The sequence below is a fragment of the Variovorax durovernensis genome, from assembly GCF_977011995.1.
The window spans coordinates 3119893-3343994 of record NZ_CDRNCW010000001.1 but is presented as its reverse complement, the minus strand read 5'-3'; the positions used below and the strand labels follow the sequence as shown (position 1 = coordinate 3343994).

The window sequence follows — 224102 nt, the reverse complement described above, 5'->3', positions numbered from 1 at the left end:
CTCCAAGTTTTTATCGCACAGGGGCTGCACGCCATCGCCATCGAGGTGCTCTGAGTCGTCCAACGGGCCGCGCGCCGCGCCTACCGCGGTTGCAGCGGCTGCCGTACCACCCCGCCCTTTTCTTCCCTATCCCTGCTTTCTTTCCCGCGCCTTTTCCTACACGCGCATTTCCTTTCCAGCTCGATATTCATTCCATGAAAAAACAAATCTTGCAGGCCGTCGCGGCCGCAGTGCTGCTCGGTGCCATTCCCATGGCCGCGCTCGCGCAGAACGCAGCCATCGTGAACGGCAAGCCGGTGCCCAAGGCCCGCATGGACGTTCTGGCCCAACAACTGGCCGCTGCCGGCCGCCCGGTGACGCCTGAAATGCAAGGCCAACTGCGCGAGGAAATCGTGGCACGCGAAGTGTTCATGCAGGAAGCCCAGAAGCAAGGCCTGGACGCCAGCGAGGACTACAAGAACCAGCTCGAACTCGCCCGCCAGGCCATCCTGATTCGTGCGCTGTTCGACAACTACCGCAAGACCAACCCGGTCTCCGACGCCGACGTGAAGGCCGAGTACGACAAGTTCGTCGCGGCCAATGGCGGCAAGGAATACAAGGCGCGCCACATCCTGGTCGAAACCGAAGACCAGGCCAAGAAGATCATGGCCGACCTGAAGAAGGGTGCCAAGTTCGAAGACATCGCCAAGAAGCAGAGCAAGGACCCGGGATCGGGCGCCAACGGCGGCGACCTCGACTGGGCCAACCCCGCGAGCTTCGTGCCCGAGTTCTCGGAAGCCATGATCAAGCTGAAGAAGGGCGAAACCACCCCCGCCCCGATCAAGACCCAGTTCGGCTGGCACATCATCCGCGTCGACGACATCCGCCAGGCCCAACTGCCGAAGCTGGAAGAAGTGAAGCCGCAGATCACGCAGCAACTGCAACAGCAGCGCCTGCAGAAGTACCAGGAAGACCTGCGCGCAAAGGCGAAAGTGGAATAACCCCCAGGCTTCGCGCACTTCGTGTCACTACGCCCACCCCCTTGCAGGGGGCAACACCTGCGGCCCGGCGAAGCCGGTTCCGCGGTGTTCTGGAAATGAAAAAAGCGGCCCGCGGGCCGCTTTTTCGTGGGCGTCTTTATTTCAGATCGCCCAGGTGCCGAAGTTGTCGCCCGGGCGGTCAAGCACGACGAAAGCCTGCCAGGCGGCATCCGCGCTGTCGCCCTGCATCGCGCCGCGCAGCGCATCGAGCGTGCGCGCGATCTTCTTCGAGGCGCCGAAGTGCGCGGTGTTGAGCGCATCGAGTTGAGGCAGCAAGACCTGCAGCACCTGCGCGCGAGCCACCGTCTCGGCCGCCGGATCGTCCCGCCACGCGAGCAATTGCTTGCGAATCAGATCCTCGATCCGCGCCGCTTCCAGCACGTGCCGGCTTCGCGGGTGATCGAGGTCGAGCATCGGCTTCAGCCCACCCAGCGGCGCGCGTTGCGCCAGATCTGCATCCAGGGGCTCAGGTCGCTCTTGTCGCCCGGGGTCCAGCTCATCTGGATGTTGCGGAACACGCGCTCCGGGTGCGGCATCACCGCGGTGAAGCGGCCGTCCGGCGTCGTGACCGAAGTCAGTCCGCCCGCGCTGCCGTTCGGGTTGAACGGGTACTGCTCGGTCGGCTGGCCATGGTTGTCCACGAAGCGCATCGCACCGATGGCCTTGGCGGCGTCGCCGCGGTGCTTGAAGTTGGCGTAGCCCTCGCCGTGCGCCACCGCGATCGGCAGGCGGCTGCCAGCCATGCCCGCGAAGAAGATGCTGGGCGACTCAAGCACTTCGACCATCGACAGGCGCGCCTCGAAACGCTCGCTCTGGTTGGTAGTGAAACGCGGCCAGGCTTCTGCGCCCGGAATGATGTCGGCCAGTTCGGCGAACATCTGGCAGCCGTTGCACACGCCCAGGCCGAAGGTGTCGGCGCGGCCGAAGAAGGTCTTGAACTGCTCGGCCAGCTTCGGGTTGAAGGTGATGCTGCGCGCCCAGCCGATGCCGGCGCCCAGCGTGTCGCCGTAGCTGAAGCCGCCGCAGGCGACCACGCCCTTGAAGTTGGCGAGGTCCGCGCGGCCCGTCTGCAGGTCGGTCATGTGGACGTCGAAGGCTTCGAAGCCGGCTTCGGTGAAGGCGTAGGCCATCTCGACGTGCGAGTTGACGCCCTGCTCCCGCAGGATCGCGACCTTGGGGCGCGACTGCAGGATGGCGGGGGCGGCAGGCTGCGCATTCGGCAGGAACACGTGCATGCCCGGATCGTTCGGCACGCCGGCTGCGGCGTGCTCGGCATCCGCGCAGGCGGGGTTGTCGCGCTCGCGGGCGATCTTCCAGCTGACCGAGTCCCACACCTGCTGCAGGTCGTGGAGGCTGGCGCTGAACACCGACTTGGCGTCGCGCCAGACTTCGACCTTGCCCTTGCCCGCATCCATGGGCGAGCTGGCGGGACGCGTCTTGCCGACGAAGTGGCTGTGCGTGCTGAGGCCGTGGGCGCGCAGCACCTGCATGACGTCGTTGCGCTCGGCGGTGCGCACCTGCAGCAGCATGCCCAGCTCTTCGTTGAACAGCGCCTTGAGCGTGAGCTCTTCGCGCCGCGCGCTGACCTGCTGTGCCCAGTTCTTGGCGTCGCCGGTTTCCATGCGGCTGTCGGAAATGCCGTCGCCTTCGGTGACCAGCATGTCGACGTTCAGCGCCACGCCGACGTGGCCGGCAAAAGCCATTTCGCAGGCGGTGGCGAACAGGCCGCCGTCGCTGCGGTCGTGCATCGCGAGGATCTTGCCGTCGGCCCGCAGCGCGTTCACGGCGTTGACCAGCGCCACCAGCTGCGCCGGGTCGTCGAGGTCGGGCACCGTGTCGCCGCTTTGGCCCAGCGTCTGCGCGAGGATGCTGCCGGCCATGCGATGCTTGCCCTGGCCCAGGTCGATAAGCACCAGTGTGGTGTCGGCTTCTTCGGCGTCCAGCTGCGGCGTGAGCGTGCCGCGCACGTCGGCCAGCGAGGCGAAGGCGGTGACGATCAGGCTCACGGGTGACGTTACCTTCTTGGCCTCGGCGCCGTCTTTCCACTGCGTGCGCATCGACAGCGAATCCTTGCCGACCGGAATCGACACGCCCAGCGCCGGGCACAGCTCCAGGCCCACGGCCTTGACGGTCTCGTACAGCGCGGCGTCTTCGCCGGGCTCGCCGCAGGCGGCCATCCAGTTGGCGGACAGCTTGACGCGCGAAAGTTCGATGGGCGCGGCCAGCAGGTTGGTGATGGCCTCGGCCACGGCCATGCGGCCCGACGCCGGCGCGTCCAGCGCGGCCAGCGGCGTGCGCTCGCCCATGCTCATGGCTTCGCCGGCGAAGCCCTTGTAGTCGGCCAGCGTCACGGCGCAATCGGCCACGGGCACCTGCCAAGGTCCGACCATCTGGTCGCGATGGCTCAGGCCACCCACGGTGCGGTCGCCGATGGTGATGAGGAAGCGCTTCGAGGCCACGGTCGGATTCGCGAGCACGTCGATGGCGGCCTTCTGCAGGTCGACGCCCGTCAGGTCGAGCGGCTTGAACGTGCGGGCGACGGTCTTGACGTCGCGGTGCATCTTCGGCGGCTTGCCGAGCAGCACGTCCATCGGCATGTCGACCGGCTGCACTGCCGCGCCCTCGTCGGCCACCAGCAGCTGGCGCTCTTCGGTCGCCACGCCGACCACGGAGAACGGGCAGCGCTCACGCTCGCAGAAGGCCTTGAACTGCTCGAGCGACTCCGGCGCGATGGCCAGCACGTAGCGCTCCTGGCTTTCGTTGCACCAGATTTCCTTCGGCGCCATGCCCGATTCTTCGAGCGGCACGGCGCGCAGGTCGAAGCGCGCACCGCGGCCGGCGTCGTTGGTGAGTTCGGGGAAGGCATTGCTCAGGCCGCCGGCGCCCACGTCGTGGATCGCCAGGATCGGGTTGGCCGCGCCCTGCTGCCAGCAATGGTTGATGACCTCCTGCGCACGGCGCTCGATTTCGGGGTTGCCGCGCTGCACCGAGTCGAAGTCGAGCTCGGCCGCGTTGGCGCCGGTGGCCATCGAGCTGGCGGCGCTGCCGCCCATGCCGATGCGCATGCCGGGGCCGCCGAGCTGGATCAGCAGCGAGCCGGCCGGAAAGCGGATCTTCTTGGTCTGGCTGGCGTCGATGCTGCCGAGGCCGCCCGCGATCATGATGGGCTTGTGGTAGCCGCGCTGCACGGTGTCGAGATCGCTCGCCACCGTCTGCTCGTATTCGCGGAAGTAGCCCAGCAGGTTGGGACGGCCGAATTCGTTGTTGAACGCGGCGCCGCCCAGCGGGCCCTCGGTCATGATCTGCAGCGGGCTGGCGATGTGTTCGGGCTTGCCGTAGTGGCCGTCTTCAGGCCAGAGCTTGGACACGGTGAATCCGGTCAGGGCCGCCTTGGGCTTGGAGCCGCGGCCGGTGGCGCCTTCGTCGCGGATCTCGCCGCCCGCGCCGGTCGATGCGCCGGGGAAAGGCGAAATGGCGGTCGGGTGGTTGTGCGTCTCGACCTTCATCAGCACGTGGCTCAGGGCGCTATCTTTTTGATAGCTCTGCGAGCCGTTGGCGGGGATGAAGCGCTCGATGGTCGCGCCTTCCATCACCGAAGCGTTGTCGGCATAGGCGATGACCGTGTGCTGCGGGTTCTGCTTCTCGGTGTGGCGGATCATCGAGAACAGGCTCTGCGGCTGGGCCTTGCCGTCGATGGTGAAGTCGGCGTTGAAGATCTTGTGGCGGCAGTGCTCGCTGTTGGCCTGCGCGAACATCATCAGTTCGACGTCGCTGGGGTTGCGGCCCAGGCGGGTGAAGGCGTCCACCAGGTAGTCGATTTCGTCCTCGGCCAGCGCCAGGCCGAAGCCGGTGTTGGCCGCGACCAGCGCCGTGCGGCCGCCGGCCAGCACGTCGACCTGCGCCATCGGCTGGGCCGGCAGTTCGCTGAACAGGCTGGCCGCCTGCTCGACCGTGGCCAGCACCGATTCGGTCATGCGGTCGTGCAGCGGACCGGCCGCGGCGGCCAGTTGGTCGCCTTCGAGCACGGGGGCCTTGCCGATCAGCGGGGCCTTGAGCTTCAGGTGGTACTGGGTGACGCGCTCGACCCGGCGCAGCGCCAGGCCGCAGTTGTGGGCGATGTCGGTGGCCTTGGAGGCCCAGGGCGACACGGTGCCCAGGCGCGGAGTGACCACCACCGAAGTGCCCGCCTTGGCCGGCGCCTCGAACGGTTCGCCGTAGGTCAGCAGCGCGGCAAAGCGCTCGCGGTCGGCCGTGCCGAGCGCCGCATCGGTCACGACCAGGTGCACGAAACGGGCCGAAATGCCCTCGATGCGCGGCTCGATGGCCTGCAGCTTTGGCAGCAGCTGGCGTGCGCGGAAGTCGCTGAGTGCGCTACCGCCCTCGAACATGGTTACGACAGGAAGGGCTTGAGGTGCGGGCTGCGTCACGGTCGATGGGGCCTCGGGGGCCGCGTTGGGAATCAAGGAATAAAGGCGAATGACCGCTGACTGGGGTCATCCGCGTTAACCCGGGATTTTAGCCGGGCCGATGGGATAATTCGGGGATGAGCATTAACTACAAAGACGCTGCGGGCATCGAAGCCATGCGGGTCGCCTGCCGCCTGGCCTCCGAGGTGCTGGACTACCTCACGCCCTTCATCAAGCCCGGCATCACGACCAACGATGTCGATCGCCTGGCCGCCGAATACATGGTCAAGCAGGGCACCACCTCGGCCACGGTGGGCTACATGGGCGCCAGCAGCGTCCCGTTTCCGAAGTCGCTCTGCACCTCGGTGAACCACGTGGTGTGCCACGGCATTCCCAATGACAAGCCCCTGAAGAAGGGCGACATCATGAATGTCGACGTGACCGTCATCAAGGACGGCTGGTTCGGCGACAACAGCCGCATGTACGTGATCGGCGACGCCTCCATCGCCGCCAAGCGCCTGTGCAGCATCACCTTCGAGGCCATGTGGCACGGCATCCTGCAGGTACGCCCCGGCGCGCACCTGGGCGACGTGGGCCACGCGATCCAGAAATTCGCCGAAGGCCAGGGCTTCTCGGTGGTGCGCGAGTTCTGCGGCCACGGCGTGGGCCAGCGCTTCCATGAAGAACCCCAGGTGCTGCATTACGGCCGCCCGGGCACCATGGAAGAGCTCAAGCCCGGCATGATCTTCACCATCGAGCCGATGATCAACGCCGGCAAGCGCGACGTGAAGGAAGACTTCAAGGGCGGCCAGTACGACGGCTGGACCATCGTCACGCGCGACCATTCGCTGTCTGCCCAGTGGGAGCACACGGTGCTGGTCACCGAGACCGGCTACGAGGTGCTGACGCTCTCCGCCGGCAGCCCCCCGCTGCCCTCCTTCGTCACCTCGACCAAAACCTGACGCGCACACGCGCTCCCCGGCCGTGATCGAAGCAGCCAAGATCGACGTGGCGACGCTGCGCGAAGCCTATCGCGCGAAGAAGCTCGCGCTTTTCGACACCCTGCGCTTTGCCCGCGCGCCCACGCGCAGCGTCCACACGGTGCTGCGCCAGCTCTCGGCGCTGGCGGACGAAACGTTGTGTGCCCTGTGGCGCGAGGCCGATTTCGGCGACGCGCTCTCGCTGGCCGCCGTGGGCGGTTTCGGGCGCGGCGAGCTGTTCCCGTATTCCGACGTCGACGTGCTCCTGCTGCTGCCGCCCGAGGGCGAAGCCGGTAGCGTCGACCCGGCCCGCATCGAGGCCTTCATCGGCCACTGCTGGGACGCCGGCCTCGAGATCGGCTCCAGCGTGCGCACGGTCGACGAGTGCCTGGCCGAGGCCGAGAAAGACGTCACCGTCCAGACCTCGCTGCTCGAGGCACGGCTGATCGCCGGCGACAAGAAGCTCTTCACCGCCTTTCGCCGCCGTTTTGCCCGCGCCATCGATCCGCAGGCTTTCTTCGTGGCCAAGTCGCAGGAAATGCGGCACCGCCACCAGAAGTTCGACAACACGCCCTATGCGCTGGAGCCGAACTGCAAGGAATCGCCAGGCGGCCTGCGCGACCTGCAGACCATCCTGTGGATGACCAAGGCCGCCGGCTACGGCAGCCGCTGGGACGACCTGGCCAAGAACGGACTGGCCACCTCCTTCGAGGCCCAGCAGATCAAGCGCAACGAGGCCCTGCTCTCGCTCATCCGCGCCCGGCTCCACGTGATCGCCAACCGCCGTGAAGACCGGCTGGTGTTCGACCTGCAGACCGCCGTGGCGGCCAGCTTCGGCTATGAAAGCGAGTCGCAGCGCAAGTCGAGCGAGGCGCTGATGCGCCGCTACTACTGGGCCGCCAAGGCGGTGTCGCAGCTCAACCAGATCCTGCTGCTCAATATCTCGGAGCGCCTGCAGCCCAGCGACGAGCATCACACGCCGATCAACGAGCGCTTCTACGAGCGCGCCGGCCTGATCGAGATTGCCAGCGACGACCTGTACGAGCGCGAGCCGCACGCGGTGCTCGAGACCTTCCTGCTCTACCAGAAGACCATCGGCGTGAAGGGCCTGTCGGCGCGCACGCTGCGCGCGCTCTACAACGCGCGCCATGTGATGGACAGCAAGTTCCGCAACGACCCGGTCAACCACGAGACCTTCATGCGGATCCTGCTGCAGCCCTACGGCATCACGCATGCCTTCAGGCTGATGAACCAGACCTCGGTGCTGGGACGCTACCTGCGGGTGTTTCGCAGCATCGTGGGCCAGATGCAGCACGACCTGTTCCATGTGTACACGGTCGACCAGCACATCCTGATGGTGCTGCGCAACGTGCGGCGCTTCTTCATTGCCGAGCATGCGCACGAGTACCCGTTCTGCTCGCAGCTCGCGGCCGGCTGGGACAAGCCCTGGATCCTGTACGTGGCGGCCCTCTTCCACGACATTGCCAAGGGCCGCGGTGGCGACCACTCCACGCTGGGCGCGCGCGACGTGCAGCGCTTCTGCAAGCAGCACGGCGTTGCCCGCGAAGACGCCAAGCTCATCGAATTCCTCGTGGCCGAGCACCTGGTGATGAGCCAGGTTGCCCAGAAGCAGGACCTGAGCGACCCCGAAGTCATCAGCGCCTTCGCCAAGCGCGTGGGCAACGAGCGCTACCTCACGGCCCTCTACCTGCTGACCATCGCCGACATCCGCGGCACCTCGCCGCGCGTGTGGAATGCCTGGAAAGGCAAGCTCCTCGAGGACCTGTACCGCTACACGCTGCGCGCACTGGGCGGCCGCATGCCCGACCCGGACGCCGAGGTCGAGTCGCGCAAGCGCGAGGCGCTGGTGCAACTGGCCCTGCATGCCCAGCGCTTCGAGGCGCACAAGGCGCTGTGGGACACGCTCGACGTCGGCTACTTCATGCGCCACGACGCCACCGAGATTGCCTGGCACGCCAAGCAGCTCTCCCGCTTCGTGCCGCCCAAGGGCGTGCCGATCGACCCGAAGGCGCCGCCCATCGTGCGCGCGCACCTGTCGCCAGTGGGCGAAGGCCTGCAGGTGGTCGTCTACACGCCCGACCAGCCCGATCTTTTTGCGCGCATCTGCGGCTATTTCGATCAATCGTCGTTCAGCATCCTGGATGCCAAGGTGCACACCACGAGCAACGGCTACGCGCTCGACACCTTCCAGGTGGTGACCACCTTCCTGCCCGACCACTACCGCGACCTGATCAGCATGGTCGAGTCGGGCCTGGCGCAGACACTCACCGAGGCCGGCGCCCTGCCGCCGCCCAGCATGGGCCGGGTGTCGCGCCGGGTGCGCAGCTTCCCGATCAAGCCGCGCATCAGCCTGCTGCCCGACGACAAGGCCCAGCGCTGGCTGCTCAACATCTCGGCCAGCGACCGGGCCGGCCTGCTTTACTCGGTGGCCCGGGTGCTGGCGCGCCACCACCTGAACCTGCAGCTCGCCAAGGTGACGACGCTCGGCGAACGGGTGGAAGACACCTTCCTCATCAGCGGCCCCGAGCTGCAGGGACAGAAAACCCAGCTGGCCATCGAGACCGAGCTGATGGAGGCGCTGGCGTCCTGAGCCGCCGGTTTTCGGGCGCCGGCGCGGGTCTTGCGCTACTTTTCATACAACGAAAGCCTGAAGCCGCGGCGCATCGCCGTCAAAATGTGGGCTATGGACTCACTGATTGAACAGCTTTCAGACTCGGTCTCCTCGGCAAGGACACTCGAGGATCTGGCTCGCCCAATGCTTGAAATGCTCGAAGTGGTCACGGGGCTGGAATCGACCTACCTCACGACCATCGACCTCGAAAAGGGCCTGCAGAGCATACTTTTCGCCCGGAATGCCAAGGAGCTGACCATTGCCGAGGGTGCTTCCGTCCCCTGGTCCGACACGCTCTGCCGCCGCGCACTCGAAGAAGGCCGCACCTTCGCCGACGATGTCGCCAGCCGCTGGGGCGACTCCGACGCCGCCCGCCAGCTCGGCATCCAGACCTATGTGAGCACGCCGATCAAGACCGACGGCGGCGGCCTCTTCGGCACCCTGTGCGGTGCCAGCGCGGACAAGCTGCCGCTGTCGCCACATGCGGCACCGGTGCTTCGGCTCTTCGCGAAACTGCTTGCCCAGCAGGTCGAGCGCGAGATGCTCCTGGTCAAGCTCAAGCGGGCCAACGCCGAGCTGGCCGCCTACGCCTCGACCGACAGCCTCACCGGCCTGCCCAACCGCCGCACGCTGATCGACGCACTGCGCCGGCTGCTCGCCCAGTGCGAGCGCGAAGGCCGCAGCACGCTGGTCGGGTTCATCGACATGGACGGCTTCAAGAAAATCAACGACACGCACGGCCACGACGTCGGGGACGATTTCCTGTCGACCATGGCCGGCAGGCTGTCGGCTTCGCTGCGGGCCAGCGACATGCTGGCGCGCTTCGGCGGCGACGAGTTCGTGGTGATCGGCGCGGGCCCCACTTTCGACGAATCTCCGCGCACCGCGGCGCGCGCGCTGGCCGACCGCCTGGGCGAAAGTACCATCGGCGACCTGCGGCTGAACGGCAAGACCACCATCGAGTACGGCGGCGCGAGCGTCGGCGTGGTGGCCGTCGACCCGCGCGCCACCACCGCGGAAGAGGCACTGAAGCAGGCGGACAGCGCCATGTACAACGTCAAACGGGAGCGCCGGGCCACCGCGCCCACCAGGGAAACGCAGCTCGACTGAATGAATACCGACCGGCTGGTACGCCTCGAAAAGGCCCTGGGTTCGCTCAAGGCCCGGATCACGATGGGGGGGATTTTGGCGCTGGTGCTCGGCATCGGCCTGATCACGACCGTCATCGTGGGGCGGACCGAGCACGACCTGCTGGAATCGCAGCGCCAGCGCGAGCTGAACGAGTCGGTGCGCACCGCCGCCCTGCTGGGCCATAACGTGATCCAGCTGCAGCGGATGCTCGAGTCGGTGGCCGATGTGCTCGACGAGGCAACGCTGCAGGACCCGGCGGCGCTGAAGGCGTTCATGCAGAGCAAGCCGGTGATGCGCAACTTCTTCGCCAACATCTATATCGCCACGCCCGACGGCAACGTGCGCGTGATGCGCGACGAAAACGGCGTTTCGCAGCCGGCGGTGAACATCCGCGACCGCCCCTATTTCAGTCAGTTGCTGGCCGAAGGGCGGCCCATCGTGTCCGAGGCCTTGATCGGCTCGCTGACCGGCGAACCCATCGTTGCCGTCAACCAGCCGGTGCGCGGCGCCAAGGGCATCTACGCCGTGCTGGGCGGTACGCTGCGCCTGTCGAGCCGCGACCTGCTCGACGGACTGGTCGACCCCCAGGAAAGCGATGCTGGCGCGCTGGTCGTCCTGACCGACATGCAGGGCCGGATGCTGGCGAACCCCGACGGCAAGCGGCTGCTGCACTCGATTGCCGAAGAACCCCGGCTGGCCCAGGCTTTCAAGGCCTGGCAGGCCGCGGGCAGCCCGGTCGAGCCGCTGGGCCTGCTGTTGCCCCAGGCCCACGAGATCGCCAGCGTCGCCGGCGTACCCGGCCCCGACTGGGTCGTGTGGCGCGTGCGGCCCGAAGCCGAGGTGCTGGCACCGGTGAAGGCCGCGCGCCGGCTGGCGCTGGTCTGGGCCTTCACGCTGGTGGCGGTGCTGTCGGCAGGCATTTTCATGAGCCTCTGGCTGCTGCTGCGCCCGCTGAGCATGCTGGAGCGGCGCGCACAGCACATGTTCGACGACGCCATGCGCCCCGAAGACGGCTGGCCCACGGGCGACGGCGAAATCGGCCAGCTCGGCCAGGTGCTGCGCCGCGTCGGCGTGCAGCGCGCCGAGCTGGAACGACTGAACGGCGAGATGTTCAGCAAGCTGCGCTCGGTGATGCGCGCGGCACCGATCGGCATCGCCTTCATCCGCGACCGGCGCTTCGAGCTGGTGAGCGACGAACTGTGCCGCCTGCTGTCCTACCGCGAGGACGAGCTGCTGGGCAAGCCGGTGGACCTGATCGTCGTGCCCGAGGAAGACCAGCCCGCCCTCGCCGCGCTGGAGAAGGAAGCTTTTGCCAGCAGCAATTCGTACGTCGGCGAATCCCGCATGCAGCGCGGCGACGGCTCGCGCTTCTGGGCCCGGTTGCGCAGCCGGCCGGTCGACCCGGAGCACACCGATTTCGGCTCGATCTGGACGGTGCTCAACATCGAGGAACAGCGCAATGCGCGCAAGGCGCTCGAATGGTCTGCCGCCCACGACGGCCTGACCGGCCTGGCCAACCGCCAGCGCTTCGACCAGCATGCGCAGCGGCTGATCGAGGGCCGGCCAGGCTCGCTGCCGGCGGCGCTGGTGTTCATCGACCTGGACCACTTCAAGCAGGTGAACGACACCGGCGGCCACCTGTCGGGCGACGCCATGCTGCGCGCGGCGGCCGCGGCCATCATGTCGCGGGTGCGCTCCGGCGACCTGGCGGCACGCATCGGCGGCGACGAGTTCGCGCTGCTGCTCGAGCAGTGCACGCACGAGGCTGCCGTGCGCGTGGCGGAAGACATCGTGGCGTCGATCTCCGCGATCGCGCTGCCCTGGCTGTCGGGCAGCCTGCACGTCGGTGCCAGCATCGGCGTGGCCAGCCTGTCGCAGGAAATCGGCTCGGTCGACGCCTGGGTCGATGCGGCCGACGCCGCCTGCTATGCCGCCAAGGCCGCCGGACGCGGCGTGGTGCGCGCCGGGCGTCCGCCGCGCTTGCCGCAAGCGCCTCGGGACATCAGGGCTCGGGCCATGCCCGCAGCTGCGCCAACGCCGGACAGCATCGAAGACTGACCAGTTGAATCCGGTACGCGCCCTGCGTCGTATCGATGGGGCGCCGATGCACGGGGTTCGTGCGTTCGTTTCGGTTCGCTTGCTCGGCCCGTCCCCGAATTCAGACAGTTCGCGGCTGATCGTGTGCCGAAAAGTTCACATTTGTTGTCAAGCGTTAATCGATCCCAGAGAATGCTCGGACATGGAAACAGCCGCGCCGTTCATTCAGTACTACGAGAGAAATTCATGCAGTTCGCAGTGGCTGGAATTCAACCGCGGCATGGCCGCGGAGTTGAGTGCCGGCCTGCCTCCGGAAGATCTGCGGCAGCTGTTTTTTCGCATCGGCCAACGTCTTGCGCATGCCATGCCCATTTCCCCGTGTAACACGCTCGGCGACCTCGAAGCCCAGTTCAACGCGCGCTGGGAAAGCATCGACTGGGGCTTCAGCACCCTGAGCGAAGACACCGACTGCGTCTACATCACCCACGCCTGCAGCCCCATCGCCACGGCCTTCGGCCCCGAGGCCACGGACTGGAGCGTCGGCTTCTTCGAGGGCATCTACCAGGCCTGGTTCGATTCGCAGCGCATGCCGTCGTCCCTGCGAGTGCAGGCGTTCCCGCCCGATGCCGCGCAGGCCGGCCACCGCATCGACCTGCGTCTGTCGAAGGCGCAAGCATGAGCCAGGACGATCCGACCCCGGAAGACATCGCGGGCCTGTTCCGCAAGTTCGGCGGGGATGCCCACGACTACAAGGAATTCGCTCCGCCGGAAACGGAAGAGGAAGCGCCGCGCGTCTGGCCGCTGCTGACGGGCGAGAAGATCGAGCGCCCGCTCGCACCCGCCGCACGCACGCCTGCCGCGCCCTTGGTCGAGCCCGCGCAGCCGCTGCCGTTCGCCGCCGCGCCGCAGCCCAGGGTAGAGCCGGTACTGCGCCCGCTGCCAGTGCCCGCGCCCGTCCCTGCACCCGCCCCCGCTCCGGCTCCGGCTCCGGCTCCGGCGCCGGCGCCGGCGCCCCTTTTCGCGCGTCCGCCTGCCGCGGCGCAACAACCTCAGACTCTGGCGGCACCACAGCCCGCCACCGCCAGCGAACCCGCGCCGACGCCGCTTTCTCAGTTGTTCGAACGACTGGCAGCGCCGCAGCCGCCCGCTCCCCCGCCGGGCCCCATGTCGCGCTGGCGAAGGCCGACGTGACGATGGTCGTCATCCCAGTCATCTCATCCAAGGGTGGAGTCGGCAAGACCACCATCGCAGCCAACCTGTGCACCGCGCTCGCCGCCCGCGGGCAGCAGGTGTTCGCGATCGATCTCGACCCGCAGAACGCCCTGCGCTTTCACATCGCCAACGACCCGCATGCCTGCGACACCGGGCTGGTAGATGCCTCCACCGGCCAGATACCGTGGGCGAATGCGATCCGCCCCGCGCACGGGGGCGTCATGCTGCTGCCTTTCGGCGACGTCGATGACGAGCGACAGATCGTCTTCGAACAACAGCTGGCCCGCCATCCGACGTGGCTGGCCGAGACGCTGGCGCGCTTCGCGCTGCCCGACGGCATGCTGGTGCTGCTCGACACCCCGCCCGGCCCCACGGTCTACCTGCAGCAGGTGCTGCGCGCTGCCAACCTGTGCGTGATCCCGGTGCTGGCCGATGCCGGCTCGTTCGCGACGCTGCCGATCATCGAGCGCATGGTCGACAAGTACTGCCGCCCGCGCCCCGACTACGCCGGCAGCGCCTACGTGGTCAACCAGGTCGACCCCGGCAAGCGGCTGAACCACGACGTCTTCGAAATGATGCGCCAGCGGCTGCGGCCCGAACTGCTCGGCGTGCTGCACCTCGACCAGTCGGTGCCCGAGGCGCTGGCCTCGGCAGTGCCGGTGCACCGCTATGCGCCCATGAGCCAGGCGACACAAGACATTGCTTCCTGCGCCGAGCGTCTGCTCGAGCGCATCGCCGCTGCACGGCAGGCGCCCAGCTCCATGGAATCCACACGATGAACAGCGCCCCCACGTCCACGCCGCCGCCCCGGCAGGCCCCCGCCCTCCTGCGCCTGCTGCCGGTGCGCATTGCCGGCTGGCTGGTCGCGCTGGCGATCCTGCCCGCGCTGATCATCACGCCGATGACCTTCGAGCAGCAGATCGTGCTGTCGGTGGGCATCTTCGTGGCCGCGCTGATCACCAACCGCATCAAGGGCCGCTTTGCGAGCCTGGTGCTGATCTTCATGTCGGTCGTCGTGTCCTCGCGCTACACCTACTGGCGCGTGACCGAGACCATGTTCATGGACAACCTGGTCGACCTGGTGCTGGGCACCGGGCTGCTGATGGCGGAGCTGTACGCCTTCGTGGTGCTGCTGCTGGGCTATGTGCAGACCGCCTGGCCGCTGGAGCGCAAGCCGGTGCCGCTGCCGGAAGACCCGGCCGAGTGGCCCACCATCGACCTGTTCATTCCCACGTACAACGAGGCGCTGTCGGTGGTGCGCTCCACCGTGCTTGCCGCGCAGTCGATCGACTGGCCGCGCGACAAGATCAAGATCTTCGTGCTCGACGATGGCCGGCGCGAGGAATTCCGCGTTTTCTGCGAAGACGTGGGCGTGACCCACGTCACGCGCGACAACAACCGCCATGCCAAGGCCGGCAACATCAATGCCGCGCTGAAGAACACCACCGCCGAGTTCGTCGCCATCTTCGACTGCGACCACATCCCCACGCGCTCGTTCATGCAGATCGCCATGGGCTGGTTCGGGCGCGACCCGAAGCTGGGCATGGTGCAGCTGCCCCACTATTTCTTCTCGGCCGACCCCTTCGAGCGCAACCTCGACACCTTCGGCACGGTGCCGAACGAAGGCGAACTGTTCTACGGCCTGATCCAGGACGGCAACGACCTCTGGAACGCCACCTTCTTCTGCGGCTCGTGCGCGGTCCTGCGCCGCACCATCGTCGAGGAAGTGGGCGGCATCGCGGTCGAAACCGTGACCGAGGACGCCCACACCGCACTGAAGATGCACCGCCGCGGCTACAGCACCGCCTACCTGGCGCTGCCTCAGGCCGCCGGCCTGGCGACCGAAAGCCTGTCGGGCCACGTGGGCCAGCGGATCCGCTGGGCGCGCGGCATGGCGCAGATCTTCCGCATCGACAACCCGCTGTTCGGCCGCGGCCTGCACTGGGCCCAGCGCCTGTGCTACGTGAACGCGATGCTGCACTTCCTGTACGGCCTGCCGCGCCTCATCTACCTGACGGCGCCGCTGGCGTACCTGTACTTCGGCGCGAGCGTGATCCATGCGTCGGCGTCGATGATCTTCGCCTTCGCGCTGCCGCACATCCTGCACGCCAACCTGACCAACAGCCGCATCCAGGGACGCTTTCGCTACCTGCTGTGGAACGAGGTGTACGAGGCGGTGCTGGCCTGGTACATCTTCCGCCCGACCCTGGTGGCGCTCATCAACCCCAAGCTCGGCAGCTTCAACGTGACGGCCAAGGGCGGCCTGATCCAGAAGGAGTACTTCGACAGCACCATCGCCAAGGCGAGCCTGGTGCTGCTGGCGTTCAACTTCGTGGGCGTGTGCCTGGGCCTGTGGCGCCTGACCTGGGTCGACCCGCAGAACATCGCCACCGTGTGGCTGAACCTGGCCTGGACCGTCTACAACCTGATGATCCTGGGCGCCTGCGTGGCCGCGGCCAACGAGTCGCGCCAGCTGCGCGGCGCGCACCGCGTGGAACTCAACCTGCCGGCCACGCTGTACTTTGCCGACGGCCGCTCGCTGCGCTGCAACACCTTCGACTTCTCCAGCGGCGGCCTGGGCGTGGAGCTGCCCAGCGACCTGAAGCTTGACCTGGAGACCCCGGTCGAGGTGGCGCTGTACCGCAACGACCAGGAATCGCGCTTCGCCTCCACGGTGCGCTTCAGCAGCGGCAGGCGCCTGGGCCTGCGCTTCGCGCCGATGAGCTTCGCGCAGGAGCGCGCGCTGGTGCAGTGCACGACCGCGCGCGCCGACATCTGGGCTGCCCGCTGGGGCAACCACCCGCGCGTGCCCATCCACCGCGTGCTGGGCCACCTCATCAGCATCAGCGGCACCGGCTTCAGAGACATGTTCAGCCATTACTACCGTTCGGCCATTTCAAGGCTGCGCCCCGTCAAAACGAAGGAATCCACGTGACGCCCCCCCGTTTCGCGCATCGTCGCGTCGTGCCCTGCGCCATGCTGGCGATCGCGCTTGCCGCCGTGTCCCTGGCCGACGGGACGTCCGCGCAACCCCGGCCCGCCGTGGTCCCGCCCCCCGTGCTGCCGGCAGCGCCAGCGACCGCCGCGACGGCAGCCTCCGCCAACACCACGCCGATCGCCGGCGCGGTGCGCGAACTCAACCTCACGCAGCTCGGCATCGACTACGCCATCCAGCTGCGCGGCATCAGCGGCACCGTCGGCATCCCGTTCAACGTGCGCGCCGACGAGCTGGTGACGGCCGCGTCGTTCAGGCTGAACTACGCCTATTCGCCCTCGCTCATTCCCGAGCTCTCGCACCTGAAGGTGACGGTCAACGACGTGCTGGTGGCCACGCTGCCGGTGAGTCATGCCGAAGCGGGCAAGCCCCAGACGGCCGACATTCCGATCGACCGGCGCCTCATCACCGAGTTCAACCGCATCAACGTCGAGCTGATCGGCCACTACACGCGCGAGTGCGAAGACCCGGCGCACACCAGCCTGTGGGCGCGCGTGGACGCCTCCAGCACGCTGAAGCTCACGGTCTCGCCGCTCAAGCTCACGAACGACCTCGCGGCCCTGCCGCAGCCCTTCTTCGATCGCCGCGACGTGCGGCGCGCCCGCATTCCCTTCGTCTTCGGCGGCACCGACACGGCGCCGATGCTCGAGGCCGCCGGCGTGCTGTCTTCGTGGTTCGGCGCGCTGGCCGACTACCGCGGCGCCACCTTCCCGGTGTCGCACGGCGAGCTGCCGGCGGGCCATGCGGTGGTGTTCGTCACGCCGGAGTCGACCATTCCCGGCCTCACGCTGCCTTCCATCCAGGGCCCCGGCCTGGCCGTGGTCGACAACCCGCAGGACGCCTCCGGCAAGCTGCTGCTGGTGATGGGCCGCACCCCGGCCGACGTGCGCACCGCCGCCGCGGCGCTGGCGCTGAACAGCAAGGCCTTCGCAGGCGCGCAGGCCGGCGTCACCGCCTTCCAGGAACCGCCGGTGCGCAAGCCTTATGACGCGCCGCGCTGGGTGCCGAGCGACCGTGCGCTGCAACTGGGCGAGCTGGCCACGGCCGCAGACCTGTCGGTGACGGGCTACAACCCCGACGTGGTCCGCGTGAACCTGCAGCTGCCGCCCGACCTGTTCACCTGGCGCAGCCGCGGCATTCCGCTCGACCTGCAATACCGCTACACGCCGCGCGTGCGGCCCGACCAGTCGACGCTGAACATCAACGTCAACGACAACTTCGTGGGCGGCCTGCCGCTGCGCTCGGCCAATCCGGCCGGCGACCGCTGGTGGAACCCGCTGGCCGTGAAGCTGATGCCCGACGGCACGCTGGCTGAGCGCAAGGAAGTCATCCTGCCGCCGCTGGCCATGGGCCCGCGCAGCCAGTTGCGCCTGCACTACTACTTCGAGCCCGTGGGCGGGCGCTGCGTGCCGCAGCTGGACAACGTGCGCGGCTCGATCGACCCGACCTCGAAGATCGACGTGTCGGGCTTCGCGCACTTCATCGCCATGCCCGAACTCGCGGCCTACGCCAACGGCGGCTTCCCGTTCTCGCGCATGGCCGACCTGTCGGACACCGCCGTCATCCTGCCGGACCAGCCCAACGACGCCGACACCGAGACCTATCTCGGTCTTTTGGGCCAGATCGGCCGCTCCACCGGCTATCCCGCGCTGCGCGTGAAGGTGGGCCGCTCGGCCGAGGCCGGGCAGTGGGCCGACAAGGACCTGCTGGTGATCGGCAACCTGCAGAGCCAGCCGCTGTTCACGCAGTGGGCCGACAAGATGCCGCTCAAGCGCAACGGCAACGCGCCCGAGCTCAAGCTCAACAGCTGGATCGACAACGCCATCGACCTGGTGATCGGCGCGCGCACCCGCGAAGACTTGCCGGGCAGCATGCAGATCGCGGTGAGCGACGACGGCCGCGATGCAGTGCTGGCGGGCTTCGAGTCGCCGCTGCGCAGCGGCCGCAGCGTGATCGCCGCCATCACCAACCCCGACTCGAAGGAAGCGCTGCTCAACGCGCTCATGACACCCGACCTGCTCAAGCGCGTGCAGGGCAGCATGACCATCGTGCGCGACACGCAGGTCAACAGCGTGCTGGGCGGCGACACGTATTACGTCGGACGCCTGCCGCCGCTGACGTGGCTGCAGTGGCATCTGTCGCGCAGTCCGCTGGGACTGGCAGCACTGGTCATCCTGCTGGCCCTGCTGGGCGCGGCGGTGTCGTATGCGGGCCTGCAGATCCGGGCGCGCCGCCGCCTGTCGGTCAACAAGGCCAAATAATCACCCATGCGACGCCTGCCGACTTCCCGCCCTCCCGACACCCCCCTGGCGAGCCGCCGCAACCTGCTGGCAGCGGCCGGGCTCGCGCTTGCGCTGCCGAAGTTGGCGAGTGCACAGGCGCCCGCGCCCGCCCCGGCGCCGGCACCTGCATCGAATGCAGCTGCCACCTGCCACCCGGCAACAGACTGGGCCGCCTTCGCCGCGCGCCACATCCAGCCCGACGGCCGGGTGATCGACTTCAACACCGCCCAGCAGCAGTCCACCTCCGAAGGGCAGTCGTACGCGCTGTTCTTCGCGCTCGTGCACAACGACCGCGACATCTTCGCCCGCGTGCTGGCCTGGACCGAAGCCAACCTCGCCGGCGGCAGCCTCGCCAAGCAGTTGCCGGCCTGGCAATGGGGCCGCAAACCCGAGGGCGGCTGGGGCGTGCTCGACCCGAATGCGGCGTCGGACTCCGATCTCTGGATCGCCTATGCGCTGATGGAGGCCGGCCGCCTCTGGAACGACAACCGCTACCGCACGCTCGGGCGCAGCCTGCTCGCGCTGGCGGTGCGCGACGACGTGATCTCGCTGCCCGGGCTTGGCCGCATGCTGCTGCCCTGGCCCAAGTCGGTGGCGAGCGGGCCGCTCTGGCGGCTCAACCCGAGCTACATGCCGCTGCAGCTGCTGCGCTACTTCCAGCAGGCAGACCCGACCGGCCCCTGGCAGGAAGTCACCGACAACACGCTGCGCATGTTCGGCAGCGTCACGCCCAAGGGTTTCGCGCCCGACTGGTGCGCCTGGTCGCAGGATGCGCGCGCCTTCGTGGCCGATCCGCAGAAGGGCGTCACCGGCAGCTACGACGCCATTCGCGTCTACCTCTGGGCGGGCATGCTGTCCGACAAGGACCCGGCCCGCAAGATGCTGCTGGCGCAACTGCGCGGCCCCAGGCTGATGCTGGCCGACAAGCAGCCGGTGCCCGAATACGTCGACACCGTGACCGGTGCCGTGCGCGGCATGGCACCGCTGGGGTTTTCCGGCGCGATGCTGCCCTACCTCAAGGCACTGGACGAAACCGACGCACTGGCCACGCAACTCGCCCGCGTGCCGGGCGGGCGCGCCGCCCTGCCGCCGGCTGCGACGACCTCCGGCGCCGCAGCCCCGGCGCCCCTCCCCTATTACGAGCAGGTGCTGTTACTGTTCGGCCAGGCTTGGCTCGACGGTCGCTATGAATTCGGCCGCAACGGCCAGCTGCAAACATCATGGAGAACGCTATGCCGTCCCAATCGACCGGCGTGAAGCCGAAGCGTCCCCCTTCCTTCCGAACCCAGCAATGGCTGGCCTGCATCGGCATGCTCGCCGCGCTGGGCGCCGGCGGCCAGGCCTTCGCGCAGGCCGACGCCAACGCGGCCCTCATCGAGCAAGGCAACTACTGGCAGGCCCAGGGCCGCGCCGACCTGGCCGAAGAGAGCTGGAAGAAGCTGCTGAGCGTCAACCCGCAATCCGCCGACGCGATGTACGGCATGGCGCAGGTCGAGCTGTCGCGCAACAACGCCGAGCAGGTGCGCACCTGGACCAACCGCCTGCGCACCGCGCATCCCAACGATCCCCGCGTCGCGCGCCTGCAGCAGCAGGCCCAGCAGCCCGGCCAGCAAGGCGGCACGCTGCAGCGCGCCCGCGCCGCCGCGCGCGCCGGACGCTCCGCCGAGGCGGTCGAGCTGTACCGCAGCCTGTTCGACAACCGGCCGCCGCCGGAGGCCGTGGCCCTGGAGTACTACCAGGCGCTGGCAAGCACGCCGCAAGGTGTCGACGAAGGCCGCAAGGGCCTCGAGCAACTGGTGAAGGACCATCCGGAAAACGCCAACTACCGGCTCGCGCTCGCGCAGCAGAAGACCTACAGCGAACCGACGCGCCGCGCGGGCATCCGCGAACTGGTCGAGCTGACCAAGCAGCCCGCCGTGGCCACCGCCGCGCGCGCCGCCTGGCGGCAGGCGCTGATCTGGCTCGACGCGAGGGCGCCCGACATCCCGCTCTACCAGAACTACCTGAGCAACAACCAGGCCGATGCCGCCGTGTCCGCCCGGCTTGAAACCCTCACCACCGCCAAGACCGCCGCGGCAAACGCGCCCGACGTGCCGGTGGGCGAAGGCTTCAAGGCGCTGGAACGCGGCGACCCGGCCACGGCCGAGCAGCGCTTCCAGCAGGCGCTGCGCACCAAGGCCGACGACACCGAGGCACTCGGCGGCCTGGGCCTGGTGCGGATGCGCCAGGAGCGCTTTGCCGAAGCACAGGAGCTGCTGGAGCGCGCCGTGCGCGGCGGCGCCACCAAGTGGAACTCGGCGCTGCAAAGCGCCAACTACTGGGTGCTGGTCGGGCAGGCTCGCGCCGCCCAGGGCAAGAACGACCTGCGCGGTGCGCAGTCCCTGTACGAACGCGCGGTGCGCATCGACCCGCGCGAACCCGTGGGCCAGAACGCATTGGCCGACCTGCGCGCCGCCGCCGGCGACTTCGCGCAGGCCGAGCAGGGCTACAAGCGCGTGCTCGAGAGCAGGCCGCAGAACACGCAGGCGCTGCGCGGGCTGATTTCGGTGTACGGCCAGACCGGCCGTCCCGACGAGGCACTGGCGCTTTCGCGCCGCCTCACGCCCGAACAGGCCACGCAGATGGGCAGCCTGCGCGACATCCAGGTCGAGCAGGCGCGCAACCGCGCCCGCCAGCAGGCAGATGCCGGCGACGCGGCCGGCGCCCAGCGCACGCTCGAAGACGCGATGCTCGCGGCGCCCGACAGCCCCTGGGTGCGGCTCGACCTCGCGAACATCTACCGCAAGCAGGGCATGGTCTCCGAAGCCCGCGGCGTGATGGAAGGGCTGCTGATGTCGCAGCCCGACATGCCCGATGCGCTGTACGCCAGCGCCCTGCTCGCCTCCGAAACCGGCGATTCGGCGGCCGGCATCCAGTACCTCGAACGCATTCCCGCCGGCTCGCGCACCCGAGACATGGCGACGCTCCAACGCCGCCTCTGGGCGCAATCGCAGGCCGCCCGGGCGCAGGCGCTCGCGCGGCAGGGCCAGGTCGACGCCGCGCGCGGCGTGCTGGCCCAGGCCGAATCGGCGCTGAGCGCCGACATGCCGGCCGAACTGTGGGGCCAGCTCGCAGGCGCCTATGCCGAAATCGGCGACGCGCCGCGCGCACTGGCCATGAGCCGCCAGCTGCTCGCTCGTTCGCCCACGCCGAGCATCGGCGACCGGCTGCTGTATGCGTCGGTGCTGCTCAAGACGAAGCAGGACATCGAGCTGTCCGCCGTGCTGCGCCAGCTTGCCGGCGTCAACATGACGGCCAGCCAGCGCAACGACTTCGACAGCCTGCGCATCGCCTTCGCGCTGCGCCAGACCGACGCCCTGCGCGAAGCCGGCAACCTCGAGGCCGCCTACAACGCGATGGCCCCGGTGCTGGCCGAGCGCCCGAACGACCCGCAGGCGATGGCCGCGCTGGCCCGCCTGTATTCAGCGGCGCGCGACGAAGGCCAGGCACTGGCGCTGTACCAGCGCATCCTGCAGCGCAACCCGACCGACCTCGACACCTTGCTGGCAGCCGCCGCCAGCGCCAGCGCGCAGCGCGAGCACGGCGAAGCCGAGAACTACGTGATGGCCGCGCTGAAGCAGGCACCCGACCAATCGCGCGTGCTGGCCGCCGCCGGCCGCGTCTACCGCAACGCAGGCGAAAGCCGCAAGGCCGAGCAGTACCTGCGCGCCGCGGTCGAAGCCGAACGGCAGGTCGCCTCGACCGGCTTCGCGGGACCGGGCGGCGCACCTTCACAGATGCCGCCCGCCAACCCGTTCGCGGGCATGACCGGCGGAGGGCCGGGCGCGGCCGTGCCGGCTGCGTATCCGGCGGCTGGTGGCAATCCTTTCGCGCAGGCACGCTCGCAGCCAGTCTCCTACCCGGTCGCGGCGAATGCGGCTTACCCCGCCTACCCTGCGGCGGCCTACCCCGCCGGTGCCTATCCCGCCGCCTACCCGGCCGCCCCTATGGCGGCAGCACCGGGAGCGCTGCCATGGGGCGCCGCGCCAGCCGCCACCTCGAATGCCAAGGGCCGCGCCGCCACCACGCGCACCGCACGCAACAGCAAGGCAGCCAACAACACGCCGCAGGCTTCTGCCTACATGGCGCAGCCGGGCGGGCAGCAGGTCTACATTCCTCAGGCGCAGCCTGCGGGGTATCCGCAGCAACAGGCCGGTTATCCGGCGCCTGGCTATCCGCCGGCTGCCTATCCGTCGGCCAACGCGGCCTATGCGCAAGCCAACACGCCGCAGCCCCGCAGCGAGCCAAGCTGGAACGCGCCGCTGCGCACGGCCCCCGCGCCGGCCAACTCGCTGCAGGCAGAGCTGCAGGACCTGGAATCGCAGCGCGCGGTGAGCCTCACCGCGGGCACGGTGTACCGCAGCCGGGCGGGCGAGGCCGGCCTGAGCCAGCTATCCGACTTCCAGCTGCCGATCCAGGCGCGCTTCCCGGTGGGCGAAGGCAAGATCGTCGTCGGCGTGACGCCCACGGTGGTCGACGCCGGCACGCCCTCTTCGGCCTACTCCACCGCCAGCCGCTTCGGCGGCGGCCCCACGGCCTTCTACAACTCGATCGCCAGCCAGACCACGCCGGGCCAGCAGAACGCCGCGGGCGTCGGGCTGAACGTGGGCTACGAGGGCAAGAACTTCGAGGGCGGCATCGGCACCACGCCGCTGGGCTTCCCCACCACCAACGTGGTCGGCAACGCGACCTTCAAGGGCAGCTTCGGCGACTCCTGGAACTACAAGGCCGACATCTCCCGCCGCGCGGTGACCGACAGCGTGCTGTCCTTCGCCGGTGCGAAGGACGGGCGCACCGGCGAACGCTGGGGCGGCGTGGTGGCCACCGGCGTGCGCGGCGACATCGGCTACGACGACGGCACCTACGGCATCTACAGCTACCTGTCGGCGCACAGCCTCACCGGCAAGAACGTGGCGAGCAACTCGCGCGTGGAAACCGGCGGCGGCGCCTACCTGCACCTGCTGGACAGCCCGGGCTCCAAGCTCACGCTGGGCATGAACATCGGGCTGATGGGCTACCAGAAGAACCTGAGCTACTACACCTTCGGGCAAGGCGGCTACTTCAGCCCGCAGAGCTTCGTGAGCGTGGCCTTCCCGGTCGACTGGACCGGCCGCGCCAACAGGTTCTCGTGGCGCGTGAACGCTTCGCTGGGCGTGCAGTCGTTCACCCAGAAATCGTCGCCCTACTTTCCCACCGACCCCTCGCGCAACGCCGATGCGCAGCGCGTGGCGGACGCAGCCCTGGCGCTGGGCCTGAGCAGTTCGGCATACAACGGCATCTACCCCGCCAGCTCGAAGACCGGCCTGGCCTACAACTTCGGCGCAGTGCTCGAGTACCAGCTGGCGCCGAAGATGTTCCTGGGTGGCGCGCTGGGCTTCAACAACGCGCAGAACTACCGCCAGTTCACCGGCAGCATGTACCTGCGCTATGTGTTCGGCGGCTCCAGCAACCTGGGCGTGCCGAGCCTCGGCGGCGGAACCTCGCTGAGCCCGATGGTCTCGCCTTACACGCCGCTGCTGTAAGAAGAAGAAAGCCCGCGGCTCAGGCCGCGGGCGGTTCCGCGAGCGGCGCGGCCACCGGTTCGTCCGGTGTCGTGTCGCGGCCCCACAGGGGCGCGCTCTCGTAGGCGGCGACCCATTTCACGATGTCCTTGGCGGCCATCGGCATGGCGATGCCGTAGCCCTGGGCCAGCGTGCAGCCCATGGCGAGCAGCGCTTCGCCCTGCTTCACGGTTTCCACGCCCTCTGCCACGGCCGTGAGCCCCAGCGCATGCAGCAGCGCCAGGATGCCCTGCACGATGGCCCGGTCCTGTGCGTTGTCGAGCATGCCGCGCACGAAGGACTGGTCGATCTTCACGGCCGACACCGGCAGCTGGCGCAGGTAGGTCAGCGACGAATAGCCGGTGCCGAAGTCGTCGATGGTCACGCCCACGCCCAGCGCCTTGCAGGCCTCCACGAACAGCGCCACGTTGGCGAACTGGCTGATGGCCGTGGTCTCGAGGATCTCCAGTTCGAGCATGCCCGCACCCAGCTTGGGAAACTGCGAGAGATGGCGCGCGAGGCGGTCGACGAAGTCCCAGCGCATCATGTGGCGCGGTGCCACGTTCACGCTGACCGACACCTGCAGGCCCGCCAGGCGCCACTGGTGCGCCTGCCACAGCGCGGTGGCGATGGCCCAGTCGCCGACCTGCTCGACCAGCGCGTCGTCTTCGATGAGCGGAACGAACTGGATCGGCGGCAGCAGGCCGCGCTCGGGGTGTTGCCAGCGGATGAGCGCCTCGACCCCGACGACCTCGCCGCGGCGCATGTCGACCTTCGGCTGGTAGACCAGGAAGAACTCGCCCTGCAGCAGCCCCTCTTGAATGCGCTGGCGCTCGCGCACCACCTGTTCGTCGGCGCGAGCCTGCGGGGCGTCGAAGTAGTGCACCTTGCCGTCGGCCGCGCGCTTGGCGAAGAACGCCGCATGCTGCGCCTGGCGCAAGGCGATCTCGGGGGGCGGCCCGTTGCTGTCGAGCATCATCGCGCCGATGCTGGCGTCGATGCTTGCCGTCTGGTCGCGCCAGGTCCAGGGTTCGGCCAGCGCGTTCTGGATGCGTTCGAGCACCTGCGCGCATTGCGAGGTGCCCAGGCCGGCGAACACGGCCGCGAACTCGTCGCCGCCCACGCGCGCCATGACGCTCTCGCGCGGCAGCTGCGCCTTGATGCGGCGCGCGACCTCTTCGAGCGCCGCATTGCCGGCAACCATGCCGAGGCGGTCGTTGAGTTCGGCGAAGCGATCGACGTCGAGATAGCAGACGGCCGCGAGGCGCTTGCCCGCACGTGCCCAATCGTCCATCAGGGGACGCAGCACTTCATCTGGCGGAAGGCGTGCCGAGCCGTCGTAATGCGACGGCAGGGAGACGGTGGGTTGCTTGATCGACAAAAGACTGTGGCTCCGGAAAGTCGCGGGCTATTGTTCTCCCAATTCTGTCCATTCGGCGCGTTGGAGCGTGGATTTGTGACAGCCGCTGTGTGCGCACAACACATGTGCATGCAAAAAGGGGCTGTATCTTCGCGCCTAACCGCAATAAGCACCCGCCACGCGACCGCCCGGCTCTACCTGGATGTTGAGCCGCGTGGCGTCCTGGACGGAACCGGGGGAGTCGGCGGGCAGCACGGTTCGGGCCATTCGGGCGCCTGCACGCTGGCGCATTTCCTCGACCAGCAACGGCGATACGCGCAGCCCGAGGCCGAAGCGCGCGGCGGCGGCCTGGCAGGTCTCGGGCGGCGGCGCGAAGCCGGGCGGCTCGGGCACTTCGGAGGTCAGCGGCCGGTCTGCCGGGGGCGACTGGCATCCGGCAAGCGCAAGCACGAGGGTGGCCAGGGCGAGGCACTGGCCGTTGGTCATATGCATTCATTTCCTCCAGGAACTCCGGGAATCGAGGCGAGAGCTTGTTCCGCGGCAGAGGTTAAGCCAGCTGGCCGCAAGGCATCAACTAATTCGCACGGCCATCGCCGGGCCTTGTCTGCCAGGCGTATGCTGCACGCGACGCGCGCAGCCACGGCCACCGGCCGCACACCTCATGACACAGCCTCCCGCCACTGTTTTCTTGATCGACGTCGACAACACCCTGCTCGACAACGACCGCGTCATCGCCGACCTGCATACCCATCTCGAGGAAAACTTCGGCGCCGAAAGCTCCGCGCGCTATTGGGACGCCCTGGAGGCCCTGCGCCACGAGCTCGGCTACGTCGACTACCTGGGCGCGCTGCAGCGCTACCGCGCCGAGGAAAGCCGCCGCGGCATGACCGACTCGCGGCTGCTGCTGATGTCCGGCTTCCTGATCGACTACCCGTTCGCCGACCGCCTCTACCCCGGCGCGCTCGACGCGCTGAAGCACCTGCGCCGGCACGGCCCCACGGTGATACTGTCCGACGGCGACGTTGTGTTCCAGCCGCGCAAGGTGCAGCGCTCGGGCCTGTGGGACGCCACCGAGGGCCGCGTGCTCATCTACGTGCACAAGGAAGAAATGCTCGACGCCGTCGCGCAGAGCCACCCCGCCAGGCACTACGTGATGATCGACGACAAGCTGCGCATTCTCTCGGCAATGAAAGCCGTCTGGGGGCCCCGTCTGACGACGGTCTTCGTGCGGCAAGGGCACTACGCGCTGGATGCGCAGGCCATTGCCGCCTACGCTCCCGCCGACATCACCATCGAACGCATTGGCGACCTGATCAACTTCGACTTTCCATCGACATGAGCCAAGCCACCAATCCTCTCGCGGGCAAGCCCGCACCGCTCGACCTGCTGGTCAATGTGCCGCGCCTGATCTCGGCCTACTACACCGGTCGGCCCGACCCGTCCGTGCCGGCCCAGCGCGTGGCCTTCGGCACCTCGGGCCATCGCGGCTCGTCCTTCGACAACGCGTTCAACGAATGGCATGTGCTGGCCATCAGCCAGGCAATCTGCGACTACCGCAAGCAGAAAGGCATCGATGGTCCGCTGTTCCTGGGCATCGACACGCATGCGCTGTCGACGCCGGCGTTCAACAGCGCGGTGGAAGTGCTGGCGGCCAATGGCGTCGAGCTGATGATCTCGAAAGACGACGAGTACACGCCCACGCCAGCCGTATCGCACGCCATCCTGGTCTACAACCGCGGGCGCACCGAAGGGCTCGCCGACGGCATCGTCATCACGCCCTCGCACAACCCGCCCGAGAGCGGCGGCTTCAAGTACAACCCGCCCAACGGCGGACCGGCCGGCACCGACATCACCTCGGCCGTCGAGGCCGCGGCCAACAAGATGCTGGCGAATAACCTCGAAGGCGTGAAGCGCCTGCCGCTCGCGCAGGCCCTGCGCGCCGCCACCACGCACCGGCACGACTACCTGAACACCTACGTCGAAGACCTGGCACAGGTGCTCGACATGGACGCCATCCGCGGCGTCAACATCGATCTTGGCGTCGATCCGCTGGGCGGCGCGGGCGTGCACTACTGGCCGGCGATTGCGCAGCGCTACAAGCTGTCCCGCCTGAACGTGCTGAGCCAGGAGGTCGACCCCACCTTCCGCTTCATGTCGCTCGACTGGGACGGCCGCATCCGCATGGACCCGTCATCGCCCGACGCGATGCACAAGCTGATTGCGCTCAAAGACCGCTTCGGCATCGCCTTTGCCTGCGACACCGACCACGACCGCCACGGCGTCGTCTCCGGCAGCACCGGGCTGATGCAGCCGAACAGCTACCTCGCGGTGATGATCGACTACCTCTACACGCACCGTCCGCAATGGCCGGCGCGGGCCGCCGTCGGCAAGACGGTGGTGAGCAGCCAGATGATCGACCGCGTCACCGCGCGGCTCGGGCGCAAGCTGTACGAAGTGCCCGTGGGCTTCAAGTGGTTCGTCGACGGGCTGGTCGATGCGTCGCTGGCCTTCGGCGGCGAGGAAAGCGCGGGCGCGACCTTCCTTCGCAAGGACGGCTCGGTGTGGACCACCGACAAGGACGGCATGGTGCCCGCCCTGCTCTCCGCCGAGATTGCCGCGCGCACCGGACGAGACCCCGGCGAGCGCTATGCCGAGCTGACGCAGGCGCTGGGCCAGCCGGTGTCCGACCGCGTGGATGCGGCGGCCACGGTCGAGCAGAAGAAGCGGCTGTCCAGCCTCTCGCCTGCGCAGATCAAGTCGACCGAACTGGCGGGCGACAAGATCGTCGACGTGCTGAGCCACGCACCGGGCAATGGCGCGGCCATCGGCGGCGTGAAGGTGGTGACCGCGAACGGCTGGTTCGCGGCGCGGCCTTCGGGCACCGAGAACATCTACAAGATCTACGGCGAGAGCTTCAAGGGCGCGGAGCACCTGGCGCGCATTCTCGAAGAGGCGCAGCAGGTGGTCGACGGGGCGTTGTCGGGAGGCTGAGGGCGTGCAGACGCTGGTGTTGCGGCTGAACCCCGGCGACGACTTGCGCGCGTCGCTCGATCTCGCGTTGAAGCAAGGCGGCGGCGAGGCGGCGTTCGTGGTCTCGGGCATCGGCAGCCTGAGCGGGGCGAGCATCCGCTTTGCGGGTGCGGAGAACGCCGCGCGCATCGATGGCGATCTGGAAATCCTCACGCTGGCGGGCAGCCTCTCGCCAGACGGCTCGCACCTGCACATCAGCGTGTCGGATGCCGCGGGACGCGTCTTCGGCGGACATGCCGCACCGGGCTGCACAGTGCGCACGACCGCCGAGATACTGGTCGCGTGGTTGCCGCAATGGCACTTCGCCCGCACGCACGATCCGGCGACGGGCTACGCCGAACTCGCGCCACGCCCCAAGCCCTGAACGCCGGGTTCAACCGGCGAGTTCTTCCACCCGCAGCGTCGTCACCGCGCCGGCTACCGCGGCGTATTCCTGCAGCGCATGCACCGCGAGGTCTACAGTGCCCTGCGCTACCGGCCCGGTCAACACCAGCACCTGCGGCCCCTGGCCGGACCGCTCGGCCGCCAGCGCGACCTGCCGCACCGGCACCTTCTGCTCGCCGAGACAGGCCGTGACCGCTTGTATCTGGCTCACGGCCCGCACCGGCACGCGCAGGTAGTGCAAGGTGTCGACGGCGGCGCGCGGCAGCACCTGCAGGGCATTCGTCGCATGCGCGTGGAAGCCCAGGTGCGGCACGTGCTGCGCGGCATCAACGCCGTCGAGCCGCGCCACATCCACGAGGTCGGCGATCACGGCCGAGGCGGTCTGCTCGGAGCCCGCGCCGGCGCCGTAGTACATCGTGAGGCCGGCCGCGTCGCTCTTCACCATGACGGCATTCATCGAGCCCTTCACCTGCGCCATCAGGTGGTCCGCGGGAACGAGCGCGGGCTGCACGCGCAGCTCGACACCGGCGGCACGCCGGCGCGCGACGCCCAGCAGCTTGATGCGAAAGCCGAGCTGCTCGGCGCAGGCCACGTCGATGCCCTGCAGGCCGCTGATGCCTTCGACCTGCGCATCGGCAAACCGCAGCGGCATGCCGAAAGCGTTGGCGGCGAGCAGCGTGAGCTTGTGGGCTGCGTCGATGCCCTCGATGTCGAAGGTCGGGTCGGCCTCCGCATAGCCCAGTGCCTGTGCCTGCGCGAGCGCGGCGGCAAAGTCCAGGCCCTCGTCGCGCATCTTGCTCAGGATGAAGTTGGTGGTGCCGTTGATGATGCCCGCCACCCATTCGATGCGATTGGCCGCCAGCCCCTCGCGCAGCGCCTTGACGATCGGGATGCTCACGGCCACCGCGCCTTCGTAGGCCACCACCACGCCCTGCTCGCGCGCGGCCGCGAAGATGCGGGCGCCGTGCACCGCCAGCAGCGCCTTGTTGGCGGTGACCACGTGCTTGCCGTGGGCGATGGCGGCCAGCACCCAGTCGAGCGCCGGACCGGTGCCGCCGGCCACTTCGACGACCACGTCGACTTCGGGATGCGTTGCGACCTGCATCGGGTCGGCCGTGAGTGGAACGCTCCCGCCCACGATGCCCGCGGCGCGCTCGAGATTGCGCGCCGCGACGATCACCAGCTCGATCGCCCGTCCGGCGCGGGCCGCGATCTCCGCCTGGTTGCGGGCCAGCACCCGGAAGGTGCCCGAGCCCACGGTGCCGATACCGATCATCCCGACGCGCAGGGTACGGGTGACAGCAAGGCGGCTGTCGTGCAAGGGCTCGAGGGATTCAACGGGATCGCGGTACATGGACATCTCCAGACGAAAAACAAAACCCAGCTGCCAGAGCTGGGTTCATTCGTTCGGGGAGAGAGCGATACACCAGGTGGCTGCCGGAACGGCCACCTGCGCGTGTCAGGTGACCGCGGTGGTAATGGTGGTAATCATTCGAGCAACAACCATCGCCTGCGCGGAGGCAGGCGGCATCATGCGAGCCATCAGGGCTGCGCTGGATGCGGGGATGAAGTTGTGGCTCGGCATGAAGGGCCGGAGTGTACCGCAGCTCGCCGGCGTCCGGCTCAGGACGCGGCCGACAGGCGCTTTTCGAGCCACACGCTGTAGCGCGAGAGACCGAAGCACAGCACCCAGTACACGGCCGCTATGAAGAGGTAGCCCTCGAGGTAGAAAGGCCGCCAGGTCGGGTCGCCGCCCAGCGCCAGGCCCAGCGCGCCGGTCAGCTCGAACAGGCCGACCACTGTGACCAGCGAGGTGTCTTTCAATGTGCCGACAACGCTGTTGGTCAGCGCCGGCACCACTAGGCGCAGCGCCTGTGGCAGCACGATGTCGCGCTGCACCGGCCAGCGGCCGAAGCCCAGCGCCATCGCGACTTCGGTCTGCTCGCGCGGCACCGCCTGCAGGCCGCCACGGATGATCTCGGCCAGATACGCTGCGACGAACAGCGTGAGACCCGCGAGCACGCGCACCAGCACGTCGGGCTGCCAGCCCGCCGGCCACAGCAAAGGCAGCAGGAACGAGGCCATGAACAGCACCGAGATCAGCGGCACGCCACGCACCAGCTCGATGTAGCTCGCGCTCAACGTGCGCACCACCGGCCAGCCCGAACGTCGCCCCAACGCCAGCAGCAGCGCAAGCGGAAAGGCCAGCGCCAGCCCGACCACCGCCAGCCCGATGGTCAGCGGCAGTCCGCCCCAGCGGCTGGTCGGCACGCCGCTCAGCCCCAGCACGCCGCCGCGCATCAGCAGCACGAACAGCAGCAGCGCAACCAGCCACAGCGGCGCCAGCCACCAGCGCCAGGTGCGCGGCCAGGCACTGAGCACGGTCACTGCCGACAGCACGACCACCGCGATCGCCGGGCGCCATTGCTCTTCATACGGAAAGCGCCCGAACAGCATCGGCCGCCACTTCTCGGCTACCACGCCCCAGCAGGCGCCGTGCTGCACCGCGCGGCAGGCTTCGGCATCGGGCCGGAACACTGCGTGCACCACACCCCAGTCGACGACATGGAAGCCGCCCCACGCCAGCAGCGCGAGCAGCAGCACCGTCGCCAGCGCACGCATCGGCGAACCCCAGAGTTCGCTGCGCCACGCGATGGGCCCCTGCGCGACGTTCCTCATCGCCAGCCTCGCAATGCGACGCGCGCGTTGTAGCGGTTCATGCCGAAGGAAATCAGCAGCGACAGCAGCAGGTAGACCGCCATGATGATCGCGATGCACTCGAAGGCCCGGCCGTTCGAGCCAATGGTGGTGTTGGCCACCGACACCAGCTCCGGATAGCCCACGGCCACCGCGAGCGACGAGTTCTTGGTCAGGCTCAGCAGCTGGTTGGTCAGCGAGGGCACGATCACCCGCAGCGCCTGCGGCAGGATCACGATGCGCAATTGCTGCCCGGAAGACAGGCCCAGCGCCTGCCCCGCCAGCACCTGCCCCTGCGAAACCGAGAGGATGCCGGCGCGCACGATTTCCGCCACGAATGCCGCCGAATAGAAAGTCAGGCCGGCGACGATGGTCACGTACTCGGGGCTCAGCGCGGCACCGCCGCTCACGCCGAAGTCACCGCGCTGCGGCCACTCGAAATGCGTCGGCCACCAGCCGCCTTCGGCCGCCACGGGCCAGGGCACGCTGAGGCCACCCTTGCTGAGCCACACGCCGGGCATCAGATGCACAGGCTCGGTCGGGTCGGGCAGCAGATTCGCCATCGCGAAGGCCAGCATCAGCAGTTGCACCAGCAGCGGCACGTTGCGCAGCAGCTCCACATAGGCGGTGCAGATGCCGCGCAGCAGCACGTGCGGCGCGAGCCGGCCGATGCCGATCAGCGTGCCGAGCACCACCGAGAAGATGGCCGCCGGCACCGCCGCGCGCACCGTGTTGATCAGCCCCGCGAGAAAGGCGCGCCAGAACGGCTGGCTCGCATCGAAGTCGAGCCAGCCCTCGCTGATGGAAAAGCCCGCCGGTTCGGTCAGGAAGTCGAAGCCCGAACGAACGCCGCGCGCGCGGAGAACCTCCAGCGCGTGGTGCACCACCCAGACGGCACCGGCCGCCACGGCCAGCACCAGCGCCGCCTGCACCGCCCAGGCCAGCCAGACGCCGCGGCGCGACGAGGCAATGGCATCTCTGCGTATTGCCATCAGCTCGCGGACCTGTTGCGATCAAACGCCGGGAACACCGCGGAACCGGCTTTGCCGGGCCGCAGGTGTTGCCCCTGGCGAGGGGGGTGGCGCAGCGACACGAAGTGCGCGAAGCCTGGGGGAGGCATCACCTGACCGGGGGGGCGTAGATCAGGCCGCCTTTGCTCCAGAGATTGTTGGAGCCGCGCGGCAGCTTCAGCACCGACTTCGGCCCGACATTGCGCTCGAACATCTCGCCGTAGTTGCCCACGGCCTTGATGGCGCGGAACGACCAGTCCTTGTCCAGGCCCAGCAGCTTGCCGAGGTCTTCACCCGTGCCGACCAGGCGCTGCTGCGCCGGGTCCTTGCTGTTGGCCTTGAGCTCATCGGCATTGGCCTGGGTGACGCCGGCCTCCTCTGCTTCGATGAGCGCGTTGGGCACCCACTTGGCGATGGCGAACCACTCGTCGTCGCCGCGGCGCACCAGCGGTGCCAGCGGTTCCTTGGAGATCAGCTCGGGCAGGATGACGTAGTCGTCGGGGTTCGGCGCTTCCTTGTTGCGCAGGCCGGCCAGCGCCGAGGCGTCGGTCGTGAAGGCCTGGCAACGGCCGGAGAAGAAGGCCTTGAACGAGGCCTCGAAGCTCTCGAACACCACGGTCTTGACCGGGATGCCCTGCGCGCGGAAGTAGTCCGACACGTTCTTCTCGTTGGTGGTGCCCGACTGGGTGCAGATGGTGGCGTTCTTGAGCTGCCTGGCGCTCGTCACCTTGAGTTTCTTCGGCACCAGGAAGCCCTGGCCGTCGTAGTAGGTGATGGTGGTGAAGTTGAAGCCCAGCGAGGCGTCGCGCGTGAGCGTCCAGGTGGTGTTGCGCGCGAGTATGTCGATTTCGCCGGCCTGCAGGGCCGAGAAGCGCTGCTGCGAATTGAGCGGCACGAAGTCGACCTTCTTGCCGTCGCCGAGCACGGCCGCCGCAATGGCACGGCAGGTGTCGACGTCCAGGCCCGACCAGTTGCCCTGCGTGTCAGGCGCCGAGAAGCCCGCCACACCGTTGGTCACACCGCACTTGACGGTGCCGCGCTGCTTGACCGCGTCGAGCGTCTTGCCGGCAAAGGCCGGCGCAGCGGCCGCGAAAGCGATGACGGAGGCGGCGGCAAGCAGCGCCGGGCGGAAGCGATTGTTCATTGGTGTTCTCCTCAACAGTAAGCAAAAGGCAGTGTACGAGGCGTCGCCGGACTCTGCCAAAGCACTCCCGGGTTGTATGCGTATGTATCGAGTAGCAACAAAGGCTCACTACCATACGGCCCTCGAACCACTTTCAACTGGAATCTACTCAAATGGTCAAATCCGACGACACCGGCAAGTTCATCCTGCGCGTTTCGCTCGGCGTCCTTATTCTGCTGCACGGCATTGCCAAGCTGCAGGGCGGCGTCGGCTCCATCTCGGGCATGCTGGCCCAGCACGGGCTTCCCGGCGCGCTGGCCTACCTGGTCTACATTGGTGAAGTGGTGGCGCCGGTGCTGCTGATCATTGGCCTCTACACCCGTCCGGCAGCGTGGATCGTGGCCATCAACATGCTGGTGGCCCTTGCGCTGGTCCACATGAAGGACCTGACCGCATTCGGCAAACACGGCGGCTGGGCGCTGGAACTGCAAGGCATGTTCCTGTTTGCGGCACTCGCCCTCGCCTTCATGGGCGGCGGTCGCTTCGCCCTGAGCAGCAAATACAACTAGGCTTTAATCGTCATCGTTGGCATCGAGGCCTGGAAACAGGACCTCGGTGTAGCCGAAGCGCGAGAAATCGCGCACCCGCATCGGGTAAAGCTTGCCCAGCAGGTGGTCGACTTCATGCTGCACCACCCGCGCATGAAAACCGGTGGCAACGCGGTCGATCGGGTCTCCGTACGGATCGAAGCCGGTATAGCGGATGTTGGCGAAGCGCGGCACCACGCCGCGCAGGCCCGGCACCGAAAGGCACCCTTCCCAGCCTTCCTCTTCCTCGTCGTTCAGCGGCGTGATGACGGGGTTCAGCAGCACCGTGCGAGGGACGGGCGGCGCGTCGGGATAGCGGGGGTTGACGATGTCGGTGCCGAAGATCACCAACTGCTGGTCGACGCCGATCTGCGGCGCCGCGAGACCAGCGCCGTTGACGGCATGCATGGTCTCGAACATGTCGCGCACCAGCAGGTGCAGCTCGTCGGTGTCGAAGGCGGCGACCGGCTGCGCGATGCGCAACAGCCGGGGGTCGCCCATTTTCAGGATTTCGCGGATGGCCATGGCGGGATTATCGCGACAGCCCCGCGACCTTCGCGCGCTACGGGATCAGGGAGGCGTGGTGCCCTTCTGGTCCGGTGAAGTCCACAGATGCGCGTTGGGGTTCGGCCGGTTCGCTCCCGGCGGCAGCACCGCAGGCGGCACCACGCCGGGGCGACCACCACCCCATGCGGGCGGTGGCGGACGACCTGCGCCGGGATAGGGATAACCCGGACGCACTGCCGGGTAGGCAGGCCGACCATCGTAGTAAGGCCGATCGCGGTAGTAAGGACGGCGGCCGTCATAGTAGGCGCCACCATTGATGTAGACCGGCGCCGGCGCCACGACCACAGGCGCAGGCTCGCTGTAGTAAGGCCCCGACGAATAGCCGCCCCCATAGTAGGGATCGCCCGGCACGCCCACACAGCCGCTCAGCAGCGCAACGCCGCCGAGTGCAATGCTGGCACCAAGAACACGAATCTTTTGCATGAGGGACTCCTTGTGGCCTTTCAGTTTTCTTTCAACGCCAGGTTGTAGCCCCTGTTGACTGCGCTCGGATGAAGTCAGGTAACGACCGGTAAGGAGAACCTGAAGCCGGGTCTCAATCCGCAGTGCCGCGGGCCAGGATTTCCAGCATACGCGCCTCGTCGATCACCTCGACCCCGATTTCCCGTGCCTTGTCTAGCTTGCTGCCGGCTTCTTCGCCTGCAACGAGGTAATGGGTCTTCTTGCTGACGGAGCCGGCCACCTTGGCACCGGCTGCTTCCAATTTATCCTTCGCATCGTCCCTGCTCAGCGTAGGAAGGGTACCGGTGATGACGAAGGTCAGGCCCGCCAATGGCTTGGGCGCCCTGGCCGCGGGCTCGCCCTCTTCCCACGTCAGGCCGCAGGCGCGAAGCTGCTCGACCACCTCGCGGTTGTGCGGCTGGTCGAAGAAGGTGCGCAGGCTTTGCGCCACCACTGGCCCCACGTCGTTCACCTCGAGCAGTTGCTCTTCGGTCGCGTCCATGATGCCGTCGAGCTTGCCGAAGTGCTTGGCCAGGTCTTTGGCCGTGCTCTCGCCCACATGGCGGATGCCGAGGCCGAACAGGAAACGCGGCAGCGTGGTCTTCTTCGATGCCTCGAGCGCATCGACCAGGTTCTTGGCCGACTTCTCGGCCATGCGGTCCAGCCCAGCCAGCGTGGTGAAGCCGAGCTTGTAGAGGTCGGGCAAGGTGCGGATCAGGTTCGCATCGACCAGTTGCTCCACCAGCTTGTCGCCCAGCCCGTCGACGTCGACCGCGCGCCGAGCCGCGAAATGCAGGATGGCTTCCTTGCGCTGCGCAGCGCAGAACAGGCCGCCGGTGCAGCGGTAATCGACCTCGCCTTCCTCGCGCACGGCCTCCGAATCGCACACCGGGCACTTGTGCGGCATGGTAAATAGCGGGCCGCGCTGATCGTCGGGCTTGGCAAGGCTCTCGGGCACCACACCGACCACTTCGGGAATCACGTCGCCGGCGCGGCGCACGATGACGGTGTCACCCACCCGCACGTCCTTGCGGCGGGCTTCGTCCTCGTTGTGCAGCGTGGCGTTGGTCACTGTCACGCCGCCAACGAACACCGGCGCCAGCTTGGCCACCGGCGTGAGCTTGCCGGTGCGCCCGACCTGGATCTCGATGCCGAGCACCTCGGTCAACTGCTCCTGCGCCGGGTACTTGTGCGCCACGGCCCAGCGCGGCTCCCGCGTGACGAAGCCCAGCTGGCGCTGCAGCTCGATGCTGTCGACCTTGTAGACCACGCCGTCGATGTCGTAGGGCAAGGCGTCGCGCTGGCGGCCGATGTTCTCGTGGAAGGCGATCAGCTCGATGGCGCCGGTGGCCCGTGCCGTCTGCCTGGCGACCGGGAAGCCCCAGGCCTTGAACTGCGCCAGCCAGTCGAACTGGGTCGGGCAATCGGGTCCGCCTTCGCTCGCCGGCGTGACCTCGCCCAGCCCGTAGGCAAAGAAGCTCAGGGGGCGCGCCGCGGCAATGGCCGGGTCGAGCTGGCGCACCGCACCGGCAGCCGCGTTGCGCGGGTTGACGAAGACCTTCTCGTTTTTCTGCCCGGCCGCGATCTTCTCGCGCTGGCGCTCGTTGAGCGCGTCGAAATCGGCGCGCTTCATGTAGACCTCGCCGCGCACCTCGACCACCGGCGGAGCCTTGCCGTCAAGGCGCAGCGGGATCTCGCGCACCGTGCGGATGTTCTGCGTCACGTCTTCACCGACCTCGCCGTCGCCGCGCGTCGCGGCCTGCACCAGCACGCCGTTCTCGTAGCGCAGGTTCATGGCCAGGCCGTCGAACTTGAGTTCGCACACATACGCCACCTGCGGGCCGTCCTCGGCCAGGCCGAGTTCCTTGCGCACCCGCGCATCGAAGGCGCTGGCGCCTGCGGGGGTGATGTCGGTCTCGGTGCGGATCGACAGCATAGGCACCCTGTGGCGCACCTTGGTGAAGCCGTCGAGCACCTTGCCGCCCACGCGCTGCGTGGGCGAGTCGGGCGTGCGCAGGTCGGGGTACTCGGCCTCGATGGCCTGCAGGCGCTGGAACAGCTTGTCGTACTCGGCGTCCGGCAGTTCGGGCGCATCGAGCACGTAGTAGAGGTGGGCGTGCCGGTGGAGCTGTTCGCTCAGTGCCGCGGCTTCGCGTGCCGCTTCGTCGCGCGATGTCATGGGTGTCTCCGGAAAGTCCGAATTAGCTGAAGAGGCGGCGCGCCAGTGGCGATCCCGCCGCGAGGTCGCGCCCGTCGAGCGTGTCGTAGAGCTGCTCGAGGTCGTTGCCGATCACGTCCATCGTCTCGTCGCGCAGCAGTTGGCCGTCGCTGTCGGTCACCACGCCGTCCATCTCGCGTGCGAGCGTGGCGGCGGCTTCACGCATGCGGCGGAACGGCTCTTCGGCGCGATCGACCTGCGGTACGTCCAGGCTCAGGCTCAATTCGCGGATGGCCGACTGGGCCGGGTCGTCGGCCAGCGCGGCCTGCGTGTCGAAAGCGAGCCCGAGGATCGGCGGCAGCCCGACTTCTCCCGTCGGCAGCACCATGCGCCCCGGGATGATGCCGGGCACGAAGCCCAGCCGCGCCGCGTTCTGCTGCACGTAGCCGGGGCTCCAGGCGGCATGCAGCGCGCGCAGCACGAAGCCCAGTTGCGCGTCGTGCGCGCTGGCGAACTGGTCGAGCTCGCGGGCGCGCGCCACTTCATCGAGCATTTCGGGAAACTCGGGCGAACCGTTGACGGCATCGGCGAAGGCCTGCGCCTTGACCACGAATTCGGAGTACTCGATCTCGTTGAGCGCACCCGTGCGGTTGGCCAGTTGCACGCCCACCTGGAACGCGCTGTAGCGCTGCCCCGGCACCGGTGGCTCCCACTGGCCGCTGTGCTCGTTGAGGCCCTCGATGGCCACCGGCTTGCTGCCCGCGCGCCGCGTGGGCGGCATGGCGGCAATGGCGGCGTCGCCCGAGGCCAGGCCGTCGAGCGAGATCGGCGCGATCACGTCGATCAGCGGGTCGAGCCCGCCACGGCGCTCGCCGGTCGGCACGGGCACGCCGCTGGGCGCCGGCAGGTCGGGGTCGAACAGGGGTTCATGGCGATCGCTGCCCGGCACCTGGTTGGGGTCGACGTGAAGCGTCGGTTCCAGGCCATCGGCCGAGGCGGACATCGCGCGCTCGGCGTCGGCCAGCGCAATGTCGACCGCGTCGGGCTGGCGCGGCGCGTTGCGGCGCGACATCAGCGTGTTGTAGGCAACGACGGCCGCGAGGACGAGGCCGCCAAGGATGGTCAGGGCGAGAGTGAGGCTGCTCATCGGTGTGCCGCCCGGCTCAGGCTGCCGCCACCATGGAGGCGGCGGCCTCCATGTCGACCGCCACGATGCGCGACACGCCCTGCTCCTGCATCGTCACCCCGATCAGCTGTTCGGCCATTTCCATGGCGATCTTGTTGTGGCTGATGAAGAGGAACTGGGTTTCACGGCTCATGGCGGAGACGAGTTTGGCATAGCGCTCGGTGTTGGCGTCGTCCAGCGGCGCGTCCACTTCGTCCAGCAGGCAGAAAGGCGCCGGGTTGAGCTGGAAGATAGCGAACACCAGCGCGATGGCCGTGAGCGCCTTCTCGCCGCCCGAGAGCAGGTGGATGGTCTGGTTCTTCTTGCCGGGAGGCTGCGCCATCACCTGCACGCCCGAGTCGAGGATTTCGTCGCCGGTCATCATGAGCTTGGCGTTGCCGCCGCCGAACAGCTCGGGGAACATGCGGCTGAAGTGCTCGTTGACGATCTTGAAGGTGCCGCCGAGCAGGTCGCGCGTTTCGGCGTCGATCTTGCGGATGGCGTCTTCGAGCGTGCCGATGGCCTCGTTCAGGTCGGTCGACTGGGCGTCGAGGAAAGTCTTGCGCTCGCTGGCGACAGCCAGTTCGTCGAGCGCGGCCAGGTTCACCGCGCCGAGCGCGACCACTTCGCGGTTGAGGCGGTCGATTTCGCTCTGCAGGCCGGTGAGCTTCACCTTGTCGGTCTCGATCGACTGCTCGATGGCTTCGAGGTCGGCGCCGGCATCGTCCAGCAGTTGCTGGTATTGCTCGACGCCCAGGCGCGCGGCCTGTTCCTTGAGCTGGAATTCGGTGATGCGCTGGCGCAGCGGCTCGAGTTCGCGCTCGAGCTGCAGGCGGCGCTCGTCGCTGGCGCGCAGCTTGAGCGTAAGGTCGTCGTACTGGCTGCGCGCCGAGCCCAGCGCGGCCTCGCGCTCGAGCTTGAGCGACAGCGCGTCCTGCAGGCCGGCTTGCGCGGCAGCGTCGGACAGCCGGCTCAGCTCGGCGCGGGCGCGCTCGTCTTCGTCGGTCAGCGCCACGACCTGCTGCGCAGCGGTTTCGATGGAGCGGTTGAGTTCGGCGCGGCGGGCTTCGAGCGTGCGTTGCGAGAAGGTGGCTTCCTGCGCCTGGCGCTCGAGGCTGCGGTGCTGCTCGCGGCTGGCGTTCAGTGCGCGGCCAGCCTCGATCACGCGCTCGTCGAGCTCCGCGTGGCGCTCCTGGCTGTCGGCCAGCTGCATGTCGAGCTCTTCGAAACGGCCTTCGGCGGCGATGCGGCGCTCCTGCAGCTCCTCGAGCTGCGCATCGACTTCGCCGAGGTCGGCAGCCAGCTGCTGGCTGCGGGCGCGGGTCTGCTCGGCCAGCTGCGTCATGCGCAGGGTCTCGACCTGCAGCTCGTGCGCACGCGACTGGGTCTCGGCGGCTTCGCGCCGGGCGGTCACGAGGCGCTGCGCAGCGTCGGCATAGGCCGCTTCGGCGCGGACCAGCGCGGTGCGCGCCTCTTCGTTGATGAGCGTCTGGGCGCGCAGCTGGCGCTCCAGGTTTTCCATTTCCTGCTGGCGGGCCAGCAGGCCGGCCTGCTCGGAATCGGGCGCGTAGAAGTTGACGCTGTGCGAAGACACGGCGTGGCCGCTCTTCACGTAGATCACTTCGCCGGCCTGCAGCGTCGCGCGCTGGGCCAGCGCTTCCTCGAAGCTTTCGGCGGTGTAGCAGCCGTGCAGCCAGTCGGTCAGCAGGGCCTGCTGGCCGGCGTCGTTCAGGCGCAGCAGGCTCGAAAGGCGGGGCAGCGCAGCCGCGGCTTCCGGCACGCCGGCGGCCGGCGGGCTGTAGAAGGCGAGCTTGGCAGGCGGCGCGTCGTTGCCGAAGGCGCGCACCATGTCCAGGCGGCTGACTTCGAGCGCACCCAGGCGCTCGCGCAGCGCGGCTTCGAGCGCGCTTTCCCAGCCCTGCTCGATGTGGATGCGGCTCCACAGGCCCTGCAGGCCGTCGAGGCCGTGCTTGGCGAGCCAGGGGGCGAGCTTGCCGTCGGTCTTGACCTTCTCCTGCAGCGCACGCAGCGCATCGAGGCGGGCCGAGAACTCGGCATGGCGGGCGCCCTCTGTGTTGACTGCCTGCTGCTTCGCTCGGCGGTCGTCGTCGAGCTGCGGCACCGATTCCTGCAGTTCCTGCAGGCGCGCGTCGGCCTCACTCGCGGCTTCCTGCGCGGCGGCATGCTGCTCCTGCATGTCGAGCAGGCGGGCTTCGTCGGGCGCGGCCAGCGCGTTCTGGTCGGCGCGCAGGCGCTCGCTGCGCTGCGTGAGCTGGCGGCTTTGCTCTTCGATGTTGCGCTGGTCGGCGGCCAGCACCTGGATCTGCTGCTGCACCTGCGACACGGTCGTGCGCTGGGCGTTGGCCTGGTCTTGCGCGCGCTGCACGGCTTCTTCGAGCTCCGGCATGCGCGCGTCATGTTCTTCGAGCTGGGCGGCGAGCAGGATGGCCTGCTCTTCGGCATCGACACCCGCGCCGGCCAGCGTTTCGATCTCGGCCTCGGCCTCTTCGCGACGGCGGCCCCACTGGCCCATCTGTTCGCGCAGCTGCACCAGGCGCTGCTCGACGCGCTGGCGGCCTTCGACCACGAAGCGGATCTCGCCTTCGAGCCGGCCGACTTCGGCGCTGGCCTCATAGAGCTTGCCCTGGGCCTGGTTGACCAGGTCGCCGGCACCGTAGTGGGCCTGGCGCACGGTCTCCAGCTCGGACTCGATGCGGCGCAGGTCGGCAGTGCGCGATTCGAGGTCGTTGATCGCCTTCTCCGAATCGGCCTTGATCCTGGCCTGGTCGGCGTTGCTTTCGCTGCGCTTGAGGAACCACAGCTGATGCTGCTTCTTCGTGGCGTCGCCCTGCAACATGTTGTAGCGCGCGGCCACCTCGGCCTGCTTCTCGAGCTTCTCGAGGTTGGCGTTGAGTTCGCGCAGGATGTCTTCCACGCGCGTGAGGTTCTCGCGCGTGTCGCCCAGGCGGTTCTCGGTCTCGCGGCGGCGTTCCTTGTACTTGGAGACGCCTGCTGCCTCTTCGAGGAACAGGCGCAGCTCCTCGGGCTTGGACTCAATGATCCGGCTGATCGTGCCCTGCCCGATGATGGCGTAGGCGCGCGGGCCCAGGCCGGTGCCCAGGAACACGTCCTGCACGTCGCGGCGGCGCACCGGCTGGTTGTTGATGTAGTAGCTGCTGGTGCCGTCGCGCGTGAGCACGCGGCGCACCGCGATTTCGCCGAACTGGTTCCATTGGCCGCCGGCGCGGTGGTCGGCGTTGTCGAACACCAGCTCCACGCTGGAGCGGCTGGCCTGCTTGCGGGTGGTCGTGCCGTTGAAGATCACGTCCTGCATCGACTCGCCGCGCAACTCCGACGCGCGCGACTCGCCGAGCACCCAGCGCACCGCATCCATGATGTTCGACTTGCCGCACCCGTTGGGCCCGACCACGCCGACCAGTTGGCCCGGCAGCAGGAAGTTGGTGGGTTCGGCGAACGACTTGAAGCCCGAGAGCTTGATGGAATTAAGACGCACGACTTGTCGGCCTGCCTTGGTTATAGCGCCAAGGTATTGATTTGTAAGGAAAATTGCACGGGCCTGCAGCTTGCAGCAGGCCGCCGCCCCAGCCGTGGATGATAACGTCAGGGCATGAGCGATTCCCCGGTTTCAACCCTCGCGGCGCGAGGCGCCTGCCTGCTGGCGGGCACAGCCATCCTGTTCGGCGTGGCGGGCTGCTCGTCGGTCCGTTCCACCGAGCGCGCCGAACCCTACGCCAACCAGGAATGGATGCAGTCCGGCGCCAACCGCATTGCCAACCTGTCGCTGCGCGACAACCTCCAGTCGGTACGGCGGGTGCAGTCCACCCTCTACAAGCGCAACCCGCGCGAATGGCGCAAATCGGCCCCCAGCATGGAAGAAGCCACCCAGCGCGCCTGGGACGCCGTGCTCAAGGGCCCGCCCCTGCCCGAACTGAAGGGCGCCACAGGCATCGACGCGATCCGCATGGCCTTCGACACCGGGCCGCAGGGCTACCAGGGCGACCGCGTGGCGGCACTGGTGTACGGCTGGGCAACCATGCTCAAGCAGGCCAACGGCGACACCTGGGACCAGACCATGATCGACGGCGTCAACGCCGAAAACAGCTTCCGGGCCGCGCGCAACTTCGAGATCTCGCTCTGGCTGATCTCCTCCAAGACCGGCCCCGACGGCCAGCCGCTGCTGCTGGCCACCGAGATCAGCGAGCGCGGCCGCAACCTCGTGGCCGACCGCGAGCTGTCGAAGGTGGTGGCCCGGCTCGACCTGCTGGCCGCGCAGGCCGACGAGAAATACCGCCGGGCCGCGCTCGACTTCGGCCAGAACTGGATCATGGGCGTGGTCATGCCCTTCTTCACGCTCGTGCCCAAGTAGGCCGGCAGACGCGGAACCGCAAGGCGAGGCCCCTAGAATGAAATCGCCCTTACCCCCTCAACCCTTCAGAGGCAGCAGCAGTACATGAGCTCCATCAATTTCATCGGCGGCGAAAAAGGCGGTGTCGGCAAGTCGGTCACGGCACGCGTGCTTGCGCAGTACTTCATCGACCACAGCCGGCCTTTCACCGGCTTCGACACCGACCGCTCGCACAGCTCGTTCACCCGCTTCTACGAAGGCTTCGCGTCGCCAGTGGTGGTCGACAGCTTCGAGGGCCTGGATACCGTGGTGAACGGCTTCGAGACCAATCCGCAGCAAAGCGTGATCGTCGACCTCGCGGCGCAGACGCTGGCGCCGCTGTCGCGCTGGATCAAGGAGTCGGACCTGTTCGACGTGTTCGCCGAAATCGGCGTCACGGTCAACTTCTGGCACGTGCTCGACGACGGCAAGGACTCGACCGACCTGCTTGGCAGCCTGATCGACACCTTCGGCAACCGGCCCAACTACATCGTGGTGCAGAACTACGGGCGCGGCAGCGACTTCGGGATGCTGCTTGCCTCGCAGTCGCTCTCCAAGGCCACGGCCAACGGCGCGCGCGTGATCGCGCTGCCCCGCCTGCACGAAGCGAGCATGCGCAAGATCGATGCGCAGAACACCAGCTTCTGGAAGGCCGTGAACGACCGTGAAGGGCCGCATGCGCTGGGCCTGCTGGAGCGGCAACGCGTGAAGTCGTGGCTGGCCACGGTCTACGCGGCCTTCGATACGCTGCCGCTCTGAGTCGGCGCGCTAGGGCGCGACCACCGCCCCGCCCCCCAGGGCCTTGTAGAGCGTCATCGTCGCGTTGAACTGGTTCAAGCGGTTCAGCGCGAGCGATACCTCGGCGGTGCGGCGCCGGTCCTTGGCATCCAGAACCGGCTGCAGCGCGGTCGCTCCAGCCCTGTACCGCACCTCTGACAGGTTCTCCGCACGCTGAGCTTCCTGCAAGGCCAGCATCAGCTTGACGCTTTCATCACGCAGCTGCGTTCGCGACGACAGCGCGTTCTCGACCTCGGACAGCGCCGTGTAGAGCGACTGCCTGAAGCCCACCACCGCCTCCTCATACTGCGTCTGCGACACACCGACCGTCAGCCGCGCGGTGTTCCATTGCAGGAACGGCAGCGCCAGCCCGGCACCCAGGGTGGCCACCGGGTTCTTCAGCAGATCGCCCAGCGCCGTGCTCGAAGTGCCGAGCGAGCCCGTCAAGCTCAGCGTGGGATAGAAGCCGGTGCGCGTCGCGTCGACATTCGCCAGCGCGCCGCGCAAGCGCAGTTCCGCGGCACGCAGATCGGGCCGCCGGCCCAGCAGGCTGGCCGGCACGCCGGCATCGATGACTGGCAGGTCGGTATCCGGCAGCCGCACAGGCTCGCCCGCCAGCGGCTCCGGCGGCAGGTCGAACAGGATCGCGAGCGCATTGCGCGCCTCGACACGCTGCTGCAGCAACTGCGTGTGCGCCGCTTCCTGCGTCGCAAGGTTCTGGCCGGCCTGCGCCACGTCCAGCCCAGACACCGCGCCTGCCGCGTACTTGGTGCGCACCAGCGCCAGAATGCGCCGACCGTCCTCGATGCCGGTCTCGCTCAGGGCGATGCGCTGGTTCAGGTAGCCGGTCTGCCAGTAAAGCCCCGCCGTCGTGCCGACCAGCGCGAGCGCAGCGGCCTGGCGGTCGGCCACGGTAGCCTTCAACTCCCAGTCGGCAGCGCTGCGCAGTGCCGCGAGGCGCCCCCACAGATCGAGCTCGTAGCTCAGCGTTACCAGCGAACTGGAGGTCGAGCCCGCCACGCCGCCGCGCTTGAGGTCATAGCCGCGGCTCGTGTTGACCTGGCCCGCCACGCTTGGCGTGAGGTTGGTGTTTGCAAGACCGGCCTGCAATTGCGCGCGCCGCACGCGGATGCCCGCCGCGGCCAGGTCGTTGTTGGTGCGCAGCGCGTTGTCGATCAGCGTATCCAGGTGCGGATCTCGGAAGGCGGTCCACCATCGCTCGGACGGCATCGCGGCGGCATTCGACGCAGCGGCCGACGTTGGCTGCTGCAGCCAAGCCGACGGCACGCTCAACGGCCGCTGCTCGCGTGCCTCGGGCTGGAACAGGGTGCATCCGCCGAGCGCCAATGCCACGGCTGTTGCCACGGTGCACCGATGAAAAGAACGCGCGCTACTCACGAGCCAGCGCCTCTATCGGGTCCAGCCGCGCGGCGTTGCGCGCCGGCAGGTAGCCGAACAGCACGCCGATCAGCGAGGCACACAGAAACGCCGACACCACAGCCCCCATCGAAAAGATCATTTGCCATTGCTTGACGAAAAGCGAAAACAGAAAGCTGATGCCGTAAGACAGCGTCACGCCGATCAGGCCACCCACCAGGCACACCAGCACCGCCTCGGTCAGGAACTGCTGCAGCACGTCGCTCTGGCGCGCGCCCACGGCCATGCGGATGCCGATCTCGCGGGTGCGCTCGGTGACCGACACCAGCATGATGTTCATCACGCCGATGCCGCCCACCACCAGCGAGATCACGGCAATGAGCGACAGAAGCAGCGTGAGCGACTGGCTCGTGCGCTCGGCCGTCTTCACGATGCTGTCCATGTTGAAGGTGAAGAAATCCTTGCTGCCGTGGCGCATGGTGAGCAGCTTGACGATGCTGTCCTCCGCGGCCTTGGTCGGCTGGTCGTCGCGGATGCGCACGGTGATGCTGTCGAAGTGCTGCTGCCCGAAGATCCGGCTTGCACCCGTGCTGTAGGGCAGCCAGATGTTGAGGGACTTGTTCTCGCCGAACATGTTCTTCTTCTCCTGCGACACGCCGATCACCGTGCACGGCAGGTTGCCCACCAGGATGATCTTGCCCAGCGGATCGGTGCCCTCGGGAAACAGCTTGCGCCGCGTGTTCTGGTCGATCACCACCACCTGCGACTGGTGCCGCACGTCGCTGGCCGTGAAGGCCGCGCCGCTCGCCATCTGGATGTCGCGCACGCGGAAGAAGCTGTCGCTGACGCCGTTCACCATGCCGTTGATGTCCACGCTGCGGTAGCGAAGCCGCAGGCTGCGCGAGGTGGAAGGCGTCACGCTGTGCACGTAGGGCTGCGCCGCCAGCGCGTCGAGGTCGGACGGCGTCAGCGTTCGGATGCTCGAGGCCTTGTCGTCGCCGAAATCGTGGCCCGGGTACACGTCGAGCGTGTTGGTGCCGATGGCCCTGATGTCCGACAGCACGAAGCGCTTGGCGCCCTCCCCGATGGCCACGATCGACACCACCGAAGTGATGCCGATGATGATGCCCAGCATGGTCAGCGCCGTTCGCATGCGGTGCGCCATCATCGAGCGCCAGGCCATGCGGAAGGCTTCGGCGAAGCGCGCCCATCCGGTGCTGAATCGCGCGATGCCGAGCTTCGGCCGGGCCATCGCGCCACCTGGTAACGCGGAGGCATCGGCCTGCGCCGGCTGTTCGGGCGCCGCGACCGTGGGCACGTTCGGCCGGTCGCGCACGATCACGCCGTCGGCGATCTCGATGATGCGTTCGGTGCAGCTCGCCACCTGCATGTCGTGCGTCACGATGATGACGGTGTGGCCCTGCGCATGCAGCTCGCGCAGGATGGCGATCACCTCTTGCCCGCTCTTGCTGTCGAGCGCACCGGTAGGCTCGTCTGCCAGGATCACCTGACCGCCGTTCATGAGCGCGCGCGCGATGCTCACGCGCTGCTGCTGTCCGCCCGAGAGCTGGCTCGGCCGGTGCTCGGTGCGGTCGCCCAGCCCCAGCCGCGCCAGCAGCTGGCGCGCGCGGGTGTCGCGTGCCTCGCCGTCGGTGCCGGCGTACACCGCGGGCACCTCGACGTTGCCGGCGGCCGTCAGGTGCTGCATCAGGTGGTAGCGCTGGAAGATGAAGCCGAAGTGCTCGCGCCGCAGCTCGGCCAGCGCGTCGCTGTCGAGCGTGCCCACGTCCTTGCCGGACACCATGTAGGTACCCGTGCTCGGCCGGTCGAGGCAGCCCAGGATGTTCATCAGCGTCGACTTGCCCGAGCCCGAGGCGCCGACGATGGCCAGCATTTCCCCGCTGCCGATGTCCAGGTCGACGTCCTTCAGCACCTGCACTTCCTGCTCGCCCGAAGGAAAGCTGCGGCCGATGCCGCGCAGGCTCAGCAGCGGCTGTTCGGCCTGCTGCGTCATTGAGACTTGCCCCGGGGGCCGCCGTCGGGCTTGTCGGCCACGGCCGATGCGTCGCCGGTGATGACGTTGTCGCCCTCTTTCAGGCCTTCCAGCACCTGCGCCTGGAAGTTGTTGCTGATGCCCACGCGCACCATGCGCTTTTCGACGCTCTGGTCGGCCTTCAGCACGCGCACTTCCTGGCGGCCGTCCTTGTCGCGCGCGCCGAGCGCCGTCAGGGGCACCACCAGCGCCTGTTTTGCCTCGCCCAGCATGATCGCGACCTGTGCCGTCATGTCGACGCGCAGCGTGCGGTCGGGGTTGGGCACGTCGAACAGCGCGTTGAAGAACACGGCGTTGTTGATCTTCTCGGGCGACGGCTGCACGGCGCGCAGCGTGCCGTAATAGCGCTTGTCGGGGTCGCCCAGGATGGTGAAGTACACCGGCTGGCCCGCCTTCACGCGCACCACGTCGGCTTCGGACACCTGGGCCTTGACCGTCATGGTCGACAGGTCGGCCAGCTTCATCAGCGTGGGCACCTGGAACGAGGCCACCACGGTCTGGCCTTCGAGCGTGCTGATGGACACCACGTCGCCGTCGATGGGCGCGACGATGCGCGTGTATGAAAGGTTGGTCTGCGCCGAGGCCAGCGCCAGCCGCTGCTGGCGGATCTGCGCGTCGAGCGACACGCCGTCGGCACGCAGCGCGCGCAGCTCGGCGTCGGCGCTTTCCATGTCCTGCCTGGCGGCGGCGTCCTGGGCGAGCATTTCCTGCTGGCGCGCCCAGCTGAGCTGGGCCTGCCTGATGCGCACCTCTTTCGCCAGCTTCTGCGCCTGCAGGTTGTCGAGCTTGGCCTGCTCCTGCGCCAGCGTGTTCTGCGAGATGACGGGGTCGATTTCGGCGAGCCAGTCGCCCTTCTTCACCGTCTGCCCCAACACCACCTTCAGCGACTTGAGCTGGCCGCTGACCTGCGCGCCCACTTCCACCTGCTTCAGCGCCTGCAGCACGCCGGTGGCGAGCACCGCGTTCTCGAGGTCGGTGCGCTGCACCGCGGCGGTGAGGTACTCGGGCTTCTTGGGCGGACTGAGCCAGAACAGAGACAGCAGGCCCAGGACCACAAGGGCAACGATGCCGTAGACGAGCTTGCGCGAGCGCCGCTTGGGAGTGTTTTGCATGCAATGAGGATGAAGTGAAACGCTCCGCCGGCCCGCGCGGGCCAGGATGACCGCGTGATGGGCACCGGAGGAGGCTGCGGCTGCATCCTAGCTGCGGTTCCTGAAGAGCCCCTAAAGCCGGGGCCGCATCGGGGCATTGCGCCCGATGCGATGGATCTCAGCGTGCGCGGCGCGAGCGCACCAGCAGCACGATCAGCAGCAGCGAGAGAACCGTGAACGCAATGAACGACCAGTTCGCCAGCGTCAGGCCGAACAGCGACCAGTCGATCTTCGAGCAGTCGCCGCCGCCGCGGAAGATCATCGGCAGCGCTCGCTTCAGCGGGAAGGTTTCGATCATCCCGTAGAGGTCGCGACCGCAGGACACGACTTCGGGCGGATACCACTGCAGCCAGCTTTGCGAGGCTGCCGTGTAGGCGCCGCCGATTGCAGCCACCAGCGCGAGCAGGCCACCCACGAAGCGCAGGCCGACATTGCGGAACACCCCGGCCAGGCCGGTGAAGAGCGCCACCAGCACCAGCGCGTACCGCTGCACGATGCACATGGGACATGGCTCGAGCCCCACCACGTGCTGCAGATAGAGCCCGAAGGCCAGCATGAGAACGCAGGCCAGGCAGATCAGCCCATACGCGCGGCGCGGCGCGCCGAAGTACCAATCGATCAAGGAGATACCCAATCTTCTTCTACGAACACCCTGGCCTTGCGCGGGTTGGCGACGACGGTGTCGCCTTCCTTCAAGCCCAGGTCACGGAACTGTTGCGCAGGGAGTTGCGCTTCGATGATGGTTCCGGAGCCCGGATTATCTGGATTCGATTCGGTGGGCTCAAGTTCCAGCCGCGCGATGGGTCCGACGACGATGGCGCGCGCCAGCGTGGCGACGATGCCGGAGGCGCCGGCCACATAGCGTGTCACATCGATGTCATGCGGACGCACATAGGCACGGGCCTTGGCGTCGCGCGCGCCGCTGTGCTCGGGCGAGTCCAGGCGCATGCCGTCGAGCTGCACCGCGCCGTTGTCGGCCCGGCCATGGAACAGGTTCACGTCGCCCAGGAAGCCGTAGACGAACGGGCTGGCCGGCTGGTCCCACACTTCCTGCGGCGAGCCGACCTGCTCGATCTGCCCCTTGTTGATGACCACCACGCGGTCGGCCACTTCGAGCGCTTCTTCCTGGTCGTGCGTGACGAAGATCGAGGTGACGTGCAGCTCGTCGTGCAGCCGGCGCAGCCAGCGGCGCAGCTCCTTGCGCACCTTGGCGTCGAGTGCGCCGAAGGGCTCGTCGAGCAGCAGCACCTTGGGCTCCACGGCCAGCGCGCGGGCCAGCGCAATACGCTGGCGCTGGCCGCCCGAGAGCTGCGACGGATAGCGGTCGGCCAGCCAGTCGAGCTGCACCAGCTTGAGCAGGTCGGTCACCTTGGCCTTGATCTGCGCGTCGCTCGGACGCTCCTTGCGCGGCTTCACGCGCAGGCCGAAGGCCACGTTCTCGAACACGGTCATGTGGCGGAACAGCGCGTAGTGCTGGAACACGAAGCCCACCTGCCGTTCGCGCACGTGCACGTCGGTGGTGTCCTCGCCCGAAAAGAGGATGCTGCCGGTGTCGGCCGTCTCCAGCCCCGCGATGATGCGCAGCAGCGTGGTCTTGCCGCAGCCGGAGGGGCCGAGCAGCGCGACCAGTTCGCCCGATTCGACGTCGAGGTTCACGTCGCGCAGCGCGCGGAAGTCGCCGAACTGCTTGCTGATGTTGCGGATTTCGATGCTCATGATTTCTTCTCTCTCAGGCTCAGGCCGCCGTGGTTTCAGGGGGCCGTTCCGGGGGCAGCTCGGCAATGGCTTTCATCTCGCGCTCGTGGCGCCATTCGATGACCGACTTGATCACCAGCGTGACCAGCGCCAGGATGGCCAGCAGCGAGGCCACGGCGAACGCGGCCACCGACTGGTATTCGTTGTAGAGCACTTCCACGTGCAGCGGCATGGTGTTGGTCTGGCCCCGAATGTGGCCAGACACCACTGACACCGCGCCGAACTCGCCCATGGCGCGCGCGTTGCACAGGATCACGCCATACAGCAGGCCCCACTTGATGTTGGGCAGCGTCACGCGCCAGAAGGTCTGCCAGCCGGTCGCGCCGAGCACGATGGCGGCCTGCTCCTCGTCGGTGCCCTGCGCCTGCATCAGCGGAATGAGTTCGCGCGCGATGAACGGAAAGGTCACGAACACGGTGGCCAGCACGATGCCGGGCACGGCAAAGATGATCTTGATGTCGTGCTCCGACAGCCACGGACCCAGCCAGCCCTGGGCACCGAACACCAGCACGTAGATCAGGCCCGCCACCACCGGCGACACCGCGAACGGCAGGTCGATCAGCGTGGTGAGAAAAGCCTTGCCGCGGAACTCGAACTTGGCCACGGCCCAGGCAGCGGCCACGCCGAACACGAGGTTCATCGGCACCGCGATGGCGGCCGTGATCAGCGTGAGGCGGATGGCGCTCCAGGCGTCGGGCTCCTTCAGCGCTTCCAGGTAGGCATTGAGGCCCTTGCGCAGCGCCTCGGTCGCCACGGCCGCCAGCGGCAGCACGAGGAACAGGAACATGAACCCGAGCGCAATGCCGATCAGCGTCCAGCGCACCCAGGCGGATTCGGTAGTGCCGGCCTGCGCGCGGCGAATGACTTTGGAAGGTGCGCTCATGTCAGGCTCCAGCCCTGCGACGCTGCCAGGCTTGCAGGCCGTTGATGACCAGCAGCAGCACGAAGGAAATAACGAGCATCACCAGCGCGACCGCCGTGGCGCCCGCGTAGTCGTACTGCTCCAGCTTGCCGATGATGATGAGCGGCGTGATCTCCGAGATCATCGGCATGTTGCCGGCGATGAAGATCACCGAGCCGTATTCGCCGATGGCGCGTGCGAAGGCCATCGCAAACCCCGTGAGCAGCGCCGGCGCGATCGACGGGAAGATCACCTTGGTGAAGGTCTGCAGCCGCGTCGCGCCGAGCGAGGTAGCGGCTTCTTCCAGTTCTTTCTCGGCGTCTTCGAGCACCGGCTGCACCGTGCGCACCACGAAGGGCAGCCCGATGAAGATCAGCGCAATCACGATGCCCGCCGGCGTGAACGCCAGCTTGATGCCGTGCGGCTCCAGCAGTTGCCCGACCCAGCCGTTGCCCGCGAGCAGCGCAGTCAGCGAGATGCCTGCCACCGCCGTCGGCAATGCGAACGGCAGGTCGACCAGCGCATCGACGATGCGCTTGCCCGGAAACTTGTAGCGCACCAGCACCCAGGCCACCAGCAGGCCGAACACCGCATTCACGATGGCAGCGAACAGCGAGGCGCCGAAGGTCAGCCGGTACGAGGCCATCACGCGCGGAGCGGTCACGGCCACCCAGAACTGGTCCCAGGTAAGAGTGAAGGTCTTGAAGACCAGCGCCGACAGCGGGATCAGCACGATCAGGCTCAGATACAGGATCGAGAAGCCGAGCGTGATGTGGAAACCCGGCAGCACGCGCTTGGCGCCCCCTGCCCGGTTGGCACGCGAAAAAGGCGCTCCCGCGGACGGGAGCGCCGAAGGAACAGCGCCGCTCATTTACTTTGCGCCAGGGGTATACAACTTGTCGAACTGGCCGCCGTCGTTGAAGTGCACCTTCTGCGCTTCACCCAGGCTGCCGAACAGCTCTTGCACCGTGAACAGCTGCAGGGGCTTGAAGGTCGAGGCGTACTTCTTGAGCACGGTTTGCGAGCGCGGACGCAGCGCATGCTTGGCGGCGATTTCCTGTGCTTCTTCTGAGTAGAGCCAGTCGAGGTAGGCCTTGGCGAGTTCGCCGGTGCCCTTCTTGTTGACGGTGCGCTCGACCACGGCCACCGGGTTCTCGGCCACGATGCTGATCGACGGATAGACCGAATCGACCTTGCCGGTACCGAACTCGCGGTCGATCGACACCACTTCCGATTCGAAGGTGATCAGCGCGTCGCCGATGTTGCGTTGCAGGAAGGCGGTGGTCGCATCGCGGCCGCCGCGCGCCAGCACCGGCACGTTCTTGAACAGCTTGCCGACGAACTCGGCGGCCTGGGCGTCGGTGCCGCCCTTCTTCTTGATGTAGCCCCAGGCTGCCAGGTAGGCGTAGCGGCCGTTGCCGCCGGTCTTGGGGTTGACGATCACGACCTGCACACCCGGCTTGACCAGGTCGTCCCAGTCCTTGATGCCCTTGGGATTGCCGTTGCGCACCAGGAACAGCATGGTCGACGTGGTCGGCGATGCGTTTTCGGGGAATTTCTTGGTCCAGTCCTTGGCGACCACGCCGGCGTTGGCCAGGAAGTCGATATCGGTCGAGGTGTTCATGGTCACCACGTCGGCATCCAGGCCGTCGGCCACCGCGCGGGCCTGCGCGCTGGAGCCGCCGTGCGACTGGTCGATCTTGACGTCCTTGCCGGTGGCCTTCTTGTAGTGCGCCACGAAGGCCGCGTTGTAGTCCTTGTAGAACTCGCGGGCCACGTCGTACGAGGCGTTCAGCAGCGACGTGCCCTGGGCGAAGGCGTTGCCGCCGGCGAGTGCGGAGGACGCCAGCGCGAGCACGGCGACGAAGGTCTTTATTCTGGAAGTCATGTGATTGCCAAAGTTTCTGAAAATTCACGGCCCGCCGACCAGGCGGCGGGCTCGTCGGTCAAGGACTGGAGCAAGGCGAGGCCCAGCGGCCAGTCCCCGTGTCCCGAGTCGATGTTGATGTGGCCCGCATTCTGCATGCGGACGAACTCGCTTCCCCAGGCGCGCGAATATGCACCAGCCAGGCGGATCGGGCAAAAAGGGTCATTGCTGCTGGCCACCACGATGCTGCGGTACGGCAGCGCCGCATACGGCACGGGCGCGAAGTCGGACAGCACGGCGCGGCGCTCCGGGTCGGCCGGAGCCACCAGCAGCGCCCCCTGGATGCGGGCCGCAGCCTCTGGCGGCAGGTGCGCCGTGGCGATGCAGCCGAGGCTGTGCGCGGCGATCACCACCGGGCCGGGCTGCTCGAGCACCAGCTTGGCGAGCGCCGGCACCCAGGCGTCGCGCTTGGGCGATGCCCAGTCGTCCTGCACCACCCGCGCCGCGCCCGGAATGCGCTCTTCCCACAGGCTCTGCCAGTGGCCGGGCCCGGAGTCGCGCCAGCCGGGCACGATGACAACACGAGTATTCATGAGCACTCCCCCAGGCTTCGCGCACTTCGTGTCGCTTCTCCACCCCCCTCGCCGGGGGCAACACCAGCGGCCCGGCAAAGCCGGTTCCGCGGTGTTCCTGGAAGGAGGGTCGAAGCTTTCACGGTCGGCTCTCGCTTGCTTACTTGTTGGGCTGCGGCGTGATGCGCAGGTAAGGCTTGACGGCCTTGAAGCCCTTGGGAAAGCGCTTGGCGAGTTCGGCCGGGTCCTGGATGCTCGGCACGATGACCACGTCGTCGCCGTCCTTCCAGTTCACGGGCGTGGCCACCTTGTGGCTGTCGGTGAGCTGCAGCGAGTCGATCACGCGCAGGATCTCGTCGAAATTGCGGCCGGTCGACGCCGGGTAGGTGATGGTCGTGCGGATGATCTTCTTCGGATCGATGATGAACACGCTGCGAACGGTGGCCGTGGCGGAGGCGTTCGGGTGGATCAGGTCGTACAGGTCGGCCACCTTGCGGTCGGCGTCCGCGATGATGGGAAAGTTGACCGTGGTGTTCTGCGTCTCGTTGATGTCGCCGATCCATTCCTTGTGCTTGGTTGCCGGGTCGACGCTCAGTGCGATGGGCTTGACGCCGCGCTTGGCGAACTCGCCCGACAGCGCCGCCGTCTTGCCGAGTTCGGTGGTGCACACCGGCGTGAAGTCGGCAGGGTGCGAGAAGAACACGACCCAGGAATCGCCCGCCCACTGATAGAAGTCGATGGGGCCTTCGCTGGAGTCCTGGGTGAAATTGGGGGCGGTGTCGCCGAGTCGCAGAGTTGCCATGATCGCTCCTGGATTGGATGGAAGCCTCGGATTGTGCGAACCATCGCTTCAATGCCAAACGAATATCTGCTTGTTTGGATATGACGTTTTTCGCATAACGACCACCCCTTTACCCTTTGGTTTGGGCTCAGAACATCCGCATATCGACGCTCTGCAGATGCTCCGTCAGGAAGTCGATCAGCCGCCGCACCGCGGGCACCAGCGCCCGCCGCGCCGGAAACACCATGTGCGCCACCACCGGCGACGGCCCCCAGTCCGGCAGCACCCGCACCAGCCGGCCAGCGTCGACATCGGCCCGGCACATGTAGTCAGGGAGCATGGTCGCGCCGACGCCGCCCAGTGCGCCGAACTGCAGTGTCGCAAGGTCGTCCGCCACATAGCGCGGCACATGCGAATGCACCCAGCTCTGGCCGTTCGGGCCTTCCAGGCGCCAGTCGCTGCGCCCTTCCCCGTTGACCGACATGGCCGCGGTCGGCAGCTTCACCAGGTCGGCCGGCGTGTTTATCGGGCCGTGGAGCGCCAATAGTTCAGGGCTGGCGATCAGAACGCCCCGGCTGTAGCCGAAGGTCTTGGCCACCAGCACGGTGCTGTCCTCGATGACGGGGCGCACGCGCAGCGCGATGTCGATGCCCTCCTCGATCAGGTCGACCGGCCGGTTGATCACGCGCATGTCGATTCGCACCGCCGGGTAGCGCGCCATGAAGACCGGCATCAGCTGCGCGAGCCCGCTGTGGGCGATGGTCACGGGGCAGCTCAGCCGCACCAGGCCGCTGGGCTCGGTCTGCACCTGCGCAACCGCCTCGGCGGCGGCCTGCGCCGCGTCGCGCATGGCGGAGGCGTGGCGCAGATAGATCTCGCCGGCGGGCGTGAGCGACAGCCGCCGCGTGCTGCGCTGCATCAGCTGCACGCCCAGCCGCTCTTCCAGGTCGGCCACGCGGCGCGACAGGCGCGACTTGGGAATGCCGAGCGCCCGGCTGGCAGCGGCAAAGCCGCCTCGCTCGGCCACTTCGGCGAAGAAAACCATGTCGTTGAGGTCTTGCATGAGGCTCATTGTCCTGCAAACAGAACGAACTAGGCTATTTTCGGCTACTTATCAGCCACTACATCCAAAAATAGAATTCTCACATTGCCGGCCAACTTGAGTGCCGACACCCCCAAGAAAGTGATTGACTGATCATGAAGCTGCTCCACATCGACTCCAGCATCCTCGCCGCCAACTCCACCTCGCGCCTGCTCTCGGCTGAAACCGTGGCCGCCTGGCGCGCCGCCCACCCCGACACCACCGTCGAATACCTCGACCTGGCCGTCGACGCTCCCGCGCACTTCAGCGCCGACTCGCTCGGCATCAAGATCGGTGTGCAGGCCCAGCCGACCGAAGCGCAACAGCGTGAAAACGATCTGTCCGAAAAGCTCGTGAGCCAGTTCCTGGCCGCGGACGTGGTCGTCATCGGCACGCCCTTCTATAACTTCTCGATCCCGACGCAACTCAAGGCCTGGATCGACCGCCTGGGGCAAGTCGGCCGCACCTTCAAGTACACCGAGAAGGGCCCCGTCGGCCTGGCCGGCGGCAAGACCATCATCGTGGCCTCTTCGCGCGGCGGCATCTATTCGACCAGCGAAGGCGGCCAGGCCATGGAACACCAGGAGAGCTACCTGAAGGCAGTCTTCGGCTTCTTCGGCATCACGGACGTGCGCATCGTGCGCGCCGAAGGCGTGGCCATGGGCGACGACGCCAGGGCCACCGCGCTGGCTTCGGCCCGCGCCGACATCCTGGTGGCAACCGGCGAAGCCGCCAACCAGAAGGACGTGGCGCAAGTCGCCTGACCCGGCCCCGCGCCATGAAAAAAGCCGCCTTCACGGGCGGCTTTTTCGTTGGCGCGCGCTGCGCTCAGGCCGAGTGGGTCTTGACCCAGGCCACGTACTTGTCCATCCAGCCCTGCAGGAACTTCTTCGTGCCTTCGTTGCCGATGTGGCCCTTGTCGTCGAACAGGTCGTCCTTGGCCTGCAGGAACACTTCGGGCGCGCCCAGCGTCGGCACGTCGAGGTAGGCCAGGATGTTGCGCAGGTGCTGCTGCGCCAGCGCGGTGCCGATGGCGCCGACCGACACGCCGACCACGCCCGCGGGCTTGCCGGCCCAGGCGCTCTGGCCGTAGGGGCGCGACGCATGGTCGATGGCGTTCTTCAGCACGCCGGGAATCGAGCGGTTGTATTCGGGTGTGACGAACAGCAGGCCCTGGGCCGCTGCAATCTCGGTCTTCAGACGCTTCACCGAGGCGGCCTGATTGCCGTCGTCGTCCTGGTTATAGGCCGGCAGGTCGTCGATGCGCAGATGCTCGAAGGTGAGCTCGGCCGGGGCGAGATGCGCCAGCGCGAGGGCCAGCTTCTGGTTGTACGAATCTTTGCGAAGGCTGCCGACGAGAACGGCGATGCGGATCTGTGCCATGAATGGAACTCCTTGAATGGAAGAGTCAGAGTCGGAATGACCGACGCGATTATGCGAACCCTCCATGACCCTATCTTAAAAAGCCCATCGCGCCGCGCCGACTCCTGAAGACTGCCGGAGAAATCACCGGCCTGAAGCAGCCCGCCGCAATCCCGGGCATCATCGCCGTCGATCTTTTTGGTTCGACTGATTCAGGAGCGACACGCGATGAGATTTCTGGTGGTGGGTGCCGGCGCACTCGGTGGGTACTTCGGCGGTCGTCTGCTGGAGGCAGGACGCGACGTCACCTTCCTGCTGCGACCGCGCCGCGCGGCGCAGCTCGCGAAGACCGGGCTGGTGGTGCAGAGCACGTTCGGCAACCTGCAGCTTCCAGCGCCCAGGCATGTACTGGCGGATGGCATCGACGGGCCCTACGACGTGGTCATTGCCGGCAGCAAGGCCTACGACCTCGAATCGACGATGGACTCGTTCGCCCCCGCGGTCGGCCCGAACACCGTGATTCTTCCGCTGCTCAACGGCATGAAGCACATCGACAGCCTGGTCGCGCGCTTCGGCGAAGACCGGGTGCTGGGCGGCCTGTGCATGATCTCCGCCACTCTGGATGACGAAGGCCGCGTGCTGCACCTCAACGACACGCACGGCCTGAGCTACGGCGAGCGCGCCGGTGGTCGCTCGGCCCGCGTCGACGCCATCGCGGCGCAGTTCGCCGGCGCAAAGTTCGACGGCAACGCCAGCGAGACCATCTCGCAGGACATGTGGGAGAAGTGGGTGTTCATCGCATCGGCGGCGGGCCTCACCAGCCTGATGCGCGCGTCCATCGGCGACATCATGGCGGCCGGCGGTGAAGACGTGGCGCTGTCGATCTTCGGCGAATGCTGCGCCATCGCCGAACACAACGGCTTCGCGCCGCGCCCGGCAGCCGTGCAGCGCGGCCGGGCCATCATGACCGCAGCTGGCTCGCCGATGACGGCATCGATGTACAAGGACATCGTGCGCGGCGCGCAGGTGGAGGCCGACCATATCGTCGGCGACCTGCTGAGCCGAGCGGCGCCGGGCCATGCGGCAACGCCTTCGGTGCTGCGCACGGCGTACGTCCACCTCAAGGCCTACGAAGCCCAGCGCGCCCGCACGGCGGGCTGACGCGGTGCAACACGCCATCGCCTTCCTGCACACGGCGCAGGCCCATGTGCCAACCTTCGAGCGGCTGCTCGGCGAAGCCGCGCCGGGCCTGCCGGCACGCCATGTGGTGCGCGACGACCTGCTCGCCGATGCACGCGTCGTCGGTGTTTCCGACGCGGCGCTGGTGGCTCGCGTTCACGCCGCCATGCAGGAGGCGGCTTCAGGCGGTGCCAACGTCGTGGCCTGCACCTGCTCGACCATCGGCGGCATCGCCGAACACACGCCGACGCACGGCCGATTCAAGGCCCTGCGCATCGACCGCGCCATGGCCGACCGCGCAGTGCGCACCGGCCCGCGCGTGCTGGTGGCCGCCGCGCTTCAGAGCACGCTCGCACCGACCGTGGACCTGGTGTTGTCAGCAGCCTCGGATGCGGGCGTGCGGGTAGAGCCCGGGCAATTGCTCATCGCCGGCGCATGGCCGCATTTCGAAGCCGGCGACATCGCCCGCTATGCCGAAACGCTGGCCGCCGCCATTCGCAAGGCGGCCGGCTCGGCCGACGTGGTGGTGCTGGCCCAGGCCTCGATGGCACCCGCCACCGCGCTGCTTGCGGATCTTGGCATCGATGTGCTCAGCAGCCCTGCGCTGGGCGTGGCGCACGTCGCTGCGGTAGCTGCCGCAGCAGCTAGTCCGACTTGAGAATTGTCTCGCCCTTCAACATCCCCATGTCGCGGGTGTTGAAGCGGTGGCGCTTCCAGCCTGCCCAGGTGCGGCGGAAGTTCGCAATCGAAATACCGTAATACAGCACCTTGAACATGCGCAGCGCGTTCCACATCGGCGTACCGTTGTAGATGTCGCCGGCCAGCAGCGACATCAGCGCCTCCTTCACCCGGAACGGGTTGCCGGGATGCATGAACATGTCGCGGATGGTCGGGTTGGTCACGCGGTAGATGAACCACGAATACTCGCGCGGCCCCTTGCGCATCATGGCCTCGAAGCCCTGGCGCGCCGCCGACAACTCCGCCGGCTGGTCGAGAGCGGTGGCCACCAGCTTCGCGCCATCGAAGGCGCTGTGCATGGCCAGGTACACGCCGGACGAGAACATCGGGTCGATGAAGGTGAAGGCATCTCCCAGCATCAGGTAGCGGTCGCCGGTGGCGTGCGTGCTGGTGTAAGAGAAATTGCCCGTGGCATGCACCGCGTCGTCGACCAGCGTGGCGCCCTGAAGCCGGTCTTGCAGCACCGGGCACAGCGCGATGGTGTCGTAGAAGAAGTCCTTCAGCGGCTTGTCGCGCGTCTTCAGGTAATACGGCCAGCACACCGCGCCCACGCTGGTGGTGCCGTCGGCCAGCGGAATGAACCAGAACCAGCCGTGCGGGAACCAGCAGATGCTGATGTTGCCTTCCTTCTTGCCTTCGAGCCGCTCGGCGTTGGTGAAGTGGCCGAACACGGCCGTGCTGTTGTGGTCGGGGTTCTTTTCCTTGCAGCGGAATTTGTTGGCCAGCAGGGTGTCGCGCCCGGTGGCGTCGACCACGAAGCGCGCTCGCCAGCTGCGCTTCGCGCCGTCGTCCATCTCGGCCCTGACAGTGGCGCCGTCTGCATCGAACGCCACGTCGCGCACCTTGCAGCCTTCGATCGTCTGCGCACCGCGCGTTGCCGCGTTGCGGAACAGCAGCTCGTCGAGTTCGGACCGGCGCACCTGCCAGGCGGAGTCGAGCGACTTGTCCCAGCCCTCGGCAAATTCGACGTAGCTGCGGTGCTCGTGCTCGGGCGAGACGAACTCGATGCCGAACTTGGGCATGCCGATCTTGTCGACCTGGTCGCGCACGCCGAGCTTCTCGAACAGCTCGACATTCCCGGGCAACAGCGATTCGCCGATGTGAAAGCGCGGGTGATGCGCTTTCTCGAGCAACACCACCTTGCGGCCCTGCTGGGCCAGCAATGCCGCAATGGTCGAGCCGGCGGGGCCACCGCCGACAACCATCACGTCACAGGATTCGTCGGCGGTCGAAGGCGTGGGGGAAGAAGCTTGAGGCAGGGACATGCGGTGGCAAGCATCACGAGTGTTAACAATCTCCAAGCATAGCGCGCCATTCGTTAACCGGGCAAAGAGCGCAAAGTCGGCTAAGCGGCGCCCAAGCGCCGGCGGCAGACTCGGGCCATGAACCTTCCACGCCTTCTTTCCCTGGCAGGCACGCTGTGCCTGTCTGCCACCCTTGCGCACGCCGCGGGGTTCAGCTTCATCGACGTGCCGGCCGACAAGGACGGGCCGGCCCTCCAAGGCGCCGTGTGGTCGCCCTGCGATGGCCCGGCAGCCACGATCACGCTCGACACGCTGGTCATTGCCGGCGCCAGGAACTGCCCCGTGGCCGGAGCGGCCCTGCCGCTGGTCGTGGTCTCGCACGGCACCGGCGGATCATTTCTGGGGCACCACGACACCGACGCCGCGCTGGCCGACGCGGGTTTTGTCGTCGCGGCCATCAGCCACCCCGGCGACAACTTCCGCGACCTGAGCCGGCAGGGCTACCTGTCGGCCTTCGCGACACGGCCGGAGGACATGAAGCGGCTGGTCGACTACATGGTGACCGCCTGGCCAGGTCGCGCAAAGCTCGACCCCGAGCGGATCGGCTTCTTCGGCTTCTCACGCGGTGGCTACACCGGGCTCGCCGCGATCGGCGCCGTTCCGAACTACAAATTGCGCGAAGACCTCTGCCCGCCCGAATCGAAGGTTCCGCTGTGCGGCGAGATCCGCCGCAACGAAATGCCGCCACTGCCTCGGCGCGACCCGCGCATCAAGGCAGCAGTCATCGTCGATCCGCTGAGCGCCTTCGACGCCAAGGGGCTGAAGGACGTGACGGTACCGATCCAGCTGTGGGGTTCCGCCTATGGTGGCGACGGCGTGCTGCCGCACCACGTGGAAGAGCTGCTGCGCGACCTGCCTATTCCCCCGGAGTGGCATCTGGCGGCCAACGCCGGGCACTTCGCGTTCCTGGCGCCCTGCTCTCCTGCATTGGCGAAAAGCGCGCCGGAGATCTGCACCGACGCGCCCGGCTTCGACCGCGTTGCGTTCCACGCGGACTTCGACGCCCAGGTGGTCGGCTTTTTCAAGCGTTACCTCGCGCCGAAGCCCTTGCCCTAACCCGCGCGCCGCTGCCCCGCCAGCCGCCGCACCACAGCCACCAGCCGGTCGACCTCGTCGAAGGTGTTGTAGAACGCCAGCGAAGGCCGCACCGTCGTCTCGACACCGAAGCGCCGCAGGATCGGCTGCGCGCAGTGGTGGCCGGTGCGCACCGCAATGCCCTCGTCGTTCAGCGCATGCCCCACTTCTTCGGTGGTGTAGCCGTCGAGCACGAAGGACATCACGCTGGCCTTGTCGGCCGCCGTGCCGATCAGCCGCACGCCGGGAATCGCGCCGAGCTGCACCATGCCGTAAACCAGCAGGTCATGCTCGTAGCGCGCGATGTTCTCGATGCCGACCTTGTTGACGTAGTCGATCGCCGCGCCCAGCCCCACGGCGTCGGCAATGTTGCCGGTGCCGGCCTCGAACTTGTTGGGGATCGGCTGGAACACGGTCTTCTCGAAGGTCACGTCGGCAATCATGTTGCCGCCGCCCTGCCACGGGGGCATGTCTTCGAGCACTTCGCGCTTGCCCCAGACCACGCCGATGCCGGTCGGACCGAAAACCTTGTGGCCGGAGAACACGAAGAAATCGGCACCGATGTCCTGCACGTCCACACGCATGTGCGAGACCGACTGCGCACCGTCGACCAGCGCCCTGGCGCCCGCGCGGTGTGCCAGCTCGACGATCTCCTTCACCGGCACCACGGTGCCCAGCGCATTGGAGACCTGCGTGACGGCCACGATCTTCGTGCGGTCGTTGAGCAGCTTGCGGTATTCGTCGAGCAGCACCTGGCCCGAATCGTCCACCGGAATCACGCGCAGCTTCGCGCCCTTGGCGGCGGCAAGCTGCTGCCACGGCACGATGTTGGCGTGATGCTCGAGGTTCGACACGATGATCTCGTCGCCCTCGCCCACGTGCTGCCCGCCCCAGCTCTTGGCCACGAGGTTGATGGCCTCGGTGGTGCCGCGCACGAAGATCACCTCCTCCACTTCCGGCGCGTTGATGAACTGGCGAACGCGTTCGCGCGCGCCCTCGTAGGCGTCGGTTGCGCGCGCAGCCAGCTCATGCGCCGCGCGGTGGATATTCGAGTTCTCGTGCTCGTAGAAGTACGCGATGCGGTCGATGACCGACTGCGGCTTGTGCGTGGTGGCCGCGTTGTCGAACCACACGAGTTGCTTGCCGTTCACCCGCTCCTGCAGGATCGGAAAATCGCGCCGCACGGCATGGACGTCGAACGGCGGATGCTGGCCGCTGCCGGCCAGCGGCACGGCGTCGGGGCCGCGCGGATCGGGCTTGGCCGGCGTGACGAAGCCGTTGGGCAGGCGCACCGCATCGACGAAATAGAACTGTGCGTCGCGGCCGGCGGGTGCAATCGACGGGCTCGGCGGCGAAACCGGCGCAGCCGCTTGCGGCAGTTCAAGGCCAGCGAACGGATCGTGAATCGCAATGCCCTGCGTGGCCCCCGCCGACGGATGCCCGTAACTGTTGCCCACGAAGTAGAACGGCGACGCTGCAGCCTGCGGCGCCAGGGGCGCACTCACCTGCTGCGGCACGCCAAGCAGCGCACCGCCCGAGCGCGGCTCGAACGCCGGCGCCACCGACAGCACGCTGTCCGGCACGCCATTCCCCGCCGTGGCATGCGGCAGCAAAGCTGGCGCTCGGTTGGCGAGCGAAGGCAGCTGCGTGGGCGATGCCGGCACCAGGTTGGCGCCCGGAATCTGCCCCTGCGGAATCGGCGTGCCCGGCACGCTCGGCCCGAAGCCCGCGGGGCTCACCAGCGGCGAACCCGGCGGCGCGATGTTGGCGGGAAACTGCGCGCCCGGCACCTCGGAGAACATGGCGCTCGCCATGCGCGCGAGGATGGCCGGGTCGAACGGCGCCTCGCCCGGAATCGATGGAGTGCTGCTCACAGCGGCTTACTTGTAGGTGTCGGGATAGTCGTGGTACTTGCCGATCTCGACGTCGTCGAGCACCGCCAGCGCGTCGGTGGTCAGCACCGCGAGCGAGCAGTACAGAGAGATCAGGTAAGACGCGATCGCATGGTTGTTGATGCCCATGAAGCGCACCGACAGGCCCGGACCCTGCTCGCCCGACAGCCCCGGCTGAAAGAGGCCCACCACGCCCTGGCGCTTGTCGCCCACGCGCAGCAGCAGGATCTTGCTCTTGCCGTCGGCCACAGGCACCTTGTTCGAAGGAATCAGCGGAATGCCGCGCCAGGTGATGAACTGCGAACCGAACAGGCTCACCGTCGGCGGCGGCGTGCCGCGGCGCGTGGCTTCGCGGCCGAAGGCGGCAATGGCCAGCGGGTGCGTGAGGAAGAAGGCGGGCTCCTTCCACACCTTGGTCAGCAGCTCGTCGAGGTCATCAGGCGTTGGTGCGCCGGTCAGCGGGAAGATGCGCTGCTCTTCCGTCACCTGGGCCAGCAGGCCGTAGTCGGGGTTGTTGATGAGCTCGCTCTCCTGGTTCTCCTTGATCGTCTCGATCGTCAGGCGCAGCTGCTCCTTGATCTGGTCGTGCGGGCTGCTGTAGAGGTCGGAGATGCGGGTGTGCACGTCGAGCACGGTGCTCACGGCATTGAGGTAGTGCTCGCGCGGGTTCTCTTCGTAGTCCACGAAGGTGCGCGGCAGCTGGTTTTCTTCTTCGCGCGAGGTGCAGGTGACCTTGATGGATTCGGGGTTCTTGACCTTGTTGACGCGGTAGATGCCCGCCTCCACCGGCACCCATTGCAGCAGGTGCGTCAGCCAGCGCGGGCTGATGGTCTCGAGTTGGGGAACTGTCTTGGTGGCATTGGCTAGCTGTCTTGCGGCGTTGTCGCCAAGGGCGGTCGTACCACCAACTGTTGCGCTCATGGATCAGGGCTCCGTGGGTTGAGGAAAAAGTGGACGCCAGTGTCCGGCGGCCACGGGTTTTCCCTCAACAGGCTATAGCCGCCAAGTTGATCCTTCTTGCAAGACGCGATTGCTCCAGTTGCTCGCAGCGCATGAGCAAGCCGACCATGTTGATGCCCAATGCGGTGGCCAGCTTCTGCGCGGTGACGATCGACGGAATGACACGGCCGCGCTCTATCTCGCCCACGTAGGAGCGGTTCAGATCGGAACGCTCGGCCAGCTCCTCCTGCGACCAGCCCTTGCCCTCGCGCAGCTGGCGAATGGTGACTCCGAAGTCTTCGACGAATGCTTTCATGCTGCTCCACCTGCCTTGGGTGCGTTCTGCAGGCTGGCCTGCGTGACGCTCGCGCCCGGCGGCACGTCGTCGGTGATCCACACATTGCCGCCGATGACGGCACCCTTTCCGAGCGTGACCCGCCCGAGGATGGTCGCGCCGGCGTAGATCACCACGTCGTCCTCCACCACCGGATGCCTTGGAAGACCCTTCTGCAGGTTGCCTTCGGTGTCGGTCGGAAAGCGCTTGGCGCCGAGCGTGACCGCCTGGTAGAGCCGCACGCGCTTGCCGATGACCGCCGTCTCGCCGATCACGACGCCCGTGCCGTGGTCGATGAAGAAGCCCGCATCGATCTGCGCACCGGGGTGGATGTCGATGCCGGTCTGTCCGTGTGCCAATTCCGCGACGATGCGCGCCAGCAGCGGCAGGCCGAGCTTGTAGAGCTCGTGCGCGAGGCGATGGTGAATCATCGCCAGCACGCCGGGGTAGCACAGCAGCACCTCGTCGACGCTGCGCGCGGCGGGGTCGCCCTGGTAGGCGGCAAGCACGTCGCTGTCGAGCAGGCGGCGCAGGCCCGGCAGCGCGGTTGCGAATCGGCGCACTGCCTCCGTGGCGGCATCGTCGATTTCGCTCGCGGAGCGCGGCTCGTGGCGGGCGTTGAAATTCAGCTCCAGCCGCGCCTGCAACAGCAGCGCCTGCAGGGCGGCATCGAGCGTGTGGCCGACGTAGAAATCCTCGCTCTCATGGCGCAGGTCCGGCGGGCCGAGCCGCATCGGAAAAAGCGCGCCCTTCAGCGACTCGACGATCTGCGCGAGCGCGTCACGCGACGGAAACTCGCGTGCGCCGGGCTCGCGCGAGCGGCGCTGCGAATCGCGCCATTCGTCGCGCACACCGTGCAGCGCGCGGACGATGTCGCTCACTTCGAAATGGGCCATGTGCACTGTTCTCCCGTGGATGTCTGTCTGTTCGACGTGGATTCAGTCCTGCACCCACGGCAAGCCGTGGAAGCGCCAGCCGTCGGAGCCGCCGCGGTGCTGCTGCGCGTCGATCTCGCCCTCGAAGCCTTCGAGCACGTTGAACACCTGCGTGAACCCGGCCTTGGCCGCCGCCTCGGCTGCCAGCGCCGAGCGCTTGCCGCTGCGGCACAGCAGCAGCACCACGGCGTCCTTGCCGCCGTCCTTTGCCAGCTTTGCTTCGAGTTCGCGCACGAAGCGCGGATTGCGCGTGAGCGCCGTACCCGTGGCCCAGGCCACGTGCAGGCTGTCAGGCACATGGCCGACGAACTTGCGCTCCTCGCCGGAGCGCACGTCGACCAGCACTGCATGGCCCTTCTGCACCAGTTCCCAGGCCACCGGCGGCGTCACGCCGCCGGCATAGGGCCAATTGCTTTCGGCGGCCTTGGCGCGCGCCTGTTCAAGTGCTTCGGGCAAGGCGACGACGAGTTCTTCTTCGAGTTCCACTGACATGCTGTGAGGCTCCTGTTGTGCGTTGCATGCGCCTTGATGGCGATAACCACCACTGTAGAAGCCACGGGCCGAAGCTCAAACAACCGAAAAGTCGGTTCTTAACAACCAGCCGTTGTATAGGCTGGTGCGCACGATCACTGAATGATGCAGCCTTGAAAAGCAAGTCATGGCCTTTCACGACCAGCCCGCGTCTTCTTCAGCAGGATTTCCGCCTCGCCAGGTGGGATCCGCCCTTCGGCTTCCATTCGCTTGAGCCTGCGCTCATCAGCGCGATTCAACGCGTCCTTGAGAAGAGCCATCTTGCGTTCTCCGCACGGATGGCATTCGTAGAAGCCCAGGGGACTCGCCGTCGATTTCATCTTGGAATCGAACTCTGCGGTGCTGATCCGCCCGGTGGGCTCAATTCCCATCGCGAGGATTTTTCCGTTCTTGAACGTCACAAGCGCTTGCCCTTCACAGCCCGTGGTGTCCATCTTCTCCGGGTCGTAGGCTTTCCACGAAATCCTGTGCATATACCTCAGGGCATATAGAACGTCTTCCTCTGTAAGGACGACATCGTCGCAATCCAGAAAATCCTTGTTTTCCCAAGCGCTTCGGTGTGAAGGATGCGTGACCTCCACCTTCTTGACATAGCTAATGGGGTATCGCCGGTCCGCGGCCTGCGCCGAGAACGAAATTACAGCCACAGCGAGCGCCGCAGCAGCCATGAAAAGTCTTGAGTTGGTCATGGTGCTGGTACCGATAGATTCCAATCTGCGCCCTGTGCCTCAGTTGGATTTTTTCTGCTGACCACAGGATGACGAAAGACCTCTTCCGCAGCAATTTGCATCGAATTTTGAAGCACTCTGACAAGCCACGAGAGAGATTGATTTTGAGCAGCAGTCGGCGTTTCGAATACAGCGTACTTGGCCCGCACCTTTTCGGGAGGCCACGTCAACTCTGTGGGGAGCAGCCTCACACTCGAGGGGAGCCTCGTCCTTCCAACCATCTCGATCCCGATAGCTTCCATATTGCTCGGATAGCGGTCCGCAGGCGCCTTGAGCATCTCGATGCGATGCATCTGCGTCGGACTTGCCCTTGGAGGAAAGTCGGACATCTTGCACTTCGGTATCACCAGGCATCGTGCCTTCAGCGGCCCCACATGATTCGTCCGTTGATAAATCGCCGCAGTCTGATAGATGGTCCCATCCTTGTCGATGAGAAAGTGCGCGCCATTGGCCCCCGACTGTCTGTAGCTGTTCAAGGAAGACGCCGAAGTATCGGCGTCTGTCTGATGCACAACGATTCCTGTGATGGCTCCGGCTCTTTTTCCTCTTTCGATCTGGGTGCTGCGAGCGTGCCTGACTCGCGCGTGATTGATCATTCCATGCTCATCCATTTCCACACGCATGCGGTGACTCCCTGAAGATTTCTGCTTGGTTTTCAACTCTTCGCGAGATGCAGCAGCACGCCGATGGACGGCACGAGCCACGATCTCGCGGCGCATGCTATGGCGGCGTCTTCAGGACAGAAGCGTGGTTTTCAAAGATTCATCGGATTCCTGAAATTCAGCACATTCGATTTCGACATGCTTGTAAGCCCCCAAAAACGACTGCAAACAATCACCCCAGAAACGAAAAAACCCGGCGCCATGACAGCGCCGGGTTGTCGCAGATGCCCGAGGGTCCGTCAGAGCTTCGCGATCGAAACCTCGGTCGACTTCACGAGCGCGACCACGTCGGAGCCCACCTTCAGTTGCAGTTCGTCGACCGAGCGCGTGGTGATGACCGAGGTGACGATGCCCCAGGCGGTCTCGACATCGACTTCGGAGACGACGTCGCCGCGGATGATTTCACGGACCTTGCCCTTGAACTGGTTGCGGACGTTGATGGCTTGAATGGACATGATGGTTTCTCTTTCGGGTTGAGGAAATTCGTTCAGGAAAAGCACGAAAAAAGATGAGTGAAGTGGTGGCTGCCGTCAGACGATCTCGGCCACCTCTTCGAACGCCAACCGGGGGCCGCGCTCGAAGGTGCCAGCGTGGTCGGCCACGCCAAGGTTCACCAGGAAGTTGGCCCTGTAGCGGCCATCTGGGAAGAAGGCCTTGTCGACCAGCTCCGCGTTGAAGCCCGACTGCGGCCCCGCGTCGAGGCCGAGCGAGCGCGCCGCCAGGATCAGGTAGGCGCCTTGCAGGCTGCTGTTGCGAAAGGCGGTGGCTTGCGCGGCTTCGGCGCTCTTCTCGAAGAGCGGCTTGGCGTCGTAGGCAGGGAACTGCGTGGGCAGGTGCTCATAGAAGCGCGTGTCGTGCGCCACGATAACCGTCACGCCGGCGGCCAGCGTCTGCGCGGTGTTGCCCGCAGACACCGCCGGCTTCAGCTTCGCCTTGGCCTCTTCGCTGCGCACGAACACGTAGCGTGCCGGCTGGGCGTTGAAGGCGGTCGGGCCCCACTTCACGAGGTCGTATAGCTTGTGGATCAGTTCGTCGGTCACCGGCACCGGCTTGAACGCGTGCACGGTGCGGGCCTTGCGGAACAGCTGGTCCAGCGCGGCTTCAGGGATGGATTGCAGTGCGGTCATTTCTTCAAAAGGTCTTTCAGTTCGATGCGGCGGCAAGGGCCTGGTCGAGATCGGCGATCAGGTCGTCGATGTGCTCGATGCCGACCGACAGGCGAACGGTGTCTTCCGTAACGCCGGCTCTGGCCAGTTCTTCAGGTGACAGTTGCCGGTGCGTGGTCGAGGCCGGGTGCGTAGCCAGCGAGCGCACGTCGCCGATGTTCACGAGGCGCGTGAAGAGCTTCAGCGCATCGAGGAACTTCGCCCCGCCCTCGCGGCCCGCGCCGATGCCGAAGGTCAGCACGCCGCTGGAGCGGCCGCCGAAGTATTTCTTCGCCAGCGGGTAGTCGGGGTGGTCTTCGAGCGCCGCGTAGTTCACCCAGTTCACGGCCTTGCTCTGCTTCAGGTGTTGCGCCACCGCAAGTGCGTTGCTGCTGATTCGGTCCATGCGCAGCGCCAGCGTCTCGATGCCCTGCAGGATCAGGAAGGCGTTGAACGGCGAGATGGCCGCGCCCGTGTTGCGCAGCGGCACCACGCGCGCACGGCCGATGTAGGCGGCAGGGCCCAGCGCCTCGGTGTAGACCACGCCGTGGTAGCTCACGTCGGGCTCGTTCAGGCGCTTGAAGCGCTGCTTGTGCTCGGCCCACGGGAATTTTCCCGAGTCGACGATGGCGCCGCCGATGCTGGTGCCGTGGCCGCCCAGGTACTTGGTGAGCGAATGCACCACGATGTCGGCGCCGTGCTCGATGGGCCGGCTCAGGTACGGCGACGGCACGGTGTTGTCGACGATCAGCGGCACGCCGTGGCGGTGCGCGATCTCGGCAATGGCCGCGATGTCGGTCACGTTGCCCGCCGGATTGCCCAGCGATTCGACGAACACCGCCTTGGTCTTGTCGTCGAACAGCTTCTCGAAGCTGGACGGATCACGGTGGTCCGCGAAGCGCGTGGTGATGCCGAACTGCGGCAGCGTGTGGGCAAACAGGTTGTAGGTGCCGCCATACAGCGCGGTGCTGCTGATGATGTTGTCGCCCGCCTCCGCGATGGTCTGGATCGCGTAGGTCACGGCCGCCTGGCCCGAGGCCAGCGCGAGCGCGGCGATGCCGCCTTCCAGAGCGGCCACGCGCTGCTCCAGCACGTCCTGCGTCGGGTTGTTGATGCGGGTGTAGATATTGCCTGGCACCTTCAGGTCGAACAGGTCCGCGCCGTGCTGCGCGCTGTCGAAGGCATACGCCACCGTCTGGTAGATGGGGGGCGCGACCGCGCGGGTGGTCGGTTCGGGCGAATAGCCGGCGTGCACCGACAGGGTTTCGAATTTCCAGTTCTGCGACATGCGACTACCTTTCAGGATGGACTGATGGAGAAAAAGACTCAGATTGCCCAGCGCAACGCATGCGCGGGTGTGCCGAGCCAGCTGGCGTCGGTGCTCTCGGGCGCGGTGTCTTCCGGCTTCTGCAGCACCCTGTCGAGGATTCGTTTCTCAATTGCGGCAAAGGCCGGGTCGCCCTGCGAGCGCGGGCGGGCCAGCGCGATGTTCTCGTCGAGCGCGATGCGGCCGTCCTCGATGAGGATCACGCGGTCGGCCAGCGCCACGGCTTCCTGCACGTCGTGCGTCACCAGCAGTGCGGTGAAGCGGTGGCGCTGCCACAGGTTCTCGATGAGCCGGTGCATCTCGATGCGCGTCAATGCATCCAGCGCGCCCAGCGGCTCGTCGAGCAGCAGCAGGCGCGGGTGGTGCACCAGCGCGCGCGCCAGTGCCACCCGCTGCCGCTGGCCGCCCGACAGGCGCGCAGGCCATTCGTTCTCGCGGTCGGCCAGGCCGACTTGCGCGAGCACTTCCTTGCCGCGCCCCTTGGCGTCGTTCGGCAGGCCCAGCGTCACGTTGTCGAGCACGCGGCGCCACGGCAAGAGGCGCGCCTCCTGGAACATGATGCGGGTGTCGTCGTGCAGGCCGTGCACCTGGTTGCCGTCGGTGTAGAGCCCGCCGGATGTGGGTTGCTCCAGCCCCGCGATGAGCCGCAGCAGCGTGCTCTTGCCGCAGCCGCTGCGCCCGACGATGGCGATGAACTGGCCGGGCTCGATGGTGAGCCGCGTGTTGCGCAGCACCTCGCGCGCGCCGTAGCGCTTGTGCAGGCCGCGCGCTTCCAGGCGCACACCGCCGGGGATCGCCTGCGAAGGGGCCTGGGGTTCGATGTCTTTCAGGACGGCACTCATGGGCTTCAGGCTCCGGGTTTGAACAGCGCCACATTCAGCGCATCGATTTTTCGGGGCAGCAGCTTCTCGGCGAAGAAGGCATCGGCGATGCGCTGCTGTTCGGTCAGACCCTCGGCTACCACCGGCCGCACCGCGTAGCTGCGGCGGCCGTTGGCCTGCTCGATGGTCGCGGCGTCCAGGCCCCACACGGGCGACAGCAGCGCTGCAGCGTCCTTCGGGTTCTGCTTGACCCACTTGCCGGTCTTCTCGAGCTCGGCGTAGACCACGCGCAGCACGTCGGGCCGCGCCTTCGCGAACTTGGTGCTGGCAAGGTAGTAGCGCTGGTACGACGCGATGCCCGCGCCGTCGGCCAGTACGCGCACCTTCGACTGCCGCTGTGCGGCAGCCAGGAACGGGTCCCACACCACCCATGCGTCGATGGCGCCCTTCTCGAAAGCGGCACGGCCATCGGCGGGCGTGAGGTAGGCGGGCTCGATGTCCCTGAACGACAGGCCGGCCTTGTCGAGCGCGGCAATCAGCAGGTAGTGCGCGCCGGCTGCTTTCGCGAAGCCGACCTTCTTGCCCTTGAGATCGGCCACGGTCCTGATCGGCGAGTCTTCGCGCACCACGATGGCCTGGGCCGCGGGCGACGGCGCTTCCTGCGCGATGAAAGTCAGCTCGGCACCCGCTGCCTGCGCAAACACCGGCACGGTGTCGGCCACGTCGGCGCTGATGTCCAGGTTGTCGAGGTTCAACGCCTCGAGCAGCGGCAGGCCGCTGGTGAACTCGTGCCAGCTCAGCGTGGCGTTGAGCGGCGCCAGTTGCTTTTCAAGCGTGCCCTGCGCCTTCAGCACCGCGATCAGCGTGGAAGACTTCTGGTAGCCCAGCCGCACGGTAACGGGCCGCGTGGCCAAGCCCTGTGCGAGCACCGTGCCCGAGGCCAGCGCAGCCAGCGTCGCAATGGCCGTGCGGCGCGAGATGTCGGATGAATGCGTCGTCATGCCCCTGCCCTCACTTCGCCTTGCGCTGGTAGCCGGGATGCCACCGCAGCCACCACTGCTCCAGGCCGCGCGCGAACAGGTCGGCCAGCTTGCCGAGCAGCGCGTACAGCAGGATGCCCACCAGCACGATGTCGGTCTGCAGGAACTCGCGGGCATTCATCGTGAGGTAGCCGATGCCGGCCTGCGCCGAGATGGTTTCGGCCACGATCAGGATCACCCACATCAGGCCCAGCGAGAAGCGCAGGCCCACCAGGATGGACGAGAGTGCGCCCGGCAGGATCACCTCGCGGTACAGCTGCCAGCGCGACAGACCGTAGGTGCGGCCCATCTCGATGAGTTGCGGATCGACGTTGCGGATGCCGTGGAAGGTGTTCAGGTAGATCGGGAAGAACACCGACACCGAGATCAGAAACAGCTTGGCAGATTCGTCGATGCCGAACCACAGGATCACCAGCGGAATCAATGCCAGCGCCGGAATGTTGCGCACCATCTGGATGGTGGAGTCGAGCAGCGTCTCGGCGAACTTCACCGAGCCGGTGAGCAGGCCCAGCGCCAGCCCCGCCCCGCCGCCGATGGCCAGCCCCGCCAGCGCGCGGCCGGCGCTGACCTTCACGTGCGTCCACAGCTCGCCCGACACCGTGAGGTTCCACGCGGCCTTGACCACATCCACCGGTGCCGGCAGCACGCGCGTGCTGAGCCAGCCCAGCGACGAAGCGATCTGCCAGAACACGATGAGCCCCACGGGCACGAGCCACGGCACCAGCCGCTTCGCGACATTGACCGCAAAGGACTTGAACACGTTGCCTTCGCTTTCGGCCGGCGCGACGGCCGGCAGTTCCTGAACTTGTTCGGTCATACAGTTCCCTTCTTTTCAAGAAACACCGCGGAACCGGCTTCGCCGGGCCGTTGGTGTTGCCCCCTGCAAGGGGGTTGGCGAAGCGACACGAAGTGCGCGAAGACTGGGGGTGTGCGTCATTTCTAGCTTTGGGAAACGAGGCGCGAGGGGGCGTCGAGGTTGGCGACGACTTCGCCGAACGGGCCGCTGAGCGAGCCGCCTGCCAGCTGCGTCTTCGCCTTGCGCGAGAGCAGCGGGAACACCAGCTCGGCGAAGCGGTAGGCCTCCTCGAGGTGCGGGTAGCCAGACAGAATGAACTTGTCGAGGCCGAGTGCCGCGTATTCCTCGATTCGCGCGGCGACGGTCTTCGCATCGCCCACCAGTGCCGTGCCTGCGCCGCCGCGCACCAGGCCGACGCCGGCCCAGAGGTTCGGCGCGATCTCGAGGTCGGCGCGCGAGCGCTTGGCACCGCCCGCATGCAGCGCGGCCATGCGGCGCTGGCCTTCGGAATCCATGCGCGCGAAGGCGGCTTGCGCGCGGATCACGGTCTCGTCGTCGACGCGGCTGATCAGTTCCTCTGCCGCCTTCCACGCGGCGTCCTCGGTCTCGCGCACGATCACGTGCAGGCGAATGCCGAACTCCACCTTGCGGCCCTTGCGCTCGGCGCGTGCGCGCACGTCGGCAATTTTCTTGGCGACTTCCGCGGGCGGCTCGCCCCAGGTGAGGTACGCATCGACCTGCTCCGCCGCAAGCTCGTGCGCCGCGGCCGAAGAGCCGCCGAACCACACGGGCGGATACGGCTTCTGCACGGGTGGGTACAACAGCTTGGCGCCCTTCACGCTCAGGTGCTTGCCCTCGTAGTCGAAGGACTGCCCGTCGTGGCTGCGCGCGATGATCTCGCGCCAGATGCGGATGAACTCGGCCGACTGCTCGTAGCGCGCGGCATGGTCGAGGTAGACGCCGTCGCCCTCCAGCTCGGTCTGGTCACCGCCGGTCACCAGGTTCACCAGCAGGCGGCCGCCCGAGAGCCGGTCGAAGGTCGCGGCCATGCGCGCGGCCAGGCTGGGCTGGTGAAGGCCCGGGCGCACCGCCACCAGAAACTTGAGCTTCTTCGTCGCGCCGATCAGGCTCGACGCAATGACCCACGGGTCTTCGCAAGAGCGGCCGGTGGGAATGAGCACGCCCTCGTAGCCGAGGTTGTCGGCCGCGCCGGCAATCTGCTGCAGGTAGGCCAGGTCGACGGGACGCGCGCCTTCACTCGTGCCCAGATAGCGGCTGTCGCCGTGCGTCGGAAGGAACCAGAAGATCTGCATCACGCGACTCCCGCGCCGGCGGCTTCGAGCACGTTGATCTTCTTGGGGATCAGCTTCAGCGCGAAGAAGGTGTCGGCAATCTGTTGCTGCTCGGCGAGGATGGCCTTGGTGATGGCTGCGGTGCCGTAGTCCACGCGGCCCACGGAAAGATCGGCCACCGGTTTCGGCAGGCCCCAGAGGGTGGACAGCTCGGCCGCGTAGTCGCCCTTGTTGGCTGCGCCCCAGACGTCGATCTTGTTGATTTCCTCGACCGCGATGGCCAGTACGTCGGCGTTCTTGGCCACGTAGTCGAGCGACGAAAAGTAGTACGCGCGGTTGCCCACCACGCCGGTTGCGTCAGCCAGGATGCGCGCGTCGAGCGACTTCTCGGCCGCGGCCAGGAACGGGTCCCAGATGACCCAGGCATCGACCGAGCCCTTCTCGAAGGCGGCGCGCGCATCGGCCGGCGGCAGGTAGACCAGGTTCAGGTCGGTGTACGGCAGGCCGTGCTTCTCGAACAGCTTGACGATGAAGTAGTGGACGTTCGAGCCCTTGTTGAGCGCGATCTTCTTGCCCTTCAGGTCGGCCACGGTCTTGATGGCCGAGCTCTTGGGCACGAGCACCGCCTCGGCTTTCGGACGCGGCACGGTGGCAGCCACGTAGGCCAGCGGCGCACCGGCAGCCTGCGCGAAGATGGGGGGAGCCTCGCCCACGTCGCCGAAGTCGATCGAGCCGACGTTCAGTGCTTCGAGCTGCACGGGGCCGGCGGTGAACTCGGTCCACTTCACGGTCACGCCCAGCGGCGCCAGACGCTTCTCGAGCGTTCCGCGGCCCTTGAGAACGCTCAGCGGCCCTTTCTGGTTGCCGATGCGGAGTTGGCGCGCGGGCGCCTGAGCCAGCGCGGCGAACGATGGCAGCACGGCGGCGGCTGCAACGCCCTGGATGAGCCGGCGTCGGGGTGTGGAAATCAATGTCATGGCAATGCTTGGATGTGGATGCGCCGCGTGCTCACGCGGCGGCGATGAAACTCACGATCAGCGCGACGGCGCTGACGACGATGACGCTGGCAGCCAGATCGCCCAGCGCGTGCCAGAGGGAGCGCGGCGAGGTGTCGAGCACGGAGTCTTCGGTGGCAACGGGGTTCATGCGTGGATTCCTTGGTGTTGCAAAACGTCGGGCAAAAGCTCTCCCGCGCCGCGCACAGGCGGTTCTCAAAAAGCGGGATCAGGGATGAGGTCGAAAGAGCCGGGCTCGCGCGGAGCCCCGGCTTCAGACGCTACATCGCACGCGGGAAAAGGGCACTGGCTCGAAGCCGTGGGTCGCGGGCAGCTTCAGGCCTTCGGTGGCCAGCACTTCGACGGCCTCGTTGAGCCGTTCGGCCAGGTCGTGATGCACCTGGTAGGCGTTCTCGGGCGTCAGCGTGATCTGCGAATCGCTGGCGTACACGCCCGGCAGGATGTGGCGCGCCGACAGCGACTGCAGCACGGGCCGCAGCGCGTAGTCGAGCGCGAGCATGTGGTGCGGGCTGCCGCCGGTGGCCAGCGGAAGCACCGTCTTGCCCTTGAGGGCGTTCTGCGAAAGCAGATCGAGAAAGACCTTGAGCACGCCGCTGTAGGCGGCCTTGTAGACCGGCGTGGCCACCACGACCACGCGGGCCTCGGCCACCTTGGCGATCGCATCGACGATGGCCGGATGGTTCCACTCGGCCAGCAGCAGCGCCTGCGCCGGCAGGTCGCGGATGGCGAGCCGCTCGATCCGCGCATGGCGCTGGGCCAGCCGCTCACCCACCGCTTCGAGCAAGGCGGTGGAACGGGACGGGGCCGAAGGGCTACCGGCAATCAGGAGAACGGACACAGAAAACCTTGGTTCGATGAAAAGGAGCGCGAATGCGTGAGGGCCGCCGCGCACGGCCGCCCGAAGCGGCCGGCCCGCCCCCGGCAGGGGGGTGGGCGAAGCGACACGAAGTGCGCGCAGCCTGGGGGGTTACTTTTGCCTAGGTGCGTAGATCTGGTCGAAGGAGCCGCCATCCGCGAAGTGCTCCTTGTCCGCCTTCGCCCAGCCACCGAAGGCCTGGTCGATGGTCACCAGCGTGAGCTTGGGGAACTGCTTGTCGTACTTGGCCTTGGCCTTCTCCGACGTCGGGCGGTAGAAGTTGCGCCCGGCAATGTCCTGGCCTTCGTCCGAGTACAGGTACTTCAGGTATTCCTCGGCCACGGCACGCGTGCCCTTCTTGTCGACGACCTTGTCGACCACCGCCACGCTGGGCTCGGCCAGGATGGAGATGGAGGGAACCACGATCTCGAACTTCTCGGGGCCGAATTCCTTCAGCGCCAGGAAGGCTTCGTTCTCCCAGGCCAGCAGCACGTCGCCCACGCCGCGCTGCACGAAGGTGATGGTCGAGCCGCGCGCGCCGGTGTCGAGCACAGGAACGTTCTTGAACAGGTTGCCGATGTATTCCTTGGCCTTGCTGTTACCTCCATCTGGGCCGCCGTACTTGCGCTTGGCGAACTCCCATGCCGCCAGGTAGTTCCAGCGGGCGCCGCCCGAGGTCTTGGGGTTGGGGGTGATCACCTGCACGCCGGGCTTGATGAGGTCATCCCAGTCCTTCAGGCCCTTGGGGTTGCCCTTCTTCACCAGGAACACGATGGTCGAGGTGTACGGCGCCGAGTTGTGCGGCAGGCGCTTTTGCCAGTCGGGCTTGACGAGGCCGCCGTGCGTGACGAGCGCGTCGATGTCGCCGCCCAGGGCCAGGGTGGCCACGTCGGCGTCGATGCCGTCGATGATCGAGCGGGCCTGCTTGCCCGAGCCGCCGTGCGACTGCTTGACCGACACGTCCTGGCCGGTCTTGGCCTTCCAGTACTTCGCGAAGGCCTGGTTGTAGTCCACGTACAGCTCGCGGGTCGGGTCATACGACACGTTCAGCAGCGTCACGGGGCCCACCCCACCCTGGGCAAACGCCGGCAATGCCGACAGGGCCATGGCACCGGCCACGCCGGCACCCAGGGAAAGCTTGATAAAGTCGCGGCGAAGGCTCATGGTGTCTTGCTCTAAAAAGGCATATCAATGAAGCTGCGTATTCTCAATACGACATATAGAAACTGGAACGACCAAGTTTTCAGTTCTAAATAGCGAAATCAACTAAGCAACCGCTTTCCCCACCAGAGGCAACAGAAATGGCACGCATGGTTCAGTGCATCAAGCTCGGCAAAGAGGCCGAAGGGCTCGACTTCCCGCCCTATCCCGGAGAACTGGGCAAGCGCCTGTGGGAGAACGTCAGCAAGGAGGCCTGGGCCGCCTGGCTCAAGCAGCAGACGATGCTGGTCAATGAAAACCGGCTGAATCTGGCCGACCTGCGTGCCCGCCAATACCTGGCGCGCCAGATGGAAAAGCACTTCTTCGGCGAAGGCGCCGACGTGGCCCAGGGCTACGTACCGCCATCGAACTGACCCCCAGTCTTCGCGCACTTCACTTCGTGTCGCTTCGCCAACCCCCTTCCAGGGGGCGGCACCAGCGGCCCGGCAAAGCCGGTTCCGCGGTACCCCTGGTGAAGAGGCCCCCTGGATCGTTCCGTCATGGCTGAACCAGTGACCTGGCGCGCCGACGGCGTCCCCCGCAGCGAGCGCTTCGACGACATCTATCACACCGAAACCGGCGCACTGGCGCAATCGCGCCATGTGTTCCTGGGCGGCTGCGGCCTGCCCGAGGCCTGGATCGGACAGCCGCAATGGCTGATTCTCGAAACCGGCTTCGGGCTGGGCCTCAATTTCCTGACAACCTGGCAGGCGTGGCGCGCGGATCCCGGGCGGCCGCGCATGCTGCATTTCGTCTCGATCGAGGCGCATCCGGTCTCGCCCGACGACCTGCTGCGCGCGGCCGGGGCCTACCCTGAGCTTGCGGCGCTGGCCGGCGAGCTGGCCGCGCAGTGGCACGGGCTGCTGCCCGGCTTCCACCGGCTGGCCTTCGACGATGGCCAGGTGCTGCTCACGCTGTGCATCGGCGACGTGCAGCCGATGCTGCGCGCGCAGCGCTTCGAGGCCGACAGCATCTTTCTTGACGGCTTCAGCCCGCAGCAGAACCCGGACATGTGGTCGGCGGACACGCTGAAGGCTGTGTCGCGCTTTGCACGGCAAGGCACCCGCATCGCCACCTGGACCATCGCACGGGCGATCCGCGATGCGCTCGGCCAATACGGCTTCACGGTCGAAAAGTACCAGGGCCTGCCGCCCAAGCGCGATTGCCTGCGCGGCGTGTTCGCACCCGCCTGGACGGTGCGTCGGCGCGAACCCGTGCCCGAGCGCATCGAAGCGCCAGGGCGCTGCGCCGTCATCGGCGCCGGCCTGGCCGGTACGGCGGTGGCGGCGAGCCTGGCGCGGCGCGGCTGGCAGGTCACCGTGCTCGATGCGGCTGACTGGCCCGCGTCCGGCGCTTCGGGGCTGCCGGTTGGCATGCTTGCGCCGCATGTGTCGCCTGACGATGCGCTGCTGTCGCGGCTCACGCGCGCCGGCATCCGCGCCACCTGGACGGAACTCGAAAGGCTGCTGGAAGAAGGCCGCGACTGGCGCGCAAGCGGCGTGCTCGAGCGCCGGCCGGACGGCGACGTGCGCGTTCCCAATAGTTGGAGCGGCAACGGCCCCAACGAATCCTGGCCCGCGAATGCCGGGCAACTGGCCACCCTCGGCCTGTCCGGCGACACCGCTGCGCTCTGGCATGAGCGCGCGGCGTGGGTGCGGCCGCACCGGCTGATCGCCGCTTGGCTGCGCCAGCCGGGCGTCGAGTTTCGCGGCGCTTGCCGCGTGGCGCGGCTGGAGCGGAAACCGAACAGCGGCTGGCAGCTCTTCGACCCGGCGGGCCAGATGCTCGTCGAGGCGGACCGCGTGGTCATCTGCGCCGGCCATGAATCAGGCCGCTTCGCACCCGCCCTTCCACTGCAACCGGTGCGCGGCCAGGTCGCCTGGGGGCCCATGCCCGATGGCGCCGACATGCCCGCCACTCCGATCAACGGCGACGGCCACCTGATCGCCCATGTGCCCGACGGCGCGGGCGCCCAGATCTGGCTGGCCGGTGCGACCTTCGACCGCGACAGCACCGACCTCGCAGCGACAGCGGCCGACGCCGATGCGAACCGCGAACGGCTGAGCCGGCTGCACCCCGCTTCCGCCGCCGCACTGGCGCCTTCGTTCGCACGCGGCGAGGTCGACGCCTGGGTGGGCATCCGCTGCGCCTCGGGCGACCGGCGTCCGCTGGTCGGCCCACTCGATGGATCTGCCACGGGCCTCTGGGCCTGCACCGCGCTGGGCTCGCGCGGCCTGAGCTTCGCCGCGCTGTGCGCCGAACTGCTGGCCGCGCAATGGCACGCAGAGCCGCTGCCATTGCTAGCCACGCTGGCCAAGGCACTGGGCACCCAGCGCCTCTGAGCCGCGCCCCTTCGGGCTGCTCGTCAGCCCGGCTGCCCCGAAGGCGCCAGCATGTGGTCGATGCGGTTGTCGCCGTAGGTGCGCAGTACCTCGGAGATCACCACCTTGTACCCGTCGAGCCAGTTCGCCTGCGCCGCCTTCGCCTGCTGGTGCACGGGGTGGCGGATCAGCGCCTGCAGGCTGTCCAGCGAGTCCCAGTAGTAGACGTTCGACACCAGCCCGTTGCCGGTGTTCTCCCACGTCTCCTCGCCCAAGTAGCCGGGCAGCGACTTCGCTGCGGCGGCAATGGTCTGGTCGAGGCGGTGGAACTCGTCGTCGAACTGCTTCTTGGCAAAGATGAAGGTGGCGGAGTACATGGCGAGTCGGAACCTCCCGGCAAGTCGAAAAAAAGCCCGTCGAAGCGCGGGCGGGCGCCGATTCTGCGGCAAGTGCCCGCCGCATTCCACCTCTTGTCGCGCGAAGGCCCCAGAATGCACCGCATGGCCACCCAATACGACATCAAGCACACCACCGTCTACCGCTACAACAAGCCGGTCACTTTCGGTCTGCACCGCGTGATGTTCCGTCCGCGCGACAGCCATGACCTGCGGGTGCTGGCCACCGACCTGCAGGTGAGCCCGGATGCGTTCACCCGGCTGATCCAGGACCCGCACTCCAACTCCGTCGCGCTGGTGCAGCCGATGGGCGAGGCGACCGAGCTGCGCATCGTGTGCTCCTTCACCATCGAGCACGTGCCCGCCCAGCAGGACCAGCTGGCGCTCGATCCCGCCGCCGAATTCTTGCCCTTCGCCTATTCGGTGCAGGAACGCCTGGACCTCGAGCACTACCTGCGCCCGCACCACGACGACGACACGCAGGGCACGCTGATCCGCTGGGCCCACCAGTTCCTGCATACCGACAAGCCCAACAGCACGCGCGAGGTGCTCGCGCGCATGAACGCGCACATCGGCCAGAGCCTCGAATACAAGGCGCGCGACGAAGAAGGCACGCAGACGCCGCTCGCCACGCTGGCGCTGGGCAGCGGCAGTTGCCGCGACTACGCGCTGCTGATGATGGAAGCGGCGCGGCGCCTGGGCATCGCCACGCGCTTCGTCTCAGGCTACATCTACGACGCCGCGCTCGACACCGCGGCGCAGGCCAAGGGCGATTCGATGACCGGCGCCGGCACCACGCATGCATGGCTGCAGGCCTACCTGCCAGGCATCGGCTGGATGGCCTTCGACCCGACCAACAACCTGATGGGCAGCGGCCAGCTGATCCGGGTCGGCGTCACGCGCGACCCGGCGCAGGCAGCGCCGATCTCCGGCAGCTGGTACGGCGATGCCGAGGCCTATGAAGGCCTCGAGGCGACGGTGGTGGTCACGCGCCGCAAGAACTGAGGCGCCGCCCGTCTTTCTTTCGCGCCCTTACCTCGGCCGCGCCGCGCGATAGGCCTTGACCGCCGGCACCGCCGTGGCAGGGCTGTCGGCGAAGAGTCCGTCGATCCCCGCGTCAAGGAAGGCCTTGATCTCCCCGGCGGTGTCGCCCAGCACGATCGGATCGGTCTTCGGCTCTTTCTTGAGGCTGTCCGGCAGGAAGTTGTTCTCCGGGCGGATCGTCCAGATATGGACCAGCAGCTTCCTGTCGTGCGCGTCCTTCACGAGCGTGGTCGGTGCGCCGAGCTTGCCGTCAGCCACCGGGATCACCCGCGCCTTGGCCACGCCGATGCCCTGCGCGTAGGTCGCGATCTCGGCCAGGCCTTCGGGTTTCACGAGATCGGAGTAGGTGCGCTTGTCGCTCAGGGCCACGAGGTCGTAGGGCGCGCCCTGCCCGTCGATGAGCTGGACGATCTTCACCGTGCTCTTCAGGCGGATGTCCTTCAGGTTGCCGGTTTCGAAGGACTGCACGAAAACCGGCGCCTCGGCCTTGTTCAGGTCATGCTTCTGCAGCGTGTCGAGCAGCTTCTTTTCGAGCGGCAAGCCGATCGAGCGGAAGTATGTCGGATGCTTGGTCTCGGGGTAGATGCCGATCACGCGGCCCTTGGCCACCGACTGCGACTTGGCGAGCTGGATCACTTCGTCGAGCGTGGGCACCTGGAACTGGTCGTTGTACGACACGTTGGCCGGGCGCAGCTTTGGAATGCGCTCACGGGCCTTGAGCTCCTTCAGCTCGGCCAGCGTGAAGTCCTCGGTGAACCAGCCGGTGATGGGGGTACCGTCGATCACCTTGGTGGTCATGCGGCTGGCGAACTTCGGTACGTCGGCCACGTTGGTGGTGGCCTCGACCAGGTTTCCGTCCTTGACGATGGCGATGGCGTTCTCGTGGCGGGCGACGAGTTCGCCGTCCTTGGTGGCCACGAGGTCAGGCTCGATGAAATCGGCTCCGTCTTCAATGGCCTGCTGGTACGAAGCCAGCGTGTGTTCGGGCCGAAGCGCCGATGCGCCGCGATGCCCGATGACGAGCGGGGGTGCCGCTTCGACGGGCGCCGGGGCCGGTGCAGGTGCAGGTGCGGGAGCCGCTGGCGGCGGTGAAGCCGGCAAGACCGGCAGCATCGGCGCTACACCGCCATTGCCACCGCCACATGCCGCCATGAACGCGCAAGCACCAGCCGCCAGCGCGATCCTCGAAAAATCAAATAACTGCATCCAAATTCCTCCCTTTTGTTCACATCGATGTAAATTCACACGTCTTTTGCCGTCAAACGGATTGGCAAAAGGCGCGCCGGATCATCGAGGGAGGAAATGTCGGTCGCGTGACATTGGCCACGCGACGGTGCGCGCCAGCTCAGCCGCGCGTGGCCAGCTTCGCTTCGAGCTCCGCGATGCGTGCGCGGGCCTCGTCGCCCTCAGGAATCGGCCGCCCGCTGTCGCGCCACGCGACGGCGCTCTTGAAGCCCTCGGCCTCCGCCTGCCGCCGGAACCACATGCCCTCCGGGTTGTGACGCGTGATGCCGTCGAACACGGTTGCGAACATCTGGCTCTGTTCCAAACCCATCGAATGCCAGACCTGGTTGACCACCAGCTTGTGCATCATCAGGTGCGAACGCGGCACGCCCGCGATGCGAAGGGCCAGCTTCAGCGTGGCCTCGTCGAGCTGGTCGGCGGGCACCGAGAAGTTCGACAGGCCCCATTCGGCCGCCTGCTTGCCGTCGATGGTGTCGCCGGTGAACATGAGCTGCTTGGCGCGCATGGCGCCGAGCCGGTAGGTCCACATGGCGGTGGTCGGGCAGCCCCACACGCGCGTGGGCATGTAGCCGATGCGTGCGTCGTCAGCCATGGTGAGCAGGTCGCAGCACAGTGCGATGTCGCTGCCGCCGGCCACCGCGTAGCCATGCACCTTGGCGATGGTGGGCTTGCGGCTGCGCCACAGGGCCATGAAGTCGTCGGTGTTGCCCTTCATGGCGGCGTAGTCGAGCATCGGGTCCCACGGCGTCTTTTCCTGCCGGCAGGGATGGTCGCCCTGCCCCTCGCGGCCGTGGCCCTCGGCGTAGTCGCCGAGGTCGTAGCCGGCGCAGAAGGCGCGGCCCGCGCCCTCGACCACGATGACGTGTACCTCGTCGTCGGCCTCGGCCCACTCGACCGCGCGGCGGATCTCCGAGGGCGTGGTCTCGCCGATGGCATTGAGCTTCTCGGGGCGGTTGAGCACGAGGCGCGCGATGCGCGGATGCTGCGGGTCCTTGTCGATCAGGACGGTGTCGAAAACTGGCATGGTCTCTTGTCTCCTGTGTTTTGGAACGGGTCGCGCCACGCTTGTAGCATCGCCCCCCAACCCAGGCAAACAGCCGCTCAGGCCCCTGCCGCGCTCCCCGCACCACCCAGCTGGAAGCGGAACACAGCCCCCTTGTCGGGCTGCTGCACCAGGCGGATGTCGCTGTCGTGCAGTTGCAGGATGCGCTTGACGATCACCAGGCCCAGCCCGCCGCTGCTCGCGCTGTCGGTGCGCGAGCCGCTCATGAACACTGGCCGCATGAAGAGCGACTTCTGCAGCTCGCCCGGAATGCCCGGGCCCGTGTCGCTCACCTGCACCGTCACGCCGGCGTTCTCCGGGCGCAGCTGCACCACGATCTCTCCGCCCGCCGGCGTGTGGCGGATGGCGTTGTCGAGCAGGTTGGTCAGCACACGCTCGATCATTCCCAGGTCGGCCGAGACCACCGGCAGGCCCGGCGCGATGTCGGGCTTCAGCCGCTGATGGCGCGCCTCGGCCGCCAGCTCGAACTTCTGGAACACGTCCTGCACCAGGTCGGCCAGCGCAAAGTTTTCTTTCTCGGGCTTCACCACGCCGTACTCGAGCCGGGCCAGCTCGAACACTTCCTGCGCGAGCCGGCCGACCTTTCGGCTCTGGCCGAGCGCGATTTCAAGGTAGCGCCGGCGCTCCTCCTCGCTGAGCGTGCCGGCCTTGAGCAGCAGGGTTTCGAGGTAGCCGTGCAGCGAGGTGAGCGGCGTGCGCAGGTCATGCGAGATGTTGGCGAACAGCTCGCGGCGCTGCTGGTCCTGCAGCGTGAGTTCGCGCCATTGCTCGGCAATGCGCCGCGTCATCTGCGTGAAGGCCTGGCCCAGTTGCGCGATTTCGTCGGTGCCTCGCGACAGGCGCTCCAGCGTGGGGGTTTCGCGCTCCATGGAGGCGATGCCCTCGGTCTCGAAGCGCTTCACCGCCGCCGTCAACTCGCGCAGCGGCCGGGTGATGAGGCGAAAGGCCGCAAGCCCCGCCAGCAGCCCGAGCAATGCCACCAGCCCCATCGACCACAGCGTGGTGCGCAGCACGTTGTCGGTTGCCACGTTGGCGACCAGCGCATCGTGGTCCTCGCCCTGCAGCACCACGTAGACATAGCCCGCGTCGCGCCCATCCATGCGCAGCGGCGCGGCGCTGAACACCTTCGAAGCGGTGAGGCTGCGCGGATCGTCCCCCCCGATGGGCAGCGGCGCGCCCGCCAGCAGCTTGCGAATCGGCTCCAGCCCGACCGCGTCGCGCTTCAGGTGCCCCTGTGGCGCCGCCTGTGCCTTGATGCGGCCGTCCAGGCCCAGCACGTAGACCTCCACGCTCGGATTGACGGCCATCAGCTTGTCGAACAGGTCTTTCACCGCCTCCTGGTTGAGCCCGCCGGGCTTCATGAGCTCGGAGTTCTCGGCGATGTGCGCCGCCAAGCCGAGCGACAGGCGCTGCACGACCTCCTGCTCGTGGATGCCGTTGGAGCGCATCTGCAGCCATGCCGAGGCGCCGCAGCACACCAGCAGCAGCACCGCGAACACGGCGGAGAGCCGCCGCGACAGCGTGCTCCAGGCCATCATGCCGAGTCCTCCCCGTTCGCGTTGGGCGACAGCTTGTAGCCCCGCCCCCACACCGTGAGGATGCGCCGCGGCTGCGCCGGATCGGCCTCGACCTTGATGCGCAGCCGGTTGATGTGGGTGTTAACTGTGTGCTCGTAGCCGTCGTGCTGGTAGCCCCAGACCTGGTTGAGCAGGTCGAGCCGCGAGAACACCTTGCCGGGGTTGCGGGCGAAGAAGTACAGCAGGTCGAATTCGCGCGGCGTGAGTTCGATGAGCTTGCCGTCCACACGCACCTCGCGCGCCAGCGGCTCGATGTCGAGGTTGCCCAGCGTGAGGCTGCCCGACTCCATGCGTGCATTGCGGGCCAGCGCGTCGGTGCGCCGCAGCAGCGCCTTCACCCGCGCCACCAGCTCCAGCACAGAGAAGGGCTTGGCCAGGTAGTCGTCGGCGCCCAGCTCCAGCCCGAGGATGCGGTGCACCTCGCTGGAGCGGGCACTGATGATGATGATCGGCGTGTAGCGCGTCATGGCGCGGGCACGGCGGCAGATTTCGAGGCCGTCGATGCCGGGCAGCATCAGGTCGAGCACCAGCGCATCCCAGTTGCCGCGCTCCAGCTCGCGCAGGCCGGCATGGCCATCGGCGGCATGCTCGACCGCATAGCCCTCGTCGCGCAAGTGCATGCGCAGAAGTTCGGCAATGTGGGCGTCGTCCTCGACGATCAGCACGCGCTTGGCTGTGTCCATGGGGTGGCATTCTCCCGCGATACGGGCTTTGGAGTTATCACGATTAATTGAAGTTTGCGTGATGAATCGGCCATGGGGTGCGCCCAACAATCCGCCCCATGAACAGCACAGCCATCGCTCCTCCTGCCGCCAAGGCCCCCGAGGCAGATCGCCGCCCCATCCATCCGCTGTGGATGCGCATCACGCACTGGCTCAATGCGCTGGCGGTGCTGATCCTGGTGACGAGCGGCTGGCGCATCTACGACGCGTCGCCGTTTTTCCCGTTCACCATTCCCACCGTGGTCACGCTCGGCGGCTGGCTGGGCGGCGCGCTGCAGTGGCACTTTGCCGCCATGTGGCTGCTGGTGTTCAACGGACTGGTGTACCTGGTGCTGAACATCGCCAGCGGCCGGCTGGCGGCCAAGTTCTTTCCGGTCACGCCGCGCGGCGTGCTGCATGACGCGCTGGCTGCGCTCAAGGGCAAGCTCTCTCACGCCGACCCGCGCCGCTACAACAGCGTGCAGAAGCTGGCCTACCTGTTCGTGATGCTCGACCTGATCGTGATCGTGCTGTCGGGCCTGGTGCTGTGGAAGTCGGTGCAGTTCGCGGTGCTGCGCGACCTGCTGGGCGGCTACGAATTCGCGCGCCGCATCCATTTCTTTGCGATGGCCGCCATCGTGGCCTTCGTCGTCGTGCACCTGGTGATGGTGGCCCTGGTGCCCCGCACCCTTCTCACCATGCTCCGCGGCCGTGCGCCCAAGGCCTGACCCAACCATGAAAATCTTCAAGGCACCCACCCTGAGCGGCATCGACGGCGAGGCCGTGCTGCGCGAAGCCCGCTCGCTGATCGAAAAGAAGCTCGACCAGCCGTCGCGCCGCCTCTTCATGCAACGCTCGCTCACGCTCGGCGGCCTGTCGCTGCTCACGGGCTGCAGCATCAGCGACAACGCGCAGGTCGATGCCGCACTGACGAAGATCTCGCGCTTCAACGACAAGGTGCAGGGCCTGATCTTCAGCCCCACGCAGCTTGCGCCGACCTACACCGAAGCCGAGATCACCCGCCCCTTCCCGTTCAACGCCTACTACGGCGAAGACGAAGTGCGCGTGGTCGACGAAGCCGGCTACAGGCTCGAAGTGACCGGCATGGTCGCCGACAGGCATGCCTGGACGCTGGCCGAGCTGCGCGCCATGCCGCAGGAAGACCAGATCACCCGGCACATCTGCGTGGAAGGCTGGAGCGCCATCGGCCGCTGGGGCGGCGTGCGCTTTGCCGACTTCCTGCGCCGCATCGGCGCCGACACCACCGCCAAGTACGTGGGCTTCAAGTGCGCCGACGACTACTACACCAGCATCGACATGCCCACCGCGCTGCACCCGCAGACGCTGCTGACGCTGACCTACGACGGGCAGCCGCTGCCGCCCAAGTACGGCTTTCCGATGAAGCTGCGCATGCCGACCAAGCTTGGCTACAAGAACCCGAAGCACATCAAGGCGATGTTCGTCACCAACACCTATTCCGGTGGCTACTGGGAAGACCAGGGCTACAACTGGTTCGGAGGGAGCTGAGGGGCTGCCACAGCCGCTCGACTGCCGATGAAAGCGCGAGGCCGTGTTCCAAGGAACCAGGCCGATCTTTTTGAAAAATGACACCTCAACTGGAAGACTCCAAATGAACAAGCTCACCGCAACCCTGCTCGCTACCTGCATCGCCTTCGCCGGCGCCTCTGCCTTTGCCGCCGACGAAATGGCCAAGGACGGCATGGCCAAGGACTCGATGTCCAAGGACGCCATGAAGAAAGACTCGATGGCGAAGGATTCAATGTCGAAAGACTCGATGTCCAAGGACGGCATGAAGAAGGATTCGATGGCGAAGGACAGCATGTCCAAGGACGCCATGAAGAAGGACTCGATGTCCAAGGACTCCATGTCCAAGGATTCGATGTCAAAGTAAGCACCGGGCGCGGGTCGCCCGGTCCGCCCCCTTCATTTGACGAACGGCGGATTGGGCGTCAATGTCGCGCCATTCAACAGGAGCCTCCTGAAAGGAAAGCCAATGAAATCCTTCGCACTGACCGCAGGCACCCTGGCCGCCGCGGCCCTCGTCTGGTATGCCGTGCCCTCGTCCGCGGAAACCTCGCGCCGCGTGCCGGCCCCCACGGCCGACCTAGCCGCCGCCCCCACGGCCAAGACCGAGACCGCCGTCTTCGCCGGTGGCTGCTTCTGGGGCGTGCAGGGTGTGTTCCAGCGCGTCAAGGGCGTGAGCAATGCGGTCTCCGGCTATGCCGGCGGCGACGCCAAGACGGCCCGCTACGAAGACGTCGGCTCGGGCCGCACCGGCCATGCCGAGTCGGTCCGCATCACCTACGACCCGCAGCAGATCAGCTACGGCAAGCTGCTTCAGATCTACTTCTCGGTGGCGCACGACCCGACCGAGCTGAACCGCCAGGGGCCCGACACCGGCACGCAATACCGCTCGACCGTGTTCGCGGAGAACGCCGAGCAGGCGCGCATCGCCAAGGAATACATCGCGCAGCTCAACCAGGCCAAGACCTACGGCAAGCCGCTGGCCACCACGGTCGAAATGTCCAAGCCCTTCTTCGCAGCCGAGGACTACCACCAGGACTACCTGACGCTGCACCCGAACCAGCCCTACATCGCGATCAACGACCTGCCGAAGATCGAGGATCTGAAGAAGCTGTTCCCCGAGGTCTACAAGGCGACGCCTTCGCTGGTGAAGACCGCGAAAGCCGGCTAGCCGCCGCGAAGCACGACCAGCAGCACGCCCGTGGTTGCCAGCGCGACCGTCCAGGCGTGGCGCTGGAAACGCTCGCCCATGAGCCGGGGGTGCAAGGCCATGCCGCGGCACACCCCAGAGGCGATGGCACCGGTCGTTGCCAGCATCGCGGCCGTGTGCACCCCGACCGCCGCCAGCGCCAGCAGCAGCGAGCCCGACGCGGTGATCTCGCGTGCCGGGTTGTCGGCCAGGCACAGCGGCATGAGCGCCGGCACCAGCATCAGCCCGGCGCCGTGCGCGGTGGCCATGAGAAAAGACCAGAGCGCGATGCCTAACTGTCCCGCCCTGATTCCGGAAGCTCTACGCCCGACCTGCCGCGCTTCGCCGCGCAGCCAGCGGTAGGCCGCCACCCCCACCAGCAGCAGGCCGGCTACGCCCTGCACCCGCGCATGCTCCATCGACATGCCCCAGGCGAAGCCCCACGCCACCACGGCGACCGACGCGCCATGCCCGACCGCGATCGGCAACAGGGCCCGCCGCGCCTGCGCCCCGTCGCGGGCCTGTACGCCGCACGCGGCAGCGAACATCCAGCCGTTCGCCGGGCTCAGTCCATGTAGGGCGCCAAGGCCGGCGACGGCCAGCCAGGGCCAAAGGCTCGCCATGACATGCCCGATCGGTTAAGCAGCGCCGGGCTCAGGCGCGGTGGGAGCAGCACGAATCCGCAGCCGCCTTCCCGGCCGCCGCCGGCTCATAGCGGTCGTGATGGCGCACCCACTCCATCTTGTGCGGCACGTCGCGTTCGCCGCGGCCCTGGGGCGTGAGGTCCATCAGGCTGTAGGCGCCCATCATCACTTCCACGCCGCGGCCATAGGTCGAGTAGGTGTGGAAGACGTCGCCCGCGTCGTCCTTGTAGAACACGCTGACGCCGGGTGCCTCCGAGGCCGGAAATGAGCGCTTGCCGTAGTTGTAGTCGACATCGCCCGCGGCCAGCTCGTCGGACGTGAAGCTGACGTGGAAGTCGTGGTTGAAGTCGCTGCCGTTGGACGACACCCAATCGAACCGCCAGCCCATGCGCTCGCGGAAGCGGGCGATCTCGGCCAGGGGCGCGCGCGAGACGGCCACGAAGCTGATGTCGCGCTGCGCCAGGTGCACGTTCATGCCGTCGGTGTGGTCGGCCATGTAGGAGCAGCTCGGGCAGCCCTCGCCCCATCCCGGGCCGAGCATGAAGTGCTGCACCACCAGCTGGCGGCGGCCCTCGAACAGGTCGGCCAGCGTGCGCTTGCCTTGGGGCGTGTCGAACACGTAGTTCTTGCGAACGCGCTCCCACGGCAATGCGCGGCGTTCACGGGCGATCTGGTCCTGCAGGCGCATCAGTTCCTTTTCTCGCGCCAGCAGCGTCTTGCGCTCGGCGAGCCAGCGGTCGCCCGGCACGACGGGATGGTTCTGGATGCCTGATGGCTCGGCAATGGCTGTGTTCATGATTCAGTGCTCCTTGTTGGAAGGTGATGAAGCGGCGATCAGGACCTGGCCGCCTTCGGGCGCCGCACGGCGCGGACCTTGCCGCTGTTGCCGCCACCGCAATAGAAAAGATCCGCGCCGTCGGACTCCAGGCCGCTCACCCCCACGCCGCGCGGCATTTCGAGCCGCTCGAGCACGGCGCCGCTCTGCGCGTCGATGTGGCGGATGTCGCTCTCGTCGTCTTCCCATGTGCCGTGCCACAGTTCGCCGTCGACCCAGGTCACGCCGGTGACGAAGCGGTTGGACTCGATGCTGCGCACGACCGCGCCGGTCTCGGGGTTGATCTGGTGGATCTTGCGGTTGCGGTACTCGCCCACCCACAAGCTGCCCTCGGCCCAGGCCAGGCCGGAGTCGAGCCCCTTGCCCGGGGCCGGAATGGACGCCAGCACCTTGCCGCTGACGGGGTCGATCTTGTCGATGCGCGCATCGACGATCTGGTAGAGGTGGGTGCCGTCGAAGGCCGTTCCGGCGTCGCAGGCCACGTCTAGCGTGCGCGTGGCCTCGCCGCTGGCGGGGTCGAAGGCCACCAGCGCGGCGCCGGTGGCGGCCCACACGCGCTGGCCGTCGTGCGTGACGCCGGCCACCTTGTCGGAGCCCGCGAAGGGTCCGTATTCGCGCACGATCTCTGCCGCATGAACTGCGGCGCTGGCTGTCTTGTTGCTCATCGTTGGCTCCTGGTGCGCCTGAAATGGCGCCCTGGAGACAACTTTATTCAATAGGCAGCGCGGAAGGGAGTAACAAGATCGTCGTGAATCCGGCCAGCGGCGGCGACAGCCAGCGGCGCGCCCTGGCCTGGCCGATGGAGCGGACCCGGCCCTCTTCTTCCAGCTCGGCCAGCGCGCGCTGCACGGTGCGCTGGCTCGCGCCCAGGGCCAAAGCCAGCGCCGATGTCGACCACGCCGCACCATCGGACAGCAGCGCCACCAGCGATGCCTGCTCGCCGTCGATGGGCGGTGCCAGCACGGCCACCGTGCGGCCATCATGCGGCTTGAGGATGAAGCCGCGCGCCGTCGCCTCTATGCCGGCCAGCGATTTGACGAGCGCGCGCAGCCGGCCGATCTCGACCCGCAGGCGGGCGCGGTGCGTCTCGTCGGGGCGGCGGGTGCGGAATGCGCACTCGATCAGCGCCTCGCGGTCGACATCGCCCGGCCAGGCCTCGGCGAGCGCACGCGCCAGCGAGAACAGCACCGGCCGTCGCGCCAGCGGCTGCCAGCTGTCGCCCGCACCCAGCCCGCGCCGGCAGGCGTCGACGACCAGAGCGTCCGACGCCAGCAGCGTGGCCACCTCGCCCAGCCGCAGCGTCTGCTCGCCCTCGGCCGACAGGCGTCGCGCGGCCGGGCGTTCGAGCGCCGAGCGCATCTCCGCCACTTCGGCCAGCAACGCCGGCACATGCGCCTGCACGGCGGCCTCCTGCGCGCGGGCCAGCGCCGCTTGTGCGTTGCCCATGCGCAACGAGCGCAATGCCAGTTCGGCCGAAGTGAGTTCAGCCACTGCCGCCAGCGCAGGCGGACGGCCGCGTGCGTCGAGCCTTGCCAGCGCTTCGGCGGCCTCGTCCAGACGGCCGAGCAGCAACAGCCGCCGCACCGCGATCAGCCGCGCCTGCAGGGCATTGGCGTGGTCTTCGCGCGCCTCGAGGGTGGCTGCGGCCGCAGCCAAGGCGCGCGGCGAGTCGCCGAGATCGCGCATGGCCATCGCCACTTCGGCTTCGGCAACCACGCAGCGTGCACGCGCCGTTTCTTCATGCGCGCCGAAATCGCGTGCGGCGCGGCGCAGCAACTCGCGGGCGCGCGGATGCTCGCCGAGCTGGGCCATCGCGATGCCGCGCAGCGCCAGCGCCGGCGGGTCGTCGCGCAGGGCCACCCGCTTCAGGGCGCCGAGCGCATCGCCGGCGGCAAGGGCGCGCGCGGAGGCGGCAATCAGCGAATCCATGCACAGCCCGCCGCGCGCATGTCGCGCCCGGGCCTCACAGCAGATTCGCCCGCTTGGCCTGCTCGGTCAACTCCGCGCGGAAGTCAGGATGCGCAATGGCGATCAACTCCCGCGCGCGCTGCTTGGCGGACTTGCCGCGCAACTGCGCCACGCCGTACTCGGTGACGACATAGTTGATGTCGTTCTTGCTGGTGCTCACGTGCGTGCCCGGCGACAGCGACGGCACGATGCGCGAAATGGCGTCGCCCTTGGCAGTCGACGGCAGCACGATGAAGGCCTTGCCGCCGCGCGAGCGATTGGCCGCCCGCACGAAGTCCGATTGCCCGCCGGTGCCCGAGTAAGGCGCATACCCCAGGCTCTCGGAGCCGCACTGCCCCAGCAGGTCGATCTGCATCGTCGCGTTGATGGCCACAAGATTGTCGTTGAGCCCCGCCAATGCGGGGTCGTTGGTGAAGTTCACCGGGTGCATCTCCAGCGACGGGTTGCGGTCCATATAGCGGTAGAGCCTGTTCGACCCCAGCGCGAAGGTCGCGATCGACTTGCCCGGCAGGTAGTTCTTGCGCCGGTTCGTCACCGCGCCGCTTTCCACCAGCGTGAGGATGCCGTCGCCGATCATCTCGGTGTGGATGCCCAGGTCGTTCTTGCCGGTGAGCTGCATCACCACCGCGTCGGGAATGCCGCCATAGCCGATCTGCAGCGTCGAGCCGTCGTCGATCAGCTCCGCCACGTATCTGCCGATGGACTCCTGCACGGGGCCGATCTTGGGCAGCCCGACTTCCATCACCGGCGCATCGTTCTCCACCAGCGCCGCGACCTGCGACACATGCACATGGCATGCGCCATAGGCAAAGGGCACGTTCGGGTTCACCTCCAGCACCACCGCGCGCGCCTTGGCGACAGCGGCCATGGTGTAGTCGGCGCCCAGGCTCAGCGAGAAGTAGCCGTGCGCGTCCATCGGCGAGGCCATGGTGAACACCACCTCGGCCGGAACCTGCCCGCGCTCGATCAGCGCCGGGATCTCCGAAAAATAGTTGGGGATGAAGTCGATCCAACCCGCCTGCCCCCCCGCGCGCGTGGCACCGCCGAAGAACAGCGCGACATGGCGCACATGCTCGACGGTCTCCGGGTCGATGTAGGCGTACTTGCGCATCGCCAGGATCTGCGCCACCTTCACGTCGCGGAAATCGCGGCGCTGCTCCGACAGGGCCGTGAGCAGCGTGGGCGGCTCGCCGACGCCGGTCGGCACGATGATCATGTTGCCGTCGCGCACCTGCTGGCGTACGGCGTCGGAGGCGGAAACGAGCTTGCGCCGGTAGAGGTCCTGGATCGTCATGAAGCTTTGTGTGTTGTCTCTGTTCGTTGTGTTTGCCGTCGGGTCCGTTGCCGGTCAACGGGGTGCGTCGCGCTTCGTGTCGTAGCCGCCGCGGCGCGCCGCCTGGTTGCAGCGGGCGCGGAACACCAGCGCCTGCTGTGCCTCCGCGACGTTGGCCGCATCGCCCTTCCATGCATCGAGCGCCGGCTGCTGCACCGCGCGCGAGAACGAAAAGGTCAGCGCCCACGGCAGGCGCGACTTGTGCCGGGTGTTCATCGCATTCAGCCGCGCCGAAGCCAGCTGTGCGGACTGGCCGCCCGACAGGAAAGCGACGCCCGGCACCGCGGCGGGCACGGCACGCAGCAGGCAGGCCACCGTGGCGTCGGCCACCGCGTCGACCGAATCCTGCGTGGCGGCCTTCTGGCCGGGCAGCACCATGTTCGGCTTGAGCAGCATGCCCTCGAGCAGCACGCCCTGCGCGAGCAACTGGGCGAAGGTGCGGTGCAGCACTTCTTCGGTCACCTCGGCGCAGCGCGCGAGGGAGTGGCCGCCGTCCATCAGCACCTCGGGCTCGACGATGGGCACGAGCCCTGCCTCCTGGCACAGCGCGGCATAGCGCGCGAGCGCATGAGCGTTGACGTCGATGCAGGCTGGCGTGGGCAGGCCCGCGCCAGGACCTTCCGCAATGGCGATCACGCCGCGCCATTTCGCGAAGCGCGCGCCCATGCCGGCGTATTCGGCGAGGCGCTCGCGCAGGCCGTCCAGGCCTTCGGTGACGGTTTCCCCTGGGTGCCCCGCCAGCGGCTTGGCGCCCATGTCGACCTTGATGCCGGGCACGATGCCCACGTCGGACAGCGCCTGGGCAAAGGGCTTGCCCGCGCTGGTCCGCTGGCGGATCGTCTCGTCGAACAGGATCGCGCCGCTGATGCTCTCGCCCAGGCCCGGCGCGGTGACTATCAGTTCGCGCCAGTCGCGCCGCGCCGCCTCGGTCTGCGGAATGCCCAGCGCGGCGAAGCGCTTGTTGCAGGTGGCGTTGCTCTCGTCCATCGCGAGCAGGCCCTTGTCGCCGGCGACGAGCGCGCTGGCGGTATCGATCAATGTCTGTGCGGTCATGAGTGGTGACACCTCTCTGGCGGCCATCCTACGCCCTCCCCGGCCACTCGTTAACACCGCCAACCTGATCGCTGGCCGACTTGGCATCGCAGCCAATGCGGCGCTCCGGGTCTTTGCCAAGGCGACGCGAACGGGCATTAACCTTCGCGCGTCGGGACGGAAAGGAACTCAGGATGAACAGCAGGTCACAAGAATGTCATGCGCGGCGCGCCAACGCGGCCACCTTGCTGGCCGGTATCGCGCTTGCCGTCGCCGTGTTCGCAACGCCCTGCGCGTTCGCGGAACTGGGCGGCGCCCCCACCATGGGGCCGTCCCAGCGGGTCGCCAACGCATCGCGCAAGGCCGCGGCCCCCGCGGCCGCCGACGCGGGCACGGCCAGCACGGCGAACAACTGGACCATGCGAGAGACCACGCTGCCCGACGGGCTGGTCGAGCGCGAATACCTGAACTCGGACGGCGTCGTCTTCGCGGTGGCGTGGCGCGGCTCTCACCGGCCTGAACTCTCGGTGCTGCTGGGCACGCAGTACGCCACGCAGATGTCCCGCAAGGCACGCGAGCTGCGCCAGCAGGGCCGGGGCTCCCACGGTTCCACCTCGCAGGTGGACGACACGTTCGCTGTGCATGCCTCGGCACACCAGCGCTCGTCGACGGGCATCGCCTGGCTGCCACGGCTGCTGCCGCCCGGGCTCGATCCGGACACGCTGTCCGTCCCGCAAGACTCCTGACCCATCCACCCTCCCGCAAGCAGCCACCATGCCCATGGAACCACGACAAGCAGGCAGCCCACGCGCTGCCGCCGGCGTCCGGACCCTGATTCTCAAAGCGGCGGCCATCGCGGCATGCGCCGCAAGCCTGCTGGGACTCGCCGCCTGCGGCGGTGGCGGGGGTGGCGGAGGCGGCGGCGCACTGCCGATCGCGCTGCTGCCGACCACCACCAGCACCCCGGCGCCGACACCCGCACCCACGACCACCTCGCAGAACTCCATGTCCCTCACCGTGTCGCGCGGAACGGACACGAGCGGCGTCAACCTGCCGCAGGTCAGCGTGAAAATCTGCGCACCGGGGACCGGCACCTGCCAGACGATCGACAACGTCCTGGTCGACACCGGCTCCACCGGCATACGCATCGCCGCCTCCGCGCTCAATTCGTCGATGCTGGCGGCGCTGCCGCAGGAGTCGGTGAGCGGCGCGCCGCTGAACGCCTGCGAGCAATTCCTCGACGGCTACACATGGGGAACCATGCGCACGGCCGACGTCACGCTGGGGCCGAAGTCGGCGGCGGCGCAACCGCTGCAGATCACGGGCGACGCCGCGGCGGGCGCCGTGCCGAGCGCATGCTCCGACAACGGCACGCTGCAGGCGGAGAACACCCCTGCGGAGCTGGGAACGAACGGCATCATCGGCGTGGCCGCGTTCCTGCAAGACTGCGGCAGCGCATGCGCGCAGAAGGCGGTCGCGGCCACCTACTACACCTGCCAGGCGGGAGCGCAGTGCCAGAACACGGCGGTGCCGCTCGCCCAGCAGGCCCAGAACATCGTCGCCAGCTTCGCGCAGGACAACAACGGCGTGGTGCTCGGGCTGCCCGCGATTTCCTCGGCGGGACAAGGGGTGACCGTCGGCACTCTCTACTTCGGCGTTGCCACGCAGGCCAACAACGCCATGACCGGCGCGACGGTGCTGCAGACGAACCCGCGCACGCTGCGCGTCTCGGCCACCTACAAGAACAGCAGCTTCCCCGACAGCTTCCTGGACAGCGGATCGAACTTCTTCTTCCTGAGCGATTCGACGATCGCCCAGTGCGCCAAGGGCAGCACCTATCAGGGCTTCTATTGCCCGCCGAGTTCGCTGGACCTGAGCGCCAGTTTCACGGCGGCCACCGGGCCCGCGCTGAGCCAGAGTTTTGCCATCGCGAACGCGCAGTCGCTGTTCACGAGCAATCCGGGCGCGGTGGCGGTCAACAACGTGGCCGCCGCGCGCATCGGCAGCGCCATCGACTTCGGCCTTCCGTTCTTCTACGGCAGGCTCGTCGCGGTGCTCAACGAGGGGCAGTCCGCGCTGGGCCAGCAGGGGCCGTTCACCGCATTGGCGTCGCCTTGAATCCAGGCGGCTAGATCACGTTCTTCTCGAGCAGCGGCCTGTTCTCGAGGAGGCGCGCGAAAGACACCGCGTCCAGGTCGAGGCTGCGGTAGCCGCCGAAGCGGATCAGCTCCGCCACGCCCCGTCCGGCCGCCGGGCACTGCTGCAGGCCGTGGCCGGAGAAGCCGTTCGCAAAGTACAGGTTGTCGCAATCCGGGTGCAGGCCGAGGATGGCGTTGTGGTCGAACACGTTCATCTCGTAGTAGCCGGCCCATGCACCGGTCATGCGGATGGCCTCGAAGGCCGGCACGCGCTCGGCCAGCGCTGGCCAGATGAAGCTGTCGAAGGCCTCGTATTCCACATCCAGCGGCTGGTCGTCGAGGTCTTGCGCCTCGGGCGGCGCGAAGCCGCAGATGAACTGCCGGCCTTCGGGCCGCAGCCATATGCCGGATGTGTCGATGACCAGCGGGCAGCCCGGCAGCGCGTCGGGGCACGAGAAGCTGAACACGCTGCGGCGGCGGCCGCGCACCGGCAACTCGATGCCGGCCCAGCCCGCAACCGTTGCGGCCCAGGCGCCCGCGGCGTTGACGACCACGTCGGCATCCAGCGTCTCGCCGTTGCCGAGCTGCACGCCGGTCAGCCGCCGGCCGTCGCGGCGCAGCCCCGTCGCGTGCGCCTGCACATAGCGCACGCCTTGCGACACCGCCTTCCTGCGAAAGGCCTGCAGCAGGCTGTAGCCGTCATACCAGCCTTCGCCCGACAGCCCGAGCGAGGCGAGCGCGACGCCCTCTGTCGATAGCCACGGAAAACGCGTCTTCAGCTCGCCGGGCGTCAGCAGCGCCACGTCGACCGCGTGCGCCTTCTGCATCGCATGGTTCTCGCGCAGCACGTCCACGCCAGCCGGCGAGGCCAGGTACAGGTAGCCGGGCTCGACGAGGCCGATGTCGGGCACCTCGTCGCCCACCCGCAGGGTCTGGCCGAGCGAGCGCATGAAGTCGATGCCATAGAGCGACATCTCGATGTTGATCGCGGTGGAAAACTGCTGGCGAATGGAGCTGGCCGACAGCGCCGACGACGCCTGCCGGTACGAGAAATCGCGCTCGACCACCGTGACCTCGAAGGGCTCCTCCTTCGGCTCGAGGGTCAGGAAGTACGCGATGGCCGAGCCGATCGCCCCGCCGCCGATGATCACCACACGACGCATGAAATGCCTTTCTTGCCAGCCGCCATCCATGGCGCCACCGCCAGCGTATCCACAAATGCCGCGCGGCGCCTGCGTGGCGGCACGCAAAATAGCGTAGCGGACACCGCCTCCCCGGGCACGATGGGTGCTTCGCCGAAAGAGACTGAGACAACTGCTGGCAATCGATGAGAAAAGACATTCCCAACCTCGGCGCGCTGCAAGCCTTCGAGGCCTCGGCGCGGCTGGGGAGCTTCACCCGCGCGGCCGCCGAACTCGCGCTGACGCAAAGCGCCGTCGGGCGGCAGGTGGCCATGCTCGAGCAGCGGCTGGGCGTACCGCTGTTCTCGCGCGTGCGGCGGCGGCTCACGCTGACCGACGTGGGCCGCGAATACGCCGCGCGCATCCGCCGCCACCTCGACCAGATCCGCCGCGACACGCTGGAAATCAGCGCCGGCCACGAGATGGGCTTCGTGCTGGAACTGGCCGTGGTGCCCACCTTCGCCACGCAGTGGCTCATTCCGCGCCTGCCGGAGTTCAGCGAGCTGCATCCGAACATCACCGTCAACCTGTCGGCACGCTCGCAGCCTTTTTCCTTCCAGGAGAACGCCTACGACGCGGCCATCTATTTCGGCGACCAGTTCTGGCCGAACACGCGCGGCGGGCTGATCTTTGCCGAAGGCGAGATGGTGCCCATCTGCAGCCCTGCCTTCCGCGATGCCAACGGGCCGTGGGACGAGGCCGGCTTCGAGCGCTGCCGCCATGTGCACCTGAGCACGCGCGCCCACGCCTGGCGCGACTGGTATGCGCAGCAAGGCTGGGAATACACGGTGCATGCGTCGCGCGGGCCGCGCTACGAGCTGTTCACCATGGTGGTGGCGGCCACGGCCGCCGGCATGGGCGTCGGCCTTGCGCCGCGCATCCTGGTCGAGCATGAACTGAAGACCGGCGAACTCGTGATCCCGGTCGACCGGCACCTGGACGTACGCCAGGGCTACTACTTCGCCTACCCCGAAGGCCGGCCGGCCTCCGGGGCGCTGGAGCACTTCAAGCGGTGGGTGCTCGGGTTGACGCCGGCCTAGACGGCGTTCGGGTTGCGTTCGAGAAAGCCCTGCTGCTGCAGGCCGAGCAGATGCCAGATGAAGGCATTCCAAAGTGCCACTCTGGCGTGGTCGAATACGGCATGCAGCTCGGTCAAAGGTGAACAGACACATGGACGCATCGCAACTTCTTCAGCAGCCCCCGGCACAGGTGCCTCTCGCCGCCCCCAGGCGCTTCGGCCTCGTGGCCAACCGCCTGCACCGGCAGGAAGGCGTCGGCGTGCTGGGTCGCTGGGCCGAGGCCTGCGAGGCAGGCATCCGCACCCTGAACCTTAGCCTTCTTGCCGTGGGCGGCACGCACGACGCCCTGGTGCGCGACGGCCTGCTCGCAGGCCATGCACCGCTCGTGCGCTTGCCGCACGGCGCCGACGGGGGCCTGATGCGGCTCGTGTCGAGGATCTCCGGCGGCCTGGTGCCGGCCGATGAAATCGACGGTGTGATCTATTTCATCGATCCGGTCGATCCTTCTTCCCTCTACCCCGAGGCCCAGGCGCTGAAGCGCCAATGCGTGATTCACGGCAAGCCTTTTCTTGCAACGGCGGCCGGCGCAAGGGAGTGGATCGCGATCGAGCTGGCACTGGCCGGCCACGCCACCGGCAACGCATTCGCGCCCTGCGGGGAGCAGACCGTCGCGCTCATTGCGCACGATGCACTGAAGCAGCGGATGGTGGCGTTTGCCGCGCTTCATTTCGATCTTCTTTCCAGCTTCCGCAACCGCGTGGCGACCGGTACGACAGGTGGCCTGCTGAACGAACTGGCGTGGTCGCGCGGTTGGCCGGCGGATGTGCCGTGGGTCAGCCGCTACCAGAGCGGTCCCCTGGGCGGTGATGCGCAGATCGCCGAACTGGTGCTGGACCGCCGCTGCCACAAGGTCATCTTCTTCGAGGATCCGCATGTGGCCCGGCAGCATGAAGCGGACATCCAACTGCTCGAACGCGCCGTCTGCAGCGCGACCGAGGAAACCACCTGCTTCAACTCGCCGGCAATGGCCGAGCGATGGGCGCAGGCGATGCGCGTGGCGTTGCCGGCTCAGTAACATCGACCGATGCAGATTTCCCTCGAAAGCCCCGCTCAACCCGACGTCATCCAGCTCATCGACGACCTCGACGCCTACCAGAAGCCGCTCTACCCGCCGGAGAGCCATCACGGCATCGACATCGCGGCGCTCTCCGAGCCCAACGTGCTGTTCGCCGTCGCGCGCGACGGCGAAGGCAAGGCAGTCGGCTGCGGCGCCATCGTCGTCGGCCCGGAATTCGGCGAACTAAAGCGCATGTTCGTGCGGCCCGAAAACCGGGGGCAAGGCATTGCGGCCAGGGTGCTGAATTTTCTTGAGAGCGAAGCAGCGGCGAAGGGCTGCACGACCTTCATGCTGGAAACCGGACCGAGCCAGCCCGAAGCCATCGCGCTCTATGCACGCTCGGGTTATCAGCCACGAGGCCCGTTCGGCAGCTACGGCCCGGATCCGTTCAGCGTCTTCATGCAGAAGGCGCGGGCCTAGCTTTTTCGGCCTTGGGCGGCTTAGGCGCGCTCTTCTTCTCTCTGCTCTTCCCGCCGATCGCACCCGAGCCCGCCGCCCGCAGGATGCGCCGGAACTTCGGGCATTCCATGTGGCTCGGCGCGGAGCACACGGCGGCATGCCGCAGGCCGTCGCGCATCACGCTGAGGTTGCGGATCGTCCTGTCGAGTTCGTCGGCCTTGGCCGTGAGCATCAGCCTGTCGATCTGCGGATGCCCGTCCGCGCCGAACATGCGCGCGATCTCGTCCAGCGAGAAGCCCGCCGTGCGCCCCAGCGCAATGAGCGCCAGCCGCTCGAGCACGCCCGCGTCGAACAGGCGGCGCAGGCCGCGCCGGCCGATGGGGACGATCAGCCCCTTTTCGTCGTAGTAGCGCAATGTGGAGGCCGGCACGCCGGAGCGTTGCGCCACTTCGGTGATGTCCATTTCCTTCATGCTCTTGACCTCAAGTCGACTTGAATTTCAATAATGCAGTTTCCGCCTCTCGAAGGCAAGCAAGGAAACCATCATGGAAGTCATCACGCAGCACGACGGCGACGAGCAGGCCAGGCTATGGAACGGCCACGCCGGGCGCGCCTGGGTCGAGACACAGGCCACGCTCGACCGCATGTTCGAGCCGCTCGCGGACCTGCTCGTCGAAGCGGCGTCGCATCGGCCCGCGGGCCGGGTGCTCGACATCGGCTGCGGCACCGGTGCCACCACCCTCGCCGTCGCGCGGCTGAAGGGCGCACAGGAAAGCCCGTGCGTCGGCATCGACATCTCGGCGCCGATGATCGAGGCGGCGCGAAGCCGGGCCGAGAAGGAAGGCTCAGGAGCCCGCTTCATCTGCGCCAATGCGCAGACGCATGCCTTCGAAGCCGCCAGCTTCGACCTGCTGATCTCGCGCTTCGGCGTGATGTTCTTCGACGATCCGGTGCGGGCTTTCATCAACCTGCGGCATGCCGCGACGGATGGCGCAGGGCTCCGCTTCATCGCATGGCGAAGCGCAGCGGAAAACCCGTTCATGACGACCGCTGAGCGCGCGGCGGCACCGCTGCTGCCGAACCTGCCGCCCCGCAAGCCGGGTGCGCCGGGGCAATTCGCCTTTGCGGACCGGGAGCGCATCGAACGCATCCTGCGAGAAAGCGGCTGGCAAGGCATCGACATAAGCCCGTTCGACGTGGCGTGCTCGCTGCCCGAGAAAGGCCTGCTGCACTACCTGAGCCAGCTCGGCCCGGTCGGCAAGCAGTTGCAGGAGGAGGACGAGCAGACGCGCACCCGCGTCATCACGGCCGTCCGCTCGGCTTTCGAGCCGTATGTGCATGGCGATGAAGTCCGCTTCACCGCGGCCTGCTGGATGGTCGCGGCGCATGCGCCGTTGCGGGGCGGGAATACGGAATGACGCGATGGAACTCGCGCTGCGCGTCGTGTTGCTCGACGCAGGCGCGACGGTGGTGATGGATCTCTGAGCCATCGCGTGCAAGCGGCTGTTCGGCATGCCCTCGCTGGACCATGCGCTAGTCTGCGCTCCCGTAGCGGAAGCTCAGAGTCGCATCCCCAGCCAGATCACCGACTCCGTCGATGCCGCCACCACCGGGCTCAGCACCTTTGACCACGCATGGTCGGCCCGCACATGCGATGCCGATTGGTCGTGATGCAACTGCTCCTCTTCCACGATCTGCGAGATGACGTGCACCGCCGCGTCGTCCTTGCCTGCCAGATCGTGCAGTTGCGTCTTCAGGTGTGCGAGCACCACGCGCTCGACCGCGACGGTGGTGGCCGAGATCGCATGCCGTCCCAGCAGGCCGGTCAGCAACCCCAACATCCAGCCGCCGATGCCGCATAGCCAGTAGCTGCGGCAGCGGCGCACGCCGCGGCGCTGCAACTCCGCCCAGAACAGCGCTCTATGCCCTTCCTCATGGGACTTGAACTCCCGCAGTTCCGCCACCAGCGACGGCGCGGTCCAGCGCGCCACGGCAATCTGCGCCCGGTAGATGTTCACCGCGCCCTGCTCGCCGGCGTGGTCGACCTTCAGGATGCGGCTGCCCAGCACCGTGATGCCGTCAGACTTCTTTTCCTCGTTCATCAGTACTCCCCCGTATCTCCAGATTCTGACGATTGGAGTGCCGGCCCGACAAGAGTCTGCGCAGCCACGCATTCATCGGCTCCGAATAAAAGCGCGCAATGGCCCACGCAACCGCCACCGACGCCGCAACGAAGAACACCATCGCCGGAAGCTTCCACTCAGAAGGCATCTCCCCGCGCGCCACGACGCCGCGCATCAGCCCCAGCACGACGATGTGGAACAGGTACAGCTCGTAGCTGTGCCGCCCCAGCCACCGCAGGCCCGCGAGCGCCCTGTTGCGCAGCGCCCAGGCCGGCACCTTCTCGTTGTGCGCGCCGACCAGAAGCACTGCGGTTGCGGCGGCGATGGCGGTGAAGCCGAAGACTTCGTTGCCATGGATTCCGCGCAGGTAAGTCACGGCCACGAGGCAGGCCGCTGCAAGCTGGAACTGGCGGCCGGCCCATCCGCCCAGGCTGAACCGCTGTGCGATCAGCGCCGCGCAGCAGCCGAAGGCCACCGCGTCGAAGCATGCGAGATAGCCGTACATGAAGTAGATCTCGTCGTCCGCGTGGAAGCTGCGGTAGACCGGCCCCGCGACGATCGCCACCAGCCACACGGCCACGATGGACCACTGGCGCTTCAGCCCGAAGCACAGCAGCGGGAACGCGAGGTAGAACACCTCCTCCACCGAGAGCGACCAGTAGATGTTCATCGCGTAGTTGAAGTACCACGCGTGCTGCATCAGCAGGTTGTGCCAGAAGGTCAGCACCGACAGCACCGCCACCGGATAGCCGACCTGCGGCCACCCCGGCTTGGCGATGTTCATGAACGCCGGCTGCCCGAGCAGGCCGAGCCCGACGATGACCGCCAGCGCCACCACCAGGCACGGCACGATGCGCGCGAAGCGAAAGGCGTAGAAGCCGCGCACGTCCACGTCGCCCAGGCTGCCGTAGCGCTTCAGCGTGGTCGAGGTGATGAGGTAGCCCGACACCACGAAGAACATGGTGACGCCGTAGTTGCCGTTGACCGCCAGGGACTTGATGAAAACGGCCGGCAGCACGGCGGCCAGCGGACTGTCCACCAGCGAGTACGACAGGTGGAAGTGCAGCAGCAGCACCAGCGAGATGGCGATGCCGCGCAGGACGTCGATCCTGAAATTTCGCGGTTGGATGGGCGGACTGGAAAGCAACGACATCGGGAAAACACCTAGGAGCAGCACTCCGACGAGCTTAAACGCGCGCCATCCGAGGGAAAGAAGCCTCGAAATCACCTTGACCAAACCCCTTCGTCGCTGGCCCGGTATTTGCATCCACGATCAGAAATGACAGAAAATTTTCTTGTTTGACTTATATTTGTAAACTGGTTTTCAAAAAAAGCACACTTTCGGGCGCTCCGCACCTTTCATGAACAGCACCGTCGACACCCAAGGCACCACCGTGGCACAGCGCATCGCTCAAGCGCTGCCACGGCTGACGCGCTCGCATCGCCAAGTGGCCGACTACGTGCTCGAGCACCCGCTGCAGGTCGCGACGCTGCCCATCGACGAACTGGCCGCCGCGGTCGGCGTGTCGGTCGCCACGGCCAACCGTTTCGCGCGCGCGCTGGACTTCGACGGCTACGCCACCTTCCGTGCGGAGCTGGTGCGCGGCTTCGAGCCGCTGGTGGCGCCGGTGGAGCGCATGCGCGGCAACCTGGAGCGCCCGACCACGGTGGCCGAGGTTTTCGCCACCGCGCTCGACGAGAGCCGCCGCAACATCGAAGCCACGCGCCAGACGCTGGACTACGCCGCCTGCGAAGCCGCGGTCGAGCGCATCGGCAAGGCGCGCTCGATCTACATCGCCGGCTTCGGCGCTAGCGCCTGGCTCGCCGGCCTGCTGCAGCACGGGCTGGACGGCAGCTGCAGCGACGTGCGCCTGCTCTCCGGCGTGAGCGGCGTGACGCATTCCGCGCGCACGCTGATGCATGCCGGGCCGCAGGACCTGTTCATCGGCATCACCTTCCCGCGCTACCTGACCGACACCGTGGCGCTGGCGCAGATTGCACGCAGCCAGGGCTGCGCCCTGCTCGCGCTGACCGACCGCCCCAGTTCGCCGCTCGCGCCGCTGGCCGACGTGGTGCTGTACTGCCAGACCGAAACCAGCTACCGCCCGAACTGCGAGACCAGCGTGCTCGCGCTGGTCGAGGCACTGACCAGCGCCGTGGCCCTGCGCGCGCCCGATCCGGTGCAGTCCGCGGGCCGCATCCTGCAGGCCGTGCGCCCGTGGCTGCACGGCGCCAACGGACTCCTGCGCATGAACGGCGCGAACCCCACCACCGCACCCGATGCCGCCGCCCCGAACGGCGCCGGCCCCAAAAAGAAGAAAGCTCCCCGATGACCCAGACCCATGTGCCCGTGATCGCCATCCACGGCGGCGCCGGCACCATCAGCGCCGCAACGACCAGCGCCGAACAGGCGCAGGCCTACCACGACGCTCTGAATCACATCGTGGCCGCCGCGCAATCGGCGCTGCTCAAGGGCGCCTCCGCGCTCGATGCCGCCTGCCTGGCGGTCGAGTTGCTCGAAGACTGCCCGCTGTTCAACGCCGGCCACGGCGCCGTGTTCACGCACGACGAAACCCATGAACTCGACGCCGCCGTGATGGACGGCGCCACGCTCGCCGCCGGCGCGATCGCAGGCGTGTGCCACGTCCGCCGCCCGGTGCGTGCCGCGCGCGCCGTGCTCGAAGACGGCGCCCATGTGCTGCTGGCAGGCGCGGGCGCCGAGGCTTTCGCTCGCGAACACGGGCTGGAGATGGTCGACCCCTCGTTCTTCTCTACCGAAGCGCGCCGCGAGCAGCTTTATCGCGTGCGTGGCACCGGCCGGGTGGTGACCGACCATGAAGGCGCGTCCATGACGGCCGCGCCCGCCGCCCCGCTGGACGAAGACAGGAAGTTCGGCACCGTCGGCGCCGTGGCGCTCGACATGCACGGCCACCTCGCCGCCGCAACCTCTACCGGCGGCATGACCAACAAGCGCGTCGGCCGCGTGGGCGATTCGCCGCTCATCGGCGCCGGCACCTATGCCGACGACCGCACCGCGGCCGTGTCCTGCACCGGCAGCGGCGAGATGTTCATCCGCGTCGCCGCCGCCTACGACGTGTGCGCGCGCATGGCCTACGCCGGCGCCACGCTCGAGGCCGCCACGCACGCTGTGGTGCAGCAGTCGCTGCCCGCCATCGGCGGTACGGGCGGCCTGATTGCGGTCGACCGCCACGGCAACCTGAGCCTGGCCTTCAACACCGAAGGCATGTACCGCGGCCACGCGCGCGGCAACGAAGCGCCGCAGACGGCCATCTTCGCAGCATGAAGCAAACCCCCAGTCTTCGCGCACTTCGTGTCGCTGCGCCAACCCCCTTGCAGGGGGCGACACCTGTGGCCCGGCAAAGCCGGTTCCACGGTGTCCCGCGAAAAAAAGCGACCCACGGTCAATAAGCCGAACGCCAACGCAATCTTCACTCGCCTCCCATGTCCACCCCTGCCCTCGCCCTGCCGGACGGCCGCGTCCTCGCCGTCGACGACCTCACCGTGCGCTTCTCGACTTCCGAGCGCACGGTCGATGCCGTCAAGAAACTGTCCTTCCACGTCGACCACGGCGAAACGCTCGCGGTGGTGGGCGAATCGGGTTCGGGCAAGTCGGTCACCTCGCTCGCGCTGATGCGGCTGGTGGAGCACGGCGGCGGGCGCATCCTCAACGGAAGCATGATGTTCCGCCGCCGCAACGGCGAAGTGCTCGACCTGGCGCAGGCACGCGACAGCGCGATGCGCGGCATCCGCGGTGCCGACATCGCGATGATCTTCCAGGAGCCGATGACGTCGCTGAACCCGGTGTTCACCGCCGGCGACCAGATCGCCGAGGCCATCCGCATCCACCAGGGCAAGAGCGACTCGGCCGCGCGCGCCGAAGCGCTGCGCATGCTGGAGCTGGTGCGCATTCCGGAAGCGCGCAACGTGCTCGACCGCTTCCCGCACCAGCTGTCGGGCGGCATGCGCCAGCGCGTGATGATCGCGATGGCGCTGTCGTGCAAGCCGCAGCTGCTGATTGCCGACGAGCCCACCACGGCCCTCGACGTGACCATCCAGGCGCAGATCCTCCAGCTCATTCGCGAGCTGCAGAAAGAGATGCGCATGGGCGTGCTCTTCATCACGCACGACATGGGCGTGGTGGCCGAGATTGCCGACCGCGTGCTGGTGATGTACCGCGGCGACAAGGTCGAAGCCGGCAGCTCCGACACCGTGTTCGCGGCGCCGCAGCACCCCTACACCCGCGCGCTGCTGTCCGCCGTGCCCAAGCTGGGCGCCATGCAGGGCACCGACCTGCCGGCCAAGTTCGAACTGCTGCGCACCGAAAGCCCGGCCGATGCGGCCCCGCCCGAACCCGCCACGCCGCAGGACACCGTGCGCGCCGACGCCGGCCCGATTCTTCGCGTGCGCGACCTCGTGACGCGCTTCGACGTGCGCAGCGGCCTCTTCGGCCGCGTGAAGCGCCGCGTGCACGCGGTGGAGAAGATCAGCTTCGACCTGTACCCCGGCGAAACGCTGGCACTGGTCGGCGAATCGGGCTGCGGCAAGTCGACCACCGGCCGCTCGCTGCTGCGCCTGGTCGAGAGCCAGAGCGGCGCCATCGAATTCGGCGGCCAGAACATCCGCGAGCTGCCCACGCGGGAGCTGCAGGCGCTGCGCCGCAACATCCAGTTCATCTTCCAGGACCCCTTCGCCTCGCTCGACCCGCGCGTGACGGTGGGCTTCTCGATCATGGAGCCGCTGCTGATCCACGGCATCGCCAAGGGCGCCGAGGCGCAGCAGCGCGTCGACTGGCTGCTGCAGAAGGTCGGCCTGCCGCCCGAGGTGGCGCAGCGCTATCCGCACGAGTTCTCGGGCGGCCAGCGCCAACGCATTGCCATTGCACGTGCCCTGGCGCTGAACCCCAAGGTGGTGGTAGCCGACGAATCGGTGTCCGCGCTGGACGTGTCGATCCAGGCGCAGATCGTGAACCTGATGCTCGACCTGCAGCGCGAGCTGGGCGTGGCCTTCCTGTTCATCTCGCACGACATGGCGGTGGTGGAGCGCATCAGCCACCGCGTGGCCGTGATGTACCTGGGCCAGATCGTCGAGATCGGCCCGCGCCGCGCGGTGTTCGAAGCACCGCAGCACGCCTACACCCGCAAGCTGATGGCGGCGGTGCCGGTGGCCGACCCGTCGCGCCGCCACAAGCCGCGCGCGCTGCTCGAAGGCGAGATTCCCAGCCCGATCCGCGCGGTGGGCGACGAGCCCGAAGTGCCGCCGCTGGTGCAGGTCGCGCCCGGCCACTTCGTGGCACGCCACGCCATCGGCGGGGCATTTTGAAGTTCGATGCCATCGGCGGCGCCTTCTGATTCCGGATCACAGAATTTTTTCAACCCGCAGGCCCCCTCCTGCTTTTTTCCTCGAACCGACTGGAGTTCTTCCATGAAGCAATCTTCTTCCTCCCTGCGCTGGGCATCCGCGCTGCTGGGCCTGGCCGCGCTGGCCGCCTCGGGCACCGCACTGGCCGCGAAAGACGTGGTTCTGTCGATCGGCTACCAGCCGGAAACGCTGGACCCGTACAACACCAACACCACCATCACCACGGCAGTGACCAAGACCTTCTATGAAGGCCTGTTCCAGTTCGACAAGGACCTGAAGGTGCAGAACGTGCTCGCCGAGAGCTACGACGTGTCGAAGGACGGCCTGGTCTACACCATCAAGCTGCGCACCGGCGTGAAGTTCCACGACGGCACCGACTTCAACGCCGAAGCCGTGAAGTTCGTGCTCGACCGCGTGCTGAACCAGGACAACAAGCTGCTGCGCTACAACCAGTTCAACCGCGTGAGCAAGGTCGAAGCGGTGAACCCGAGCACCGTGCGCATCACGCTGAAGGAGCCCTTCGGCCCCTTCATCAACTCGCTGGCCCACGCATCGGCCGCCATGATCTCGCCCACCGCGCTGAAGAAGTGGGGCAACAAGGACATCGCCTTCCACCCCGTGGGCACCGGCCCCTTCGAGTTCGTCGAGTGGAAGCAGACCGAAGCCGTCAAGGCCAAGAAGTTCGACGGCTACTGGAAGAAGGGCTACCCGAAGGTCGACACGGTGCAATGGAAGCCGGTGCTCGAGAACAACACGCGCGCAGCGATGCTGCAGACCGGCGAAGCCGACTTCGCGTACCCCATTCCCTATGAGCAGGCCGACCTGCTGAAGAAGAGCGAGAAGCTCGAAGTGGTGGCCACGCCGTCGATCATCACGCGCTTCCTGGCATTCAACATGCTCGTGAAGCCCTATGACAATCCCAAGGTGCGCGAAGCCATCGGCTACGCCATCAACAAGGAAGCGCTGGCCAAGGTCGCGTTCGGCGGCTATGCCTTCCCCGCGCAGGGCGTGCTGCCGCAGGGCGTGAAGTACGCCGAGAAGATGGCCCCCATCCCCTATGACCTGAAGAAGGCCAAGGAACTGATGAAGGAAGCCGGCTACCCCGACGGCTTCGAGTCGGTGCTGTGGAGCGCCTACAACAACACGACCAGCCAGAAGACGATCCAGTTCGTGCAGCAGCAGCTCGCCCAGATCGGCATCAAGCTGCAGGTGCAGGCGCTCGAAGTGGGCCAGCGCACCGAGCAGGTGGACGCATGGCCGGATCCGAAGACGGCCAAGGTCCGCATGTACTACACCGGCTGGTCGTCGTCGACCGGTGAAGCCGACTGGGGCCTGCGCCCGCTGTTCGCCTCGGAAGCCTGGGCGCCGAAGCTGAACAACATGTCGTTCTACAAGAGCGAGGTGGTCGACAACGCGCTGGCCAAGGCGCTGGTGACTGTCGACGAAAAGGAACGCACCGCGCTCTACAAGACCGCGCAGGAAGAAATCCGCAAGGACCTGCCCCGCGTGCCGATGATCACGGAACAGAACCTGTCGGCGCACGCCAAGCGCCTCTCGGGCGTGTTCGTGATGCCCGACGGCAACATCAACATCGACGCCATCGCGGTGTCGAACTGATCGCCGGCTCTTCGTTTCCTGACTGAATGCCCGACGGGCGATGGCATGCCGCCATCGCCCGCTCGCGGCAACCGCACCCCATGCTGAACTACTTTCTCAAACGACTGTTGGGCCTGATCCCGACACTGCTCATCGTGGCGGTGCTGGTGTTCCTGTTCGTCCACATGCTGCCCGGCGATCCGGCGCGCCTTGCCGCCGGCCAGGAAGCCGACGAGCAGACCGTGGCCATGGTCCGCGCGGAGCTGGGCCTCGACAAGCCGCTGCCGCAGCAGTTCGTGAACTTCTTCACCCACATGCTGCAAGGCGACTTCGGCACCTCGATCCGCACGCGGCGGCCGGTGTCGGTGGAAATCGGCGAGCGCTTCTTCCCGACGGTGATGCTGACCATCACCAGCATGGTGTGGGCGGTGATCTTCGGCATGGGCATCGGCATCGTCTCGGCGGTGTACCGCAACAAATGGCCGGACCGGCTGGGCATGACGCTCGCCGTGTCGGGCATCTCCTTTCCCGCATTTGCACTCGGCATGCTGCTGATGCAGATTTTCTCGGTCCAGCTCGGCTGGCTGCCCACGGTGGGCGCCAGCAGCTGGAAACACTACATCCTGCCCTCGATCACGCTGGGCGCGGCGGTGGCCGCCGTGATGGCGCGCTTCACGCGGGCCTCCTTCGTCGAGGTGATCCAGGAAGACTTCGTGCGCACCGCGCGCGCCAAGGGCGTGCGCGAAACCAGCGTGGTGTTCAAGCACACGCTGCGCAATGCGCTGATCCCGGTGGTCACCATGATGGGCCTGCAGTTCGGCTTCCTGCTGGGCGGCTCCATCCTGGTGGAGGCGGTGTTCAACTGGCCCGGCCTCGGCCGCCTGCTGGTCGACGCCGTGCAGATGCGCGACTACCCCGTGATCCAGACGCTGGTGCTGCTGTTCTCGCTCGAATTCATCCTGATCAACCTGGTGGTGGACGTGCTGTACGGCTACATCAACCCCACCATCCGATACAAGTGAGCAAGCAGCCATGACGCAACAAGCTTCCGGCGTGCCTGCCGAATCCATCGTTCCACTGTCTCCCGTTGCCGCGGTGCAAACCGCCGGCAAGGTCCGCACGCCCTGGGGCGAATGCTGGCGCCGCTTCAAGAAGCAGCCCGTGGGCATCATTGCCGCGCTCTTCGTGCTGCTGCTGGTGTTCGTCGCGGTGTTCGCGCCGTGGATCGTGCCCTTCGATCCGGAGAACTTCTTCGACTACGACATGCTGAACAGCGGCCCCTCGGCCACGCACTGGTTCGGCGTCGACCCGCTGGGCCGCGACATCTTCAGCCGCATCCTGATGGGCGCGCGCATCTCGCTGATGGCGGGCTTCCTGTCGGTGCTGGTGGGCGGCTTCGTCGGTACCGCATTCGGCCTGCTGGCGGGCTACTACGAAGGCTGGTGGGACCGCATCGTGATGCGCGTGTCGGACGTGCTGTTCGCATTCCCCGGCATCCTGCTGGCGCTGGGCGTGGTGGCCATCCTGGGCAGCAGCATGACCAACGTGGTGGTGGCGGTGTCGGTGTTCAGCGTGCCGGCCTTCGCGCGCCTGGTGCGCGGCAACACGCTGGTGCTCAAGCAGCAGACGTACATCGAGGCCGAGCGCAGCATCGGCGCGTCGGACTGGACCATCATCGTGCGGCACATCCTGCCGGGCACCATCTCGTCGATCGTGGTGTATTTTTCGATGCGCGTGGGCACCTCGATCATCACGGCGGCCAGCCTGTCGTTCCTGGGCATGGGCGCGCAGCCGCCGACGCCCGAGTGGGGCGCGATGCTCAGCGAGGCCCGCGCCGACATGGTGACCTCGCCGCACGTGGCGCTCTTCCCCAGCCTGGCCATCTTCTTCACCGTGCTCGCCTTCAACCTGCTGGGCGACGCACTGCGCGACGCGCTCGATCCCAAGATCGACCGCCAGTAGTCCTTCTCTCGCCTCGATTTCTCCGATGCCTTCCATGTCCTCCCCGATGCAGCCCACCGCCCCGCCGTTCATCGGCACCCTGCTCCAGGGCGAGCGCAACACCATCGCGGACGTGGCCGGCGTCACCGTCGGCCACAGCACCCTGGACGACGGCGGCATCCAGACCGGCGTGACGGTGATCCGCCCGCACCAGGGCGACCCGTTCCGCGACAAGGTGCCGGCCGCCGCCGTGGTGCTCAACGGTTTCGGCAAGAGCGTGGGGCTGGTGCAGTTGGCGGAGCTCGGCGTGCTGGAGACGCCGATTGCACTGACCAACACCTTCTCGGTCGGCACTGTGGCCACGGCGCAGATCCGCCAGTGCGCGGCAGCCAACCCCGAGACCGGGCGCTCGCTGCCCACGGTCAACCCGCTGGTGTTCGAGTGCAACGACGGCTTCCTCAACGACATCCAGCGGCTGGCGGTGAGCGAGGCCGACTACCTGCGCGCGCACGACGGCGCCGCCGCCGACTTCGCGCAGGGCTCGGTCGGCGCGGGGCGCGGCATGTCGAGCTTCCAGCTCAAGGGCGGCATCGGCAGCGCGTCGCGCCGGGTGTCGGCGCGCGGCCGCGGGCTGCACACGGTGGGCACGCTGGTGCTGGCCAACTACGGGCGCCAGCCGCAACTGCTGCTGGCGGGCCATGCAATCGGCGACCGGCTGGCGCAGCTGCAGGCCGTGCGCGGCGTACCGGCATCGACGGAGCCCGAGAAGGGCTCGATCATCATCGTCGTCGCGACCGACGCGCCGCTCGACGCACGCCAACTGGGCCGGCTGGCACTGCGCGCGGGCGCCGGACTAGCCCGCACCGGCTCGGTCTACGGCCACGGCAGCGGCGACATCGTGCTGGCCTTTTCCACCGCCTACACCGTGCCCGGCAGCGTCGAACGCCCGATGCCCGCCGTGGCGATGCTGCACGACGGGCTGCTCGACGGCCTGTTCCAGGCCGCCGCCGACAGCACGGAACAGGCGATCATTCATGCCCTATGGCACGCCACGGCCGTGACCGGACGCGACGGCAACCACCGCGCCCCGCTCCGAGACCTGCTGCCGGCCCTTTCTCTTTCTTCCTGATTCCGATCACATTGCGCCCATGAAAGTCCTGATCTCCACCGACATCGAAGGCGTCGCCGGCGTCTACCACCCCGAGCAGACGCGCCAGGGCAACCCCGAGTACGAACGCGCACGCCTGCTGATGGCGCAGGAGGCCAACGCCGCCATCGCCGGCGCCTTCGACGCGGGCGCCACCGAGGTGCTGGTGAACGACTCGCACGGCGGTTTCCGCAACATGCCACCCGATGTGCTGGATCCGCGCGCCCGCGTGGTGCAAGGCAAGCCGCGCTACCTGAGCATGGTGGCCGGCGTGGACGAAGGCGTGGACGCGGTCTGCATGGTGGGCTACCACTCGCGCGCGCATGGGCGCGGCATCCTCGCGCACACGATCAACGGCTTTGCATTCGGCGGCATCTGGTTCGGCGAGCAGGAGCTGGGCGAAGCCGGCGTCTACGGCGCGCTGGCCGGCGAATACGGCGCGCCTGTGGTGATGGGCAGCGGCGACGACGTGTTCATCGCCGAGAACCGCCCCCTGTTTCCACACGCGACCTTCGTGCAGACCAAGCGGGCCACGGGCAACAACAGTGGCGTGTCGCTGTCGCCCGAGCAGTCGCGCCGAGCGATTCGCGCAGGGGTGGAAGAAGCGTTGGCTGCGCGCGCGAACGCACAGCCGCTGGTGTTCAAGGGGCCGCAACAGGTCACGCTTCGCTGCCAGACGCCCGCGCTGGCCGACCTGTTCTGCCAGTGGCCGAGCTTCGAGCGCGTCGACGGCGTGACGCTGCGCTTCACCGCGCCTACGGTGGAGGCAGCAGTGCGCATGCTGAACTGCTGCTCGGCGATGTCGACGATGCTGCGCTAGACAACCTTGTAGACGCGGATCACCACGGCCTCGCGCTGCGGCCGCAGCGCATCGAGCGTGCCCACGTAGACGAAGTCGTTGAGCCAGCCGTATTTGCCCTCGGGCGCGACGATCTGCAGCGTGGAGAACACATAGCGCGGCGCATTCTTCGGGCTGCGCGACAACACGGTGTTGCGCACCGAGATCACCACGCCGTCGTCGGTCTTCAGCTCGTACACGGCATCGAGGTTCTTCGCGCCGTCGCGGCGCAGCAGCTGGCGGTCGGCACCGCCCGCCAGCACCGTGCCGCGCAGGCCCGGGCCCTCAAACGAACCACCCGTGATCGGCACCATGAAGCGCTCGCCGAAAGGCGAGGCGCCCAGCGTCATCGGCGCGGCGATGTCGACGATGGCTTCATAGACGAATTCCGTGCGCGGCAGCACGACGGGAATGCGCTCGCTGGTCGGAGTGGCGATGGCCGATGGCGGCGCGTCGGCCGCCCTCGCATCGGCAAGCGTGGCCACGGCGGTGATTCCGGCAATCAGCGCGCCGCGGCGCGAGGTCGAAGAAGGCTGGGAGCTCATTGCGTCCTGCGTCGATTTGATTATTCGGGATAATCATTTCAACGCCGTACAGCGGCCGCCGCGTCAGCATTTACCCTTGCTGTTTCATTCACCGGCAGTCGGCATGGCGACGACCAGGAGGCGCTTTCGCCTTATCCGGAATAAGCATCAAACCGCCTGGAAACCCGCATGGATGCTGGCGAATAAGCTTATCCGCATAAGGCGCGAACCAAAAAATAGTTTGTTTCCATAAGCCCCGCTTTCAGAATCTCGGCTTCTTGCTGGGGCGCCCCGTTGTACGTGCGGCACCGCACTTCTTCAAGACACACGCACGATGTACCAATACACAGAATTCGATCGCCAGTTCGTTCATCAACGAGCCGCCCAGTTCCGAGACCAGCTCGAGCGCTGGCAGAAGGGCCGCCTCCACGAAGACGAGTTCCGCCCGCTGCGGCTGCAAAACGGCTGGTACGTCCAGCGCTACGCGCCCATGCTGCGCGTGGCCGTGCCCTATGGCGAGCTCTCCAGCCGCCAGATCCGCGTGCTGGCCCGCATCGCCCGCGAGTACGACGAGCCCGAAGCCGAGGTCTACCGCAAGGCCATCGAAACGCAAGGCCTGCTCGGCAGCCAGAAGCTGCCCACCCACTACGCCCACTTCTCGACGCGCCAGAACGTCCAGTTCAACTGGATTCCGCTGGCCAAGTCGGCCGACGTGATGGACCTGCTGGCTTCGGTCGACATGCACGGCATCCAGACCAGCGGCAACTGCATCCGCAACATCACGAGCGACGAGCGCGCCGGCATCGCCGTCGACGAGATCGCCGACCCGCGCCCCTACGCCGAAATCATGCGCCAGTGGAGCACGCTGCACCCCGAGTTCGCGTTCCTGCCGCGCAAGTTCAAGATCGCCATCACCGGCGCCACCGAAGACCGCGCCGCCACCGGCTGGCATGACGTGGGCCTGCACATCGTGAAGAACGAAGCCGGCGAAATCGGCTTTCGCGTGCAAGTGGGCGGCGGCATGGGCCGCACGCCCATCGTGGGCACGGTGCTGCGCGAGTTCCTGCCCTGGCAGCAGATCATGAATTACCTCGAAGCGGTGATCCGGGTCTACAACCGCTATGGCCGCCGCGACAACATCTACAAGGCGCGCATCAAGATCCTGGTGAAGGCCGAAGGCCAGCGCTACATCGACGACGTGGACGCCGAGTACAAGCAGATCCTCGAGCACGACGGCGCGCCGCACACCATCACGCAGGCCGAGTTCGACCGCGTGGCCGCCTCCTTCGTGCCGCCGACGCTGGCCACCCGCGTGCTGCAGAGCGCCGAGAAGACCGACGCCGAACTGCGCGCCCACGCCGCCGACGACGTGCAGTTCGCCCGCTGGCTCGCCCGCAACGTGGCGCCACACAAGAACCCCGCGCTGCGCGCCGTCACGCTGTCGTTCAAGCGCCTGAAGCAGGCGCCCGGCGACGCATCGGCCGACCAGCTCGACACCCTCGCCGAGCTGGCCGACCGCTTCTCGGCCGGCGAAGCCCGCGTGACGCACGACCAGAACGTGGTGCTGCCCTGGGTGCATGCCGAAGACCTGCACGCGCTGTGGCTCGCCGCCCGCGCCGCCGGCCTCGCCAGCGCCAACGTGCACCTGCTGACCGACATGATCGCCTGCCCCGGCGGCGACTTCTGCGCGCTGGCCAATGCGCGCTCCATCCCCATCGCCGAAGCCATCACCGAGCGTTATCAGGACCTCGACGAGCTCGACGACCTGGGCGAGATCGACCTGCACATCAGCGGCTGCATCAACTCCTGCGGCCATCACCACAGCGGCCACATCGGCATCCTGGGCGTCGACAAGGACGGCAAAGAGTGGTACCAGGTCACCCTCGGCGGCTCCGACGGCTCCGCGCTCAGCGGCGCGCCGCAGGCCGGCAAGGTGGTCGGACCCTCGTTCTCGGCAGCCGAAGTGCCGGGCGTGATCGAGGCCGTGCTCACCACGTACCGCGACACCCGCGAAAACGGAGAGAACTTCATCGACACCCTGCGCCGCGTGGGCCCGGACCCGTTCAAGGCCGCCGCCAACGGTGCGCGTTTCAAGGTGGAGGAAGCAGCATGAAAAAAACCCTGAACATCCTCTCGGCCGAAGAACACATCGACGACGGCGACCCGAAGGTTCTGCAACTGGCCAACGACGCCGACCCGCTCGCCATCGAGGTGTGCTTGGCGGACATCGAACGCATCGACCTTCACTTTCCCAAGTTCACCGACGGCCGCGCCTACAGCCAGGCCTTCCTGCTGCGCCGCCGCCTGGGCTTCACGGGCGACATCCGCGCCACGGGCGACGTGCTGATCGACCAGCTGGTGCAGATGGAACGCACCGGCTTCTCCAGCGCGGTGCTCAAGGAAGGCGTGGACGCCTCCGACGCACAGCGCCAGTTCGACCGCTTCAACGCCTTCTACCAGGGCGACGCGGTGCAGACCGCGCCGCACTTTGCCGCCGGCGCCTGAGAGCGAATGGGAACCTTCGACATGAGCATCGCCACGGACATCGATTTCGCACGCATCAACACCGAACTCGGCCGCAACGCCGAGGGCCTGGTGGACTGGGCGCTAGGCCTGGGCCAGAGCGCCATTGTCACCACCAACTTCCGTCCCTTCGAGGCCGTGATCCTGCACATGGTGACGCGCGTGAAGCGCGATGTTCCCGTGGTGTGGATGGACAACGGCTACAACACCGAAGCCACCTACCGCTTTGCCGACGAAGTGACGAAGCAGCTGGGCCTGGACCTGCACATCTACCTGCCGCGCCGCTCGCGTGCGCATCGCGAAGCCGTGGAAGGCTCGACACCGGCGCTGGACGATCCGCGCCACGCCGCCTTCACCGAAGAAGTGAAGCTGGAGCCCTTTGCCCGCGCGCTGCGCGAGACGGCGCCCAAGGTCTGGTTCACCGCGCTGCGGGCCACCGACACGGCCGTGCGCGCGCAGATGGACCCGGTCAGCGTGAACCCCGACGGCCTCATCAAGGTGGCTCCGCTGCTGCACTGGTCGTCCAAGGATCTTCACGAGTACTGCGTGAAACACGGATTGCCCAACAACTTCGACTACGTGGACCCGACCAAGGGCGAAGACAACCGCGAGTGCGGCCTGCATCTCGCGCACTGAGCGAGCGCCAACGCCTCACCGATTCCCAGCATTCAGCAAGCACCCCATCCGATGAACGCCCGTACCGAAACCGATCTGCTGCTGCCGCCGGCACACCTGTCCAACACGCACCTCGACGCACTGGAGGAAGAAACCATCTTCATCCTGCGCGAAGTGGCGGCCGCCTTCGAGCGCCCCACTCTGCTGTTCTCGGGCGGCAAGGATTCGCTGGTGCTGCTGAAGTGCGCGGAAAAGGCCTTCGGCGTGGGCCGCATCCCCTACCCGCTGCTGATGATCGACACCGGCCACAACTTCCCTGAAGTGACGGCCTATCGCGACCAGCGCGCCAGGGAACTGGGCGCCGAGCTGATCGTGCGCAGCGTCGAAGACTCCATGAAGCGCGGCACCGTGCGCCTGGCCCACCCCGGCGAGTCGCGCAATGCCCACCAGTCGGTGACGCTGCTGGAGGCCATCGAGGAATTCCGCTTCGACGCGCTGATCGGCGGCGCCCGCCGCGACGAGGAAAAGGCGCGCGCCAAGGAGCGCATCTTTTCCCACCGCGACAGCTTCGGCCAGTGGCAGCCCAAGGACCAGCGCCCCGAACTGTGGACGCTGTTCAATACGCGCCTGGCCCCGGGCGAACACTTCCGCGTGTTCCCTATCTCGAACTGGACCGAACTCGACGTGTGGCAGTACATCGCCCGCGAGGAAGTCGGACTGCCTTCGATCTACTACACGCACAAGCGCGAAGTGGTGGAACGCCGTGGCCTGCTGGTGCCCGTGACCGAACTGACCCCGCCGCGTGATGGCGAAACAGTGCAGGTGCGCGACGTGCGCTTTCGCACCGTGGGCGACATCACCACCACCTGCCCGGTGGAAAGCCTGGCGGCCGATGCCGACGACGTGGTGCTCGAGACCCTGTCGGTGGACGTCAGCGAACGCGGCGCCACCCGGATGGACGACATGACGTCCGAAGCTTCGATGGAAAAACGAAAGAAAGACGGGTACTTCTGACCCACCCCCAGGCTTCGCGCACTTCGTGTCGCTACGCCCAGCCCCTCGAAGGGGGCAACACCAGCGGCCCGGCAGAGCCGGTTCCGCGGTGTTCCACGAATTGGAGAATCACTCAATGAACGCTGCTGCCATTTCAAACGCCTCGCCCGCCGAAGTCCACGGTGACACCGGCACCGCCCTGCGCTTCATCACCTGCGGCTCGGTCGACGACGGCAAGAGCACGCTGATCGGCCGCCTGCTGGTCGACAGCAAGACCGTGCTGCAAGACCAGCTGGCCGGCGTGCAGCGCGGCGGCGAGACCGACCTCGCCCTGCTGACCGACGGCCTCTCGGCCGAGCGCGAACAGGGCATCACGATCGACGTGGCCTACCGCTACTTCTCGACCGCCAAGCGCAAGTTCATCATCGGCGACGCGCCGGGCCATGAGCAGTACACGCGCAACATGGTCACCGCCGCCTCGGCCGCCGACGCCGCCGTGGTGCTGGTCGACGCCACCAAGCTGGCCTGGGCCGCCGAAGTGGAAGACGGCACCGTGGTCAAGCGCGAGCTGCTGCCGCAGACGCGCCGCCACACGCTGCTGTGCCATCTGCTGCGCGTGCAGTCGATCGTGTTCGCGGTGAACAAGCTCGACGCCATCGCCGACGCCGGCTTGGCGTTCGAACGCATCTCGACCGCACTCAACGCCTTTGCCGAAGCGGCCGGCGTGCAGGTGGCGGCCATCGTGCCGATCTCGGCGCTCAAGGGCTGGAACGTGGCCACGCGCCATGCCGACTGGGTGGGCTACGAAGGCCCCAGCCTGCTCGAGCTGCTCGAAGAGCTGCCCGTGACCGCGCAGGACGAGGCCGTGCCCTTCGCCTTCCCGGTGCAGTGGGTCGAGAAGTTCTCGGCCTCCGCCGACACCTCGCAAGGCCGTCGCGTGTTCTGGGGCCGCGTCGCCTCGGGCCATGTGGAGCCCGGCCAGCGCGTGACCGTGCTGCCGAGCAACCAGACCGCCACCGTGGCGCAGGTGCTGAGCCACACGCGCCAGCCGAAGTCGGTGCATGCGGGCCACAGCGCCGGCATCGTGCTCGACCGCGAGGTCGACGTGTCGCGCGGCGACTGGCTGCTGGCGCCCGGCGCCTTCGAGCCGGTGCGCGAGATCACCGCCACCGTGGCCTGGCTCGACGACGAGCCGCTGGTCGCGGGCCGCGTGTACTGGGCGCTGCAAGGCCACCGCTGGGTCAAGGCCAAGGTGGCGCGCATAGTCGACCGGGTGAACATCACCACGCTCGAATCGGAGCCTGCAACGCAGCTGGAAGCCAACTCCATCGGCGACGTGGTGCTCGCGCTGCAGCAGCCGCTTGCAGTGCTGCCGTTCACGCAATCGCGTGCGCTGGGCTCGCTGGTGCTGGTCGATACGGCCTCCCACAAGACCGCTGCCGCGGTGCTCGTGCAGCCCACCGCCGCAAAGGCCTAAAATCTAGGGTTTTTCCCGACCACTTCTGACGCAAAAAGACAAATGACCCACGTCGTCTCCGAAGCCTGCATCCGTTGCAAATACACCGACTGCGTGGACGTTTGCCCCGTCGACTGCTTCCGCGAAGGTCCCAACATGCTGGTGATCGACCCGGACGAATGCATCGACTGCGCGGTCTGCATTCCCGAGTGCCCGGTCAACGCCATCTACGCCGAGGAAGACCTGCCGGCCAACCAGATCGCCTTCATCAAGATCAACGCCGAGCTGGCCCTGGCCGACGGCTGGAAGAGCATCACCAAGCGCAAGCCCGCGCTGCCTGATGCCGAAGAATGGAAAGACAAGACGGACAAGGTCGGGGAGCTGATCCGCTGAACCAGCCGGCCGCCATCGCCGCGCCCATCGAGACCGACGCCCTGATCGTCGGTGCCGGCCCCGTGGGGCTGTTCCAGGCCTTCCAGCTGGGCCTGCTCGAAATCTCCTGCCACATCGTCGACGCACTGCCCGCCGCGGGCGGCCAGTGCATGGCGCTGTATGGCGACAAGCCGATCTACGACATTCCCGGCACGCCAGTGACAAGCGGGCGCGACCTGGCGAAGTCGCTGTTGCAGCAGGTGGCGCCGTTCAAGCCGCAGTTCCACTTCGGCGAGCAGGTGGCCACGCTGGCCCGGCAACCGGACGACCGGCTGCTGCTGACCACCTCGGCCGGCAAGGCTTTCCTGGCGAAGACCGTGTTCATCGCGGCGGGCGTCGGGGCCTTCGTGCCGAAGCGCATTGCGCTGGAAGGCATCGAGCGCTTCGAGGGCACGTCGCTTTTCTATCACCCCGATTCGCTGGACCGCTTCGCGGGGCAGACCGTGGTGGTCAACGGCGGCGACGACGTCGCGCTGGAAACCGCCATCGCGCTGACCGGCACGGCCTCGCATGTCACGCTGGTCCATCGCCGCGACGGTTTCCAGGCCGACGAAGCCACGGTCGCGCCCATGCGCCAGCTCGTGGCAGAGGGCAAGCTGGCCTTCAAGGTCGGCCAGCCCGGCGCCTTCGACGGCAAGCAGCTCCAGATTGTCACGCCCGACGCCACCACGCTCGACCTGCCGCTCGACGCACTGATCGCCTGCCTGGGCATTTCCCCGCGCCTCGGCCCCATCGCCGACTGGGGGCTGGAACTGGAGCGCAAGCAGGTGCCGGTCGACACCGAGAAATACGAAACCCGCGAACGCGGCGTGTTCGCGGTGGGCGACATCAACACCTACCCGGGCAAGAAGAAGCTCATCGTCTGCGGCTTCCACGAGGCCACGCTGGCCGCCTGGGGTGCAACCGCCATCGTGTTTCCGGGCAAGGCCGTGCCGCTGCAGTACACGACCACCAGCACGCGTCTGCACGAGCTGCTGGGCGTGAGCAAGGCCTAAACCGCGCGGGGCAGCAGCGCCCTGTAATCGCCGATGAAGCTGCCGATGGCTGACACGTAGCGGTCGATGTCCGCATCCGTCAGCGGCAGCGACAGCACGACGAAGCCGCGCGGCGAGGTGTAGATGCCCTCGTTCAGCAGGTGGAAGAACAGCAGTTGCCGCAGCCGCCCGTCGACCGCCGCCAGGTCGTCGGTACTGCGCACCTCACCCTGCACGAAATGCGCGTTCATCAGCGAGCCGATGCCGGTGAACTGCATGGCGACGCCCTCCTTCGCGCACAGCGCGTCGAGCCGCGCCCGCATCGCCTCGCCCCTGTCGGCCAGCGCGCCCGCCGCCTCGGGCGTGAACAGCTTCGTGAGCCCGGCATGGCCGGCCGCCATCGTCATCACGTTGTTGTTGAAAGTGCCCGAATGGGCCAGCGGGCCGGTGCGCGGGTCGAACAGTGCCATCACGTCGGCGCGCCCGCCGAAGGCACCAAAAGACATGCCGCCGCCGATGTACTTGCCCAGCGTGGTCAGGTCCGAACGAATGCCGAGCTTGTTCGCCAGCCCATGCGGCGCGAGCCGCGAGGTCATGACTTCGTCGAAGACCAGCAGCGCGCCCACCTGCGTGGCCGATTCGCGCAAGGTCTGCAGGAAGTCGGGTTGCCCCGGGATGCAGCCGCTCGCGCCCTGCATCGGCTCGACCAATACCGCGGCGATCTCGGGGCCGTGCTGCTCGATCTGCGCGCGGGCGGTGTGGGCGTCGTTGTAGGGCAGCACGAGAAAGTCGAACGGCACGGTGGTCGGCAAAGGCTTGGCGCCGAAGCCCAGCACCCCGCCGTGGTAGCCGCCGGAGAACACGACGATCTTCCTGCGCCCCGTGAAATGCAGAGCCGCCGTGAGCGCCATCAGGTTGGCCTCGGTGCCCGAGTTGGTGAAGCGCAGTTGCTCGATCTGCGGAAAGCGCTCGCAGATCAGCCGGGCCAGCCGGCCTTCGAGCAGGTTGTGCCCCGTGAGGTTGATGCCGCCTTGCATCGCCTCGATGACGGCCTCGCGGATTTCCGGCGCGGAGTGGCCGTAGACGCCGGCCGTGTACTCGGCGATGAAGTCTGAATAGCGGTGGCCCTCGGCGTCCCACAGCGCGGCGCCCTCACCCCTGGCGATGGTCAGGGGGAACGGCGCGTAGAACAGCACGGAGCGGCTGTTCGCGCCGGGCATGTAGCGCGCCTGCGCCTCGAACTGGCGCTGGCTGGCCGGGTTGGCGTCGGTGAAGCGCTGGTACGCATCGGCAAGGGCCTGGTCGATGGCGGCATGGGTCATGGCGGATGTCCTTGGTTTGCAGACAGGTATTAATTGAGCAACGAACAATTAATATTGTTTATACGACCAATTGAACTGCCGCACAATGGCATCGACCATGAAGACGACCCCGCCACCCAAGCCCCGCTCCGCCGGCCGCCCCGCCGGCGGCGGCGAACTGACGAAGCAGCGCATCGCCGAAGTCGCGCTGGCGCAGATCGACGAATTCGGCCTCGGCGCGTTCAGCATGCGCGAGGTGGCGGCGCGGCTCGGTGTGTATCCGGCGACGGTGCACTGGCACGTCAGCACACGCGAAGCCCTGCTGGCCGAAGTGGCGGCTGCCGTCATGGCCAGCGTTGCGCCGCCTGCGGGCAAGCTCGAATGGCAGGCATGGATCGCGGAACTGTTCCGCCGCTGCCGCGACGCCGTGCGGCGCCACCCGAACGTGGCGCAACTGCTGGGCGCGCAACTGGTGTCCAACGGCAGCCTGCCGACAGAGCTGGTCGAAGGCGTCCTGGCCGCGTTGACCGAGGCGGGCTTCGAGGGCGAACCTCTGCTGGAGGCCTACAACTGCGTGATCGCGGCGATGCTGGGTTTCCTGACGATGGAGTTCTCGCCCCTGCCCGCCGACAACACCCAGGCCTGGGCCGAGGAACTGCGCGAACGCGTGCACACCATCCGCCCGCTCGACCACCCTGTGCTCACGCGCAACCTGCCATTGCTGGCCAACAAGGCCTTCATCGTGCGCTGGGACAACGGCACCACGGTGCCGCTGGACAGCAGCTTCGAGCGCCACATCCAGATGACCATCGACGGGCTCGAAGCCTTCGCGCGCAGGGTCAGGCCGGCGGCGTAGTCTCGAGCAGCTCGTACAGCACCATGCGCGTCTGCCGGCCGCGCAGTTCAGCCAGTTCCTCGATGCGGCGCGTGGGCAGGCGCCCGCCCAGCCCGTCGAAGGTCTCCTGCGATATCAGCGTGCGCGTGCCCAGTTCCTTGTTGGCGGCTTCGATACGGCTCGCCGCGTTGATCGTGTCGCCGATGGCGGTGTACGACAGTCGGTTGCTGGAGCCGAGCACGCCGGCGATCACCGGGCCGGTGTGAATGCCGACGCGCGTGCGGAACTCGTGCAGGCCTTCCGCGCGCCACTTGTAGTTGAGCGCTTTCATCCGGCCATGCAGTTCTAGCGCCGCCAGGCAGGCGCGGTACTCCGCATCTTCCAGGTCGGCCGGTGCGCCCCACAGCACCATGATGCCGTCGCCCATGAACTTGTCGACCACGCCGCCATGCCGCGCGAAGATGCCGGACGCGAGGTTGAAGTACTCGGTCAGCTGCCTCACGAGCACGTCGGCCTGCATCGATTCCGAGATGCTGGTGAAGCCTTCCACGTCGGTGAACATCACGGTGACTCGGCGCGGCGAGCCGCCGGGCGTCAGCGCATGGCCCTTGGCCACGAGCTGGCGCAGGATGTCCACCGGCACGAACTTTCTGAAGGCCTGCAGGCTGCGCGCCGACTCGTCCAGTGCCTGGTTGAGATGCTGGATCTCCAGCACCCGGCTCGGCTCGAGCGGCAGGTTGTCCAGCTCCAGCCGCCCGATGCGGCGCGCGACGCGCGAAAGGTTCTCGATGGGCCCGGTCACCAGCTTCGACAGCCGCAGCGAAATGAACAGCGCCAACCCGAGAAAGCTGAGCGTCAAAAGCAATGACCACAGCACCGCGCGCTGCAGGCCGCCGAGCAGCATCTCCTCGGGCTCCCAGCTGACGAGCTGCCACCGCGTGTGCGGTATGTGCGAGGTCTGCACGAGGTAGTTGCGCCCTTCATGCTCGAGTGAGAAAGCCAGGTCGTCGGCACCGCCCGCCGTGCTGGCCGCGAGCATGTGCGCGTGAATGGCGCCGAGCACGCCGGTGTCGGGCGATTCGAGCTGGCGCACCGGGTCGGGATGGTCGCTGCGAGCGATCACGTGGTGGTCGGAACTCAGCAAGGCGCTCTCGCCGTTGCCCAGCGCGCCGAAGATGCGCACGAGCCTCGACAGATGCCCCAGCGACACATTGGCGTCGACCACGAGCCCGCGCCTTCGGCCTTCTTCGTCGACGCGGCTGGAGGGGCGTGCGTGGCCGATGGCGAGTTCCTGCGCATCGCTCATCAGGAAGGGCTCGGTCCACACCGGGCCTTTCGCTTTCACCGCTTCCCGGTACCAGGTGCGCTTCTCGGGGTCGAAGTCGCTGCGGTAGGAGGAGATGGAGGTCGTCGCGAAACGCTGCCTGGCGTCGCCGCCTTCGAGGTCCGGCGAGCTCTTGTATTGCCAGGTCTCGGTGCTGAAGTCCGGGCCGCGCAGCACCTGGCGGATGGCCGGAACCGGGTAGCGAACGGCCATCAGCACATGGCCGTCGTCGGTGGCCACGTTGATGCTGTCGAGCTCGGGGGTCTGCTCCAGCATGGTCCAGAGCATCTCGGCTGTCTGCTCGCCGTCTTCGCCGGTCGCATGCACGCTGGGCGAATCGGCGATGGCGCGGATGACGCCCTCGGTCTTGGCGAGGAAGGCCAGCACGTTGTCCTCGACCCGGTCGTGGTTGGTCTTGTGCGCGGTCGTGCCCACCTTGGACACCAGCTTCTCCGCCGCCCAGTAGCCGAAGGCCACCAGCAACAGCGACTGCACCAGCGCGACGGCACAGATGATGGTGCCTACGTCGACCCTGAAACGCCGCAGGCGAGCGCCCTTGAAATCCTCATCGGCCATGCGAATCCCTCTCCCTTTCTTTGTTCTTCCTGCCTGCTTATCGGCACACGCGCCCTTTTCTTCTGTTTTCTTATGTTCTCTTCTGCTTATTCTTCAGGGCGCGGGGATTCTCGCGCGGCAAGGGGTCGGCCCGAGGGTTTTCCCTTGCCAGCAAAGGCACGCCTGCCGCTGCGGCTTCCCGGCAGCCCGCAAGTCTGTCGTTATGGCAGTCTCACTTTCTACCAACGCAACAAGGCTCTAACGGCCGTTGGGACTACGAGAGTACCGATTGAGGATGATGTTGGATAACGCTGGGTCGACTTGGTTGTGGAAGATGGCCAGTTGCACATCCCCTTGGGTCCAACTCCAAACAAGCAGCTTCTCGTGCACCTCGACCCCATCCGGTTGACCGTATTCATCGGCAGCCTTAGCTGCGGCCTGAGCGGCATTAATGCCCACCACAAGTACGGCCTCCAGATTCCCCGACTGATCGGCAGCTAACAGGACTTCATTCGCCAGAGTACCGAACACAGTTTGGGCTCGCTTTGGGAAGCTGCACGCAAGGCCACTGCTACGTGCATCCTTGCGTATGGATACAGATGGGGTCGGACAAGACCTCATCTCTTGACCGATCGCGAAGCCTGCTACAGCAAGTTCCGCCTCAGCTGCTGCACTAGCAAAAAGCGCAGCAATGAGGACAAGGGACCGGAGTGCGCCTGGGGCGCTCGACCGCAATTGGTGTTTCATGCCACGAAACTAGCGGCCCTTCGCCACCTTGAAAGGAGATTTCAAGCGAGTATCAGATTCCAATACGCCGGGGCCACTCGCTGCGCAGCTTCGTCGCGCTGCAGACCTCTTCTTGGCAAGGACATGCTTAATTCCCCCCAAGTGCATTACCGCTTGCGCACAAGCCAAGCCATGGTTCTACAATCTCCGTCCGCTAGGGGTGCTGGCCAGAAGGCCGGCTGAGAACACACCCTTTGAACCTGTCCCGCCGTGTTTACTTTCGCGGCTTGAGGTAATCCTCGCGCAGGGAAGCTGGTCCGGTTGGCCGCTCACGTTGTCTCGCGTGACGACCGTGTCGCTCGGGCCCCGCCCACCTGCCAAACCTTTTGCACTGGAGCAAACGGATGGCACAAGACAACAACAACGATCGCAGCAGCAATGCCGAATCCGCCTCCAACGAGGCGCTGACGCCGCTGCCCGCTTCCAGGCGCGTGTTCGGCTGGCACGACCACGCCGCGCTGTGGTTCAGCCTGGGCGTCGGCCTGCTGGTGATGCAGATCGGCGCCTACCTGGTGCCCGCCGTGGGCACACGGGACGCGGCCATCGCCATCGTGCTGGGCTCCTGCATCGGCGCGGGCCTGCTGGCCTGGACCGCCCGGCTCGGCTGCGAGACCGGCCTCGCCAGCGCCGGCCTGATGCACTCCACCTACGGCAGCGCCTTCGCGCGGCTGCCGGTGCTGCTGAACATCGTGCAGCTGGTGGGTTGGACCACTTTCGAGCTGGTCGTCATGCGCGAGGGCACGCAGGCCATCGGCCAGGCGGCCTTCGGGCCGTCCATCGGCTCGGCATGGGGCGGCGTGCTGACGACGCTGCTCTGGGGCGCTGTGCTGCTGGCGTTGCTCGCGGGCTCGATGGTCAAGCTGGTGCGGCGCTTCGTCAGCCGCTTCGGGCTGCCGTTGGTGGTGTTGTCGCTGCTGTGGCTCAGCTGGCAGTTCGCGACGCGGCTGCATGCCAAGGGACTCGACGCCTTCTGGGCGCGGCCGGGCGACGGCAGCATGGGCATGTTCGGCGCGCTGGACCTGGTGATCGCGATGCCGGTGTCATGGCTGCCGCTGGTGGCCGACTATGCGCGGCACGGCAAGCGCGGCACGGGGGGCCTGGGCAGTGCATTCAGCGGCACCTGGCTCGGCTATGCGCTGGCCAACATCTGGTGCTATGCGCTCGGCGTGATGGTGGTGAGCGTGGCCGAACCGGGCACCGAGCTGGTGACGGCGCTGCTGCTCGCGCAAGGCGGCCTGCTGGCGCTGGGCCTGATCCTGATCGACGAACTCGATAACGCCTACGGCGACGTCTACTCGGGTTCGGTATCCACGCACAGCCTGCTGCCGCGCTGGAGCGTGAAGCGCTGGGGCCTGCTGCTGGCCGCGCTGTGCATCGGCTTTGCACTGGTGCTGCCGATGCACACGCTGGAGCCCTTCCTGCTGCTGTTGAGTTCGGTCTTCGTGCCGCTCTACGGCGTGATCATCGGGCGGCTGGGCAGCGGACAGTCCGTGTCGGTCGGCGATGCGCGGAAGATCGATTTCGGCGCTGCGCTGATCTGGATCGCCGGCATTGCCGCGTATCACGCGCTGGCCAAGTGGGCGCCGCAGTTCGGCTCCGCGCTGCCGACGCTGGCCGCGACCTTCGCACTCGCCTGGCTCAGCCGGCCTTCAGCGCAAAGCGGTGCGTCGGCACTGGCGCAAAGCCGTGGTTGAGAGGACCATGACCCGCGCCGATCTTCACATCCGCCCCGGCGGCCATCGCGCCAAGGATGTATGCACGCGCCCGCTCGACAGCCTCCGGCAGCGCCGCACCCAACGCCAGGTGCGCGGCGATGGCGGACGACAGCGTGCAGCCGGTGCCGTGCAGGTTGGGGCTGTCGATGCGCTTCGAAGCCAGCCGCGTGCGCTCGCCGCCGGACTGCAGCAGCACGTCGACCACGTCGTCGCCCGGCAGATGGCCGCCCTTGAGCAGCACGGCCTTCGCGCCGAGCGCCAACAGTTCGTCGGCAGCGCTGTCGAGCGCATCGATACCGTCGATGGGGTGGCCGATGAGCAACGCGGCTTCGTCGAGATTGGGCGTGACCACCAGCGCGCGCGGGAACAGTTCGCGCACCAGCACCTGCACCGTCTCGGCCGCGATCAGTCGGTCGCCGCTGGTCGCGACCATCACGGGGTCGAGCACCACGTTCCTGAGCTGGTAGCGGTCGATGGCCCAGGCCACTACCTCGACCACCTCGGGCGCATGCAGCATGCCGAGCTTGACGGCATCGACGCCAATGTCTTCCACCACCGCCTGGATCTGCGCCTTGAGAAAGTCGGGCGGAACGCCATGGATGCCCGAGACGCCGAGCGTGTTCTGCGCGGTGAGCGCGGTGATGGCGGTCATGCCATAGCAGCCGAGCGCCGCGAAGGTCTTGAGGTCGGCCTGGATGCCGGCGCCGCCGCCGCTGTCGGAACCAGCAATGGAGAGCACGCGTGCGTAGCGCTGGGTGGGTGCTTGGGTCATGCCGAAAATTATCGGCGGTATCCACGCTCGGAAGGAGCGAGACCATGAGCCTTCCTTTTCAATCCACCGCCATCCTTGGCGCGGGCCTGATGGGCCGGCTGATGGCGGTCACGCTCGCACAGGCGGGCTGCAAGGTCGACCTGTTCGAAGCGGGCGGCCCCCATGCAGAAGGCGCTGCCGCACGCGTGGCCGCCGCCATGCTCGCGCCGCTGGCCGAATCGGCGGTAGCGCCGGTGTCGGTCGTGCGCATGGGGCAGCACGCGCTGTCGCGCTGGCCCGAGCTGCTGGCGAAGCTGGCGCAGCCCGTGTTCTTCCAGCGCGAAGGCACGCTGGTGCTTTGGCATCGGCAGGATGCCGCAGAGGCCGCACGCCTGGCGCGCGTGCTCGCCAACACCGGCACGCAGGTGCCCGAACTTGCGCCGATGCAAACGCTCGACGGCAAGGCGATCACCGCACTGGAGCCCTCGCTCGGCCAGCGTTTCGCGCAGGGCCTGTTCCTGCCGGGCGAAGGCCAGCTCGACAATCGAGCGCTGCTCGTGTCCCTGCTCGCCACGCTGCAAGCCAGCCCCCGCGTGACGCTGCACTGGCAGTCGGCGCGGGCACCTTCCGATTTCACGCCCGGCACGCCTGGCCAGCCCGACCGGGTGATCGACTGCCGGGGCCTAGGTGCCCGGCCCCAATGGAATGCGCTGCGCGGCGTGCGCGGAGAAGTCATTCGGGTGCACGCCCCCGAAGTGACGCTGCAGCGGCCCACGCGCCTGGTGCATCCGCGCTACCCGCTCTACATCGCGCCCAAGCCGGGCAACCTGTTCGTGATCGGCGCAACCGAGATCGAATCGGACGACATGTCGCCCGCCAGCGTGCGCTCCACGCTGGAACTGCTGAGCGCCGCGTATGCGGTGCACAGCGGCTTTGCCGAGGCGCGCATCGTCGAGATCGCCACGCAGTGCCGCCCCACGCTGCCCGACAACCTGCCCGCCATCGAGCAGCCGCAGCCACGCGTGCTGCGCATCAACGGGCTCTACCGCCACGGTTTCATGATCGCGCCCGCGCTGCTCGACGCCGCGATGGAACTGCTTGCGCACGGCCGCTCGACGCTTGCGGAGAGCTTCGGCATGGAGACCTCACACGCATGAACATCCTGATCAACGACAAGCCCTTCACCCTGCCCGACCATGCCACGCTGACTGATGCGCTGGCCGCGCTGGACGCCACGCCGCCGTTCGCAGTGGCGGTGAACCGCGAGTTCGTGCCGCGCTCCGCATACGCCGCGCGCGCGCTGCAGCCCGACGACCGCATCGAAGTGATCCGCCCCGTGACGGGCGGCTGAATGATGGAGACGACAAGATGAACACCACACACGATGACCCGCTGGTTCTCTACGGCGAAACCTTCCAGAGCCGCCTGCTGCTTGGCACCGCGCGCTACCCCTCGCCCGACCTGCTAGAAGCCGCGGTGAAGCGCGCCCGGCCCGCGATGCTCACAGCCTCGCTGCGCCGGCAGACCGCCAGCCAGGGCTCGGGCAACAGCGACCTCGGCAACGGCTTCTGGGAACTGCTGCGCCGCCTTGGGGTGCCGGTGCTGCCCAACACAGCCGGCTGCCACAGCGTGCAAGAGGTGGTCGCCACCGCGCAGATGGCGCGCGAGCTGTTCGACACGCCCTGGATCAAGCTCGAACTGATCGGCGACGACTACACGCTGCAGCCCGACACCCTGAATCTCGTCGACGCGGCCTCGCAGCTGATTCGCGACGGCTTCAAGGTGCTGCCCTATTGCACCGAAGACCTGGTGCTGTGCCAGCGGCTGGTCGACGTGGGCTGCCAGGCCGTGATGCCGTGGGCCGCGCCCATCGGCACCGGCCGCGGACCGGTCAACCCCTATGCGCTGCAAGTGCTGCGCGACCGGCTGAAGGTGCCGATGCTGGTCGACGCGGGCCTCGGCCTGCCTTCGCATGCCTGCCAGGTGATGGAATGGGGCTACGACGGCGTGCTGCTCAACACGGCCGTTGCACTGGCGCAAGACCCGGTGGCCATGGCCGGCGCATTTGCCGACGCGGTGCAGGCCGGCCGCACCGCACATCGCGCCGGCGCGATGGCCGCGCAAGACGCCGCGCAACCCAGCACGCCGGTGCTCGGCACGCCCTTCTGGCATCACGCGCCATGACAGCAGCAATCAACGACGCCCGCGCCATCGCGCAAGCCATCGTCGCGGCCCACGGCTTGCGCTTCGGCGCCATCACCGCCGCGCCCGTGAGCGCACCGGTTTTCTCGTCGGACGACCCGGTGTACCGCGGCGCCAAGCAGGCTTGCTCGGCACTGGGCTTCATCGAGATCGACGCCGAATGCCTCGCCCACGCATGGCGCGCACAGACACTGCGCCTGAGCAACTTCGACGCCGCGCTGTGGCCCGATGCACCCGCCGACTTCGGCATGCGCCCGTTCCCGCCGGCCGCGCGCGACGATGCCTTCCCGTCCTGCCCCGAACGCCTCGGCCTTTACGCCGTGCTGCCCGACGCGCAATGGGTCGGGCGCATGGCGCGCGCCGGCGTGCCGACGGTGCAGTTGCGCTTCAAGTCGGACGACGCGGCGGCCATAGAGCGCGAAGTGCAGGCGGCCGTCGAAGCAGTGCGCGGCACCGATGCGCTGCTCTTCATCAACGACCATTGGCAGGTCGCCATCGCGGCGGGCGCCTACGGCATCCACCTCGGCCAGGAAGACCTCGACGCACTCTCGCCCGATCAGCTGGCGCAGCTGCGTGCTTCGGGCGCGCGGCTCGGCGTCAGCACGCACGGTTATGCCGAGATGGTGCGCGCCGACAAGGTGAGCCCGAGCTACATCGCGATGGGCGCCGTCTACCCGACCACGCTCAAGAAGATGGCAACCGCGCCGCAGGGCGTGGCCCGCCTCGCGGCCTATGCACGATTGCTGCGCGGCTATCCGCAGGTGGGCATCGGCGGCATCGACGCGGTGCGCCTGCCCGAAGTGCTGGCCACGGGCGTCGGCTCCGTCGCCGTGGTGCGCGCCCTGGTCGCGGCCGAAGACCCCGAGGCCACGGCCAGGCAATGGATGGCGGCGATGAACAGCAACGCCGTCGGCAACTGAACAGAATGAACCAACCCAAGCCCCCTCTTTCTTCTTCCGCATGGCAGCTTTCGCCCGTCTCGCGTGCGCTGGCGGTCGTTCTCTTCACCGCTGCTTGCGGCGTGCAGGCGCAGCAGGCCGCATTGCGCGAAGTCACCGTCAACGAAAGCACTGCCGCGCCGCAAGCCGACATCAGCGGCTTCGGTGACGTGCCGCTGCGCGAACTGCCGCTCTCGGCCACGGTGATCGACAGCCAGCAACTGCGAGCCAGCGGCGCGCGCCGGCTCGCGGACCTCACGCAGTTCGACGCCTCCGTCACCGACGCCTACAACTCCGCCGGCTACTGGGACTACCTGACGGTGCGCGGCTTCGTGCTCGACAACCGCTTCAACTACCGGCGCGAAGGCCTGCCGATCAGCGCCGAAACATCGATCCCGCTCGACAACAAGGAGCGCGTCGAGATCCTGCGCGGCACCAGCGGCATCCAGGCCGGCACCAGTGCGCCGGGCGGGCTGGTCAACTACGTCGTCAAGCGGCCGACCGAGCAAGACCTGCGCACGGTGCGCATCGAGACCACCAGCCGCGGCAGCCTACTGGGCGCCATCGACCTGGGCGGGCGCTTCGGCGAGAACCGCGAGTTCGGCTACCGCATCAACGTGGCGAGCGAAAACCTCAAGCCGATCACACACAACCTCGACGGCAACCGCAACCTGTTCTCGCTCGCGGCCGACTGGCGCATCACGCGCGACTCGGTGCTGGAATTCGAAATCGAGCAAAGCCGCAAGACGCAGCCGAGCCAGGCCGGCTACAGCCTGCTCGGCAGCGTGCTGCCCAGGCCGGTCGATCCGCGCATCAACCTCAACAACCAGCCGTGGTCGCAGCCCTCGGTATTCAAGGCGCTGACCGGCACGGTGCGCTTCAGCCAGGCACTGAATGCCGACTGGCGCTGGAGCGCGCAGATCGGCCAGCAGCGCCTGAAGAGCGACGACCGCCTGGCCTACGCCTTCGGCTGCAGCGCCGAGGGCAACTACGACCGCTACTGCTCCGACGGCACCTTCGACGTGTACGACTTCCGCAGCGACAACGAGCGCCGCACGCAGACCGCGGGCAGCCTGAGCCTCAAGGGCAACGTGACAACGGGCAGCGTGAAGCACGAGCTGGGTTTCGGCCTGCTGCAAAGCCGCGTGCGCAACCGCTTCCAGGACCAGGCCTACAACTACGCAGGCACCGGCAACATCTGGGGCACAGCCATGGTGCCGGCCAACCCCGACGCCACCACGCCGCAGACCAACCGCGACGAACGCTCGACCGAACTGTCGGTGCAGGACGCCATCCGCTGGAACGACCGCTTCACCACCTGGCTCGGCGTGCGCCACACGCGGCTCGACCGCCGCAGCATCGGCAACGACGGCTCGAGTGCGACCGGCTACAAGCAGGACGTGACCACGCCATGGATCGCCGCGAGCTACGCCATTCAACCTGGCTTGCTGGCTTATGCGAGCTGGGGCAAGGGCGTGGAATCGCAGGTCGTGCCGAACAGGATCTCGCAGTACATCAACGCTGGGCAGGCCCTGCCCGCGCTGACCTCGCGCCAGTGGGAACTGGGCCTGAAGGGCGGCAACGATGCGTTCAATTGGCAAGTCGCGTGGTTCGACATCTCGCGGCCGATGACCAACCTCGACCTGTGCAGCGGCTACTGCGAAGTGCGCAACGACGGGCGCGCCGTGCATCGCGGGCTGGAGGCCGGCGCGCAATGGAACCAGGGGCCGTGGCGCCTCGGCGGCAGCGTCGCTCTGATCGACGCCAAGCGGCGTGGCAGCACCGAGAACCCGGCGCTCAACGGACAGTCGCCGACGAACGTGCCCAAGGAAGTGCTGCGTGCACAGGCCGCGTACCGCGTCGCGTCGGTGCCGGGGCTGGAGATCGCGGGCCAGCTTTCGTACGAAGGCCGGCGCAACGTGCTTCCGGATGGATCGATCACCCTGCCCTCGTGGACACGGGTCGATGCGGTGCTGCGCTACGACACCAAGCTGCGTGGCGTGAACACAAGCTGGACGCTCGCTGTCGACAACCTGTTCGACCGTCGCTACTGGAAGGAGTCGCCGTACCAGTTCAGCCACGTGTATCTGTTTCCCGGTGCGCCGCGCACGCTGCGTCTTGGCGTAAGCATCGCGTTGTGAGTGTGGTGAGCCTCACAAATTTATCGATGAAGATATGCGCGGTTGAGAAGGCGCAAAAAATCACGCTATAATCTAAGGCTTGTTCCTCGATAGCTCAGTTGGTAGAGCGCCGGACTGTTAATCCGTAGGTCCCTGGTTCGAGCCCAGGTCGAGGAGCCAAAACAAGCCGCAAGGCAACTGGATGCCCTGCTACTCATAAGGTAGCGGGGCATTTTCATTTGGGCCTTGTTTGCGTCGATGCATAGACGATAAAAAAATCAGGCTGTCACACTCAAAATCGGCAAATCCATTGCATATAATTTAAGGCTTGTTCCTCGATAGCTCAGTTGGTAGAGCGCCGGACTGTTAATCCGTAGGTCCCTGGTTCGAGCCCAGGTCGAGGAGCCAAATCAAGCCGCAAGGCCTCTGAGAAGCCCGCTGTTTTCACGAACAGCGGGCTTTTTCTTTGGCGGCGTGCAAGCTCGCGACTTCAGCAAAGCCAGCTAAGTACGCAGCCCGCAAAGGGCGCACACTGACGCGCATGGAAAGCCGTCGAACCGAGCAGGACTACCGGGCCCGCGTGGCACGCGCGGTCGCGGCCATCGTCGCGGACCCGATCGCCGATCACCGGCTTGAAGACCTCGCGCGGCTCGCGCACTTCTCACCCTTTCATTTCCATCGCGTCTACGCCAGCGTGGCCGGCGAGACCGTGGCCGCCACGGTCCGCCGTGTGCGGCTCGCGCTCGCGACGCAACTGCTCGAAGCCGGCGACCAGAGCATCACGCAGGTTGCGCTAGCGGTGGGCTACGAGAGCCCACAGGCCTTCACACGCGCCTTCGGGCAGTTCACCGGCCAGTCGCCACGTGAGTTCCAGCGGCAGATGGTTCGCGCGGTGCTCGATGTCGACGCAATGCCGCAGGCCGGCAACGACAGCGGCGCGCCACCCGCCGTGCGGATCGTCGAACGCCCCGCGCAGCGGCTGCATGCGCTGCGGCACCAGGGATCTTTCGCGACCATTCCGCACACCCATCGGCGGCTGCGCCTTCATGCAGGCACACGGGTGCTGTCGGAGCACTGGGGCGCGTCCTTCAGCGCCCCCGAGGACATCGACGGCTTCAGGTATTACGCAGCGTTCGCGTCTCCCGACCCTTGGCCGGAGGATGACTCGGGCGTCGAGTTGCTCGACATCCCGGGTGGCTGCTACGCCGTGCATCGCCTGGCCGGCCCTTATGCGCGCATCAATGCCGCGGTGCAATCGCTCTACGCGCGTTGGCTGCCGGGCAGCGGCTACGAGCCCGACGACCGGCCCACGCTGGAGCACTACCTGAATTCGCCGCGCACGGTGCAGCAAGCCGAGCTACGCACCGATCTGCTGATTCCGGTTCGCCACGCCAGTTCGTCGTAGGCGGCTTACCTCGGCTGGAACGCGATGAGCCCCATGCCCGCGAGACATACCGCGACACCGGCAATATCCCACGCAGTCGGCCGGATGCCGTCGACCGCCCACAGCCACGCGATGGCCACGCCGATGTACACGCCGCCGTAGGCCGCATATACGCGGCCCGCCGCCGTTTCATGCAAGGTGAGCAGCCATGCGAAGGCCGCAAGGCTGATCGCGGCAGGCACCAGCAGCCATGCCGAGCGGTCTTGCTTGAGCCACAGATAAGGCAGATAGCAGCCGATGATCTCCGCGAGAGCCGTCGCGACGAACAGAAGAAAAGTGCGCATCGCGCGATTGTGCATAGCGGTGCCCTGCCCTTATCGGCAAGACACGTGAGGCCATTCGCTTGATGGCCGCCACCCTCGCACCTACACTCGGCCGATGGCCCCCTCGTCCACGTCCCGCAACCGCACTGCCCGCGCAGCCCTGCTCCAGGCAGCGGCTGGCCGTGGCGCAGGCGTCGTCGTTGCGGCGATCACGACGGTCTTGCGACGCACCTCCGCACTTTCCTGAGCCCGGCGGTCCGCTACCTTCTTTCTTGATGCGCGAACCATTGACCGCCGGGCACCACGCCGCGCGGTAGCGACTTCGCCTGCTCTTCCACGGCAATGGGCGGTGTCGCATTCAACTGGAGTGCTTCATGCCTGCAACCATTCACGGGGAGCGCACGCTCACCGAACTCGATTTCGTCCGCCTCGGCAAACTGGCTGGCGGCGCCATCCCGCCGGCGTTGTCCGACCTGCTCGACCTGGCCGACATCCTGCCCTCGCGCGACGTGCCCGCGGACATCGTCACGATGAACTCCCAGGTCGAAATCGAAGACCCGGCCACCCGCCAGACGCAGAAGATCACCCTCTGCTACCCCGGCGACGCACAGCCCGGCACGGGCTGCGTATCGGTGCTGTCGCCCGTCGGTATCGGGCTGCTCGGCCAGCGTGCCGGCGCGCTCGCACGCTGGCACATGCCCAACGGTGCGGAAGGCGCTGCGCGCGTGGTGTCTGTGCTGTTCCAGCCCGAAGCCAGCGGCAACTATCTGGCCTGATGCGCCCGCGCAGACCAATTGGTCAAAACTGTCGCCAGGCCGTCTGTTTTAAAACGTTTACCGAGTAATAATCGCCCCCGCTTTGCCAGCCGCGGGCCTCTTCTTCCGGCACTGCGGCGGGAAGCAACGTGCGCACGCATACACATGACTTTTGGCACTGGTGTGCCTACCGGTCGGCCCGTATCGTCGCGCGGTCGCTGGCGCGACGAGCAGGGAGGTCACAACAGGCCATGCGGTCCCCATCTTCGATTGAGACAGGTGGCGCCTCCCCGGGCGCGCTGCTTTGTTTTCACTTGACAGATCCGGACATGGCTTTTTCCAAACTTTCTCTCGCAAGCGCACTCGCCGGCCTGCTGGCCCTTTCGGGTTGCCAGACCATGGACATGCAAATGGGCAGCCAGTCGGCCAAGACCGTGGCCACCGGCAGCGCCGCCGGCGGCGCGACCTCCGGCGAAAGCAGCCAGCTCGAGCGCTGCGACTCCCCGCTGGGCACGGTCTCGCTGATCGAGAACCAGAGCGCGGGCTGGTACACGGTGCTCACGGGCGAATACAAGCTGCCGCCCACCGCCAACCTGCTGCGCCTGCTGGTGCAGCAATCGAACTGCTTCATCGTGGTCGAGCGCGGCGCGGCCGGCATGAACGCCATGACGCGTGAACGCGCGCTGCAGCAGTCGGGCGAAATGCGCGGCGGCAGCAACTTCGGCCGCGGCCAGATGGTCGCTTCCGACTACGGCCTGTCGCCCGAAATCGTGTTCAGCAACAGCGACGCGGGCGGCCTGGGCGGTGCGCTCGGCGGGCTGGTGGGCGGTGGCCGTGGCCGTGCCATTGCGCAGCTCGGCGCAAGCATGCAGACCAAGGAAGCCAGCGCGCTGCTGACCCTCATAGACAACCGCTCCGGCGTGCAGGTCGCGGCCGCGGAAGGCAGCGCCTCCAAGACAGACTTCGGCGGCTTCGGCAACCTGAGCGGCCTTTCCGCTGCCGGCGGCATCGGCGGCTACACCCGCACGCCCCAAGGCAAGGTGATTGCCGCAGCGTTCATGGACGCCTTCAACCAGATGGTTCGCTCGCTGCGCAACTACAAGGCGCAGACGGTACGCGGCCAGGGCCTCGGCGGTGGTGGCCGCCTGGGCGTGGACGGCGGCGCGGCACCGTCGCAAACCTATGTGCCGGCCGAGAAGCCGGCGTCCACGCGACGCCGCAGCAAGTAACGGGTCAGGCGCGCGCGGTTTCAGGCACCGCACAACCAGCCGGCAAAAGCCGCGCCGCGCCTCCCCCGTATATAGGATGTGCAGGGGCACCCCCGCCCCATACCCTCGGCGTGATTCGAAAACAGCCTCCGAGGGTTTCTCTTCACCATGCGCATCGCCTTCACGTCCTGCATGAGCGCGTACAGCTTCCCCGACCAGCCGGTGTGGGACCAGATTGCACAGGCTCAATGCGACGAACTGGTGCTCCTGGGCGATTCGGCCTACTACGATGCGGACGGCCAGAGCACCGCCGCCATCCAGGCAATGGACGCCAACACCTTCGCCCTGCATGCGCATCAGCGCCTCTACAAGCAGGTCAGCCACCCCGGTTTCTCCGCGCTCGTGAAGAGCCCCACGCTGCGCACGCACGCCATCTGGGACGACCACGACTTTCTCTGGAACGGCTCATGCGGCGCGCAGATCGAGGGACAGCCGCAGTACAGCCACCTGCTGGCGCCGACGCGTGCGGTGTTCGCGCGCTATCGCAAGGCACTGGCCGCCCGGTTCGCGCCCGGCAGCTTTCCCCAGGTGCCGCCGCCATGGGCCGCCGACGTGCCGCCGCCCGGCTACAGCAACGTGCCGCTTGCCAATGACGTGCTGCTCCACCTTACCGACGGCCGCAGCTTCAAGTCGTCGCGTGGCCGCAAGGCGCTGATGGGCAGCAAGCAACTCGACGACTTCGAGGCGGCCTGCGCGAGCGCATCGTCCGATACGGTTCACCTGCTGGCCTCGGGCGTGGTGTTCGAGGCGCCCCATGGCGAAACCTGGCTCAACTGCAGCAAGGAACACGAACGCCTTCTGGCGCTGGCCGACAAGTACCGCATCCTCATCCTGAGCGGCGACGTCCACCACAACAAGATCACCCAGTACCCTACCGAGCGCGGACGGCTGCTGTTCGAGGCCACCGCGTCCGGCGCGGCAATATGCACGCTGGTCACGCTGGGCGCGCTGCAATGCAACTGGGGCCTGCTGGACATCGATGCCGACCGCATCACCGTGCAGGTCTTCCAGAAAGACCCGGCCACCCTGCCGCAAACCATCGACCGCAAGACCTGGCGCTGGGTGACGCAGCAGGCTGGCGCATGACGCAGGCAACGCAGGTTGCCCTGGTCGAGGACGACACCGGCATGCGCGAGCGCATCGCGCGTGTCGTCGACGCTGACCCGTCGCTGAGCCTGGCCTTCAGCGCTTCCAATGCCGCCGACATCCTGGCGTGGCTGAACGACAACCCCATCGACGTGCTGCTGGTGGACCTCGGCCTGCCCGACCACCCCGGGCTGCAAGTGATCAGCCAGTGCCGCTCCATGCAGCCGGCCTGCGCGGTGATGGTGTTGTCGATCTTCGGCGACGAGGCCAACATGGTCCAGGCCTTCGAGGCCGGCGCCAGCGGCTATCTGCTGAAGGACGGCACCGAGACGGAACTGGCCACCCACATCCGCCACCTGCGCGCGGGCGGCTCGCCCATGTCGCCGGTGATCGCGCGGCAGTTGCTGCGACGCTGGCAGGCTCGCGCCGGCACCGCGGCCCCGGCCAAGCTGGCCGCCCCCTCGCCCTTCGGTGGCAGCATCCGCCCTGAGCGCCTGTCGCCGCGCGAGTTCGAGGTGCTCGACCTCGTCTCTCGTGGTTTCACCTATGTCGAAGTCGGCACGCAGATGGGAGTCTCGGCGTCGACGGTCCAAACCCATATCCGCAATATCTACGGCAAGCTGGATGTGCACAACAAATCGGAAGCGGTATTCGAGGCGCGCAACCTCGGCTGGCTTCCCTAGCGTGATCGCCCGGAGGATGCACCGCTGGCTGCTGGCGGTGCTTTGCCTGCCGCTGCTCGCGGCGGCGCTCCACGCCCACGCGGCAACCGCCGATCCGATGGAGGTCGGCTTCGCCGAAGCGACTCTCGAGCCCGACGGCCTGCCGCCGCAGATACGCCGCGTGCCGTTGCCCTTTCGCTGGGACCACGAGTTTCCCGGCCGTGGCGGCAAGGCCAGCTACCGCATGGAGCTTCCTGACGCCGCCGTGCCGGCGGGCGCCCCTTCGGCGCTGCTGATGACAGGCGTGGGCAACCAGGTGGCCGTGTCTTTCAACGATGCGCTGGTGGCCAGCTACGGTACGCTGGGCGACCCCGGCTACGAGGCCTCCAAGGGCAACCACCTGGTGCATGTCGCGGCGGCGCTGCACCGCGAAGGCCAGCCGCAGGTGCTGGTCGTGCGCACCACCATCCAGCGACAGCGCGGGGCGGGGCTGGCGAGCGTTCAGTACGGCACCGAGGCGGCGCTCGCGCCCATCTACCGCGCACAGCAGAACTGGCGCAACACCTCGGCCATCGTCTATGCGGTCAGCCTGCTGCTGATGGGCGGCATGGCCGGCGGGCTGTGGCTGCGCCAGCGCGACGCGCTCTACGGCTGCTTCGCGCTGGCCGCGCTCTCGGGCGTGGCGCGCAACCTCGACCGTGTATGGCCCGAAGTGCCGGTGCCCTGGCCGCTGTGGGGCGCGGTGGTCGCGGTCTGCTATGCGTGCCACATCGGGCTCATTGCGCGCTTCGTGATGCTGGTGCTGGAGCGCAATCCGCCGTGGCTGGTGCGTGCGATCTACACCGCGCTGGCAACCACGGTCACGCTGGCCTGCGCCTCTTTCGCCTTCGCGCTGCCGAAGCTGTGGACCGGTGGCCTCGTCATCCTGCAGCTGACGAGCATCGTCTGCCTGCCCTATGTGGTGTACGGCGCGCTGGTGGAGCGCCGCCGCATCGCGAAGGTCTTGATGGCGGCGGGCTCACTCGCCATTCTGGCCGGCGCGCACGACCTGCTGCTGGTGCGCATGGGGCTGTTCGGCGGCGCCGACTACACGCTGACCGCGCACGCGATGTTCTTCTTCGTGATGATCCTGGCCGGCCTGGTGGTCGAGCGCTACAGCCGCACCGTGGCCGACTACAGGGCGCTCAACGCCAATCTCGCGGCCCGCATCGACGAACGCGAAGCGCAGCTGCGCGGCGCCTTCGACACACTGCGCCAACAGCAGCAGGAGCAGGCGGTGCTGCTGGAGCGCCAGCGCATCATGCGGGAGATCCACGACGGCGTGGGCTCGCAGCTGGTCGGCCTGCTCAACATCGTGACGCAGCCGGCGCCCGAGCGCAAAGTGGTCGAGGAGCATGTGAAGCTCGCGCTCGACGAGATGCGCATGGCCGTCGACTCCCTGCAACCCACCCACGACGACCTGCCAACCGTGCTGGCCACGCTGCGCTACCGGCTGCAGCCGCGGCTGGATGCGGCCGGCATCGAACTGGTATGGGACGTGGCCGTGATTCCGCCCATGGCTCCATTCGCCGCCCAGGCCGCGCTGCAGTTGCAGCGCATCCTGCTCGAAGCCTTCACCAATGTGCTGAAGCATGCGTCGGCCACGCGCATCGTGATGCACGCGAGCTGGCACGGCGAAGAAACACCGCCACTGGTGCGCATCATGCTCACCGACAACGGCCGGGGCCTGCCCAAGGCGCCGGACAGCGGCCGGCCGCCGGGGCACGGCATCTCGAACATGCGGGCGCGCGCCCAGTCGATAGGCGCCAAGCTGCAGATAGAAACCGCGGACGAGCGCACCGGGGGAACCCGCGTGCTGATGGACTGGCCCTGCACGCTGGCCTGAGCTGCCTCAGCGAAGCGCGAAAGCCAGCGTGACCGCGCCGAGCGCCAGCAGCGCAAGGCCGGCAATGAACACGGCCTCGCCCCAGCTCTCCAGCCGGGCGCCGGAGCCGCGCGAACGCATCGAGATGAAAGACAGCAACGCGCTGGCCAGGAAGACCAGCGCGTCCACGGCCAGCAGGCGGTCGATGAGCAGCCGCATGTCGTCGCGCGGCCCGAGGTGCCCGATCGACATCACCGTCATGCATACGCCGATCATCGTGGCCGACGTGGGCAGGATGTGCGCCGACAGGCCACCGCCCGTCGCGCGCCCATCGCCCACTTCTCGCGACGGCTTTCCGCGCGGCGTCATCCAGCCGTCGCCTTCGGGGCCGTTCAGCCGATGCGAACGGGCACGAAGATCTTGTCTTCGCCGCGCTGGATCAACAGCGCCACCGACTTGTTGGTGGCCTTGGCCACCACCTCGCGCACCTGCTCCACGCTCTGCGCCGGCGTGCCGTTGATGGCCAGCAGCACGTCACCAGCCTGCACGCCCGCCAGGGCCGAGGGGCCGGCGGCGTCTTCGATCAGCAGGCCGTTGTCGACCGAGGCCTCGCGCTTTTCCTGCGGCTGCAGTGGACGCAGCGCCAGCCCCAGCTTGCCCTGCCCCACGTCGGCATCGGCCTTGGCGACCTTCGCCGGCTTGTCGCTCGCGTCGCCGAGCTTGGCCTGCAGCTCCTGGCGTTCGCCCTGGCGCCACACCTCGAGCGTGACATTCTTGCCCGGGGCCTGCTGGCCGATCACCGCGGGCAGGTCGCCCGAGGAAACGATCGGCTGGCCATCGACCTTGCGGATCACGTCGCCCGCCTTCAGGCCGGCCTTGTCGCCGGGGCCGCCCTTCTCGATGTTCGAGACCAGCGCGCCTTCGGGCTTGTCGAGCTTGAACGAATCGGCAAAGGCCTGGTTCACTTCCTGCACCGCCACGCCGAGCCGGCCGTGCGTGGCCTTGCCGGTCGCGACGATCTGGTCCTTCACCTGGATCGCCACGTCGATCGGAATCGCGAACGACAGGCCCTGGTAGCCGCCGCTGCGGCTGTAGATCTGCGAGTTGATGCCGACCACTTCGCCGCGCGTGTTGAGCAGCGGGCCGCCCGAATTGCCGGGGTTCACCGCCACGTCGGTCTGGATGAACGGCACGTAGCTGTCGTCGGGCAGCGTGCGTCCCTTCGCGCTCACCACGCCGGCCGTCACCGTGTTCTCGAAGCCGAAGGGCGAGCCGATGGCCAGCACCCATTCGCCGACCTTCAGGTCCTTGGTGTTGCCCAGTGCGAGCACCGGCAGGTTCTTGGCGTCGATCTTCAGCACCGCGATGTCGGTCTTGGCGTCGGAGCCCAGCACCTTGGCGCGGTACTCGCGGCGGTCGGTCAGCTTGACGGTGACTTCCTTCGCGTCCTTCACGACGTGCGCGTTGGTGATGATGATGCCGCTCGGGTCGACGATGAAGCCCGAGCCCTGCGCACGCATCGGCACGTCGCGTTGCTGCTGCTGGCCGCGCGGGTTCATCTGGCCCTGGAAGCGGCGGAAGAACTGGAACATCGGGTCATCGGGGTCGATGCCCTGGATCTCAGCCGCGGCCTCGTCATCAGACGCCTTCATGGTGCCCGTCACGCTGATGTTGACCACGGCCGGGCCGTCGCGCGAGGTGATGGTCGAGAAATCGGGCAGCGTGACCATGGCCGCGGGCGCCGTGGCGACTGCGTTGGTGGTGGCCGGCGCGCCCACGGCGCGAGCGCTGGTGTAGGCACCGGCACCGACGGCACCGATCACACCCGCGGTCGCCAAGGCAATCACCAGGGCGCGGGGCGAAGTCAGACGGGAGTTCATTTGTCGGTTCCTTTCAAGGCGTATGCACGCAACACGATGAAAGGAATGTCGCCGCCCTGACTTAAGCGCCGCTTAAACGACGCTCCCCCCAAGGAAGGGCTCAGGCGTGAGCCGGAAAGCGCACCAGCACCCGCAGGCCGCCCAGGCTGGGCGAGGCGTCGAGCGCCACCGTCGCGCCGTGCAACTCGGCGATCGACTTGACGATGGCCAGGCCCAGGCCGCTGCCGGGCGCCTGTGTTTCGCCCGAGCGGTAGAAGCGGTCGAGCACGCGTTCCCGCTCCGTCTCGGGCAGCCCGGGGCCGCTGTCGTCCACGCTGAGTTCGACGGCGTCGTCGCGCCTGGCGATGGCAATGTCGACACGCCCCTCGACGGGCGTGTACTTGACGGCGTTCTCCAGCAGGTTGCGCAGCAGCATGCGCAGCGCCTCCGACTGGCCGCTGACGACCGCGGCATCGGCGTGCGTGATGCCGATGTCGATGCCGCGCGCCTGCGCGCCGGCCACCGCGTCGGACACCGCGAGCCGCGCCACCTCGGAGAGATCGACCGGCTCCGGCGTGGCGCCCGCGGCCATGCTGGCCTCGTGGCGCGCCAGGGCGAGCATCTGCTCGACGAGGCGCGTGGCGCGGTCGATGCCCGCCACCAGCCGGCTCACGGCCAGGTCGCGCGAAGCATCATCGGGCGCGCGCTGCAGCCCCTGCACTTGCAGCTTCAATGCGGCCAGCGGCGAACGCAGTTCATGCGCGGCATCGGCAACGAAGTGCTTCTGCGCGTCGAAGGCGTGGCGTACGCGGTCGAACAGCAGGTTCAGCTCCTGCACGAGCGGGCGCACTTCTTCCGGCAGGTCTTCCTCGCTCACCGGCGACAGGTCGTCGGCCTGGCGCGAGGCCACCTGCTTGCGCACCCGCGCCACCGGCGCGAGCGAGCGGCTCACCACCCACCACACAACCAGCATCAGCAGCGGCGCCATCAATGCCACTGGCGCGATGGTCCGCAACGCGAGCGAGCCGGCCATGTGCCGCCGCGCCGCCATGTCCTGCGCCACCTGGATCACCAATCCACGCGTCTGCATCGAGAACACGCGGTACGTGGTGCCGCGCGCATGCACGTCGGCAAAGCCAAGCACGGCGAGTTGCGGCAGTGCCGCCTCTTCGGCGGATTCGAAGATGCGCACGCCGTCGGCGGTCCACACTTGCACCACAAAGTCGAAGTTCTGCTCGCCCGTGCCGATACCGCCGACCGTGGCGCTCGGCGGCAGCCCGGCGCGCAGCGACAGCGCCATCTGCTGCATGTGATAGTCGAAGATGTCGTCGGCTTCGGCAAGCACCGTGCGATAAGCCACCAGCGCCTGCGCGCTCGCCGCCAGCACGATGGCCGCGAGCAGGAACCACAGCAGCCGCGCGCGCAGGGAACCGGTCAGCTTGCGCCTCATACCTTCGGCACCATGTAGCCGACGCCGCGCACGTTGCGGATCAGTTCCGCGCCGAGCTTCTTGCGCAGGCCGTGCACGTACACCTCCACGGCATTGCTGCTGATCTCGTCTTTCCAGCTGTAGAGTTTTTCCTCGAGCTGGGCACGCGACAGCACCATGCCGGGCCGTGCGAGCAGCGGTTCCAGCACGGCCCATTCGCGGGCCGACAGCACCACCGGCTGGCCGGCCACCGAGACTTCGCGCGTGGCCGGGTTGATGCTCACGCCCATGTGTTCGTACACCGGCTCGGCGCGGCCCGCCGCGCGGCGCAGCAAGGCGCGGATGCGGGCCAGCAACTCTTCGAGGTCGTAGGGCTTGAGCACGTAGTCGTCGGCGCCGGCGTCCAGGCCTTCGATACGCTGCTGCACCGAGTCGCGCGCGGTGGCAATCAGCACAGGCATGCGCTGCTTGCGCGCGCGCAGGTTGCGCAGCACCTCGAGCCCGTCGCGGCGCGGCACGCCCAGGTCGAGCATCACCAGGTCGTACTGCTGGGTACGCAGCGCCGACTCCGCGGCCTCGCCGTCTTTCACCCAGTCCACCGCGTACTGCTCGGCACGCAACAGGTCGAGCACGGCTTCGCCGATCATCACGTCGTCTTCGAGGAGGAGGAGTCGCATGGTTGTGTGTCCGTTTCGGGGATTCGAGGCGCGGGCCTTCGCTAAAGTTCAGATCGGGGGGAGCGTCACAGCAACGAACGTACTTCCCGCGCTGCTTCGAACAATAGCGGCAGCATGTCGCGCTGCAGTGCTTCTTCCTGGTAGCGCGTGCCCGACAGCACCATGTTCAGCGCCGCCACCGTGTGGCCCTGCATGTCGCGCAGCGGTACCGCCAGCGCCTGCACGCCCAGTTCGTGTTCCTCGCTGGCAAAACAATAGTCGTCCTTGCGGGCACGGGCAACCAGCTGGCGCAGGCCGCGCGCCTGGGTCACCGTGTGGGGTGTGAGCCGCGCCAGGTGGCGGCCCTTTAGCCATTGCGTGAACACGGTGGGCGCCATCGCAGCCAGCAGCACGCGGCCGGTCGATGTGGCATGGGCCGGCAGCCGTGCGCCCAGGTGCAGGCCGTAGGCCAGCACGCGCGTCGGCGTGCCGTAGCTGCCACTGCGCGCAACGATGACCACCTCCTCTCCGTCGAGCACCACCGCCGAGAAAGACTCGCCCGTCTGTGCCGCCAGCCGGTTCAGCGTGGGCTGCAGGGCGCGCGGCAGCCGCGATGACGCGAGATAGCTGCCCGAGAAGCGCAGCACCTTCGGCGCCATCCAGAAATAGCTGCCGTCGGTTTCCAGGTAGCCCAGGTGCGCCAGCGTCAGCAGGTGGCGGCGGGCCGCGGCGCGGGTGAGGCCGGCGCGCTCCGCGGCCAGCGTGGCGTTGAGCCGCTGGCGCTCGGTGTCGAAGCTCTCGAGCACCGCCATTCCCTTGGCGATGCCCTCGATGAAGTCGGCTCTGGCAATGGTCATTCGTCGTCGGGGTCGTCGTTTGGTCGAAGTGTTGCGCGATCATCGCGCACGCGTTCGCATGATCGCACAGAGCATCTCGCGCCGGCGCCACAGACGGGCGACCGCGCCCTACGCTCCACGAAACCATCTCGGAGACACGAACATGCGCACCCAGGTCGCGATCATCGGCGCCGGCCCCGCCGGCCTTCTGCTCGGTCAGCTTCTGCACAAGGCAGGCATCGACAACGTCATCGTCGAACGCCAGAGCGGCGACTACGTGCTCGGGCGCATCCGCGCCGGCGTGCTCGAGCAGGTCACGATGGATCTGCTGGCGCGCGCCGGCGTCGATGCTCGCGCCAAGGCCGAAGGCCTGCCGCACGAGGGCATCGAGCTGCTCTTCAAGGGCGCGCGCCATCGCATCGACATGCACGGCTTCACGGGCGGCAAGCAGGTCACGGTGTACGGCCAGACCGAGGTCACGCGCGACCTTATGGAAGCGCGCGAAGCCGAAGGCCTGAAGACCATCTACAGCGCGGCCAACGTCAGCCTGCACGACTTCGACTCGAACAAGCCGCGCGTGCGCTACGAGAAGGACGGCCAGACGCACGAGATCGAGTGCGACTTCATCGCCGGCTGCGACGGCTACCACGGCGTGAGCCGCGCGAGCGTGCCTCCCGATGCGATCCAGACCTACGAAAAGATCTACCCCTTCGGCTGGCTGGGCGTGCTGGCCGACGTGCCGCCGGTGTCGCACGAGCTCATCTACGCGAACACCGAACGTGGCTTCGCACTGTGCAGCATGCGCAGCGCCACGCGCAGCCGCTACTACGTGCAGGTGCCCACCGAGGAGCGCGTGGAAAACTGGAGCGACGAGGCCTTCTGGAACGAACTGGGCGCACGCCTGGACCCCGAGGCGCGCGAACGGCTGGTGACCGGCCCGTCCATCGAGAAGAGCATTGCGCCTCTGCGCAGCTTCGTTGCCGAGCCGATGCGCTTCGGTTCGCTTTTCCTGGCGGGCGACGCGGCGCACATCGTGCCGCCGACCGGCGCCAAGGGGCTGAACCTCGCGACGGCCGACGTGGGCTACCTGTCGCGCGCGCTGGAAATCTTCTACAGCGAGAAGTCGGCCTCGGCGCTCGACCGCTACTCGGACCTGTGCCTGCGCCGCGTGTGGAAGGCCGAGCGCTTCTCTTGGTGGTTCACCTCGCTGATGCACCGTTTTCCCGAAACGGGCGCCTTCGGCCAGAAGATCCAGGAAGCGGAACTCGACTACCTGGTGCACTCGCACGCGGCTTCCACCTCGCTGGCGGAGAACTACGTCGGCCTGCCGCTGGAAGACTTCTAGGCGGTGCGCCCTTCGAGCGCCGCCTTCATCGCGGCGGCGCCCTGCACCATCATCGGCTCGATGTAAGCAGCCATGGCATCGGGCAGCACATCGGTGATCCACACGAAGCGAGAGCGCCCCGGACCTTCCACGAACACCTGCGCCGATGCGTGGTGATGGCTGGCCTTGCCGCCGGCGACGGTATAGGCGAGACGGCGGCGCGTGTCGTCGATGCCCACCAGTACCTCGCGCGCCACGAGACCGTTGGCAAAGGTCAGCACGCGGGCGCCTTCCGCATCGATCGTGCAGCCGGTGAGAAAGCCCGGTGCAAGCCGTACGTGCACCGCGTTGAAGTCGCGCAGCGCGTCCCACACACGGGCGGCGTCCGCCTCGACGATGAATTCCTTGCAGATGGTGGCCATGCCTTGCCTCGCTTCAAAGTGACGCGATCCGGCCCGATGGCTGGATCAGGCGCTCATCATCGAGAAGCGCTGCGATGCGGTCTTGGAAAATCTTGCGATCGCCGCGTGCCGCCTTGCGAAAGCCGCTGGGCGACACGCCGGCCGCGCGGTGGAAGGTGCGCACGAAATTGCTGAGATCTGCAAAGCCCACGTCGAGCGCGACCTCGGTCACGGGCCGGCCATCATCTTCGGCCAGAAGGCGCGCGGCACGGCGCAGCCGCGAGCGCACGAGGTACTGGTGCGGCGTGACGCCCAGCACCTGGGAGAACAGCCGCAGGAAGTGGAAGGAGCTCAATCCGGCCTCGGCCGCCGCACCGTCGAGGCCGATGTCGTGCCGGGAGTTGGCGTCGATCCACACCGCGGCATCGACCGCGCGACGGCGGTCTCGCGCCGCAGCCGTGGACGGTGGCGCGAACTTCCGGCGCCCGGACACGACCTCGACGAAACGGCTTGCGAACCACATGCCCAATTCGTCCAGGCCCGCATCGCCCTGCCCCTCGGCCGCGGCCTGGGCCAGTTCGCCGATCACCATGAGCTCGGCCAGCGGAGGCAGGCCGCCGGCGCACCAGGCATTCGAATCTCCGCCGATCAGGTCGACGAAGCCGGGCGACAGGTGGAACGCGAGGCACTCGTCGCCGCACACATGGTTGTCGTGCGTGCAGACGTATTCGTCGCCGGGGCGACCCACCAGCACCGAGCCGGTCACCAGTTCGTAGGCCTGGCCGCGCGTGCGGTAGCCGAAGCTGCCCTTGCGCACGTACGAGACCGAGTAGCCCTCGTGCAGTTCGGCAAAGGGCTGCGCGTCAGGCCCTGCGTCGCAGCGGTAGCTGGCGATGCCAATAGCGTCGGTCTGTACTTCCGTGGTGACGAGCATGGCAGGCGCCTTTCTGTCCCACGGAAACGATTGCTTAATCGACCGTTTGCATCGCCTGCCAGACACGTGCAGGGCTCAGCGGCATGTGCAGCCGCGGCGCACGGGTGGCGAGGCCGTTGCGTGCGAAGGCGTCGGCCACCGCATTCACGATGGCCGGCGTGGCGCCGATGGTGCCCAGCTCCCCCACGCCCTTCACGCCCAGCGGATTGTTCTTGCAGGGTGTGGATTCGTCCATTTCCATGTTGAACATGGTGTCGACGATGTCTGCGCGCGGCGCGGCGTAGTCCATCAGGCTGCCGGTGACGGGCTGGCCGGTGTCGTGGTCGTACACCACCTGCTCGTAGAGCGCCTGCCCGATGCCCTGCACCGCTCCGCCTTCGAGCTGGCCGCGCACGATCATCGGGTTGATGACGCGGCCCACGTCGTTGACGGAGCTGTAGGCCACCACGCTGATCTCGCCGGTGGGCGGATCGATCTCGATCTCGCAGATGTGGCAGCCGTTGGGCCAGGTCGGGCCGGCCACGGTGCTGGTGGAGTCGACGAAGATCTCGCGCTCGGGCTGCTTGCTGGCGAGCGTGAACAGGTCGAGCTCCAGGTCGGTGCCGGCCACCATGAAGACACCGCGCGTGTAGATGATGTCGTCGACGGCAGCCTCGAACTCCTGCGCCGCGAGTTCACGCGCCTTGTCGATGGTGCGTTCCGCGCCGATGCGCACGGCAGAGCCGCCAGTGAACAGCGAGCGCGAACCGGCGCTGCCGAAGCCGTCGCCGCGATCGGTGTCGCCGAGCACCACGCGCACCTTGTCGATGGGCACGCCAAATGCGTCCACGGCCAATTGCGCGAGCGAGGTGGCGATGCCCTGCCCCATCGCGTTGACGGCGGAGAAGACTTCGATCACGCCCTCGGCCTGCACGGAAACGGTGACGCGCTCCTCGAACACATTGCCGCCCGTCCATTCGAGGAAAGTGGCAATGCCCAGGCCGCGATGCTTGCCCTGGCTGGCGGAGACGGCGGCGCGGCCCTCGAAGCCCTGCCAGTCGGCCAGCACCAGCGCCTGTTCCATCACCGACTCGAAGTTGCCGGTGTCGTAGGTCTGCGCCATCGGGTTCTTGTACGGCATCTGCTCGGGGCGGATGAAGTTGCGCCGGCGCAGCGCGATGCGGTCGATGCCAGTCTGGCGCGCGGCCTCGTCCATCAGCCGCTCGATGGTGAAGATGGCCTCGGGACGGCCCGCACCGCGGTAGGCGCCGGTGGGCGCCGTGTTGGTGAGCACCGCCTTGAAATGGAAGTCGATGGTCTGGATGTCGTAGACGCTGGTCTGCACCCATGGGCCGATGAGCAGCTGGATGGCAACACCCGTGCCAGTGGCATAGGCGCCCACGTTGGCAAGTGTCTTGATGCGCAGCGCCAGGATCTTGCCGTCGGCGTCCAGCGCCATTTCGGCGCGGGCCTCGATGTCGCGGCCGTGCGCGCTCGACAGGAACTCTTCGCTGCGGTCCGCCACCCATTTCACCGGACGGCGGACCTGAAGCGCGGCATACGCGACCGCGATGTCTTCAGGGTAGGCGCCGGTCTTCATGCCGAAGCCGCCACCGACATCACCCACGACCACGCGCACCTTTTCCTTGGCCAGGCCGATGGCCGCGCACAGCGAATCGCGAACGCCGGAAGGCATCTGCGTGCTCATGCGGATGGTGAGACGGCCCGTGTCGGCGTCTTGCGCGGCGAGCACGGAACGCGGCTCGATGGTCAACGCGACCACGCGCTGGTTGTTCACGTCGAGCGCCACCACATGGCTGGCCTTGGCAAAGGCGGCGGTGGCGGCCTCGCTGCTGCCGTGGCGCATTTCGGCGGCGATGTTGCCGGAGGCCTCTTCGCACAGCTGCGGCGCGTCTTCGGCGGTGGCACTGGCGAGGTCGACCACCATCGGCAGGTCTTCGTAGTCGACCATGATGGCTTCGCAGGCGTCGCGCGCCTGCTGCACGGTTTCGGCCACCACCAGCGCCACGGCTTCGCCGACGAAGCGCGTGCGTTCATGCGCCATTGCGTAGCGCGGCGGGCTGGCGCTGTCGCTGCCGTCCGCGCGCTTGAAGCCCGCGGCGCCGGGCATCGGCTTGACGCCGGCCTGCGCCATGTCGGCCCCGGTGATCACGCACAGCACGCCGGGCATCGCAGCTGCTGTGCTGGTGTCCACGGAAAGTATGCGTGCGTGGGGATAGGAAGACCTCAGGAAGACAAGGTGCGCCTGGCCCGGCAACGTGACGTCGTCGGTATAGCGTCCGGCCCCGGCCAGCAGGCTTTCGTCTTCGAGTCTGCGCACCGCCTGGCCGCTGCCGAAGCGTGTGGGATTGGATTCAGTGGTCAACGTGGTCCTCTTGTGCTGATCCCGGCGCAAAACAGTTGCCAGCCGGATCCGCTGGTACCTGGGTGTACCGTGGCGGATGCAAGCTGTGCACTATATGGTCTTCGACGGGTCTTGTGGGTGTGTCGTGCCAGTGGTCGCTACGTCCCGGGCCTCTGCCTGATGGGCAGACCTGGGACGTACGCAATTTTCCCTCAACTGGATTTGGTTTTCGATAAGCCGTGTATACCTGTGAACATGCAACAACTGCCTTGGCTCGAACCCGGAGACGCGCTGCCCGATCCTGCATCGGCATGGGGCGTCGCCGACCCGGTGCCCGGCCTCCTCGCGGCCGGCGGGGCGCTGGATGTCGATACTCTGATGCAGGCTTACGGCAGTTGCGTCTTCCCGTGGTTCAGCGAAGACCAGCCGATCCTCTGGTGGAGCCCCGACCCGCGCATGGTGCTCCAGGTAGCTGACTTCAAGCTGCACCGATCGCTGCGCAAGACCATGTCGCGCTTTGCGAAAACGCCCGGCTGCGAGGTGCGCATCGACCATGACTTCAGCGCCGTCATCGAGGCCTGCTCGCGCTCGCCAAGGGTGGGCCAGTCTGGCACGTGGATCGTTCCGGACATGGTGAGGGCCTATACGGATTTGCACCGCGCCGGCCACGCCCACAGTGTCGAGACCTGGATCGACGGCAAGCTGGCGGGCGGCCTCTATTGCGTGGCGCTGGGCCGCGCGGTGTTCGGCGAGTCGATGTTCACCCGCCGGCCCGACGCATCGAAGATCGCGCTGGCGGCGCTGGTGTCGCTTTGCAGGCGTTCCGGCGTGCGCATGATCGACTGCCAGCAGAACACGGCCCACCTCGCGAGCCTCGGCGCCCGCGAAATGCCGCGCAGGCGCTTTGTCGCGCACGTGGCCCAGGCCCGGCAGGAAGAGGGGCCGCAGTGGCGTTTCGAGCCCGTATACTGGACCGAACTCCTTTCCGCGCGACCTCATTCTCCCGATGTGACGACGTGACGCACCTCAAGGACCTTCCGCTTCACACCCTGCAGTTCTACGCGACGGCGCCCTATCCCTGCAGTTACCTGCCGGATCGCCAGGCCCGCTCGCAGGTGGCCACGCCCAGCCACCTGATCCACAACGACGCCTACTCCGACTTGGTGCTCAGCGGCTTCCGGCGCAGCGGCATGTTCACCTACCGTCCCTACTGCGACGGTTGCCGCGCGTGCATTCCGCTGCGGGTGCTGGCTAACAGCTTCCATCCCACGCGCAGCCAGCGGCGCGCGGTGAAACAGCATGCCGACCTGCAGGCGCGCGTACTGAAGCTCTGTTTCGTACCCGAGCACTACCAGCTCTACCTTCGCTACCAGAACGGCCGCCATGCCGGCGGCGGCATGGACCACGACAGCATCGACCAGTACACCCAGTTCCTGCTGCAGAGCAGGGTCAACTCGCGGCTGGTGGAATTTCGCGAAACGCTGCCCGACGGCAGCGCCGGCGCTCTCAAGATGGTGTCGATCCTCGACGTGCTGAATGACGGCATCTCGGCCGTCTACACCTTCTACGAGCCCGACACCAGCGCCGGCTACGGCACCTACAGCGTGCTCTGGCAGATCGAGCAGGCCCGCAAGCTGGGCCTGCCGCACGTGTACCTGGGCTACTGGATCGAGCACAGCCCGAAAATGAACTACAAGGCGCGCTTTTCCCCGCACGAAGTGCTGGTGGATGGCCGCTGGCAAGCGCCCGGCGATTTCACAAGGTAAAATGGCGCCCGGTCATCACCGCAGAGCGCCATGAGAAAAAACCAATCAGACATTCCCGCCGTTCCCGTGATCCAGGTGATCGAGCGCATGTTCGCGCTGATCGATGTCCTGGCATCCCGCGAAGAGGCGATTTCGCTGAAGGAGATCAGCGAAAAGACCGGTCTTCACCCGTCGACCACGCACCGCATCCTCAACGACCTGGCCGTCGGCCGCTTCGTCGACCGGCCCGAGGCCGGCAGCTACCGGCTCGGCATGCGCCTGCTGGAGCTGGGCAACCTGGTCAAGGGCCGGCTCAACGTGCGCGACGCAGCGCTGGGGCCGATGCGCGAGCTGCACAAGCTCACGCAGCAGCCGGTCAACCTGAGCATGCGCCAGGGCGACGAGATCGTGTACATCGAGCGCTCGTACAGCGAACGCTCGGGCATGCAGGTGGTGCGCGCCATCGGCGGCCGCGCCGCCCTGCACCTCACCTCCACCGGCAAGCTGTTCCTGGCGGCCGACGATCCGCAGCGGGTGCGCAGCTACGCCACCCGCACCGGGCTGGCCGGCCATACACGCAACAGCATCACCCAGTTGCCCGCGCTCGAGCGCGAGCTGTCGAAGGCACGCCAGTACGGCATCGCACGCGACAACGAAGAACTGGAATTGGGCGTGCGCTGCATGGCTGCCGGCATCTACGACGACCAGGGCAAGCTGGTGGCGGGCCTGTCAATCTCGGCCCCGGCCGATCGGCTGGACGAAGGCTGGCTGCCCAAGCTGCAGGCAACGGCCAACGAGATCTCGGGGGCACTGGGGTTCAAGGATGGGGTCGCGGCAACTCCGGCAAACGGCGGCCCCTCGGTCGGCGCCTGACCTGGCAGGGCCAAGGCCCAAAAGCAAACAGGCCCCTTTTGGGGCCTGTTTTCATTGGAGTGGCTAGCGAGAGAGATCAGCCAGCGACCTGATAGCCCACGTTGCGCGAAGACGCGGCCGGCGTGCCGGAGATCGAGTGCGTGGCCTCGACCCAGCGGCGAACGCGCTCTGCGTCGGCGATACGGCTGAACTTGCCGGCCGAATCCAGGAACACCATGATCAGCTTGCGCCCGGCCACCTTGGCCTGCATCACGAGGCACTGGCCGGCTTCGGAGATATAGCCTGTCTTCTGCACGCCGATTTCCCAATCGGGGCTCTTCACGAGACGGTTGGTGGTGTTGAACTGCAGCACGCGGTTGCCCACCTCGACCTGGTATTCGGGCGAAGTCGACAGCGAACGCACCGTGGCATCGGAATAGGCTGCATTGACGAGCAGCGCCAGGTCTTGCGCGCTGGACTGGTTGCGGCTCGACAGGCCCGTGGGCTCCACGTAGCGCGTGTCCTTCATGCCGAGCATCTTGGCCTTGGCGTTCATGATGCTCACGAAGGTCGACAGACCGCCCGGATAGGTACGGCCCAGCGCGTGCGCCGCACGGTTCTCGCTCGACATCAGCGCCAGGTGCAGCAGTTCGCCGCGCGACAGCGTCGTGCCGACAGTCAGGCGCGAGCTGCTGCGCTTTTCGGTGTCGACATCGTCCTGGGTGATGGTGATGAGCTCTTCATTCGGCAGGTGCGCCTCGCTGATGAGCAGGCCGGTCATCAGCTTGGTGAGCGATGCGATCGGCAGCACGGCGTGGTCGTTCTTGCTGAACAGCACTTCGTGGGTGTCCTGGTCGATCACGAGCGCGACGCTCGACTTCAGATCGAGCGAATCTTCGGTGCCGTGCAGGCCTGCCATCTGACCGAAAGACTGGCGCGCAGGCTGTTCGACACGAACCACCGAGCGGCGCTGGACGGCCACCACGGTCTTGCCGTTCTTCTTGTGAAGGGTAGCAACCACATTGCGGCCACCACGAACGACCTTTTCTACTTTTTCGTTCTTCTCGGCCCGGCCGCCGCGACTGGCGACGGCGGCGCCGCGAGCCGTCTTGGACGACGCGGTGCGCTTGACCTCGACCGGCACCACGCCCTTCTTGGCGGCGGCTGTCCTGGCGGCAACGGGCTTTTCTTTTTTCGCGGCCTGGGCGCCAGGCAGCAAAAACGCCGTGGCGCAAAACGCGACGGCGATGAATTTGAATGCGGGTAGAAACCGCTGGCTGGAAACTCGGCGGAGACGGGCTTCAGGCATTAATAAATCTCCAGCGGCGACAAACGAGGACCGCAGTGTATCGAAATCAAAAAAGACACGCAATATCAGTTACTTGCATCCTCTTCTTCAATCGAATACCAAGGATCGCCTGAAAACCTAACCTTGTGCCGCAACTCTCTCAGCTTGGCTCTGTAACTTGTTGAGCGCACTCAAATAAGCCTTTGCCGAAGCGACCACGATGTCCGGGTCTGCACCCACACCGTTCACCACCCGCCCTGCGTTTTGTAACCGGACTGTAACTTCTCCCTGGCTTTCCGTCGAGCCACTGATGGCGTTTACAGAGTAAAGAACCATCTCGGCGCCACTCTTGACGTGGGACTCGATCGCCTTCAGAGAAGCATCAACCGGGCCATTCCCGTCGGATTCGCCGGTCACTTCCTTGCCCTGAACGGTGAAAACGACCTTGGCCTGGGGGCGTTCGCCGGTTTCGCTGTGCTGGGAGAGAGAAACGAAAGCAAACCGCTCACCAACGTTCGAGACCTCCTCCGCGCTGACGAGCGCGAGGATGTCTTCGTCGAAAATTTCGGATTTGCGATCGGCCAGTTCCTTGAAGCGCAGGAAGGCGGCGTTGATCTCGCCTTCGCTCTCCATGGCCACGCCCAGCTCCTGCAGGCGCTGTTTGAAGGCATTGCGGCCGCTGAGCTTGCCCAGCACGATCTTGTTGGCCGTCCAGCCGACGTCTTCGGCACGCATGATTTCGTAGGTGTCGCGGGCCTTGAGCACGCCGTCCTGGTGAATGCCCGAAGCATGCGCGAAGGCATTGGCGCCCACCACCGCCTTGTTGGGCTGTACCACGAAGCCGGTGGTCTGGCTCACCATGCGGCTCGCGGCCACTATGTGCTGGGTATCGATGCGCAGGTCGAGGCCGAAATAGTCCTTGCGGGTCTTGACCGCCATGACCACTTCCTCGAGCGAGCAGTTGCCAGCGCGCTCGCCCAGCCCGTTGATCGTGCACTCCACCTGGCGCGCACCGCCGATCTTCACGCCGGCCAGCGAGTTGGCCACGGCCATGCCGAGGTCGTTGTGGCAATGCACCGACCAGATGGCCTTGTCGCTGTTGGGCACGCGCTCGCGCAGCATCTTGATGAAGTTGCCGTAGAGCTCGGGAATAGCGTAGCCGACGGTGTCGGGCACGTTGATGGTGGTGGCGCCTTCGTTGATGACGGTCTCGAGCACGCGGCACAGGAAGTCCGGGTCGCTGCGGTAGCCGTCTTCAGGGCTGAATTCGACGTCGCCGATCTGGTTGCGTGCGAAGCGCACCGCCAGCCTGGCCTGCTCGTGCACCTCGTCGGGCGACATGCGCAGCTTCTTTTCCATGTGAAGCGGCGAGGTCGCGATGAAGGTATGAATGCGCCCGCGGGCTGCGCCCTTCAGGGCCTCGGCGGCGCGTGCGATGTCGCGGTCGTTGGCGCGCGACAGGCCGCACACCGTCGAGTCCTTGATCGTGTTGGCAATCGCCTTCACGGCCTCGAAATCGCCGTTCGAACTGGCGGGAAAGCCGGCCTCGATGACGTCGACCTTCAGCCGCTCCAGCAGCTTGGCGATGCGCATCTTCTCGTCGCGCGTCATCGAGGCGCCCGGCGATTGCTCGCCGTCGCGCAAGGTGGTGTCGAAAATTATGAGTTGCTCGGTCATCGTGGTTCTCCTTGGTTCGCGACCACCTGCCGAGCACTGCGCGGATCCGCGCGGCGACGTCAGGCGATTTCAACCACCGATTGTGCGCTGTGCGCGCCCCGGGCCCGCGAACGCTGGACACCCGAAACAATCGCTTTCAGCGACGCGGAGATCACGTTCGCGTCGATGCCCACGCCGAACAGCGTCTGGCTTTCATCCACGCGCAGTTCCAGGTAGGCCACCGACTTCGCATCGGCGCCGGCGCCGATCGCATGCTGGTGGTAGTCCATCACGCGCACCGTGTGGCCGGTGGCCTTGCTCAGTGCCTGCGTGAAGGCGTCGATCGGGCCGTTGCCGCGGCCCTCGACGGCATGCACTTCGCCGTCCCACGGCAGATCGCCGCGCAAAACCACGGAAGCGCTGGCGCCCTCGCCTTCTTCCTCGATCACACGATGCTGCAGCGATTGCGCCGTCTCGATACCGTATTCGCGCACGAACAGGTCCCAGAGGTCGGCGGCGGTGAGCTCCTTGCCGGCCACGTCCATCACGCGCTGCACGACCTGCATGAACTCCATCTGCAGGCGGCGCGGCATTTCGATGCCGTATTCGCTCTCGAGCAGATAGGCCATGCCGCCCTTGCCGGACTGGCTGTTCACGCGGATCACGGCTTCGTAGCTGCGGCCCACGTCCTTCGGATCGATGGGGAGGTAAGGCATGTCCCAGATGTCGCCTTCCTTGCGCGCCGCGAAGGCCTTCTTGATCGCGTCCTGATGCGAGCCGGAGAACGAGGTGTAGACCAGGTCGCCGACGTAAGGGTGGCGCGGGTGCACGGGGATCTGGTTGCAGTGCTCCACCGTGGCGCGGATCTCGTCGATGTTCGAGAAATCGAGTTCCGGAGAAACGCCTTGGGTGTAGAGGTTGAGCGCGACGTTCACGAGGTCGAGGTTGCCGGTGCGCTCGCCATTGCCGAAGAGACAGCCTTCGATCCGCTCGGCGCCGGCCATCAGGGCCAGTTCGCCGGCCGCGGTACCGGTGCCACGGTCGTTGTGCGGATGCACGCACAGCACGATCGAATCGCGGCGCGCGAGGTTGCGGTGCATCCACTCGATCATGTCCGCGAAGATGTTCGGCGTGGAATGCTCGACCGTGGTCGGCAGGTTGACGATGCACTTGCGCTGCGGCGTCGGTGCCCATACTTCCGTTACCGCATCGACCACGCGCTTGGAAAACGCCACGTCGGTGCCCGAGAACATTTCGGGCGAATACTGGAAGGTCCACTGAGTGTTCTTCTGCTTCGCCGCGAACTCGTTGAACATGCGCGCGTGTGTGGTCGCGAGCTCGACGATCTGGTCTTCGTTCATGCCGAGCACCACGCGGCGCATCACCGGCGCCACGGCGTTGTAGAGGTGAACGATGGCGCGCGGCGCGCCTTGCAGCGACTCGAAGGTACGTGCAATGAGGTGGTCGCGTGCCTGCGTCAGCACCTGGATGGTCACGTCTTCGGGAATGCGGTCTTCCTCGATGAGCTTGCGCACGAAGTCGAATTCGATCTGCGATGCCGAGGGGAAACCGACTTCGATTTCCTTGAAGCCGATGGCCACGAGGGTTTCGAACATGCGCATCTTGCGCGCGATGTCCATGGGCTCGACCAGCGCCTGGTTGCCATCACGCAGGTCGGTCGACAGCCAGATGGGCGCCTTGGTCAGCACGGCATCGGGCCAGGTACGGTCCTTGAGGCCGATCGGGGCGAATGCGCGATATTTGCTTTGAGGTTGCTTGAGCATGTCGATTTCTCTGTGATGGTTGGTAATCGACCAGCAACCCCAAAAAACAAACGGCCCGTTGCTGGTGCGAACGGGCCGTGGTGAGGGATTTGCGCGTGCGCTACCGTCTCCGCCCGTGAGGGAGGGCTAGTAGGGCCAGCAGCGAAATCTTGGTCATGAGGGTTACGAATGTAGCACAGCCTGAGCGGGCCTGGAAAGGCCTGCCCGAGCCTCAGTTATGCAGTCCGCGCTCGTCGGGCTCTTCGGTAGAGGTGCTGATCACGCTTGCCGGCTGGCCCTTGGCCTTGCGCCAGGCGTAGACCACGTAGCCGCTCAGGCCGTAGGCAACGAACAGGCCGAAGAGCACGGTCGGCGGATTGATGTTGATGACCGCAATGCCCAGCGCGATGAGCACGATCACCACGAAGGGCACGCTCTTCTTCATCTGGATGTCCTTGAAGCTATAGAACGGCGCGTTCGTGACCATTGTCAGACCCGCATACAGCGTGAACGCGAAAGTGACCCAGGTGATCTGCGTCCATGAAAGGTACAGCACGTCGCCGCCGCGCTTGCCCCATTCGTTCACCAGCCAGATGAAGCCGGCCACCAGTGCCGCCGCCGCCGGCGACGGCAGCCCCTGGAACCAGCGCTTGTCGACCACGCCGGTGTTCACGTTGAAGCGCGCCAGCCGCAGCGCCGCGCAGGCGCAATACACGAAGGCGGCGATCCAGCCCCAGCGCCCCAACCCCTTGAGCGACCATTCATAAGCGATGAGCGCGGGCGCGGCACCGAACGACACCATGTCGGACAGCGAATCCATCTGCTCGCCGAATGCGCTCTGCGTGTTGGTCATGCGGGCCACGCGACCGTCGAGGCTGTCGAGCACCATCGCGGCGAACACGCCGAGCGCCGCAAGATCGAAGCGCGCGTTCATGGCCATGACGACCGAATAGAAGCCGCCGAACAACGCCGCCAGCGTGAACAGGTTCGGCAGGATGTAAATGCCCTTGCGGCGTTTGCGCGGTTGCACGTCGTCGGGAACCGTATCGTCATGCATTGAAATTGCCTCCGTCCCTCATGGGCACGCCACGTACAGCTATCCAATCGATAGCATCTTGATCTGTGAATCGCATGGCTCGCAGTGTAGTTCAGGGGACATCTTCGACCCCCTTCAAACAAAAGGGCCACCGCGACGGGTGGCCCTCGGGAAAAGGCGCCGAAGCGCCCTTCAACTGGAAGATCAGTTGCGGGTCTGGTCGACCAGCTTGTTCTTCTTGATCCAGGGCATCATCGCGCGCAGCTTTTCGCCGACGACTTCGATCTGGTGCTCTGCGTTCAGGCGGCGACGGCTGATCAGCGTGGGAGCGCCGGCAGCGTTTTCCAGCACGAAGCTCTTGGCGTATTCGCCGGTCTGGATGTCCTTCAGCACTTGCTTCATGACCTTCTTGGTCTCTTCGGTCACGACGCGCGGGCCGGTGACGTACTCGCCGTATTCGGCGTTATTCGAGATCGAGTAGTTCATGTTGGCGATGCCGCCTTCATAGATCAGGTCGACGATCAGCTTCAGTTCGTGCAGGCATTCGAAGTACGCCATTTCGGGCGCGTAGCCGGCTTCCACCAGCGTTTCGAAACCGGCCTTGATCAGTTCGACAGTACCGCCGCACAGAACCGCTTGTTCGCCGAACAGGTCGGTCTCGGTCTCTTCGCGGAAGTTGGTCTCGATGATGCCGGCCTTGCCGCCGCCGTTGGCGGTGGCGTAGCTCAGCGCGAGGTCACGCGCCTTGCCGGTCTTGTCCTGGTGCACGGCCACGAGGTGGGGCACGCCGCCGCCTTGGGTGTACGTGCTGCGCACGGTGTGGCCAGGGGCCTTGGGAGCGACCATCCACACGTCGAGGTCGGCGCGCGGCTGCACGAAGCCGTAGTGAACGTTGAAGCCGTGCGCGAAGACCAGCGAAGCGCCTTCCTTGATGTTCGGAGCCACGTCATTCTTGTAGACGTTCGCGATCTGCTCGTCGGGCAGCAGGATCATGACGACGTCGGCGGCCTTCACGGCGTCGGCGACTTCAGCGACCTTCAGGCCGGCCTTTTCGACCTTGGGCCACGAGGCGCCGCCCTTGCGCAGGCCGACCACGACCTTGACGCCGCTGTCGTTCAGGTTCTGCGCGTGCGCATGGCCTTGCGAGCCGTAACCGATGATGGCGACCGTCTTGCCCTTGATGAGGCTGAGATCCGCGTCCTTGTCGTAATAAACCTTCATATGCGTCTTTCCTATTTAATCTCGAGCATTCCCAACAGCGGGGATGCATTCACTCACAGTGGGCCGGAAGTATTCCGGGCCTTCATTTGCTGATTGATGGACACGAGGTTGTCGTGAATGCGGAACAGCAGGATCAGCAATTCGCTGTAGACGCGAACGATGATCGCGCCGAAAACCAGGACCCCGATGGCGACCAGGATGCGTCCCTGGAACAGCGCCGTGGCGGTCATTGCGAGCACAGCCAGCAATCCAAGGAAATACAGTATCCGGATGATGATGGGCGTCACCATCTTGTCGAATCCCAGCAAGTCTTGCATCACGTTCTCCTCATGTGTCGATGAAACGGTGAAACTGAGGGGATCTGCACCCCCTACACGCGCAGGATGCGCTCACCGCGCCCGATGCCGCTGGCACCGGTGCGGACAGTTTCGAGGATAGCGCTACGCTCGATCGCTTCGAGGAAAGCGTCGTTCTTGCCGTGGTCGCCGGTGAGTTCGATGGTGTAGCTCTTGTCGGTCACGTCGATGATGCGGCCACGGAAAATTTCCGCCATGCGCATCATTTCCTCGCGCTCCTTGCCGACCGCGCGCACCTTCACCATCATGAGCTCGCGCTCGGTGTAGGCGCCTTCGGTCAGGTCGACGACCTTCACTACTTCGATCAGGCGGTTCAGGTGCTTGGTGATCTGCTCGATCACGTCGTCGGAGCCGGTCGTGACGATGGTCATGCGCGAGAGGCTCGAGTCCTCGGTCGGCGCGACTGTCAGCGATTCGATGTTGTAGCCACGGGCCGAGAAAAGGCCCACCACGCGGGAAAGAGCACCCGGCTCGTTTTCCAGCAGCACTGCAATGATGTGTTTCATGTTTGCATGACTCCTCTTTTCGCCGCCCTCCCCCGCGCACGGTAATGCGCGGGCTCGGCGGGCAATAGATTCGTCAGTAAAGAGTTGAGCGAATGTTCCGCGGATCAGAGATCTTCGGAACCCAACAGCATTTCGGTGATGCCCATGCCGGCCTTCACCATCGGGAACACGTTTTCGGTGGGGTCGGTGCGGAAGTCCATGAACACCGTGCGGTCCTTGAGCTTGCGTGCTTCGCGCAGCGCGGGCTCCACGTCTTGTGGACGCTCGATCAGCATGCCGACGTGGCCATAGGCCTCGGCGAGCTTCACGAAGTTCGGCAGTGCATCCATGTAGCTGTGGCTGTAGCGGCCGGAGTATTCGATCTCCTGCCACTGGCGCACCATGCCCAGGTAGCGGTTGTTGAGCGAGCAGATCTTGATCGGCGTGTTGTATTGCAGGCAGGTGGAGAGTTCCTGGATGCACATCTGCACCGAGCCTTCGCCGGTGATGGTGAACACTTCCGAATCGGGCTTCGCGAGCTTGATGCCCATGGCATAGGGAATGCCAACGCCCATGGTGCCCAGGCCGCCGGAGTTGATCCAGCGGCGCGGCTCGTCGAAGCGGTAGTACTGGGCGGCCCACATCTGGTGCTGGCCCACGTCCGACGTGATGTACGCGTCGGCGTCCTTGGTCATGTTCCAGAGGGTCTCTACCACGTACTGCGGCTTGATCACGTCCTTGTTGCCGCGGTCGTACTTGAGGCAGTCGCGCGAGCGCCAGGCCTCGATGGTCTTCCACCAGTCGGCCAGCGCGCCGGCGTCGGGCTTGGCGGTGCTCTCGCGGATCATCGAGATCAGCTCGGTGAGCACGTCCTTCACGTCGCCGACGATCGGGATGTCGACCTTCACGCGCTTGGAGATGCTCGACGGGTCGATGTCGATGTGGATGATCTTGCGTTCGTTCTGCGCGAAGTGCTTGGGATTGCCGATGACGCGGTCGTCGAAGCGCGCGCCCACCGCCAGCAGCACGTCGCAGTTCTGCATCGCATTGTTGGCTTCGATGGTGCCGTGCATGCCCAGCATGCCGAGGAACTTGCGGTCGCTGGCCGGATAGGCGCCCAGGCCCATCAGCGTGTTCGTGACCGGATAGCCAAGCATGTCGACCAGCGTGCGCAGTTCGTTGGTGGCGTTGCCCAGCAGCACGCCGCCGCCGGTGTAGATGTAGGGGCGCTTGGCGGCCAGCAGCAGCTGCAGCGCCTTGCGGATCTGGCCGCCGTGGCCCTTGCGCACCGGGTTGTACGAGCGCATCTCGACCTTGTCGGGATAGCCTGCGTAGGGAACCTTCTTGAAGGAAACGTCCTTCGGCACGTCCACCACCACCGGACCCGGACGGCCGCTGCGTGCGATGTGGAAGGCCTTCTTCATCGTCATGGCCAGATCCTTGGGATCCTTGACGAGGAAGTTGTGCTTGACGATGGGGCGGGTGATGCCGACCGTGTCGCATTCCTGGAAGGCGTCGAGGCCGATGGCGGCCGTCGGCACCTGACCCGAAATGATCACCATCGGGATCGAGTCCATGTACGCCGTGGCAATGCCAGTGACGGCGTTGGTCAGGCCCGGGCCGGAAGTGACCAGCGCCACGCCGACTTCGCCGGTCGCGCGCGCATAGCCGTCAGCCGCGTGCACGGCTGCCTGCTCGTGACGCACCAGCACATGCTGGATGGTGTCCTGCTTGTAGAACGCGTCGTAGATGTAGAGAACGGCGCCACCCGGGTAACCCCAGACGTATTGCACGCCTTCGGCCTGCAGTGCCTTGACCAGCACTTCAGCGCCCATGAGTTCTTGCGTGGCGTTGCCGGCGTTCGAGGACGCGGCGGCAGCGGAGAGGATTTCCGCCTTGGAGATTTCCATGATCAACCTTTGTTTATTTCGGGAACGAAATACCTTGGGTGCCCCTTGCCAACCCTTGTGAGGCCGCGCCAGGACTTGAGGCCAAAGCCATGAGCGGACTGATGTTCCGCCGGACCGTGACCCGTTTGCCTTTTGACTTGCAAGACGGATTATGACATTTCCGGGCGTTCAGATTCGCTTCAGCACTTGTGTAAAGCGACAAAGGCATAATCCGCGGCGGTAAACATACGCGATCGCTAGACCCCTCTTCCCACGCGGCGCGACCTGCGCCCCCTCTCGCTTGGCCACTGAACTAGAACTCTCCGACTTCCTGAAAAGCGTCGAACGACGCGCTTTCAAGCGCTCGGTCTATCACGTGCGGGATGAAGAAGCGGCGCTCGATATCGTGCAGGACAGCATGATGAAGCTGGCGCAGCACTACGGCGACAAGCCGGCCGACGAACTGCCGATGCTGTTCCAGCGCATCCTGTCGAACTGCACGCTCGACTGGTTCCGGCGCCAGAAGACCCGTCGCGCCCTTTTCTCGAATCTCAGCGACTTCGACTCGGTCGACGACGACGGCGATTTCGACCTGCTGGAGAACTTCGTCTCGCCGACCGACTCTAGGGAATCGGAGAGCGCCGAAGACACCACCCGCCGCGCCCAGGTCTTTCACGAGATCGAGGAACAGATCGCAGCATTGCCGGGCCGTCAACGCGAGGCTTTCCTGATGCGTTACTGGGAGGAAATGGACGTCGCGGAGACGGCCGCAGCGATGGGCTGTTCCGAAGGCAGCGTCAAAACCCATTGCTCGCGAGCCGTTCACGCTCTGAGCAAAGCGCTCAAGGCCAAGGGAATATCGCTATGAATACTAAGGTTTCACCCTCCTCATTCACCGCCGAAGACGAGTTCGGACAGCGCCTTGCTGCACGCCTCTCGGCCGGCAACAAGGAACTGTCGCACGACATCGGCGAACGGCTCCGCGTGGCTCGTGCGCAGGCCGTGGCTGCGCGCAAGCTGCCCCCGCAACTGCGGGCGGCGCCCGTGGTGGTGCAGTCGGGCCACACGGCAATACTGGGTGGCAGCTGGTGGACCCGCATCGGCTCGGTGGTGCCGCTCATTGCACTCGTGGCTGGCCTCATCACCATCAGCGTGATGCAGGACGACGACCGCGCCAGCGAACTCGCCGAAGTCGATTCCGCACTGCTCACCGGCGATCTGCCGCCCGCCGCCTATACCGACCCCGGTTTTGCTCAATTCCTGAAGGCCGACGGCGCCTCCGACTGAACTTTTCACTGACCGAATGCGACGCCGCCCCTCTCCTAGCGCGAACTCCTCCCGCCCGCTGCGCCCGCTTCAGGCGGGCGCAGTCGTTTGGGCGAGTGCGCTTGCGGTTGCGGCCTTTGGCCTGACGACTGCCGGCGCACAGCCCCGTGCAGAGACCGCCGCAAACATCGCAGGCGTCAGCAGCCCCAAGGCCGTGTCGACGACCAAGCCGCTCTGGAGCGAACTCACCCCGGGGCAACAACAGGCCCTCACACCGCTCGCCCCCCACTGGAACACCCTGAACGCCGGGCAAAAGCGCAAATGGCTGGCGCTGTCGCGCAATTACGCGGAAATGTCGGCAGAGGACAGGAAGACCCTGCACAGCCGCATGATCGAGTGGGCAGCACTGAGCAACCAGCAGCGTACCCAGGCACGCCTGAACTTCGCTGAGGTCAAGCGCATTCCGGCTGACGAGCGCAAGGCCAAATGGGAGCAGTACCAGGCCCTGAGCGAGGAAGAAAAGCGAAAGCTGGCCGAGCGCGCTCCTACCAAGCCGCGCGGTGCCGCCATCCCCGTGCGGCCGGTTTCCTCACAGAAGCTCGTGCCCGTACCTGCGGTCACGCCCGGCGTGCAGCACACGCCGAGGATCCTGCTGACGCCGCCGCCCGCCCCGCCGTCGCCCCCCGCCACACTCCTGGTCGCCACCCCACCGGAACGCTCGCCGTCGACAACGCCGGCCGTCGTGGTCACCCCCGCAGCGCCGCCGCCCGCCAGCATCTCGGCGCCGCCAGTACCGGCTGAAGCACAGGTGCCGCCCCCCTCGTCAGCCACGGCCGAACCGGCCACCACCTCTCCCTGACCACAAGGGCCTCGATGGTTTCCAGTACTCCCGAAGTCTCGGGATCCGATCACCCGGCCTCGCCCGTCTCACCAGCAAGCAGCGCTCCCGTCTCTACAGTGCCTGGCCTGTGGCGCCGGATGGCCTGCTGGCTTTATGAAGGTATGCTGCTGTTCGCGGTGGTGTTCGTCTCGGGCTGGCTCTTCAGCACGCTGGGGCAGATGCGCGACGCCATGGATTCGCGGCGCCACCTGTTCCAGGCTTTCCTCTTCGTCGTTTTTGGCGTGTACTTCGTCTGGTTCTGGACCAAGGGCCAGACGCTCGCCATGAAAACCTGGAACATCCGCATCGTCGATCTGCAAGGCCGGCCCATCAGCCAGCGGCGAGCGCTTGCACGTTACCTGCTGAGCTGGATCTGGTTCCTGCCGCCGCTGGCCGCCCTGGCCCCTTTCAAGCTCTCGGGCGGCGAATCGACCCTCCTGATCTGCGGCTGGGTCGCCGTCTGGGCCCTGCTTGCACGTTTTCACCCCGACCGCCAGTTCTGGCACGACGCCTGGGCCGGTACGCGGCTCATCACCTCCAAGCCGATGAGTCGCCGATGAGTGCCTTGCCCAATCTTCCCGATCCCGCCGTCAATCCGCAGAAGGCCCGCAAGGGCTTCGAGCGCGTATGGCATGCCACGCTCATCTCGCTGCACGGCCTGCGCGCCGGCTGGAGCGAGCCCGCCTTCCGCCAGGAAGCCATCCTGTCGATCGTCATGATCCCGGCGGCTTTCTGGCTAGGAAGCAGCTGGGTCGAGGTGGCCCTGCTCGCGGGCAGCGCTCTCCTGGTGATGATCGTTGAACTGCTCAACACCGCCGTCGAAGCCGCAATCGACCGCATCGGCCCTGAATGGCACGACCTGTCCAAGCGCGCCAAGGACATGGGTAGCGCCGCCGTGCTGCTGTCGCTCACGCTCTGCGGCGGCATCTGGGCCGCCGCGCTGTGGCAACGCTTCCTGTCATGAGAAGGCATGCCGGCTGCGGCATGATGGCAGGATGAATCCTGAATTTTCGATCTGTGTGTATTGCGGCTCGCGTCCCGGCGAGCGCCCCGAGTTTTCCCAGGCCGCGCAAGCGGTCGGCCAGTGGATCGGCAAGCACGGCGGCCAATTGGTCTACGGCGGCGGTCGCACCGGGCTGATGGGCACGGTGGCCGAGGCCACCCGACTGGCCGGCGGCCGCGTGGTCGGCATCATCCCCAAGGCGCTGGTCGACAAGGAACTGGCGAACTCGCTGTGCGATGAACTGCACGTGGTCGACACCATGCACGAACGCAAGGCCATGATGGGCGAACGCGCCGACGCCTTCGTCGCTCTCCCGGGCGGTATCGGCACCTTCGAGGAACTGTTCGAGATCTGGACCTGGCGCCAGCTTGGCTACCACGACAAGCCGACCGGCATCCTGAACACCGCCGGCTACTACGACGGCCTGCTGGCCTTCCTGGCCCACAGCGTGCGCGAAGGCTTCATGGGCGAGTGGCAAATGGAGCTGATCCGCACCGGCACCGAGGTGCCCGAGCTTCTGGCCGCGTTGCGCGCCGAAATTCCACTCCACCCGCGGGAAGACAGGTTGTCGGAAAACCTCTGACGCCCGTCCATCTGAAAAAAGCCTCCGCTACCGGAGGCTTTTTTGCTTCAGACCGCGTTTTCGTTCTCTTCGCCCGTACGGATGCGCACGATGCGCTCCACCTCGGTGACGAAAATCTTGCCGTCGCCGATCTTCCCGGTGCGCGCGGAATTGACGATGGCCTCGATGCAGCGCTCCACATCGGCCTCGTTGACGACCACTTCGACCTTCATCTTGGGCAGGAAGTCGACCACGTACTCGGCGCCGCGGTACAGCTCGGTGTGCCCCTTCTGGCGGCCAAAGCCCTTGACCTCGGTGACTGTCAGGCCGGTAACGCCCACCTCGGCCAAGGCCTCGCGCACGTCCTCGAGCTTGAAGGGTTTGACGATGGCGGTGATCTGCTTCATGGTTTTCGTGCTCCGGCGGTTTCGTTGAATTTGCTGGTGATAGGGTAACGCCAATCCTTGCCGAAGCTTCGATGGGTGACCCGAATGCCTACCGGCGCCTGGCGCCGCTTGTACTCGTTGATCCTGATGAGCCGCGCAACCCGCTCGACCACCGCGCGCTCGTAGCCGGCAGCGATGATCTCGTCGATGCCTTCGTCGTCCTGCATGTAGCGTGCCAGGATGCCGTCGAGGATGTCGTAGGGCGGGAGGCTGTCCTGATCGGTCTGGTCGGGCCGCAGTTCGGCGCTGGGGGGGCGCGTGATGATCCGCTCGGGAATGGGCTCGGCGCCGGTGCCGTAGGGGTCGTGGGCATTGCGCCAGCGCGCCAGCGCGAACACCGTGGTCTTCAGCAGGTCCTTGATGACCGCGAAACCGCCCGCCATGTCGCCATAGAGCGTGCAATAGCCGGTGGCCATTTCGCTCTTGTTCCCGGTGTTGAGCACGATGGAGCCGAACTTGTTCGACAGCCCCATCAGCAGCGTGCCGCGGATGCGAGCCTGGATGTTCTCTTCAGCCGTGTCCTCGGGCTTGCCCTTGAACTCCTCGGCCAGGGCGTCCTTGAAGGACTCGAAGGTGTGCCTGATCGAGATTTCGTCGTAGCGCACGCCCAGCCGGCCGGCCATGTCGCGCGCGTCGATCCAGCTGATGTCGGCGGTGTAAGGCGAAGGCATCATGACCGCGCGCACCTTGTCCTTGCCCAGTGCGTCGACCGCGACGGCGAGCACCAGGGCGGAGTCGATGCCGCCCGAAAGCCCCAGGATGGCGCCCGGAAAGCCGTTCTTGCCGACGTAGTCGCGCACGCCGAGCACCAGTGCGTCCCAGAGTTGCGCCTCGGCGTCGCGCGGCGCGGCAATGGCCCCCGGCTCGGCAACGAAGCCGACGCCACCCTGCGGCGAACGTTCGAGCTGGGCGAAGACCAGCTTTTCCCGAAAGCTCTCGGCCTGCATCGCGGCGGTACCGTCGGCCTGCAGCGCGAAGGAAGCCCCGTCGAACACCACTTCGTCCTGCCCGCCCACCAGGTGCGCATAGACCAGCGGCAGCCCCACGGCACGCGCCCGGTCGGCCATGCGTGCCACGCGCTCGCCTTCCTTGCCAACGTGGTACGGCGAGGCGTTGATCACCGCCAGCACCTCGGCGCCACTTTCGCGGGCGAGTTCGGCCGGCTGGTCGAACCAGGCGTCCTCGCAGATCAGCAGGCCGACCGAGACGCCGCCCGCCTCGAACACGCAGGTATCCTGCCCCGGCGTGAAGTAGCGGCGCTCGTCGAACACCTGGTAGTTGGGCAGTTCGCGCTTGGCGTATGTCTCGAGGATGCGGCCTTCCTTGATGACGCTGGCCGCGTTGTGGCGAAGCTGCACCGCCACCGAGCGGCTGCGCAGGCTGCCGCCGGTCGGATGCCCCACCACCACGACCATGTCTTTGAGGTCGGCCAGAGCGGCGGCAATGCCTTTCACGGCATCATCGCAGGCTTGAGTGAAGGCGGGCCGCAGGAACAGGTCTTCTGCCGCATAACCGGCGATTGAGAGTTCGGGCGTCAGCAGCAGGCGCGTGCCTTGCGAATAGGCCTCGCGCGCGGCATCGACGATCTTTTTCGCGTTGCCGGCGAGGTCGCCCACCACAAAATTGAGTTGCGCGATGGCGAGCTTGAGCGTCATTACAGAAGGAAGAAAAAGGCTTGAACGATTATGTCATTCGGGTTCTGTCGTCGCCGTCGGACGTGAGCCCGCAGGCATGGAACGCGTTGCTCGCCGCAGAGGCAGAGCCTTCGCCTTTCATGCGCCACGAATACCTCTCGGCTCTGCATGAAAGCGGCAGCGCCACGCCTGCGAGCGGCTGGATGCCGCAGTTCGTCACGCTGTGGCGCGGCAAGCAGTTGCAGGCCGCATGCCCGCTCTACATCAAGGACCATTCCTACGGCGAGTACGTCTTCGACTGGGCCTGGGCCAATGCCTACGAGCAGCATGGGCTCGCCTACTACCCGAAGGCCGTGGTCGCGGTGCCCTTCACGCCCGTGCCCGGCACGCGCCTGCTGGCCCGCGATGCGCAAAGCCGCACCTTGCTGGTGCAGGGCCTGGTGGCCCTGTGCAAGCAGGAAGAACTTTCGTCGCTGCACCTGCTGTTCGGTGCCGACGAAGACATCGCCGCATGCACTGAGAGCGGCTTGATGCTGCGCAACACGGTGCAATTCCACTGGACCAACGCGCAGTACGCAGACTTCGACAGCTTTCTCGCCAGCCTCTCCCACGACAAGCGCAAGAAGATCCGCCAGGAGCGCCGCAAGGTGGCCGAAGCCGGCGTGAGCTTCCGCTGGTCCCGCGGCGCCGACATTTCCAAGGCCGACTGGGACTTCTTCTACCGCTGCTACGAGCGCACCTATCGAGAGCACGGCAACCCGCCCTACCTCACGCGCGACTTCTTCCGGCGCATGGCCGACACGATGCCCGAGGCCTGGCTGCTGTTCATCGCCGAGCGCAACGGCAAGCCCATGGCCTCCAGCCTGATCGCCCTCTCCACCCAGCCGGACCAGCCTTTGGTCGCCTATGGCCGCTACTGGGGCGCGCTGGAGCGCGTCGACTGCCTGCACTTCGAGGCCTGCTACTACCAGCCGCTGGCCTGGTGCATCGAGCACGGCGCGAAACGCTTCGAGGGCGGCGCACAGGGCGAGCACAAGATGGCCCGCGCCCTGATGCCGGTGAAGACGACCAGCGCTCATTGGCTTGCGCATCCGTCATTTGCCGACGCGGTCGAGCGTTTCCTGGAGCGCGAGGGCGCGGGCATCGAGAACTACATGGACCACCTGGGCGAGCGCAGTCCGTTCAAGGCCGCCTGACCGCTGCGGCTCGTGCCATGTCGGGCTGCTATAAAAGCGCCCGATTCCCACAACAACACAGAGAGAGAACTCGATGCCATTCGTCGGACTGGGGCTGCACGTCCTCATTGCGCTGTTCTTCGCCGTGCACGCGATGCGCCACGGCAAGCAGATGTACTGGCTCCTCATTCTTTTCAGCTTTCCGCTGCTCGGCAGCATCGTGTACTTCGTGGTCGAGTACCTGCCCGCCTCGCGCATGCAGCGCACCGCCGGCAAGGTGGCGAACGCGGCCATCGGCTTCATCGACCCCGAGCGCGAATACCGCGCGGCCACCGAGGCCTACGACCTCGCGCCCACGGCCCAGAACAAGCTGCGCCTCGCCAAGGCCGCGCTCGACAAAGGCCAGGCTGCGGATGCCGTCGGCCACTACCGCGACGCGCTGAAGGGGCCGCTGGCCTCCGATCCAGAATTGCAGTTCGGCCTTGCCAGCGCCCTGCTCGCCGCGGGCGGCCCCACTTCGGGAAAAGATGCCCTGCAGGCAATCCAGGCCCTGCGCTCCACGCGCGACGACTACCGCAAGGACGAAGTCGCCGTGCTTGCGGCCCGCGCCCTTGCCGCCGACGGACGCCAAGCGGAAGCTCGCGAAGCCTTCGAAAGCGCGCTGAGCCAATACAACACGGTCGAGGCCCGGGCCCGCTATATCGCGTGGCTGTCACAGCAAGGGGATGCCAGCAGCGCGCAACGCCACTGGGAAGAGCTCCAGCAGGCGGCACGCCACTGGAACTCGCACGCGCGATCGGTCAATCGCGAGTGGATGCGGCTGGCCTCGGACGCGGTCCGGGCCTGAAGCCGCAGAACCGGGGGCATGGCGCCCCCGGGACGCTGCCTTTCGGCAGCAGAACTTACTTCTTGTAGTTGGCGATGCCGTCCAGGATTTCCTTCTTGGCGGAGTCGATGCCCTCCCAGCCCAGCACCTTGACCCACTTGCCGGCTTCCAGGTCCTTGTAGTGCTCGAAGAAGTGGCTGATGGCCTTCAGGCGCATCGGGTTCACGTCGTCGACCGACTTCCAGTGGCTGTAGATCGGCAGCACCTTGTCAGTGGGCACGGCCAGCACCTTGCCGTCGACGCCGGCTTCGTCTTCCATCATCAGGATGCCCAGCGGGCGGCACGGCACGACCACGCCCGGCAGCAGCGGGTACGGGGCGATGACCAGCACGTCGACCGGGTCGCCGTCGCCCGACAGGGTCTGCGGCACGTAGCCGTAGTTGGCGGGGTAGTACATGGCCGTCGTCATGAAGCGGTCGACGAAGATCGCGCCCGATTCCTTGTCGACTTCGTACTTGATCGGGTCGGCGTTCATCGGGATTTCGATCACGACGTTGAAGGCATCGGGGACGTTTTTGCCGGGGGAAACTTTGTCGAAGGACATGACGTTTTTCGAGTAGTTGAAAAGTATGAGACGGATGGGGACAAACCCGGAGTTTACTTTCCGTGTCACCGGCCGGTCGCACGCACATCTGTTTTTGCCTGTAAATTGCAACCGTTGGCCAATCGGCTCCGCACCCCGGTGCAGCGAGCTTCGAGGAAGCAACGCGACGGATAGCATGGCCCCGTACGCGTTGCACGCAGGGGCCCATGCTGCCCGTCTCCACTAGTCGCAACGAACGAATGGAGAAGCAAGGCATGATCGGCAACACCCCCCTGATACTGGCAGTCGTCTGCGGCCTCGTGGCCGTGGGATATGGCTTCTGGGCCCGAAGTTGGATTCTCGCGAAGGACCCCGGCAACGCACGCATGCAGGAAATCGCGGCGGCCATCCAGACCGGCGCCTCCGCCTACCTCGCCAAGCAGTACACGACCATCGCGGTGGTCGGCGTGGTGCTCGCCGTATTGATCGCCCTCTTCCTCGACCTGACCACAGCGGTCGGCTTCATCGTGGGCGCGGTGCTTTCGGGCGCCTGCGGCTTCATCGGCATGAACGTGTCGGTGCGCGCCAACGTGCGCACCGCGCAGGCGGCCACGCACGGCATCGGCCCGGCGCTCGACGTGGCATTCCGCGGCGGCGCCATCACCGGCATGCTGGTGGTGGGACTGGGCCTGCTGGGCGTATCGGGCTTCTATTGGTTCCTGGCCAGCGGCACCCCGGTTGCGGGCCAGAGCCTCTCGGCCATCCTCAACCCGCTGATCGGCTTTGCCTTCGGCTCCTCGCTGATCTCGATCTTCGCGCGGCTGGGCGGCGGCATCTTCACCAAGGGCGCCGACGTCGGGGCCGACCTGGTGGGCAAGGTCGAGGCCGGCATTCCTGAAGACGACCCGCGCAACCCGGCGGTGATTGCCGACAACGTGGGCGACAACGTCGGCGACTGCGCCGGCATGGCGGCCGACCTGTTCGAGACCTACGCGGTGACGCTGATCGCCACCATGGTGCTGGGCGCGCTGATGGTCACGGCGGCGCCAACCAACGCGGTGCTCTATCCGCTGGCGCTGGGCGGCGTGTCGATCATCGCGTCGATCATCGGCTGCTTCTTCGTCAAGGCCTCGCCGGGCATGACCAACGTGATGCCGGCGCTCTACAAGGGCCTGGCGGTGGCGGGCGTCCTGTCGCTGATCGCGTTCTGGTTCGTCACGAGCTGGCTGATCCCCGACAACGCCATCGCCCCGAGCGGCAGCCAGCTGAAGCTGTTCGGCGCCTGCTTCGTGGGCCTGGCGCTCACAGCCGCGCTGGTGTGGATCACCGAGTACTACACCGGCACGCAGTACAAGCCCGTGCAGCACATCGCGCAGGCCTCGACCACCGGGCACGGCACCAACATCATCGCGGGCCTGGGCGTGTCGATGCGCTCCACCGCCTGGCCGGTGATCTTCGTCTGCATCGCGATCTTGGCCTCCTACTCGCTGGCGGGCCTGTTCGGCATCGCGGTGGCCGCCACGTCGATGCTGAGCATGGCCGGCATCGTGGTCGCGCTCGACGCCTACGGCCCCATCACCGACAACGCCGGCGGCATTGCCGAGATGAGCGAACTGCCCGACAGCGTGCGCGCCGTGACCGACCCGCTCGATGCCGTGGGCAATACCACCAAGGCCGTGACCAAGGGCTACGCCATCGGCTCGGCCGGCCTCGCGTCGCTGGTGCTGTTTGCCGACTACACCCACAAGCTGGAGAGCTTCGGGCTGAACATCAGCTTCAACCTGAGCGACCCGATGGTGATCGTCGGGCTGTTCATAGGCGGGCTGATCCCCTACCTGTTCGGCGCGATGGCCATGGAAGCCGTGGGGCGCGCGGCCGGCGCGGTGGTCGAGGAAGTGCGCCGCCAGTTCCGCGACATCCCCGGGATCATGGAAGGCACCGGCAAGCCCGAGTACGGCAAGGCGGTGGGCATGCTGACCGGCGCGGCCATCAAGGAAATGATGATCCCGTCGCTGCTGCCTGTGGTGGTGCCGATCGTGGTCGGCCTGCTGCTCGGTCCGAAGGCGCTGGGCGGGCTGCTGATGGGCACCATCGTCACGGGCCTGTTCGTCGCCATCTCGATGTGCACGGGTGGCGGCGCATGGGACAACGCCAAGAAATACATCGAGGACGGCCACCACGGCGGCAAGGGCTCCGAGGCGCACAAGGCGGCCGTCACCGGCGACACCGTGGGCGACCCCTACAAGGACACCGCCGGCCCGGCCGTGAACCCGCTGATCAAGATCATCAACATCGTGGCCCTGCTCATCGTGCCGCTGGTGGTGAAGTTCCACGCCGGCGATGCGGCGGCCGCCGTGCCGACGAAGATCGAGACGCCGCCCGCCGCGACGGCCCCGGCAGCCATGGCGCCGTCGACACCCGGCGCGGTGGTGGCCGCGGGTGCCGTGTCGGCCGTGGAAACCGCTGCGGTGAAAGTGGAGAACGGCGTCGTCAAGTTCTACTTCGCGACCGCCAGCGCCGAAGTGGCGCCCAACGCCAAGGAAGCCCTGGCCGACGTCATCAAGGCGGTGCAGAGCGGCAGCACAGTGCTCGTAAGCGGCTACCACGACGCCAGCGGCGACCCGGCCAAGAATGCGGAGCTGGCCAAGCAGCGTGCCATGGCCGTGAGCGACGCGCTCAAGGCGGCCGGCGCGCCCGAAGACAAGATCGAGCTGGCCAAGCCCGAGCAATCGCAAGCCGACGGCCCGCCCTCCGAGGCCCGCCGCGTAGAAGTCAAAGTAAAGTCATGACATGCCCACACCCGCCCGACTCGAATCGTTCATCGCCGCTGTAGAAGGCGGCGCGCATGCCAAGGCCATCGAGGACTACTACACCGAAGATGCGACCATGCGCGAGAACCAGGCAGAGCCGCGGCGGGGCCGAAGCACGCTGGTGGCGCAGGAAAGCGCCGTGCTGGAGCGCACTGAGTCGGTGGTGTCCACCTGCGTGCGGCCGGTGCTGGTGAATGGCGACCACGTTGCCATTCACTGGATCTTCGAGTTCAGCTTCAAGGGCGGCGGCAAGATGCGCATGGAAGAAATCGCCTGGCAGCGCTGGGAGGGCGAGCGCATCGCCGAAGAGCAGTTCTTCTACGACCCGGCACAGAAGAAGCCGGCCTGAAGCCTCTCCCACGCCGCCCCGTCCATGGCGCTGAAGACTCCGTAGCTCCATGAAATACCTTCGCGCCCTCATCGCCGGCACCCTGGCCATTGCAAGCGCGGAGCTTGCGGTGGTTCGGCGCTTTCCGCGCATCCTGCTGGCCATCGTCGCCGTCGGCGTTGTCCCGGCGATCTACGCGCTGATCTACCTCACGAGCGTGTGGGACCCGGCCGGCCACACGGCCGACCTGCCCGCCGCCATCGTGAACGAGGACCGTGGCGTGACCTACATGGCGCACTCGGTCAACGTCGGCGAGCAGCTCACGGCCACCCTGCTGGCCAAGCGCGCCTTCGGCTTTCGCGTGATGACCGACGAAGAAGAGGCGCGCGCCGAAGTGCGGCGCGGCACGCTCGCCTTCGCCCTGCTGATTCCGCCGGACTTCAGCGCCGACGCAGTGCCCGGCGCGCAGCGCGGCGCGGGGCGGCTGGTGGTCTACACCTCCGAGGGCAACAACTACAGCTCCGCAGGGCTCGCCCGCCGTTTCGCGGGCGAACTGGGGCACCAGGTCAACGAGATGCTCAACGAGCAGCGCTGGACACTGGTGCTCAATGCGGCCGCAGGCTCGCAGCAGCGGCTGGAGCAGCTCAAGCAGGCATTGCTGACCCTGCGCGACGGCTCGCAAACACTCGCCGCCGGCGCCGCTCAATACAGCACCGCCGCGCGCGAAGTGGGCAACGGGTTCAAGCAGGTCAATGGCGGCATCCGTCTCATCCAGTCGAAGCTGCCGGCCGACGCGGACCTGCGCGCGCTCAAGAGTGGCGCGCAACAGCTCGCGGCGGGCCAGCACGAACTCGGCTCCGGTCTGGTCCAGATCGGCGAGGGTCTCGACCAGCTCCACGGCGGTGCCGGCCAACTCGGCGACGGCGCACGCCGGCTGCAAAGGGAGTCGGCCGACATTCCCTTCGTGGGCGAACGCATCGCCAAGGGCGCCGGCGAGCTTGCGGGCGGCGCGGACAAGCTGCGCGGCGGGCTCGAGCAAGCCCAGGCGGCCATGACCAAGGCGCAGGACGGCAGCCAGAAGCTCGACGCCGGTGCCACGGCGCTCGAAGGCGGCGTCGGCAAGCTTACCGACGGCATGGGCGCGCTGTCCGCCGGCATCCGCACCATGGCCGGCAAGCTGCCCGAAGACCGCAAGCTCGATGAGTTCGTACAGGGCGGCACGCAGCTCGCCCAAGGCGCGCAGAGGCTGCTGACCGGCGTGCGCACCATCGAGGCCGCCCTGCCCGCTTCGATCACCCGCATCCAGGGCAGCGCCTCGGGCCTGGCCGACTCGGTCGAGCCCAGGGTCGAGGTGGTGGCGCCGGTGGCCAACAACGGCAGCGCTTTCGTGCCGAACATGGTGTCGGTGGCGTTGTGGATCGGCGCGGTGATGGCCGGCTACCTGTTCAACATCCGCATCGTGCTGTCGGACCACACGCACTATCCCAAGCTCGCCAAGACACTGGGCAAGATCACCATGCCCGCGCTGATCGTGCTGTTGCAGGTGGCGTTGGTGCTGGCCACGCTGCTGGGCGTGCTGGAGGTGCAGGCGCCGCACGTGGCGGCACTGGCGCTCACGATGGCGCTGGCCTCGCTGGTGTTCCTGGTGGTGCTGTTTGCCATCCTGCATGTGTTCGGCGACTTCGGCCGCATCCTGACCGTGCTGCTGCTCACGCTGCAGCTGTCGGCCGGCGGCGGCGTGCTGCCGGTGGAACTGTCGGCTGGCTTCTTCCGCACGGTGCACAGCTGGCTGCCGTTCAGCTGGGTGGTGCAGGCCTTCCGGGCGGTGATGTTCGGGGCCTTCGACAACGGCTGGGCGCATGCCTGCGGCGTGGTGGTGCTGTCGGGCGCGGTGGCGGTCGGCCTGATGGCCATCTTCGGCAAGTGGAAGGAAGTGCTGCTGGCCGACTACAAGCCCACGATTCAAGTCTGATGAATACAACACTTTCGATGTAACATACAATCTGTCGGATGAACACGCCCGCCGTGCCCGCCGCCGATGTCACCCCTGCCGCAGAGGATCTCTCCATCGAGGCATTGGCAACGCGCACCGGCGTCACGGTGCGCAACATCCGCGCCTACACCACCGCCGGGCTGCTGCCACCGCCCCGGCTGCGCGGCCGCCTCGGGCTCTATGGCGAAGACCATGCACAGCGCCTTGCGCTGATCCGCGAGCTGCGCGACCAGGGCTTCGGCATCGAGGCGATCCGCCGCATCTTCGGGCGCGCGCCGGCCTCTGTGTGGGGTGACCTCGTCTCGGTCGCGCGCTCGATGTCGGGCAGCCTGTTCGCTTCGGAAACGCCCGTGGTCGTGTCGGCCAAGGCCCTTGCTTCCAAGTGGAACGGCCAGATGACGCCCGCCCTGCTCGCCCGCGCCGCCAAGGCCGGCCTGATGCGCGAGTTGCCCGACGGGCAGGTGCAAATGCTCAGCCCCGCGCTCGGACAGGTGGCCGAGCAGCTCGCCGCCCTCGGCCTGCCGCTGGAGCAGGTGATCGGCATGCAGGAAACCATGGCGCGCACCCTGCGCACCGTGGCGCGGCACTGGCTGCGCACCCTGGCCGACAGCCTGCTGACGGGCGACGCCATCGACGCCGAACGCACGGCCCAACTGCTGGAGAAGGCGCGGCCGCTCGCCACCGGCGCGGTGCAAGCCGCGTTCCCCGTGATCCTGCAGCAGGAACTCGACGCCCTGCTGCACAAGACCGCCTGACCGATGACAAGCTCCCGCTCCCTCCATCCCTCCCTGTTGCTGCTGCCGGCGCTGCTCATGCTGTGCGGCTCGGCTTTCGCGCAAGCCCAGGCACAGGCCCGCAGCGACAGCGCCCTGGCCCTGAGCTTCGACGCCGCCCGCGCCCGCATGGTCGACCGTTCCGACAAGCTGGCCGCCGCCCGCGCGGCTGTCGACGCCAAGGAACTGCAGAGCCAGGGCCTCAAGGGGCTGGGCGGACCGACGATCAGCGTCTCGGGGCTGGCCTATGCCTACAACGCCAACCTGAACCTCGACCTCGATCCGCTCAACCAGAAGCTCGGGCAGATCGGCTCGTCGCTGCCGTCGTCGATCCAGAGCTTTGTCTCGCGCGTGCCGATTCCGCAGTTGCCCAACAGCTACACGCTCAACCGCCATGACACCGGGGCCAACACATCGATTTCCGCCGTGTGGCCCATCTACCTGGGCGGCGCGACCGATGCCGTGCGCGGCTTCGTGTCGGCGCAAACGCGCGAGGCGGAAGCCGACGCCGAACAGGCCGGCCACGAGGTCGACACGCTGCTGGTGCAGCGCTACTTCGGCGCCCAGCTCGCGCAGCGCGCAGCCACGCTGCGCGCGCAGGCCGAGCGCACCATCGCGCAGCACGATTCGGCGGCGCAGAAGATGCTCTCGGCCGGCGTGATCTCGCGCGTGGAGCGGCTGCAGGCCAGCGCCGCGTATGAAGAGGCTCGGCGCAACGCCCGCAAGGCGGAAAACGACGCCGCACTGGCCAGCGTGGCGCTCGCCCGCACGCTGCGCGCCGACGGCACCGTGGTGCCGCAAACGCCGCTCTTCCTCATAAGCACGCCGATCGAGCCGCTGGGCTACTTCATCGATTCGGCGCTCACGCGACATCCAGGCCTGGGCAAGGTCGCGGCCAAGAAGTCGCAGGCAGAGCAATTGCACGAAGGCGAGGAAGCACTGCGCCGCCCGCAGGTCATCGCCTTCGGCACGCGCGAAATCAAGAGCGGCAACGCCGACTGGGTGGCCGGCGTCGGCGTGCGCTGGACGCTTTACGACTCGGTCGACCGCGACGCGCTCTCCGCCTCCTCACTCAAGCAGGTCGAGCAGGCCGAGCGCACCGATGCCCAGGCGCGCAGCGACATCTCGCTGCTGGTCGAGCGCAACTGGCGCGCGCTGGAAAACGCGCGCCGCCAATACCTGGAGATGAAGGCTTCGGTCGAGCTGGCGCAAGAGGTCGTCAAGCTGCGCACCTCCGGGCTGCGCGAGGGCACGAGCACCACGCTCGACCTGATCGACGCCGAGACCAACCAGGCCAAGGTGCTGACCGAACGCGCGCAAGCCGCCAACGACTACGTGCAGGCGCTCGCGCAACTGCTCGAAAGCGCGGGCCTTTCCGAGAAGTTTTCCGACTACATCGCGCGTGCAGACGTGAAGGTGAATTGATGATGAGTGCCAAGACCCGAAAACTGATCGCGATCCTGGTCGCGCTGCTCGTGCTCGCGCTGCTGGTCTGGGGCTTCTGGCGCGCGTCGCAGCCCGCGCCCGAGGTGTTCCAGGGCCAGATGGAAGCGCGCGAGACCGACGTCGCCGGAAAGGTGACGGCACGCGTCGCCGAAGTGGCGGTGAAGGAAGGCGACCGCATCCAGGCCGGCGCGGTGCTGGTGCGCATGGACAGCCCTGAAGTGCGCGCCAAGCTCGCGCAGGCCACCGCCGCCGAACAGGCGGCGCAGGCCGTGGCCGACAAGGCGCAGAACGGCGCCCGCCCGCAGGAAGTGGAAATGGCGCGCATGCAATGGCAGCGCGCCGAAACCGCCGCGCAACTGGCGCAGACCTCGTTCCGCCGCGTCGACGGGCTGGCGCGCGAAGGCCTGGTCGCCGACCAGAAGCGCGATGAGGCAGAAGCCAACTGGAAAGCCTCGCGCGACGCCGCCATCGCGGCCAAGGCGCAGTACGACATGGCACGCACCGGCGCCCGCCCCGAAGACAAGGCCGCCGCCAGCGCACAGGCACGCCAGGTGGCCGGCGTGGTGGCCGAAGCGGAAGCTGCCAAGGCCGAGACCGAACTCCGCAGCCCCGTCGGCGGCGAGGTGGCGAAGGTGCTGGCCAAGGTGGGCGAGTTGTCGCCGCAGGGCGTGGCGGTGGTCACCGTGGTCGACCTGAGCGACCAGTGGGTGGTGCTCAACGTGCGCGAAGACCGGCTCTCCCGTTTCGCGCTCGGCAACGAATTCGACGCACGCCTGCCCGCGCTGCCCGAAGGCAAGCGCACCGCCCGCTTCAAGGTCTACTACAGCGCGGTGCTGCCCGACTTCGCGACATGGCGCGCCACGCGCGGCGGCGCTGGCTTCGACGTGCGCACATTCGAGGTCCGCGCGCGCCCGCTCAAGCCCATCGACGGCGCGCGTCCCGGCATGAGCGTGCTGGTCGACTGAGCTCGCAATGAGCCTGCGCGGTTTTTCCGCTGCCAGCGCACGGCGCGAGTTCGCGCTGCTGCGCACCCGCCCCTGGGACCTGGCCATGGTTTCTTGGGTGCCGCTGCTCGCGGTCTTCCTGATCTGGTGGATTTTTTCCGCCGGCCTGCCAGAGCGCCTGCCCATCGGCGTGCTCGACCAGGACCACTCTTCGCTCTCGCGCCAGGTGGTGCGCTTTCTCGACGCCACGCCGGGCCTGCGCGTGGTGCAGCAGTACAGCGACGAAGGCGAGATGGCGCGCGCCCTGACCAGCGGCGCCGTCGATGCGGCAGTGCAGTTGCCACGGGACCTGAGCCGCGACGTGAAGCAGGGCCGCGTCGGCCAGGTCGTGCTGCTGCACAACGCGCAGCTGGGCACGCATTCGAGCCTGATCCAGCGCGATGTGCGCACTGCCGTGGCCACGGTGTCGGCCGGGGTGGAGCTCACCGTGCGCAACAAGCGCGGCGAATCCATGAGGGCCGCGCGCGTGAGCATGGAGCCGATCAAGGCGAGCATGGTCGCGCTGTTCAACACCTCGACAGACTACGAACAGTTCCTGGGCGCGGCGCTGATCCCCGCGCTGCTGCACATCCTCGCGATGACGGCCGGCGCATGGTCCGTGGGCCGCGAGCTGCGCGACCGCAGCATCGGCGAATGGCTCGGCGCCGCGCCGCGCTGGCATGAAGCCCTCGCCGCATTGGCGGGCAAGCTGGCGCTGCCCTTCCTGAGCCTTTCCGCGGTGGCGATCGCGGCCATGCTGTGGATCACGGCGGGACGCGGCTGGCATCCTGTCGGTTCGATCGGCTGGACGCTGTTCGCGCTGGTGGTGTTCCTGGCGCTGTCGGTCGCGCTCGGCGCCTTCGTATCGAGCCTCACGCGCTCGCTGCGCACCGCGCTGTCGGCCACGGGCTTCATCACCGCGCCCGCGTTCGCTTTCGGCGGCGTGGGCTTTCCGCTGGTCGCGATGCCGCTGTTCGCGCGCATGTGGGCCAACCTGCTGCCCTACACCCACTACATCCGCGTGCAGATGGAACAGCTGCAGATGGGCGCGCCGGTGCTCTATTCGGTGGCAACGCCGCTGTGGATGGTGCTGGGCACGGCCGTGCTGCTGGCCGCCTCGGCCGCCGCGCTGGTGCGCGCGGCCTGCGCGCCCGACACCTGGGGAGGCCGCTGATGACAACGGGCGACCGCACCCGCTTCGGCGCCGCATGGCGCGACACCACCCTTGCGGTGCTGCGCGACAAGGGCGTGCTGCTGATCATGCTGATCGCGCCCATCATCTACGGCTTCTTCTATCCGTGGCCCTACGGCTCGCAGGCTGTCACCCGCGTGCCGGTGGCTGTGGTCGACCAGGACCACAGCGCGCTGTCGCGCCAGATCGCGCGCTTCGCAATGGCCAATCCGCGGCTCGACGTGCGCATGGTCACGTCCGACGTGCACGAGGCGCAGCAGGCGCTCTGGCGCGGCGAGATCGAAGGCTACGCGCTGCTGCCGGCGGACCTCAAGCGCAATGTGCTGCGCGGTACCTCGGCGGTGGTCACCATCGAAGGCAACGGTGCGTATGCGCTGTTGAACAAGGCGGTGCTGTATGGGTTTTCGGAGGCGGTCGGCACAGTGTCGGCGGGCGTGGAAATCCGCAAGCTGCAGGCCGGCGGCCAGAGCGCGGTGCAGGCCGCGCGCAGCCGCAGCCCGCTCAACACGCGGTTGGTGGCGCTGTTCAACCCGACCGAAGGCTACGGCAGCTACGTGGTACCGGCGGTGGCCCTGCTGATCCTGCAGCAGACGTTGCTGATGGGCGCGGCGATGCTGGCCGGCACCTGGGCTGAAGCCGGACGGCTGCGGGCCTCCATGGGTGCGTGGCTGGGCCGGCTGGGGGCGCTTTCGGGCTTCGGCTTCCTGAGCGGGCTGTTCTATTTCGGCTGGGTGTTCTTTTTGCAGGACTACCCGCGCGGCGGCAACCCGCTGGGAGCGATGCTGCTGCTCGCGTTCTATGTGCCTGCCATCTGCACGCTCGGCCTGCTGCTGGGCTGCTGGTTCCGCGACCGCGAGCGGGCCTTGCAGGTGCTGTTGTTCACCGCCCTGCCGATGGCGTTTCTCTCGGGCTTCTCATGGCCTGTGGAGGCCTTGCCGGGACCGCTGCAGGCGCTGCGCTGGCTGTTTCCGAGCACCGCGGGCATCCAGGGCTCGCTGCGCCTCAACCAGATGGGGGCGCCGCTGCATGACGTGCTGCCCTATCTGGGCGTGATGCTGGCGCTGACGCTGGCAGGCCTGCTGACGCTGTGGCTGGCGGCCACCCCGCGCGGCAGCGCGCAAGCCCGGCGCGCCTAGCGCAGGCTCTCGGCCGCCACGGCCCGCACCAGCCGCGTCGCGGGCGCCACCAGCTCGCGCAGGTCGCCCGCACGGTCCTGCTCGATGGCCTGCAGCACCAGTTCGTTGATGCCGCCAACCACCGTCATCGCCATCTCGCTCGTCAGGTGCGCCGAGGGCTCTTCAGCGCCGCCGGCACTGTCGATGGCCACCTGGATGAAGTTGGCGATCTCGTCGTTCACCCGGCGCCGCACCACCAGCCCCGGCATGCCCAGCCCGAGGATCTCCACGAAGAGCGTACGCAGCAGCACCGGGTCTTGCGCGAGGTAATCGAAATACGCCGTCATGGCCTGCTCGACCTGCGCATGCCACGGCTGCACCGGGTCGAAGGCCTCGCTCACCGCCTGCAGGGCGAGCCGGCTCGCGGCTTCATAGAGCGCGATCAGGCATTCGGTCTTGGTGCTGAAGTGTTCGTAGAAGGTGCGGCGAGACACTGCCGCCTCGCGCACGATGTCCGCGATGGTCGTCTCGGCATAGCCTTTGGCCGCCACCGCCTGCGCCATGCCCTGGAGCAGCCGGTTGTAATGCTCGCTCGCCGGGCCGTCGGGAGACTTCGGCGTCACGGCCTTTTCAATGGTTTCGCTCATGGATGGCACATTTTCCTACGCCTTGGTACTTGACAGTACCAACAACCGGCCGCACCATGGAGGCATGCGGTACGAAGATGTACCAACCCTCCTGCCACGCATTCCGTGCTTTTTTCGAGGCTTGATTTCATGACTGAACTCGTTGTCCGACGCCTTCTGATCGACCTGCAACCGCCGTTCGCCCGCGACTGGTGCGGCGGCGATGCATTCTCGACCGCTTTCTTCAACGCCCTGTCGATGAGTTTCCCCTTCGGAGAACAATTCTTCATCGACGCCGTGCGCGATGCCGTGGCCACCCTGCCGCCCGAGGTGCAGGAGCAGTACCGCGCCGACGTGCGCGGCTTCATCGGCCAGGAAGCGACGCACCGGCGCATTCACTCGCTGTTCAACAGCCATCTCGAGAGCCAGGGCCTGGTCGACGGCTGGACGGCTCGCGCCAGCAAGCGCCTGACGCTGATGGAAGACGCCGATCCGCGGCATGCGCTGGCTGTCACCGCGGCCACCGAGCACTTCACCGCCATGTTCGCCGAATGGCTGCTGGCCCACCCCGGCGTACTCGACGGCGCCGAGCCCCGGCTTCGCACCATGTGGCTCTGGCACAGCGCAGAAGAGCTTGAGCACAAGAGCGTCGCCTTCGACATCTACAAGGCCGCGGGCGGCTCCGACGAATGGCGCAAGCGCTGGTTCCGCCGCGTGACGATGATGTTCCTGGGCGACCTGATGCGCCAGACCATCGACAACCTGCGCCATGAGAAGCAGCTGTGGAAGTGGTCGACCTGGAAGAGCGCAGCGCGCATTCTGCTGAGCCGCGACGGCCTGCTGCGCGGCAACCTCGCGGGCTGGCGCAGCTACCTGCGCGCGGACTTCCACCCGATGCAGCAGGACAGCACCTTGTCGGAACGCTGGCTGGAGAACAACCGGGCGCAGTACACGCCCGTGGGCGGCCCGGCGCCGGAAGCGGCCGCCGCGCGCTGAAACTAACGTGTCAGAAGATCAGAAGAAGGTGGCGCGCTGCGTGGTGTTGCCGCCGGACTGCTGGTGTTCGGGGCGCAGCGCGAGGTCGTGCAGCGTGTCGAAGTCAGACGGGGCGTCCGGCACTCGCATTACCACTTCGAGCTCGTGCATCGACGCGACCCAGCGGCCGGCCGGCGACTCGGCCGGCTCGTCGTTGGCGAAAACGCCGTCGCGGATGTACAGCGTTTCGCCTTCGGAGCGCTCGGCATGCAGCTCGATCAGGCGTGCGATCGAGAAGTTGTAGGTCACGAGCTTCTCGCGCGTCTTGCGGTCCTTGCCACCGCAGTTGAACGAGCCTTCGGCCGCGATGACGATGCAGGAACCGTCCACACCCCCGTCCGCATCGATCTCGTTGCCCGAGCGCCAGATGGCATTCGGCAGGCGCACGCGCACCTTGTCGATGACGAGATCGCGCTGCTTGTTGAGGCTGCCCAGGGGCGGAACCAGCGAACGCAGCTGGCGCAGCCGCTCCGCGAAGTTGTCGTCCATGAGGAATTCGACGTGGTGTGTGGCGCTGCCCGACGAACGCCTGACCACCTGCATGACAACGTGACGCGGCTTAGCCATGGCTGAACCCCTTTGCGAGCGTTGAAATCCACGCCCTGCGAAGGGCGTCAACGGCTTGGCTGCAATTCATTGAGACGACTGAAATTAGAACTTTTGAATAAATGCAATCACATGCATTATTTGTTTCCAACTGTATATCCAAATCGAGTCGCCGGGGAAGCCAATCCGTGACATGGGCGCAAGGAAATGTCGCCAAAACGTCTCGCCGCCGTGCTAGCGGCAAGACCGAGCAGGTTTATTCCAGGGCTTCGTCGAGCGCCTTGCACGAAGGCGCGCAGACCGTCTGAGACTTGCCCAGCACCTGGCGGGTGCGCAATTGCGAGCGCACGCGGTGCTTGCCGCACATGAAGCAGGACATGGTCGCCCCGCTGAACGATGCCGAGGCGCGAAACGGCGAACCCGGTGTCTTCGATTTGTAGCGCAGGCCGTCCGCCACCACTGCCGTCTTCACTTCACCCTTCGCCATGCGTCTTGTCCTTGTTGTTCGGTTGGGCACCGCGCATGGCGCGGGCAATGGCTTCACGGGCACTGACTTCGGCCGAAAGAGAAGCGTCGAGCGCCGACCGGCAGAGGCCGGCGTGCTGATAGTTGAGATTTTCGTACACCTCGGCCGCGGCCGGGTAGGCGTCGAGCAGGCGGCCCAGTTCGGCCCCCTGTTCGACGTCCTCGAACTCGTGGACGAGGTGCTCGACCACCGAGCGGTATTGCTCGGCGCCGACGGGCACGGGGCTGTGCTCGAGCTTTTCCAGCAGTTGAGCCAGCACGTGGGTCACTGCCAGATCGGTCTTGGGAGACGGATTTCGGGTCGTGTTCATGGTTTGCATCTGGGGGCAGCATACGCCTATGCAAGTGGCTGGTCGTACAGGGATGTCTCACCTTCCCCCGCCTGCTGCGCCGCCTGCATGCGCTGCAGCAGGCTGTGCAGCATTTCGGTCGAAAGCCCGTGGATCACCAGCCGATGCCCCGCCCGCAGGGTCGACAGGGGCACCAGCGGGTGCTTGTTGTTGACCAGGATCAGGTGCTCGGGAGCGGCGAGGATGGTCGCGGTGTAGATGCCGATGGTTTCGTCCAGTTGCAAGGAATTGGCCGCGCGCCAGAAATCGTTGTCCGTCAGCATCAGTTGGTAGAGCGGCGTGAACAGCTCGATGGCGCTTTGCAGGTCGAGGAAATTGAGCCTGCCCTGCGGCATGTCCTCCAGCCGCAGCGGCGGCTCCTTGATCATCGAGAAATCGACCTTTTCCGCCTTGCACAGCGTCAGCCCCTTGTCGCGCAGCGCCGTGTTCAGCCGGATCACGAAGTTGAAGAGGTTCAGGTCGTGCTTGAGGAACATCTCGTCCTTCAGCGCGTCGATGTCGGCCGGCTCCAGCGGGTTGGTGGCCACGGGCGCCGGCGAATTGCGCCCGATGAAGGCCAGCACCTGCGAGCCCAGGTGGAAGTGCCGCAGGATCAGCCAGTTGGCCTCGGGCGAGACAAAGCGCTTCAGCCCCCAGGCCAGGAAGCGGTGCAGCAGCATCGAGTGCGACCAGTTGCGCGGCACGAACACCTTCACGATCTGGATCAGGATGATCGTCAGCCGCGCAATCGGCCGCAGGAACGGCAGCAGGTATTGCCGCGAGCCGGAGCTCGAATCGGCCAGCCACGCCTCCTTCACGTTGTCGGGCAGCGGCGTGCTCTGGTCGAGATAGAGCGCCAGCCAGGGGCTGGGGTCGCGCTCGTCGTGCGCCTGGGTCAGGAAATCAGGCGTTCTGCTGGGCATCTGTCATTCGCTCCGTGATGTGCTGGAACTGCATCAGGTACAGCGCGGCCGTGTGGCGCGCGGTGTCGGTGATCTGGCGGGCGGCGCGGGCCTGCCCTTCGACGGCCATGACCATCTCGACGGCGGTGAGCCAGCGGCTCAGGTGGTGCTCGTCGTTGTGGCCGTGGTATTCGAGGAAGCGGAAGGCATCGGGCGGCAGCTTCAGGCAGGCCTTGAGGAGCGGCAGCAGCGCCGGCACGATGCGCTGGCCCGTGCCCTCGATGATGTAGATCGCCCCCAGCAGGCCGATCGGGTCGCGCGTGGCGGCCAGGCCGTGCAGGTAGGCATTGAGCGCCTCGCCGCCGGGGTTGCGGCGCAACTCGTCGATCGATTCGACCGTGCCGCCGGCCTTGCGATAGTCGCTGAACAGGATGTTGAAGTCGTTCTGCTCCTCGCCCGCGTGCACGCCGATCAGCGAGGCCAGCACCTGGTAGGGCTCGCTGAGCGAGGCCGCGCCTTCGCGCATCCACAGGCTGCCTTCGCGCACCTGCGGCACCCACTGCTCCATCCAGTTCAGGTAGTCGGGCACGGCAAAGCGTCGCTCGCGGATCTGGCGCACCAGCGGCGTGCGCCAGACGCGCGAGCGGTAGTCGTGCCAGATGGCGGCCAGTTCGGTCAGCAGCGCACCGAGGCCTTCAGGGGCGGCGGCCGGGTCGTGCGGCGGGGCGATGACGAGGTCGTCGTCTGGCACCACGGCCACGCGTGGCGCGACCGCCACGGGCGCGGCATCGGCCGCTTCCACTTCGAGCAGCATGTACGCCGCCATGAAGCGCCCCGACTCGGGCACGTAGCAGAAGATCTGCTCGCCGGGCTTCAGCGCCTCGGTGTGCAAAAACTCGGCCAGCATCACGAGGATCGACGCCGCCCCGGTGTTGCCGCGCCAGGCGAGGTTGCTCCACCAGCGCTCGCGCGGAATCGACAGGTCGGCCTTGGCCATCAGGTCTTCCACCACCGGGATGAATTTTTCCGACGAGTAGTGGCACAGGAAGTAATCGACCCGCTTCGGATCGACCCAGCCGTCGCGCACCAGCCCCGCGTATTCGTGGATACCGATGTCGAACAGGTGCGGCAGCAGGCGGATGTCCTGCCGCAGCGACAGCGCGCCTGCAGCCTCCGCCTCGGCCCATGAGCCGAAGTCGAGGTGGCCTCGTCCGTGCTCATCGCGGTTTTCGGTCAGGCCCAGCTGCATGCAGACCGGGTAGTCGCCCGAGAAGGCGCGCTGGTGCACCCACTTCAGCCGCAGCCTGAGCCCCGGCGAACCCGCCAGCGCGGGCGAGCCGTCGGACAGCAGCAGCGCGCCCGCGCCGTCGGACAGCATCCAGCGCAGGAAGTGCGAGTCGAAGTCGGTCTCGTAGCCGCGCGCGGCGAAGCGCGAGCGCTTGAACAGGCGCGACGGCATCTCGCTCGCCACCGCCATCGCCGAACGGTGCGCGCCCAGTTCGATGCCCTGCGCCGCCGCCTGGATTGCCGACACGCCCGCCGCGCAGATGCCGTGCACCGAATGCGTTTCCATCGGCTGCGCCGCCAGTTCGCCCTGGATCATGTTGGCGAAGCCCGGCATCAGCGTGTCGCCGCCCGACGAGCCGCTGGCCAGCATCGACACCCGCGACAGCTCGGCCCCGCCGCGCCGCAGGCAGTCGCGGATGGCGCCGGCCGCCAGTTGCGCGTTGGTGTGCCGGGTCACGCCTTCCGCGTCGATCGCGTAGTGCCGCGTGAGGATGCCGTTCTCCGCCAGGATGCGCCGCTTGATGCGCTCCGACATGCGGTTGAGCGGCGCGATGTACGCGTCCATGCGGTCATTGGGAATGGGTTCGCCCGGCATGAAGTAGCCGGCGCTCTCGAGATACACGCGTTGGAATGAAACAGGCATGGTTCAGTGGGTTGAGGAATCGGGAGGCATCAGCGAGCGGCTGCGAAAACGCGGCCACACGGCCCCCAGCACGAACACGCGCACCATGTACGGCACCAGCCCGCCCTCGTTGAGCACCGGATCGACCTGCGCGCGGTAACGCGTGCGATGCAGATGCGTGAGCTCGGACCAATGGGCATGCGGGTTCTCGTGGTGTGCGGTGTGCAGGCCGATGTTGAACAGCAAAGGGTTCACCAGCCCCTCGAAATTGCGGGCGTAGTTCAGCCGGCTACCCGGGGTATCGCCCGGCGCTCCCTTGGCCGCACCCTTGGGCGCCGGCTTGCGGCCGTCGGCATGCGCATGCTGCAGGTAGTTGGTCGCCAGCAGCCAGTGCAGGCCATGCAGCTGCGGCACGATCACGAAGAGCAGCGCCTTGCGCCAGTCGATGGCCAGCAGCACCGCCCAGCTGCCAAGCCACAGCGCGTACTGCGCCATGCAGTAGCGCCACGCGCCGCGCCGATGCCGCCGCAGCCGCGCGAGCCAGCCGAAGAACAACGGCATCAGCACCCACACCGCCTGGAACGGATGCAGCAGATAGCCCCACAGGTGGTTGGTGTCGCCGCCGAAGCGGTAGGTGCGCGCCACGTCCTTCGGCCCATGCCGGAAGCGATGATGGTTGGCCACATGCGCGGGCCAGAACACGAAGGTCGGGTGGCCCTGCAGCAGCGTGATCCAGAAGTCGGTCAGCCGGTTCAGGCGCCGCCCGCGCCACATGCGCAGGTGCACGTGGTTGTGGTGGATGACGCCGATGCCGAGCGTGAGGAACAGCATCAGCGCATACATCGCGATGTTGAAGCCGTGCACCCATTGCCATGCCGCCAGGCCGGGCAGCGCGGCAAGGTAGGCCAGGCTCTGCCAGTCCCGCCAGTGGCGCAGCCTCGGCAGCCGCGGGCGCGAGTCAGGCCGTGTTCGCGCCATGCTTCTTGTGGAAGGCCCGGAAGAGCGGCTCGGCGGCGTCCGCGGCAATGCGCGTGCGGAACAGCCGGTCCATGAAGGTGAACTGGAAGCCGTAGTTGCCGTTGTGCACGGCATGGTGCAGGTGGTGCCGCCGGCTCGCCGCGAACCAGTGGCTGTAAGACACGCCGGTGAAGAAGTCGTAGTTCGAATGCCCGACGCAGTTGAAGAACAGGCTGAACACCGGCACCGCCGCGAGCGACCAGAAGCTGAAGTCGTGCAGCACCATCGGCAGCAGGATCACGTTGCCCAGCATCAGCGCCTCGATCGGGTGAAAGCTGTAGGTGGCCCATGGTGTGGTCACGAACGACCGGTGGTGCGGCCCGTGAAAGCGCCGCAGCCAGCGCGTGTGCAGCAGGCGGTGGTTGATCCAGAAATGCACGTCGTTCCAGACCGCCAGCACGAGGATCTCGAGCGTGATCTGCAGCCAGCCGGCATCGCCGTCGAGCCGTGCCCAGCCCAGTTGCAGCAAGCCCCACGGAAACACCATGCCCAGGCCGAAGATCAGCACCGACACGCCCGACTGCCCCAGTTCGCGCCGCAGCTGCCCCGGCTGCAACGGCCGCGGATCGAGCACCCGCCCGATGCCCAGCGCGGGCAGCACCCGCTTCGTCAGAAGCCACGTCAGGCCGCCAAAACCGAGATAGATCCCGCCGAAGAAAAGCAGGCCCCACAGCATGACCTGCGGGGCCGACAACGAAGTGAAAGTCTGCGCCATCCCCCGAGGCTACAACAGCATCTCGGGGACCACCGGCGCAATGAGCATGTTGTAGAAGCGCTGGAAGAAGCTCGACTCCGGCTCGGAGGTCAGGATCATTTCCTTCTCGCCGTCATTCGTCAACCACTGCAGCGTGCCGGTGCCCTTGGCCAGCCGCAGCCGGTAGGAGTTCTGCAGCTTGCTGATGTTGATGACCCGCAGCATTTCGCGCGCGAGCTGCGGGCTGTCGACCACCAGCCCCATCTCGGTGTTCTGGCTGGCCGAGCGCGGGTCGAGGTTCATCGAGCCGATGAAGATGCGCGTCTTGTCGATGGCTGCAGTCTTGGCATGCAGCCGCCCCAGCGACTTGCCGAACATGCCGAAGCGCTCGCCCGCGCTTGTGCGCTGCGGGCTCAGTTCGTACAAATCGGCGCCGCTTTGCAGCAGCCGTTCTCGATAGCGCGCATAGCCCGTGTGCACCAGCGGCTCGTCGTTGGCGGCCAGCGAGTTGGTGACGAGCGTGAGCTTGACCTTGCGCCGGGTCAGCTCCTGGAACGCGGCCATGCCGCGCTCGCCGGGCACGAGGTACGGCGAGGTCAGGTCGACTTCGCTCTTGGCGTCGAGCATCAGCGTCCAGACCTGCATGGTCACGCTGGTGGCAATGGCCTCGTCGGCCGTCATGGTCGCGGGCTTGCCGGGCGGATCGGCAATGGCGCGGGCCTCGCCCCACAGCAGGCCCATGCGCCCGCCGTCCAGCTCTTCGGCGATGGGGCCGTAGCCCAGGATGTCCGACGGCGGCAGCACGATCTTCGGCGGCGGTGCGGCCATCTCCACCCACTCGTCGAATTCGGCGGTGCCCGGCTTGCGGCCGCCCTCGCCCGCCACGATGTCTGCTATGGGCCAGACCTGCACGCTGTTCCAGTAGGCGTCGAAGATCGATTCGAGCTGCGGCACCACCTTGCCGACGACCAGCGCGTCCATGTCGATGAAGTTCTGCGCCTCGTTCAGCACGAAATATTCTTCGGCGATGTTGCGCCCGCCCACCACCGCCATCACGCCGTCGGCAATGAAGAGCTTGTTGTGCATGCGGTGGTTGAGCCGCCCGATCTCGAACGGCGACGCCGCGAAGCGCGACAGGAAGCCGTTGCGCCCGCAGCAGAACGGGTTGAAGAGCCGCACCTCGACGTTCGGCGTCTCGGACAGCGCGAGCAGCAGCTGCTGGCTCTTGACGGTGTAGAGGTCGTCCACCAGCACCCGCACCTTCACGCCGCGTGCCGCCGCCTCGCGCAGGGTGCGCAGCAGCAGGCGGCCCACGGCGTCGTTCTCGAGCTGGTAGTACTGCACCACCAGCGAGCGCTGGGCCCGCTGGGCGAGCTGGATGCGGGCGTCGAGCGAGTACACGCCCAGCGGCATCAGCCGGAAGCCCGAGTGCTCCCCGGGCGGCGTGGAGGCGGCCACGATCTTCGCGAGCGCGGTGCCGGGGTCGGCCGCCGAGGCGTTCTCGGCGGGCCGCTCGCGCGCCACCGGCAGCGAGCCGCATGCGCCGAGCGCCGCGACCAGCAGGCCCGCGATCGCGATGCGCAAAAGTAGAAGCCAGGCGTTCATGAAAAGTGCTTCCGTTGCTTCGGTGGTCCAAGTGATCGTGTCTTCTTCTGTACGCCGGCTGGCAGGTGCCGGTTTCAGGCGCCCCTGGAGCCTAGAATTCCGGCCACACAGCTGCGGAGTTGCATCATGGCCCGAACGAACCTCTCACGCATCGCCTTGACGGCTGTTTTTGCGGTGCTTTCGCACCCAGCCTGGGCCGCGCTCGACATCGGCGACCCGGCACCCCGCTTCACCGCCGATGCCGCGCTGGGCGGAAAGACCTTCCGCTACTCGCTGGCCGACGCGCTGGCCAAGGGACCGGTGGTGGTGTATTTCTTCCCGGCAGCCGACTCGAACGACTGCTCCATCGAGGCCCACGCCTTCGCCGAAGCCATCGACAAGTTCACCGCACTGGGCGCCTCCGTCATCGGCGTGTCGGCGGACGACATCGGCACGCTGTCGAAGTTCTCGGTCAAGTCGTGCCAGAACCGGTTTCCGGTGGCATCCGACGAGTCGAAGACCGTGATCCAGGGTTTCGACGCACTCATGCAGACCAAGCCCGACTTCGCCAACCGGCTTTCCTACGTGATCGCGCCGGACGGCAAGGTGGCCTACTACTACCAGAACCTGAACCCGGACAAGCACGTGGAGCGCATGCTGAACGCCGTGCGCGCCCTGCCCCGGACCAGCGCCGCCGCCAGGTAGGGCCGGCCACCGGGGCGCCCACGTTTCTTGCGCGCTTCGCGCAAAATCCAGCCCCATGCAGCTCAACTACATCGCCAACGCGGACGTTCCGTCCTCCTCCGGCCGCACCCTGCCGGTCATCGACCCCTCCGACGGCCAGGCCTTCGACGAAATCCAGCGCAGCAACGCCGCCGACATCGACTCGGCGGTGCGCGCCGCGCGCGACTGCTTCGAGGGCGTGTGGCACAAGGTCAGCGCCGCCGACCGCGGCCGCCTGCTCTACAAGCTCTCGCAGAAGATCGCCGAGCACGTCGACGAGCTCGCGCTCATCGAGCAGCGCGACTGCGGCAAGCCCGTCAAGCAGGCCCGCGCCGACGCGGTGGCGCTGGTGCGCTACTTCGAGTTCTATGCCGGCGCCTGCGACAAGCTGCACGGCGAAACCATCCCCTACCAGGACGGCTACAGCGTCTTCACCTGGCGCGAGCCGCACGGCGTCACCGGCCACATCATTCCGTGGAACTACCCGATGCAGATCTTCGGGCGCAGCGTGGGCGGCGCCCTGGCAGCGGGCAACGTGTGCGTGGTCAAGCCGGCGGAAGACGCCTGCCTCTCGCTGATCCGGGTGGCACAGCTGGCGACCGAGGTCGGGTTCCCGGCCGGCGCGCTGAACATCGTGACCGGCTACGGCCACGAGGTGGGCGACGCGCTGGCGCGGCACGAAGGCATCGACCACATCAGCTTCACCGGCAGCCCGAAGATCGGCACGCTGATCCAGCAGGTCGCTGCCGAGCGGCACTGCCCGGTCACGCTGGAGCTGGGCGGCAAGAGCCCGCAGATCGTGTTCGCCGACGCCGACCTGGACGCGGTCATTCCCGTGGTCATCAACGCCATCGTGCAGAACGCCGGCCAGACCTGCTCGGCCGGCTCGCGCGTGCTGATCCAGCGCGACATCTACGAGCCGCTGCTCGAGCGCCTGGGCCACGCCTTCGAAGCGCTGCGCGTGGGCCCCGCCGCGATGGACCTCGACGTCGGCCCGCTGATCCGCCAGACACAGCAGCAGCGCGTGTGGGACTTTTTGAGCGATGCGCAGCACGCCGGCATCCCGATGGTGGCGCAGGGCATCGTGGTCGAGGAAGCGCCCGAGACCGGCTTCTACCAGGCCCCGACCCTGCTGCGCGACGTGCCCGTGGACCATCGCCTGGCGCAGGAAGAGGTGTTCGGCCCGGTGCTGGCCGCCATGCAATTCGCCGATGAGGACGAGGCCGTGGCGCTCGCCAATGCCACGCAGTTCGGCCTGGTGGCCGGCGTGTGGACGGCCGACGGCTCGCGCCAGTTCCGCATGGCCAGGCGCGTGCGCAGCGGCCAGGTGTTCATCAACAACTACGGCGCGGGCGGCGGCGTCGAACTGCCCTTCGGTGGCGTGAAGTCTTCCGGCTACGGCCGTGAAAAGGGCTTCGAGGCGCTGTACGGCTTCACCACCCTGAAGACCGTCGCCGTCAAGCACGGCTGAGCCCGGAGGCCCCTTCCAGAGACACCGCGGAACCGGCTTTGCCGGGCCGCCGGTGTCGCCCCCGGCGAGGGGGTTGGCGACGCGACACGAAGTGCGCGAAGCCTGGGGGAGAGCTCTTTACCCCAACGCGGTATCCAGCAGCATCATCAGCACGAAGCCGACCAGCAGCCCGCTGGTGGCGAAGGCCTCGTGCCCCTTGCGGTGGGATTCGGGAATGATCTCGTGGCTGATGACGAACAGCATCGCGCCCGCCGCAAAGCCCAGCCCCCAGGGCAGCAGCATCGCCGAATGACCGACCGCCGCCGCGCCCAGCACGGCGCCCAGCGGCTCGACCAGCCCCGAAGCCATGCCGATCAGCACCGCGAAGACGCGGCTGTAGCCTGCCGCCAGCAGCGCCACGGCCACGACCAGCCCCTCGGGCACATCCTGGATCGCGATGCCGGTGGCCAACGCGTCCGCCCGCAGCCCGTTGTTGGCCGCGTAGCCGACGCCGATGGCCAGCCCCTCCGGCACGTTGTGCAGCGCGATCGCAAACACGAAGAGCCATGTGCGCCGCAACTGCCGCGCCGCCTGGCCTTCGCGGCCCTTGATGAAGTGCTCGTGCGGCAGCACGCGGTCCATCAGCATCAGCACGGCGCCGCCGAGCAGGATGGCCGAGCCGATCACGCCGCCCGCCGCCCAGTTGCCGCCGCCGAACACGCCCACATGCTTGGCGGCCTCCAGGCCGGGAATGATCAACGAGAAAGCGCTGGCGGCCAGCATGACGCCGGCGCCGAAACCGAACAGCGTGTCCTGCAGCCGCTCGGGCAGCTTCTGCGAGAACAGCACCGGCAGCGTGCCGAGCGCCGTGGCCAGCGCAGCGACCGAACCGCCGAGCAAGGCGTTCCACACGATCGGATCGCTGCGCACGAATGTCCAGAACCGCGACAGCCCCACCAGCGCGCCGGCGGCGACGATGGCAAGGCCGATCCACTCGCGCATGGGGCGCACGGGCCTGGCCCGCGTACCCGCCACCGTCACCTGCCGGGTGTCGTTCATGGCCGCACGCCTCAGCCGCCGGTTGCGGCGGTGTGGCGCCGGGACACCTCGGCCCAGTTCACCACGTTGTAGAAGGCCGCGATGTATTCGGGACGGCGGTTCTGGTACTGGAGGTAGTACGCGTGCTCCCACACGTCCAGCCCCAGGATCGGCGCGCTGCCGGAGCCGATGCCGCGCATCAGCGGGCTGTCCTGGTTGCCGCTGCTTTCCACGGCGAGCTTGCCGCCGGGGCCGACCGACAGCCATGCCCAGCCGCTGCCGAAGCGCGTGAGCGCGGCCTTGGTGAAGGCGTCCCTGAACGCGTCGAAGCCGCCCAGGTCGACGTCGATGGCCTTGGCCAGCGCGCCCGTGGGTGCGCCTCCGCCGCCCTGGTCCACGGGCGCCATCACGGTCCAGAACAGGCTGTGGTTGGCGTGGCCGCCGCCGTTGTTGCGTACCGGCGCGCGCAGCGGCTCCGGCAGTTGCTCGACGCCGGCGATGAGTTCTTCGATTGGCGTTCCCTCGTGCGGCGTGTCTTTCAACGCGGCATTGAGGTTGTTCACATAGGTCTGATGGTGCTTGCCGTGGTGGATTTCCATCGTCTGCGCATCGATGTGAGGTTCGAGCGCATCGAAGGCATAGGGCAAGGCTGGGAGGGTGTGCGGCACGGTCGGGAGGCTCCTTGGATGGAAGAGCCCTTTGCGTTGTCGACGTGCTGCGTATTCAGGCACCCAAATGATAGGAATTCTCATTGGCTGCGTCAAGACATCCCGGCAGGGATGCCGAAAACCGGCCAGCACCGGAAAACTTCCGGTAACGATCGATACACTGCTTCGCGGCACGTTTCCCGGGAGATTCCCACGATGAAGTTCAAGAACATCCTGCCCCTCGCACTGCCTCTTGCCTTGCTTGTCAGCACCGGCCTGGCCTTGGCGCAAACCTCCACGCCGCCGGCCGGCGAATACATCTATGAAGGCGGCAGCGGCGCCCTTCGTGTCAAGACGGATGGTCGCTTCGACATCACCACCATCGGCGCCAACGCCCATACCTGCGCGCTCGACGGCACCATCGTGCGCGGCAAGGCGAAGCTCGCCGACGGCGGCTGCGTGGTGAGCTTCGCGGTCAATGCCGACAAGGTGGCGGTCGCGACCAACGGCGCCGAGCAATGCCGCGACAACTGCGGCATGCGCGCCACCTTCGAAGGCACCTACACCCGCCCCACCCCGGCCTGCACCGACAAGGCGGTGGCCAGCTCCCGCAAGAGCTTCAAGCGCCAGTACGACGCCCGGGACTACGAGATCGCCCTGGCCACCCTGTCGCCGCTGCTCTCGGAGTGCGACAAGACGCTCGACTGGATCACCAAGGGCTGGATGCGCAACGACATCGCGCTGACGCAGTTCAAGCAGGGCGACCGCGCGGCCTGCCTCAAGACGCTGCAGCCGCTGGCCGAGGACGCTGAGCGCACCGACGACGGCATCAGGGAAAACTACCCGCCCGCCGACGCCGACATCTTCCTGCCCGTGGTGCGCGCCACCCGCACGAACCTGAAGCTCTGCAGGGGATAACCCCCGGGCGCACCGCGGCGGGCGCAAGTAGCCTGCAGCCAATGGGCCCATGGGCGATGGCGCAAAATCGAGCCCTCCTCATACCCCTCATGAAGCACAGCAGCAGCACTGTCATCCCGATCTCCGCGGTCGGCCGCGCGCACCCCGCCGTGGCCGTGCCGGAGATCGCCGTACCCGCCACCGGCCAGTTGCTCGATCGCCTGGGCCGGCCCATGACAGACCTGCGCATCAGCGTGACCGACCGCTGCAACTTCCGCTGCAGCTACTGCATGCCGAAGGACGTGTTCGACAAGGACTACCAGTACCTGCCCCACAGCGCGCTGCTGAGCTTCGAAGAAATGACCCGGCTGGCCCGCCTGTTCGCGAGCCACGGCGTGCGCAAGATCCGCCTGACCGGCGGCGAGCCCCTGCTGCGCAAGAACATCGAAGGGCTGATAACGCAGCTCGCCGGGATCCGCACGCCCGCCGGCGAACCGCTGGCGCTGACGCTCACCACCAACGGCTCGCTGCTCCGGCGCAAGGCCGCCGCGCTGCAGAGCGCTGGCCTGCAGCGCGTGACCGTGAGCCTCGACAGCCTGGACGACGCCGTGTTCCGCCACATGAACGACGTCGACTTCCCGGTGGCCGATGTGCTGGCCGGCATCGACGCAGCACTTGCCGCCGGCATGGGTCCGATCAAGGTCAACATGGTGGTCAAGCGCGGCACCAACGAGCAAGAGATATTGCCGATGGCGCGCTACTTCCGCGAGCAGCACGGCGGCAAGGTGGTGCTGCGCTTCATCGAGTACATGGACGTGGGCGCCACCAACGGCTGGCGCATGGACGAGGTGCTGCCCTCGGCCGAGGTCATTGCGCGCATCCATGCCGAGTTTCCGCTGGTGCCGCTGCAGGCCAGCGCGCCCGGCGAAACCGCCCAGCGCTGGGCCTATGCCGACGGCGGCGGCGAGATCGGCGTCATCAGCAGCGTCACCCAGGCCTTCTGCCACGACTGCAGCCGCGCGCGCCTGTCGACCGAAGGCAAGCTCTACCTCTGCCTGTTCGCCAGCGCCGGCCACGACCTGCGCCCCCTGCTGCGCGGCGCCGCCAGCGACGAAGACATCGCCTCCGCCATCGGCCACATCTGGCAGGGCCGCGCCGACCGCTATTCCGAGCTGCGCGCCCTGCGCACCACCGACGCCGACGACGCTGCCGGCGACAAGGCGCCCCGCCGCGTCGAGATGAGCTACATCGGCGGATGACGCAGGCGCCCGCCATGCCCGCGCACGCCATCGCGCCAGCCGACATCACCGGGCTGCTGCTGGCCGGCGGCCGCGGCTCGCGAATGGGCGGCATCGACAAGGGGCTGCAGCCGTTCAACGGCGAGCCGCTGGCGCTGCATGCGATCCGCCGGCTGCGCCCGCAGGTGGGCACGCTGATGCTCAATGCCAACCGCAACCTGCAGGACTACGAGGCCTTCGGCGCACCGGTGCATGCCGACATCCTGGCCGACTACCCTGGCCCGCTCGCTGGCTTCCTGACCGGGCTTGCGCACTGCCGCACGCCCTGGCTCCTGACCGTGCCCTGCGACACCCCGCTGTTTCCGCCGGACCTGGCCGCGCGGCTGGCGGAAGCCGCAGTCGCCGGCGATGCGGAGATCGCAATGGCCGTCGCCCCCGAAGCCTCCGAGACCGAGGACGCCGCCACCGTGCTGCGCCCCCAGCCGGTCTTCTGCCTGCTGCGCGCCGACCTGCTGCAAAGCCTGCGCCGCTACACCGAAGCCGGCGGCCGCAAGGTCCAGGCCTGGGCCGCGCAGCACCGCACCGTGCGCGTACCCTTCGACCGACCGGGCGACGCACCCGACGCCTTCTTCAACGCCAACACCCTTGCCGAACTGCACGCACTCGAAAACAGATGAGCCTATGAGTCGCATCGCAGACATCGCCTCCAACCTTTCGGGCTACGACGCCGCCGACCTGAGCGTCGAGGCCGTCCATGCCTTTCTCTTGCAGCTGACGGCCAGGGCCGTCGTCACGCAGCGCGAAAGCGTCACGCTGTTCGACGCCCTCGGCCGGGTGCTGGCCGAAGACATCGTCTCGCCCATCAGCGTGCCGCCGCACGACAACTCCGCGATGGACGGCTACGCCTTCGACGGCGCGGTGCTGCCCGCCGACGCGCCCATCGACGCTTCCGTCACGCTGCGCGTGGCCGGCACCGTGCTGGCCGGCGCGGCCTGGCGCGGTGCGCTGGCGGCCGGCGACGCGGTGCGCATCATGACCGGCGCGATGATGCCGGCGGGCCTGGACACGGTGATCCCGCAGGAATTCTGCAAGGTCGACGGCGACAAGGTGAGCTTTCCCGCGCGCGTGCTGCGCCGCGGCGCCAACCGCCGCCTCGCCGGCGAAGACCTGATGCAGGGCCAGCCCGCGCTGCGCAAGGGCGAGCGCCTGTCGCCTGCCGCGCTGGGCATGGTCGCCAGCCTCGGACTGCCGGGCATGCCTGCGCTGCGCAGGCTGCGCGTGGCGTACTTCTCGACCGGCGACGAGATCCTGAGCCTGGGCGACGCACCGCGCGAAGGCGCCGTGTACGACAGCAACCGCTACACCGTGTTCGGCCTGCTCAGCCGGCTGGGCTGCGACATCGTCGACCTGGGCCTGGTGCGCGACGACCCGGCCACGCTCGCCGCGGCATTGCAACGCGCCGCGCGCGAGGCCGACGCCATCGTCAGCAGCGGCGGCGTGAGCGCGGGCGTGGCCGACCACACGCGCGACGTGATGCAGCAGCTTGGCGACATGGCCTTCTGGCGCGTCGCGATGCGGCCCGGCCGCCCGTTGGCGGTGGGCCTGATCCCGCGTGAAAGCTCGCCGCAGCCGGCCGTGCTGTTCGGCCTGCCGGGCAACCCGGTGGCGGTGATGGTCACGTTCCTTGCCTTCGTGCGGCCGGCCCTGCTGCGCATGATGGGCTGCCACGAAGCCGCCTCGGCACCGCCGCCGCTGCTGCGCGCGCGCACCACGGCGCCCCTTCGCAAGAAGCCGGGCCGTACCGAGTACCAGCGGGGTTTCGTCAGGATGATGCCCGGCGCATTGCCCGAAGTCAGCGTGGCGGGCAACCAGGGCTCGGGTGTGCTGAGCTCGATGGTCGAGGCCAACGGGCTCGTGGTGCTGCACCACGGCCAGGGCAGCGTCGCGGCGGGCGACGAGGTCGACGTGATGATGTTCGACGGCGTGATCTAGCCGCCGTCCGGCAATCTACGCCGAGTCGGGCCGCTCGCGGGCGCGCTCTTCCAGCTTGGTCACCACCTGCTGCGCCAGGAAGCGCAGCTGCTCCAGCAGCTCCGGGTCCAGCGTGCGCGGGCGGGTGTCGATCACGCAGACCGTTCCCAGCGCTTCGCCGTTGCTCATCACGAGCGGCGCGCCGGCATAGAAGCGGATATTCGGGTCGCCTGTGACCAGCGGATTGGCCTTGAAGCGCTCGTCCTCGAGCGCGTCGCCGACCACCATGACCTCGCTCGGGGCGGCAATGGCATGCGCGCAGAACGCATGCTCCCGGGGCGTTTCCACCGCCTTGAGACCGACACGCGACTTGAACCACTGCCGCCGCTCGTCGATCAGCGAGATGAGCGCGATGGGCGTGCCGCACAGCTGGGCGGCCAGCCGCGTGATCTCGTCGTAGGCGGCCTCTTCGCTGGTGTCGAGGATGGCCACGCGGTGCAGTTCCGCCAAACGTGAAGATTCAGTCATGCACCGATTATCGGGGTCTGCCCCGCGGTTCAGAGTCGCCCGAGCGCCTTGTCCACGCCCTTGTTGGCCAGCATGTCGGCGCGCTCGTTGCCGGGGTCGCCCGAATGGCCCTTGACCCAGCGCCATTCGATCTGGTGGCCGCCCTCGGTCACCAGCTTGTCCAGCCGCTGCCAGAGCTCGACGTTCTTCACCGGCTGCTTGCTGGCCGTGACCCAGCCCTTGGCCTTCCAGCCGCGGATCCACTCGGTGATGCCCTTGCGCACGTACTGGCTGTCGAGGTACAGCAGCACCTTGCACGGCCGCTTGAGCGCGGCCAGGCCTTCGATGACGGCAGTCAGCTCCATGCGGTTGTTGGTGGTGTCGAGTTCACCGCCGAACAGGTCTTTTTCGGTGGCACCCGACTTGAGCCACGCGCCCCAGCCCCCGGGGCCGGGGTTGCCCTTGCAGGCACCATCGGTGTAGATCACGACTTCGGTCAAACTGGCTTTTCCTTCTTCATTCGATTCGTTCATTTTCAATTCTTGTCGGGCTCGCTGCGGTGCACCTTGCCCGCGATGGGCACGGGCGCCTTGGCCCGCGCGCCGGCGCGGCGCCAGTCGGCACTCAGCAGGCGCATGCCGCGCACCCTCTTCACCGCCACCAGGAAGTAGGCCGCGCCGAAGATGGGCCACCAGCGCTCGCCGGCCGCGTCCATCCAGCGCGAGCGCTCCAGCCAGGCCTCGCTGCGCACGGCCGGCCGATAAATGCCGAAGCGGCCCGATTCCACCTCGAAGCTCAGCAGCCGCAGCCAGTCGCGCATGCGCCAGTAGCCGATGAACTCGCCGCCCTCGGGCAGGTAAAGATCGCCAAGCCCCAAGCGCCGGTAAATGTGCGCGCGGCGCTGCCGCATGCCCCAGAGGCTGGCCGGATTGAGCCCGCAGATCACCACCCGGCCCTCGGGCACCAGCACCCGCTCGACTTCGCGCAGCGTGGCGTGCGGGTCGGGGCTCAGTTCAAGCGCATGCGGCAGTACCACCAGGTCGAGGCTGTTGGCCGCGAAAGGCAGGGCCGCGAAGTCGGTCAGCAGCGTGGCCTTGCCGAGCCGGGCGGGGTCGTCCAGCGCCAGCCAGCGGTGCGGCATGCGGTTGGTGCGAAGGCCGTCGACCTCCGCCGCGCCCAGCTGCAGCGCGTGATAGCCGAAGACATCGGCCACCGCCTGATCGAACTGGGCCTGCTCCCAGGCCAGAAGGTAGCGCCCCGGGGGGGTCGCGAACCAATCCTGCAAACCTATAATTTGACCGCTCATGACCCTCGTTCCGCTGCCCGCCTTTGCCGACAACTACATCTGGATGCTGCACGACGGGTCCCACGCCATCGTGGTGGATCCGGGCGACGCCCAACCGGTGTTCGACGCGCTGGCGCGCCACAAGCTGCAGCTGGCCGCGATTCTAGTCACGCACCACCATGCCGATCACACCGGCGGCGTGGGGGCCTTGCACGCCGCCACCGGCGCCGCGGTGCGGGGCCCCGCGCACGAGCGCATTCCCGAACCGTACACGCCGCTGGTGCAGGGCGACGTGGCCGAAGCACTGGGCCTGCGCTTCGAGGTCATCGACGTACCGGGCCACACGGCCGGGCACATCGCCTACTTCCTGCCGGCGGCGCCTTCACAGGCGCCGCTTCTCTTCTGTGGCGACACACTGTTCTCGGGCGGCTGCGGCCGCCTCTTCGAGGGAACGCCAGCGCAGATGCTGGCCTCGCTCGACGCGCTCGCGGCGCTGCCAGGCGACACGCGCGTCTGCTGCGCCCACGAGTACACACTTTCTAACCTGCGTTTCGCCCTTGCAGTGGAACCGGCCAACGCCGATCTGACTCACTACAACGCGCGCTGCGAAAGCCTGCGCGCACAGGGGCAGCCCACGCTGCCATCGCAACTGGCGACCGAACGCCTGATCAACCCCTTTCTTCGCAGCCGCGAAGCCACTGTCCTTCGAGCGGTGCGTGCCCACGCCGAGCTGGCTGCCGATGCAGCCGAGGCCGACGTGTTCGCCGCACTGCGCCAATGGAAAAACGACTTCCGATGAAACTGATTGCTGCCACCTGCCTTGCAGGTTCACTGGTGCTCGCGGGCTGCGCGGGCACGAACAACAGCTCCACACCGTCTTCCTCCTCCCCCAAAGCTGGCGCCACCGCCGGCGGCAGCGCAAGCCCCGTCTACCCGCGCGACGCCCTCTCCCCCCTTGCCAGCAGCCAGGCCCATTCGCAGAGCGTCGTCACGCTCGCCCCGCCGGTCGACATGTGGGACCGCATCCGCCGCGGCTTCAAGATGCCCGACCTGGACAACGACCTCGTGCGCGACCGCGAGCAGTGGTACGCCAGCCGCCCCGACTACATCCAGCGCATGACCGAGCGCTCGAACAAGTACATCTTCCACATCGTCGAGGAGCTCGAGCGCCGCAACATGCCGACCGAGCTCGCGCTGCTGCCCTACATCGAGAGCGCGTTCAACCCGCAGGCCATCTCCAGCGCACGCGCCGCGGGCATGTGGCAGTTCATGCCGGCCACCGGCACCGACTTCGACCTCAAGCAGAACATCTTCCGCGACGACCGCCGCGACGTGGTCGCCTCCACCCGCGCCGCGCTCGACTACCTGCAGAAGCTCTACGGCATGTTCGGCGACTGGCAACTGGCCCTGGCCGCCTACAACTGGGGTGAAGGCAGCGTGAGCCGCGCCATCGCCAAGAACCAGCGCCTGGGCCTGCCCACCACCTACAGCGACCTCACCATGCCCGCCGAGACGCGCATGTACGTGCCCAAGCTGCAGGCCGTGAAGAACATCGTGGCCAACCCGCAGGCGTTCAACACCGAACTGCCGCTGATCGCCAACCACCCCTACTTCCAGACCGTCAGCCTCACGCGCGACCTCGACGTGGAGCTTGCCGCCAAGCTGGCCGACGTTCGCCTCGAAGACTTCCGCGCGCTGAACCCGGCCGCGCACAAGCCCGTGCTCATCGCCGCCGGCACGCCGCAGATCCTGCTGCCGTGGGACAACGCGGCCGTGTTCCAGCGCAACTTCGACGCCTACGCGCAAGGCCAGTACGCCAGCTGGACCGCCTGGGTCGTGCCCAACACGATGACCGTGGCCGACGCCGCGCAACGCTCGGGCATGAGCGAGGCCGACCTGCGCGCCATCAACAACGTGCCGCCGCGCATGCTCATCAAGGCCGGCTCGACGCTGATCGTGCCGCGCGGCGCCCGGGTGAAGGAAGACGTGGCTGCCGTGGTGGCCGACGGCGGCCACCTGAGCTTCCAGCCCGAGATCGTCACCCGCCGCACCACCGTGAAGGCGGGCCGTGCAGACAGCGTGGCTTCCATTGCGCGACGCTACAACCTCAAGCCGGCCAACGTCGCCGAATGGAACGACGTGAAGCCCAACCACGCGTTCAAGCGCGGCTACAGCGTGGTGGTGTACCTGCCGATCCGCGCGACCGTCGCGACACGCGTGGGCACCGGCATTCCGCCCGCGCGCGGCCATGCTGCGGCCTCGTCGAAGCAGGCGGCAGTGAGGACCGCGGCACCGCGCGGCGCCAACATCGCCAAGGTGCCCGCAAGCAGCAAGCAGCAGGTGGTGCGCGAGAAGCGCGGCGGCGCGCCGGCCAAGAAAAAGCGCTGAGAGAGACGCGCAGCTTTCGTCAGTGCGTGGGCGTCGCGGCCCACGCGCGGCGGCGCACCACGGCTTCCAGCGCAGCCACGGCAATCATCACGAGCGTCGTGAGCGTGCCCACCACGATCACCGACAGGTGCGGCGCAAACACCGCGAGCACGGCCAGCAGGCCCAGCCCGTAGAGGTGCGACTGCGGCAAAAAGCCGCGCACCACGCGCTTGAACAGCGCATTGCCGAACAGGTAGAGCGCCGGCCCGCCGATCAACGCGCCGAGGTACTTGAGCTCGGCGTGGTGCGAGCCCTCGTTGATCGTCAGTTCGTCGGCCACCGCGCACACGATGATGCCCGCCACCAGGATCACGTGCGTGTAATGGAACTTGGCGCCGATGCCTCCAGGGTCCGACGAATGCTCGATGGCGTGGGTCGCTTCCTTCGCGCTGGTATCGAAGTACATCCACCACATCGCCAGGCTGCCCGAGAAGCCAACCATCAGCGCGAACAGGTCGGCACCGTGCCATTCGGCGTGGTGCCCGAAGGCGATGCCGGTGGCCAGCACCGATTCGCCCAGCGCGACGATCACGAAGAGCTGGCAGCGCTCCGCCAGGTGGCCGCCGTCGATGGTCCAGTCGCTCGTCAGCGAACGGCCCAGGCCCGGGAAGCGCAGGCCGATCATCGGCGCGATGTACTCGCACAGCACGCCGCCGAACCACAGTGCGAGGCGCGCCTCGCCTTGCGCGAAGCCACCCGCAATCCAGAACACGCCGGCCACGCAGTTCCATGCCAGCAGGCGGCGGAAGTTGGGCGTGAGCGGATCGTTCGGGCCGATGGCGATCAACATGCACAGCGTTCGCCCCGCCTGGATACCCACGAAGCACAGCGCGAACACCAGCCCCCGCTCCGCGAAGGCGCCCGGCAGCGCCGAGGCCATCACCATGGCCAGCAGCATGATCGCGAACAGCACGCCGCGGATGCGCAGTGCGCCGGGGTTGAACCAGTTGGTGGTCCAGGCCGTGTACTGCCAGCCCAGCCATACCGCGAACCACATCACCAGCGTCTGCAGCGCCCCCAGCAGCGTGAGGTGGTCCAGCAGGTAGTGGGACAGCTGCGTGACGGAAAACGCGTAGACCAGGTCGAAGAACAGTTCTTCGTTCGAGACTCTGGCGGCCTCGCTGCGCGAGCGCAAGGTCGTGGCCCGCTTGTTGTCGTGGCTCATTCTTTACCCCTGTGAAGTCGTTGCGGCGCTCCTTGTTGCTCCATCGCGCCGCGCGGGATCATCGCATGAGGGGCGCTAGAGCTTCTCGGTTTCGCCCGTCTTGGGCTGCCACTTCATGAGGCGCTTCTCGATCAGCCCGACGATGCCGTCGAGCACCAGCGCAAAGGCCGTGAGCACCACGATGCCCGCGAACACCGTGTTGACGTCGAAGGTGCCCTCGGCCTGCAGGATGAGATAGCCCACGCCCCGCGCCGAGCCCAGGTATTCCCCCACCACCGCCCCCACGAAGGCCAGCCCCACCGACGTGTGCAGGCTGGAAAACACCCAGCTGGTCGCGCTCGGCAGGTACACGGTGCGCAGCAGCTGCCGCTGGTTGGCGCCCAGCATCTTCGCGTTGGCCAGCACCACGGGGCTCACCTCGCGCACGCCCTGGTACACGTTGAAGAACACGATGAAGAACACCAGCGTCACGGCCAGCGCCACCTTGCTCCAGATGCCGAGGCCGAACCACAGCGCGAAGATGGGCGCAAGAATCACGCGCGGCATCGAGTTGGCGGCCTTGATGTAGGGGTCGAGGATCAGGCTCGCGGTCGGCGCCAGCGCCAGCCATAGCCCGCACGCCAGACCCAGCACCGTGCCGATGCCGAAGGCCAGCACCGTCTCCAGCAGCGTGGTGCCCAGGTGCAGGTAGATGTCGGCGTTGCCCTTGAGCCCTTCGGGAAAGAGCACGTTGGCCGGCACATCGAACGGCAGGAACCAACTCCAGATGCGCCCCGCCACCTGAATCGGCTCGCCCACGAAGAAAGCGAACTGCTGGTTGCGCGAAGCCAGGTGCCATGCAACCAGGATCACAAGCAGCAGCGCCAGCTGCCAGAAGCGCGCATTGCGCTCGTTGAGGCCGAAGTGCGCGCGCGACATCAGGCGGCCTTCCTCAGTTGCTGCGCATAGCCCTTGAGCACCTCGTCGCGCAGCACCTCCCAGATCTGGGTGTGCAGTTCGACGAAGCGCGGCTGCGTACGCACCTCGGCCACGTCGCGCGGGCGCGGCAGGTCGATGGCGAATTCACCGATGGGACGCGTCGCCGGCCCGGCCAACAGCACCACCACGCGGTCGCTCATCGCAATCGCTTCGTCGAGGTCGTGCGTGATGAACAGCACCGCCTTCTTCTTCGCGCTCCAGAGATCGAGCACCTCGTTCTCCATCAGCTGGCGCGTCTGGATGTCGAGCGCGCTGAAGGGCTCGTCCATGAGGATGATGTCGGGGTCGAGCACCAGCGTCTGTGCCAGCGCCACGCGCTTGCGCATGCCGCCGGAGAGCTGGTGCGGATAGCGGTCACCGAAGCCGGAGAGGCCCACGCGCGCCAGCCAGGCATCGGCCTGCCTGCGCGCCTCGGCATCTGGCACGCCGCGGTACTGCAGCCCGACCATCACGTTGTCGATGGCGCTGCGCCAGGGCATCAGCGCCTCGGTCTGGAACATGTAGCCCGCGCGCGCGTTGACGCCCTCCAGCGTCTTGCCGAATACCTTGACCGTGCCCGACGAAGGCTCCAGCAGGCCCGCGCCCACGTTCAGCAGCGTCGACTTGCCGCAGCCCGTGGGGCCGACCACGGAGACGAACTCACCGGCCTTGATGCGCAGCGTGGTGTCGGCCACCGCCGTATAGCGCTGGCCCGGATCGTCCTTCGAATGGAAGGTGCAGCTGATGGAGAGGAGTTCGAGTGCGTGTTCGGGCATGGCAGAAAAAACCCGGCCTGAGCCGGGTCGCGGGGACGTTCGGAATCAGGCTTTGAACCTGTCTTTCGCGCGCCTTGCAAAATCGTTGGTGTAGGTCTTGGCGAGGTCGATCTTGTCGGCCTTCACCGTGGTGTCGAAGCTCGCGATCGCGGTGAGCGCGGTCTTGGGGCCGTCGGCCGGCACGAGGCCGTCGGTTGCGATCGACTCGCGCACCTTGTCGAACGACGCGAGGTACAGCGCGCGGTCGCCGAGCAGATAGGTCTCCGGCACTGTCTTGATGATGTCGCCCGGCCCTGCCGTCTGCAGCCACTTGAGCCCGTGCACGATGGCGTTCGCCAGCGCCTGACAGGTGTTGGGATTCTTCTGGATGAACTCGGTCGATGCATAGAGGCAGGCCGCCGGCATCGTGCCGCCGAACACCTGCTGCGTGCCCTTGAGCGTGCGCGTGTCGCTGATGATCTTCACGTCGCCCTTCTGCTCGAGCATCGTCATCACCGGATCGGTGTTGCTGATGGCGTCGATCTGGCCCGAGCGCAGTGCGGTGAGCGCGCCGGCCGCCACGCCCACGCCGATGTAGCTCACGTCGCTGGCCTTGAGCCCGCCGCGCGACAACACGAGGTTGGCCACCATGTTGGTCGACGAGCCCGGTGCCGAGACGCCGATCTTCTTCCCCTTGAGATCCTGGATGCCGGTGTAGCCGGCCATGTTCTTGGTCGACACGCCCACCGCGATCTGCGGTGCGCGGCCTTGCAGCACGAAGGCCTGGAAGAACTGGTTCTTGGCCTGCAGGTTGATGGTGTGTTCGTAGGCGCCGGAGCACACGTCGGCCGAGCCGCCGACCACGGCCTGCAGCGCACGTGCACCGCCGGCGAAGTCGGAGATTTCCACGTCCAGCCCCTCGGCCTTGAAGTAGCCGAGCTGCTCGGAGATGGTCAGCGGGAGGTAGTAGAACGCCGCCTTGCCGCCCACCGCGATGGAGACCTTGGTCTTCTCCAGCTTCGCCTGTTGCGCAAAGACGCGCGGCAACGCAATGGTTGCGGCGGCAATGGCGGAGGCGGAAATGAGGGCGCGGCGGTGGAGCATGAAACGGTGCCTGGAGGCTCTGTGATTCGTCTGGACTGAATCGAGCTTAGGGGCCGCATCAAGCGACTGCATCGGGGTCATCCCGTGCGGGTTTTCACGTAAGCATGAAGGCCTCCCGAAGGCCCTGCGCACGGGGCTATCGCCCGATGAAAAGTATTGCTGCGTTGACCAGGAAACCGAGGGCCCAGACCGCGCTGCGAGCACTGCCCACGCCCTTGATGTAGAGGCCGATATAGATCACGCGCAGCACCACGTAGGCCGCGGCGAGCATGTCGAGCCGCCCCTGCGCCGCGCCAAGCTGGTGCGCAATGATGACGGCACCGACAAAGAACGGCAGGCCCTCGAAGCTGTTGGCCTGCGCGCTGTTGGCACGCGCGCGCCAGCCGTTCTGCCTCGCGGCCCAGTCGCGCGGATGCATGTTGTCGCGCGGACCGAAGCTGCCCGCCTTGGCGATCCAAGCGGCCAGGTACGGCAGCACGCAGGCGATGAACACGCACCAGTAGGCTACCGTGAGCAGTGAAAAAGTCATGTCGTTTGGTCTCCGCCGGCGGTGCTTACCGCCGATCCACCAGCGCGTGCGCGATGGTGCCGAGGTCCACGTACTCGAGTTCGCTGCCGGCCGGCACGCCGCGCGCAAGACGCGTCACCGTCAAACCGCGCTGCTTGAGCGCTTCGCCGATCACGTGCGCGGTGGCCTCGCCCTCGGCCGTGAAGTTCGTGGCGAGGATGACTTCGCTCACCGTGCCGTCGAGCGCCCGGTTGAAGAGCTTCTGCAGCCCGATGTCGTTGGGGCCGATGCCGTCGAGCGGACTGAGCTTGCCCATCAGCACGAAGTAATAGCCGCGGAATGCGCCGGTGCGCTCCAGCGCGGCCTGGTCGGCGGGCGTCTCGACCACGCAGAGCTTGCTCACGTCACGCCGCGAGTCCATGCAGACGCTGCAGATCGGCGCTTCGGTGAACGTGTTGCAGAGCTCGCAGTGCCGCACATTGCCCGCGGCCTGCTGGAGTGCACGCGCGAGCAGCTGCGCGCCATCGCGGTCGTGCTGCAGCAGATGAAAAGCCATGCGCGAGGCCGACTTGACGCCGACACCGGGCAGGCGGCGCAGCGCATCGACCAGGGCGTCGAGCGAACTGGCGTCGGCCATGTCAGACGGCCCTTTCGCGCAAACACCGCAGAACCGGCTTTGCCGGGCCGCTGGTGTTGCCCCCTGCGAGGGGGTTGGCGGCCACACGAAGCGGGCGAGCCTGGGGGAGAGTCATTTAGAACGGCAGCTTCATGCCTGGGGGCAGGCCGGGCATGCCGGCCGTCAGCTTGCCCATCTTCTGCTCGCTGGTTTCCTCGGCCTTGCGCACGGCGGCGTTGAAGGCTGCGGCCACCAGGTCTTCGAGCATGTCCTTGTCGTCGGCCAGCAGGCTCGGGTCGATGGTGATGCGCTTGACGTCGTGCTTGCAGGTCATGACGACCTTGACGAGGCCGGCGCCCGATTCGCCTTCGACCTCGATATGGGCCAGTTCTTCCTGGGCCTTCTTGAGGTTGTCCTGCATTGCCTGCGCCTGCTTCATGAGGCCGGCCAGTTGTCCTTTGTTGAACATCGTTGGTCCTGATTGTTGGGTTGGAAAATGGGAGAAGGATAAGAGAGACGAAAGCTCAGGCCGGTTTCAGGGTTCCTGGGACGATCTTCGCATCGAAGTCGCGCATGAGCGCCTGCACTTCGGGGTCGTTGTAGATGGCCTCCTCGGCCACGCGCTGGCGCTCGTCGGCGGCCTGCCTGTTGCGGCGGGCCGGGCTGTCGACCACGGCGCCGATCTCGATCGTGAGCTTGACCTCGTGGCCGAGGCTGTTGAGCGCGGCCGTCAGCTTCTCGCGGCTGGAGGGCTGGTTGAGCGTCTCGCGCTCGATGCGCAGCATCCACTGGTCGGTATCGCGGCCCACCAGCTGCGACTGCAGCGCCAGTTCGCGCGTCAGGGCATTGATGGCCTCGGACGCGACCAGTTGCGTGACCGTGGCATGCCAGAAGTCGCCGTCTTCGCTCTGGGGAATGGGCGTGTAGGGAACACGCTGCGAGCCTTCGGTGGGGGGAATGTCGCGCGCGCTGGGCGGAGGCTGCACGCGGATGGGCACGCCGACGACCTTGGCCGGCGTGTCGGGCGGCTCGGGGCGCTGCTCGGGCTGGCGGCGGGGCTCGTCGACCACGGCGAGGCGTTGCCCTGCGGGCGCTGGCGGAGATGTCGGGGCTGCCGCTGGCGCCATGGCAGCCGGCGCTTCGGCCGGCGGGCGCACGACCGGCGCGGGAGCCTGAACGGGGGCCGGGGCACGTGCTGGCGCCTGCGGCGCGGCGGCCGCAGCTTCATTCAGAGTTTTTTTTTCCGTGGAGGCTGTCGAGGCAGCCGCGCTGGAAGGCTTGAAGGCCAGGAGCCGCAGCAGCACCATGATCAGCGCCGCGTACTCATCAGGCGCCAGGCCCAGCTCGCCGCGTCCGTGCAGGCAGAGGCTGTAGAGCAGTTGCGTCTCGTCGGCAGGCATCAGCGCGGCGAGGCGCGCGGTGTCGGCCGCATCGGGGTCGGTCGCGGCATCGGCGGACTCGGCGCGCGAGGGCACCGCCTGCAACACGGCCATGGCCTGCAGAACGGCAGTCATTTCTTCCAGCGTGGACGCGGCCGACATGCCGTCGACGCGCAGCGCCTCCGACGTCTCGACCACCGTCTTGCCGTCGCCCTGCGCCAGGGCCTCGATCAGGCGGAACACATGGCCGCGATCGACGCTGCCGAGCATCTGCCGCACACCGGCCTCGACCAACTCGCCGTTGCCGAATGCGATGGCCTGGTCGGTGAGCGACAGCGCGTCGCGCATCGAGCCGCGCGCCGCGCGAGCCAGCAAGCGCAGCGCCTGCGGCTCGGCCGGAACGTTTTCGGTCTGCAGCACGCTCGTGAGGTGTTCGAGCACCGTCTCGGGCGCCATTGGCCGCAGGTTGAACTGCAGGCAGCGCGACAGCACCGTGACCGGCACCTTCTGCGGATCGGTCGTGGCCAGCACGAACTTGAGGTACTCGGGCGGCTCCTCGAGCGTCTTCAGCATCGCGTTGAACGCGGTGTTGGTGAGCATGTGCACTTCGTCGATCATGAAGACCTTGAAGCGCCCCTGAACCGGCTTGTACACGGCTTGCTCGAGCAGCGACTGCACCTCGTCGACACCGCGGTTCGAGGCCGCGTCGAGCTCGGTGTAGTCGACGAAGCGGCCGGAATCGATGTCGCGGCAAGCCTGGCAGACACCGCACGGCGTGGCCGTGATGCCGCCCTGCCCGTCCGGGCCCTGGCAGTTGAGCGACTTCGCCAGGATCCGCGAGACCGTGGTCTTGCCGACCCCCCGGGTGCCGGTGAAAAGATAGGCGTGATGCAGGCGCTGCGTCGTCAACGCGTTCTCGAGCGCCTGCACCACATGCCCCTGGCCGACCATCTCACCGAAGGTTTTCGGGCGGAACTTGCGAGCGAGCACGAGATAAGACATTGCGGGCATTCTAAAAGGCGCAGCGTCGCTCCCAAGCCCGCGTCACCCCCGCAAACAAAAAAGCCCTGTCTTTTCGCGGGACACCGAGGAACCGGCTCCGCCGGGCCGCCGGTGTCGCCCCCAGCAGGGGGGAAGGAGAGGCGACACGAAGTGCGCGCATCCTGGGGGGTTACAATACGTGCTGACGGGCCTCCCTGCATGGTGAAGTGGCCAACCGGGTCAGGTGGGGAACCAAGCAGCCCTAACTGCGTAGTCAGTGCCAGGGGTAAGGCTCGTCAACCTCTTCCGCAGCTCCGTTTCATTCCATGCGAAATGAAACGGAGCTTGCAAACTCACTCAGTGAAAACTCCAATGCGGCGCAGGGCTTCTACAGCCCCAGCCGCTGAATAGCGCCCCGCGCCGCGGCCGCACCGCTCGCCATCGACGCCGTGAGCAAATAACCGCCGGTCGGTGCCTCCCAGTCCAGCATCTCCCCTGCAGCGGACACGCCGGGAAGCGCGTTCGCCATCAGCGCCGCGTCCAGCGCATCGAAGCGCACCCCGCCCGCCGTGCTGATTGCCTCATCCACGGGCCGCGTCGCGACAAGCTTCAGCGGCACCGCCTTGATCGTGGCCGCCAGTTGCACGGGGTCGTGCATGGCGTCCTTGCTCAAGGCCTCATGCAGAACGCCGGCCTTGATGCCTTCGATGCCGAGCCGGCTCTTGAGGTGGCTGCTCAGCGAGCGAGCGCCGCGTGGATGCTTCACCGCCGCGAGTACCTGCTCCGCGCTGCGATCAGGCAGCAAGTCGAGCAGCAGCGTCGCGCTGCCGTTCGCTGCAATCTCGTCGCGCAGCAGCGCCGACGCCGCGTAGACCAGGCTGCCTTCGATGCCCGTGGCCGTCGCGACGAACTCGCCCTTGCGCGCGAAGTGGCGCCCCTGGCTGTCGGTGAACGAGATAGCGACCGACTTGAAAGGCTGCCCCGCGAAACGGCTCGAAAAGTGTTCGCTCCACCCTTCGCCGTCGAAGCCGCTGTTGGCGGGCAGCAGCGGCGCCACCTCCACGCCACTGGCCTGCAGCCACGGCGCCCACGCCCCGTCGGAGCCCAAACGCGCCCAGCTCGCGCCCCCCAGCGCCAGCACCACGGCATCGGCTTTCACGACGGCCTCCCCGGCTGGCGTCGCGAATCGCAACGCGCCCAGGTCGATCGCGCCGTCGCCCAGCCAGCGATGCCGCATATGAAACTGCACACCAGCCGCGCGCAGCCGGTGCAGCCATGCACGCAGCAGCGGCGCGGCCTTCATGTCGGTCGGGAACACCCGGCCCGATGTGCCGACGAAGGTCTCGATGCCCAGCCCCGCCGCCCACTCGCGCACCTGCTGCGGGCCGAACTTCCCGAGGATCGGTTCGAGCTGCGCGCGGCGCTCGCCGAAGCGGCTCATGAACACATCGAAGGGTTCCGAGTGGGTGAGGTTCAAGCCGCCGCGTCCGGCCAGCAGGAACTTTCGCCCCACCGAGGGCATTGCGTCATACACATGCACTTGCGCACCGGATGCGCTCAGTACTTCGGCCGCCATAAGGCCGGCGGGTCCGCCGCCGATCACGGCAACGGCAGGAGAAACATTCATTCGAGATTTACCAGTTCGCCCTGCCCGGTCAGGAACGCGACGCGCACCGTGGCACCGGGATAGGCATGTTGCACTGCCGCGCGGTAGCGCTGCATCTGTGCGATCAGCGCAGCGTCCCGTTCGGGGCGCGCCGCGGATTTGTAGTCGAGGATCCACCAGGCGCCGCCGTCGCGCTCGCGCACCAGACGGTCGATGCGCAAGGTCTCGCCTTCATGCACCAGCGTGACTTCATTGCCATGCCAGTCGACCCTGCGATCGTCCCACACCCAGGCGCCCGCCCCGGCGCGGATGCGCTGGGCCAGCGCGGCGGCGCCGCGTGCCTGCTGGGCATCGAGCATGAATTCGCGAGCGGCCGCACGCACGTGGGCAGCGGGCAGAGGCTCGCCCGGCACGGCCCATTCGAGCAGGCGGTGCATGGCCTGGCCGAAGGCCGCGGCACGCGCGTCGACGGTGGCGTTCGCAGCCGCCTTTTTGGTCGAAGGCACTTCGGCCGACACCGGCGCCTCGGGCATTTTCTTCATCCAGAAGCTGGCCGGGCCACTCTCGGTCGGCAGCGCGACCAGCGGTTCGTCGGCCTCCGTGGGCTCGCACAGCGGCTCCAGCCGAGCCCACCAGCTGCCCTCGTTGGCCCGCGCGGGGCGAACCGATGACAGCACCAGCCGCTCGCGTGCCCGCGTGGTCGCGACGTAGAGGCCGTTCAGTTCCTCGCGATGACGGGCGCGCTGCTCTTCTTCGAGCAAGGGCGCTGCGCAGGCCGGCGGCGTCTTCTCGCTCGCGAGGAAAACGAAGCGCGTCGGTGCGCTGTCGCTGCCTTTCCATTCGACCAGCACGCCCATGGTCTGGGCGCGCGGCGGCGGGGCATCGCAATCGAGCATGAGCACGGTGTCGGCCTCGAGGCCCTTGGCGCCGTGCACGGTAAGCAGCTGCACCGCATCGGGCGCGGCGACGGACGGCGCCCGCACGCCGCCAGCACGCAGCGAACGCACCAGCGCATAGGGCGTGGTGAAGCGAGCGCCGTCGATGTCGAGCGACGCGGTCAACACCCCGCGCAAGTTGGCCAGCGCACCCTGGCGCATCGGCGCCGGCACCGCCGCGCCGAACTTCGCGAGCAGGTCGCCGTCGTTGAAGATCGCGTCCAGCGCGTCGTGCGGAGGCAGCGTCATCAGCCAGCGCTGCCACTTGCGCAGCTTGACGCCCGCCTCGGTCAGCTCCGCCGGCAGGTCCTCGCCCTTCTGGATCAGCGAGAACCAATTGAGCGACGGGCGCTCCCGCTGGCGCAACGCCAGCTGCACCAATGCGTCGTCGCCGATGCCGAAAGCAGGCGATTTCAGCGCTCGCGCCAGGGAAAGATCGTGCGCGGGCGACACCAGCGCGTCGATCAGCGCGACCACGTCCTGCACTTCGGGTGCGTCGTGCAGCTCGTTCTTCTCGGGCTGCTGCACGGGAATGTGGCGCTGGCGCAGCGCGTCCTGCATGGCGGACAAGCGGCTGCGACGGCGCGCCAGCACCATGATCTGCCGCGGCGGCGTGCCGTCGGCAATGCGTTGTGCGACCCACTGCGCTGCCTGCTCGCACTCTTTCTGCAGCAGTTGCTCCTCGGGCAGCACGCGCGGCGTGACGAGGCTGTCGCGCCAGTGCAGCATGCCGTCGTCGGCGGGTTCGGCCTCGGCGGCGCCGAGCGCATCGCGGTCGATGGCCGGCAGCCTGAGCAGTTCGCCCTCGTCGTTGCGCTCGGTGGTGTGGGCGCGGTAGCCGTCGAACTCGCCGGCTTCCTGCGCGGCCAGCATCGCCGAGTTGACCAGCCCGACCACGGCGCGCGCGTTGCGGTGGGTGTGGTCGCAGTTCAGCAGCTCGCCGTCCAGGCCCTCGCGCACGAATTTCTTGGCGGCGATGAACACCTGCGGCTCGGCGCGGCGGAAACGGTAGATGCTCTGCTTCGGGTCGCCCACGATGAACACGCGCGGCGCCCGGCCCTGCGCGCCGGTGTAGGCGCTGAGCCAGCCGTAGAGCGCCTGCCACTGCAACGGGTTGGTGTCCTGGAACTCGTCGATCAGCAGATGCGCGATGCGCGCGTCGAGCCGCTCCTGCACCCAGCCAGACAGCGCCGACTGGCCGAGCAGCAATTGGGCGGCCTGTTCGACGTCGTTCATGTCGACCCAGCCGTGGGCGCGCTTCACGTCGGCAAAGGCTGCGATCAGGATGCGCGTGAGACGCGTCATGCGCTGCTGGTAGAGCCATGCCGCGTGCTGGGCCTGCGCGCCGCACAGCACCTGCAATTCGGCCTCGGCCTCCTGGGCGGCGGGAAATTTCTGAAGGTTCTTGTTGAGCCGGTCTTCGGTGGCCACGAAGAAGTTCTTGCGCAGGTGCGCCAGCGCGGCCTGCAGCGCGCCCGCCTCCGGCTCACCCGTGCCGAAGACGTCGATGATGGCCTCGGCGGCCTTCTGCGGCGTCTTGTTGGACTCCTTGCCCAGCGCGGCTGCGCGGTCGAGCCAACGCTTGCGCACTTCGCTGCCGAGCAAGGCGTCGGTCGGCTCCTCAAGCCCGTCGAGTGATGGATAGAACGCGCTGAAATGCTGCACCGCGTTTTCCGCGTCGGCCAGCGAGAACTCGACGCGCTTGGACAGCGCCTCGCCCAGCGCCTTGGCGGTCTGCGAACGGCCGTGCGTGGCGACGACGGCGTAGTAGTCGGCCAGCGCATTCCGGTCGGCGGTGACCGCCTCGAAGAACGGGCGCCATGTGTGGCTGCGCGCCTCTGCATCGTCTTCGAGCAGTTCGTAATTCGAAGGCAAGCCCAGTTCGCGCAGCACCGCCAGCGGCGCGTTGCGCAGCAGGCCCGCAAACCAGGCGTGGAAGGTGCGGAACTGCACCGGCCGGCCACCTTCGAGCAGGCGCCGGTAGAGGCCCTTCAGGCGCGGAACCGCAGCCAATGCAGCGGCAGGTTCGACGCCGCGCATCACGAGCTGGGCGACCAGTTCCTCCGGCGTGCGCTCGGCGAAATCCTCGAGCCACTGGTCGAGCCGCTCCCGCATTTCGCCGGCGGCTTTCTTGGTAAAGGTAATGGCCAGGATCTCATGCGGCTCGCAGGCGGAATCGCCTTCCTCGAGCAGCGCGCGCAGGATGCGCGACACCAGCATCCAGGTCTTGCCCGCGCCCGCGCAGGCCTCGACTGCAACCGACCGCCGCGGGTCGCACGCGACGACATAGAAGGCTTCGCGCGTGACGTGGCGGCCGTTGTGTTCGTAGGCTGCGCCGTTCATTGCGCCACCTCCCAGAAGTCCTTGCGACAGAGGCCGCGCGCCGCGCAGTAGTCGCAGACGGCGCCCTCCCCCAATGGCGGCAGCGGCGCCCCCTGGGCGATGCGGGCGAAGTCGTGAATAATGCCGGCCACGAGTGCGTCGCGCGCCTCCACCACGGCCGGCTGCTCGACGGTCTGCGTCCCCGAGGACTTCTCCCCCACGTTCACGTAGGCCGCGCGCAAGGTGTCATCAGCCACCAGCGCCGCGTAGAAAGCCAGTTGGGTGTCTTCGGTCGGGTCTTTCACGCGCTCCTTGCTGACGGAGGCGGACTCGGTCTTGTAGTCGATCACGAAGGGCTGGCCGTCGGGCATGCGGTCGATGCGGTCGAGCCGGCCGATCAGGCGCAGCTCACCCAGCGGCTGCTCCTTCCAAGGCTCGGACTCGACGAAGACCGCGCCGCTGGCCTCGTGCCCCGTCAGCCAGTGGAGGTAGCCGTCACGCACGGCGGGCCATGCCGCGGCGAACGGCAGGAATTCGGCGTCTGACAAGCCGAGTTCGCGCGTGGCCCGACGCGCGGCTTCCTCGATGAACGCTGCACGCTCCTGCGCATCCTGCGTCGGGGCTTCGGTCAGCGACTGGTGGAAGTGGCCGAGCACGGCGTGCAGCCAGTTGCCGAAGTCGCGCTTGTCGACCTCGGCATCGAGCTCGTCGGCGCTGCGCAGGCCGAGCTGGCGCAGCGCGAAGAAGCGATAGGGGCAGCGGCGCAGGTCTTCGTACACGCTGGTCGAGATGTTCTGCAGCGGCAGCAGCGCGCCGGAAGGCTTCGGGTATTCGGTCGGCTGCACGGCGACTTCGCGCGGGGAGCGCGGTTCGGCGGCGGGCCGCAAGGCGTGGTCGAGCTGCAAGGCCTGCACCAGCGGGCTCGGGCGCACGGGCTCGCCGTTGGCGTCGGACTGGCGCCACAGCAGTTCGCACGACGGGTTGTGCAGCGCCATCGCCCAGGCCGCGCGCTGTGCGGCCTCGAGCGTTTCACGCGAAGGCAGGCCGAGATCGGCGCGCTGTGCGGCGCTCCAGTTGCCTGGTGGCTCCGGTGATGCAGGCAGGCGGCGGTCGTCGCAGCCCGGGATGACGACCGCGCCGAAGGCACGGCCCAGCAGTTGGTAAAGCGGCAGCACGACGACCTTCGGGGCCTGGTCGCCCGCGGGCGGCACGAAGCTCGCGTCTTCGAGCACGTCGCGAACCCAGGCGGTGAACTCCGCGAGCGTATGGCGGCCACCGGGGAATTCTTCGTCGTCGCCGTGGGCACCGGCGTCGAGCCACAGCGCGGCAATGACTTTGCCGCCGGCCATGTCCTCGCTGAGCGGCTCCCACTGGTCGCCCGCTTCCAGCAGCTCGCGCAGCGCGTGCAGCCATTCAGCCAGGGGCCTGGAGCGGGTCATCGGCGCGCGGCGTTCCTCGATGGCTTCGGTGAAGGTCAGCAGCGTGGCGTCGTGCGGTTTCTCGCTGCGCGCCACCAGCGCGCACCACGCGGACCAGTCGCGCACGCCTTCTCGGCGCAGGCGGGCCTCGAGCGACTGGACGGCCAGCGCGTCGCCATCGGCGCCGCTCTTGAGCCATTCGAGCACCTGGTCGCTGCTGGCGTCATGGGCGCAGGCGCGCAGCGAACTCATCAGCGTGGCGGCGGCGCGTGTGGTCGAAAGTTTCCATCCGGTCTCGTCGTGGGTGATGACGCCCTGCGCCTTGAGCTGGGCGCTGATGCGGCGAGTGAGCGCGCGATCGGTCGCCACCAGCGCGACTGGCGCACGGTCTTCGGCCAAGTGGCGCAGCACGCAGGCGGCCGCGAGTTCCGCTTCGTCCTCGGGGTCGAGCGCGACATGCGAGGCCGCGGCTTCGGCCGGCGCATCGGTCGGTACCAGCGAAAGGTGCAATGCCCGGTCACCCCACAGTGCGCACAGGGCCTGCGTGAGCGGATCGGTCTGGAAGCCCTCGAGCACGATGAGCGCATCGACTTGCGCGCGCGTACTTTCGCGCTGGAGCACGTCGGTGGCGTAGCCTGAGGTCGAGACCCACGCCACGGCAATCCGGATCAGCGCGCTCTCGGTGCGGAACCACTCGGACTCGCTGCCCGCCTCCGCCACCTGCGCCGCACGCGCAGCCCATTCGCCCACACGCTCGTCTGGCGACACGGCGGCCGCAAGCGGCACCAGTTGGTGGGCAAGTTCGACCACGCGGCCGGCCAGTGCAAAGCGCTCGGCGCTGAAGCCGGCCTGCGACAGCAAGGCCTGCGCGGTGACAAGGTCGCGCGCCATGTCGTGCGCGACGTCGTAGCCGGTGGGCACGAAGCCCCCGGCGCTGCGGGCCCAGTTGTGCGTGGTCTCGAAGCGCGGCACGAAGCCGGGGCTGCCGCAGCGGGCCCACATGGCGCGCGCCACGCCCATCAGCTGCGCATAGGGCACCAGCACCACCGTGCGGGCCGCATGCACCTGGCGCTCGGCGAGCGCGCGGACGATCCGCGCGACGATACCGTCGGCGGGGTCGCACCACAGGGCCTGGACGGGGTGGCCTTCGTTCATGTTCTATCGAGGGGTTTGAGAGCGTGGGAGGCGTGACGAGCAAGGGCTTTGGCTATCGCCGCCATAGCGGCCGCGCATGGCACGCCACCCCTTGGTTTCTGTCACAATGACCTGAACTTTAGCTGCACCGAAACTCTCTGCGCACAAGGATCCATCACATGGCCAGCGAACTCATCAAACACATCTCCGATTCCTCCTTCGAGGCCGACGTGCTCAAGTCCAGTCAGCCCGTTCTGGTCGACTACTGGGCCGAGTGGTGCGGCCCCTGCAAGATGATCGCCCCCATCTTGGACGAAGTGTCGGCTACCTACGAAGGCAAGCTGCAGATCGCCAAGCTCAATGTCGACGAGAACCGCGACATCCCCGCCAAGTTCGGCATCCGCGGCATCCCCACGCTGATGCTGTTCAAGGACGGCCAGCTGGCCGCCACCAAGGTCGGCGCCATGAGCAAGGCGCAACTCACGGCCTTCATCGACCAGCAACTCGCCTGAGCGACATTTCACCCGGCCAGCGCGCAATGCGTTGGCCGGAGCGTTTTTCCTGTCATAATCTCCAACAGATCACCGGCCCTTACCTAGGCAACCGGTTCGAGTTCCCCGGTTGGTGAAGCAGTTCTCGCTTCACACCCAACCTCCCCCCGTTTTCCGTTCGATTACCCCGCGAGGGGTCATTCCATGCACTTAAACGAACTCAAGGCACTCCACGTGTCTGAAGTCCTCAAGCAGGCTGAAGCGCTTGAGATCGAAAACGTCGGCCGCATGCGCAAGCAGGAGCTGATGTTCGCGATCATCAAGAAGCGCGCCAAGGCCGGCGAGCAGGTCTTCGCCGACGGCGTGCTCGAAATCCTGCCGGACGGCTTCGGCTTCCTGCGCAGCCCCGACACCAGCTTCACGGCCAGCACGGACGACATCTACATCTCGCCCAGCCAGGTGCGCCGCTTCAACCTGCACACCGGCGACATGATCGAAGGCGAAGTGCGCACGCCCAAGGACGGCGAGCGCTACTTCGCGCTGACCAAGCTCGACAAGGTCAACGACGGTCCGCCCGAGCAGAACAAGCACAAGGTGATGTTCGAAAACCTGACGCCGCTGTTCCCCAAGGAACAGATGAAGCTGGAACGCGACGGCGTCAAGGGCGAAGAGAACATCACGGGCCGCATCATCGACATCATCGCCCCCATCGGCAAAGGGCAGCGCGCCCTGCTCGTGGCACCGCCCAAGAGCGGCAAGACGGTGATGATGCAGCACATCGCCCACGCGATCAGCGCCAACTACCCCGACGTCCACATGATGGTGCTGCTCGTCGACGAGCGCCCTGAAGAAGTGACCGAAATGCAGCGCACCGTGAAGGGCGAGGTCATTGCCTCGACTTTCGACGAGCCCGCCGCGCGCCACGTGCACGTCGCCGAAATGGTGATCGAGCGCGCCAAGCGCCTGGTCGAACTCAAGAAGGACGTGGTGATCCTGCTCGACTCGATCACCCGCCTCGCCCGTGCCTATAACAACGTCGTGCCCTCCTCGGGCAAGGTGCTGACCGGAGGTGTCGACTCCAACGCCCTGCAACGCCCCAAGCGCTTCCTGGGCGCCGCGCGCAACGTGGAAGAAGGCGGCTCGCTGACCATCATCGGCACCGCGCTGATCGACACCGGCAGCCGCATGGACGAAGTGATCTTCGAAGAGTTCAAGGGCACCGGCAACTCCGAAATCCACCTCGACCGCCGCCTGTACGAAAAGCGCGTGTTCCCCTCGATCCAGCTCAACCGCAGCGGCACCCGCCGCGAAGAACTGCTGCTGGCACCCGAGATCCTGCAAAAGACCCGCATCCTGCGCCAGCTCATGTACAACATGGACGAGATCGAGTCGATGGAGCTGATGCTCAAGAACATGAAGGCGACGAAGACCAATGTCGAGTTCTTCGACATGATGCGTCGCGGCGGCTGAGCACCCTTTCGCTCTGTCCGCAAAAGCGCGTTGGCCCATTTGGGCCAACGCGCTTTTTTCATGGGCGAGCTACAGGAATCGCGCGGCCTTCAAGAGCACTCTGGCGGCCGAGGTCGAGCAGCCCCATCAGCGCCACGGCCTGTTCGGGCGGCACGGGATTCGGTCCCTTGCCCAGAATGGCGTCGCGCACCGCCGCGTAGTAGTCGACGTAGTTGCCTGCGCGCGTGGGCACGCTGCGTTTGCTGGCCGTACCGTCGCTGCCGACCAGCGTGAGTTCGCCGTCGAGCGGATCGGCACCCCACCCTTCGGCCGGCGGCCTTTGCCCCGCGCGCAGCGCATCTTCCTGCGTATCCACACCATGCTTGACGTAGCTGCCGCGCGTGCCATGCACGATGTAGCGCGGCGCCGCATCGGCTGCCAGGGTTGTCGAATGCAGCACCACGCGAAGCGGTGCATGCGGTCCGCTTTCGTAGCGCAGCACGGCATGGAAGTAGTCTTCGACCACGGCGCCGTCGCGCAGGACGGCAGTGTCAAGCTGGATCGTGTCGGGCAGCCCGAACAGCTGCACCGATTGGTCGACCAGGTGCGCCCCCAGGTCCACCCAAAGGCCGGACCCTGGCACCGCCTGCTCTCGCCACCGCACCTTCACCTCCGGCCGGAAGCGGTCGAAATGCGACTCCAGATACACGGGGCGGCCCAACTCGCCACTTGCCAGGACGTCCTTGAGCGTCAGGAAATCGGCGTCGAAGCGTCGGTTCTGGTAAACCGCCAGCACGCGCTTGTTGCGCTGCGCCAACGCCTCCAGCGCCCTGGCCTCGGCTACGTCGAGGGTGAAAGGCTTGTCGACCACCACATGCTTGCCAGCCTCCAACGCCGCCTTGGCGACCGGAAAATGCTGCGCATTCGGTGTCGCAACCACGACAAGATCGATGTCCGATCGGGCCACCAGCGCCACCACATCGGAGACCACCGGTACGCCGGGCCAGTCCTCCCCGACCTTGTCGGGCTGCGAGCTCGCCACAGCGGCCAATTCGAGCCCGGGCACCGCGGAAAGCACGGGTGCATGGAAAGTCTGGCCGGCAAAGCCATAGCCGACGAGGCCGGCGCGCAAGGTTGTAACAGTCATGGGAGGCTGGTTTGCTCGGAAAAGCGGCAGTATGCGATAATCGTGGGCTCCGCGAAAAGTGCGGCTGGGCAGCGTCGCCCGGCTTCCCAGGCCTGCCCTGGGGCAGCGCGCCAAATGAATGGTGCACTGGTGGCTCTCGCATCGACCGCGCATTGATTCCAACAGCGCAAAAGGAAATACCATGGCAAAAGAAGGCATTCACCCGAATTACCGCGAAGTTCTGTTCGTCGACATGTCGAACGGCTTCAAGTTCGTGACCCGTTCGTGCGCGAACACCAAGGAAATGGGCAAGACCGACGACGGCCGCGAGCTCCCCCTGTTCAAGCTGGACACCACGAGCGAATCGCACCCCTTCTACACCGGCACCCAGAAGTCGGTCGACAACATGGGCGGTCGCGTCGAGAAGTTCCGCAACCGCTTCGGCAAGACCACCGGCGCCGCTTCGAAGTAAAGCACGCGCTTTTGCGTCGAGGGCAGCCCGGTTTACCGCGCTGCCTTTTTTGTTTCCGAAACCTGCTTCCCGTCCCTTTTGAACCAGCCCACCCCAGCGATCGTTGCCCAGAGCGCCGTGCGCCGACTGCCGCGCATCGCGCTGCTGCTGCTGTGCGCGGCCTACCTGCTGCCGGGCCTGGTCGGCCGGGGCCCATGGAAAAGCGCAGACATCACCGCCTTCGGCTACATGGCCGAACTGGCCCGCAACACCGAAGGCATCTCGCGCTGGTTCGACCCGTTGCTGCTGGGCATTCGCCCCGAAACACCCGCGCTGATTCCGTACTGGATCGGCGCCTGGGCCATCAAGATCGCCCCCTCGTGGCTGAACCCCGACCTGGCGGTGCGCATCGCGTTCGCCTTCCTTCTCTGGGGCGCGTTCACTGCCACCTGGTACGCCGTCTACTACCTGGCCCGCACATCGCGCGCCCAGCCCGTGGCTTTCGCCTTCGGCGGTGAAGCACGCCCGACCGACTACGCACGCGCCATTGCCGACGGCGGCCTGCTGGCGCTGATCGCCTGCCTCGGCCTGGCGCAGCTCGGTCACGAGACCACGCCCGCTCTGGCGCAGCTGTTCTTCGCCTCGTACCTGTTCTATGGCGTGGCCGCGTTGCCCTACCGCCGCGCCGGCCCGGTGATCGCGCTGATCGTGGGCACCCTTGGCATCACGATGAGCGGCGCTCCCACGGTCGGCTTGGCGCTGGCCATCGGAAGCACGCTGTACATCGCCTACGAACGTCGAACCGCGGCAAAGGCCCGGAACGAATTCGACACAGAAAACGACGACGGTCCCGGCTACACCCTGGGCGCCTTCGCGACGATGGCAAGCGTCACCGCGGTGGCGGCAGTGCTGGTGTTCGCGCTGGGCCTGTCCCAGTGGAAGATCACTCTGACCGGCGGCTCCCTGTTCGGTGACATCCGTGGCCAGGCCAAGCTGCTGCTGTGGTTCACCTGGCCGGTCTGGCCACTGGCCATCTGGACGCTCTGGCGCTGGCGCCGCCAGCTCAATGCGCGCCATGTGGCGCTGCCGTTCTGGTTCGCGCTGGTGCCGCTGGCCGCGACCTGGACCACCGATTTTTCCGACCGCTCGCTCATGCTGGCGCTGCCCGCCTTCGCCACGCTCGCGGCATTTGCCCTGCCGACCTTCCGCCGCAGCGCGGCGGCGCTGGTCGACTGGTTCAACGTGCTCTTCTTCAGCGGCCTGGCGCTGCTCGGCTGGATCTACTGGATCGCCATGCAGACCGGCGTGCCGCCAAAGCCCGCAGCCAGCGTGACCCGCCTGGTGCCGGGCTTCGTGCCCGAGTTCTCGCCCATCGCCGTGGTGCTGGCAGTGGCCGCGACCATTGCCTGGTGCTGGCTGGTGCGCTGGCGCACCGGTCGGCATCGCGCGGCCCTCTGGAAGACGCTGGTGCTGCCAGCCGGCGGCACCGCGCTGTGCTGGATGCTGCTGATGACGCTGTGGCTGCCGCCCATCGACTACGCACGCAGCTATGTGCCGCAGGTGCGAGCCGTGGCCGAGCGCGTCGGCCAGCCGAGCTGCATTGCGGAGCTTGCACTGAGCCGCCCGCACATCGCCGCGCTGCGCTACCACGGCCAGTTCAACCTGCAACCGCTGCTGCTGGGCACCGATTGCCCCTGGCTGCTGGTCAGCCCTGAGACCATCGAGCGCCTGCACACGATCATCCCCTTCGATCAATGGCGCTTCAGCGGCACCCTTCGCCGCCCCAGCAGCCCTGCCGACGATCTGCTGCTCTACCAGAAGATCACGCCCCAGTGAGCGCACCGAGCGGCGAAAGGGGCCTGATCGCACGGCATGCCGGCACCGTGCTGGTCGGCCAACTGGCCGTGATGGCCTTCGGCGTGACCGACACCATCATCGCCGGCCGCTACTCCGAGGGCGCGCTGGCCGCGCTGTCGGTCGGCGCTGCAATCTTTGTCAGCGTGTACGTCTCGCTGATGGGCGTGCTGCAGGCGCTGCTGCCTGTGTGGGCCGAACTGCACGGCGGCGGCCGCGGCAGCGAGGTCGGCCGTTCGGTACGGCAATCGCTGTACCTCGCCGCCATTGCCATCGTGGTCGGAATGGCGGCGCTGCTTGCACCTGCCGCCGTGCTGCGTCTCACGCAGGTGCCGCCCGAAATGCGCGGCGACGTGGAGATGTACCTGCGCGTGCTGGCCTTCGCCCTGGCACCTGCCCTGCTCTTTCGCCTGTTCAGCACGCTGAACCAGGGCCTGGGCAAGCCGCAACTCGTGACCTGGCTCCAGTTGGGCTCGCTGGTCGTGAAGCTGCCGCTCTCGATCTGGTTCACCTTCGGCGGTGCCGGCCTGCCGGCGATGGGGCTGGTGGGCTGCGGCTGGGCCACGCTATGCGTGAACTGGACCATGCTCGCCTGCGCGGTCTGGATGCTGCGCAGCAGGCCTTTCTATCGCGGCTACAGGTTGTGGGAACGCCTGGAGAAGCCCGACTGGCAACAGATTCGCCTCTTCGCACGGATGGGCGTGCCTGGAGGCCTGGCCGTGCTGGTCGAAGTGACCTCGTTCACGCTGATGGCACTGTTCATTGCACGCCTTGGCACAGCTGCCGCGGCGGCGCACCAGATCGCCGCGAACCTGATGGCGGTGGCGTACATGGTGCCGCTGTCGCTCTCGATCGCGACCAGCGCGCGCGTGAGCTTCTGGCTCGGTGCGGGCGATGCCGCCAGGGCGCGCCACGCATGCAGGCTGGGGTTCGAGCAAACCGTGTTGTGCGCCCTGCTTTTCTCCACTGCGCTGATCACGCTGCGCCACGAACTGGCCAACGTGTACTCGGACAACCCCGCCGTGGTCGGGCTGGCCGCGTCGCTGATGCTGGCCGTAGCCGCGTACCACCTGGCCGACGCCGTGCAGACGCTGTGCGTGTTCCTGCTGCGTTGCTATCGGGTCACGCTCGCACCGCTGGTCATCTACTGCGCGATGCTCTGGGGCCTGGGACTCGGCGGCAGCTACATGCTTGCGTATCACGGCCTGGGTCCGTGGGCAGCCATGCAATCGCCGCTGGCGTTCTGGATCATGAGCGCTGGCGCGCTGGCCTTGACGGCACTGTTCTTCATCAGCCTGCTGCGCTGGACGATGAAGAAGCGCTCGGCCTGAAGAGCCAAGCTGCGTGCCTACTGCTGCTTGGCCAGCAGCCGCGCTTCCCGGACACGCGCCGCCGGAAACACCAGCGCGAATCGCGAGCCCTTGCCCACCGTGCTTTCTATGCGCAATTCGGCCCCATGACGCTGCGCAATGTGCTTCACGATCGCAAGGCCCAGTCCGGTACCACCCGTCTCGCGCGACCGGCTGCGGTCGATGCGGTAGAAGCGCTCGGTCAGCCGAGGGATGTGCTC

210 protein-coding genes, 2 tRNA genes and 1 other RNA gene (2 of these 213 only partly in view) are annotated in these 224102 nt (G+C 67.2%); 102 read left to right on the top strand and 111 right to left on the bottom strand.

Annotated features, from left to right (window positions below; genetic code table 11):
* Together ACWV14_RS15900 and ACWV14_RS15895 are read left to right on the top strand one after the other, a co-directional pair.
* Positions 1–54 carry the final stretch of a BolA family protein gene (locus tag ACWV14_RS15900; protein ID WP_454909430.1) on the top strand. It extends 228 nt beyond the left edge of the window, so 54 of the gene's 282 nt are visible here — the last part of the coding sequence; its start codon lies beyond the left edge, outside the window; it ends in the stop codon at positions 52–54.
* A gap of 140 nt (positions 55–194) precedes the next feature.
* Positions 195–980 carry a peptidylprolyl isomerase gene (locus ACWV14_RS15895; RefSeq protein ID WP_454909429.1) on the top strand — a complete coding sequence of 262 codons (786 nt, stop codon included), beginning with the start codon at positions 195–197 and terminating at the stop codon, positions 978–980.
* 141 nt (positions 981–1121) lie between these two features.
* On the opposite strand, the gene ACWV14_RS15890 is transcribed toward ACWV14_RS15895, so the two are convergent.
* The gene (locus ACWV14_RS15890; protein WP_454909428.1) at positions 1122–1433 is read right to left on the bottom strand and encodes a hypothetical protein; all 312 of its coding nucleotides are present in this window, start codon (positions 1431–1433) and stop codon (positions 1122–1124) included.
* 5 nt (positions 1434–1438) lie between these two features.
* Positions 1439–5407, bottom strand: coding sequence for a phosphoribosylformylglycinamidine synthase (purL, locus tag ACWV14_RS15885; RefSeq protein ID WP_454909427.1), 3969 nt, complete (start codon positions 5405–5407; stop codon positions 1439–1441).
* A gap of 155 nt (positions 5408–5562) precedes the next feature.
* Here purL and map point away from each other — a divergent pair, with 155 nt between their 5' ends.
* From map to ACWV14_RS15830, 11 genes are all read left to right on the top strand, one after another.
* Complete coding sequence (map, locus tag ACWV14_RS15880) at positions 5563–6387, top strand: type I methionyl aminopeptidase (protein ID WP_081269432.1); 825 nt, start codon at positions 5563–5565, stop codon at positions 6385–6387.
* Positions 6388–6409: 22 nt separating this feature from the next.
* On the top strand, positions 6410–9016 hold the full coding sequence (locus tag ACWV14_RS15875; protein WP_454909426.1) for a [protein-PII] uridylyltransferase: 2607 nt from the start codon (positions 6410–6412) through the stop codon (positions 9014–9016).
* Positions 9017–9109: 93 nt separating this feature from the next.
* The gene (locus ACWV14_RS15870; RefSeq protein ID WP_454909425.1) at positions 9110–10147 is read left to right on the top strand and encodes a GGDEF domain-containing protein; all 1038 of its coding nucleotides are present in this window, start codon (positions 9110–9112) and stop codon (positions 10145–10147) included.
* Positions 10148–12226 (top strand): diguanylate cyclase, encoded by a 2079-nt coding sequence (locus tag ACWV14_RS15865; RefSeq protein ID WP_454909424.1) that lies wholly within the window; start codon positions 10148–10150, stop codon positions 12224–12226.
* A 46-nt stretch (positions 12227–12272) separates the two neighbouring features.
* Positions 12273–12884, top strand: a complete 612-nt coding sequence (gene bcsD, locus ACWV14_RS15860; protein ID WP_455342730.1) for a cellulose biosynthesis protein BcsD — start codon at positions 12273–12275, stop codon at positions 12882–12884.
* Entirely contained in the window at positions 12881–13396 is a 516-nt protein-coding gene (bcsR, locus tag ACWV14_RS15855) for a BcsR/BcsP family cellulose biosynthesis protein (RefSeq protein WP_454909423.1), read from the top strand. The genes bcsD and bcsR overlap by 4 nt, the downstream gene beginning before the upstream one ends.
* Before the next feature lie 2 nt (positions 13397–13398).
* On the top strand, positions 13399–14196 hold the full coding sequence (gene bcsQ, locus ACWV14_RS15850; protein ID WP_454909422.1) for a cellulose biosynthesis protein BcsQ: 798 nt from the start codon (positions 13399–13401) through the stop codon (positions 14194–14196).
* Positions 14193–16352 (top strand): UDP-forming cellulose synthase catalytic subunit, encoded by a 2160-nt coding sequence (bcsA, locus tag ACWV14_RS15845; protein ID WP_422086586.1) that lies wholly within the window; start codon positions 14193–14195, stop codon positions 16350–16352. Before bcsQ ends, bcsA begins: the two co-directional genes overlap by 4 nt.
* Positions 16349–18673 carry a cellulose biosynthesis cyclic di-GMP-binding regulatory protein BcsB gene (gene bcsB / locus ACWV14_RS15840; RefSeq protein WP_454909421.1) on the top strand — a complete coding sequence of 775 codons (2325 nt, stop codon included), beginning with the start codon at positions 16349–16351 and terminating at the stop codon, positions 18671–18673. The genes bcsA and bcsB overlap by 4 nt, the downstream gene beginning before the upstream one ends.
* Positions 18674–18679: 6 nt before the next feature.
* Positions 18680–19951: a cellulose synthase complex periplasmic endoglucanase BcsZ gene (bcsZ, locus tag ACWV14_RS15835; RefSeq protein ID WP_454909420.1), complete on the top strand. Its 1272-nt coding sequence runs from the start codon at positions 18680–18682 to the stop codon at positions 19949–19951.
* Positions 19927–24255 carry a cellulose synthase subunit BcsC-related outer membrane protein gene (locus tag ACWV14_RS15830; protein ID WP_454909419.1) on the top strand — a complete coding sequence of 1443 codons (4329 nt, stop codon included), beginning with the start codon at positions 19927–19929 and terminating at the stop codon, positions 24253–24255. Before bcsZ ends, ACWV14_RS15830 begins: the two co-directional genes overlap by 25 nt.
* Positions 24256–24274: 19 nt before the next feature.
* On the opposite strand, the gene ACWV14_RS15825 is transcribed toward ACWV14_RS15830, so the two are convergent.
* Both ACWV14_RS15825 and ACWV14_RS15820 read right to left on the bottom strand, forming a co-directional pair.
* On the bottom strand, positions 24275–25654 hold the full coding sequence (locus ACWV14_RS15825; protein ID WP_454909418.1) for a putative bifunctional diguanylate cyclase/phosphodiesterase: 1380 nt from the start codon (positions 25652–25654) through the stop codon (positions 24275–24277).
* Positions 25655–25789: 135 nt separating this feature from the next.
* Positions 25790–26125 (bottom strand): hypothetical protein, encoded by a 336-nt coding sequence (locus tag ACWV14_RS15820; protein WP_454909417.1) that lies wholly within the window; start codon positions 26123–26125, stop codon positions 25790–25792.
* Between the two features lie 169 nt (positions 26126–26294).
* On the opposite strand from ACWV14_RS15820, the gene ACWV14_RS15815 reads away from it, so the two are divergent.
* From ACWV14_RS15815 to ACWV14_RS15805, 3 genes are read left to right on the top strand one after another with little or no spacing between them, the layout of a single operon-like run.
* Positions 26295–26972, top strand: a complete 678-nt coding sequence (locus ACWV14_RS15815) for an HAD family hydrolase (RefSeq protein WP_454909416.1) — start codon at positions 26295–26297, stop codon at positions 26970–26972.
* Complete coding sequence (gene pgm / locus ACWV14_RS15810; protein WP_454909415.1) at positions 26969–28624, top strand: phosphoglucomutase (alpha-D-glucose-1,6-bisphosphate-dependent); 1656 nt, start codon at positions 26969–26971, stop codon at positions 28622–28624. The genes ACWV14_RS15815 and pgm overlap by 4 nt, the downstream gene beginning before the upstream one ends.
* A gap of 4 nt (positions 28625–28628) precedes the next feature.
* A complete protein-coding gene (locus tag ACWV14_RS15805; protein WP_454909414.1) occupies positions 28629–29027 on the top strand; it encodes a PPC domain-containing DNA-binding protein in 399 nt (132 codons plus the stop codon).
* A 9-nt stretch (positions 29028–29036) separates the two neighbouring features.
* Here ACWV14_RS15805 and ACWV14_RS15800 read toward each other — a convergent pair whose 3' ends face one another.
* The 4 genes from ACWV14_RS15800 to ACWV14_RS15785 form a co-directional block, all read right to left on the bottom strand.
* A complete protein-coding gene (locus ACWV14_RS15800; RefSeq protein ID WP_454909413.1) occupies positions 29037–30401 on the bottom strand; it encodes a homoserine dehydrogenase in 1365 nt (454 codons plus the stop codon).
* 269 nt (positions 30402–30670) lie between these two features.
* Positions 30671–31726 carry an amino acid ABC transporter permease gene (locus ACWV14_RS15795; protein WP_454909412.1) on the bottom strand — a complete coding sequence of 352 codons (1056 nt, stop codon included), beginning with the start codon at positions 31724–31726 and terminating at the stop codon, positions 30671–30673.
* On the bottom strand, positions 31723–32736 hold the full coding sequence (locus ACWV14_RS15790; protein ID WP_454909411.1) for an amino acid ABC transporter permease: 1014 nt from the start codon (positions 32734–32736) through the stop codon (positions 31723–31725). The genes ACWV14_RS15795 and ACWV14_RS15790 overlap by 4 nt, the downstream gene beginning before the upstream one ends.
* Positions 32737–32863: 127 nt before the next feature.
* Positions 32864–33898 (bottom strand): amino acid ABC transporter substrate-binding protein, encoded by a 1035-nt coding sequence (locus ACWV14_RS15785; RefSeq protein WP_454909410.1) that lies wholly within the window; start codon positions 33896–33898, stop codon positions 32864–32866.
* 152 nt (positions 33899–34050) lie between these two features.
* On the opposite strand from ACWV14_RS15785, the gene ACWV14_RS15780 reads away from it, so the two are divergent.
* On the top strand, positions 34051–34446 hold the full coding sequence (locus tag ACWV14_RS15780; RefSeq protein WP_454909409.1) for a DoxX family protein: 396 nt from the start codon (positions 34051–34053) through the stop codon (positions 34444–34446).
* A gap of 3 nt (positions 34447–34449) precedes the next feature.
* On the opposite strand, the gene def is transcribed toward ACWV14_RS15780, so the two are convergent.
* The 5 genes from def to smc all read right to left on the bottom strand — a co-directional run bounded on the left by def (position 34450) and on the right by smc (position 42309).
* Positions 34450–34989, bottom strand: coding sequence for a peptide deformylase (gene def / locus ACWV14_RS15775; RefSeq protein WP_454909408.1), 540 nt, complete (start codon positions 34987–34989; stop codon positions 34450–34452).
* Positions 34990–35034: 45 nt separating this feature from the next.
* The gene (locus ACWV14_RS15770; protein ID WP_454909407.1) at positions 35035–35454 is read right to left on the bottom strand and encodes a hypothetical protein; all 420 of its coding nucleotides are present in this window, start codon (positions 35452–35454) and stop codon (positions 35035–35037) included.
* Positions 35455–35566: 112 nt separating this feature from the next.
* Entirely contained in the window at positions 35567–37651 is a 2085-nt protein-coding gene (ligA, locus tag ACWV14_RS15765; RefSeq protein ID WP_454909406.1) for an NAD-dependent DNA ligase LigA, read from the bottom strand.
* 22 nt (positions 37652–37673) lie between these two features.
* A complete protein-coding gene (locus ACWV14_RS15760) occupies positions 37674–38777 on the bottom strand; it encodes a cell division protein ZipA C-terminal FtsZ-binding domain-containing protein (protein WP_422086569.1) in 1104 nt (367 codons plus the stop codon).
* 16 nt (positions 38778–38793) lie between these two features.
* On the bottom strand, positions 38794–42309 hold the full coding sequence (smc, locus tag ACWV14_RS15755; RefSeq protein WP_422086568.1) for a chromosome segregation protein SMC: 3516 nt from the start codon (positions 42307–42309) through the stop codon (positions 38794–38796).
* A 114-nt stretch (positions 42310–42423) separates the two neighbouring features.
* Between smc and ACWV14_RS15750 the strand changes: the two genes are divergently transcribed.
* Together ACWV14_RS15750 and ACWV14_RS15745 are read left to right on the top strand one after the other, a co-directional pair.
* Positions 42424–43182, top strand: a complete 759-nt coding sequence (locus ACWV14_RS15750; RefSeq protein WP_454909405.1) for a hypothetical protein — start codon at positions 42424–42426, stop codon at positions 43180–43182.
* An 84-nt stretch (positions 43183–43266) separates the two neighbouring features.
* Entirely contained in the window at positions 43267–43959 is a 693-nt protein-coding gene (locus tag ACWV14_RS15745; protein ID WP_081269406.1) for a P-loop NTPase family protein, read from the top strand.
* A gap of 9 nt (positions 43960–43968) precedes the next feature.
* Here the strand turns inward: ACWV14_RS15745 and ACWV14_RS15740 are convergent, their stop codons facing one another.
* The 11 genes from ACWV14_RS15740 to ACWV14_RS15690 form a co-directional block, all read right to left on the bottom strand.
* Positions 43969–45375: an efflux transporter outer membrane subunit gene (locus tag ACWV14_RS15740; RefSeq protein WP_454909404.1), complete on the bottom strand. Its 1407-nt coding sequence runs from the start codon at positions 45373–45375 to the stop codon at positions 43969–43971.
* Positions 45368–47368 carry a macrolide ABC transporter ATP-binding protein/permease MacB gene (gene macB / locus ACWV14_RS15735; RefSeq protein WP_454909403.1) on the bottom strand — a complete coding sequence of 667 codons (2001 nt, stop codon included), beginning with the start codon at positions 47366–47368 and terminating at the stop codon, positions 45368–45370. The genes ACWV14_RS15740 and macB overlap by 8 nt, the downstream gene beginning before the upstream one ends.
* The gene (macA, locus tag ACWV14_RS15730) at positions 47365–48519 is read right to left on the bottom strand and encodes a macrolide transporter subunit MacA (protein WP_422086564.1); all 1155 of its coding nucleotides are present in this window, start codon (positions 48517–48519) and stop codon (positions 47365–47367) included. The genes macB and macA overlap by 4 nt, the downstream gene beginning before the upstream one ends.
* A gap of 157 nt (positions 48520–48676) precedes the next feature.
* On the bottom strand, positions 48677–49180 hold the full coding sequence (locus ACWV14_RS15725; protein WP_454909402.1) for a disulfide bond formation protein B: 504 nt from the start codon (positions 49178–49180) through the stop codon (positions 48677–48679).
* Positions 49177–50274 carry a sulfate/molybdate ABC transporter ATP-binding protein gene (locus ACWV14_RS15720; RefSeq protein ID WP_081269401.1) on the bottom strand — a complete coding sequence of 366 codons (1098 nt, stop codon included), beginning with the start codon at positions 50272–50274 and terminating at the stop codon, positions 49177–49179. Before ACWV14_RS15720 ends, ACWV14_RS15725 begins: the two co-directional genes overlap by 4 nt.
* Before the next feature lie 19 nt (positions 50275–50293).
* Entirely contained in the window at positions 50294–51196 is a 903-nt protein-coding gene (gene cysW / locus ACWV14_RS15715) for a sulfate ABC transporter permease subunit CysW (protein WP_422086562.1), read from the bottom strand.
* A gap of 1 nt (position 51197) precedes the next feature.
* Entirely contained in the window at positions 51198–52085 is an 888-nt protein-coding gene (gene cysT / locus ACWV14_RS15710; protein WP_081269400.1) for a sulfate ABC transporter permease subunit CysT, read from the bottom strand.
* Positions 52086–53102 (bottom strand): sulfate ABC transporter substrate-binding protein, encoded by a 1017-nt coding sequence (locus tag ACWV14_RS15705; protein WP_454909401.1) that lies wholly within the window; start codon positions 53100–53102, stop codon positions 52086–52088.
* Positions 53099–53674, bottom strand: a complete 576-nt coding sequence (locus tag ACWV14_RS15700; RefSeq protein WP_422086559.1) for an RBBP9/YdeN family alpha/beta hydrolase — start codon at positions 53672–53674, stop codon at positions 53099–53101. Before ACWV14_RS15700 ends, ACWV14_RS15705 begins: the two co-directional genes overlap by 4 nt.
* 139 nt (positions 53675–53813) lie before the next feature.
* Positions 53814–54455, bottom strand: coding sequence for a peroxiredoxin (locus ACWV14_RS15695; protein ID WP_454909400.1), 642 nt, complete (start codon positions 54453–54455; stop codon positions 53814–53816).
* 127 nt (positions 54456–54582) lie between these two features.
* Positions 54583–55497, bottom strand: a complete 915-nt coding sequence (locus ACWV14_RS15690) for a LysR family transcriptional regulator (RefSeq protein WP_454909399.1) — start codon at positions 55495–55497, stop codon at positions 54583–54585.
* 134 nt (positions 55498–55631) lie between these two features.
* On the opposite strand from ACWV14_RS15690, the gene ACWV14_RS15685 reads away from it, so the two are divergent.
* The gene (locus tag ACWV14_RS15685; protein WP_454909398.1) at positions 55632–56279 is read left to right on the top strand and encodes an FMN-dependent NADH-azoreductase; all 648 of its coding nucleotides are present in this window, start codon (positions 55632–55634) and stop codon (positions 56277–56279) included.
* Between the two features lie 64 nt (positions 56280–56343).
* Here ACWV14_RS15685 and ACWV14_RS15680 read toward each other — a convergent pair whose 3' ends face one another.
* On the bottom strand, positions 56344–56898 hold the full coding sequence (locus tag ACWV14_RS15680; protein ID WP_454909397.1) for an NADPH-dependent FMN reductase: 555 nt from the start codon (positions 56896–56898) through the stop codon (positions 56344–56346).
* A gap of 207 nt (positions 56899–57105) precedes the next feature.
* On the opposite strand from ACWV14_RS15680, the gene panE reads away from it, so the two are divergent.
* Both panE and ACWV14_RS15670 read left to right on the top strand, forming a co-directional pair.
* Positions 57106–58038, top strand: coding sequence for a 2-dehydropantoate 2-reductase (panE, locus tag ACWV14_RS15675; RefSeq protein WP_454909396.1), 933 nt, complete (start codon positions 57106–57108; stop codon positions 58036–58038).
* 4 nt (positions 58039–58042) lie between these two features.
* Positions 58043–58714, top strand: a complete 672-nt coding sequence (locus ACWV14_RS15670; protein ID WP_454909395.1) for an Asp/Glu/hydantoin racemase — start codon at positions 58043–58045, stop codon at positions 58712–58714.
* Here ACWV14_RS15670 and ACWV14_RS15665 read toward each other — a convergent pair.
* Positions 58701–60059: an NAD(P)/FAD-dependent oxidoreductase gene (locus ACWV14_RS15665; RefSeq protein ID WP_454909394.1), complete on the bottom strand. Its 1359-nt coding sequence runs from the start codon at positions 60057–60059 to the stop codon at positions 58701–58703. The genes ACWV14_RS15670 and ACWV14_RS15665 overlap by 14 nt on opposite strands.
* Positions 60060–60176: 117 nt before the next feature.
* Here ACWV14_RS15665 and ACWV14_RS15660 point away from each other — a divergent pair, with 117 nt between their 5' ends.
* Positions 60177–61154: an alpha/beta hydrolase family protein gene (locus ACWV14_RS15660; RefSeq protein WP_454909393.1), complete on the top strand. Its 978-nt coding sequence runs from the start codon at positions 60177–60179 to the stop codon at positions 61152–61154.
* Here the strand turns inward: ACWV14_RS15660 and ACWV14_RS15655 are convergent.
* The 18 genes from ACWV14_RS15655 to ACWV14_RS15570 form a co-directional block, all read right to left on the bottom strand.
* Positions 61151–62986: a family 2A encapsulin nanocompartment cargo protein cysteine desulfurase gene (locus tag ACWV14_RS15655; RefSeq protein ID WP_454909634.1), complete on the bottom strand. Its 1836-nt coding sequence runs from the start codon at positions 62984–62986 to the stop codon at positions 61151–61153. The genes ACWV14_RS15660 and ACWV14_RS15655 overlap by 4 nt on opposite strands.
* A gap of 66 nt (positions 62987–63052) precedes the next feature.
* Complete coding sequence (locus ACWV14_RS15650) at positions 63053–63985, bottom strand: family 2A encapsulin nanocompartment shell protein (RefSeq protein ID WP_106934382.1); 933 nt, start codon at positions 63983–63985, stop codon at positions 63053–63055.
* A 64-nt stretch (positions 63986–64049) separates the two neighbouring features.
* On the bottom strand, positions 64050–64319 hold the full coding sequence (locus ACWV14_RS15645; RefSeq protein WP_081269389.1) for a helix-turn-helix domain-containing protein: 270 nt from the start codon (positions 64317–64319) through the stop codon (positions 64050–64052).
* Positions 64316–65233, bottom strand: a complete 918-nt coding sequence (epsC, locus tag ACWV14_RS15640) for a serine O-acetyltransferase EpsC (protein ID WP_422086550.1) — start codon at positions 65231–65233, stop codon at positions 64316–64318. Before epsC ends, ACWV14_RS15645 begins: the two co-directional genes overlap by 4 nt.
* Positions 65234–65275: 42 nt before the next feature.
* The gene (locus tag ACWV14_RS15635) at positions 65276–65764 is read right to left on the bottom strand and encodes a rhodanese-like domain-containing protein (RefSeq protein WP_454909392.1); all 489 of its coding nucleotides are present in this window, start codon (positions 65762–65764) and stop codon (positions 65276–65278) included.
* A gap of 164 nt (positions 65765–65928) precedes the next feature.
* On the bottom strand, positions 65929–66492 hold the full coding sequence (locus ACWV14_RS15630) for a hypothetical protein (protein ID WP_454909391.1): 564 nt from the start codon (positions 66490–66492) through the stop codon (positions 65929–65931).
* The gene (locus ACWV14_RS15625; protein ID WP_454909633.1) at positions 66489–67154 is read right to left on the bottom strand and encodes a peptidoglycan recognition protein family protein; all 666 of its coding nucleotides are present in this window, start codon (positions 67152–67154) and stop codon (positions 66489–66491) included. The genes ACWV14_RS15630 and ACWV14_RS15625 overlap by 4 nt, the downstream gene beginning before the upstream one ends.
* Positions 67155–67432: 278 nt before the next feature.
* A complete protein-coding gene (locus ACWV14_RS15620; RefSeq protein ID WP_007829250.1) occupies positions 67433–67648 on the bottom strand; it encodes a TOBE domain-containing protein in 216 nt (71 codons plus the stop codon).
* 75 nt (positions 67649–67723) lie between these two features.
* On the bottom strand, positions 67724–68320 hold the full coding sequence (locus ACWV14_RS15615) for a malonic semialdehyde reductase (protein WP_454909390.1): 597 nt from the start codon (positions 68318–68320) through the stop codon (positions 67724–67726).
* Positions 68321–68336: 16 nt separating this feature from the next.
* Positions 68337–69626, bottom strand: a complete 1290-nt coding sequence (locus tag ACWV14_RS15610) for an O-acetylhomoserine aminocarboxypropyltransferase/cysteine synthase family protein (protein WP_454909389.1) — start codon at positions 69624–69626, stop codon at positions 68337–68339.
* 38 nt (positions 69627–69664) lie between these two features.
* Positions 69665–70507 (bottom strand): ATP-binding cassette domain-containing protein, encoded by an 843-nt coding sequence (locus ACWV14_RS15605; RefSeq protein ID WP_454909388.1) that lies wholly within the window; start codon positions 70505–70507, stop codon positions 69665–69667.
* A gap of 5 nt (positions 70508–70512) precedes the next feature.
* Positions 70513–71487, bottom strand: coding sequence for an aliphatic sulfonate ABC transporter substrate-binding protein (locus ACWV14_RS15600; protein WP_454909387.1), 975 nt, complete (start codon positions 71485–71487; stop codon positions 70513–70515).
* Between the two features lie 10 nt (positions 71488–71497).
* Positions 71498–72343 carry an aliphatic sulfonate ABC transporter permease SsuC gene (ssuC, locus tag ACWV14_RS15595; protein WP_454909386.1) on the bottom strand — a complete coding sequence of 282 codons (846 nt, stop codon included), beginning with the start codon at positions 72341–72343 and terminating at the stop codon, positions 71498–71500.
* A 122-nt stretch (positions 72344–72465) separates the two neighbouring features.
* Positions 72466–73635 (bottom strand): FMNH2-dependent alkanesulfonate monooxygenase, encoded by a 1170-nt coding sequence (gene ssuD, locus ACWV14_RS15590; RefSeq protein WP_454909385.1) that lies wholly within the window; start codon positions 73633–73635, stop codon positions 72466–72468.
* Entirely contained in the window at positions 73635–74591 is a 957-nt protein-coding gene (locus tag ACWV14_RS15585; RefSeq protein WP_454909384.1) for a sulfonate ABC transporter substrate-binding protein, read from the bottom strand. Before ACWV14_RS15585 ends, ssuD begins: the two co-directional genes overlap by 1 nt.
* Before the next feature lie 31 nt (positions 74592–74622).
* Positions 74623–74760 carry a hypothetical protein gene (locus ACWV14_RS15580; RefSeq protein ID WP_454909383.1) on the bottom strand — a complete coding sequence of 46 codons (138 nt, stop codon included), beginning with the start codon at positions 74758–74760 and terminating at the stop codon, positions 74623–74625.
* 123 nt (positions 74761–74883) lie between these two features.
* Entirely contained in the window at positions 74884–75468 is a 585-nt protein-coding gene (gene ssuE, locus ACWV14_RS15575; protein ID WP_454909382.1) for an NADPH-dependent FMN reductase, read from the bottom strand.
* A 129-nt stretch (positions 75469–75597) separates the two neighbouring features.
* The gene (locus ACWV14_RS15570; protein ID WP_454909381.1) at positions 75598–76650 is read right to left on the bottom strand and encodes a sulfate ABC transporter substrate-binding protein; all 1053 of its coding nucleotides are present in this window, start codon (positions 76648–76650) and stop codon (positions 75598–75600) included.
* Between the two features lie 137 nt (positions 76651–76787).
* Between ACWV14_RS15570 and ACWV14_RS15565 the strand changes: the two genes are divergently transcribed.
* Both ACWV14_RS15565 and mnmC read left to right on the top strand, forming a co-directional pair.
* On the top strand, positions 76788–77060 hold the full coding sequence (locus ACWV14_RS15565) for an oxidative damage protection protein (RefSeq protein ID WP_012748083.1): 273 nt from the start codon (positions 76788–76790) through the stop codon (positions 77058–77060).
* A 126-nt stretch (positions 77061–77186) separates the two neighbouring features.
* Positions 77187–79028, top strand: a complete 1842-nt coding sequence (gene mnmC / locus ACWV14_RS15560) for an FAD-dependent 5-carboxymethylaminomethyl-2-thiouridine(34) oxidoreductase MnmC (RefSeq protein WP_454909380.1) — start codon at positions 77187–77189, stop codon at positions 79026–79028.
* A gap of 23 nt (positions 79029–79051) precedes the next feature.
* Here the strand turns inward: mnmC and ACWV14_RS15555 are convergent, their stop codons facing one another.
* On the bottom strand, positions 79052–79384 hold the full coding sequence (locus ACWV14_RS15555; protein ID WP_454909379.1) for an antibiotic biosynthesis monooxygenase family protein: 333 nt from the start codon (positions 79382–79384) through the stop codon (positions 79052–79054).
* Between the two features lie 123 nt (positions 79385–79507).
* Here ACWV14_RS15555 and ACWV14_RS15550 point away from each other — a divergent pair, with 123 nt between their 5' ends.
* Positions 79508–80407 (top strand): transglutaminase family protein, encoded by a 900-nt coding sequence (locus ACWV14_RS15550; RefSeq protein ID WP_454909378.1) that lies wholly within the window; start codon positions 79508–79510, stop codon positions 80405–80407.
* 27 nt (positions 80408–80434) lie between these two features.
* Here the strand turns inward: ACWV14_RS15550 and ACWV14_RS15545 are convergent, their stop codons facing one another.
* The 4 genes from ACWV14_RS15545 to ACWV14_RS15530 all read right to left on the bottom strand — a co-directional run bounded on the left by ACWV14_RS15545 (position 80435) and on the right by ACWV14_RS15530 (position 85014).
* Entirely contained in the window at positions 80435–81652 is a 1218-nt protein-coding gene (locus ACWV14_RS15545) for a glycerophosphodiester phosphodiesterase (RefSeq protein WP_454909377.1), read from the bottom strand.
* A gap of 139 nt (positions 81653–81791) precedes the next feature.
* Entirely contained in the window at positions 81792–82754 is a 963-nt protein-coding gene (locus ACWV14_RS15540) for a crotonase/enoyl-CoA hydratase family protein (protein WP_454909376.1), read from the bottom strand.
* 38 nt (positions 82755–82792) lie between these two features.
* Positions 82793–84292 carry a HAMP domain-containing sensor histidine kinase gene (locus ACWV14_RS15535; RefSeq protein ID WP_454909375.1) on the bottom strand — a complete coding sequence of 500 codons (1500 nt, stop codon included), beginning with the start codon at positions 84290–84292 and terminating at the stop codon, positions 82793–82795.
* The gene (locus tag ACWV14_RS15530) at positions 84289–85014 is read right to left on the bottom strand and encodes a response regulator transcription factor (protein ID WP_422086529.1); all 726 of its coding nucleotides are present in this window, start codon (positions 85012–85014) and stop codon (positions 84289–84291) included. The genes ACWV14_RS15535 and ACWV14_RS15530 overlap by 4 nt, the downstream gene beginning before the upstream one ends.
* Before the next feature lie 98 nt (positions 85015–85112).
* Here ACWV14_RS15530 and ACWV14_RS15525 point away from each other — a divergent pair, with 98 nt between their 5' ends.
* The 4 genes from ACWV14_RS15525 (at position 85113) to msrA (ending at position 87748) form a co-directional block, all read left to right on the top strand.
* A complete protein-coding gene (locus tag ACWV14_RS15525; RefSeq protein ID WP_422086528.1) occupies positions 85113–85760 on the top strand; it encodes a cytochrome b/b6 domain-containing protein in 648 nt (215 codons plus the stop codon).
* A gap of 7 nt (positions 85761–85767) precedes the next feature.
* Entirely contained in the window at positions 85768–86559 is a 792-nt protein-coding gene (locus ACWV14_RS15520) for a molybdopterin-dependent oxidoreductase (protein WP_454909374.1), read from the top strand.
* 103 nt (positions 86560–86662) lie between these two features.
* A complete protein-coding gene (locus tag ACWV14_RS15515) occupies positions 86663–86944 on the top strand; it encodes a pentapeptide MXKDX repeat protein (RefSeq protein ID WP_106934365.1) in 282 nt (93 codons plus the stop codon).
* Between the two features lie 102 nt (positions 86945–87046).
* Positions 87047–87748 (top strand): peptide-methionine (S)-S-oxide reductase MsrA, encoded by a 702-nt coding sequence (gene msrA / locus ACWV14_RS15510; RefSeq protein ID WP_454909373.1) that lies wholly within the window; start codon positions 87047–87049, stop codon positions 87746–87748.
* On the opposite strand, the gene ACWV14_RS15505 is transcribed toward msrA, so the two are convergent.
* The 6 genes from ACWV14_RS15505 to ACWV14_RS15480 form a co-directional block, all read right to left on the bottom strand.
* Entirely contained in the window at positions 87745–88254 is a 510-nt protein-coding gene (locus ACWV14_RS15505) for a hypothetical protein (protein WP_455342658.1), read from the bottom strand. The two genes, msrA and ACWV14_RS15505, sit on opposite strands and share 4 nt — an antisense overlap.
* Positions 88255–88420: 166 nt before the next feature.
* A complete protein-coding gene (locus ACWV14_RS15500; RefSeq protein WP_454909371.1) occupies positions 88421–89206 on the bottom strand; it encodes a DUF899 domain-containing protein in 786 nt (261 codons plus the stop codon).
* A 38-nt stretch (positions 89207–89244) separates the two neighbouring features.
* Positions 89245–89910, bottom strand: coding sequence for a Vgb family protein (locus ACWV14_RS15495; protein WP_454909370.1), 666 nt, complete (start codon positions 89908–89910; stop codon positions 89245–89247).
* Positions 89911–89953: 43 nt separating this feature from the next.
* Positions 89954–91174: a helix-turn-helix domain-containing protein gene (locus ACWV14_RS15490; RefSeq protein WP_454909369.1), complete on the bottom strand. Its 1221-nt coding sequence runs from the start codon at positions 91172–91174 to the stop codon at positions 89954–89956.
* A 34-nt stretch (positions 91175–91208) separates the two neighbouring features.
* Positions 91209–92507, bottom strand: coding sequence for an acetyl-CoA hydrolase/transferase family protein (locus ACWV14_RS15485; protein WP_454909368.1), 1299 nt, complete (start codon positions 92505–92507; stop codon positions 91209–91211).
* A 54-nt stretch (positions 92508–92561) separates the two neighbouring features.
* Positions 92562–93599, bottom strand: coding sequence for a class I fructose-bisphosphate aldolase (locus ACWV14_RS15480; protein WP_454909367.1), 1038 nt, complete (start codon positions 93597–93599; stop codon positions 92562–92564).
* 173 nt (positions 93600–93772) lie between these two features.
* Between ACWV14_RS15480 and ACWV14_RS15475 the strand changes: the two genes are divergently transcribed.
* Together ACWV14_RS15475 and ACWV14_RS15470 are read left to right on the top strand one after the other, a co-directional pair.
* Entirely contained in the window at positions 93773–94324 is a 552-nt protein-coding gene (locus ACWV14_RS15475) for a DUF2844 domain-containing protein (RefSeq protein WP_454909366.1), read from the top strand.
* 34 nt (positions 94325–94358) lie between these two features.
* Complete coding sequence (locus ACWV14_RS15470) at positions 94359–95696, top strand: DUF3443 family protein (RefSeq protein WP_454909365.1); 1338 nt, start codon at positions 94359–94361, stop codon at positions 95694–95696.
* A 10-nt stretch (positions 95697–95706) separates the two neighbouring features.
* Here ACWV14_RS15470 and ACWV14_RS15465 read toward each other — a convergent pair whose 3' ends face one another.
* Positions 95707–96879: an NAD(P)/FAD-dependent oxidoreductase gene (locus ACWV14_RS15465; RefSeq protein WP_454909364.1), complete on the bottom strand. Its 1173-nt coding sequence runs from the start codon at positions 96877–96879 to the stop codon at positions 95707–95709.
* Between the two features lie 164 nt (positions 96880–97043).
* Here ACWV14_RS15465 and ACWV14_RS15460 point away from each other — a divergent pair, with 164 nt between their 5' ends.
* From ACWV14_RS15460 to ACWV14_RS15450, 3 genes are all read left to right on the top strand, one after another.
* Positions 97044–97937 (top strand): LysR substrate-binding domain-containing protein, encoded by an 894-nt coding sequence (locus ACWV14_RS15460; RefSeq protein WP_422086515.1) that lies wholly within the window; start codon positions 97044–97046, stop codon positions 97935–97937.
* Between the two features lie 130 nt (positions 97938–98067).
* Positions 98068–98991 carry a methylglyoxal synthase gene (locus ACWV14_RS15455; protein ID WP_454909363.1) on the top strand — a complete coding sequence of 308 codons (924 nt, stop codon included), beginning with the start codon at positions 98068–98070 and terminating at the stop codon, positions 98989–98991.
* A gap of 9 nt (positions 98992–99000) precedes the next feature.
* Positions 99001–99453: a GNAT family N-acetyltransferase gene (locus tag ACWV14_RS15450; protein WP_454909362.1), complete on the top strand. Its 453-nt coding sequence runs from the start codon at positions 99001–99003 to the stop codon at positions 99451–99453.
* Here the strand turns inward: ACWV14_RS15450 and ACWV14_RS15445 are convergent.
* The gene (locus ACWV14_RS15445) at positions 99431–99904 is read right to left on the bottom strand and encodes a helix-turn-helix domain-containing protein (RefSeq protein WP_454909361.1); all 474 of its coding nucleotides are present in this window, start codon (positions 99902–99904) and stop codon (positions 99431–99433) included. The two genes, ACWV14_RS15450 and ACWV14_RS15445, sit on opposite strands and share 23 nt — an antisense overlap.
* A 73-nt stretch (positions 99905–99977) precedes the next feature.
* Here ACWV14_RS15445 and ACWV14_RS15440 point away from each other — a divergent pair, with 73 nt between their 5' ends.
* Positions 99978–100850, top strand: coding sequence for a class I SAM-dependent methyltransferase (locus ACWV14_RS15440; protein WP_454909360.1), 873 nt, complete (start codon positions 99978–99980; stop codon positions 100848–100850).
* Between the two features lie 141 nt (positions 100851–100991).
* Here ACWV14_RS15440 and ACWV14_RS15435 read toward each other — a convergent pair whose 3' ends face one another.
* Complete coding sequence (locus ACWV14_RS15435) at positions 100992–101534, bottom strand: demethoxyubiquinone hydroxylase family protein (RefSeq protein WP_454909359.1); 543 nt, start codon at positions 101532–101534, stop codon at positions 100992–100994.
* Positions 101512–102708: an acyltransferase family protein gene (locus ACWV14_RS15430; protein WP_454909358.1), complete on the bottom strand. Its 1197-nt coding sequence runs from the start codon at positions 102706–102708 to the stop codon at positions 101512–101514. The genes ACWV14_RS15435 and ACWV14_RS15430 overlap by 23 nt, the downstream gene beginning before the upstream one ends.
* A 208-nt stretch (positions 102709–102916) precedes the next feature.
* Between ACWV14_RS15430 and ACWV14_RS15425 the strand changes: the two genes are divergently transcribed.
* The 8 genes from ACWV14_RS15425 (at position 102917) to ACWV14_RS15390 (ending at position 112438) form a co-directional block, all read left to right on the top strand.
* A complete protein-coding gene (locus ACWV14_RS15425) occupies positions 102917–103888 on the top strand; it encodes a MurR/RpiR family transcriptional regulator (protein ID WP_454909357.1) in 972 nt (323 codons plus the stop codon).
* Complete coding sequence (locus tag ACWV14_RS15420) at positions 103885–104859, top strand: isoaspartyl peptidase/L-asparaginase family protein (protein ID WP_454909356.1); 975 nt, start codon at positions 103885–103887, stop codon at positions 104857–104859. Before ACWV14_RS15425 ends, ACWV14_RS15420 begins: the two co-directional genes overlap by 4 nt.
* A gap of 158 nt (positions 104860–105017) precedes the next feature.
* A complete protein-coding gene (locus tag ACWV14_RS15415) occupies positions 105018–106895 on the top strand; it encodes a dipeptide ABC transporter ATP-binding protein (RefSeq protein WP_454909355.1) in 1878 nt (625 codons plus the stop codon).
* Positions 106896–106997: 102 nt separating this feature from the next.
* Positions 106998–108551: a glutathione ABC transporter substrate-binding protein GsiB gene (gsiB, locus tag ACWV14_RS15410; RefSeq protein WP_454909354.1), complete on the top strand. Its 1554-nt coding sequence runs from the start codon at positions 106998–107000 to the stop codon at positions 108549–108551.
* Between the two features lie 80 nt (positions 108552–108631).
* Positions 108632–109552, top strand: coding sequence for a glutathione ABC transporter permease GsiC (gene gsiC / locus ACWV14_RS15405; protein WP_422086506.1), 921 nt, complete (start codon positions 108632–108634; stop codon positions 109550–109552).
* A 10-nt stretch (positions 109553–109562) separates the two neighbouring features.
* A complete protein-coding gene (gsiD, locus tag ACWV14_RS15400; RefSeq protein WP_285410739.1) occupies positions 109563–110492 on the top strand; it encodes a glutathione ABC transporter permease GsiD in 930 nt (309 codons plus the stop codon).
* Positions 110493–110538: 46 nt separating this feature from the next.
* A complete protein-coding gene (locus ACWV14_RS15395) occupies positions 110539–111600 on the top strand; it encodes a P1 family peptidase (protein WP_454914105.1) in 1062 nt (353 codons plus the stop codon).
* Between the two features lie 19 nt (positions 111601–111619).
* A complete protein-coding gene (locus ACWV14_RS15390) occupies positions 111620–112438 on the top strand; it encodes a M55 family metallopeptidase (protein ID WP_422086503.1) in 819 nt (272 codons plus the stop codon).
* On the opposite strand, the gene ACWV14_RS15385 is transcribed toward ACWV14_RS15390, so the two are convergent.
* A complete protein-coding gene (locus ACWV14_RS15385) occupies positions 112435–113001 on the bottom strand; it encodes a DUF3237 domain-containing protein (RefSeq protein ID WP_454909352.1) in 567 nt (188 codons plus the stop codon). The two genes, ACWV14_RS15390 and ACWV14_RS15385, sit on opposite strands and share 4 nt — an antisense overlap.
* 313 nt (positions 113002–113314) lie before the next feature.
* On the opposite strand from ACWV14_RS15385, the gene ACWV14_RS15380 reads away from it, so the two are divergent.
* The 7 genes from ACWV14_RS15380 to ACWV14_RS15350 all read left to right on the top strand — a co-directional run bounded on the left by ACWV14_RS15380 (position 113315) and on the right by ACWV14_RS15350 (position 119994).
* Entirely contained in the window at positions 113315–115093 is a 1779-nt protein-coding gene (locus ACWV14_RS15380; protein WP_454909351.1) for a nitrite/sulfite reductase, read from the top strand.
* Positions 115090–115485 carry a DUF934 domain-containing protein gene (locus tag ACWV14_RS15375; protein ID WP_422086500.1) on the top strand — a complete coding sequence of 132 codons (396 nt, stop codon included), beginning with the start codon at positions 115090–115092 and terminating at the stop codon, positions 115483–115485. The genes ACWV14_RS15380 and ACWV14_RS15375 overlap by 4 nt, the downstream gene beginning before the upstream one ends.
* A 21-nt stretch (positions 115486–115506) precedes the next feature.
* Entirely contained in the window at positions 115507–116139 is a 633-nt protein-coding gene (locus ACWV14_RS15370; protein WP_454909350.1) for a phosphoadenosine phosphosulfate reductase domain-containing protein, read from the top strand.
* Positions 116140–116190: 51 nt separating this feature from the next.
* Complete coding sequence (gene cysD, locus ACWV14_RS15365) at positions 116191–117132, top strand: sulfate adenylyltransferase subunit CysD (RefSeq protein WP_454909349.1); 942 nt, start codon at positions 116191–116193, stop codon at positions 117130–117132.
* A 115-nt stretch (positions 117133–117247) separates the two neighbouring features.
* Positions 117248–118588, top strand: coding sequence for a sulfate adenylyltransferase subunit 1 (locus ACWV14_RS15360; RefSeq protein ID WP_454909348.1), 1341 nt, complete (start codon positions 117248–117250; stop codon positions 118586–118588).
* 42 nt (positions 118589–118630) lie between these two features.
* Positions 118631–118960 carry a ferredoxin FdxA gene (gene fdxA, locus ACWV14_RS15355; RefSeq protein ID WP_093123335.1) on the top strand — a complete coding sequence of 110 codons (330 nt, stop codon included), beginning with the start codon at positions 118631–118633 and terminating at the stop codon, positions 118958–118960.
* The gene (locus tag ACWV14_RS15350; protein WP_454909347.1) at positions 118918–119994 is read left to right on the top strand and encodes an NAD(P)/FAD-dependent oxidoreductase; all 1077 of its coding nucleotides are present in this window, start codon (positions 118918–118920) and stop codon (positions 119992–119994) included. Before fdxA ends, ACWV14_RS15350 begins: the two co-directional genes overlap by 43 nt.
* On the opposite strand, the gene ACWV14_RS15345 is transcribed toward ACWV14_RS15350, so the two are convergent.
* Positions 119991–121295: an aspartate aminotransferase family protein gene (locus ACWV14_RS15345; RefSeq protein WP_454909346.1), complete on the bottom strand. Its 1305-nt coding sequence runs from the start codon at positions 121293–121295 to the stop codon at positions 119991–119993. The two genes, ACWV14_RS15350 and ACWV14_RS15345, sit on opposite strands and share 4 nt — an antisense overlap.
* 97 nt (positions 121296–121392) lie before the next feature.
* Here ACWV14_RS15345 and ACWV14_RS15340 point away from each other — a divergent pair, with 97 nt between their 5' ends.
* Positions 121393–122130 (top strand): TetR/AcrR family transcriptional regulator, encoded by a 738-nt coding sequence (locus ACWV14_RS15340; RefSeq protein ID WP_454909345.1) that lies wholly within the window; start codon positions 121393–121395, stop codon positions 122128–122130.
* Here the strand turns inward: ACWV14_RS15340 and ACWV14_RS15335 are convergent.
* Entirely contained in the window at positions 122114–124009 is a 1896-nt protein-coding gene (locus ACWV14_RS15335; RefSeq protein ID WP_454909344.1) for an adenylate/guanylate cyclase domain-containing protein, read from the bottom strand. The genes ACWV14_RS15340 and ACWV14_RS15335 overlap by 17 nt on opposite strands.
* Before the next feature lie 237 nt (positions 124010–124246).
* Positions 124247–124519 (bottom strand): hypothetical protein, encoded by a 273-nt coding sequence (locus ACWV14_RS15330; RefSeq protein WP_454909343.1) that lies wholly within the window; start codon positions 124517–124519, stop codon positions 124247–124249.
* A 599-nt stretch (positions 124520–125118) separates the two neighbouring features.
* On the opposite strand from ACWV14_RS15330, the gene ACWV14_RS15325 reads away from it, so the two are divergent.
* Positions 125119–126468 carry a purine-cytosine permease family protein gene (locus ACWV14_RS15325; protein WP_454909342.1) on the top strand — a complete coding sequence of 450 codons (1350 nt, stop codon included), beginning with the start codon at positions 125119–125121 and terminating at the stop codon, positions 126466–126468.
* Here ACWV14_RS15325 and thiD read toward each other — a convergent pair.
* On the bottom strand, positions 126413–127261 hold the full coding sequence (gene thiD, locus ACWV14_RS15320) for a bifunctional hydroxymethylpyrimidine kinase/phosphomethylpyrimidine kinase (protein ID WP_454909341.1): 849 nt from the start codon (positions 127259–127261) through the stop codon (positions 126413–126415). The genes ACWV14_RS15325 and thiD overlap by 56 nt on opposite strands.
* Before the next feature lie 44 nt (positions 127262–127305).
* Between thiD and ACWV14_RS15315 the strand changes: the two genes are divergently transcribed.
* The 8 genes from ACWV14_RS15315 (at position 127306) to ACWV14_RS15280 (ending at position 133905) form a co-directional block, all read left to right on the top strand.
* Positions 127306–128397, top strand: coding sequence for an FAD-dependent oxidoreductase (locus ACWV14_RS15315; protein WP_454909340.1), 1092 nt, complete (start codon positions 127306–127308; stop codon positions 128395–128397).
* Entirely contained in the window at positions 128394–128591 is a 198-nt protein-coding gene (gene thiS / locus ACWV14_RS15310) for a sulfur carrier protein ThiS (RefSeq protein ID WP_454909339.1), read from the top strand. Before ACWV14_RS15315 ends, thiS begins: the two co-directional genes overlap by 4 nt.
* Before the next feature lie 17 nt (positions 128592–128608).
* Positions 128609–129424 carry a thiazole synthase gene (locus tag ACWV14_RS15305; RefSeq protein ID WP_422086488.1) on the top strand — a complete coding sequence of 272 codons (816 nt, stop codon included), beginning with the start codon at positions 128609–128611 and terminating at the stop codon, positions 129422–129424.
* A complete protein-coding gene (gene thiE, locus ACWV14_RS15300; RefSeq protein WP_454909338.1) occupies positions 129421–130362 on the top strand; it encodes a thiamine phosphate synthase in 942 nt (313 codons plus the stop codon). Before ACWV14_RS15305 ends, thiE begins: the two co-directional genes overlap by 4 nt.
* 5 nt (positions 130363–130367) lie before the next feature.
* The gene (locus ACWV14_RS15295) at positions 130368–132521 is read left to right on the top strand and encodes a TonB-dependent siderophore receptor (protein WP_454909337.1); all 2154 of its coding nucleotides are present in this window, start codon (positions 130368–130370) and stop codon (positions 132519–132521) included.
* An 83-nt stretch (positions 132522–132604) separates the two neighbouring features.
* Positions 132605–132680: transfer RNA gene (locus tag ACWV14_RS15290), tRNA-Asn, on the top strand.
* Positions 132681–132832: 152 nt separating this feature from the next.
* Positions 132833–132908: transfer RNA gene (locus ACWV14_RS15285), tRNA-Asn, on the top strand.
* A 133-nt stretch (positions 132909–133041) separates the two neighbouring features.
* The gene (locus ACWV14_RS15280) at positions 133042–133905 is read left to right on the top strand and encodes an AraC family transcriptional regulator (protein ID WP_454909336.1); all 864 of its coding nucleotides are present in this window, start codon (positions 133042–133044) and stop codon (positions 133903–133905) included.
* A 5-nt stretch (positions 133906–133910) separates the two neighbouring features.
* Here the strand turns inward: ACWV14_RS15280 and ACWV14_RS15275 are convergent, their stop codons facing one another.
* Positions 133911–134228, bottom strand: coding sequence for a YnfA family protein (locus ACWV14_RS15275; protein ID WP_454909335.1), 318 nt, complete (start codon positions 134226–134228; stop codon positions 133911–133913).
* 353 nt (positions 134229–134581) lie between these two features.
* Here ACWV14_RS15275 and ACWV14_RS15270 point away from each other — a divergent pair, with 353 nt between their 5' ends.
* The 5 genes from ACWV14_RS15270 (at position 134582) to ACWV14_RS15250 (ending at position 139863) form a co-directional block, all read left to right on the top strand.
* Complete coding sequence (locus ACWV14_RS15270; RefSeq protein WP_454909334.1) at positions 134582–134983, top strand: GreA/GreB family elongation factor; 402 nt, start codon at positions 134582–134584, stop codon at positions 134981–134983.
* A gap of 308 nt (positions 134984–135291) precedes the next feature.
* Positions 135292–136191, top strand: coding sequence for a CsgG/HfaB family protein (locus tag ACWV14_RS15265; RefSeq protein WP_422086483.1), 900 nt, complete (start codon positions 135292–135294; stop codon positions 136189–136191).
* 147 nt (positions 136192–136338) lie between these two features.
* Positions 136339–137316: an alkaline phosphatase D family protein gene (locus tag ACWV14_RS15260; protein ID WP_454909333.1), complete on the top strand. Its 978-nt coding sequence runs from the start codon at positions 136339–136341 to the stop codon at positions 137314–137316.
* Positions 137313–137999, top strand: a complete 687-nt coding sequence (locus ACWV14_RS15255) for a response regulator transcription factor (RefSeq protein ID WP_422086481.1) — start codon at positions 137313–137315, stop codon at positions 137997–137999. The genes ACWV14_RS15260 and ACWV14_RS15255 overlap by 4 nt, the downstream gene beginning before the upstream one ends.
* A 1-nt stretch (position 138000) precedes the next feature.
* A complete protein-coding gene (locus tag ACWV14_RS15250; RefSeq protein ID WP_454909332.1) occupies positions 138001–139863 on the top strand; it encodes an ATP-binding protein in 1863 nt (620 codons plus the stop codon).
* A 6-nt stretch (positions 139864–139869) separates the two neighbouring features.
* Here the strand turns inward: ACWV14_RS15250 and ACWV14_RS15245 are convergent, their stop codons facing one another.
* The 5 genes from ACWV14_RS15245 to ACWV14_RS15225 all read right to left on the bottom strand — a co-directional run bounded on the left by ACWV14_RS15245 (position 139870) and on the right by ACWV14_RS15225 (position 144643).
* Entirely contained in the window at positions 139870–140211 is a 342-nt protein-coding gene (locus tag ACWV14_RS15245; protein ID WP_454909331.1) for a hypothetical protein, read from the bottom strand.
* Between the two features lie 23 nt (positions 140212–140234).
* A complete protein-coding gene (locus tag ACWV14_RS15240) occupies positions 140235–141722 on the bottom strand; it encodes a DegQ family serine endoprotease (protein ID WP_422086478.1) in 1488 nt (495 codons plus the stop codon).
* A 100-nt stretch (positions 141723–141822) separates the two neighbouring features.
* A complete protein-coding gene (locus ACWV14_RS15235; RefSeq protein WP_454909330.1) occupies positions 141823–143151 on the bottom strand; it encodes an ATP-binding protein in 1329 nt (442 codons plus the stop codon).
* On the bottom strand, positions 143148–143807 hold the full coding sequence (locus ACWV14_RS15230; protein ID WP_237674498.1) for a response regulator: 660 nt from the start codon (positions 143805–143807) through the stop codon (positions 143148–143150). The genes ACWV14_RS15235 and ACWV14_RS15230 overlap by 4 nt, the downstream gene beginning before the upstream one ends.
* A 65-nt stretch (positions 143808–143872) precedes the next feature.
* Positions 143873–144643 (bottom strand): IclR family transcriptional regulator domain-containing protein, encoded by a 771-nt coding sequence (locus tag ACWV14_RS15225; RefSeq protein WP_106934328.1) that lies wholly within the window; start codon positions 144641–144643, stop codon positions 143873–143875.
* 142 nt (positions 144644–144785) lie between these two features.
* On the opposite strand from ACWV14_RS15225, the gene pobA reads away from it, so the two are divergent.
* Positions 144786–145967 (top strand): 4-hydroxybenzoate 3-monooxygenase, encoded by a 1182-nt coding sequence (pobA, locus tag ACWV14_RS15220; RefSeq protein WP_454909329.1) that lies wholly within the window; start codon positions 144786–144788, stop codon positions 145965–145967.
* Here pobA and ACWV14_RS15215 read toward each other — a convergent pair.
* From ACWV14_RS15215 to ACWV14_RS15205, 3 genes are read right to left on the bottom strand one after another with little or no spacing between them, the layout of a single operon-like run.
* On the bottom strand, positions 145964–146368 hold the full coding sequence (locus ACWV14_RS15215) for an SRPBCC family protein (RefSeq protein WP_454909328.1): 405 nt from the start codon (positions 146366–146368) through the stop codon (positions 145964–145966). The two genes, pobA and ACWV14_RS15215, sit on opposite strands and share 4 nt — an antisense overlap.
* 13 nt (positions 146369–146381) lie before the next feature.
* On the bottom strand, positions 146382–147281 hold the full coding sequence (locus ACWV14_RS15210) for a helix-turn-helix domain-containing protein (protein ID WP_454909327.1): 900 nt from the start codon (positions 147279–147281) through the stop codon (positions 146382–146384).
* A gap of 34 nt (positions 147282–147315) precedes the next feature.
* On the bottom strand, positions 147316–149646 hold the full coding sequence (locus tag ACWV14_RS15205) for a xanthine dehydrogenase family protein molybdopterin-binding subunit (protein ID WP_454909326.1): 2331 nt from the start codon (positions 149644–149646) through the stop codon (positions 147316–147318).
* A 234-nt stretch (positions 149647–149880) separates the two neighbouring features.
* Here ACWV14_RS15205 and aat point away from each other — a divergent pair, with 234 nt between their 5' ends.
* From aat to ACWV14_RS15190, 3 genes are read left to right on the top strand one after another with little or no spacing between them, the layout of a single operon-like run.
* Positions 149881–150645, top strand: coding sequence for a leucyl/phenylalanyl-tRNA--protein transferase (gene aat, locus ACWV14_RS15200; protein ID WP_454909325.1), 765 nt, complete (start codon positions 149881–149883; stop codon positions 150643–150645).
* Positions 150642–151391: an arginyltransferase gene (locus ACWV14_RS15195; RefSeq protein WP_237674505.1), complete on the top strand. Its 750-nt coding sequence runs from the start codon at positions 150642–150644 to the stop codon at positions 151389–151391. The genes aat and ACWV14_RS15195 overlap by 4 nt, the downstream gene beginning before the upstream one ends.
* Before the next feature lie 30 nt (positions 151392–151421).
* The gene (locus tag ACWV14_RS15190) at positions 151422–152243 is read left to right on the top strand and encodes an IclR family transcriptional regulator (protein WP_422086469.1); all 822 of its coding nucleotides are present in this window, start codon (positions 151422–151424) and stop codon (positions 152241–152243) included.
* A gap of 76 nt (positions 152244–152319) precedes the next feature.
* Here ACWV14_RS15190 and ACWV14_RS15185 read toward each other — a convergent pair whose 3' ends face one another.
* Positions 152320–153366 (bottom strand): serine hydrolase, encoded by a 1047-nt coding sequence (locus ACWV14_RS15185; protein WP_422086468.1) that lies wholly within the window; start codon positions 153364–153366, stop codon positions 152320–152322.
* On the opposite strand from ACWV14_RS15185, the gene ACWV14_RS15180 reads away from it, so the two are divergent.
* Complete coding sequence (locus ACWV14_RS15180; RefSeq protein WP_428745011.1) at positions 153350–153652, top strand: hypothetical protein; 303 nt, start codon at positions 153350–153352, stop codon at positions 153650–153652. The two genes, ACWV14_RS15185 and ACWV14_RS15180, sit on opposite strands and share 17 nt — an antisense overlap.
* Here ACWV14_RS15180 and ACWV14_RS15175 read toward each other — a convergent pair.
* The 7 genes from ACWV14_RS15175 to ACWV14_RS15145 form a co-directional block, all read right to left on the bottom strand.
* On the bottom strand, positions 153649–155187 hold the full coding sequence (locus tag ACWV14_RS15175; RefSeq protein WP_422086467.1) for a 2-isopropylmalate synthase: 1539 nt from the start codon (positions 155185–155187) through the stop codon (positions 153649–153651). The two genes, ACWV14_RS15180 and ACWV14_RS15175, sit on opposite strands and share 4 nt — an antisense overlap.
* 59 nt (positions 155188–155246) lie before the next feature.
* Positions 155247–156950: a 2-isopropylmalate synthase gene (gene leuA / locus ACWV14_RS15170; protein ID WP_454909324.1), complete on the bottom strand. Its 1704-nt coding sequence runs from the start codon at positions 156948–156950 to the stop codon at positions 155247–155249.
* Positions 156951–157161: 211 nt separating this feature from the next.
* Positions 157162–157986, bottom strand: coding sequence for a CDP-diacylglycerol--serine O-phosphatidyltransferase (gene pssA / locus ACWV14_RS15165; protein WP_081266313.1), 825 nt, complete (start codon positions 157984–157986; stop codon positions 157162–157164).
* Positions 157987–158169: 183 nt separating this feature from the next.
* Positions 158170–159186, bottom strand: coding sequence for a ketol-acid reductoisomerase (gene ilvC, locus ACWV14_RS15160; protein WP_081266312.1), 1017 nt, complete (start codon positions 159184–159186; stop codon positions 158170–158172).
* Positions 159187–159239: 53 nt separating this feature from the next.
* Positions 159240–159503, bottom strand: a complete 264-nt coding sequence (locus tag ACWV14_RS15155) for a DUF4282 domain-containing protein (RefSeq protein ID WP_081266311.1) — start codon at positions 159501–159503, stop codon at positions 159240–159242.
* Positions 159504–159556: 53 nt separating this feature from the next.
* Positions 159557–160048 carry an acetolactate synthase small subunit gene (gene ilvN / locus ACWV14_RS15150; RefSeq protein ID WP_081266310.1) on the bottom strand — a complete coding sequence of 164 codons (492 nt, stop codon included), beginning with the start codon at positions 160046–160048 and terminating at the stop codon, positions 159557–159559.
* A 104-nt stretch (positions 160049–160152) separates the two neighbouring features.
* Positions 160153–161937, bottom strand: coding sequence for an acetolactate synthase 3 catalytic subunit (locus ACWV14_RS15145; RefSeq protein ID WP_422086465.1), 1785 nt, complete (start codon positions 161935–161937; stop codon positions 160153–160155).
* A gap of 280 nt (positions 161938–162217) precedes the next feature.
* Here ACWV14_RS15145 and ACWV14_RS15140 point away from each other — a divergent pair, with 280 nt between their 5' ends.
* The 6 genes from ACWV14_RS15140 to ACWV14_RS15115 all read left to right on the top strand — a co-directional run bounded on the left by ACWV14_RS15140 (position 162218) and on the right by ACWV14_RS15115 (position 165648).
* On the top strand, positions 162218–162784 hold the full coding sequence (locus ACWV14_RS15140) for an RNA polymerase sigma factor (RefSeq protein WP_081266308.1): 567 nt from the start codon (positions 162218–162220) through the stop codon (positions 162782–162784).
* Positions 162781–163203 carry a DUF3619 family protein gene (locus tag ACWV14_RS15135; protein WP_454909323.1) on the top strand — a complete coding sequence of 141 codons (423 nt, stop codon included), beginning with the start codon at positions 162781–162783 and terminating at the stop codon, positions 163201–163203. Before ACWV14_RS15140 ends, ACWV14_RS15135 begins: the two co-directional genes overlap by 4 nt.
* A 193-nt stretch (positions 163204–163396) precedes the next feature.
* Positions 163397–164041, top strand: a complete 645-nt coding sequence (locus ACWV14_RS15130) for a DUF3106 domain-containing protein (protein ID WP_454909322.1) — start codon at positions 163397–163399, stop codon at positions 164039–164041.
* A gap of 14 nt (positions 164042–164055) precedes the next feature.
* Complete coding sequence (locus tag ACWV14_RS15125) at positions 164056–164622, top strand: RDD family protein (RefSeq protein ID WP_454909321.1); 567 nt, start codon at positions 164056–164058, stop codon at positions 164620–164622.
* Entirely contained in the window at positions 164619–165026 is a 408-nt protein-coding gene (locus ACWV14_RS15120; RefSeq protein WP_454909320.1) for a diacylglycerol kinase, read from the top strand. The genes ACWV14_RS15125 and ACWV14_RS15120 overlap by 4 nt, the downstream gene beginning before the upstream one ends.
* Before the next feature lie 31 nt (positions 165027–165057).
* The gene (locus ACWV14_RS15115; protein ID WP_454909319.1) at positions 165058–165648 is read left to right on the top strand and encodes an LOG family protein; all 591 of its coding nucleotides are present in this window, start codon (positions 165058–165060) and stop codon (positions 165646–165648) included.
* A gap of 47 nt (positions 165649–165695) precedes the next feature.
* Here ACWV14_RS15115 and ACWV14_RS15110 read toward each other — a convergent pair whose 3' ends face one another.
* Together ACWV14_RS15110 and ACWV14_RS15105 are read right to left on the bottom strand one after the other, a co-directional pair.
* Positions 165696–166034: a P-II family nitrogen regulator gene (locus ACWV14_RS15110; RefSeq protein WP_106934316.1), complete on the bottom strand. Its 339-nt coding sequence runs from the start codon at positions 166032–166034 to the stop codon at positions 165696–165698.
* Positions 166031–167728, bottom strand: a complete 1698-nt coding sequence (locus ACWV14_RS15105) for an NAD+ synthase (protein ID WP_454909318.1) — start codon at positions 167726–167728, stop codon at positions 166031–166033. The genes ACWV14_RS15110 and ACWV14_RS15105 overlap by 4 nt, the downstream gene beginning before the upstream one ends.
* A 20-nt stretch (positions 167729–167748) precedes the next feature.
* On the opposite strand from ACWV14_RS15105, the gene ACWV14_RS15100 reads away from it, so the two are divergent.
* Together ACWV14_RS15100 and ACWV14_RS15095 are read left to right on the top strand one after the other, a co-directional pair.
* The gene (locus tag ACWV14_RS15100) at positions 167749–168903 is read left to right on the top strand and encodes a GNAT family N-acetyltransferase (protein WP_454909317.1); all 1155 of its coding nucleotides are present in this window, start codon (positions 167749–167751) and stop codon (positions 168901–168903) included.
* A gap of 73 nt (positions 168904–168976) precedes the next feature.
* Complete coding sequence (locus ACWV14_RS15095) at positions 168977–169729, top strand: hypothetical protein (protein ID WP_454909316.1); 753 nt, start codon at positions 168977–168979, stop codon at positions 169727–169729.
* Positions 169730–169784: 55 nt separating this feature from the next.
* Here ACWV14_RS15095 and ppa read toward each other — a convergent pair whose 3' ends face one another.
* A complete protein-coding gene (gene ppa / locus ACWV14_RS15090; RefSeq protein WP_081266300.1) occupies positions 169785–170312 on the bottom strand; it encodes an inorganic diphosphatase in 528 nt (175 codons plus the stop codon).
* A 254-nt stretch (positions 170313–170566) separates the two neighbouring features.
* On the opposite strand from ppa, the gene ACWV14_RS15085 reads away from it, so the two are divergent.
* Genes ACWV14_RS15085 through ACWV14_RS15050 form a run of 8 tightly spaced genes read left to right on the top strand, consistent with a single transcriptional unit; the run spans position 170567 to position 180952 of the window.
* The gene (locus ACWV14_RS15085) at positions 170567–173080 is read left to right on the top strand and encodes a sodium-translocating pyrophosphatase (protein WP_454909315.1); all 2514 of its coding nucleotides are present in this window, start codon (positions 170567–170569) and stop codon (positions 173078–173080) included.
* A 1-nt stretch (position 173081) separates the two neighbouring features.
* A complete protein-coding gene (locus ACWV14_RS15080; protein ID WP_454909314.1) occupies positions 173082–173450 on the top strand; it encodes a nuclear transport factor 2 family protein in 369 nt (122 codons plus the stop codon).
* A 49-nt stretch (positions 173451–173499) separates the two neighbouring features.
* Positions 173500–175401 carry a YhgE/Pip family protein gene (locus tag ACWV14_RS15075; RefSeq protein ID WP_454909313.1) on the top strand — a complete coding sequence of 634 codons (1902 nt, stop codon included), beginning with the start codon at positions 173500–173502 and terminating at the stop codon, positions 175399–175401.
* Positions 175402–175439: 38 nt separating this feature from the next.
* Positions 175440–176177: a MerR family transcriptional regulator gene (locus ACWV14_RS15070; protein ID WP_454909312.1), complete on the top strand. Its 738-nt coding sequence runs from the start codon at positions 175440–175442 to the stop codon at positions 176175–176177.
* Between the two features lie 3 nt (positions 176178–176180).
* Positions 176181–177620, top strand: a complete 1440-nt coding sequence (locus tag ACWV14_RS15065; protein WP_454909311.1) for a TolC family protein — start codon at positions 176181–176183, stop codon at positions 177618–177620.
* The gene (locus tag ACWV14_RS15060) at positions 177620–178606 is read left to right on the top strand and encodes an HlyD family secretion protein (protein ID WP_422086450.1); all 987 of its coding nucleotides are present in this window, start codon (positions 177620–177622) and stop codon (positions 178604–178606) included. Before ACWV14_RS15065 ends, ACWV14_RS15060 begins: the two co-directional genes overlap by 1 nt.
* A 7-nt stretch (positions 178607–178613) precedes the next feature.
* Positions 178614–179798, top strand: coding sequence for an ABC transporter permease (locus tag ACWV14_RS15055; RefSeq protein WP_454909310.1), 1185 nt, complete (start codon positions 178614–178616; stop codon positions 179796–179798).
* Positions 179798–180952 (top strand): ABC transporter permease, encoded by a 1155-nt coding sequence (locus ACWV14_RS15050; RefSeq protein ID WP_454909309.1) that lies wholly within the window; start codon positions 179798–179800, stop codon positions 180950–180952. Before ACWV14_RS15055 ends, ACWV14_RS15050 begins: the two co-directional genes overlap by 1 nt.
* Here ACWV14_RS15050 and ACWV14_RS15045 read toward each other — a convergent pair.
* Positions 180949–181578 carry a TetR/AcrR family transcriptional regulator gene (locus ACWV14_RS15045; RefSeq protein WP_454909308.1) on the bottom strand — a complete coding sequence of 210 codons (630 nt, stop codon included), beginning with the start codon at positions 181576–181578 and terminating at the stop codon, positions 180949–180951. The genes ACWV14_RS15050 and ACWV14_RS15045 overlap by 4 nt on opposite strands.
* Positions 181579–181707: 129 nt before the next feature.
* On the opposite strand from ACWV14_RS15045, the gene ACWV14_RS15040 reads away from it, so the two are divergent.
* Positions 181708–182553 carry a metal-dependent hydrolase gene (locus tag ACWV14_RS15040; RefSeq protein ID WP_454909307.1) on the top strand — a complete coding sequence of 282 codons (846 nt, stop codon included), beginning with the start codon at positions 181708–181710 and terminating at the stop codon, positions 182551–182553.
* An 18-nt stretch (positions 182554–182571) separates the two neighbouring features.
* On the opposite strand, the gene ACWV14_RS15035 is transcribed toward ACWV14_RS15040, so the two are convergent.
* The 8 genes from ACWV14_RS15035 to ACWV14_RS15000 form a co-directional block, all read right to left on the bottom strand.
* Positions 182572–183159 (bottom strand): hypothetical protein, encoded by a 588-nt coding sequence (locus ACWV14_RS15035; RefSeq protein WP_422086445.1) that lies wholly within the window; start codon positions 183157–183159, stop codon positions 182572–182574.
* A 235-nt stretch (positions 183160–183394) separates the two neighbouring features.
* Positions 183395–183625 carry a hypothetical protein gene (locus ACWV14_RS15030; RefSeq protein WP_081266289.1) on the bottom strand — a complete coding sequence of 77 codons (231 nt, stop codon included), beginning with the start codon at positions 183623–183625 and terminating at the stop codon, positions 183395–183397.
* Positions 183612–183983, bottom strand: a complete 372-nt coding sequence (locus ACWV14_RS15025) for a hypothetical protein (RefSeq protein ID WP_081266288.1) — start codon at positions 183981–183983, stop codon at positions 183612–183614. Before ACWV14_RS15025 ends, ACWV14_RS15030 begins: the two co-directional genes overlap by 14 nt.
* Positions 183984–184000: 17 nt before the next feature.
* Positions 184001–184915, bottom strand: coding sequence for a DUF6999 family protein (locus ACWV14_RS15020; protein ID WP_454909306.1), 915 nt, complete (start codon positions 184913–184915; stop codon positions 184001–184003).
* Complete coding sequence (locus tag ACWV14_RS15015; RefSeq protein ID WP_454909305.1) at positions 184896–186824, bottom strand: iron-containing redox enzyme family protein; 1929 nt, start codon at positions 186822–186824, stop codon at positions 184896–184898. The genes ACWV14_RS15020 and ACWV14_RS15015 overlap by 20 nt, the downstream gene beginning before the upstream one ends.
* Positions 186825–186827: 3 nt before the next feature.
* On the bottom strand, positions 186828–187781 hold the full coding sequence (locus ACWV14_RS15010; protein ID WP_454909304.1) for a fatty acid desaturase family protein: 954 nt from the start codon (positions 187779–187781) through the stop codon (positions 186828–186830).
* Positions 187762–188535 carry a sterol desaturase family protein gene (locus ACWV14_RS15005; RefSeq protein WP_454909303.1) on the bottom strand — a complete coding sequence of 258 codons (774 nt, stop codon included), beginning with the start codon at positions 188533–188535 and terminating at the stop codon, positions 187762–187764. Before ACWV14_RS15005 ends, ACWV14_RS15010 begins: the two co-directional genes overlap by 20 nt.
* A 9-nt stretch (positions 188536–188544) precedes the next feature.
* Entirely contained in the window at positions 188545–190119 is a 1575-nt protein-coding gene (locus tag ACWV14_RS15000; RefSeq protein ID WP_454909302.1) for a phospholipase D-like domain-containing protein, read from the bottom strand.
* A gap of 126 nt (positions 190120–190245) precedes the next feature.
* Here ACWV14_RS15000 and ACWV14_RS14995 point away from each other — a divergent pair, with 126 nt between their 5' ends.
* Together ACWV14_RS14995 and ACWV14_RS14990 are read left to right on the top strand one after the other, a co-directional pair.
* A complete protein-coding gene (locus ACWV14_RS14995) occupies positions 190246–190803 on the top strand; it encodes a peroxiredoxin (protein ID WP_454909301.1) in 558 nt (185 codons plus the stop codon).
* Between the two features lie 55 nt (positions 190804–190858).
* Positions 190859–192292, top strand: coding sequence for an aldehyde dehydrogenase family protein (locus ACWV14_RS14990; RefSeq protein ID WP_454909300.1), 1434 nt, complete (start codon positions 190859–190861; stop codon positions 192290–192292).
* 117 nt (positions 192293–192409) lie between these two features.
* Here ACWV14_RS14990 and ACWV14_RS14985 read toward each other — a convergent pair whose 3' ends face one another.
* A complete protein-coding gene (locus ACWV14_RS14985) occupies positions 192410–193330 on the bottom strand; it encodes a ZIP family metal transporter (protein WP_454909299.1) in 921 nt (306 codons plus the stop codon).
* Positions 193331–193341: 11 nt separating this feature from the next.
* The gene (locus ACWV14_RS14980; protein WP_454909298.1) at positions 193342–193977 is read right to left on the bottom strand and encodes a superoxide dismutase; all 636 of its coding nucleotides are present in this window, start codon (positions 193975–193977) and stop codon (positions 193342–193344) included.
* Between the two features lie 195 nt (positions 193978–194172).
* On the opposite strand from ACWV14_RS14980, the gene ACWV14_RS14975 reads away from it, so the two are divergent.
* The 4 genes from ACWV14_RS14975 (at position 194173) to moeA (ending at position 198083) form a co-directional block, all read left to right on the top strand.
* On the top strand, positions 194173–194874 hold the full coding sequence (locus ACWV14_RS14975) for a hypothetical protein (RefSeq protein WP_454909297.1): 702 nt from the start codon (positions 194173–194175) through the stop codon (positions 194872–194874).
* Between the two features lie 89 nt (positions 194875–194963).
* A complete protein-coding gene (gene moaA, locus ACWV14_RS14970) occupies positions 194964–196112 on the top strand; it encodes a GTP 3',8-cyclase MoaA (protein WP_454909296.1) in 1149 nt (382 codons plus the stop codon).
* A complete protein-coding gene (mobA, locus tag ACWV14_RS14965; RefSeq protein ID WP_454909295.1) occupies positions 196109–196768 on the top strand; it encodes a molybdenum cofactor guanylyltransferase MobA in 660 nt (219 codons plus the stop codon). The genes moaA and mobA overlap by 4 nt, the downstream gene beginning before the upstream one ends.
* Positions 196769–196772: 4 nt before the next feature.
* Positions 196773–198083 carry a molybdopterin molybdotransferase MoeA gene (gene moeA / locus ACWV14_RS14960; RefSeq protein ID WP_454909294.1) on the top strand — a complete coding sequence of 437 codons (1311 nt, stop codon included), beginning with the start codon at positions 196773–196775 and terminating at the stop codon, positions 198081–198083.
* Positions 198084–198098: 15 nt separating this feature from the next.
* Here moeA and ACWV14_RS14955 read toward each other — a convergent pair whose 3' ends face one another.
* Genes ACWV14_RS14955 through ACWV14_RS14945 form a run of 3 tightly spaced genes read right to left on the bottom strand, consistent with a single transcriptional unit; the run spans position 198099 to position 199875 of the window.
* Entirely contained in the window at positions 198099–198590 is a 492-nt protein-coding gene (locus ACWV14_RS14955) for a GAF domain-containing protein (RefSeq protein WP_454909293.1), read from the bottom strand.
* 29 nt (positions 198591–198619) lie between these two features.
* Positions 198620–199069, bottom strand: coding sequence for a ribonuclease HI (gene rnhA, locus ACWV14_RS14950; RefSeq protein WP_081266376.1), 450 nt, complete (start codon positions 199067–199069; stop codon positions 198620–198622).
* Between the two features lie 35 nt (positions 199070–199104).
* Positions 199105–199875 carry a class I SAM-dependent methyltransferase gene (locus tag ACWV14_RS14945; protein WP_454909292.1) on the bottom strand — a complete coding sequence of 257 codons (771 nt, stop codon included), beginning with the start codon at positions 199873–199875 and terminating at the stop codon, positions 199105–199107.
* Here ACWV14_RS14945 and gloB point away from each other — a divergent pair.
* A complete protein-coding gene (gloB, locus tag ACWV14_RS14940; RefSeq protein ID WP_454909291.1) occupies positions 199874–200653 on the top strand; it encodes a hydroxyacylglutathione hydrolase in 780 nt (259 codons plus the stop codon). The genes ACWV14_RS14945 and gloB overlap by 2 nt on opposite strands.
* Positions 200650–202242 carry a transglycosylase SLT domain-containing protein gene (locus tag ACWV14_RS14935; RefSeq protein ID WP_454909290.1) on the top strand — a complete coding sequence of 531 codons (1593 nt, stop codon included), beginning with the start codon at positions 200650–200652 and terminating at the stop codon, positions 202240–202242. The genes gloB and ACWV14_RS14935 overlap by 4 nt, the downstream gene beginning before the upstream one ends.
* Before the next feature lie 19 nt (positions 202243–202261).
* On the opposite strand, the gene ACWV14_RS14930 is transcribed toward ACWV14_RS14935, so the two are convergent.
* From ACWV14_RS14930 to dnaX, 8 genes are all read right to left on the bottom strand, one after another.
* Entirely contained in the window at positions 202262–203446 is a 1185-nt protein-coding gene (locus ACWV14_RS14930; protein WP_454909289.1) for a low temperature requirement protein A, read from the bottom strand.
* 75 nt (positions 203447–203521) lie between these two features.
* Positions 203522–204364, bottom strand: a complete 843-nt coding sequence (locus ACWV14_RS14925) for an ABC transporter permease (RefSeq protein ID WP_454909288.1) — start codon at positions 204362–204364, stop codon at positions 203522–203524.
* The gene (locus tag ACWV14_RS14920; RefSeq protein ID WP_454909287.1) at positions 204364–205179 is read right to left on the bottom strand and encodes an ABC transporter ATP-binding protein; all 816 of its coding nucleotides are present in this window, start codon (positions 205177–205179) and stop codon (positions 204364–204366) included. Before ACWV14_RS14920 ends, ACWV14_RS14925 begins: the two co-directional genes overlap by 1 nt.
* Before the next feature lie 45 nt (positions 205180–205224).
* Positions 205225–206262, bottom strand: a complete 1038-nt coding sequence (locus tag ACWV14_RS14915) for an ABC transporter substrate-binding protein (protein ID WP_422086424.1) — start codon at positions 206260–206262, stop codon at positions 205225–205227.
* 136 nt (positions 206263–206398) lie between these two features.
* Positions 206399–206791, bottom strand: coding sequence for an MAPEG family protein (locus ACWV14_RS14910; RefSeq protein ID WP_454909286.1), 393 nt, complete (start codon positions 206789–206791; stop codon positions 206399–206401).
* 25 nt (positions 206792–206816) lie between these two features.
* Complete coding sequence (gene recR / locus ACWV14_RS14905; protein WP_081266265.1) at positions 206817–207407, bottom strand: recombination mediator RecR; 591 nt, start codon at positions 207405–207407, stop codon at positions 206817–206819.
* 115 nt (positions 207408–207522) lie between these two features.
* Positions 207523–207855: a YbaB/EbfC family nucleoid-associated protein gene (locus ACWV14_RS14900; protein ID WP_007836669.1), complete on the bottom strand. Its 333-nt coding sequence runs from the start codon at positions 207853–207855 to the stop codon at positions 207523–207525.
* A 55-nt stretch (positions 207856–207910) separates the two neighbouring features.
* Positions 207911–209767: a DNA polymerase III subunit gamma/tau gene (dnaX, locus tag ACWV14_RS14895; RefSeq protein WP_454909285.1), complete on the bottom strand. Its 1857-nt coding sequence runs from the start codon at positions 209765–209767 to the stop codon at positions 207911–207913.
* A gap of 183 nt (positions 209768–209950) precedes the next feature.
* Here dnaX and ffs point away from each other — a divergent pair.
* An RNA gene (gene ffs / locus ACWV14_RS14890) (signal recognition particle sRNA small type) lies at positions 209951–210047 on the top strand.
* Positions 210048–210134: 87 nt separating this feature from the next.
* On the opposite strand, the gene ACWV14_RS14885 is transcribed toward ffs, so the two are convergent.
* From ACWV14_RS14885 to ACWV14_RS14875, 3 genes are read right to left on the bottom strand one after another with little or no spacing between them, the layout of a single operon-like run.
* A complete protein-coding gene (locus tag ACWV14_RS14885) occupies positions 210135–211373 on the bottom strand; it encodes a TIGR03862 family flavoprotein (protein ID WP_454909284.1) in 1239 nt (412 codons plus the stop codon).
* Positions 211370–214630 carry a UvrD-helicase domain-containing protein gene (locus ACWV14_RS14880; protein ID WP_454909283.1) on the bottom strand — a complete coding sequence of 1087 codons (3261 nt, stop codon included), beginning with the start codon at positions 214628–214630 and terminating at the stop codon, positions 211370–211372. The genes ACWV14_RS14885 and ACWV14_RS14880 overlap by 4 nt, the downstream gene beginning before the upstream one ends.
* The gene (locus ACWV14_RS14875) at positions 214627–217182 is read right to left on the bottom strand and encodes a PD-(D/E)XK nuclease family protein (protein ID WP_454909282.1); all 2556 of its coding nucleotides are present in this window, start codon (positions 217180–217182) and stop codon (positions 214627–214629) included. Before ACWV14_RS14875 ends, ACWV14_RS14880 begins: the two co-directional genes overlap by 4 nt.
* A 158-nt stretch (positions 217183–217340) precedes the next feature.
* On the opposite strand from ACWV14_RS14875, the gene trxA reads away from it, so the two are divergent.
* Positions 217341–217673 carry a thioredoxin TrxA gene (trxA, locus tag ACWV14_RS14870; RefSeq protein WP_042578306.1) on the top strand — a complete coding sequence of 111 codons (333 nt, stop codon included), beginning with the start codon at positions 217341–217343 and terminating at the stop codon, positions 217671–217673.
* Positions 217674–217856: 183 nt separating this feature from the next.
* Positions 217857–219122 carry a transcription termination factor Rho gene (rho, locus tag ACWV14_RS14865; RefSeq protein WP_013540932.1) on the top strand — a complete coding sequence of 422 codons (1266 nt, stop codon included), beginning with the start codon at positions 217857–217859 and terminating at the stop codon, positions 219120–219122.
* Between the two features lie 58 nt (positions 219123–219180).
* Here rho and ACWV14_RS14860 read toward each other — a convergent pair whose 3' ends face one another.
* Complete coding sequence (locus ACWV14_RS14860) at positions 219181–220248, bottom strand: oxidoreductase (protein WP_454909281.1); 1068 nt, start codon at positions 220246–220248, stop codon at positions 219181–219183.
* 181 nt (positions 220249–220429) lie between these two features.
* Between ACWV14_RS14860 and ACWV14_RS14855 the strand changes: the two genes are divergently transcribed.
* The 3 genes from ACWV14_RS14855 to ACWV14_RS14845 all read left to right on the top strand — a co-directional run bounded on the left by ACWV14_RS14855 (position 220430) and on the right by ACWV14_RS14845 (position 223863).
* Positions 220430–220699 carry a type B 50S ribosomal protein L31 gene (locus tag ACWV14_RS14855; RefSeq protein WP_019653042.1) on the top strand — a complete coding sequence of 90 codons (270 nt, stop codon included), beginning with the start codon at positions 220430–220432 and terminating at the stop codon, positions 220697–220699.
* 78 nt (positions 220700–220777) lie between these two features.
* A complete protein-coding gene (locus ACWV14_RS14850; RefSeq protein ID WP_454909280.1) occupies positions 220778–222514 on the top strand; it encodes a hypothetical protein in 1737 nt (578 codons plus the stop codon).
* Complete coding sequence (locus ACWV14_RS14845) at positions 222511–223863, top strand: MATE family efflux transporter (RefSeq protein ID WP_454909279.1); 1353 nt, start codon at positions 222511–222513, stop codon at positions 223861–223863. The genes ACWV14_RS14850 and ACWV14_RS14845 overlap by 4 nt, the downstream gene beginning before the upstream one ends.
* A 17-nt stretch (positions 223864–223880) precedes the next feature.
* Here ACWV14_RS14845 and phoR read toward each other — a convergent pair whose 3' ends face one another.
* Positions 223881–224102, bottom strand: partial view of a phosphate regulon sensor histidine kinase PhoR gene (gene phoR, locus ACWV14_RS14840; protein WP_454909278.1) — the end only. 1122 nt of this gene lie beyond the right edge of the window; only the last 222 of its 1344 coding nucleotides appear in the window; the start codon falls outside the window, past its right edge — the gene reads right to left on this strand; its stop codon occupies positions 223881–223883.

Coding starts and splice junctions, on each gene's coding strand:
- ligA (WP_454909406.1), bottom strand. CDS start 37,651: ATGACATCGCGCGACGAAGCGGCACGCGAAGCCGCGGCACTGAGCGAA.
- ACWV14_RS15175 (WP_422086467.1), bottom strand. CDS start 155,187: ATGACCGAGCAACTCATAATTTTCGACACCACCTTGCGCGACGGCGAG.
- ACWV14_RS15665 (WP_454909394.1), bottom strand. CDS start 60,059: ATGTCCCTGCCTCAAGCTTCTTCCCCCACGCCTTCGACCGCCGACGAA.
- ACWV14_RS15630 (WP_454909391.1), bottom strand. CDS start 66,492: ATGACCAACTCAAGACTTTTCATGGCTGCTGCGGCGCTCGCTGTGGCT.
- ACWV14_RS15435 (WP_454909359.1), bottom strand. CDS start 101,534: ATGAACGAGGAAAAGAAGTCTGACGGCATCACGGTGCTGGGCAGCCGC.
- ACWV14_RS15650 (WP_106934382.1), bottom strand. CDS start 63,985: ATGAGCGCAACAGTTGGTGGTACGACCGCCCTTGGCGACAACGCCGCA.
- ssuD (WP_454909385.1), bottom strand. CDS start 73,635: ATGCAGATCTTCTGGTTCCTTCCGACGCACGGCGACAGCCGCTATCTG.
- ACWV14_RS15760 (WP_422086569.1), bottom strand. CDS start 38,777: ATGAGCAGCCTCACTCTCGCCCTGACCATCCTTGGCGGCCTCGTCCTC.
- ACWV14_RS15465 (WP_454909364.1), bottom strand. CDS start 96,879: ATGCGTCGTGTGGTGATCATCGGCGGCGGGGCGATCGGCTCGGCCATC.
- moaA (WP_454909296.1), top strand. CDS start 194,964: ATGAAGCACAGCAGCAGCACTGTCATCCCGATCTCCGCGGTCGGCCGC.
- ACWV14_RS14975 (WP_454909297.1), top strand. CDS start 194,173: ATGAAGTTCAAGAACATCCTGCCCCTCGCACTGCCTCTTGCCTTGCTT.
- ACWV14_RS15225 (WP_106934328.1), bottom strand. CDS start 144,643: ATGACCATTGCCAGAGCCGACTTCATCGAGGGCATCGCCAAGGGAATG.
- ACWV14_RS15745 (WP_081269406.1), top strand. CDS start 43,267: ATGAGCTCCATCAATTTCATCGGCGGCGAAAAAGGCGGTGTCGGCAAG.
- ACWV14_RS15820 (WP_454909417.1), bottom strand. CDS start 26,125: ATGCATATGACCAACGGCCAGTGCCTCGCCCTGGCCACCCTCGTGCTT.
- ACWV14_RS15030 (WP_081266289.1), bottom strand. CDS start 183,625: ATGGCGAAGGGTGAAGTGAAGACGGCAGTGGTGGCGGACGGCCTGCGC.
- ACWV14_RS15065 (WP_454909311.1), top strand. CDS start 176,181: ATGACAAGCTCCCGCTCCCTCCATCCCTCCCTGTTGCTGCTGCCGGCG.
- ACWV14_RS15080 (WP_454909314.1), top strand. CDS start 173,082: ATGCCCACACCCGCCCGACTCGAATCGTTCATCGCCGCTGTAGAAGGC.
- ACWV14_RS15795 (WP_454909412.1), bottom strand. CDS start 31,726: ATGAGGAACGTCGCGCAGGGGCCCATCGCGTGGCGCAGCGAACTCTGG.
- thiE (WP_454909338.1), top strand. CDS start 129,421: ATGACAGCAGCAATCAACGACGCCCGCGCCATCGCGCAAGCCATCGTC.
- epsC (WP_422086550.1), bottom strand. CDS start 65,233: ATGGCCCATTTCGAAGTGAGCGACATCGTCCGCGCGCTGCACGGTGTG.
- ACWV14_RS15490 (WP_454909369.1), bottom strand. CDS start 91,174: ATGGATTCGCTGATTGCCGCCTCCGCGCGCGCCCTTGCCGCCGGCGAT.
- ACWV14_RS15450 (WP_454909362.1), top strand. CDS start 99,001: ATGCAGATTTCCCTCGAAAGCCCCGCTCAACCCGACGTCATCCAGCTC.
- ACWV14_RS15605 (WP_454909388.1), bottom strand. CDS start 70,507: ATGAGTGCCGTCCTGAAAGACATCGAACCCCAGGCCCCTTCGCAGGCG.
- ACWV14_RS15125 (WP_454909321.1), top strand. CDS start 164,056: ATGGTTTCCAGTACTCCCGAAGTCTCGGGATCCGATCACCCGGCCTCG.
- ACWV14_RS15335 (WP_454909344.1), bottom strand. CDS start 124,009: ATGGCCGATGAGGATTTCAAGGGCGCTCGCCTGCGGCGTTTCAGGGTC.
- ACWV14_RS15370 (WP_454909350.1), top strand. CDS start 115,507: ATGAGCATCGCCACGGACATCGATTTCGCACGCATCAACACCGAACTC.
- ACWV14_RS15870 (WP_454909425.1), top strand. CDS start 9,110: ATGGACTCACTGATTGAACAGCTTTCAGACTCGGTCTCCTCGGCAAGG.
- ACWV14_RS15700 (WP_422086559.1), bottom strand. CDS start 53,674: ATGAATACTCGTGTTGTCATCGTGCCCGGCTGGCGCGACTCCGGGCCC.
- gloB (WP_454909291.1), top strand. CDS start 199,874: ATGACCCTCGTTCCGCTGCCCGCCTTTGCCGACAACTACATCTGGATG.
- ACWV14_RS15015 (WP_454909305.1), bottom strand. CDS start 186,824: ATGCCTGTTTCATTCCAACGCGTGTATCTCGAGAGCGCCGGCTACTTC.
- ACWV14_RS15895 (WP_454909429.1), top strand. CDS start 195: ATGAAAAAACAAATCTTGCAGGCCGTCGCGGCCGCAGTGCTGCTCGGT.
- ACWV14_RS15615 (WP_454909390.1), bottom strand. CDS start 68,320: ATGACCGCACTGCAATCCATCCCTGAAGCCGCGCTGGACCAGCTGTTC.
- ACWV14_RS15890 (WP_454909428.1), bottom strand. CDS start 1,433: ATGCTCGACCTCGATCACCCGCGAAGCCGGCACGTGCTGGAAGCGGCG.
- ACWV14_RS15245 (WP_454909331.1), bottom strand. CDS start 140,211: ATGACGCCGCGCGGAAAGCCGTCGCGAGAAGTGGGCGATGGGCGCGCG.
- ACWV14_RS15235 (WP_454909330.1), bottom strand. CDS start 143,151: ATGAGGCGCAAGCTGACCGGTTCCCTGCGCGCGCGGCTGCTGTGGTTC.
- ACWV14_RS15570 (WP_454909381.1), bottom strand. CDS start 76,650: ATGAGCCTTCGCCGCGACTTTATCAAGCTTTCCCTGGGTGCCGGCGTG.
- ACWV14_RS15230 (WP_237674498.1), bottom strand. CDS start 143,807: ATGCGACTCCTCCTCCTCGAAGACGACGTGATGATCGGCGAAGCCGTG.
- ACWV14_RS15485 (WP_454909368.1), bottom strand. CDS start 92,507: ATGACGATCCAGGACCTCTACCGGCGCAAGCTCGTTTCCGCCTCCGAC.
- def (WP_454909408.1), bottom strand. CDS start 34,989: ATGGCCATCCGCGAAATCCTGAAAATGGGCGACCCCCGGCTGTTGCGC.
- ACWV14_RS15350 (WP_454909347.1), top strand. CDS start 118,918: ATGGAAAGACAAGACGGACAAGGTCGGGGAGCTGATCCGCTGAACCAG.
- bcsR (WP_454909423.1), top strand. CDS start 12,881: ATGAGCCAGGACGATCCGACCCCGGAAGACATCGCGGGCCTGTTCCGC.
- bcsQ (WP_454909422.1), top strand. CDS start 13,399: ATGGTCGTCATCCCAGTCATCTCATCCAAGGGTGGAGTCGGCAAGACC.
- ACWV14_RS15705 (WP_454909401.1), bottom strand. CDS start 53,102: ATGACTTCCAGAATAAAGACCTTCGTCGCCGTGCTCGCGCTGGCGTCC.
- thiD (WP_454909341.1), bottom strand. CDS start 127,261: ATGACCCAAGCACCCACCCAGCGCTACGCACGCGTGCTCTCCATTGCT.
- ACWV14_RS15010 (WP_454909304.1), bottom strand. CDS start 187,781: ATGGCGCGAACACGGCCTGACTCGCGCCCGCGGCTGCCGAGGCTGCGC.
- ACWV14_RS15110 (WP_106934316.1), bottom strand. CDS start 166,034: ATGAAGCAGATCACCGCCATCGTCAAACCCTTCAAGCTCGAGGACGTG.
- ACWV14_RS15790 (WP_454909411.1), bottom strand. CDS start 32,736: ATGGCAATACGCAGAGATGCCATTGCCTCGTCGCGCCGCGGCGTCTGG.
- ACWV14_RS15375 (WP_422086500.1), top strand. CDS start 115,090: ATGAAAAAAACCCTGAACATCCTCTCGGCCGAAGAACACATCGACGAC.
- ACWV14_RS15035 (WP_422086445.1), bottom strand. CDS start 183,159: ATGGCTAAGCCGCGTCACGTTGTCATGCAGGTGGTCAGGCGTTCGTCG.
- ACWV14_RS15610 (WP_454909389.1), bottom strand. CDS start 69,626: ATGTCGCAGAACTGGAAATTCGAAACCCTGTCGGTGCACGCCGGCTAT.
- ACWV14_RS15520 (WP_454909374.1), top strand. CDS start 85,768: ATGAAAATCTTCAAGGCACCCACCCTGAGCGGCATCGACGGCGAGGCC.
- ACWV14_RS15380 (WP_454909351.1), top strand. CDS start 113,315: ATGTACCAATACACAGAATTCGATCGCCAGTTCGTTCATCAACGAGCC.
- ACWV14_RS15420 (WP_454909356.1), top strand. CDS start 103,885: ATGACCCAGACCCATGTGCCCGTGATCGCCATCCACGGCGGCGCCGGC.
- ACWV14_RS14920 (WP_454909287.1), bottom strand. CDS start 205,179: ATGCCCGAACACGCACTCGAACTCCTCTCCATCAGCTGCACCTTCCAT.
- ACWV14_RS15215 (WP_454909328.1), bottom strand. CDS start 146,368: ATGGCCACCATCTGCAAGGAATTCATCGTCGAGGCGGACGCCGCCCGT.
- ACWV14_RS15830 (WP_454909419.1), top strand. CDS start 19,927: ATGCCGTCCCAATCGACCGGCGTGAAGCCGAAGCGTCCCCCTTCCTTC.
- ACWV14_RS15115 (WP_454909319.1), top strand. CDS start 165,058: ATGAATCCTGAATTTTCGATCTGTGTGTATTGCGGCTCGCGTCCCGGC.
- bcsA (WP_422086586.1), top strand. CDS start 14,193: ATGAACAGCGCCCCCACGTCCACGCCGCCGCCCCGGCAGGCCCCCGCC.
- ACWV14_RS15070 (WP_454909312.1), top strand. CDS start 175,440: ATGAACACGCCCGCCGTGCCCGCCGCCGATGTCACCCCTGCCGCAGAG.
- ACWV14_RS15385 (WP_454909352.1), bottom strand. CDS start 113,001: ATGAGCTCCCAGCCTTCTTCGACCTCGCGCCGCGGCGCGCTGATTGCC.
- ACWV14_RS14885 (WP_454909284.1), bottom strand. CDS start 211,373: ATGAATGTTTCTCCTGCCGTTGCCGTGATCGGCGGCGGACCCGCCGGC.
- ACWV14_RS14925 (WP_454909288.1), bottom strand. CDS start 204,364: ATGTCGCGCGCGCACTTCGGCCTCAACGAGCGCAATGCGCGCTTCTGG.
- purL (WP_454909427.1), bottom strand. CDS start 5,407: ATGTTCGAGGGCGGTAGCGCACTCAGCGACTTCCGCGCACGCCAGCTG.
- thiS (WP_454909339.1), top strand. CDS start 128,394: ATGAACATCCTGATCAACGACAAGCCCTTCACCCTGCCCGACCATGCC.
- gsiD (WP_285410739.1), top strand. CDS start 109,563: ATGACGCAACAAGCTTCCGGCGTGCCTGCCGAATCCATCGTTCCACTG.
- leuA (WP_454909324.1), bottom strand. CDS start 156,950: ATGCTCAAGCAACCTCAAAGCAAATATCGCGCATTCGCCCCGATCGGC.
- ACWV14_RS15240 (WP_422086478.1), bottom strand. CDS start 141,722: ATGAACTCCCGTCTGACTTCGCCCCGCGCCCTGGTGATTGCCTTGGCG.
- ACWV14_RS15800 (WP_454909413.1), bottom strand. CDS start 30,401: ATGTACCGCGATCCCGTTGAATCCCTCGAGCCCTTGCACGACAGCCGC.
- ACWV14_RS15155 (WP_081266311.1), bottom strand. CDS start 159,503: ATGCAAGACTTGCTGGGATTCGACAAGATGGTGACGCCCATCATCATC.
- cysW (WP_422086562.1), bottom strand. CDS start 51,196: ATGAGCGCACCTTCCAAAGTCATTCGCCGCGCGCAGGCCGGCACTACC.
- ACWV14_RS15425 (WP_454909357.1), top strand. CDS start 102,917: ATGAACAGCACCGTCGACACCCAAGGCACCACCGTGGCACAGCGCATC.
- ilvN (WP_081266310.1), bottom strand. CDS start 160,048: ATGAAACACATCATTGCAGTGCTGCTGGAAAACGAGCCGGGTGCTCTT.
- ACWV14_RS15390 (WP_422086503.1), top strand. CDS start 111,620: ATGAAAGTCCTGATCTCCACCGACATCGAAGGCGTCGCCGGCGTCTAC.
- ACWV14_RS15085 (WP_454909315.1), top strand. CDS start 170,567: ATGATCGGCAACACCCCCCTGATACTGGCAGTCGTCTGCGGCCTCGTG.
- ACWV14_RS14985 (WP_454909299.1), bottom strand. CDS start 193,330: ATGAACGACACCCGGCAGGTGACGGTGGCGGGTACGCGGGCCAGGCCC.
- ACWV14_RS15345 (WP_454909346.1), bottom strand. CDS start 121,295: ATGACCCATGCCGCCATCGACCAGGCCCTTGCCGATGCGTACCAGCGC.
- ACWV14_RS15270 (WP_454909334.1), top strand. CDS start 134,582: ATGCCTGCAACCATTCACGGGGAGCGCACGCTCACCGAACTCGATTTC.
- ACWV14_RS15440 (WP_454909360.1), top strand. CDS start 99,978: ATGGAAGTCATCACGCAGCACGACGGCGACGAGCAGGCCAGGCTATGG.
- ACWV14_RS15685 (WP_454909398.1), top strand. CDS start 55,632: ATGAAGCTGCTCCACATCGACTCCAGCATCCTCGCCGCCAACTCCACC.
- mobA (WP_454909295.1), top strand. CDS start 196,109: ATGACGCAGGCGCCCGCCATGCCCGCGCACGCCATCGCGCCAGCCGAC.
- ACWV14_RS15865 (WP_454909424.1), top strand. CDS start 10,148: ATGAATACCGACCGGCTGGTACGCCTCGAAAAGGCCCTGGGTTCGCTC.
- ACWV14_RS15550 (WP_454909378.1), top strand. CDS start 79,508: ATGGCCACCCAATACGACATCAAGCACACCACCGTCTACCGCTACAAC.
- ilvC (WP_081266312.1), bottom strand. CDS start 159,186: ATGAAGGTTTATTACGACAAGGACGCGGATCTCAGCCTCATCAAGGGC.
- mnmC (WP_454909380.1), top strand. CDS start 77,187: ATGGCTGAACCAGTGACCTGGCGCGCCGACGGCGTCCCCCGCAGCGAG.
- ACWV14_RS15695 (WP_454909400.1), bottom strand. CDS start 54,455: ATGGCAACTCTGCGACTCGGCGACACCGCCCCCAATTTCACCCAGGAC.
- ACWV14_RS15105 (WP_454909318.1), bottom strand. CDS start 167,728: ATGACGCTCAAGCTCGCCATCGCGCAACTCAATTTTGTGGTGGGCGAC.
- ACWV14_RS15280 (WP_454909336.1), top strand. CDS start 133,042: ATGGAAAGCCGTCGAACCGAGCAGGACTACCGGGCCCGCGTGGCACGC.
- ACWV14_RS15145 (WP_422086465.1), bottom strand. CDS start 161,937: ATGGAAATCTCCAAGGCGGAAATCCTCTCCGCTGCCGCCGCGTCCTCG.
- ACWV14_RS14880 (WP_454909283.1), bottom strand. CDS start 214,630: ATGAACGGCGCAGCCTACGAACACAACGGCCGCCACGTCACGCGCGAA.
- ACWV14_RS15430 (WP_454909358.1), bottom strand. CDS start 102,708: ATGTCGTTGCTTTCCAGTCCGCCCATCCAACCGCGAAATTTCAGGATC.
- ACWV14_RS15020 (WP_454909306.1), bottom strand. CDS start 184,915: ATGCCCAGCAGAACGCCTGATTTCCTGACCCAGGCGCACGACGAGCGC.
- ACWV14_RS15045 (WP_454909308.1), bottom strand. CDS start 181,578: ATGAGCGAAACCATTGAAAAGGCCGTGACGCCGAAGTCTCCCGACGGC.
- ACWV14_RS14990 (WP_454909300.1), top strand. CDS start 190,859: ATGCAGCTCAACTACATCGCCAACGCGGACGTTCCGTCCTCCTCCGGC.
- ACWV14_RS15025 (WP_081266288.1), bottom strand. CDS start 183,983: ATGCAAACCATGAACACGACCCGAAATCCGTCTCCCAAGACCGATCTG.
- ACWV14_RS15690 (WP_454909399.1), bottom strand. CDS start 55,497: ATGCAAGACCTCAACGACATGGTTTTCTTCGCCGAAGTGGCCGAGCGA.
- ACWV14_RS15135 (WP_454909323.1), top strand. CDS start 162,781: ATGAATACTAAGGTTTCACCCTCCTCATTCACCGCCGAAGACGAGTTC.
- gsiB (WP_454909354.1), top strand. CDS start 106,998: ATGAAGCAATCTTCTTCCTCCCTGCGCTGGGCATCCGCGCTGCTGGGC.
- ACWV14_RS15275 (WP_454909335.1), bottom strand. CDS start 134,228: ATGCGCACTTTTCTTCTGTTCGTCGCGACGGCTCTCGCGGAGATCATC.
- msrA (WP_454909373.1), top strand. CDS start 87,047: ATGAAATCCTTCGCACTGACCGCAGGCACCCTGGCCGCCGCGGCCCTC.
- ACWV14_RS15600 (WP_454909387.1), bottom strand. CDS start 71,487: ATGACGACGCATTCATCCGACATCTCGCGCCGCACGGCCATTGCGACG.
- ACWV14_RS15565 (WP_012748083.1), top strand. CDS start 76,788: ATGGCACGCATGGTTCAGTGCATCAAGCTCGGCAAAGAGGCCGAAGGG.
- macA (WP_422086564.1), bottom strand. CDS start 48,519: ATGCAAAACACTCCCAAGCGGCGCTCGCGCAAGCTCGTCTACGGCATC.
- ACWV14_RS15000 (WP_454909302.1), bottom strand. CDS start 190,119: ATGAACGCCTGGCTTCTACTTTTGCGCATCGCGATCGCGGGCCTGCTG.
- ACWV14_RS15815 (WP_454909416.1), top strand. CDS start 26,295: ATGACACAGCCTCCCGCCACTGTTTTCTTGATCGACGTCGACAACACC.
- pobA (WP_454909329.1), top strand. CDS start 144,786: ATGCGCACCCAGGTCGCGATCATCGGCGCCGGCCCCGCCGGCCTTCTG.
- panE (WP_454909396.1), top strand. CDS start 57,106: ATGAGATTTCTGGTGGTGGGTGCCGGCGCACTCGGTGGGTACTTCGGC.
- aat (WP_454909325.1), top strand. CDS start 149,881: ATGCAACAACTGCCTTGGCTCGAACCCGGAGACGCGCTGCCCGATCCT.
- trxA (WP_042578306.1), top strand. CDS start 217,341: ATGGCCAGCGAACTCATCAAACACATCTCCGATTCCTCCTTCGAGGCC.
- recR (WP_081266265.1), bottom strand. CDS start 207,407: ATGGCCGACGCCAGTTCGCTCGACGCCCTGGTCGATGCGCTGCGCCGC.
- ACWV14_RS15360 (WP_454909348.1), top strand. CDS start 117,248: ATGAACGCTGCTGCCATTTCAAACGCCTCGCCCGCCGAAGTCCACGGT.
- cysD (WP_454909349.1), top strand. CDS start 116,191: ATGAACGCCCGTACCGAAACCGATCTGCTGCTGCCGCCGGCACACCTG.
- map (WP_081269432.1), top strand. CDS start 5,563: ATGAGCATTAACTACAAAGACGCTGCGGGCATCGAAGCCATGCGGGTC.
- bcsD (WP_455342730.1), top strand. CDS start 12,273: ATGCACGGGGTTCGTGCGTTCGTTTCGGTTCGCTTGCTCGGCCCGTCC.
- cysT (WP_081269400.1), bottom strand. CDS start 52,085: ATGAGCGGCGCTGTTCCTTCGGCGCTCCCGTCCGCGGGAGCGCCTTTT.
- ACWV14_RS15040 (WP_454909307.1), top strand. CDS start 181,708: ATGACTGAACTCGTTGTCCGACGCCTTCTGATCGACCTGCAACCGCCG.
- pssA (WP_081266313.1), bottom strand. CDS start 157,986: ATGCATGACGATACGGTTCCCGACGACGTGCAACCGCGCAAACGCCGC.
- ACWV14_RS15525 (WP_422086528.1), top strand. CDS start 85,113: ATGAACAGCACAGCCATCGCTCCTCCTGCCGCCAAGGCCCCCGAGGCA.
- ACWV14_RS15480 (WP_454909367.1), bottom strand. CDS start 93,599: ATGACCGCACAGACATTGATCGATACCGCCAGCGCGCTCGTCGCCGGC.
- ACWV14_RS15535 (WP_454909375.1), bottom strand. CDS start 84,292: ATGATGGCCTGGAGCACGCTGTCGCGGCGGCTCTCCGCCGTGTTCGCG.
- ACWV14_RS15455 (WP_454909363.1), top strand. CDS start 98,068: ATGGACGCATCGCAACTTCTTCAGCAGCCCCCGGCACAGGTGCCTCTC.
- ACWV14_RS15055 (WP_454909310.1), top strand. CDS start 178,614: ATGAGCCTGCGCGGTTTTTCCGCTGCCAGCGCACGGCGCGAGTTCGCG.
- ACWV14_RS15785 (WP_454909410.1), bottom strand. CDS start 33,898: ATGAACAATCGCTTCCGCCCGGCGCTGCTTGCCGCCGCCTCCGTCATC.
- ACWV14_RS15190 (WP_422086469.1), top strand. CDS start 151,422: ATGAGAAAAAACCAATCAGACATTCCCGCCGTTCCCGTGATCCAGGTG.
- ACWV14_RS15315 (WP_454909340.1), top strand. CDS start 127,306: ATGAGCCTTCCTTTTCAATCCACCGCCATCCTTGGCGCGGGCCTGATG.
- ACWV14_RS15770 (WP_454909407.1), bottom strand. CDS start 35,454: ATGCAAAAGATTCGTGTTCTTGGTGCCAGCATTGCACTCGGCGGCGTT.
- ACWV14_RS15210 (WP_454909327.1), bottom strand. CDS start 147,281: ATGCTCGTCACCACGGAAGTACAGACCGACGCTATTGGCATCGCCAGC.
- ACWV14_RS15295 (WP_454909337.1), top strand. CDS start 130,368: ATGAACCAACCCAAGCCCCCTCTTTCTTCTTCCGCATGGCAGCTTTCG.
- ACWV14_RS14945 (WP_454909292.1), bottom strand. CDS start 199,875: ATGAGCGGTCAAATTATAGGTTTGCAGGATTGGTTCGCGACCCCCCCG.
- ACWV14_RS15445 (WP_454909361.1), bottom strand. CDS start 99,904: ATGAAGGAAATGGACATCACCGAAGTGGCGCAACGCTCCGGCGTGCCG.
- ACWV14_RS15475 (WP_454909366.1), top strand. CDS start 93,773: ATGAACAGCAGGTCACAAGAATGTCATGCGCGGCGCGCCAACGCGGCC.
- ACWV14_RS15050 (WP_454909309.1), top strand. CDS start 179,798: ATGACAACGGGCGACCGCACCCGCTTCGGCGCCGCATGGCGCGACACC.
- ACWV14_RS15635 (WP_454909392.1), bottom strand. CDS start 65,764: ATGTCAGTGGAACTCGAAGAAGAACTCGTCGTCGCCTTGCCCGAAGCA.
- rho (WP_013540932.1), top strand. CDS start 217,857: ATGCACTTAAACGAACTCAAGGCACTCCACGTGTCTGAAGTCCTCAAG.
- ACWV14_RS14995 (WP_454909301.1), top strand. CDS start 190,246: ATGGCCCGAACGAACCTCTCACGCATCGCCTTGACGGCTGTTTTTGCG.
- ACWV14_RS15005 (WP_454909303.1), bottom strand. CDS start 188,535: ATGGCGCAGACTTTCACTTCGTTGTCGGCCCCGCAGGTCATGCTGTGG.
- ACWV14_RS15580 (WP_454909383.1), bottom strand. CDS start 74,760: ATGAACCCCGTTGCCACCGAAGACTCCGTGCTCGACACCTCGCCGCGC.
- ACWV14_RS15645 (WP_081269389.1), bottom strand. CDS start 64,319: ATGAAAGCATTCGTCGAAGACTTCGGAGTCACCATTCGCCAGCTGCGC.
- ACWV14_RS15750 (WP_454909405.1), top strand. CDS start 42,424: ATGAGCGATTCCCCGGTTTCAACCCTCGCGGCGCGAGGCGCCTGCCTG.
- ACWV14_RS15095 (WP_454909316.1), top strand. CDS start 168,977: ATGCCATTCGTCGGACTGGGGCTGCACGTCCTCATTGCGCTGTTCTTC.
- ACWV14_RS15495 (WP_454909370.1), bottom strand. CDS start 89,910: ATGAGCAACAAGACAGCCAGCGCCGCAGTTCATGCGGCAGAGATCGTG.
- dnaX (WP_454909285.1), bottom strand. CDS start 209,767: ATGTCTTATCTCGTGCTCGCTCGCAAGTTCCGCCCGAAAACCTTCGGT.
- ACWV14_RS14900 (WP_007836669.1), bottom strand. CDS start 207,855: ATGTTCAACAAAGGACAACTGGCCGGCCTCATGAAGCAGGCGCAGGCA.
- ACWV14_RS14915 (WP_422086424.1), bottom strand. CDS start 206,262: ATGCTCCACCGCCGCGCCCTCATTTCCGCCTCCGCCATTGCCGCCGCA.
- gsiC (WP_422086506.1), top strand. CDS start 108,632: ATGCTGAACTACTTTCTCAAACGACTGTTGGGCCTGATCCCGACACTG.
- ACWV14_RS14955 (WP_454909293.1), bottom strand. CDS start 198,590: ATGACTGAATCTTCACGTTTGGCGGAACTGCACCGCGTGGCCATCCTC.
- ACWV14_RS15530 (WP_422086529.1), bottom strand. CDS start 85,014: ATGGACACAGCCAAGCGCGTGCTGATCGTCGAGGACGACGCCCACATT.
- ppa (WP_081266300.1), bottom strand. CDS start 170,312: ATGTCCTTCGACAAAGTTTCCCCCGGCAAAAACGTCCCCGATGCCTTC.
- pgm (WP_454909415.1), top strand. CDS start 26,969: ATGAGCCAAGCCACCAATCCTCTCGCGGGCAAGCCCGCACCGCTCGAC.
- fdxA (WP_093123335.1), top strand. CDS start 118,631: ATGACCCACGTCGTCTCCGAAGCCTGCATCCGTTGCAAATACACCGAC.
- ACWV14_RS15255 (WP_422086481.1), top strand. CDS start 137,313: ATGACGCAGGCAACGCAGGTTGCCCTGGTCGAGGACGACACCGGCATG.
- ACWV14_RS15415 (WP_454909355.1), top strand. CDS start 105,018: ATGTCCACCCCTGCCCTCGCCCTGCCGGACGGCCGCGTCCTCGCCGTC.
- ACWV14_RS15305 (WP_422086488.1), top strand. CDS start 128,609: ATGAACACCACACACGATGACCCGCTGGTTCTCTACGGCGAAACCTTC.
- macB (WP_454909403.1), bottom strand. CDS start 47,368: ATGACGCAGCAGGCCGAACAGCCGCTGCTGAGCCTGCGCGGCATCGGC.
- ACWV14_RS15265 (WP_422086483.1), top strand. CDS start 135,292: ATGGCTTTTTCCAAACTTTCTCTCGCAAGCGCACTCGCCGGCCTGCTG.
- bcsZ (WP_454909420.1), top strand. CDS start 18,680: ATGCGACGCCTGCCGACTTCCCGCCCTCCCGACACCCCCCTGGCGAGC.
- ACWV14_RS15680 (WP_454909397.1), bottom strand. CDS start 56,898: ATGGCACAGATCCGCATCGCCGTTCTCGTCGGCAGCCTTCGCAAAGAT.
- ACWV14_RS15325 (WP_454909342.1), top strand. CDS start 125,119: ATGGCACAAGACAACAACAACGATCGCAGCAGCAATGCCGAATCCGCC.
- ACWV14_RS15500 (WP_454909371.1), bottom strand. CDS start 89,206: ATGAACACAGCCATTGCCGAGCCATCAGGCATCCAGAACCATCCCGTC.
- ACWV14_RS14860 (WP_454909281.1), bottom strand. CDS start 220,248: ATGACTGTTACAACCTTGCGCGCCGGCCTCGTCGGCTATGGCTTTGCC.
- ACWV14_RS15585 (WP_454909384.1), bottom strand. CDS start 74,591: ATGACATTGATTTCCACACCCCGACGCCGGCTCATCCAGGGCGTTGCA.
- ACWV14_RS15625 (WP_454909633.1), bottom strand. CDS start 67,154: ATGCGTGTGGAAATGGATGAGCATGGAATGATCAATCACGCGCGAGTC.
- ACWV14_RS14875 (WP_454909282.1), bottom strand. CDS start 217,182: ATGAACGAAGGCCACCCCGTCCAGGCCCTGTGGTGCGACCCCGCCGAC.
- ACWV14_RS15260 (WP_454909333.1), top strand. CDS start 136,339: ATGCGCATCGCCTTCACGTCCTGCATGAGCGCGTACAGCTTCCCCGAC.
- moeA (WP_454909294.1), top strand. CDS start 196,773: ATGAGTCGCATCGCAGACATCGCCTCCAACCTTTCGGGCTACGACGCC.
- ACWV14_RS15515 (WP_106934365.1), top strand. CDS start 86,663: ATGAACAAGCTCACCGCAACCCTGCTCGCTACCTGCATCGCCTTCGCC.
- ACWV14_RS15460 (WP_422086515.1), top strand. CDS start 97,044: ATGAGAAAAGACATTCCCAACCTCGGCGCGCTGCAAGCCTTCGAGGCC.
- ACWV14_RS14855 (WP_019653042.1), top strand. CDS start 220,430: ATGGCAAAAGAAGGCATTCACCCGAATTACCGCGAAGTTCTGTTCGTC.
- ACWV14_RS15660 (WP_454909393.1), top strand. CDS start 60,177: ATGAACCTTCCACGCCTTCTTTCCCTGGCAGGCACGCTGTGCCTGTCT.
- ACWV14_RS15555 (WP_454909379.1), bottom strand. CDS start 79,384: ATGTACTCCGCCACCTTCATCTTTGCCAAGAAGCAGTTCGACGACGAG.
- ACWV14_RS15120 (WP_454909320.1), top strand. CDS start 164,619: ATGAGTGCCTTGCCCAATCTTCCCGATCCCGCCGTCAATCCGCAGAAG.
- ACWV14_RS15720 (WP_081269401.1), bottom strand. CDS start 50,274: ATGAGCATCGAAATCCGCAACATCAGCAAGCAGTTCGGCGACTTCCGC.
- ACWV14_RS15545 (WP_454909377.1), bottom strand. CDS start 81,652: ATGCAGTTATTTGATTTTTCGAGGATCGCGCTGGCGGCTGGTGCTTGC.
- ACWV14_RS15655 (WP_454909634.1), bottom strand. CDS start 62,986: ATGGCGAGCGCCATGTTCTCCGAGGTGCCGGGCGCGCAGTTTCCCGCC.
- ssuC (WP_454909386.1), bottom strand. CDS start 72,343: ATGACCGAACAAGTTCAGGAACTGCCGGCCGTCGCGCCGGCCGAAAGC.
- ACWV14_RS15395 (WP_454914105.1), top strand. CDS start 110,539: ATGCAGCCCACCGCCCCGCCGTTCATCGGCACCCTGCTCCAGGGCGAG.
- ACWV14_RS15470 (WP_454909365.1), top strand. CDS start 94,359: ATGGAACCACGACAAGCAGGCAGCCCACGCGCTGCCGCCGGCGTCCGG.
- ACWV14_RS15075 (WP_454909313.1), top strand. CDS start 173,500: ATGAAATACCTTCGCGCCCTCATCGCCGGCACCCTGGCCATTGCAAGC.
- ACWV14_RS14930 (WP_454909289.1), bottom strand. CDS start 203,446: ATGAGCCACGACAACAAGCGGGCCACGACCTTGCGCTCGCGCAGCGAG.
- ACWV14_RS15340 (WP_454909345.1), top strand. CDS start 121,393: ATGAAGACGACCCCGCCACCCAAGCCCCGCTCCGCCGGCCGCCCCGCC.
- ACWV14_RS15060 (WP_422086450.1), top strand. CDS start 177,620: ATGATGAGTGCCAAGACCCGAAAACTGATCGCGATCCTGGTCGCGCTG.
- ACWV14_RS15780 (WP_454909409.1), top strand. CDS start 34,051: ATGGTCAAATCCGACGACACCGGCAAGTTCATCCTGCGCGTTTCGCTC.
- ACWV14_RS15620 (WP_007829250.1), bottom strand. CDS start 67,648: ATGTCCATTCAAGCCATCAACGTCCGCAACCAGTTCAAGGGCAAGGTC.
- ACWV14_RS14910 (WP_454909286.1), bottom strand. CDS start 206,791: ATGACTTTTTCACTGCTCACGGTAGCCTACTGGTGCGTGTTCATCGCC.
- ACWV14_RS14935 (WP_454909290.1), top strand. CDS start 200,650: ATGAAACTGATTGCTGCCACCTGCCTTGCAGGTTCACTGGTGCTCGCG.